Below are 222885 nucleotides of genomic sequence, written 5' to 3' on the forward strand. Positions count from 1 at the left end.
CGCAGCGTATTCAACAGGTGATCGTGTTCATGATGGTGGCGGTGACATTGGGCGTGTCGATGCGGCGGCTCAATCGGTTGCTGATGTCGAATGCGGGGTTGGAGCGCGAAAGGGCAAACCTGTCGCGGTATTTCTCACCGAACGTGGTGGATGAGCTGAGCCAGAATGATGAGCCGCTGAAGCAGGTGCGCAAAGAGCAAATTGCCGTCCTGTTCATCGATATCGTCGGATTCACCAGATATGCCGCCGGGCGCGACCCTTACGAAGTGATCGAGGTTCTGCGCGGCTTTCACGCCCGGATGGAGGCCGAAGTGTTCCGCCATCACGGAACGCTGGACAAATACCTTGGTGACGGGTTGATGGCCACGTTTGGGACGCCGGTGCCGACACCGCAGGATGCGAGTAATGCAGTGGCTTGCGCGCGCGGGATGATCGATGTGATTGATCGTTGGAACGTGGAACGCCGCCGTACGGGCGAGCCTGAGATACGTGTGGGGATCGGGGTCCATTTCGGCGCGGTCGTTCTGGGGGATATCGGCGCCAACCGTTTGGAATTTGCGGTGATAGGGGATGCGGTGAATGTGGCCGCGAAGCTTGAGGCGCGGACCCGCGAATTTCAGGCAAAAGTCATCATGAGCGACGCAGTTCGGAGCCGTTTGGAGGAAGAAGGCCGCAACGTATCCGAACTGATGGCGGGGTTTGCGAAACACGAAAACCGTGCGGTCCGGGGGGTGGAGGCCCCGATGGATGTATGGGTGATGACCGGGTGAGGGCTCCCGCCGATCAACCATGCATCGAAGATGCAAGGCGGATCGTTGGGCCGGGCAGCACGCTGACGCGTGCTGCGGTCAGGCACGTGGCAGCGGGTTTTGCAATTTGTTATAGGGCGTCCAGTCCGTAACTTCGGGATAATATTGGCGCCGCCAAGCGCGGACGCGCGGGTTCATGATGCGACGCCACAGCGGTGGGATCATCGCGGCGACCGTCATCACCGGATAGCCGTAGGGCAATTGCGGGGCGGCGTCCTCGGGGTGGTGTTGCAACAGTGGAAAGCGGCGGTTGGGTTTATAGTGGTGGTCCGAGTGGCGCTGCAAATTGATAAGCAGCCAGTTCGACGCTTTTTGTGACGCATTCCATGAGTGGCGTGGTTGGACATGCTCATACTTGCCTGCGCCCAGATGTTTGCGTGTCAGGCCATAATGTTCGACGTAATTAACCAATTCTAGCTGCCAGATGGCGACGCCCGCTTGGATCAGGAACAGTGCGAGCCCCGAGAGACCTCCCATCACGAAGGCCAATACCAGCATTGCACCTTGTAATGCCCAGTAGCGCCAGAACGGGTTGGAGAGGTCACTCCACGGGCGGTCTTTACGGGCCAGTTTTTCGCGTTCAGCCCGCAAGGCCGAGAACAGGCATTGTTTCAGCACCCGCGGATAAAACCGATGAAACCCCTCGTTATAGCGTGCAGTCACCGGGTCGCGGGGCGTGCCGACATAGCGGTGATGCACCAGCAGATGTTCAGAGCGGAAATGTGAATACAGCACCATCGCCAGAAGGATATCGCCCAACCAGCGTTCGACTCGGCCTTTTTGGTGCATCAACTCGTGGCTGTAGTTGATGCCGATCGTGCCCGAGATTACTCCCATGCCGAAGAACAGCCCAACCTTAGCCAAGGTTGACAGGTGGTCGGTATGCGTGGCGTACCAGATCAGCCCGTAAAGGGTCAGGAATTGCACCGGAACCCAGGCTTTTGTCAGCAGGATGTACCAGTGCAACACCGAGTCGGGGGTATCGGGGCTGGCATTGGTCAGATCCAGTCCGGTGAGCCGGTCGAGCAACGCAAAGGCCCACCATGTGGAAAGTGGCACCAGCAAGACCCACCAACCGCCGGCCATTGCGGTGAACCAGATCAGCGGGATCAGCAGGAATGAGATCCAGAACGGCAGGGCCGATTGCCAATGGGGTAAGGTTTCTGTTGCGGTCATTGGGTGGCTCCGGATGACTACGCGCACATTAGCCACAGTCCGGCAGGACAGACAATGGGTTACCGGTTGCGCCAGAGGTCATATGCTTTGCGCATCACGGTCGGCAGGTCGCTGGGGCGGAAAGTGTGTTTTTCCAAAACGATCAGATCATCGAGGGTCGTTTCCGTCGGCAACGTAGCTGTCCAGACACATAGGATCAGGTGAAAATGGGTGAAGGTGTGGCGCACCTCACCTGCTAAAGCTTGCCAGTCAGCGGAAAAGGGAGGGGAGTCTGCTGGCGCATCTGACCAAACTGACCCCGGCCAGCCCAGCATGCCGCCCAGCAACCCTTTGTCGGGGCGCCGCTCCAGCAGCAGGGCTCCATCCGTACGCTGAGCGATATAGACATGGCCATACCGCGTGGGTTTCGGCTTTTTCGGTGTCTTTCGCGGCAGGTCGGGCTGGGTTCCGGCCGCACGAGCCTGACAAGGGTTGCGCAGGGGGCAGATGCCACAGGCCGGAGATTTCGGGGTACAGATCGTGGCCCCCAGATCCATCACGGCCTGTACATAATCTCCGGGTCGCAGGTCGGGCGTTAGCGCAGCGGCTTTTTCTTTCAACAGGGGTTTCGAGCCTGGCAGAGGGTCGTGAATGTCATACAGACGCGCCATGACCCGCTCGACATTGCCATCCAGAACAGTCTCGGGCTGGTCAAAAGCGATGGCCGAGATAGCGGCGGCCGTATAGGGGCCGATGCCGGGCAGTTTCAGCAGGGCGTCATAGGTATCAGGAAAAACGCCGCCATGTTCATTGGCCACCGCGCGCGCGCATTTCAGCAGGTTGCGGGCACGGGCGTAATAGCCCAGCCCGGCCCATTCGCCCATGACTTGATCATCCGGTGCGGCCGCCAGTGTCTGAACCGTAGGCCAGCGCGCGGTGAATCGCGTAAAATAATCTCGGACAGCGGCCACAGTGGTCTGTTGCAACATCACTTCGGACAACCAGACCCGGTAGGGGTCGGGTATCATGCCCGCCGCCCGGTCGGCTGGTCTAACACGCCACGGCATCGTGCGAGCGTGGCGGTCGTACCAGGCCAGTAACGCACCGCTCAGGTCATATTGAATAGTGTCACGCAAGTTTTATCTATCTCTCTGTCGGGTTTCGCTGGCGTCCGATATCATGCCCTTTACAATAGCGGCGCAGGAGTTGGAAACCAGATGCAGCGCAGACGTTCTTCGACCCGCGGGTTCAAACGCACCGCGACATTGCTGAACGGCCAGATCAGGCGCGCCGGGGAAAGCCGGGGCTTTGCCGTTTCGCGTCTGCTGACCCATTGGGCCGAGATCGTGGGCCAGGATATGGCCGCCATCGCGCGACCGGTGAATGTGGGCTATGGCAAGGGCGGGATCGGCGCGACGCTGACGGTGCTGACCACTGGCCCGCAGGCTCCGATGCTTGAAATGCAAAAGGAACAGCTGCGCGGCAAGGTGAATGCTGTTTATGGCTATAACGCCATCAGCCGGGTGCGTATCACCCAGACCGCGCCGACAGGATTTGCCGAGGGGCAGGCTAGCTTCGATCACAAACCGAAAGCGGCGAAACCCAAAATCGATCCCGAAATCGTGGCCGAGGCGGACCGGACCGCGCGCGACGTCAATGACGGTGATCTGCGCGCGGCCCTTGAACGTCTGGGCCGCAACGTATTATCCAAGCAAAAACGCTAAGAAAGGGCTGAGAAATGAGCCGTATTGCAACCGGAATCTGCGCGGCCGTCGCTATTGCCGCTGGCGGCTATTGGCTGTCGAATTCCTCTACTTCATATCCGATGATTGGCAGTGCCGAGGCGCAAGAGGCCGATATTGACACCTCGACCATCGTCGAGATGGTGCAGGGGGCCGAAGATGCGCCGGTCGAGATCATCGAATATGCATCCTATACCTGCCCGCATTGCGCCAACTTCCATACGGGGGCGTATAAGCAGCTGAAGAAGGATTTCATCGACACCGGCAAGGTAAAGTTCATCTATCGCGAGGTCTATTTCGACAAATATGGCCTGTGGGCTTCGATGGTCGCGCGTTGTGACGGCCCCGATAAGTTCTTTGGCATTTCCGACCTGATCTATGAAGGTCAGTCCGAATGGACCCGCGCAGGTGGTCCAGCTGAAATCGTGGACGAGTTGCGCAAGATCGGGCGTCTGGCTGGTATTGACAATGACCAGCTTGAATCCTGCCTGCAGGACGGCACCCGCGCGCAGACACTGGTGGCCTGGTATCAGGAAAACGCCGAACGTGACGGTGTTCAATCCACGCCTTCGTTCGTTGTAAATGGCAAGAAGGTCGACAACCAATCTTATGCCGATTTCAAGAAGCTGATCGAAGAAGAACTGGGCAGCTGATTGCCTGTTGCGACCGGTTCTGCATGGACCGGTCGCACTTTACGGCGACGGGGCGATTTGCAGCAGCATCTGCCGCACCTTGTCGGCCTCATTCACTTTCAAACGCACGGGCAGTGTGATGACCTTGCTGCGAAACGCCGGTGGCAGGCGCACGGCGTCTTTTTCCGTTGTCACCATTTGCGCGCCCAGCAGGCGGGCCTCGTTCTCTAACCGGGTCATAAGGGCAGGGGTCAGCGGTTGGTGATCGTCCAGTGCCTCGGCCCGCAAGAGTGTCGCGCCCTGTTGGCGCAAGGTGGCAAAGAACTTTTCAGGATGGCCTATCCCTGCAAAGGCCAGAACCGGCGTATCTGCCCAATCCATACCGGTTTGCAGGGGCTCAACCGCGCCGGTGGCGTGGGGCACGGTCAGCTTCGCCCCCCAGCGATCGGCAAATTGGGTTTGCGCGTCGGTATCACCCAGCGACAGTACCAGATCGGCGCGCTGCAATCCGGTATCGACAGGTTCCCGCAATGGTCCGGCAGGTAGGCATAACCCATTTCCGAACCCACGCGCCGCATCGACCACGATGACCGAGAAATCCTTGGCGACCGAGGGGTTCTGAAACCCGTCGTCCAGCAGGATCACACTGGCCCCGGCTTCGGCCGCCGCGCGCGCGCCGGCGGCACGGTCCTTGGCCACCCAGACCTCGGCAAAGGCGGCCAGCAACAGGGGTTCATCCCCGACTTGCGCGGCGGTGTGTTTGGATGGGTCAACCTGCACGGGCCCTTCTAACGAACCTCCATGGCCACGCGTCACCACATGCGTTTCGTGCCAGGCGTCGCGTAATTGCTCGATCATCCAGATCACGGTTGGGGTCTTGCCGGTGCCACCCGCGTTCAAGTTGCCGATGCAGATGACCGGAACGCCGGGTTTAACCCCCGGTTTGGACGCAACCCGCCGGGCGGTTGCGGCGGCGTAGATTCGGCCAAGCGGTGCCAGTAGTCTGGCACGCACATCCAGCCGGTTGGGGGCGGTGTTCCAGAAATCAGGTGCTCGCATCAATCCGCACTCCGCTGATCCAGGCAATCCTGCACCATATCGATCAGTTGATCCGCTTGTGGTGCGCCTTCGGATACGATCTGCCACCCGGCCAACGCCATATCTGCAGCTCGGTCAGGCGATAGCAGCTCGACCACGGCGTCGCCCAGTTCGGTTGCGGATCTGACCATGCGGGCAGCCCCGGCCCGATCCAGTTGATCGTACATCTGGTGATGACGATGCACAAACGGGCCGTGGATGACGGACGACCCAAGGGCAACGGCAACAAGTGGATCGCGCCCACCCGCGTCGCGCTCTAGCGAACTGCCCATGAATGTGACTGGCGAGACCCGGTGCCACAGGCCCAGATCTTCGAAGTGGGCGGACAGGATAACTTGCGTGTTGTCTTCGATCTGACCGCTGGTGTCCCAATTGGTACAACGCAGATCCATAGTCTCAAGGCGGTTTTGCAGTGGTTCTGCCTCGGCGGTGTCTGCCACATGCAGCACCAGTGTCAGCCGGGGCAACATCCGCAATGCCTGGCGATGGGCACTGAGGATCGAGATGAACTCTTTGTCCCGCACACATGCTGCCAACCAGACCGGACGCCCCGCCAGTGCGTGATTGGTTTCGATCAGTTCATCCTCGGGCCAGGGCTGCGGGTTCGGGCTGACATACAATGGTGGAGAGTCGGTGACTTTGCCCGACGTGATGCCAAGGCGACGGATTGTCCGGGTGGTTTCCGAATTCGTGGTCAGGATGGTTTTGAAACAGTCTAAAGTAAAACGGGTGATGTCCGGCAGCCACCGGGCGCCGCGCGCGATCTTTATATCGACCCGCGCTTCGATCAGGATCAGGGGAATACCGCGCTCTTCGGCGCGCGTGATAATATTGGGCATCAGCCCGCCCCCGACCCACAAGCCGATTTCGGGGTGCCAATGGTCCAGAAACGCGCGTGCTGCCCCCGCTTGTTCCGAGGGCAGGTTCACCAGCGGGTAGTCTCCTTGCTCCCAAAGGCTCAGGTCGGCTTCGGCGGGCACTGTCAGCAGCACATGCAAAGTGGGTCGAACCTGCTGCAGCCTATGGCAGAAATCTACGACCGCGCGCTGGCGATCCTGCGCGTTGATATGGACCCATAGCAACTCGCCCTCAGGACGCTGGATTTCGGGTTGGCTGCTCGGGTTGGACACGCCCCAGGACAGAACCCGATAGGCTGCCAGGCTGAGGGATCGCGGTCGGCTCATGGGCGGATTCCGGTGCTGCCCGGGTCAAGCTGTGCGTGCAGGGTGTCATGAATGGGCGTGCCGGCCGCGATCACGCCGTTCAGGCGCGGATGGGCGTTGTTGAACCGCAAGGGTTGCGCCAACCGGTCGGAACAGCGGCCGCCAGCCTCGCGGATAAGCAGGTCGCCCGCGGCGATATCCCATTCCCAACTGGGCCGCAGCGTCAGCATCCCGTCGAAACGCCCTTGTCCGACCAGCGCCATTCGATAGGCCAGTGACGGGCGATAGACCCGTTCAAAGTCAGGCACCTGACCCTGCCGCCAATGGTGTGGCTTCATATTGGGTTTGGCCGCCAATATTTGCGCCGTGTCCAGCGTCGTGACGCCCGAGACGTGGATCGCCGCCCCATTCAGAAACGCGCCTTGTCCTTTGGCCGCAGTATACAGCAGATCGCGCAGGGGCAGGTAAATTACAGCCGCAATCACTTCGCCCTGTTCTGCAATGGCCAGTGAGTGTGCCCAGGTGCGCGATCCTTCGGCAAAGCTGCGGGTGCCGTCGATCGGATCGATGATGAACACCCGGTCCTTCGTCAGCCGGTCAGTGGAATCCTCGGTTTCTTCGCTCAGCCAGCCATAGCATGGCCGGGCGGCGGGCAGGCGCTGTTCCAGCATGGCGTTGACGGCCAGATCGGCCTCGGTCACCGGTCCGGCGCCGTCGGGTTTATCCCAGCGCTGCGCCGTTGTGCCCGAGTATCGGGTGGCGATCTTTCCGGCCTCTAATGCGGCGTCGATCAAAAGTTGCAGGTCAGCTGCCGGCAAGTGTCATTCCTTCGATCAGCACCGACGGAACCACCCGCGACAGATACGGGCGCGCGTCGTTTGCCGGGATGATCCGTTTCAACATATCGCGCAGGTTGCCCGCGATGGTGCATTCGTTGACCGGATGCGTGATCTCTCCGTTCTCGACCCAGAACCCTGATGCACCGCGTGAATAGTCACCCGTGTTTGGGTTGATGGTCGAGCCGATCATAGATGTCACCAGCAGCCCGGTGCCCATGTCACGCAGCAGGTCCTGGCGGCTGTGTGTGCCTTGGGTCAGGCTCAGGTTCCAGTTGCTGGGCGAAGGTGGCCCCGACACGCCGCGCGTGGCGTTACCGGTAGAGGTCATGTCCAGCTTGCGCGCGCTGGACAGATCAAGCGTCCAGCCGGTCAGCACGCCGTTTTCGACAATGGCGCGCCGCTGCGTTGGCAGTCCTTCGGCGTCGAAGGGGCGCGAGCCCGCGATGCGTGGGCGGTGCGGGTCTTCGATCAGCGACAGGTGGTCAGGTAACACCTGTTCGCCCAGACAGTCCTTAAGCCAAGACGCGCCCCGCGCGATAGCCGCACCATTGCTGGCCCCCAGCAGGTGACCGATCAGCGAGGATGAGATGCGTTCGTCAAACAGCACCGGAAATGTGCCGGTGGCGGGTTTCTGAGCCCCGACCAGCGCCACAGCACGTTCACCTGCGGTGCGGCCAATTTCCTCGGGGCTGCGCAGGTCGCTTTGAAAGGTGCGGCTGTCGCCGTCATAGTCGCGCTCCATCCCGGTACCTTCGCCCGAGATCGCCACGCATGAGGTCGAGCGGCTGCTGCGGGCATAGCCACCGGAAAAACCGTTGGTTGCTGCCAGATGTACACGGTGCGTGCCATAAGCCGCCGCTGCATCGGATACTTGCGATACGCCGTGAACCGCCAGTGCCGTAGCTTCGGCTGCCAGCGCGTCATGCAGCAGGTCTTCGGCCGCTGGTTCCGGGGTGGGGTCGAACAATTCCAATGCGGGCAGATCCCAATCCGTGGCCAATTGCGCCGCATCGGCCAGCCCGGTGAACGGATCTTCGGGGGCTTCGCGGGCCATGGCCACAGCGCGCTCGGCCATCGCGGTCAAGGTTTCCGGGCGGCTGTCGGAGCTGGATACGATCGCCTGCCGTTGCCCCAGGAACACCCGCAGACCAAGGTCAGTACCCTCGGACCTTTCGGCATGTTCCAGCGCCCCGCTCCGCACTTCGACTGAAACCGAGGAGCCATCGATCACAATAGCATCCGCTGCGTCAGCCCCGGCATTGCGGGCCGCGTCCATTAAGGATTGGCTGATGTCTTCAGGTGTAAGGGTCATGCGGCCTCCGGTTGTATTGCATTGGACCTAGCCTTGGACCGCCCGTCCCGCAAGACCTCTGGGCAGATAGATCACAGGTCAGACCCCTTAGTTTGGCCTAATTTCAGATGGGGCAGCCGAAGGGTTTACATTTCCGTATAAACTTTCATTAGTTGGGACGCATTACAGATTTCCGGGTGACGATCACAACAGATTGAAACTTTCACCCGGGCAAGTGAAGGCAAATAGGAGAGCTTGGCTTGGCTCAGTTTTTCGTAGTTGATTTTGACGAGCCGCATGTCGTTGCCGCGGGCAAAGGGTCGAGCAATATCATCAGCCATTTCACAAGGGTTCTTACCAAGCTGCAAGTCCCTGCTGAAGTTTTGCCTTTCCGGGAACTGATTGAGCGCGGCCCGACAACAGATCCGAAAAGCTATGTTTTGCTGCATTACAATGAGCTTTTCGTCGTTCAGCATCAAAAAGTAGACTGGCTGCGCGCACGTGAAACAGAGCTTGCTGCTCTGGGTCACAAGGTACTGCATTCCGTTGAACATGGGCGCGTCATTGGCCACAAAGTCCGCCAGAACAAGGTTTTGACGGTCGCGGGCGTTCCCATGCCTAGGTTGATTGAGGTGGGTGACAGTTTCGGAACTGTTTTTTCGAACGAAGTGTCAAACGCGCATGTTCCGGTCCAACTCGTGAGTGACGAAAGGGAATTGGATTCCACGCGGTACAACACCGATTACATCAATTGCAAATACGAATACAAAGGTAAGCCCTGGCATGTATCCATTCGTGCCATGGCGGTAGGCGAACAGGTCCTGTTTTCGTGGATAAGAGCCGGAAAAGGACTCAATGTCCGAACTCGGGGGACGCCGGTCGATGCTGAAATGCTAACACATTTTCACGACCTACTGATCAAACCCAATATTGACCAAATCCGCGACATCGCGAAAAACGTCAAGAATGCTGTGGGCGTCGGGCTTTACGCGCATGACATTCTTCCATGCGCAGAAACCGGGAAATTTTTTCTGTGTGAGACCAACTTCAAATTTTATGAGGGGATGTACCGGTTCCACATGCAGAGCATTGCTAAGGATCTGCCGACACCCGCGTATTTTAATGGTCGAACCGCCGGACGGCGTATCGCACGAGCTCTAGTCCACGAGTTGGATTTGCAGACCTGAGTCAGTTAGCGGGCGAAGCTCTGGTAATATTGAGCTTCGCCCCCCAACATCACTTGATGCGCTGACCGTTGGCCAGTATCTGGCCATCTTCCGTGAACTCGATTTTCGAGTTCAGCGTATCCGGTTCGTCGCCGGGTACGGCCATCAGGCCCATCATCATCCGCGCACCCATCGCGTCGCTTTCGCCGATCACGCCCATGGTGATCAGCGTGTCGATCAATGCGTTGGCGCCCGCCAGCTGAAGGTTCGCCACGCCGGCCGGGGTCGGCAGCCCGTCGAATTCCTCGGTGCTGGAATTGTCGAAAGTAAAGTCCGCGTCACCCGTCAATTTAGCTCCGACCATTGAGACCAGCAATTCGTTGATCTTCAGCGAGTTCAGCTCACCCGGTGCTTCGCCAGATGTTTCCAGAGCCTCGATGGCGGCCGGATCGAAGAAGTTCGTCAGGATTCTTGCGGTTCCGGTGGCGTCCAGCGCGATGGTTGCCGGGTCGCGCGGCAGGGCTCCTGCCGGGTCGAAGATGCTCCACAACACGTCCGACATGGTGAAATCGGTTACGTTGACCGACAGTCCAAAGGGCTGCTCTTCTTCCGATTGTTGCACCGGGAATTCGAACCCTAACCCTGTCTTGGCCATTGCCATCTCGATTGGGAAGGGCAGCTCGGCGGTAGTCACGGCGAGGTTTGCGCTGTTTTGTTCGACATCATAAGCCAGACGCTGATCATCCAAGCTGGCGCCGAACCGGCCACCTTCGGATTGGGTGGCCATCGAAAATGCCTGACCTTCGCTCGTCCCTTCAATCGCGGTCTGACCCGAAGCGTAAGTGAACAGACCCGAGAATGAGACCCCGCCGTTGAAGAAGGATTGCGGATCGGTGCCGTCGAAATCTTCGGGGATCACGCTGGTGCCTTCGAAGGTCAATTGGTTCATCGACCCGTTGATCTTGCCATCATCTGACCCTTCGGGATCGGTGAATCCCAGATCATAGGTCAGCCCGGCTGCGGTCATTTTCTGGTCCACTGTGCGGGTTTCGCCGATCTTCATCCGCGAATCTCCGGACAAGTCGGTCAGTTTGAAATCCATGGCCAGCATGTCGTTGGGCAGGGTCTCATCCTCGACCTGTACGCCACCCAGTTTCAGACCAAGTGTGGGCGCGGAATAGTCATAAGTCATATCGTCCGGTTGGCCCGAAACGACCATCTCAAGCCCGGTATGGTAGTACTCGATATCAACGGAAAACGCCTCGCCCTCTTCCTCACCGGACAGGGTCATGGGAAAGCTTTCGGGAAAACCGATGCTGACTGTGCCGTCACCATTTTCAGTCAGGGTCATCTGCGGGACGGTCATCTTGAACGATCCGTCCGTGTCCGGCGAAGACAAGGCAACATTCATATCGGTGATCGTGGTCACCCCGCCCGAGTTGGATTGTTCCGCCGAAACCGTATAGCCCATCTGGGACAGGTAGGCCTGCCAATCATCCCAAACCTGCTGGGCGGTGACATCGGCGAATGCGCCCTGAGTGACAACGGCATAGGCCAGAACTGCGCCGCTGCTGCGGCGGAGGAAAGCGGACATTTGAGAACCCTTCTTGATCAAATTTGGCGGCATCGTCGTGCCTGAGGCCGCAGGCGTCAAGGGGCAAGGGCTGGACCCTTTCCCCGTTGGCACGGTAAAGATTCACACAATCTAAAAACAACGGAGGTACAGGGTCCATATGCAGGGTAAAACCGTACTGATAACAGGGGCCAGTCGTGGCATCGGGGCCGAGGCGGGGCGCGTATTTGCCGCAGCGGGGGCAAATGTCGCGCTAGTGGCCCGTAACCTCGACCAGATTGATGCGCTGGCTGCTGCATTGGGTGACAATGCTATCGCGCTGCAATGCGATGTCAGCGATTTTGCGCAGGTCGAACAGGCCGTCGCGGATTGTATCGACCGTTTTGGCGGGTTGGACGTTTTGATCGGCAACGCGGGTGTAATTGATCCGATCTTTCACTTGTCCAATGCCGATGTCGCCGCGTGGAGCCAGGCAATCGACATCAACCTCAAAGGTGTCTTCTACGGAATGCGCGCCGCGTTGCCGGTTATGCGCGCGGCGGGTGGGGGCACGGTGATCACGGTTTCTTCGGGCGCGGCGACAAACCCGATCGAGGCGTGGAGCCACTACTGCGCCTCGAAAGCCGGGGCTAAAATGCTGACCGAATGCCTGCATCTTGAAAATTCAATGCACGGCATTCGTGCTATGGGCCTGTCGCCGGGCACCGTGGCCACGGATATGCAGCGGGTGATCAAGGCGAGCGGCATCAATGCCGTTAGCCAGCTGGATTGGGATGATCACATTCCCGCCGATTGGCCTGCACGGGCATTGCTGTGGATGTGTTCGACGGATGCAGATGAGTTTCTGGGCTCAGAAATCTCGCTGCGACGCGAAGATATCCGGCAAAGGGTAGGGCTGACGTGATCAAACTAACCAAGAAGGACGGGTTGTGGACGGTCACACTCAACAACCCGCAAAAGGCCAATGCACTGACCGAGGCGATGCTGAGTGAACTGGTTGAGATCGCCGAAGCTGCTAATGAGGCGCGGGCCCTGATCCTGACAGGTGAGGGTAAGGTGTTCAGCGCCGGGGCCGATCTGGATGAGGTCCGTGCGGGACTGGCGACCTCGGATCTTTGGGAGAGGTTGTCAGGCGCCATCGCGGCCTTGCCGTGTCTGACGGTGGCTGCTTTGAACGGGACGCTGGCGGGCGGTGCCAACGGGATGGTGCTGGCCTGTGACCTCCGAATCGCAGTGCCGCAAGCCAAGTTCTTTTATCCGGTGATGAAGCTAGGATTTTTGCCGCAACCCTCGGACCCGGTGCGTATGGCTGCCCTGATCGGGTCATCGCGCACCAAGATGATTCTGATGGCCGGGCAAAAGATCACGGCAGAGGAAGCGTACGGTTTCGGTCTGGTCGACCGGGTTGTCGACCCTGATCAACTGATGCCAACGGCGCATGAACTGGTGGCAGACAGCCTGGCCGCCGATCCCCGAATTGCCGCTGGAATCGCAAGGATGTGCCAATGAAATTGTCCGCCGTGCTTCTGCGTGTTGCCGACCCCAAGCAACTGACTGATTTTTATACGGATGTTCTGGGTATGACGGCGCGTGCGCAGGGGGCGAATTATCGCATTGGCTATGGTGGCCAGGACGCGGACCTGCTGCTGATGCCGGGTGGGGGCGGATATGCCCACGATGGTGGACAGCGGTATTGGAAGATCGGTATTACCGTGCCCGATGTTGACCTGGCCGTTTCTTATCTGCGTGAAAAAGGCGTCGAGGTCTCGGAGCCGAAACAGTTCCGCGACATCGGCTATATGTGCCACCTGAAAGACCCCGAAGGGTTTGTGATCGAGCTGCTGCAACACGACTTTCAGGGCAACCGTCCTGACAACGCAGCCGACCCTGCCGCACCATTCGCCAAAGCCTGCATCGGCCAGATCACCTTGCGGACAGGGGACATAGCCGCCGAGGATGCGTTCTGTCGGGCGCAAGGCATGCAACTGCTTTCAGTGCAGGATGTGGCCCAATACGGGTTCGACCTGCATTTCTATGCCTTCACCGATGATGTGCCGCCTAATCTGGACCTTTGGTCCGTTGAGAACCGCGAATGGCTTTGGAAACGTCCCTATACCACGCTGGAATTCCAGCACATCGCCGGGGCGCAGTTTGCGCCGGCTCCGGATTACAGGGGGTTAGAGGTTCAGGGGCTGTCGACGTCCCTGAGGGATGCTTTTGGTGATCCGGTGCGGCCTGGCTGATCAGCGCCCACGTCGCTTGCCTGGAACTTTCGACCGAAATCCGGGTGGTCGTTTGCGCACCCAGATCAGGAATTTTTCTAGTCGCGGATGGGCACGCAAGGCCTCGACCGTGTTGAAAGTGCGGGCCAATTCACCCTCGGTCAGGGTGGCGTGGATTTCTTTGTGGCAAATCACGTGCAGCAAAACCGTGGGTCCGCCCTTGCCCCCTTTGAGTTTTGGGATCAGATGGTGCAGGCTGCCGCCCCCATCCGGAATAGGGCGGTCACAAAGCGGGCAGATTGGATCGCTGTCTGACATGGCAGGTACAAATTTGCGCTGGATGGCGTGAAAGGCAAGGGGACAGACATGGCGCAGGCAGTGGTGATCGGGGCCGGACCCGCAGGCCTGATGGCGGCAGGGGAATTGACAGCTGCTGGCCATGACGTGCTGGTAGCCGAGGCCAAGCCATCAGTCGCACGCAAGTTTCTGATGGCGGGCAAGTCGGGTCTGAACCTGACCAAGGAAGAACCGTTCGAAACCTTCCTGCAGTCCTACGGAGAGGCGGCTGGTTGGCTGCGCCCGATGATTGCCGAATTCGACGCCGCTGGGGTGCAAGACTGGGCGCAGGGCTTGGGGCAAGAGCTGTTTACCGGCTCGACCGGGCGGGTTTTCCCGACAGTGATGAAAGCCTCGCCGCTGTTGCGCGCATGGCTGAGGCGGCTTGAGGGCGCGGGCGTTCGGATACAAACCCGCTGGCGTTGGTTGGGATGGGACGGCGATGCGCTGATTTTCGATACGTCTGAAGGTACACAGAGCCTGAAGCCGGATGTGACCATTCTGGCGCTGGGCGGGGCCAGCTGGGCGCGGTTGGGGTCAGACGGTCAATGGGCGGATACCTTGCGACAGAAAGGCGTCGCGCTGACACCCTTCGCCCCGGCGAATTCCGCCTTGTCCGTTGACTGGAGTCCCCACATGACCCCGCATTTCGGCGCGGCGCTGAAATCGGTGCGTTGGATGGCCGGAGAGCTGGACAGCCGCGGAGAAGCCACGATATCGGCAACGGGGCTTGAGGGCGGCGGGTTGTATTCTTTGACCCCGGCTTTGCGCGCCGGTGCGGACCTGTTAGTCGATCTTGTGCCCGATCTGGACGCAGTGGCGCTACAGTCTCGGTTGGATGCAAAGAAATCCAAGACCACACTGTCACAATGGCTGAAGAAGTCATTGAAGCTGCCGCGGCAAAAGATTGCGTTGTTCCATGAGATGTCGAAACGTTGTGGATTGCCGCAATCCTCTGAGGCCACTGCACTCAAACAACTTCCTGTTTCCGGGGCTGCCCTGCGCCCGATGGATGAAGCCATTTCAACGTCTGGTGGGGTCAGATGTACAGCGCTGGACGAGGGGCTAATGCTGACTGCAATGCCCGGCGTGTTCTGCGCCGGAGAGATGCTGGATTGGGAAGCTCCGACCGGGGGCTATCTGCTGACCGCTTGCATGGCGACTGGGCGATGGGCCGGGCGTTCGGCTGTGGATTGGTTGCGCACCGGTTAGCGGGATCGGGCCAGCATAGCCAGACGGATCATTGCGCGTTCCACCAGTGCCATGGCAGGCGCAGTCTGCCCAGCTGAGCGCAGTGACAGGTCAGTATCAGTCAGAACTGTCAGAGCCGTTTGCAACTTCGGTGCCCCCCAGCCCTGGGCCTGGCGTAAAATCCGGTCGCGGCGTTTGCCATAGACCGGTGGCCGCAGCTTACCGATGCCCTGTGCCGCCCCGCCGGGGTCCGAGGCACAGGCATACAATGTGCGAAAGTGCCGGGTTGCGCCGATACACAGGCTGACCGCATTGGTGCCCTGTGATTGCAGCCGTCGGATCAGCGGACCGATCTCTCCGGCGCGGCCTTCAGCGACCACGTTTAAAACATCATCCAACGCTGCCTCGGTCGAGCGGGGCGCGCAAGCTTCGATATCTTCGATGGCCAGTTCGGAACTGTCTCCACGTTTATAGAGCGACAGTTTTTCAATGGTTTGCGTGAAGTCTCCGGGGCTGATGCCGGTGGCCAGTTCAGCAACGGCAGACATCGAATCGCGAGGGATGTTCTGCAACCCGGCCTGAGTCAGAATGCGTTCGATCTCGGTCCGCGAGGGTGGGTCGTCATAGATGCCGACGGCATAGGCAGCGGGATGCGCCTCGAACGCCTTGCGGACTTTCGAGCTTGGTTTCAGCTGCCCGGCGGTGACGATGATCTGGGCATCACCGGGGGCCCAATCCTCGAACGCGGCGGTAATCGCCGGGGCGGCGGTGTCGGTGGTGTCTTCGACGAATACGGCGCGGGGGCCTGGGAAAAACCCCACGGCCTTGACCGCATCCAACAAAAGTGCGGGATCGCCGCGCAAATCCGTGCCCGGAATGCGGGTCAGGCGCATTTCCTCTTCGGCATTGGCGCCCAGAAGTGCCGACAGAACCTGCTGGCGTTTCAGTGCCACGCGCATCGTATCCGAACCATAAATCAAAAGCCCGGCCTTGTCGGTGTCGGGCCGGGCGAAATACCCTTCAGCCTCGCGCGGGCTGAGCTTCATGAACCAAGGCCTGGCGCAGCATAGAGTTCGTTTACGATCTGATCCGATAGGATCGCCATCAGGCGTTTGCGGGCGTCGCGTTCGTCCGCCAGCGTGGACACTGTCGATCCGGCGGCAGAATAGCTGACGAAATTCTCGACCGTGCTCGAGGCAATGACCTGACCGGTCTCGTTTGATTTGAGCGTGTAGCTCGACCTGCCTTCGATGGTATAGCGGTTGGTTTCGTTCGTCGAAGTGATCGCTGACCGCTGGAAAGCAATCGAGACGTTTACATTCAGATTGTATTCGCTGCCCGAGGTCGCGCTGCGCCCCAGCCGCTGTTCCAGATTTTGGACCAGCAAATAGGTGTCGACCGAGTTTGGCGCTGAAACGGCGACCTTGCCGTTCAGGGCCGCACCCGAACCACCGGGCGCGTAGACCGGTTCAAAGCCGCAGGCAGCCAACACCAGCGGTATCATCAACAGGATTCTGCGGTTAAACAACGACATTTACGATCCGGCCCGGGACAACAATAACCTTCTTAGGCGCATTGCCATCCAGCGCCTTTTGCACAGCTTCGGTGCTGAGCGCGATTTTTTCAACCTCGTCCTTGGCCAAATCCTTGGCCACGCTGATTTCCGCGCGGCGCTTGCCGTTGATCTGAATCGGCAGGGTCACCATGTCGTCGACCAGCATCGCCTGATCCGCAACGGGCCATGGGGCTACCGCCACCAAGCCTTCGCCGCCTTGATGTGCCCAGATGTCTTCTGCAAGGTGCGGCGTCATCGGCGACATCAGCTGCGCCAGCGTTTTTATTGCCTGCTTTTGCGCCGCAGCGCCAGCTTTGGATTTTGCCAGCGTATTGGTGAAGGCGTAGAGTTTCGCGATCGCTGCATTGAAGCCAAAGCTCTCAACGCCAAGGGTAACGTCGTGGATGGTCTTGTGCATCTCGCGCAAAAGCTCTTGATCGCCTTCCCCTTCGGCTGCTGGGTTCATGGCCCCGATCTTGTCGCAGAGGTTCCATACCCGGTTAAGGTGCTTATAGGCGGCCTCGGCCCCGGACGCGGTCCATTCCACATCGCGCTCGGGCGGCGAATCGGACAGCACGAACCAGCGCGCGGTGTCGGCACCGAACGCCGAGATAATGCTGACCGGGTCGACCACGTTCTTCTTGGATTTCGACATCTTGGCCGAAGGGATGATCTCGACCTCGGTGCCGTCTGCCAGTTTGCCGTCGGTCACATCCTCGGGCAGGTGATAGACCGGGCGGCCGTTTTCGTCGCGGGTCTGGTAAATCTCGTGGGTCACCATGCCTTGGGTGAACAGCGCATCGAAAGGTTCGATGGCCTTTTTGGGCAGATGGCCCGTGATGTTCATCGCCCGCGCGAAGAAGCGGGAATAGAGCAGGTGGAGAATCGCGTGCTCGATGCCGCCGATATACTGGTCCACATTCATCCAGTATTCGGCCTCGGCCAGATCAGTGGGCGTTTCGGCGCGCGGGGCGGTGAAGCGGGCGAAATACCACGACGAATCGACAAACGTATCCATCGTGTCGGTTTCGCGCTTGGCCGGGGCGCCGCAGTTCGGGCAGGAACAGTCGCGCCAGGTCGGATGACGGTCCAGCGGGTTGCCTGGTTTGTCAAAGGTGACATCATCGGGCAGGCGGACCGGCAGGTTCTCTTTCTTCTCGGGCACCACACCGCAGCTGTCGCAATGGACAACGGGAATCGGGCAACCCCAATAGCGCTGGCGGGAAAGGCCCCAGTCTCGCAGGCGGTATTTGGTGACGCCTTCGCCCCAGCCTGCCTTTTCGGCAAAATCCACGGTGGCGTTGATGGCCTCATCACCCGTGGCTTCGGTGAGACCCGCGAAATGGTTCACCCAACGGACTTTTTCGGTCTTGGGCGGCACGAAGGCGATCTTGTCGACCGGAGTGGCGTCATCCAGCGCAAAGAACGTATCGACCACGGGCAGGCCGTATTTGCGGCAGAAATCCAAGTCGCGCTGGTCATGCGCGGGGCAGGCAAAGATCGCGCCCGTGCCATAGTCCATCAGGATGAAGTTGGCGATCCAAACTGGCAGTTCCCAGCTTGGGTCCAGCGGGTGCTTGACGCGGATCCCGGTATCGTAACCCAGCTTTTCAGCCGTTTCGATGGCTTCTTCGGTGGTGCCACCTTTGCGACATTCAGCCACGAATTCAGCAACTTCGGGGTTCTCGGCTTCCAATTGCTTGGCAATCGGGTGATCCGGCGAGATGCCCACAAACGACGCGCCCAGCAGCGTGTCGGGGCGCGTCGTATAGACGGTGATCGGTTCGCCTCCGTCCGTGCGCTCGAACCCGAATTGCAGGCCGCGTGACTTGCCGATCCAGTTTTCCTGCATCAAGCGGACCTTTGCGGGCCAGTTTTCCAGCGTGTCCAGTGCGTCGAGCAGTTCCTCGGAATAGTCCGAAATCTTGAAGAACCATTGGGTCAACTCGCGGCGTTCAACCAACGCGCCCGAGCGCCAGCCGCGCCCTTGTTCCACCTGTTCGTTGGCCAGAACGGTCATGTCGACCGGGTCCCAATTCACAACGGCGTTCTTGCGGTAAACAAGCCCAGCATCGAGCATATCCAGAAACAACGCCTGTTGCTGGCCGTAATATTCTGGGTCACAGGTTGCAAACTCACGCGACCAATCGATCGACAGGCCCAATGGCTTCATTTGCCCCCGCATGTCGGCGATGTTCCCGTAGGTCCAGTCTTTGGGGTGGCCACCGATGGCCATGGCGGCATTTTCCGCGGGCATTCCGAAGGCGTCCCAACCCATCGGGTGCAATACGTTGTGGCCGGTCGCCAGTTTGTGTCGCGCGATCACGTCGCCCATCGTATAGTTGCGCACATGTCCCATATGGATTCGGCCCGACGGGTAAGGGAACATCTCAAGCACATAGTATTTCGGCTTGTCCGCCTTGTGGTTGGCGGTGAAGATTCCGGCCTTGTCCCAGGCCTCTTGCCATTTTGCTTCGATTTCGTTGGCCGAGTAGCGAGACATCGTACGGTCCTTCGTGAATGAAAACGCCGGGTAGGAACCCGGCGTGGTATTAGTGTGATTTTCGACGAGTTGCTAGAACTTGTTGTCCGCAATGCGCAACTGACGGGCGCGGGACAGGATTGCATCTTCGACTGCGCGGGTCGTGGCCGCACTGACCGGAGCGCCCCCACTGGTCTGCAGCGAGACCGACAGAGACCGCGCCGCCAGGGCCGGGTCGCTGATGTGAACCGTCGCGCGATATTGCCGCCCCCCACCCGGAGGTGTGCCGTACCCGGTCACGATTACCCCGGTAAAGGGATCAACTTCCTGAACCGGCAGGAAATTCAATACATCCAGCGACGCCGTCCAAAGATAGCGATTCACATTTGTGATCTGTTCAGCATTGGCCGTGTTGAACACATCCCAGATGGTCTCGCGATTCGGATCGTTGAGCTGGCGCTCATCGGTTTTACCCGCATCGAGATTCGTAGTGTACTCGGTTGGTGCGGCCCGATTCTGTCCGCAGGCGGACGCGGCAGCAGTCATTATGATCAAACCGAAAATCGTCTGCAGGCGCATTATCGACTGGTCCTGTTCACTTTGGTCAACGTTGTCAATTGTTACTCCTAGACAAGGACCCGTTCAGCAACAACCCTATTATTGTCACATATCAGTGGTCGTAGGGCTTACCGATGCCCAAAAACAGACTGTGGCATCCTTGCACCAATTTTCCCTCAATGCAGCCGAGTCATTTATGCCAAGCTTGCGTGTTGGGGGCAAAAAGAGCGAAACGGTTCCCGTGCTGAGACATGTGCTGAGGCATGTGTCGAGTAGAAAAACTTTTGAAACCGAGGGAAACAAGATGAAAAAAGTTCTCTTCGCATCGACAGCTCTGATTGCAACCGCAGGTGTTGCAGCGGCTGATTCCGGTGTAAACTTGAGCGGTTATGGCCGTTTCGGTATTGGCTACGTTGAAGATCGCGCCAATGCGACCGGCGTAACTGCTGCCACTCTGACCACCGTGAACGGCGGAACTACAGCAGGTGTCATCCCGACCTTTGCTGATTCCGACGACGCGATCCTGGTATCGCGCTTCCGTCTGAACATCGACGGTTTCACTGAAACCGACGGTGGCGTTCGCTTTGAAGGCCGTGTTCGTCTGCAAGCCGACGAAAACTCGTCGACCGGCGAAGCCAACTCCGCTGGCCTGAACGGCGCGCGCTTCTCGGTTATCTACGGTGGTCTGCGTGTTGACGCCGGCAACGTTGCCGGTTCGTTCGACAACCTGGCAAACTACTACGGTAACGAAGTTGGTCTGGAACTGTTCGCAGGTCAGTATTCGGGTGTTGACTACAGCTTCCTGTCGTACACCTCGACTGGTTCGGGTGCGAACGCAGTGTTCTTCCAGTACGCAGTTGGCGACTTCGCTTTCGGCGCATCGTATGACCAGCGCACCATCTTCCTGAACGACGGCCTGGGCGGCACCATCGACGCCGACCGTTGGGACGTGAGCGCGACCTACACCTTCAACAACATCACCGCAGCTATTGCTTATGGTCAAACTGACGCTGGTGTTTCGGGTGTTTCGGATCCAGAACTGCTGGTTTTCACCCTGGGTGCTGAATTCGGTGACTTCTCGGGTACCCTGTTCGTGGCTGACGAAGACAATACCGCTCCTGCTCTGATCGGTACTCGCTTCTATGAAACCGACGGCACCGCTTGGGGTGTGTCGGGTGCCTACAACCTGGGCGCAGCAACCACCCTGCTGTTCACCTACGGTGACGGTAGCGCGGACGCTGACCTTCAGCAGATTGCTATCGGCGCAAGCTATGACCTGGGCGGCGGCGCGTCGCTGGTCGGTGGTATCGGCCGCAACGATTGTTCGGTTTGCGAAGACTCCATCCAGGCTGACTTTGGTGCAATCTTCAACTTCTAAGTTGGGTTGAACCGCAAAGTTTAAGGGCAGGTCTTCGGACCTGCCCTTTTCTTTTTTGCCGACATGGTGTTTTCCTGCGCTGAAAGCAGATTGAGGAAGCTTATGTCGCTGCAAGATATCACTGCCCGTATTTCCAAAGCCGAAACTGCCGCCGGGCGACCTGCCGGTTCTGTCAAACTGATCGCCGTATCAAAAGTGCAGCCGAACGAACGTGTGCAGGCTGTTCTGGAGCAGGGCCATCGGTGTTTTGGTGAAAATCGGGTTCAAGAGGCCGTAGGTAAATGGCCGGGTTTCATGGAGCAGTTCGCCGACATTGATCTGCATCTGATCGGCCCGCTGCAAACCAACAAGGCCCGTCAAGCGATTGAGCTGGTCAACTCTATCCACTCGGTCGACCGGCCCAAGCTGGCCAAAACGCTGGCGCGGCTGGCACAAGAGGTCGGCACCTGCCCGGATCTGTTCATTCAGGTCAATACCGGGGAAGAGGATCAAAAGGCCGGTATCCTGCCTGCCGAGGCGGATGCGTTTATTGCAGAATGCCGTGGGCTGGACCTGCCGATCCAGGGATTGATGTGTATCCCACCTGTCGATGAGGAACCTTCACTGCATTTCGCACTGCTGGCGAAAATAGCTGAACGCAACGGCCTGACTGGTCTATCGATGGGTATGAGCGGTGATTTCGAACAAGCCATTGCGCTGGGGGCAACCCATGTGCGCGTGGGCTCGGCCATTTTTGGTGAACGGGTCAGGCCGCAGGAATAATTACACGCGTGCCAGGCGAAATCTGGCGCGCGATCCAATGCAGGTGGTCCCGGCGGAAGGCTACGCAACCCTCGGTCGGGAATCCCGGGCGGCGCCATTGGTGAACAAAGATCGCCGATCCGTGGCCCGGTATCGCATTGGGCCAGTTCCAATCGGTGATCAACACCAGATCATACAGCGGATCTGCGCGGCGCAGCTTTTCATGGCTAAAGTCATAGGGCGCGCTGACCAGATTATTGTACTGGTCGTCCCGCCCGTCATCCGACCAAAGATCGCGCGGACCGATGGGAATCGCCCAAGGGGCCGGTTTGGCCATGCGATCTGGCCGGTACAGCATCCCCACGATGTGATGTACGCCCGTGGGCGTGGCGCCATCCCCTTCGCGTTTTGCGTGGCTCAACCCACCTTTGCCGATTGTGCAGGGGAAGACACGCCCGGCAAATCGTACTCCGCGCGGTGTCAGGACCAGATCATTCGGCGTCACAGCAGATGCCCGGACTTGGCCGCCTTGGTCGCAAGATATCCGCGGTTATGGGCGGTTTCGCCAACCTTCAGCGGCACGCGCTCGGTCACGGCGATACCGGTCTTCTCCATCATCGCGATCTTTGCCGGGTTGTTGGTAAGCAATCGGACCGAGTTGAACCCCAAAGATTTCAGAATGTCCGAACCCAGCCGGAAATCCCGCTCATCATCCTCGAACCCTAACCGATGATTGGCTTCGACTGTGTCGAACCCCTGATCCTGCAGGAAATAGGCGCGCATCTTGTTGGCAAGGCCAATCCCGCGCCCTTCCTGGTTCAGATACAGCAGCACCCCGGCCCCTTCCGAACCCATCTGAGCCAGCGCACCACGCAATTGCGGACCGCAGTCGCATTTCAGACTGCCCATAAGGTCTCCGGTAAAACAGGCCGAATGCAAACGGGCCAAAACCGGTTTATCCCGATCAGGGCGGCCGATCTCGACTGCGTAATGTTCCTCGCCACCGTCTTCGGGGCGAAAAACGTGCAATCGACCGGCCTCGGATACTTCCATCGGCAGGCGGGCGGCAACCACAGCATGAAGCTCACTGCGATCGGCCAGATGTGGCGCAGCGCGGGTGTGGTCAATGCATGTCAGGCCATGTGCCGCTGCAAAGCCACGCCCATCCTCAATGGGCATCACAACGGCTGCGGGCAGCAATCGCGCCGACTTGGTGAGGGCGATTGCGATGCGGTGCAGGTTGGCGTTGCCCTGACGTTCGGTCATCAGGGGGCCCTTCATCGGAGCGTTCAGGTCGTCTGACGGATCGGCCACCGCCTGCACCCAGGTCATATCGGCATCGGCAGGGATAACCACACGCGCCAGATCGCCATCATAAGACCGGGCCTTCAGCGTCTCCGCCCGCCGCACAGTGACAGCAACCACCGGGTCGCCACCAAGCCCGCGCAGATCCGCGAGCCGTTGCGCGCTCAGGGTCTCAGCCGCGATGGCCAGCACGCTGAACCCGCTGTCGTCGGTCAATGCGACGGGAACCCCCATGCGCAGATCGGCGCGGGCCCGCGCCAGCAATTCTGAAATATCCGGGATCAGACTCATTTATGTTACCCTGTAACGTTCAAGCCTTCCTGTAGCCTGATACGGCAGAAATGTGAAACATTTCCTCTACCTTGGACACGAGGGCGTGAGACAATTGCAGCAAACCTTGTTGATTGCATCTTCCGCGCGCAAGTGGTGGAAAAGGCTTAGGAGGACCGCACATGGCTCAGCTCAAGAAAATTCTGCTGGTGGATGATGACGAAGACCTGCGCGAGGCGCTTAGCGAGCAACTCGTGATGACTGAGGATTTCGACGTGTTCGAAGCCCATGACGGTCAGTCCGCGATGGAGCGGGCGCGTGAAGCGATTTACGATCTGGTCATTCTGGACGTTGGTCTGCCGGATACCGATGGGCGCGAGCTGTGCCGCCTGATGCGCAAGCAAGGTGTAAAAAGCCCGATTCTGATGCTGACCGGCCATGACAGCGACGCAGATACCATCCTGGGCCTGGATGCAGGTGCCAACGACTATGTCTCGAAACCGTTCAAGTTTCCCGTGCTGCTGGCCCGTATCCGTGCCCAGCTGCGCCAGCATGAGCAATCCGAGGATGCGGTGTTTGTTCTGGGGCCGTACACGTTCAAGCCTGCGATGAAGATGCTGATCACCGAAGAAGATCGCAAAATCCGGCTGACCGAAAAAGAAACCAATATTCTCAAGTTCCTGTACCGCTCGACCGATGGTGTGGTCGCGCGCGACGTACTGCTCCATGAGGTCTGGGGTTATAACGCCGGTGTCACCACCCACACGTTAGAGACGCATATCTACCGTCTGCGCCAGAAAATCGAGCCCGATCCGTCAAATGCGCGCCTTTTGGTCACAGAATCGGGTGGATATCGCTTGGTCTCTTAACTCGTTGTGGATTGACGTGGATCAAAGTGATACTCTGGATACGTAATTAGATTACTCCCAACCCGCGCATGTCCGGGTTATGACATGCACCTCCCTGTTGGACTGCCGGGCCTGATGGCCCGGCCTTTTTTTGAAACAAGCTGGGTCGAAGATACAAATCCGATGGCCAGATTTGCTCACTCAAGCACAGTTTAGCTGGTGCCGTCGTTTTCCAGAACGGTACCGTAGGTTATGCCGCTGCGTAGGCTGCGAAAATCAGCATAAATCTTGCCATCTTCAAATGTGGCATCGATCAACCCGTTGACCTGGCGGTCTTCTCCGACCCGGGTTTCAACCATGGCGATTGAACCAGTGCCATCGCGGCTGATTGTCCCGGTAACCTGCCCTTCGTTCCACCGGTCCGAGCCGATCCGGCTCCATTTGCTGGTTCCCCAGAACGCATTGTCCTGCTGTTGTTTGATCTCAAGAACCCACTCAGATTGATTAAAACGCGGGGCTCCGTCGCTGTGTTCGTTGGGCAGGGCCGCAACGGTGTGGGTGCCGCTCCAGACGCCGCGCAGATCAGGTGTGTTTTCCGCAACTGCATGGGTTGCAAAGGCAAGGGTGCTGGCCAGCGCGGCAGCGCCAAGTGTCTTGAATCTGGTCATGGTTTCCTCCGTTTTCTAGTCACAAATGTTGGGAACCGCTGATCTGATTTCCATGCTGGCGACGAAACATAAACAGGATTTAACCTGCGCTTTATGTTGCGAACGGTGTGGTGGATTGAGCCCGTTTGCCCTCAAAACCAAAAACTGGCTCAGGACAATTTTTTCTCGTGGCACCGGCGGATACGCCACGCTAACTTGCGCCAATTGCGACAGAGGAATCCCCCATGCCCTTTACCCTTGCCACCTGGAACATCAACTCGGTCCGCCTGCGCGAGCCTATCGTGCTGAAATTGCTGCAGGAGGAAGCGCCGGATGTTCTGTGTCTGCAGGAGTGCAAGTCGCCGGTCGAAAAGATCCCGACCGAAGGGTTTGCGGAACTGGGCTATACCCACATGGTTGCACGTGGACAAAAGGGCTATAACGGCGTCGCGATCTTGTCTCGGCTACCGATGGAAGAGGTCGGCGACAAGGATTTCGCGGGTCTCGGTCACGCGCGACACATTGCCGGACGGTTGGAAAACGGGGTCACAATCCACAATTTCTATGTCCCCGCAGGTGGCGACGTGCCGGACCGCGAAAAGAATGAGAAGTTCGGGCAAAAGCTCGATTACCTCAGCGACATGCGCGATTGGTTCCATGCGGAAAAGCCGGAAAAATCCATTCTGGTGGGGGATCTGAACATCGCCCCGCGCGAGGATGACGTCTGGTCGCACAAACAACTGCTCAAGGTTGTTTCGCACACACCGATCGAGGTCGAAGCGCTGGCTGAAACCCAGGATGCGGGCGCTTGGGTTGATATCACCCGCCAGGATATTCCCGAGGGGCAATTGTACAGTTGGTGGTCCTATCGCGCGCGCGATTGGGACGCCGCTGACAAGGGGCGGCGGCTGGATCACGTCTGGGCCACGCCCGATATCTCGAACGCGGGCCACTCCAGCCGAGTCCTGCGCGACGCGCGCGGATGGGAAAAACCAAGCGACCACGCACCCGTTTTTGCCAGTTTTGACCTGTAATTACGCAACTCTGCCCTTGGTTTCCGCTGCCAGCGGTTGCATATAGGGCGCAAGTTCGAACCGGAGAGTGAAAACCATGGATCTTCTGAACGCCGCAGCCAGCCCCGAGGCCACCGATCTGATCAAGGACGGGTCCGAGGCGACCTTTATGGTCGACGTGGTCGAGGCCTCTCAGGAAACGCCTGTCATCGTTGATTTCTGGGCGCCGTGGTGCGGGCCATGCAAGACGCTGGGGCCCGCCCTGGAAGAAGCTGTAACCGCTGCCAAGGGTGCGGTGAAGATGGTCAAGATCAACGTGGATGAGGCGCAGATGATCGCGTCGCAAATGCGCATTCAGTCGATCCCGACCGTTTATGCCTTTTTCAAAGGTCAGCCCATCGACGGGTTTCAAGGCGCTCAGCCGGGTTCGGAAATCAAGGCTTTTGTTGATCGTGTGATCGAAGCCGCGGGCGGCGAAAGCCCCGGTGGGCAGCTGGATGACGCAGTCGAAGCTGCCGAAGATATGCTGGCCGATGGCGCCGCTGTTGATGCGGCCCAAACCTTTGCTGCGATTTTGGGCGAAGATCCGAACCATGCCGGGGCTTACGGCGGGCTGGTTCGCGCACACATCGCGTCAGGCGATTTGGAACAGGCCGAAGCCATTCTGAACGGCGCACCTGCCGAGATTTCTACCTCGGCCGAGGTGGAGGCGGCGCATGCGCAGCTGGAACTGGCCAAGCAGGCCGCTGATGCCGGTCCGGTGGCCGAACTGACCGCTGCGGTCGAGGCTGATCCCGACAACCTTCAGGCCCGGTTCGATCTGGCGCAGGCACTGCACGCCAATGGCAATGTGGAGGAGGCCGTGGCGCAGTTGCTGGACCTGTTCCGCCGTGATCGCGAATGGAATGACGGTGCCGCCAAGGCGCAGCTGTTCACCGTCTTCGACGCGCTAAAACCCAATGATCCGATCGTTCTGAACGGGCGGCGCAAGCTCAGCTCGATGATATTTGCCTAATTCGGGATCAGAGCTACACTCGGATACATGATGCATCCCGCTGATCTGCCGGAAACGGTATCCGTTTTTCCATTGCCGGGGGCGCTGTTGTTGCCCCGCTCGCGCCTGCCGCTGCATATTTTCGAGCCGCGCTATCTGCAGATGCTGGACGACGCACTGAAAACGCAGGAGCGGCTGATCGGCATGGTGCAGCCGAACCCATGTCACAGCAACGAAGATAAGCTGCACCAGATCGGCTGTGCTGGGCGTGTGACGCAGTTTTCGGAAACCGAAGATGGCCGTTACCTGATTACCCTGACCGGGATTTCACGGTTCCGCGTCCAATCCGAGTTGGACGCCTTTACGCCTTACCGGCGCTGTGCCGTGTCGTGGGGTGGGTTTGATCGGGATTTGGGCCGGGCCGAGATGGACGATAGTTTCGACCGCAGCGCATTTTTGGGCTTGTTGGAACGGTTTTTCGCCTCGCGCCAGCTTTCGACCGATTGGGATACGTTGAAAGACGCAGATGATGAGTTGCTGGTGAATTCACTGTCGATGCTGCTGGATTTCGATCCCGAGGAAAAACAAGCGCTGCTTGAGGCCCCCTGTCTGCGCACCCGGCGCGAGACACTAACGACACTGATAGAATTCGCCATGCGCGGCGGCACGAATGAGGAAAAACTGCAATGACCGAACCCCAACACCCTTTCGACCGGCATATGCTTGAGGCTCTGATTTGTCCGCAGACACACACGACTTTGCACTACGATGCCGACAAGCAGGAACTGGTGTCCAAGGCGGCCAATCTGGCCTTTCCGATCCGAAATGGGATCCCGGTGATGTTGGTCGATGAGGCGCGAGAACTAGACTAAATCGCGCGACCCTGCAGCAGTTTTGGCAGGTCTCCGGTCAGCCCGGCGGCCTCACGCACGAAGCCACGGCGCAGGCCGGGCAGCGATCCCACAATTCCCATTCCAATGTCGCGTCCGATCCGCAGCAGTGGGTTGTCGTTGGAAAACAGCTTGTTGAACACGTCTGTCGCCATAGCCAGCGCCGCCGTGTCGAACCGCCGCCATTCCTGATAGCGTTCCAGCACCAGGACAGATCCGATATCCTCGCCGCGCCGTCCGGCCAGTGTTAGCACCTCGGCAAGAGCCCCGACATCGCGCAGACCCGCGTTCAGGCCTTGCCCCGCGATGGGGTGCATGCCGTGGGCGGCGTCTCCGACCAGGGCCATTCGGTCGCCAATGAAGGAATTGGCGATGGTCAGGTTCAGCGGATAGGTGAACCGGTCGCCCTGCAGGCGGATATCGCCCAGAAAATCTCCGAACCGGGGGCGCAGGACCTGCAGGTACTCGTCTTCGGGCAGGGTGTTGATGTGCTGGGCCGTCTCGGTCCGTTCGCTCCAGACGATCGAACTGCGATTGCCGGTCAGGGGCAGAATGGCTAGCGGGCCGGGTGGCATGAAGAACTGGTGGGCAACGCCGTGGTGGGGCAGGTCATGTTCGATGGCGCAGACCAGTGCGGTCTGGCCGTAATCCCAGCCAGTACGCTTGATGCCCGCCCGCGTGGCGGTCCCGCTGCGGCGACCGTCGCAACCGACCAGCATTGAACCGGTCAGTGTGGTGCCGTCGTCCAAGGTCAGCGTCACGCCGGTCGCATCGCAATCCTGCGCGACAACGGTTCTGCCGCTGATTTCTGTGATGCCTTTTTCCTCGGCCATGGCGCTCATAAAGGCGCGGCGCAGGTGGCGGTCTTCGACCATGTAGCCCATCGGACCTTCTTCGATCTCGGCATGGTCGAAATGCATGAAGAACGGGGATGGCCCAACGCCTGCATGCCCATCGGTCACCTTGATTTCCAACATCGGCTGGGCGTGTTCGGCCACGCGATCCCAGACCCCGATCGCATCCAACAACCTTTGCGAGGCTAGCGCCAGCGCATAGGCACGCCCATCAAAGGCTGCGTTCTTGCGCACTTTTTCCGCCAGCGCGTCAATCACGGTGACCGAATGGCCGGTCTGCGCCAGTGCCAAAGCCAATGCCGGGCCGTTCAGGCCGCCGCCCACGATCAGGATATCCGAGGTTTGTTCCATGCCCCGCAATATGCGCGCCCATTCGGGATTGTCCATGTGCGGTCCTGTCGCTACCGTCCGTCAAAGCGCAATTTTTTCAAGGGGGCGGTGATGCAGGATTGGCTGACCATGACGGCGTGTGATCTGGGTCGGGGCATCGGTATGGGGCGGATTGACCCGGCGGAATTGACCGAAACATACCTGTCGGCCATCGACGAACATCCCCACAGCGACCGAATCTATGCCCGTGTCACCCATGATCGCGCCAGGTCTGAGGCGGCAGCGGCGCAAGCCCGCGCCAAGCTGGGGCGGCGCCTGTCGCTTTTGGATGGGGTGCCGATCAGTTGGAAAGACCTGTTCGACACTGCCGGTATCGGAACCGAGTCCGGGTCGGCCCTGCTGAATGGTCGGGTGCCGGAAACTGACGCGGTCGTGGTGCGCAACGCCACCGCATTGGGGGCGGTCTGTCTGGGCAAAACCCATATGAGCGAGCTGGCCTTTTCCGGCCTCGGCCTGAACCCAATTACTGGCACGCCGCCCTGCGTCGATGATGTAGAGGCGGTGCCGGGTGGATCCTCGTCTGGTGCCGGGGCATCGGTGGCCTGGGGATTGGCGGCTGGCGGGATCGGCTCGGACACCGGCGGATCGGTCCGCATCCCCGCGGCCTGGAACAACTTGGTGGGGCTGAAAACTACCGCCGGACGGATCAGCCTGGAAGGTGTAGTGCCTTTGTGCCTGCGATTCGACACCGCCGGTCCGCTGACCCGGTCGGTTGAGGATGCCGCGCATATGCTGGCGCTGTTGGAAGGAGGCACACCGGCGGACCTGCGGGGGGCCAGCCTGAAAGGTCGGCGCTTTGCTGATCTGCAGAACGTCGCCAAGGACGACCTGCGCGATGCGCCCCGCAAAGCTTTTGACGACGCTGTTGACCGGTTGCGCGATGCTGGCGCGGAAATCGTGCCATTGGAAGTGCCCGAACTGGATGAGGCGATGGGGCTTTCGGGCATTCTCTACACCACCGAAGCCTATGGTTTGTGGCGCGACGTGATCGAGGCCAACCCAGACGCCATGTATCCCGAAATTCTGGCTCGGTTCCGTGCAGGCAAAGATACCTCTGGCCCCGATTACGTCGCCGCATGGTCCAAACTGAAAGCCTGCCGGGCCGCTTGGGATGCGGCAACCTCTGGCTTTGACGCCGTTCTGGCCCCGACAGCCCCGATTCTGCCACCGAATCTGGAGCGGTTGATGACGGATCACGACTATTACGTTACCGAAAACCTGCTGGCGCTGCGCAATACGCGGATTGGCAACCTGATGGGGCTTGCAGCCCTGACCCTGCCCACCGGCACCCCCGGTTGTGGGCTGATGATGTTAGGTTATCCGGGCTCGGAAGAAGTGCTTTTGCGACTTGGATCAGCAGCCGAAGCAGCATTGGCCTGAATGCCACAATCCCCTGATTCGGCACCTCTTTGTCTGGACGAAGCGGGGTGCGGCCTGTAATCTGCTAAAAAAACGGGGCGAAAATGATCCCGATATTGAGGCAGCAGTTATGAATTTCCCCGAGCGGTTTTCGAACCTACCGGAATACGCATTTCCGCGTTTACGCACCCTGTTGGACCACCATCAGCCGGGCAGAGACGTGATTCACATGACCATCGGCGCGCCGATGCATGACTTCCCGGCTTGGGTGACGGATGTGATCTTGGAGAACGCTGCGGGGTTTCAGGGCTATCCACCAAACGAAGGCTCGCCCGAGCTGCGTGGCGCGATCAGCGACTGGATCAAGCGCCGCTATGGCGTGGCGATGGACCCCGAAACCAACGTGATGGCGCTGAACGGCACGCGTGAAGGGTTGTATAACGCCGCCATGGCGCTGTGCCCGGAACAGAAGAACGGCCAAAGACCGGTCATCCTGTGCCCGAACCCGTTTTATCAGGTTTATATGGTCGCCTCGATCTCGGTTGCGGCCGAGCCGGTCTTTGTGCCCGCAACCGCCGCGACCGGTCATCTGCCCGATTACGCTGGATTGCCCGAGGACGTGCTGAACCGCACCGCTGTGGCCTATATCTGCTCACCCGCCAACCCGCAGGGGGCCGTTGCCTCGCGCGATTATTGGGCCGAGCTGATCCAATTGGCCGAGAAATACGATTTCCGCATTTTCGCGGATGAGTGTTATTCCGAGATTTATCGCAATGATGCCCCCGCCGGAGCTCTGACCATAGCGCAGGAACTGGGGGCCGATCCCGAACGGGTCACCCTGTTCAACTCGCTGTCAAAACGGTCCAATCTGGCAGGGCTGCGGTCCGGCCTGATTGCGGGCGGGCCTGAGACGATCAAACGGGTCAAGCAGTTGCGCAGTTACGCGGGCGCGCCCTTACCAGCCCCCTTGCAGGCCGCAGCGGCACGGGTTTGGGCGGATGAGGCGCATGTCGCTGAGAACCGCGCGCTGTATCAGGAAAAATACGCGATTGCCGATGAGGTATTTGCCAATGTTCAGGGTTATATGCCGCCAGAGGCGGGGTTTTTCCTGTGGCTACCGGTCGAAAACGGCGAAGAAACCGCATTGAAGCTTTGGCAGCAGACCGGGGTACGGGTGCTGCCGGGCGCATATCTTTCTCAAGGCGATCCGGGGCAAAACCCGGGCGAACAATTTATCCGGGTCGCCATGGTGGCCCCAAAAACAGAGATGAAGCGCGGGCTGATCATGCTCCGCGACTGCATCTATTCGTGAGGTACGAGGGCAAAATGGCATCTTATAACGCGCGCAACCGCGATCCATTGCTGGACAGCACGACTCAGGCCGCGATTGAGCGGCGCAGCAAAGAGCTGATCGGGATCGCCCTGATCCTGCTGGGCCTGGCCGCCGCTGCGATGATCTGGTCCTACACGCCGGATGATCCGAATTGGATGGTTTCAACGGACGCGCCGGTGCAAAACTGGATGGGGCGGATTGGTGCCTCAATCGCCGCACCGTTGTTCATGATCGTAGGTTGGGGCAGCTGGAGTATCGCGCTGGTGCTGATCGGCTGGGGCGTGCGCTTTGCTGGGCATTTCGGCGAGGAGCGCGCGGTTGGCCGCCTGATCTTTGCGCCGATCTGGATTGCCATAGTCTCGGTCTATGCCGCGACTCTGGTGCCGGGGGAGGCGTGGCGTGCGACCCACAGCTTTGGTTTGGGTGGTCTGTTCGGCGATACCGTAATGGGCGCGCTTCTGACGCTGCTGCCGATTTCCTCGCATTTCATGGTCAAGCTGATGTCACTGGCGATGGCTGCCGGGATGCTGGCGCTGGGTGTCTTTGTGCTGGGCTTTACCAAGGCGGATGTGCGCAAAGGCTTCCGCGCCTTCTTGCTGGGCTTGGTTATGGCCTATGACATGCTGATGAACATGCTCGGCCGCGGTGCCACCGCCACCGCGCAGGCCGCCCGCGATCGCCGTGCACAGTGGGAAGAACGCAAAGCCATCCGGGCGGAAGCCGCCGAAGCCGTTTTTGACGATGATCTGGCCTATGCCGATCCGGTGTTCGAAGAGCCGGACTATGAAGAACCCGAGCCCGCAAAGCCGGGCTTGTTGGCGCGGATGCCCAGCCTGATCCGCCGTCCCGATCCGATGATTGAGCCCGAGCTGGTCGATCCTGAACCCGTTGCTGGGTTTGACGAAATGCCGGGTGAGGATCGTATCCGATCCAAGATCTCTGCCGCTGTGCGCAACCGCAAGGTCGCGATCGGCGAAATGACCCCCGAGCCTGATCCGAACCTGCCGTTGACCAAAGGGCGGGGCCGGGGGCCCGATCCGCTGATCCTGAACCCCAGAGGTGGCGACGAGCTGCCGCCCGAACCGCCGATGACCTCGGCTGGACTGCCGCCGGAACCGATGTTGACAGCAGAACCCGCGCCAGAGTGGCAGCAAGAACCGCTGCATCAGGACTTTGCGCCCGAGCCGGATTTCGAAGACGAAGCCGTGTTTGAGGACGCGCCCGAACCCGCGCCACAGCAGCGACCTGCGATGAATATCCCGGTGGCCGAGCCGCGCAAACCGGTGGTGGCGCAGCCTGTGCGCCGGACCCCGCCGCCCTCGCGACGCGCGCAGGCCGAGGCGCAGCCGACCCTGTCATTTGAGGAGCGGCATTCCGATTTCGAATTGCCGCCGCTAAGCCTGTTGTCCAACCCCGCCAGCATTCAGCGCCATCACCTTAGCGACGAGGCGTTGGAAGAAAACGCGCGGATGCTTGAAAACGTGCTGGATGACTATGGCGTCAAGGGTGAGATCACCAGCGTCCGCCCCGGTCCGGTTGTCACCATGTACGAACTGGAACCGGCGCCGGGCCTGAAAGCCAGCCGTGTGATAGGTCTGGCCGACGACATTGCCCGTTCGATGTCGGCGTTGTCGGCCCGGGTTTCGACTCTGCCGGGCCGCTCGGTGATCGGGATCGAACTGCCGAATGAAAACCGTGAGATGGTGGTTCTGCGCGAAATTCTGGCCAGCCGAGATTTTGGTGACGGTAACCATGCGCTGCCTCTGGCGTTGGGCAAGGATATCGGTGGCGAGTCCGTTGTGGCGAACCTGGCCAAGATGCCTCACTTGCTGATTGCGGGGACCACCGGGTCTGGTAAGTCGGTAGCGATCAACACGATGATCCTGTCGCTGTTGTACAAGTTGTCACCGGACGAATGCCGCCTGATCATGATCGATCCGAAGATGTTGGAACTGTCAGTTTATGACGGCATCCCGCATCTGCTGTCGCCCGTTGTAACCGACCCCAAAAAGGCGGTTGTGGCCCTGAAGTGGGTCGTGGGCGAGATGGAGGACCGCTATCGCAAGATGTCCAAGATGGGCGTGCGTAATATCGCGGGCTACAACGGCCGTGTGAAGGACGCGTTGGCCAAGGGCGAGTTGTTCAGCCGCACGGTCCAGACCGGGTTCGATGACGAAACCGGCGAACCGATGTTCGAGACCGAAGAATTCGCCCCCGAGTCGATGCCCTATATCGTTGTCATCGTCGACGAGATGGCCGACCTGATGATGGTAGCGGGCAAAGAGATCGAAGCTTGCATTCAGCGTCTGGCGCAAATGGCGCGGGCCTCGGGCATTCACTTGATCATGGCTACGCAGCGTCCCTCGGTCGATGTGATCACCGGTACGATCAAGGCGAACTTCCCGACCCGGATTTCGTTCCAGGTGACCTCGAAAGTCGACAGCCGCACCATTCTGGGCGAAATGGGTGCTGAACAACTGCTGGGGCAGGGCGATATGCTGTATATGGCCGGTGGGGCCAAGATCACCCGCTGCCACGGGCCATTTGTCTCGGACGAAGAGGTTGAAGAAATCGTCAATCACCTGAAACAGTTCGGCCCGCCGGATTACATGAGCGGCGTTGTCGATGGACCGGCAGATGAGAAGGCTGACAATATCGATGCCGTTCTGGGTCTGAACACGGGCGGCAATACGAACGGCGAAGATGCCCTCTATGATCAGGCCGTGGCGATTGTGATCAAGGATCGCAAATGCTCGACCTCATACATCCAGCGGAAACTTGCCATTGGCTACAACAAGGCCGCGCGGTTGGTTGAGCAGATGGAGGACGAAGGCGTTGTTTCTTCTGCAAATCACGTCGGTAAGCGGGAAATCCTCGTCCCCGAGCAGTAGGATATTTAATAACAAGGGCAAAGCGCTTATCTGGGTTTTATGAAACAGATTGCTTTTGCCCTTGCTCTGACCCTGGCCGCACCTGCCGCCTGGGCGGCCGACAAACTGCCATTGTCGCAGATATCCAATTATCTGAACGGACTGAATACCGTTGAGACGACATTCACTCAGGTCAATGATGACGGCTCGTTGAGTACCGGCAAGCTGTGGATGCAGCGGCCGGGCAAGATGCGGTTCGAATATGATCCGCCCAACAGTGCCGTTGTTCTGGCCAATACGGGCACGGTGCAAATCTTTGACCCCAAGTCGAACCAGCCGCCCGAGCAATACCCGCTGAATCGGACACCGCTGTCACTGGTGCTGGCGCGTAACGTGAACTTGGGGCAGGCAAATATGGTTGTGGCTCATGACTTCGACGGCACCGCCACAGTTGTCACCGCCCAAGACCCGAAAAACCCCGAAAGTGGACGGATCGAGCTGATGTTCACCGACAACCCGGTTGAGCTGCGCAAATGGGTGATCCATGACAATGCGGGCACGAAAACAACCGTGCTGTTGGGTCAACTGGATACAGACAGCAACCTGAGCCGAGATCTGTTTACCAAAGCGAAAAGAAGCGGGTCAGGCAATCGCTGACCCGCGTTCTGGTCAATAGCGGCAACCGGACAGTTGCGCTTGGTAAAGTTTGGCGCGCGCATCCACATCATTGGCGACATTCAGCAACCAGGTCTTGCTATAGTGGCTGCCCCGGGCATAGCCGGTGTGGCCTTCGTGATAGGCTAGATACTGGTTGCGGGTGTCGCTGGGGTGAATGCCGTTCCGCTGATAACTTTTGTTCATATACCAGCCGATAAAGTCAGACGCATCGCGGATACGGTCACGCTTGGCCCGGCGCTTGCCGGTCTCGCGCTGGTATTCATCCCAGGTGCCATCCAACGCTTGGCTGAAGCCATATGCGCTGCTCTGCCGGCCCATCGGAATCACACCCAGAACGTAATTATGCGGCGTGCGTGCGTCATGCTTATAGCGGCTTTCCTGATAGATCGTCGCCATTTGAACATGAACCGGGACGCCCCATTTGCGCTCGGTGCTCTTAAAGGCCTTCATATAATCGGGCCGTTCGCGCGCAATGCTGCACGCGTCATTCAATTTGCTGGGTGGTTGCTTGGACCCACCACCACAGGATGCCAAAAGCAGCACCCCGAAGAGTACGATAAGAATTCTGCTCATGTGCCTCGTGCCTTTTTTCTTTATTCTAGCGCAGATTGAGCGTTTAGGGAATCACAATCGTTACAGAATAATCGCGAGAATTATAGGTAATGCGCCCACGGACAACGCTGTTGAGACCATGACCATCCCGGCAACCGCGTCGGAATCGGCATCGAACCGCTCGGCCAGCAAGTAAGAGGTTACTGCCACCGGAGTACACATCTGCAGCACCAGAACGCCAAAGGCCACGGCTTCGAGTTTGAAGATCAGCGCAACAGACCAGCCCAGGGCGAAACAGACAGCCAGTTTAAGAAATGACAGCCAGACCGCCTGACTCAGCCGGTGCGTTGTCAGCCGCGCGACCGCCACGCCCAGCGTTATCAGCATCAGGGGCACTGCCATCTGGCCCAACAACTCCAATGTGTTAGTCAGAAACAGGGGCGTCTGCCATCCGCGCCACAAAAACAGCGCCCCCAATAGGGTGGCCCAGACCATCGGTTCGCGCACGACTTTGCCGAACGCGCCTTTTCCGGCCACAAGGTAGATGCCGTACGTAAACGAAAACAACGCTGTTACTGACAGGAAAATGACCGCATAGCCCAACCCGGCCTGGCCAAAGGCGAAAATGCACAAAGGAAGACCCAAATTTCCGGTATTTCCGAATATCAGCGGCGAAAGATAGGTGCGCTGTTCAAGTTTCAGCCCCCGGACGATCAGCCAGAAGACCGCTGCCATCACCAGATTAGCAACGATTGTCGCAACGGTAAAACGGGAAAGATCGCCGCCCGGAATGTCGGTTTGCATCAGCGCCACAAAGATCAGGCTGGGCACAGCAAGGGTCATGGCAAAGCGGGTGACGAACTGCAGGCGATACTCGAATCCCAGCTTGACCCAGGCAAAACCGATCGCCGCCAGAATAAAGACCGGGGCCACGATTTCGAATACTGTCAGCAAAAGGTTCACAGACTGTTTCCCTTATTTACGGATCAATGATTGGCATTTCGGCCCGGAAAGAGGTAGTAAGTTCAATGGGGGCATAAACTATGCTGAAGACACACGCCAAGTACGGCCTGGGACAGGTCGTCCGTCATAAAAAACATCCCTTCCGAGGGGTGATTTTTGACGTGGACCCCGAATTTGCGAACACGGAAGAATGGTATCAGGCCATCCCCGAAGACAGCCGCCCGATCAAGGACCAACCGTTTTACCACTTGTTGGCGGAAAACGACCAATCCTTCTATGTGGCTTATGTTTCTGAACAAAATCTGGTCGCCGACCAATCGGGTGAGCCGGTTGAACACCCCGATATTCCCGATATGTTCGGTCCGTTCGAAAACGGCGCCTATCCGCTCCACTTCCATCTGAACTAAGGGTGCTTGGCCGGGTGTCGGCCCGTCAGTACCCAAGGGCGCACCCGTCTTTTCGCGGGTCGCTTGCGCCTTGAAGAACGCCATCCTCACAGATTCGAATGGCTTGTGTGCCGCCCAACGGCGTTTCTGGAATCTCTACAGTGTGCCCTAAATCACGTAATTGTTGGACGGTGCTGGGCGAAATTCCGCGTTCCAGCTTTAATACGCCATTGTCGGCAAAGGCGCGCGGTGCCTCAATGCTGGCCTGAAGGCCCAACCCGTGGTCCGTCAAATTTGACACAAACCGGGCGTGGCCGGTGGGTTGATAGGCGCCACCCATCACGCCGAACGGCATCAGCACACGACCTTTTTGCGTCAACAGCCCCGGAATGATTGTGTGCATGGGGCGTTTGCCGCCGCCCAGTTCATTCGGATGACCCGATTGCAGGGTAAAGCCTGCGCCTCGGTTTTGTAGCAGAATGCCGTATTTTTCGGATGCGATCCCCGAACCGAAGCTGTGAAAGATGGAATAGATCAGCGAAACCGCCATTCTGTCCCGATCCACAACGGTGATATAGACGGTGTCCTTGTGAATAGCCTCGGTCAGCGGGGCGGTGGCGGGCATGGCGTGTTTCGGGTCGATTAGCGCGGCCAGCCTGTCGGCCACATCCTGATCCGTGAACCGATCCGCATGTGTTGTATGATCGGGATCGGCGATAAAGCGGTTGCGCGCGTCATAGGCGAGTTTCGAGGCTTCTGCCTCGATATGCAGACGCTGCGCCCCGAACGGGTCCATGCTGGCAAGGTCGAAGTTCTTGAGGATATTCAGCAAAAGAATGGCCGTGGCGCCCTGGCCATTTGGTGGATGTTCAACCAACTCCAACCCATTGTAGTCACCGCTGACGGGCTGTGTTTCAGTGCATGCGGTGGCCAGAAAATCCTCAATCGTGTGAACGCCGCCCAGTTGGGTGAGTGCAGCGACCATGTCCTCGGCAATGTCACCAGAGTAAAACGCATCCCGCCCGGTACGAGCAATCTGGCGCAAGACTTCGGCTTGCCCGCGAGAGCGAAACACCTGCCCAGTCTTAGGAGCACTGTCATTGATCAGGTATTGCGTCCGCGCGGCCCCCTGTAGAGTGGCTGCCCCCGCTTCCCAATCAAACGCCACCCTTGGGGCAACCGGCACCCCAGCTTCGGCATAGTGAATGGCGGGTTGCAAAATGGCCTCAAGCCCCAGTTTGCCTTCGGTTTGCGCCAGATGACAGAACGCATCGACGGCGCCGGGAACGGTTACAGCGTCTGCTGTGTTCAAAGGCACTTTTGTCAGCCCCTGCGACCGCAGTTTTTCTGCGCTAGCTGCTGCAGGCGCGCGGCCCGAACCATTCAGGGCGCGTATCTGATCCTCACCCGCCCGGTTGTACAGCACGAAACAATCGCCGCCCAGCCCGGTCATCTGAGGTTCACAAATACCCAACAGCACCGCCCCGGCGATGGCGGCATCCATTGCGTTGCCACCCTGGGTAAGAATGTCCACAGCGACCTTTGCGGACAAGGGATGCGACGTGGCGCACATCCCTTCGGTCGCCAGAACTTCGGATCGACCCGGTGAGTGAAAATCCCGCATGACATTATTCCCCGATTGAACGCGCCGAAGGTATCGCGCAGTCCGGGGTTGTCCAGTCAAATCAAAGGGAAGTTCCTCGGCGCCGTTCACTGGGTGGGGGCTGTGACACGTGGCGCCGAGGGAAGCTATCTGAGCTACAGGTACTGTTTTGCCCTTTGTTTGCGGCGTCACAATGGTTCGATCTGGGCCTTATTGTGACGTTTTCTTGCCGTCAGGCGGGCTCTGGAAAGTCAAAGCGCAGCGACAACCGGTTACAACCATTGCTTCGTTCATAGCGGATATCGCTGGTCAGTTCTTGGATTAGAAACCAACCGAACCCACCTTCGGGCAGGTCTTCGACCGTCGATCCCAGTGATGCCGGGATGCCGTCAGGTACCCGAAATCCGGGTAACGGGTTGCCGGTGTCCGAGATCAGAATCTCAAGCCAGTTCTGATGCAGGCGGCACCGAACCTTCACCTTGGCCGGAGTTATGTCGGCATAGGCGTGTTCGACCACATTATTGATTGCTTCGGCCAGCGCGATTTTTACATCACCCGCCTTGTGCGCCGGAAGCCCATGCGCCGCCAACCCCCGGCTGAGTTGCACGATCCCGGCACTGGCCTCAGTCTCAGTTGCTGCGAAGCTCAGATCTAAACACTTGCCGTTGTACATGGGCATCGCGCCTATTCAGATAGTCAATTAGGTCAATCCGCGGAGGTCGACAGGGCATCATCAAGGGTTGGATATAGTTTGAACACCGTGTCCATACGGGTCAGGCGGAATACCTTTTCAACAAAAGGGTGCAGCCCAGCCAGGTCCAGCCTGCGCTCATTTCCAAGCTGTTTCATCGAGGCGACTATGGCACCCAAGCCACTTGAATCTATGAACTCGACACTGGTCAGGTCCAGCACTACGCGCGTGGCCCCGCCTTCGGCCTGATTGCGCATATCTTCCTTGAACTGGATGGCCATGGCCGCATCAATCCGGTCGGAATGCACTTTGATAATTTGGGTTGCGTCGGTCGTTGTGCTGGTCAAGGCCATGCGCGACGGTCCTCTAATATGAAACTCGCTAGTAGAAATACGCTAGACGACAATTCTTACCATTCGGTATCCATCAAAGCTGAAAGAGGAGGATCATCGCGATGAAACAGGTTGTTATCGCGGGGGCGGCGCGGACGCCCATCGGCGGGTTTCAGGGTATGTTCGACGGTATTGCCGCTGCTGAATTGGGCGGGAGCGCCATTCGTGCTGCGCTGCACGGCGCAGGCGCTGATACGGTCGACGAAGTGCTGATGGGCTGTGTTCTGCCCGCCGGCCAGGGCCAGGCCCCGGCACGACAGGCCGGATTTGCGGCGGGATTGGGTGAAGAGGTGCCCGCAACAACCCTGAACAAGATGTGCGGGTCGGGAATGAAGGCTGCCATGATCGCCTTTGACCAGATTGCTCTGGGTCACGCTGATACGATGATCGCCGGTGGCATGGAGAGTATGACCAACGCCCCTTACCTGTTGCCGAAAATGCGCGGCGGTGCGCGCATTGGGCATGGTCAGGTGGTTGACCATATGTTTCTGGACGGCCTCGAGGACGCCTATGACAAAGGCCGCCTGATGGGCACTTTCGCCGAGGATTGCGCCGAAGCCTATCAATTCACGCGAGAATCGCAGGACGAATACGCGCTGCAGTCGCTTTCCAACGCCCTGTCTGCACAGGAAAGTGGTGCCTTCGAGGGTGAGATCACACCTGTTACCTCCAAGACCCGCAAGGGTGAGGTCACTTTTGCCCAAGATGAACAGCCGCAATCCGCCCGGCCAGATAAAATCCCGACGCTGAAACCTGCCTTTCGTAAGGATGGGACGGTCACGGCAGCCAATTCGTCATCGATTTCTGACGGGGCAGCCGCGTTGCTACTGGCTTCGGCTGAGGCGGCCGAAGCGCAGGGCCTGACTGTGCGTGCCCGGATCATTGGTCATGCCAGCCACGCGCAGGCCCCGGGTTTGTTCACGACCGCGCCGGTTCCGGCCGCACAGAAACTACTGTCGAATATCGGCTGGTCCAAAGATGGCGTCGACCTGTGGGAGGTGAACGAGGCCTTTGCCGTTGTACCCATGGCCTTTATGCACGAAATGGGCCTGTCGCGCGACAAGGTGAACGTAAATGGCGGGGCCTGCGCTTTGGGGCATCCAATCGGCGCCTCGGGCGCTCGGATCGTGGTCACTCTGCTCAACGCGCTGGAAAAGCGGAACCTCAAACGCGGCGTGGCTGCCATCTGCATCGGTGGCGGCGAAGGCACGGCCATCGCCATCGAACGCGTTTGACGCTTGGGTTTATTCCACATACTGCGGGATAAACCTTTTCCAAAGAGCTCAATCATGACCGCCGATTACGACACGCTTGCTAAAACCATCGCCGCCCTGACCGAAGGTGAAACGGATCAGGTTGCCCTAATGGCGACAATTACCTGCGAGGTGCATCACGCCGATGACCGGTTCGACTGGACTGGCTTTTACCGCGTGACCCAGCCCGGTTTGTTAAAGATCGGTCCCTATCAGGGTGGGCACGGCTGTTTGGTCATCCCGTTCGACCGGGGCGTCTGTGGTGCTGCCGCACGGACTGGCGAAGTGCAGCTTGTGCCGGATGTCGAAGCCTTTCCGGGTCACATCGCCTGTGCGACGTCCACCCGGTCAGAATTGGTGCTGCCAGTGCGGGACGCATCGGGAAAGGTGATAGCGGTGTTCGACATCGACAGCAATCAGCCGGACGCATTTACCGATCAGGACGCCACAGTGCTTGGCGCCATTCTGACCGACGTCTTTGCAAGATGAGTTCAGCCGGGACATGTCCCGGCTGATTGATGTTCAAAAAGGGTCGCGATTTATCAGCTTGCCAGGATCTTAGCCTTTTGCGCGGCGAATTCCTCTTCCGTCAGGTGGCCGCTCTCCTTGAGCTTGGCTAGCCGTTCCAATTCATCCGCGGCGGATACGCTCGCGACCGAGCGGATGTAATCCTTCTGCGCCTCTTCTATCTGATTCATGGTCTCGACATTGTGCTGGTGCATCTTATCCCCGCGCACGATGAGATAGCACAGCACGCCCAACCAGGGGATCAGGATCACAAAGGCGATCCACAACGCTTTGCCTCCGCCGCTCAGGTCCTTTGAGCGGAAGACATCGGCAACAACCGAAATCATCACCCAGAACCAGGCAACCATCAGGAACAACCAGAAGATTGACCAGACTATATCGAAGAAACCGATCCCATTTTCCATATTCATCCAACCCTTTGCATAAAAAATAGAAATCTCTGCGCACAGAGACACCTATTTGTAACAGACAGTTGGCGATATGGTTAGATATTGTTTTAGGTGAATATAATATTTTTAGAGTAGTTTTTCCGAGGCTTCGGTCACCACCAAGAATATTAGAACCATTTGAATGCCAGTTATCGCGAACAGCCAGACTGAGAACCCGCGTTTGCGGGTTTTGTGCCTGAAAATCCATCGCCCGACCACTGCGCCGGGGCTGCCACCAAGCGCGGCCAGCCATAATAGGCGGCGTTCCGGCACCCGGTTTTTGCGCCGTCGTGCGCGGGCCTTGTCCCAGCCAAAGGCCAATAGTGTCAGGGTGTTGATCCCCCATAAATAGATCACTGCAATCCACATGCGAAAGGCATACCAAGCAAACTGATCAAGTGAAATGAAAAAACTCTTGGAAATTTCATGATTCTCAGCCATCGTGAAAAAGGAGAGGAAATTTTCACAAGAATCGGAACGCCCCTGGTGAATACCCAAGCCCCCCACAGCGCGACACTTGGTGCGGATATCCGCGCCCTGCGCAAGGCGCGCGGGTTGACCTTGACCGAGATTGCAGCGCGGTTGAACCGGTCGGTCGGATGGCTCAGCCAGGTTGAGCGCGACATGTCTGATCCCTCGATCTCGGACCTGCGCCAGATTGCTGAGTGTCTGGGTGTGCCGATGTCGATGCTGTTTGCGCATTCCTCGGTGCCGGTGGCCGAACAGGGTTACGTGGTGCGCGCCGGATCGCGCCGTCCGATGGGCTCGGGTGAGGAAGGGTTGATCGAAGAATTGCTTTCGCCCGATCTGACTGATGATTTCGAGATGGTACATTCCACATTCGAGCCCCGCTCCAGCATGCAGAAACCAGCCAATCGGCCGACGCAAGAGGTTGGTTACATGATCTCTGGCCGATTGGATCTGACCATAGGCTCCAACCAGTTCACGGTGGGGCCGGGTGACAGTTTCCGCATCAGGCATGAATCCTATCAATGGGCCAACCCCTATGATGAGCCCGCCGTGGCCATCTGGGTCATCGCCCCGCCGGTGTACTGATGAGTTTCGAGGCCTGGACCATATTCGCGCTGTTTTGGGTAGTGTTCGTAACTACGCCGGGGCCGAATGCGGTCAATTGTATTTCGAATGGGATGAGCCTGCCGTTTCCAAAGGCGATGCTTAGCGTTCTGGCAATCCTGACGCAGGCCAGCGCGTTTCTGATTCTGTCGGCGCTGGGTGTGACCGCGCTGATCGCGGCCTCTCCAACCGGGTTCTTCATCGCAAAGCTGGTGGGCGCGGGTTTCCTGATCTGGGTGGGTATTCGTGGCTGGATGAATGCTACGAAACCTGCGCCAGCTTCGGAACGGCCTGCACGTCATGTCTATCTGCACGCGCTGGCCGTGGCGACGATCAACCCCAAAAGCGTGGCGGGATATCTGGCGGCCTTTTCGCAATTTGTGCAGCCCGAGGTGCCGATCTGGCAGCAGATGGGGGTGATCATGCCCACCGCGCTGGTCATCACCACGCTCAGCTATACCGGGTTCACCTTGCTAGGTGCGCTGATGGGCAAGGCGGCACTGGGGGCGGTGTTCAACATCTGGGTGCGCCGGGTCATGGCGACCTGTTTCATCATCTATGGCGTGTTGCTGGGGGCCAGCTCCACGCCCGCAACAAGGGGGTAATGACATGCAAGCCGGTTCCTGCCTGTGCGGCGCGGTCGCGTTCACGATTGACGGAGAGTTGTCGCCGCCCTCGGCCTGCCATTGCGGTCAGTGCCGCAAGCAATCAGGGCATTATTGGTCTTCGACCTCGACCCATCAGGACAACCTCAGCTTCGCTGCCAGCGATACGCTGAACTGGTTCCATGCCTCGGACATTGCTCGGCGTGGCTTTTGCAACGCCTGCGGTTCGTTCCTGTTTTGGCAGCACAATGACGAAGACACGATTTCGATTTCCATGGGCGCACTGGATGAGCCCACAGGACTGCACCTCGCCCGGCATATCTTTGTCGCTGACAAGGGCGATTACTATGACATCACAGACGATCTGCCCCAACGGGCACAGTAACAAGGATCAAGACCAATGAGCGATTTTCCGACAAAAGCCCGCGTGGTTGTTATCGGTGGCGGTGTGGTGGGAGCCTCCTCGCTGTACCATCTGGCCAAGAAAGGCTGGACCGACTGCGTTCTGCTGGAAAAGAACGAGCTGACCGCAGGCTCGACCTGGCACGCGGCGGGTAACGTGCCGACCTTCTCGACCTCGTGGGCGATCATGAACATGCAGCGGTACTCGACCGAGCTGTATGCGCGGCTGGGTGAAGAAGTCGACTATCCGATGAACTATCATCAGTCCGGCTCGATCCGTTTGGCGCACAGCAAAGAGCGGATGCAGGAGTTTGAGCGTGCCATGTCGATGGGCCTGTACCAGGGCATCCCGATGGAGATGTGGACCCCAGAAGAGGCCAAGGAACGCTATCCCTTCCTTGAAACGCATGATCTTGAGGGCGTGCTGTATGATCCGACCGATGGTGACATTGACCCGGCGCAGTTGACACAGGCGTTGGCCAAGGGTGCCCGCGACATGGGACAAAAGATCATCCGGTTCTGCCCGGCAACCGGCGTGACCCAGCATGATGACGGCACTTGGACCGTACACACTGACAAGGGCGATATCGCCTGTGACTATGTGGTCAACGCTGCTGGGTATTACGCGCAGCGCGTGGGTGAGTGGTTCAAGCCTTACGGTGGCCGCACTGTGCCCGCGATGGTCATGAGTCACCAGTACCTGCTGACCGACGAAATCCCCGAGGTTGAAGAATGGTCCAAGGAAAACGGCGGCAAGAAGCTGCCGCTGCTGCGCGACGTAGATATCTCGTACTACCTGCGGCAAGAGAAGCACGGCTTCAACCTTGGCCCGTATGAGCCCAACTGCAAGGGCCACTGGATGAGCGAAGACGACCCGATGCCCGAGGATTTCTCGTTCCAGCTTTGGAATGACGATCTGGATCGGATTGAGGACATCGTCACCGACGCGATGGAGCGGGTGCCGCTGATGGCAACCTCGGGCGTTGGTCGCGTGATCAACGGCCCGATTCCTTACGCGCCGGACGGTCTGCCACTGATTGGCCCAATGCCGGGCGTCAAAAACGCGTTCGAGGCGCACACCTTTACCTTCGGCATCGCGCAAGGCGGTGGTGCAGGCAAAGTGCTGGCCGAATGGATTGTCGATGGTCACACCGAATGGGATATGTGGGCCGTCGATCCGCGCCGCTATACCGATTACACCGATCAGGATTACTGCAACCAGAAAGGGCTTGAGGTCTATGGCAACGAATACGCCATGCACTATCCCCAACACGAATGGCCGGCCGCACGCGACAAGAAACTGTCGCCGGTCCACGCCAAGGTGAAGGAACTGGGCGGCGTCATGGGAGTATATAACGGTTGGGAACGGGCCAACTGGTTCGCACAACCCGGCGATGACACCTCGCTTGAAGCCACCCATACCTGGGGCCGCTCGGGCCCGTGGGAGCAGCGCGTCAAAGAAGAATGCGAGGCTGTACGCGACCATTGCGGTGTGTTGGATCTGCCGGGCTTTTCGCGCTTTATGGTCAAAGGCGAGGGCGCGGCCGAGGCGTTGCGCGGGCTGGTCGCGGGTGGTCTGCCCAAGGTCGGCCGCATCAATCTGGTTTATATCTCGGACGATCGGGGCCGGATCCTGACTGAGATGTCCTGCCTGCGTTTGGGCGAGGATGAGTTCGTCATGATAACGGCCGCGACGGCGCAATGGCATGACCGCGATATTCTGGTGAATGCGATGCCTGCTGGTGTTTCGGTCGAGGATGTCACCACCACACGCGATACACTGATCGTCACCGGCCCGAAATCGCGGGATATCCTGTCGGGTTTGACGGATGCCGATCTGACCACAGGTTGGCTGACCCACCAAGCGGCCACCGTCGCCGGGCAACCCGCCTATTTGATCCGAGTGTCCTTTGCCGGCGAGTTGGGCTGGGAAGTGCATGCCCTGAACGAGCATATGCCTGCCATCTATGACACGATCATTGATGCCGGGGCCAAGCCGTTCGGTATGTATGCCTTGAACTCGCTGCGTATCGAAAAGGGATATCGCGCCTGGAAAGGCGACCTGTCGACCGACTATTCGCTGCTGGAAGGTGGACTGGGGCGGTTCGTCAAGCTGGACAAGCCGCAGGATTTCCCCGGCAAGGCCGCGATCCAGAACGAAAAACAGCAGGGCGTGAAGAAATCCTTTGTCACCCTGACTGTGGACGCAGGCGATTGCGACGCACCCTACATGTCTTGCATCTGGCAGAATGGTGAGATCGTTGGCGAAACCACCTCGGGCGCATGGGGCTACCGTGTTGGCAAATCCATTGCGCTGGGCATGGTCAAGGCCGAGCTTGCCAACCCCGGCACCGAACTTGAGGTCGAAATTTACGGCCGGAAATGCCGCGCCGTGGTAGAAGAGGATCAACCGCTGTGGGATCCTCAGAACGAGCGGCTGCGCGCCTAACCCCTTTCGGAGGAGCCATGAGCAAGCGATATTCCAAATTGGGGCCCGGTGAGGGTCCCAACTATGACTGGGAAAACGACCATACGTTCGTAAAGGTTTCGGCCCGGGATACGAATGGCGCCTATACGCTCATGGAAGACAATCTGAAGGCCAGCTTCGCGCTTGGCCTTCATCGCCACGATACCCATGCCGAGACCTTCTATTTCTTGGAAGGTGCAGTGGATTTCTATGTCGACGGTGACTGGCATCGATGCGGTCCGGGTACCACGATGCATGTCCCGCCAGGGGTTCCGCATGCTTGTCGCGTGGCCGATGGGGCACCAGCGCGGATGCTGATGATTTTTCAGCCTTCGGGGTTTGACGGTTTCCTTGCAGAACTTTCGATTATGACCAACGCCGATTTCGCTGATGAGGCTAAGATGGCTGCACTAAACGCCCGCTATGACATCATCCCGATGGGTCCCGTTCCGTCGCATCCAGACGATCAGGCATAAAGGCAGTATCTGATGACGACACCCACAGTCATGTCCGGCGTTTATCTGACCCAACACGGCGGACCCGAGGCGTTGGAATGGCGCGACGACCTTCCGGTACCGCAACCGGGTCCGGGGCAGGCGCTGGTTCGGGTGTTGGCCGCCGGGGTAAACAACACGGATATCAATACGCGGGTCGGCTGGTATTCCTCGGATGTGACAGGCGCGACGGATTCTGTTGATCAGGACGTCGATGCCGGAGGTTGGGGCGGTGCGCTGCAGTTTCCGCGCATTCAGGGTGGTGATTTATGTGGTGTCGTTGAACAAGTGGGTTCAGGGGTGGCGTTCCAACCGGGCCAGCGCGTGACCTGCCCGATCAACCTGCCCCGCCCCAGACCCGGTCACCCGACCGGTTTCGTTGCGCTGGGCTCGGAGTTGGACGGCGCATTTGCGCAATACTGTCTGGTTGAGGCGGATGATCTGTATGACGTCAGCGCCTCGCCCCTGTCTGACGTGGAAATCGCCGCCATCCCCTGCGCCTTTGGCACGGCCGAGAACCTGCTGGCCCGCGCAGGTGTGACCTCGGGGCAAAAGGTGCTGATCACCGGCGCGTCAGGTGGCGTCGGTCTGGCGGCCGTACAGTTGGCGGTGTTGCGGGGGGCAACCGTCTGGGGCGTGACCAGCCTGTCCAAGGCCGAAGTGGTCAAATTGCAGGGCGCCGCGGATACGTTCGACCGTGATGCGGCACTGCCAGCCGATATGTTCGACGTGGTGATCGACGTTGTGGGCGGCCCGGCATGGCCCGGCCTGATCCTGGCGTTGAAACCGGGTGGCCACTACGCGGTTTCAGGTGCCATCGCCGGCCCGATCGTAAAGGCCGACCTGCGAGATATCTATTTGCGCGACATCACCATTCACGGCTGTACGCATCAGGCGTTCGAGGTGTTCGGACGGCTGGTTGAGATGATCAATGGCGGACGCATCATGCCCTTGATCGCAAAGACTTATTCGCTAAAGGACATCGCAACCGCGCAGGCTGATTTTCAATCCAAGGCGTTTGCGGGCAAACTTGTGCTGATTCCCTGAATAGGATGAGATATGGCGGATATCACTCTTCTGGATGGCTCAATCGGACAGGAACTGGTCAAGCGCAGCGGGGACCGGGCCACGCCACTGTGGTCGACGCGGGTGATGATCGACTATCCCGAACTGGTGGGTGACGTACATGGCGACTACTTTCGTCGTGGTGCGACTGTCGCCACCACAAACACCTATGCCGTCCACCGCTCGCGTCTGGTGCGGGTGGGGATGGAGGATCAGGTGCCGACCCTGATCGACACCGCCCTAACGCAGGCCGAGCGGGCCCGTGCGGGAACTGAGGGACGTATTGCCGGGTCTCTAGGGCCGCTTTTGGCTTCGTACCGGCCCGACCTGAACCCTGACCCGACAGATGCGGCGAATAAGTTTCGGGAGCTAGTGTCGCTGATGGCCACGCGCGTCGATCTTTTCCTGATTGAAACGGTGTGTTCGGTGCAGGAAGCCCAAGGTGCTTTGCGCGGCACCGAAGGCTGCGGCAAACCTGTCTGGTTGGGGCTGTCGGTGATGGATGAGGACGGAACCCGCCTACGCTCGGGCGAGCCGTTGAGGGATATCGAACCGGTCGTGGCACGCTTTGCGCCCGACGCCATCTTGATCAACTGTTCGCGTCCCGAGGCGATTCCCGCGGCGCTGCCGATCATTGCGCAGATGGGCCGCCCGTTCGGGGCCTATGCCAACGGGTTCACCGGAATATCAGAAGGATTTCTGAAAGACGCACCCACAGTCGATGCATTGGAACAACGTCAGGATCTTGGACCTGATGCCTATGCCGATCACGCCATGGCCTGGGTGGCGCAGGGGGCGACGATTGTGGGTGGCTGTTGCGAAGTTGGCCCGGATCACATCGAAACGCTGGCCGGCCGGCTGCGCGCAGCCGGCCACCGGATTGTCTGAGGAAAAGGCGATGCGGACACGTTCGGACAACTTACCGCAGACACAGCAGCACTTCGATATCCTGGTGGCACCCGGCTATGTGTTGTTGGAACTGGCCTCGCTGGTTGAAGTTCTGCGACTGGCCAACCGCGTGTGCCCAACGCCTCCGTTCTCCTATGCCTACCGGTCACTAAAAGGGGGCCCGATATCCAGCAGCAGTGAAGCGATGGTTCAGACCGATCCCGTTCCGGCGCAGCCCAAGGCGGATTACCTGTTCGTGATCGGCAATTCTGACCCGGATCACCCTGACCTTTCACTGGGGCGTGTCGTGTCGAGTTATACGTTCCGCGGGGCCAAGGTGTTCCTTCTGGCCGAGGCCGCCAGCCGTTATATCAACGAACACGGCACGGGTGACATGGCGACCCATTGGGAGAACGCCTCGTTCCTGCGTGAGCGCGGCGCCCGGTTCGAGGCCAAGCTGTCCATTGCCACCGAACAGGGCGCGGTGGTGACCTGTGCCGGGATGGAGGCGACAACAGATGTGGCGCTGGCGGTGATCGGTCGCCATATCTCGGGACCTGCCAAGATGACGGTTGCCGATATCATGCTGCATGAAAACATCCGTGATTTTTCATCAATGCAGCCGTTTTCCGGGGCGAAACTGACCGCGACGGGCGACGCCAGACTGGATCAGTGCATCAAGCTGATGCAGGCCAACATTGAAGACCCGATGCCAATCCATCAGATCGTCGAGTCGCTGCACCTGTCGAACCGGTCGCTAGAGCGGAAGTTCAAAACCTTTTTCGGTACCACGCCCAATGGATTCTATCGTGAAATGCGACTGGCCAAGGCCAATAACCTGCTGCTGAACACCACAATGAGCGTTCGTGAAATCGGGCTTGCCTGCGGCTTTCCCAACGGTTTTTCCTCGGTCTACAAAAGCTTCTTCGGGGTTACGCCCTTTGTTGTAAGGCGGGAAAAACGGGCCGCGATACAACGGTGAAAATCGCCAATACAGTGACGGTTTTGGCGCATTTATCGTCGATCTTCCGTGGCATTTTGGCGCAAACCTGACACATCGGAGATTCTCAGGATGGTTGATCTTCCCAGCAAGGCCAAAGTGGTCATCATCGGCGGCGGCGTCATCGGATGCTCGGTCGCATATCATTTGACCAAGAAAGGCTGGAATGACGTTGTGCTGCTGGAGCGCAAGCAACTGACCAGCGGCACCACATGGCATGCCGCCGGTCTGATCGCGCAGCTGCGCGCCACGGCGAACATGACCAAGTTGGCGAAATACAGTCAGGAGCTTTACGGCTCGCTTGAGGAAGAGACCGGTGTGGCCACCGGTTTCAAACGCTGCGGGTCGATCACCGTGGCGTTGACCGAAGAGCGCAAGGAAGAAATCTATCGCCAGGCCGCCATGGCTCGCGCTTTTGGGGTGGAAGTCGAAGAGATTTCCAACGAACGCGTTCAGGAACTGTATCCGCATATCAACCTCGAAGGTGTGACGGGCGCGGTTTACCTGCCGCTGGACGGGCAGGGCGATCCGGCGAACATTGCGCTGGCTTTGGCCAAGGGCGCACGCCAACGCGGTGCGGTTGTCAAAGAGCGGGTGAAGGTTGCCGATATCGTCAAGCAGGGCCGCAAGGTGACCGGTGTCGATTGGGTTGCGGATGACGGCAGTGCCTCGGGTCATATCGAATGTGACATGGTGGTGAACTGTGCGGGAATGTGGGGGCATGAGGTCGGTCGCATGGCGGGCGTCAATGTCCCGCTGCACGCGTGCGAACACTTCTATATCGTCACCGAGAGTATTGACGGGTTGACCCAGTTGCCGGTGCTGCGGGTGCCGGATGAATGCGCCTATTACAAGGAAGACGCAGGAAAAATCCTGCTAGGGGCCTTTGAGCCCAACGCCAAGCCTTGGGCGATGAACGGCATCCCTGACACGTTCGAGTTTGACCAGCTGCCTGAAGATTTTGATCACTTCGAACCGATCCTCGAAGCTGCCTGTGAACGGATGCCGATGTTGGCCGAGGCCGGTATCCATACCTTCTTTAACGGACCGGAGTCTTTCACGCCCGATGATGCATACCATCTGGGCCTCGCGCCCGAGATGGACAATGTCTGGGTTGCCGCGGGGTTCAACTCGATCGGTATCCAGTCCGCCGGTGGCGCGGGTATGGCGCTGGCTGAATGGATGGATACGGGCGAGAAGCCGTTTGATCTGGGCGATGTGGACATCAGCCGGATGCAACCTTTCCAGGGCAATAAGCAGTATCTGTTTGAACGCTCTAAGGAAACGCTGGGCCTGCTTTATGCCGACCACTATCCCTATCGCCAGAAAGCCTCCGCGCGGGGTGTGCGGCGGACCCCGTTCCACCATCATCTGCTGGAACAGGGCGCCGTGATGGGCGAATTGGCTGGTTGGGAGCGCGCCAACTGGTTTGCCAATGAAGGGCAAGAGCGAGAATACCACTACAGCTGGAAGCGCCAAAACTGGTTCGAGAACTCGGCCACCGAACACCACGCCGTGCGTGAGAATGTGGGCATGTACGATATGTCCTCGTTCGGTAAAATCCGCGTCGAAGGACCGGATGCTGAGAAGTTCATGAACTATGTCGGCGGTGGCGACTATTCAGTGCCGAATGGCAAGATCGTCTATACTCAGTTTCTGAACCGCACCGGCGGGATTGAGGCGGACGTGACCGTCACCCGCCTGACGGAAACTTCCTATCTTGTGGTCACTCCGGCGGCGACCCGTCTGGCGGACCAGACCTGGATGATGCGTCACGCAGGCAACTTCAACGTGGTCATCACCGATGTCACCGCGGGCGAGGGCGTTCTGGCCGTTATGGGCCCGAATGCGCGCGCGCTGCTTGAAAAGGTCTCGCCAAGCGACTTCTCGAACGCAATCAACCCGTTTGGCACCGCGCAAGAGATTGAGATCGGGATGGGTCTGGCCCGCGCGCATCGCGTGACCTATGTGGGTGAGCTTGGTTGGGAAATCTATGTTTCATCCGACATGGCAGGGCACGTGTTTGAAACCATGCATGAGGCCGGGCAGGACATGGGTCTGAAACTGTGTGGCATGCATATGATGGACAGCTGCCGGATCGAGAAGGGCTTCCGCCATTTCGGCCATGACATCACCTGTGAGGATCACGTGGTCGATGCGGGCCTGGGCTTTGCCGTGAAGGTCGACAAGGGCAGCGACTTTATCGGCCGCGAGGCGGTGATTGCGCGCAAGGAAAACGGGCCCAAAAATCGCCTGGTGCAGTTCAAACTGACCGACGCCGAACCGCTGCTGTTCCACAACGAACCGATTATCCGGGATGGCGAATATGTGGGTTATCTGAGTTCGGGGAACTATGGCCACACGTTGGGTGGTGCCATCGGTCTGGGCTATGTCCCGTGTGAGGGTGAGAAGGCAGCAGATGTGCTGGCCTCGACTTATGAGATCGACGTGTGCGGCGTGAAGGTCCAGGCAGAGGCTTCGCTGAAGCCGATGTATGACCCGAAATCCGAGCGCGTTAAGGTGTAATCAAATTGTCGGGGCGCTGTGGCGCCCCGCTCGATTTTGGTGCCTGCCTGTATTGGCACGACGTATCAGATTTCCTGATGACCCTCTTCACAGTTTTCGCGGTTTCCAAGCTAGTCTGATTTGCCGTAGAGAAATACGGTATCAGTCGGAGACCCGCCGTGGCAGACGCCCCCCTACCATCGAACAATGCAGACACACCCAAAGGGCTTGCGCTGGCTGTGACGGCCTATGTCCTGTGGGGATTTTTGCCCCTGTATATGAAGGCACTGTCGCACGTTGGCCCGGTTGAGATTGTTGCGCATCGCGTCATCTGGTCGGTGCCTGTGGCCGGGTTGTTGCTTGTGGCGCTGGGGCGTACGCGGGATCTGAAGGCGGCGCTGGTAAACCCAAAGATGTTAGGGATGGCTTGCCTGACGGCAGCGCTGATCTCGGTGAATTGGGCAATCTATGTCTGGTCGATTGCCAATGACCGGGCTTTGGATGCAGCGCTGGGATATTACATCAACCCGTTGTTCAGCATTGCGCTGGGCGCGGTTCTGCTGCGCGAGCCGTTGACGAAAACGCAGCTGATGGCAGTGGCGATTGCGGCCCTTGGAGTGCTGGCTTTGATCATCGAGGCTGGTAGCCTGCCGTGGCCAGCACTGGGGTTGATGGTAACGTGGGGATTTTATGCCTTTTTCAAGCGGTCACTGCCCATTGGCCCCAACCAAGGCTTTTTGCTTGAGGTCCTGATCCTGCTGATCCCGGCGTTGATGTACGTCACGTGGTTGGGTGTGAAAGGTACTGGCAATTTTGGGGTGGGTGCATCGGACACCTTGCTGCTGGCTGCGGCAGGGGTGGTGACGGCGGTGCCCCTGCTGGTTTATGCCAATGGGGCCAAGCTGGTACGGTTGTCGACCATGGGTATTCTGCAATACATCGCTCCGACCATGATTTTCATCACCGCCATTACCGTGTTTGGTGAACAGATTGACCGAGGACGCCTGATTGCATTTCCTCTGATCTGGACGGCTCTGGTGGTGTATTCGATTCCGATGATCCGGCAGATGCGGGCTCAGGCTTGACGTAGAAGACGGGCCGCCTCTTCGGCCCAGATCGCATAGGTTTTTGGACTTGGGTGATATCCGTCCAGCGCGACCAGTGCCGGATCGTCGGCCAGATCCATCGCCAGATACCGCGCCTGCGCGAAGCTGGCCGCAACATGCCGTAGGCCCTGATCCAACCGTCTTGCCTGATGGCCTAAGACCCAGGCCAGCGGCTGCGGCAGGGCCGGGAACCGGTTCATCTGCGGTACCGCTGTGACGGCCAATCGTTTTACGCCCAGAGGGCCGGTCAAATGCTTCAACAATTGGGTCTGGCGGTCCACGAAGCGCTTGTACGTCACGCCGCGCGTCACGTCATTTACACCGAGCGCTGTCACTGCCATGTCGAACTGGCCGCTCAGGCCGCGCAATCGGTCAATCGTATCCAGAGTTGTGTGTCCAGTGGTGGCCTCAAGCCGCCATTCGACCGTGTAGTGACTGGCCAGTCGGGACACGAGATGCCCGGACAGCGCTTGCGCCTGTGTCCCCGCACCGACCCCGGCGGCCGAGCTGTCGCCCGTGATAAGCAACCGCAACCGGGGTCCACGCCCTTCGCGCCCTTCGCGCGGGCCAATTGGTTCCGGCAGCAATTGGGCGTTGCGGCGCACCGACAGGCCCTGCATCGCCAGAACCGGCAGTAAGGGCACGCGCAACAGCTGATCCGGGGCAAAAGGCATGGTCAGTTGAGCGCGTCCTTGAATTCTAGGAACCGCGCATCGGTCATAATCCGCGCCATCATCGCCTCGCGCAGGGCACCGATGGTTTTGTGGGGGCGCATGACGACCTCGAATTCCTGGATCAGCCCATCATCGTTCAGGGTGATCAGATCGACACCCACCGCATCCAGGTCACCGACCTTACACTGAAACTCCAACGCCCAGTCCTTGCCCGCACCCATCACACGGCGATAGCGGAAGTCCGAGAACACTTGCCCCACGTGTCCCAGTACCGCCGCCACCGGTGCGCGCCCTGTCCAGGTGCTGTAATAGGTGGGCGGTGAAAACCGCACATCCTCGGCCAACAACTCGTGGATCAGGCTTTCATCGCCCTTGGCCACCACTTCTTGCATGTGTTTGATCGTGGGGTGCATGGTCTCTCCTTCCGTATTGGAGCGAGAGTTGCTGAACCGTTCCGTTCAGGCAAGCGCGACGTTGCGGGAGGTCGCGCGCTGCGATAGGCAGGCGCGCATGAGCGAGACCTATGATCCCCCGATGACCCCCTTGGACGTGTTGCACGAGGATGCGCAGCTAATTGTGGTGAACAAGCCATCGGGCTTATTGTCCGTGCCGGGGCGGGGCGAGCATCTGGCCGATTGCTTGCTGACGCGGGTTCAGGCGACGTTTCCGCAAGCACTGTTGGTGCATCGGCTGGATCGGGACACTTCCGGCGTCATGGTCTTTGCTCAGACACCCCACGCCCAGCGGCATCTGAGCATGCAGTTCGAAAATCGTCAGACCCGCAAGACCTATGTGGCGCGCGTCTGGGGGCGGGTCGAGGACAAGACTGGAACCGTCGATCTGCCGCTGATCGTGGACTGGCCCAACCGCCCGCTTCAGATGGTGTGTCATGAGACCGGCAAAGCGGCCGTCACCGACTGGCGCGTGGTCAAGCATGAAGGCGAAACAACCCGCATGCGGCTGTTTCCAAAGACCGGCCGGTCGCACCAACTTCGGGTACATATGCAGGCGCTGGGTCACCCGATCCTGGGTGACCCGTTCTATGCCGAAGGTGCGGCGCGGCAATTCCCGCGCCTGATGCTGCATTCCGAAGAGCTACGCCTGAAAAGCCCCGAAGGCGGGGTTGCAATGAAGTTTCGCGCCAAGGCGGGTTTCTGATCCTAAGCCGTGCTGGTCCAGAACAGTTTCAGATTGCCCAGTGAAAACCGCTTCGCTCGTTTCTTAGGGGCGCAAGGTCGGCGAGCGGCCATGATTTCGCGTTCGATTTCAAAGGCACGCAGGGTGTGATCCTGCGCCCAGCGGTCCAATTTCAGGGTCATCATCACGTGATTGTCGCGGCTTGGCATGGGAATTCTCCTTTCAACTGATCCCAAGTCTGGCCCATCACTCCTGACACCACCCTGTCAGGGGGGTGTGCTAGTGTGTCAGCAGATCAATCGGAGACCCCCATGCGCCGTTCGACACGCCTGTTTGAAATCATCCAGATTTTGCGTTCAGCCGAAACGCCGGTGACGGCCGAGATGTTGGCAGAAAAGCTGGAGGTGTCCGCGCGCACCGTCTATCGCGACATTGCGGCCCTTCAGGCGCAACGCACCCCGATCGAGGGAGAGGCTGGTGTCGGCTATCTGATGCGACGCGGCTATGACCTGCCACCGCTGAATTTCGATGCCGAAGAGGTCGAGGCCTTGTGGGTCGGCCTGTCGATGCTGGCACGGACTGGGGATAGCACGCTGCAGCAGGCCGCCGACCGTGTGTGCCGCAAGATCGAGGCGTTGCGCGTGCCGACAGACTGGTTGCAGGTTGCCCCATGGGGCGCGCCGATGGACGATCCTGAAAAGGGTTGCGTACCGGTTGTGAACTATCGCGAGGCCATACGGAACGAGCGCAAAATCCGCATCACCTATGTCAACGCCAACGAAGATCGGACCGAACGGATCGTCCGGCCCGTTGCGCTGATCTATCATATCGAATGCACCATGCTGGCCGCGTGGTGCGAGTTGCGGAACGGGTTCCGCCATTTCCGTACCGACCGTATCTGGGCCTGCGAGTTGATTGACGATCACTTTTGCGGGCAGGGTGAGCCGTTGCGCGCGATCTGGCAGGAACAGAATCACTGGGATGTCCCCACAGGTACGTCGTAATTGGCAGGTATTTGCCGATTTCACTTGATTGTTGCTTGAGCCCACCTGCGGGCAACGCGATATACTGCGCCAAACAATACGCGCCCGAAGAACGGGCGCCGGAGCAGAAGGTGATATCATGACGATTTCCAAATTTGTTTTGTCTGCCGGGCTATCCTCGGCTCTGGTCTTGGCGGCCTGTACGGACCCTGGCACGCTGAACCTGCCATCCGACCCCAATCAGAACACCAGACAGGGTGCGATTCTGGGCGGTCTGGTCGGGGCCGGAGTTGGCGCCATTGCAAACGACTCGGATCCGCTGTTGGGCGCGCTGGCAGGTGGTGCCATCGGTGCTGCAGGTGGTGGTCTGGTCGGCAACCAACTGGACAAGCAGGCGGCGGAACTGCGTCAGCAGCTGGCCAATCAGGGCATCACCGTCACCAATGCCGGAGATCGCCTGATCGTCACCGTGCCGAATGATATCAGCTTTGACACTGACAGCGCGACCGTGCGCCCGGCGCTGCGCGCCGATCTGGTGCGGGTAGGGCAGAACCTGACGCGGTATCCGAACTCGAACATTCAGGTCATCGGCCATACCGACAGCGATGGCGAGGCGTCCTATAATCAGGCCCTGTCCGAACGCCGTGCACGGTCCGTGGCAGATATTCTGCAGGCCAATGGGGTGAGCAGCGCCCGTCTCACGACTATCGGGCTGGGGGAAAACCGCCCCGCTGCGTCGAACCTGACGCCCGAAGGCAAGGCCCGCAACCGCCGGGTTGATATGGAGATTGTCCCCAGCGGCCAAACCTGACGAAACGGGGCACCTGCGGGTGCCCCTTTTTCGCACATTGACTGCGCGTCACATGGGCTTTGGTGCGCGCGTGCTTTGGGCTAGCTATTGGGAAACCCAAACCGGAGTTCCCCAATGTCCGCACCAATCCTTCTGAGCCTGTCCGGTTCGCTGCGTCAAAGCGCCACCAACCGCAAACTTCTGCGCGAGGCGGCGCGGCTGTTCGACCCCGGCACCCATATCGAAGCCGACCTGAACCTGCCGCTCTATGATGGCGATCTAGAGGATGGTGAAGGCATTCCCACGCCTGTTCAAACTCTGGCCGATCAGATCGCGCAGGCGCATGCGGTGATCATTTCCACACCCGAATACAACAAAGGCCCGTCAGGCGTGCTGAAAAACGCGCTGGACTGGGTCAGCCGAACCGAGGGCCGCCCCTGGGCTGACAAGCCGGTCGCCGTGATGTCTGCGGCGGCGGGTCGTGCCGGGGGTGAGCGCGCGCAGATGGTGTTGCGTGGCTATATGGTGCCGTTCCAGCCGCGCATCCTGCAAGGGCCGGAGATTCATCTGGCCAACAGTTCAAACGAGTTTGATGAGAATGGAAAACTGACCAGCGACCGCTATGAAAGCAGCTTGCGGACCCTGATGGAGAAGCTGCGGGCCGAGGCGGGGTTCTAACGCTTGTTCACACAGGTCGGGCTGCCTAATCTACGGCCATGGCAGAGGAAATTCAGACCGATTTGATCGACCCGACCCGCGCCGCAGCATTTCAGGTGGCGCTGGGGCAGGAGGGGACGGTGACCGACGGAACGCCGCTGCCACCGTTTTTTCATCAGCTCTATTTCTGGTCGCCTCGCCCGCCGTCCGAATTGGGTCGTGATGGTCACCCCAAGGTTGGCGGGCTGATCCCCGACATGGGGTTGCCGCGCCGGATGTGGGCTGGGGGACGCTTGGAATTCAATGCGCCCTTAATCGCAGGCCGTAGCGCAAAGCGTCGGTCGACCTGCGATAGTTCAGCTTCGAAAAACGGGCGCAGCGGGCCGCTGGGATTTGTGACTTTACGGCATGAAATCTGGCAGGGGGATACCCATTGTCTGACCGAATGGCAGGATCTGGTGTACCGTCAGGACCCTTCGCCAGATCAGGTCAAGCCCGCCCCACCCACGGCGCGCACCGATGAAACCGACCGGAACGAGGTCACGTTCGATTCCACCTTGCTGTTTCGCTATTCGGCGCTGACCTTCAATGGCCACCGTATCCATTACGATCTGAATTATGCCCGCGATGTCGAAGGTTATGCCGGACTGGTCGTGCATGGCCCGCTGCTGGCGCAGCTGCTGATGTTGTTTGCCGAAGAATTGATGGGGCCTTTGGCGCGGTTCTCATTCCGCGCAACCGCGCCGTTGATCCATTTTGAAACCGCGACCTTGTGCCGGGAAGGGCAAACCCTGTGGGTGAGCGGCCCCGATGGGCGGCAATGTATGATCGCCGAAGTTGTTGCCCGGTCAGAGTGAGGCTTCGGGCCGGAAATCGTCGGGGATGTTATCGCGTCCGTCCAGAACCAGATCGGCCATGGCCTCGGCCACTTTGGGTGCCATGCCAAAGCCGATCTTGAAGCCTCCATTGGCGATGAACTGCCCCTGATGTAGCGGGTGTTCCCCCAGCATCGGTGCACGACTTTTGCTGCGGGGGCGCACTCCGGCCCAGCGGTCGATGACCTCTGCCCCATGCAATACAGGCACCGCGCGGGTGGCGCGGTCCAGCACATCATCCAGCGCGGCATCCGTACTGGCCGGGTCATCATATTCGCGTTCCGAGGTCGAGCCGATCGCCAGTGTGCCATCCGCATGGGGGACGATATGGATCGCATCCGCAAACAGCTGTGGCACTTCCCCAGCATCGAACCGCAACAGCGCAGCCTGTCCCTTGACGCCATTGCCGACAATCTTGCCGAAGGCTTGGCTAAGTTCCAGTAATCCGGCCAGACCAGTGGCATGGACAACCTGCCCCTTGTTCGGCGCGTCTGTCACCACCTCGACACCCATCACCGCAAGCGCAGAAACCAGCGCAGCGCAGGCGCGGCGGGGGTGCATCCGGGCACTTAGCGTATCGTGGATCACGAAACCGGTTGGGCTGGGTGGGCACCATGACCCAAGCGTGTCAGTCGCAACAACACGCCATTCGGCGTGACCCTGCCACAGCTTGTCCGCCGTAACCGCGCGGGCATGGGCAAGCTCCAATGTGCGGGCGTCAGTGACGGGCTGCAACCGGCCCAGACGCGCATACCCGGCGGAAACCCCGCCGGTGGCTTCGACCTGTTTCCAGAAGGGTTCGGCCAGGATCAGGCTGTCGAATTGAAAAGCCTTCTTGGCGTTCCAGTTTTCGGGCACATGCGGGGCCAACGCGCCGACCAGACCACCGCTGGAGCCTGATCCGGGACCGAACGGATCGACAACCTGCACCTTGGCGCCGCGCCGGGCGCAGGTCCAGGCAATGGACAGGCCAAAGATGCCCGCGCCACGCACCGTTACATCGACCATTGCCATTCCCCTTATCCTTGTTCAGTGTCGCGCCGCTTAGCTACAGGATTCCCCGATGGCAGACCAGCGCGCCGAACTGACATGGACCGAGGATCAGATCCCGGTCTCGGACCGTTTCGACGATCCTTATTATTCGTTGCAGAACGGGTTGGAGGAAACGCGGCATGTCTTTCTGGCGGGTAATGATCTGCCCGCGCGATTTGCGCCGGGGTTTCGTATCGCCGAGCTGGGTTTTGGCACGGGTCTAAACATGCTGACTGTGTGGTCGGAATGGGAGAAATCTGGCCAAACCACGCCCCTGACCTTCACCAGTTTCGAAGCCTTTCCGATGACGCCCGAGGACATGTCCCGCGCAATGGCATCGTTCCCCGAATTGACACCGTGGAGCGACCGTTTTCTGGCGCAGTGGCAGAGTGGCGGGTGCGATCTGGGGACCCTGCGCCTTGAAGTGATCGAGGGCGACGCTCGTCAGACATTGCCTGACTGGGCTGGTCGGGCAGATGCATGGTTTCTGGACGGGTTTTCCCCGGCAAAGAACCCTGAATTGTGGGGGGCTGATCTGATGCAGCAGGTGGCGGATCATACGGCAGCCGAGGGCACGGCAGCCACCTACACTGCCGCCGGATTTGTGCGGCGCGGGCTGGAAGAGGCGGGCTTTACCGTCGCCCGAACCCCCGGCTATGGCCGCAAGCGCCATATGACCCGGGCGCGCAAGCCATGACGCAGCAGAATAACGTGCGGGCCGGAATTGGCCTGATGATCGCGGCCACCATCGTGTTTGCCTTGCAGGACGGTATCTCGCGCCATCTGGCCGGGACCTACAACACCTACATGGTTGTGATGATCCGCTACTGGTTCTTCGCCGCGTTTGTCATTGCGCTGGCAGCGCGCGCGCCGGGCGGGTTACGGGCCGCAGCGCAGACGAGCCAGTTTGGGCTACAGGTGTTTCGTGGCGTCTTGCTGGCGGCAGAAATTTGCGTGGCAGTGTTTGCGTTCACCGTTCTTGGCCTGATCGACACAATGGCTGTTTTTATCTGCTATCCATTGCTGGTCGCAGCCTTAAGCGGACCGGTGCTTGGTGAGAAAGTAGGTTGGAGACGCTGGTCCGCTATTGGTGTCGGTTGCATCGGAGTGCTGATTATCCTGCAACCCGGGGTCGGGGTGTTCAACCCGTGGGCCATCGTTCCGCTCATATCCGCGCTGATGTTTGCACTCTATGGTCTACTGACCCGGTTCGCTGCCCGTAAGGACAACGCGGCCACCAGCTTTTTCTGGACCGGAATTGCGGGTGCTGTTGCGATGACTTCGGTGGGAATGTGGTTCTGGGAGCCGATGGCCCGCCCGGACTGGGTCTGGATGGCGGTGTTGTGTGTCAGCGGCGTGTTAGGCCACTGGTTGCTGATCAAATGCTATGAGATGGCCGAGGCCAGCGCGGTGCAGCCCTTTGCCTATTTCCACCTGGTCTGGGGTACGATTTTGGGCATCACGGTCTTTGGCGAGGCGCTGCGGCCAGAGGTCGTTCTGGGCGCAGCTTTGGTCGTGGCGGCGGGTCTGTTCACCCTATGGCGCGAACGCCGCCAAGGTTGAGCCAACCAATTCCTGCGAGAAGGGAATCGGCAGAGCGGGCTGACCCAGGCGCGCACGATAGACTGGCAGGCTTTCGGCCACACGCATCACGTAGTTGCGCGTCTCGCTGAACGGGATCGTCTCGATCCAATCGACCACGTCAATCTCACCGGCGCGGGGATCGCCATATCGATCCATCCACGATATCGGACGGCGCGGCCCGGCATTATAGCCTGCGGCCATCATCACCACATTGCCGTTGAAATCCTCTGCCAGCCCGGACAGGTAATTGGCGCCCAGCTTGGCGTTGTATTGCCAGTCCGAGGTCAGCTTGATTGTCTTGTGACCGCTGAGAATTCCCAGCTCCTTAGCTACCAGTTGCGCCGTGGCCGGCATCACCTGCATCAGCCCGCGCGCGCCCGCGCCGCTGATCACCACCGGGTCGAACTCGCTTTCGCGGCGGGCGATGGCCAAGGTCATCTCTTTCGCCATGGGCAAGCCCATATCGGCCACCGGATGCACCGGGTAATAGGCGGCGGGCAGAACAACACCTGTTTTCGCCGCCCGTTTGGCGATCATCACCGCCAGATGCGGCTCCTTGAGTTCGATCACCAGATCGCCCAATTGCGTCGCCTGCACCTGATCCAGTTCTTCTACCAGATGGGTTAGGAAGCGTTCGGACAGGTTGTCTTCGCCCGCACGCAACAGCAGCAGCCCGGCTTCCAACACGCTGGAGTCGGCAAACTCGGCCTGTTTCCAATGCGGCGCGCGGCGAGGGTTGGCCAATTCGCTGTCAAACGGTCGTCCAATGCGTTCAGCCGCCAACAGGCCATAGAACGACGTCTGGTAATCCGCGCCCATCGCATAAGCTTCATAGGCTTTGTCGGCATCGCCTTGCGCGCTATAGGCCCGACCTAGCCAGTATCCGCCGCGCCCTTTTGAGATCGGAGACTGCACCGCGCCTGAAAAGTTCTGGAAATGCCGCACGGCCGTGGCCGGATCGTTCAGCTTGCGCAGGGCCAAGAACCCCGCCAGCCATTCCAGATCGGCATAGGCATAACCCATTTCCGGCGTCATGTGATGGTTAGCGGCGATCTGATAGGCGCGATTCACGTCGCCATTGCGCATCTCAAGCCGGGCCAGACGGCGGCGGCCCTCGGCCCATTTGTCAGGTTCACCCAGCGCCTCAGGCCCGGTCGAGCGTGCCAACATCAGTTCAATTGCGCTGTCGTCCAACTCTTTCCGGTCGCGCCAGACAAAACGGTCAAAGGCCAATCCAGGCGCGTCGGCCAGGGATTTTGGAACGGCTGCAACCTTGCCATCGACGCCGGGCAGGCGTTTTTGCAGGGCAATCCGCGCTTCGGCCAGCTTGCGCTGATCGGCACTGACCAAGGGCAGCATCTGCCCCGCGCTGACCAAGTGGTTGTCCCACAGCATCCGGTCCAGCCGCGCCGCGTGGTGGGGTTTCAGCAGTTTGCTGAAATTCTCAAGGTAATTCTTCTGCAGACCCTTACCCATCGGCATGGTGCGCCATGCAGCTACAATGTCAGCCTCGGCATCACCTTCGCGCCCCTTGGCCATCAAGGCGACAGCATAGTTCAGCGCCCCTTCGGCGGTTTGCGGCAGTACGTCGGCGTAGAATTTCAAGATCCGATCGGGATCAGCCCCGGTAAAGACCGGCTCGCTTTTGCGCCGCAGCCAGGCCAGACCCGGCCAATCCGGTCGGCGTTCCAGAAACACCAGCACATCGCCAGAGCTGCCATAGCCTTCGCGCAGCCAGTGCCAGACAATGATATCGCGGCTGACCGACCCCCGATTGCCCGAAACCCGCAGGGCGGCATTCCAGTCGCCCTTACGCATTTCGTTCATCCCGGCCCGCAGATCACCGACCGAGTCGGCCTGCGCTTGCCCCATTGACCCAAGAATCATTGCTATCAAAAGCGCTAGAACGCGTGTCATGCCTTGCATTTCCCAACCAACCAAGGATAGAGCCATTCAGGATAAACCTTGTGCCGACGGTATCAACTCACATCGCCATGATTGTGACGATCCTTGGGCACAAAAAACACAAACTGCACACTAAGGAGCGTGTCATGTTCAAAGGCTCAATGCCAGCCCTCGTCACACCGTTTTCAAACGGCGAGTTGGACCTGAAGACGCTCAAACACTTGGTGGAATGGCAGATTCAGGAAGGCTCGACCGGGCTGGTTCCTGTGGGCACCACCGGTGAAAGCCCGACCCTTAGTCATGAAGAGCATGAAACCGTTGTGGAAGAGGTGGTCAAAGCGGCCGCCGGTCGTGTTCCGGTTATCGCCGGGGCGGGGTCGAATAACACGGTTGAGGCAATCCGCTTTGTGCGATTCGCAGAACGGATCGGTGCCGATGCAGCACTGGTGGTGACGCCGTATTACAACAAGCCGACCCAAAAGGGTCTGGTGGCACATTTCCGTGCGCTGCATGATTGCGCCGATATTCCGATCATCATCTACAACATCCCCGGTCGGTCGGTCGTCGACATGACCCCGGCAACCATGGGTGAACTGGCTGAACTGCCGCGCATCGTGGGCGTCAAGGACGCCACTGGTGATCTGGCGCGCGTCAGCCAGCAGCGTGCGGCCTGTGGGCCCGCGTTCTGCCAGCTGTCCGGCGAAGACGCGACCGCGCTGGGCTTTAACGCGCATGGCGGTGTTGGTTGCATCTCGGTGACCGCGAATGTCGCACCGAAACTTTGCGCCGAGTTCCAGCAGGCGACGTTGGCAGGCGATTTTGCCAAGGCGCTGGAATATCAGGATCGCCTGATGCCCCTGCACGAGGCGATTTTCCTCGAGCCGGGTCTGGTCGGGGCAAAATACGCGCTTAGCAAACTGGGTCTGTGCAGTGACGAGGTCCGCTCGCCTCTGACACCGCTGGAAAACAGCACCAAGGCCGCCATTGATGCCGCAATGGCCCATGCCGGTCTGATTTGAGCCAGGCCTGGCCGGATGTTTTCACCGGTTGGCAATCCCTTGGAAAAGACGGATTGGCCTGTCAGGCTAAAAAAGAAGGGGGCTGAGAGCCCCCTTTTATTATCGTTTTCCGTAGTACAGTCCAACGACGTGTTCGGCCTGTGCAAAGAATAGCCATCGGGAAATTGCAACGCCGGTCAGATGGGATAGGACGGCGAGCAATGCCAGTATGTGATGGAATGGCAGCATCAACAGGATCAGCGGTACGAAAATGGCCAACGTGAACGAGATGATCCGCAGCTTTTCTGCGTGTTTGCGCCCGACCACGTGGACGAATTCGCGCAGCAGATAGTTGGTGCCGGTATGGGGTGGTTCAAACGCCCGAACCGAACCGCGGCCGCCCAGGCCTGTAGCGGTGCCCAGATCAGTGCCGGATTGGACAAAGGCCTTGTCCCCTTGCCGCCAGTACATCAGTTGCACCGCGCCGGCGATCAACAACAACGGCATCGCCCAAGCAAGTTGCCCGGACAGAAGCGCCCCGCCCGCAAGGCTGAAGCTGAGGAACATGGCGGGTGTCAGCTTCATGTTCCAGCGCGGGATGGTCTTGAGCTGGGTATAGATCATCGATGTCGTGAACACTGTTGCCAGTGAGAACAAGGAACCGAGAATGCCCAGAGCGCCCCAGCGCTGCCCAAAAAACACCGCGCCGATGGCGTAAAGCCCCATCAGGACCAGGGCGATGACTGCGCACCAGCCTTCACGGCTGAGCCAGCTTGACCGCCATTGCGTAAAAGCCTTCATCGCGCGTTCCGGGTGGCCTAGGTGGAAGGTCGAGGCCAGCAAGCCGCCGACGGAAAGACCAAAGCCGATGGCAAAAAGCGCAAAGGCGACCCAGCCGGTGACGACGGGCAAGCCGAGGCCGAGGAAAAACAGCAGGCCAAAACCCAGGCCCGAGAGGGTGGTGAAGACGATGACGGAAGGTGCGGGATGCATCAGAGCTTCTCCAGAGTTTTGTCGAGCCAGCCAAGGAATCCTTTGGGTTCTTCGGCGACCGGGGCCAGCAGCGGGGCCAGAATGTCGATCTGATCCTCGATCTGATCCTTGGGCCTGGGTGGCAGATATTTGTTGACGGGTTTGGTGCCCATTTCCGGCATCAGGTCCATGCCCTCACGCTCAGCCACCAGTTTGCTGACGTCGCTGTCAGGATCGCCAAGATCACCGAAATGCCGGGCCCCGGCGGGGCAAGTGCGCACGCAAGAGGGGACACGATCCACCTCGGGCAGGTTCTCGTTGTAGATGCGATCAACGCACAGGGTGCATTTCTTCATCACACCTTCCGCCTGATCCAGCTCGCGCGCGCCATATGGGCAGGACCACGCGCATAGGCCACAGCCGATGCAGTCGCTTTCATTGACCAGAACGATGCCATCCTCGACCCGCTTATAGCTGGCCCCGGTGGGGCACACGGTGACGCAGGGCGCGTCTTCGCAATGCAGGCAGGATTTGGGGAAATGGATCAGCTGTGCGTGACCCTCATCCGGTGTCACCTCGTAGGAATGCACACGGTTCAGGAAGGTGCCCGACGGATTGGCGCCATAGGCATCCTGATCCGACAGCGGCGCGCCATAGTTTTCGGTGTTCCAGCCTTTGCAGGAAATCACGCAGGCATGGCAGCCAACGCAGGTGTCCAGGTCGATAACCAGACCCATCTTACGTTCGGTGGATTGGGGGAGTTGGGTCATTTGCCTACCTTCCACGCCAGATCTTTCGGGCCGGTTCCCACCGGCGATTTTATAGGATCGAATTCCGGTTGGCTTTCGGCGTCACCCGGGGCTTCGGCTTTTTCGATTTTGACCTTCAGGTCGAACCAGGCGGCCTGACCGGTAATGGGGTCGGAGTTGGCCCACCGCATGCCATCGCCTTTCGGCGGCATCAGCTCGTGAATCAGATGGTTCAGCAGGAAGCCTTTGGTGGCCTCGGGCGCGTCCTCTTGCAGGGCCCAGGCGCCTTTGCGCTTGCCGATGGCGTTCCAGGTCCAGACGGTGTTTTCATTCAGCGCTGCCATTTCCATGACCGGCACCGTGATTGCCCCATGCGGCGAGCTGACCTTGGCCCAGTCACCATCCTGCAACCCGTGCTCGCGCATCAGTTTGGTCGGGACATAAAGAGGGTTGCGCCCGTGCAACTGGCGCAGCCAGGCGTTCTGGGTGCCCCAGCTATGGTACATTGCCATCGGGCGTTGGGTCAGGGCGTTGACGGTGAAACCTTCGTTGCCTTGTTGATCGGTCTCGTACCAGATCGGCAGCGGGTCCATCGTGTCCTTGATGCGCTGGCGCAGATGCTCGGGTGGTTGCCTCTCACCATGGCCTTCGGCCGCCAGTTGGAATTTACGCATCGGTTCCGAGTAAAGCTGGAACAGGTAAGGTTGCGGGCTGTCATAGATACCCATGCCCACGGCCCAGTCCTGATAGGCTGCGTTCCAAGGTTTGTAGTAATCCGCACCTTCGGGAATATGCGCGACATAGAAGCCGCCGTTGTCGATATAGCGGTTCAGCTGTTCCGGGTTGACCTCACCACGCCCTTCCTTGTCACCATCGGGGCCACGGAATCCGGCCAGCGGGCCAATGCCCGGGCGGCGTTCGTGGTTTACGATATAGTCAGCGTAATCTTTCCATTTCGGGCTGCCATCTTCGTTGGTGAAGCCGGGCAGGTTCATGCGGTTGGCCAGTTCGATCAGCACCGACTGGAACCCCCGCACATCGCGGTCGGGTTCGATCACCGGCCAGCGGATCGCATCGGCGGCGGCATCAGCCTCGCAGATCGGGCGGTCCAGCAGCGAAATACAGTCGTGCCGTTCCAGATAAGTAGTGTCGGGCAAGACCAGATCGGCATAGGCCACCATTTCCGAGGAATAGGCATCGGAATAGATGATGTTCGGAATGACGTAATTTCCGTCATCATCCTTGGCGGTCAGCATTTCCATCACGCCTTTGGTGTTCATGGACGAGTTCCACGACATGTTTGCCATGTACATAAACAGCGTGTCGATCTTGTAGGGATCACCCGCAGCGGCGTTCGAGATCACCATATGCATCAGCCCGTGGGCCGACATCGGGTTTTCCCAGGTGAACGCCTTGTCGATGCGAATGGGGCTGCCGTCATCGTCCAGCAGCAGATCGTCGGGACCGCGTGGAAAGCCCAGATGCGGCCCATTCAGCGGTCGGCCCGGACGGCGGTCGCCATGCGGTGTCGGGTGCGCCTCGACCGGTTTAGGATAAGGCGGTTTGAAGCGGAAACCTCCGGGCACTTCGACAGTGCCCAGCAGGATTTGCAGCACGTGCAGCGCGCGGCAGGTCTGGAACCCATTGGCATGGGCCGAAACTCCGCGCATCGAGTGGAAGCTGACCGGACGACCGATCATCTTGGAGTGCTTCTCACCCCGGAAATCGGTCCATTCGTGGTCCAGCTCGATCGCTTCGTCAAAGGCAACGCGGGCGATTTCGGCCGCGATGGCGCGGATGCGTTGCGCCGGGATGCCACAGCGTTCGGCCACGGCCTCGGGCGCGTTGTCGTCGCTGAGGTATTTGTCCGCCATCAGGTGGAAGACCGGGCGGTGGGTGACGCCATCTTTTTCGTAGGTCGCCGACAGGTCAGGTCGCACACCCGGTTTGTCAAAGGCGGTCAGCTCGCCTGTGGTGCGGTCGATCACCAGCGGTTTTCCATCGGCGTCGCGCAGGAACAGGCCTTTCTCGGGGCCTTCGGCGGCATTCACCAGAACCGGCGCGTTGGTGTAGCGGCTGAGGTAATCAAGGTCGATCTTGCCCGCCTTCATCAGCACGTGGATCAGCGACAGGATGAACAGCCCGTCGGTGCCCGGCGTGATCCCGACCCAGTCATCGGCGACAGCGTTATAACCCGAGCGGATCGGGTTCACCCCGATCACCCGCGCGCCGCGCTTTTTGATCTTGCCGATGCCCATCTTGATCGGGTTGCTGTCATGGTCCTCGGCCACGCCGAACAGCATGAACAGCTTGGTGTGATCCCAGTCGGGCTGACCGAATTCCCAGAACGCGCCACCCATGGTGTAGATGCCACCCGCCGCCATGTTGACGGAACAGAACCCGCCATGGGCCGCATAGTTGGGGGTGCCGAAATTCTGCGCCCAGAAGCTGGTGAAGCTTTGGCTTTGGTCGCGACCGGTAAAGAAGGCCAGTTTCTGCGGCGCAGTTTCGTGCAGCTCGTTCAGCCAGCCAACGGCAGTGCTGATCGCTTCGTCCCATTCGATCTCGCGAAACTCACCCGAGCCGCGCGGGCCAACCCGGCGCAGCGGCTTGCGCAACCGCGACGGCGCGTTGACCTGCATGATCCCGGCCGAGCCCTTGGCGCACAAAACGCCCTTGTTCACTGGATGGTCGCGGTTGCCTTCGATATAGGCGACCTTGCCGTCTTTCATATGAACGTTGATGCCGCAGCGGCAGGCACACATGTAACAGGTGGTGCGCCGAACCTCGTCCGAGACTTTAGGGCTGGTGTCTATCTTCGGTTGCTGGATGGTCATCTGGCGTCCTTCTGTCGGGGCGGATCAGGTCAGGAAAGTTATTCCGGCTAGGATAATTCCTGCAATGAAAAGAGTTTCTACGACGATCAGGGCGATGGCAGCGCCGCCGACCGAAAGGATTTGTTTCAGGTTGGTTTTCATGCCCACCGCCGCGATGGCGATCAGCAGCAGCCACCGCGATGCCTGGCTTAGCAGTTCAGTGATGAAAGGCGGGATCAGGCCGAATGAGCTGGCGGCAGCCAGAACAAGAAATCCAAGGACAAAGCCCGGCAGGATCGGGGGCCGTTTGCCGGTTTCATCCATTTCAGCAACGCCTCGGATGATAAGCGACGCGACCAGAACCACCGGGGCCAGCATCGCCACACGGATCAGTTTCACCAGCGTTGCAGTATCGCCGGTCTGTTCCGAGATTGAAAAGCCTGCGCCGACCACTTGCGCCACGTCGTGGATCGTACCGCCCAGAAACACGCCCCCTGCGACATCGCTCATACTCAGAATGCGCACTAAGATCGGATAGGCGATCATCGCAATGGTCGATAGAACGGTGACGCCCAGAACGGTAAAAATCAGGCGCTCTTCGGATCGTTCATCCTTGGGTAGAATGGCGCTGATGGCCATCGCGGCAGAGGCCCCGCAAATCGCGACAGAACCGGCGGTCAGAAAGGCAAAGCGCCATTTGTGGCCAAAGAATCGGGCAACCAGAAGGCCAAAGCCAATTGTTGCTAGAACCCCGCCCACGACCAGAGCGATCAGGTCCCAGCCCAGCCCCATCATCAGCGTCATTGAAACCCGAACACCCAACAGCGCCACGCCCAGGCGTAGCAGCGATTTTGCGGCAAAGCCGATACCAGGGACGGTTTTACCCTCTTCCCCCAAAAAGCTAAGCGCAATGCCCAAAAGTAGAGCCATCAGCATGGCTGGCGTCGCGTAATGCTCAGACAGGAATTTGGCAGATACGGCAACGATGATCGCCACCAGAATGCCCGGGAAAAGGGTGCGGGCCTTTTGGGTGGCGTTTACACCGACAAGATTTGAAATCTGGGTCATGGCCAGCATTTATTCGACGGTCCTTCCTGACGCAGCGGCGTCATCGGCGAGTATGCCGCCGAAGTTATGCTGGTTCCGGATCAGCATGTCTCGGGCTCGGCATCGTCGTGCTGGGCCTGAACAGCGGTCACTGCAATCATGTGCAGAACATCATTTGCCGAACAGCCGCGTGACAGGTCATTTGCTGGTTTCGCCAGTCCTTGCAGAACCGGCCCGACGGCCTCGGCCCCGCCAATACGCTGTGCGATCTTGTAGCCAAGGTTCCCGGCATCGAGATTCGGGAAGACAAACACGTTGGCTTGCCCTTTCAACGGCGAATCCTTGGCCTTTTTGCTGGCAACTTCGGGCACGTAGGCGGCATCGAACTGCAGCTCTCCGTCGATCAGCAGATGCGGGCTTGCGGCTTTGGCGATCCGGGTGGCTTCGACCACCTTGGAAACTTTGGGATGGTTGGCGCTGCCGCCTGTGGAAAAGGACAGCATGGCAACACGGGGTTCTTGGCCGGTCAGTGCGTGGTACGACGCCGCCGATGCCTGCGCGATTTCGGCCAGTTCCCGTTCGTCGGGATCAACAACCAGACCGCAATCGGCAAAGATGTGAACACCCTGAACCGCGTGGTGGTCGCGGTCATAGATCATCAAAAAGAAGCTGGACACCATATGGGCGTCGGGGGCTTTGCCAATGATCTGCAAAGCGGCGCGCACAGTGTCCGAGGTGGTTTCTACCGCCCCTCCGACGGTGCCATCAGCCAGTCCCAGGTGGACCAGCATAGCGGCATAGTTCAGGCGGCTTCTGATCAGTTTCTGCGCGTTCTCGGGCGTCATGCCCTTGTGCTTGCGCAGCTCATAATAGGTCGTGGCGAACCGATCCGTATGGGGGGATGTCGCGGGGTCATGGATGGTAATCCCGTCCACATCGGATCCGCCTTTTTCCGCCAGCAAGGCGGTGATCTTGGCGTGATCGCCCACAAGGATGATATCGGCGGCATTTTCGGCACGCGCTTTCAGCGCACCTTCCACCACACGTGGATCATCGCCCTCAGCAAGGGCGATGATCTTTTTGGAACTGGTCGCAGCCCCAAGTATTTGGCGCAGGGGCTTCACGTAATTATGCTCCGGCCTGGGGCTTCATGTCCGCAGCGTCGATACCAGCGACCTCGACGGGCTTCTTCATCGCATCGCGGCGGAACGGGTCACCCAATTCCTGGTTGATCATCGCTTCGATCAGCGTGGTGATGCCGTTTTTCTGATCGATGATCGCCTGGTTCAGCGCCGCAGTCAGCTCGTCCTGTGTGCGCGCCTGAACGCCCTTCAGTCCACAAGCTTGCGCGATGCCCGCATACGATACTTGCTGGTCCAGCTCTGTGCCCACGAAGTTGTCGTCAAACCACAGGGTCGAGTTACGCTTTTCCGCGCCCCACTGATAGTTGCGGAAAACGATCTGGGTTACAGCAGGCCATTCTTCGCGACCAATCGCCGTCAGCTCGTTCACTGCGATGCCGAATGCGCCGTCACCTGAGAAACCGACAACCGGAACATCGGGGCAGCCAATCTTGGCACCGATAACCGCTGGCAGGCCATAGCCGCAGGGGCCGAAAAGGCCAGGAGCCAGATATTTGCGACCCTCTTCAAACGACGGATACGCATTGCCGATGGCGCAGTTGTTGCCGATGTCGGACGAGATGATTGCCTCTGTCGGCAGCGCCGCCTGAATTGCGCGCCACGCCATGCGCGGGCTCATCCAGTCGGGCTTGGCGGCACGGGCGCGCTCGTTCCAGGTGGTGCCCGGATCGTCGTTCTCGTGGGTCAGCGAGCTCAGCTCTTGCGCCCAAGCAGATTTGGTGGTGGCGATGGTGTTTTTGCGATCTTCTCGACCTGCGTCACCAGCATGATCACCCAGACGGGCCAGTAGACCTTCGGCAACTTTCTTGGCATCGCCAACGATGCCAACCGTGACATCTTTGGTCAGGCCGATACGGTCAGGGTTCAAGTCAACCTGAATGATCTTGGCGTCGGTCGGCCAGTAGTTGATGCCGTAGCCGGGCAGGGTCGAGAACGGGTTCAGACGGGTGCCCAGAGCCAGTACGACGTCTGCTTTGGCGATCAGCTCCATACCAGCTTTCGAGCCGTTATAGCCCAAAGGACCGGCAAACAGCGGGTGCGAGCCGGGGAAGGCGTCGTTGTGCTGGTAGCCAACGCAGACCGGTGCGGTCAAACGTTCGGCCAGCTCGGCAGATGCGGGGATCGCGCCGGACAGAACAACGCCAGCGCCGTTCAGGATGACGGGGAACTTGGCTTCCGACAGAATGTCAGCCGCTTCCTGCAGTGCCTCGTCACCGCCTGCGGTGCGAGCGAATTCAACGATCTTCGGCAGCTCGATGTCGATAACCTGGGTCCACATATCGCGCGGGATGTTCATCTGAGCCGGTGCCGAGGCACGCTTGGCCTGCAGGATTACCCGGTTCAGAACTTCGGCGACACGCGACGGGTCACGCAGTTCTTCCTGATAAGCCACGCAGTCCGAGAACATGCGCATCTGCTCCATCTCCTGAAAACCGCCCTGACCGATGGTTTTGTTCGCGGCCTGTGGTGTGATCAGAAGTACTGGCGTGTGGTTCCAGTATGCGGTTTTAACAGCCGTTACAAAGTTGGTGATCCCAGGACCGTTTTGCGCGATCATCATCGACATCTTGCCGGTCGCGCGGGTGTAGCCGTCGGCCATCATGCCGCCGGACCCTTCGTGCGCACAGTCCCAGAACGAAATTCCGGCCTTCGGGAAAATATCCGAGATCGGCATCATGGCCGAGCCGATGATACCGAACGCATGTTCGATCCCGTGCATCTGCAACGTCTTAACGAATGCTTCTTCAGTCGTCATTTTCATGTGTGTGATCTCCGCGCATGTGTGGAATGGCCGGGCCCGGTGCCCCGCCTTTGCATACGGTTTTGACCTATGGGGGAAGGCTGCGTTAGGGCCAGATGGATTTGCGGAATATGTCCAGTATGGCGCTAACAGCCGCGGATGGCCTCTGCGATCAATTTCACACCCGGTTCGATACGGTCCTGCCGGATCGAGGAATAGCCGATACGGTAGAAATTCTTCGGCTGATCCGGCCCCGAAAAGAACGGCGCGCCGGGTTCGATATGAACGCTCTGGCCCTGCAGCGTGTGGGCCAGTTGCGTTGTGTCGACGTGTTCAGGGGCAGACATCCACAGGGATGATCCGCCCATGATGCCACGCCCGGCCACTGTCAGCCCGTGTTTGTCGATCGCTTGGTCCAAGGCTTCGCGCCTGCGCGCCAAAGCCTTGGACATGCGTCGGATCTGCGCGTCGTAATGGCCCAATGACAGGAAATAGGCGGCGGTGCGCTGGATGTGCCCCGGCGGGTGGCGCAACACCAACGAACGCAGCGCCCGCGCCTCGCGGATGAAAGGTTCCGAGCCGACCATGTATCCCAGGCGCAATCCCGGAAACAGCGATTTTGAAAAGCTGCCAACATAGATCACGCGGCCATCGCGGTCCATCGACTTCAACGCCGGAGAGGGCGCGCCCAGAAAGGCCATTTCGAATTCATAATCGTCTTCGACCACCATCGCGTCCAGGTCATGCGCGCGTTCCAGCAATTTGTGCCTACGCTCAACGGGCATAGTTGCAGTGGTTGGGCTTTGGTGACTGGGCGTCGTAAAGATAACGTCGGCGGTGTCAGGCAATGTCTCAGGGGGCAGACCGTCGCGGTCGACGGGTATCGGAGTCACGTCGCAATCCCAATGCTCTAGCAGGCTGCGCAGAGAGTAATAGCATGGGTCTTCGATCACCGCGGTGCGATTGTGGGTAAGCAAGATACGCGAGGCCAGCCACAGCGCGTTCTGTGCGCCCATGGTGATCAGAATCTCTTCGGGGCGGGCGGCGATGCCGCGGCGGGGCAGGGTGTGACGGGCGATGAATTCGACCAGCAGCGGATCATCCTGATCCACGTAATCGGTGGTGAGGGATTCGAAATCCTTGTGCCCAAGGGCGCGTACGGCACACAGGCGCCAGTTGGCGTGGTCAAAAAGATTGCGATCCGCCTGCCCGTAAATGAATGGATAGCGATAGCTGCGCCAGTCCCGTGGTTTCGACAGCATGTCCCCGCCCGAGAATCGGCGGGCCAGCGCAGCATCCCAATCCACGGTTTCGGCACCACGCTGAAGGGGGGTGTATTTCGGCGGCACCGGTGCGTTTTGCGAGACGAAATAGCCCGAACGTCCCTTTGCCGTCAGATAATCATTGGCCAGCAGTTCGGTATAGGCCAGCGTCACCGTAATTCGGCTGACACCCAGATGGGCGGCCAGTTTGCGTGATGAGGGCAGCTTTTCCCCGACATGAAACCTGCCGGACAGTATGCCTTCGGCAATCATCTGCTGGATCTGCGCCTGCAGCGTACCTTGCCCGTTCAGCTCAAGAAAGAATGTGTCGACCGATATTGCCATGAGGTCTTATAGGGTGGACCTAAAAGATGAGCAATCTGGACTTATGACTTTTCCAAAAATTCCCGCGTTGCCGTGCTTGACGGTGGGTTTCAATTAACCTAAATAACTAGAAATCTAGTTTAATGGAGAATCGAATATGTGGGAAACTGCTGCAGCAGGATTTTCGGCCATGGGGTCCGAGGCCCGGTTGAAGGTTCTGAGAACTTTGGTCCGCGCCGGGCAGGCGGGCCTGACGGTTGGTGAAATTCAAGGGCGGACGGGAATAGCACCGTCAACTTTGGCGCATCACCTTCGTTTTTTGGCCGCGGGCGGTGTCGTGGAGCAAGAGAAAGTCGGGCGCAGCACGATCAACCGTGCCTGCTATGACGAGTTGAGAAATCTGGCGCAGTTCATCCTTGCCGAATGCTGCGCGGACGAAGTGGGAAAGGCCGCGAACGATGGCTGAACTGACGCAAAATCCCAAAGTGCCCGTGAAGGCGCTTGATCTGATCAAAACCCCTTGGGCATTGATCGTTGCAATCCTGGCCGCCGTGGCTGTTCTGGACCCTGGTAACTGGGTTGAAGTCGTGACATTTGCTGGTAAGGCGCTGATCCATACCGGCCAGTATATCCTGTTTGCCGTTTTGTTGCTGTCCTACCTCAAGGCGACCGGGGCCGAAGTGATGGTCGCGCGCGCCTTTGAAGGGCGCGAGACGCGGATGATCTTCCTTGCTGCGGTGTTTGGTGGATTGGCGCCGTTCTGTTCCTGTGAGGTCATCCCGTTCATTGCCGGATTGCTGGCGCTGGGTGCGCCCCTGTCTGCGGTGATGGCGTTTTGGCTCAGCTCTCCGTTGATTGACCCGCCAACCCTGTTGATCACCGCCGGTGCGTTGGGATGGCCCTTTGCGATAGGCAAGGCGGTTGCTGCGGTGGCGCTGGGTCTGTTCGGCGGTTTCGTTGTGCGCGGCCTGATGCGCTCGGGCGCCTTTGCCCAACCGCTGCGCGACTACAAACCGGCCGGTTGCAGCGCTTGTGGTGGCCCAAAACAGGATGACAAACCGGTCTGGAGATTCTGGCAGGAAGCTGAGCGTCGTCAGAGGTTCCGGTCGGAATTCGTTCACAACGGGCTGTTCCTGCTGAAATGGCTGGCCCTGGCTTATGTGTTAGAGGCGCTGTTGGTCAGCTATGTTCCGGCCGATCTGATCGCCCGCGTGGTGGGGGGCGAAGGTGTCGTACCCATCGTGATCGCGGCGTTGGTTGGGATGCCTGCCTATCTGAATTCCTACGTCGCGCCGCCACTGCTGGCGGGGCTGACGGAGCAGGGGATGAGTGCGGGGGCCGCGATGTCGTTCATGATCGCGGGTGCGGTCAGCTCGATCCCTGCGATGGCAGCGGTGTGGTCACTGGTCAAACCACGGGTCTTTGCCACCTATCTGGGGCTTGGGATTACCGGGGCGATCATTGCTGGTATTCTGTTTCAGATGATCTAAAGGAAAAACCGCCCGGAGATACCTCCGGGCGGTTTTGCTTATTGGTTGGCCTCGCACAGGCTCGGCAATTTGAACCTGTACCGTGCCTCTCCGCTGTTTACGTAGACACGTTTTTCAACACAGGCTGTGGTGCCTACTGTTCGTGCGACATGCTCTTTGGGTTCGTTGATGGAGGTGGCCGACCCATCCGGCAATTGAATCGAGGCTATGACACCGTTCTTCAAGTCACCGTTCACGGGGGTTGCCGACAGAACCGAAACGGTCAGGTACGAGTCATGTTCGTGCGCGCCGTTGTCATTGAAAACCAGCAATGCGGTAGCAATCGAGATGGTGCCGACGATTGCAACCGCCAACAAACCCCATGTCTTCAAAAAAGCATAGATCGATACGGCGCGGTGCGGGCCAAAGATTTTGGACAAGATGGTCAGCATGGAACCCCTGCGGGAAAAAAGCCCCAGCCTGTTCGGACCGGGGCCATCTGTGCCTTAGGGGCGCAGATCGTCTTCGTCTTCGTCCTCGGTCCCGCCTTTGGGCAGGTTGAAGAAGCTGTCGGCGTCGATGACCGGCTCTTCTTCTTTCTCTTCCACAGGCTCGTCAGACAGCGAGAAGGTTTCCAGACCTTCGATGGCGGTCGGGATCTTGGGTGCTGCGTCCATTTCCAGCGACTGTTCGGTCGAAACCAGCTTGCGGCGTTCGTCATCGCTCATGACGCCACCTTCGGCTGCCTTCTTGGCCGCGGCTTTCTGAACGATGGCGTCCAGCTCGGATTGCTTGCACAAGCCCAGCGCAACCGGGTCGATCGGTTGCATGTTCGAAATGTTCCAGTGGGTGCGCTCGCGGATCGATTGTATGGTCGGCTTGGTGGTGCCGACCAGCTTGGCGATCTGACCGTCGCTAAGCTCGGGGTGGAACTTTACCAGCCACAGGATCGAGTTCGGACGGTCCTGCCGTTTGGACAGCGGGGTATAGCGCGGACCACGACGTTTTTCTTCACCGCTGGCAGCGGGGTTGAACTTGAGCTTCAGCTTATGCAGCGGGTTACCCTGCGCCGAGTCGATCTCATCCTGGGTCAGCTGGTTGTTTGCGATGGGATCGAACCCTTTCACGCCCACGGCCACGTCGCCATCAGCGATGCCTTGCACTTCCAGCTCGTGCATGCCCACGAAATCCGCGATCTGCTTGAAGCTGATCGTGGTGTTGTCCACCAGCCATACGGCTGTTGCCTTGGCCATAAGCGGTTTTGCCATCAGCCCGTCTCCTATAAATACATCTGTCCCGTCGCCGGAATTCGGCGGCCCCGTGGTTTTGGGGCAGGTTTCCGTTGTCGGGGAACTTGGGGCCTATATAGTCGCGGCAAGGCAAGAAGGGAAGAGGCGAATGCGCTGGGTGATTTTGTGGGTCTTGAGCGCGGTCGCCGCACTGGCAGACGGAGAGAAGGCTGGCGAGTTCGACTACTACGTTCTGTCGTTAAGCTGGTCGCCCAACTGGTGCGCCCGCGAAGGCGATGCGCGCGGGTCGGACCAATGCGATGCGCGCCGTGATCACGGTTGGATATTGCATGGGTTGTGGCCGCAATATCACCAGGGTTGGCCGGCGTTCTGTCGCACGGCTGAGGCACCGCCAACGCGCCGCATGACACGCGAAATGACGGATATTCAGGGCTCTTCGGGTTTGGCGTGGCACCAGTGGAAAAAGCACGGAACCTGTTCGGGGCTGTCCGCGCCCGACTATTTCGCGCTGTCTCGGCAGGCTTATGACGGAGTTGTGCGTCCGCAGGTGTTCCGCCAATTGGAGACATCGGTCAAGTTACCCGCCTCGGTGGTCGAAGAGGCGTTTTTGAAGGCCAATCCCGGTTTAGAGCGGGACATGATCACAATCACCTGCAAGCAGGGCTATATTGAAGAGGTCCGTCTGTGCCTGTCGCGCGACCTTAATCCAGTGCCTTGTGGCCGCGACGTTATCCGCGATTGCACAGCCAAGGACGCGCTGTTCGATCCGATTCGTTAGAGCTTCCGGTTCTGGCAGTCGCGGGCATAGTCCAGCGCTTTGGCGGTGCCCTTGAGATCAATCGCCATCACCACCTCACCGGCCGGGTTATAGACGGTCATGGTTTTGTTCTGCGCGATGGCGTTGACGAAACTGCGGTCGGTAAAGAACACTGTCGCGCCCGGCACGTCACGCTGATTGAAGCCGATGGCAGTGGCATCAAAGCTTTTACCATCGAGTTCGAAGCGGATTGGGTAACTCTTACCCTGCTCAATATCGCCCCAGGCCTTGTTGTAGACGGCGAAATACCCGCGATTGTCCAACGCGTCATAGCCGATACGCACCACCGAGAGATCCTGATAGATCGTCTGGATCAGGCACCCATTTCCAAGCGCGGGGTCCATCATGATGTTCCAGCCTTCGACAAAGCCTTTGTCGATGAGTTCCTGCGACCAAGCTGCAGTTGCGGTGAAGGCGGCGATTGTGAGGGCGAGAAGGCGGGTCATCAAACAACTCTCAAACTAATAGGGTTCTATTGACGTTATTAATTTTTTATTGAATTACAAAGGTATAACTTCTTTGTAAGAAATTACAGTGACTTGGAGCCGATGAAGCTGTTGCTCACCGCGCTATTCAGCGTTTTCGCATACTCTATGACTTCTCTATTCCTGTTCGGAGGTGTTTTTCAGCCAATAGCATTTATTACGATTTGGAACGGTCGATTGGGTGCCCCATTTTGGTTGGCTTTTGTGTTTCTCGGCGGTTTTTTTGGTTTTTTTGTTGGTGCGTTCTTAAGTAAGCTTGGTTTCAAGTCCCAAGTGACCCTGCCGGTGTTTATTGTCATGGCTATGAGCCTTTCAGGCGTGTTTGTCGGGTCGTATACAAGCTTTCTACGTGCCCGAGAAATCAATGCCTTCGGTGCGGACGTAGAGTTTAGGAATTCGTTCTTTCAAACGCTTCGAAATGCGCCAAGAGAGTTTCAGTTCTATTTACATGCAGCAGCCCTAAAAGACTGCGTTCCATATGCTTGGAGTTATCGGAGCATGTCATTTTATCAACTGCCGAACAACGTCGCGGTCAATGTTCTGCCGTATGAATGGTTGGTGCAATGCAATATCACCAGAAATTAGCTTGAGCACTTGTCAAACGGAACACCTGACAAGATCAAAGCTCTTTCCGCGCCCTCAACGCAGCCGTGATCGTCCCGTCATCCAGATAATCCAGCTCTCCGCCAATCGGCACGCCTTGCGCCAGCGAGGTCAGGCGGACCTGTCCCTCCAACTGATCGGCAATATAATGCGCGGTGGTCTGGCCGTCGACGGTGGCGTTCAGGGCGAGGATGATCTCGGTGATCCCTTCGGCTGTCACGCGGTCCTTGAGGCGAGGAATGCGAAGTTCGTCCGGGCCGACACCGTCCAGTGCCGACAACGTGCCGCCCAGAACGTGATAACGGCCCTTGAATACGCCTGCGCGTTCCATTGCCCACAGGTCGGCCACGTCTTCGACCACGCATAGCTCTCCGGTCGCGCGGTCCTCGCTGTCGCAGATGTCACAGATATCGGTGGTGCCGACGTTGCCGCAGTTCAGGCATTCGCGGGCGGTGATGGCAACTTGCTGCATGGCGTCCGACAGGGGTGTCAGCAGCAGGGCGCGCTTGCGGATCAAGTGCAAAACCGCGCGGCGGGCCGAGCGGGGGCCTAGGCCCGGCAGCTTGGCCATCAGATCGATCAGGTTGTCGATATCGCTGTTCGAACTCACCGAGGGCGCTCCTGCAAATGGGCCGGGCAGGGGCGCCCGGCCGATGATCCGTCAGGAGGGTGTATCAGAACGGCAGCTTGATGTCTGCGGGCAGGCCCATGCTTTCGGTCAGCTTCGCCATTTCGGCCTGTGCGCGTTCAGTCGCTTTGGTTTGTGCGTCCTTGATGGCGGCCAGGATCAAGTCCTCGACCACTTCCTTGTCGTCGCCGTTAAAGATCGATGGGTCGATGTCCAGACCTTTCAGCTCACCTTTTGCGGTGGCGGTGGCCTTCACCAGTCCTGCACCGGATTCGCCAACGACCATCATGTTGTTCAGCTCTTCCTGCATGTCGGTCATCTTGGCCTGCAAGTCCTGCGCGGATTTCATCATCTTGGCCATGTCGCCCAGACCGCCGAGTCCTTTGAGCATCGGTATTCTCCTGTGTATCGCTTTGTCGCCTAAATACGGGCGGTACCCGTGTGGCACAAGGGGGTGGGGTTGCTCCCGCCCGTCGTCAAGGTCTTTGAAAGACCTTTCCTCCCGTTGGGCCCGGCAGCGCGGACAAAGCCCGCGCTGCCGGGCCCAAGGCCGCTCATGGCGATCGGCGTCAGCCGATGGCCCGTGGCGGGCGCGGGAGAATTTCGGGTGTGTGTGTTGAAGTGGCTCAGTCTTCCTCGAACGGGTCCCATTCGTCTTCGACCTCGGGCAGGGCTTCGGTTTCGACCTTGGCTGCGCGTTGCTCTGGCGTTTCGATGCTTTTGATCCGCGCCTTCGGGAATTGGGCCAGAACCGCCTGCACCAGCGGGTGTTCGCGGGCTTCTGCCTTCAATGCTTCCTCAGCCGCGTTTTCCTTTTCATAGATCGTCTCGCCACCGCCTTCGTTGACGACAGTGACTGCCCAGCGGTTGCCGGTCCATCGCTGCAGGGCGGTCCCCAGACGTTGCGCCAACTGGGCCGAGGCACGCTGGGTCGGTTGGAATTCGATACGCCCGGGTTGATAGGCTGCAAGCCGCAAAGACCGCTTGACCTCATCCAGAAGCACGCCGTCCCGGTTTGCGCGGATCAGTTCGACCACATGATCGAAGGTCGGATAACGTGCCAGGGCGGCCTGCACATCCTGCGCCAACGCCGCGCTGGGAGCGCCGCTGCCGCCACCATGGGCGGGAGCTGAATAAGAAGATGACACCGGCACTTGCGTCTGAACCGCGGCATGCGATGGCGCCGGAATCCCGCCACCGGGTCCGCCATTTGGCGGTGGGGGCGTGTCTTGCAGACGTTTGATCAACTCTTCCGGGCTGGGCAGGTCAGCCACATGGGTCAGTCGGATCACTGCCATTTCAGCTGCCATCATGGCATTTGGGGCCGCCGAGACCTCTTCGAGCGCTTTAAGCAACATCTGCCACATCCGGGTCAGGACGCGCATCGGCAGGGCCTCGGCCATTTGTTGACCACGCGCGCGCTCGTCCGGCGAAACGGTGGGATCATTGGCTGCGTCTGGCGTGATTTTAACCACAGAGACCCAATGGGTGATCTCGGCCAGATCGCGTAGCACGGCCAGCGGATCGGCTCCTTCGGCATATTGCCCGCCCAACTCGGTCAGTGCGCCTGCAGCGTCCCCGCGCAGGATCATGTCCATCAGGTCCAGTACCCGACCGCGATCAGCCAGGCCCAGCATCGCGCGGACCTGATCGGCGCTGGTTTCACCCGCACCGTGCGAGATCGCCTGATCCAGCAGCGAGGTCGCGTCCCGGGCCGAACCCTCGGCTGCACGGGTGATCAGCGCCAGCGCGTCATCCGCGATCTGAGCGTTTTCAGCCGCCGCGATCTTGCCGAGCAGGCTGATCATGTCCTCGGGTTCGATCCGGCGCAGGTCGAACCGTTGGCAGCGCGACAGAACCGTCACTGGCACTTTACGAATCTCGGTGGTGGCAAAGATGAACTTCACATGCTCGGGTGGTTCTTCAAGCGTCTTGAGCAGCGCGTTGAACGCGCTGGTCGACAGCATGTGGACCTCGTCGATGATATAGATTTTGTAGCGCGCGCTGGCGGCGCGATAGCGGACACTGTCGATGATCTCGCGGATATCGTTCACACCAGTACGGCTGGCGGCGTCCATCTCCATCACGTCAACGTGGCGGCCTTCCATAATGGCCACGCAATGTTCGCATTGGCCGCAGGGCTCAGTCGTTGGCTTGCCTTCACCATCGGGGCCGATGCAGTTCATGCCCTTGGCGATGATCCGTGCCGTGGTGGTTTTGCCGGTGCCGCGAATGCCGGTCATGATGAAAGCCTGCGCGATCCGGTCGGCCTCGAACGCATTTTTCAGCGTGCGCACCATTGCGTCTTGACCGACGAGATCGGCAAAGGTTTCCGGGCGGTATTTGCGGGCAAGAACTTGATAGGCGGGGCTGGGCGTGTCGTTCATATCTGCTCTGTCGGATTCGGGTTCCGATGCAGCGTAGAGACCCCTGCCGCCCGCGTCCACAGCAGGCTTGGGTGAATTTCGGTTTGCAGCACAATTTGCACGCCTTAGAAGCGAGTATCAGGGAGGGTCCGTAGTGAGCCAGTTCGCACTTCATTCAGTTCAGATTGGAAACGGCACCGTTGCCTTGTCGCCCCTTCCGGGGCGCGGTGGCGGGTATACGCGGGACTTGGGAACGATCCGCGACTGGCAGCCGGATCTTGTGATCTCGATGACCACCGAGGTCGAAATACTGCAAGAGGGCGCAAGTGGGCTTGGCGAAGACCTGCACGCACTCAATATCGAATGGGTGCATCTGCCGGTTGCGGATTTCGGTACGCCGCCTCCTGAGGTTGACGCGGCGTGGGGCAGTGTCAGCCCTGCGGCGACTGATATTCTGTCCCGCGGGGGGCGGGTGCTGGTGCATTGCCGGGGCGGCTGTGGCCGGTCCGGGATGATCGTGCTGCGCCTTATGGTCGAGCATGGCGAAGACCCCGAGACAGCGTTGACCCGTTTGCGTGCGGTGCGGTCCTGCGCCGTCGAGACCGACGGCCAGATGAAATGGGCAGCCCTTGGGCGGACGCGCGACTAGATCAGAGCGCCACCTGTCGTTCTGCCTGTGCCACCGGGTTGGGCGGGATCGCTGTGACCTCAAGCATGGCGCAGGGTGGGGTGGTTAGCATGCCTGCGGGGCGCATGGTCACATCCGGGCCGAACATCATATCTGCGAAAACATCCAGCGACTCGAGGGGCGCATCCTCGCTTGATCCACAAAAGACCCGGATCAGGTCTTTTTGAGCGCGAAACCGTGCGCTGCATCCTTGCGTGCAATAGGCCAGCTCAGTGCTGCCGTCGAACTCAAAATCAGGCGTCGTCGCCGGAACGGCAGCATCCATCGCCTGCACGATCGCGCGCGCCATCTGTGCCAGCGCCGGGCAGGTTTTTCCTGTGCGTTGGCAAACGGTTGCGGTAAATTGGTGTGTCTTTGTCTTCCAGATCATATTGCGCCCTCCGCGCGTGGAACGGGGGCATGGATCAGGTGTGGCAGCGTGCTGACGACCTGCCCGGACACCCCGTCCGAGTTTCGGTTTCTTGTTCGATGGCAGGTCTCCTGACTTGCGGGTCGTTGCGTTGCCGACCTTCCCAGCCTTGCGGCCAGTGGTGTTTCGGCATTGCTCACCGCTTACAGTTGCGGGGGCAGTCGCGGCCTTGGTTCGTTCCGGTTTTCCGGGCAGAACCGCACCGTGTTCCCTTTTCATCCCGCCCCGGGGACCGGGGACGAGAACCATCACCCAATCGCTAGCGGGTAGGAGTGACCTGAGTCAAGCCGCCTTTTGGTAGGGCAAAGTGGACGCGTGGTCATGCGGAAACAGGATTGACTTAGGGTGGCAAAAGATGCCGTTTGGGGTGGTGAACTAATCGGTTCAGATTGAGGGCGCCATGCTGGATACCGCACAAGCTGTTTTAACCGAGGATTTTCAGTTTCCTTCTGGTTCGACCCAACTGTCGGCTCGGCTGTACCTGCCGGTGGCCGAACCTGGGATCGCAGTGGTGATCCACAGCGCCACCGGAGTGCCGCGCGACTATTATCAGCATTTCGCACGCTGGTTGGCTGCGGAACATGGCATTGCCTGTCTGACCTATGATTACAGCGATTTCGGTCATTCGCAGAGCAAGCCATTGAAGTCAGCTCAGGCCACGATGGCGGATTGGGCGCTGATCGACATGCCTGCGGCTCGGGCCGAGATGCGCAGGCGATACCCCGACGCGCAGCACTGGAGCATCGGCCATTCCGTCGGCGGTATGCTGGGGCCGATTCAACCCGATATTGATCAGATCGACCGTATGATCTGCGTCTGCGCCGGGCCGGTGACTGTGTCGGACCATCCCTGGCCTTATCGGGCGTTGGCTTTGCTGTTTTGGTACGGACACGCGCCCCTGGCCGTAAAAGCGCTGGGTTACCTGCCGGGCAAGGCACTAGGATTCGGATCGAACCTGCCTGCTAGCGTCTATTGGCAGTGGCGCCGCTGGTGTACTGCGCCGCGCAACTACCTGCCCGAAATTGGCGTGTCCTTGCCCGAGGCCCGCTGGGCACAGTCAGACACACCAGTGGATCTGTTCAGCTTTGAGGATGACGATCTGGTGCCAAAGAACGCGGTCTGGCGGCTGGCTGATCTGTACGGGCCCAACGCACGCCGCCATTTGTTGTCTCCGGCCGAGTTCGGACTGTCCGAGGTTGGCCATATCGGTGCCTTTGCCCGGCGCAATTCGGCTGTCTGGCCACGGTTGATTGCCTAGGCCTGTTCGCAACAATTCAATGTCGGGAGTTTAAGTGAGAGGTTGGACATCGACCCAAGCGGGGCTCGTTGTGGCTGCTTCCTTCCGGACCTGACCAGGTTGGCGAGGCGCTCGCCCGCGCCAACCTCTCGGGGTCTGATATAGGCAACGGGCGCAGGAAACACAACCCGTCAGAGCGCCAAACGGATCAGCAAAAAGCCCTCATCGTCTTCTCCGACGACGTGAGGGTCATATTCTTCAAGCTCGGCAATGTGGGTTTGTGCCTTCGGACCGGTTCTTAATAGCGCAGTCGCGCCCTGCATCGGGGCAAAGCCAAAAGGATAGGACGCATATTGCAAGGGATCTTGCGGCAGTGCGCCGGACAGATAGTCCTGCAAGACGCGCTGAACAGGCAGGTTCGGCAGCGCGATGGGCTCGGCCTGATCCACAAAGGGAAAGTGACCCCCGCCATTGGCACGGTAATTGTTCAGTGCGACGACGAACCGTTGATCGGCGGCCATCGGTTGGCCGTCAAAGCGAATGTTGCGAATGCGCCGGTTGACGGGGTCGATCAAGTGACCGCCAGCGTCGAACCGAGCCGGTTGAGAGAGATCAAATTGATAAGTAAGCCCCTGTATAATATCAAAATTATGCCCCGCCCTGTTGATGTCGACCAATGTGGTCTGATGTCCCGGCGTAATCTGGTTGAACACGCCTGCAGACATCTCAAGCCAGTCGCTGATCTGCTCTCCGGTGACAACTACCGCCTGCAGCTCATTGGGAAACGCATACATGTCGTTGACATGGCGCAGGCATATCTGGCCGGGCGGGACGTCGGTGAAAAACCGGGGGCCGGCACGCCCCCCGAACTTTGAAGGCGCGGTCGCGGACAGAACAGGAAAATCCGCAAATGACGTGTCCTGCAGATAGGGCCGCAGGGCTGCTGCCTGGGCCGCGGCGGTCAGAACCAAACCTCTGTCCGGGGCGCAAAAACTGAAATAGCTGTGCAAATGCTTATCGGTCTGGCCAACGGGTTGCGCCGTGCGCCGCCGAGTTTCCGAATGGCCCCGGGCGAAAAGGCGCGCCAAAACAGGGTCTTCCTGGATAGGCTTGGGTGAGCCGTCGGGTTTGGTTGGGCATATCGACTGCAGACTGACGCGATGATCCTGAACGGTCCAATGGCCATTTCCCGCCCTGTCCAATGTCAGGTCGATCACCCCCAGAAATGACCCGGACGCACCGGGCATGACCACCGGCTTTCCGTGAACCAGACCCCGATTTGCATCGACGTGCTCAATCCCGTCATGTGCGTTTCCGGGCAGTGTCAGATGTGAATGCCCGGCAATCAGCGCATCAATTCCTTCGATACCGGCCAGCGGGATGACGGCATTTTCCAAACCCGTTTCCGGTTCGGCCGACCCTATCCCTGTATGCGCCAATGCAAGGATCAAATCGCAACCCTGCGCTTTCAGATTCGTCACTTTTTGTGCGGCGCAGGTCAGGATATCTTCGATGACGACCTTGCCTTGCAGCAAGTGTGCTTCCCATTTGGCTGTCTGCGGTGGCAGGACTGAGAACGCACCAATTTTCAGCGTAACATGTTGATCATAAAATTTTATTTCTCGATTCAAAATCGCATGATCTTGCCAGCAGGAGGGGGCGTCTTGTCGGTGTGCATTGCTGCAAATCACCGGGCACGCAGCATCTGCAATTACACGGTCCAGCGTTTCCAGCCCAAAGCCGAAATCATGATTTCCGAGGCCGATTGCGTCATAACCCAGCTCGGAAAATGCTTGCATCAGGATGTGCGGTGCATTTTCGGATTGAACCGCCCATTCCCCCAGTGGCGTGCCTTGCAGTGAATCTCCGTTGTCGCACAGAACCACCAGAGCACCCTGCGCTTCGGCCTCGGACTTGGCTGCGCGGATCAGGCTGGCGGTGCGGGTAAATCCGATTGAGGGGTCGGGGGTGTCCGAATAATAATCGAAGCCGCATAGATTCATATGCAGATCGGATGTTGCCAGAACCCGTATCTTCAGTGGTGCGCGGGACGGGAGAAGGGGATGTGTCAAATTTCTACTTCTGGCGGTTATATGTTAATCATTTTCTCCAAAAAGTATAATAAATGCAACTTGCATAGCGTGCTTTCAGTCAATTGACGACTTCAAGTTTTCGGGTGGTGCGAATTGGCATTGCAACATTGGCATTGCAACAAAAGGGCAGCCGTGGCAGCCCTGTGCCGACGACCCAAGGGAAATCCTATGAAACACGCGGAACTGGTGACATTTGGCAGCTCGGGCCTTGATCGCGCGGCGCATATTCGAGGGAATGCAGACCATTTGGCGCAGGTGCGCGCGCATCCGCAAGCGACCTGCCTGTTGCTGTGGCGTGGTAAGCCGCTGGTTCAGGGGGAAGCACTGGACCACCTGGGGTTGATTCCCATGACCCACGGACTGGTACAAAGCGGCCCGGGCGGCAGTATTGAAGAACCTGTATTTCTGGGACTTTCAGACGGTGATCCGGTTTTTGCGCTGGATATCTCGGGCTGGTCCCCCGAGGGGCTGGACATGTCGCAGGTCGGTGCCTTTATCGACCCGTCGGAACAGCAGCACCCGGACCTGCCAACAGGCCATGTCTTTGCTGAGTTGCGCCGGATCATGACCCGGCTGTCTGCCCGCGATGCGGAATTGGCTGCGGCCGCCAAGGCCGTTATTGGCTGGCACGAAACGCATCGGTTCTGTGCCCGTTGTGGCGCACCCAGCGAAGTATCCCAAGCTGGATGGCAGCGCAGTTGCGCCGAATGCGGTGGGCAGCATTTTCCGCGCACCGATCCGGTGGTCATTATGCTGATCACCCATGGGGATTCGGTTTTGATGGGGCGGTCACCGGGCTGGCCCGAGGGGATGTATTCCCTGCTGGCTGGATTTGTCGAGCCCGGAGAAACGCTTGAGGCAGCGGTTCGACGTGAGGTGATGGAAGAGGCAGGTGTGTCGGTTGGCCCGGTCAGCTATCTATCCAGCCAACCCTGGCCATTCCCGGCCTCGCTGATGTTTGGTTGCGCGGGTGAGGCGTTGTCGCGCGAGATCACCATTGATCCGGTGGAAATCGAAGATGCAATGTGGGTCAGCAAGCCCGAGATGATGCAGGCCTTTGCCGGGGAGCACCCGGTCCTGTTGCCAGCTCGCAAGGGGGCCATTGCGCATTTCCTGCTGCAAAACTGGCTTGCAGATACGCTGGACTGACAAAATACTAGGCCAATAGACAAGAGACCCACGAACCATCATGCAGTTTACAGCACGCGAAGATATCGAAGCCCCGATCAATGCGGTGTTCGAAATGGTCGCTGACTTTGAGCGGTTCGAACGCATGGCCATGCGCCGGGGGATCGAAGTAAGGCGCATGTCGGGTCATATGGGTGTTGTGCCCGGTACGCAGTGGGAAACCGAGTTCAACCTGCGTGGCAAGCCCCGCCATGTTGCGATTGAGATGGCTGAATGCGACCCGCCTGCCTTGATGCGGTTTCAGGCAGCAAGCAAGGGCATGAACGGGACAACAACTGTCGAGTTTCTGGCCTTGTCGCAGCGCCGCACCCGCTTGAGTGTCGAGATGGCGCTGGCGGCGAAAACTCTGCCGGCCCGGTTGTTGCTGCAGTCACTGAGACTAGGCCAGTCGCGGTTCCGACGACAATTCCAACTGCGGCTCAGCGAGTTCGCGCGCGAGATGGAAGAACGCCATCTGCACGGTTCCTGACAGGAGGCAAATGGACAATCTGATCATCCGACAGGCCGGTTTGGACGACGTCCAAGGCATTTCAGACGTGTTGCATGAAATCACTGCTGCCGGAAAACGCACAAGACCGAGTGACCCGGGCTTTGTACTGACGAACTATGTCGGGCACCCGGATCAGTTGACATGTGTCTTGGCACTCAGCGAAACCCGACTTTTGGGGTTCCAGTCCATGAAACGGGCGGTCGCAGCCAATCCTTACGGAGTACAAGTCGGCTGGGGAATCATTGGTACCCACATTCGACCCTCGGCCGCGCGTTGCGGGGTGGGGCGGGCCTTGTTTCAGGCGACATTGAAGGTTGCCAAAGAGCAGGGCATTCCCGCCATCGACGCCACCATTGCGGCGAGTAACGCCGAAGGTTTGGCCTATTACGCCGCAATGGGGTTTATCGATTACAGATCACACGAAGGGGCTGTGTGCAAAGCCCACACAGTTAGATGAAACCAGGCGGTTACCCGCGCGAATGCGCTGCGGGATAGACGCCCAGCACTTCGACATTGGTGGTGAAATGCTCCAGCTCTTCCATAGCCAGCTGCACGTTGCGGTCTTCGGGGTGCCCGACGATATCGGCATAAAACTGGGTCGCGGTGAATGACCCGTCGACCATATAGCTTTCCAGCTTTGTCATGTTGATACCGTTGGTGGCAAAGCCGCCCATCGCTTTGTACAGCGCAGCCGGAATGTTGCGCACCTGAAACACGAAGCTGGTGATCATGCCATGCGGGCCGCGTCGGGACATGTCCGCCTGCCGCGACATAACCAGGAACCGCGTGGTGTTGTTGTCCTGATCTTCGATGTGACGGGCCAGCACGTTCAGCCCATAGATTTCGCCCGCCAGCTCACTGGCCAGTGCCGCAGAATGCAAATCACCTTGCTCCGAGACCTCACGCGCGGCGCGCGCGTTGTCGGGGCTGACGCGGCCGCGAATGTCGTGTTCTTTCAGAAAGCCTGCGCATTGCGGCAGTAGAACCAAATGCGAATGCGCCTCGGTGATATCTTCAAGCGTTGCCCCGGGGACGGCTAGCAGATTGATATGCACGCGTACGAAGGCCTCATCAATGATGTGCAGCCCACTATGGGGCAGCAGGCGGTGAATATCCGCCACCCGGCCATAGGTGGTGTTTTCGACCGGCAGCATCGCCAGATCAGCCTCGCCTGACCGAACCGATTCGATCACATCTTCGAAAGTACGGCAGGGCAGGGCCTCCATATCGGGGCGTGCATTGCGGCAGGCCTCGTGGCTATAGGCGCCTGGTTCTCCCTGAAATGCGATACGATTGCTCATTTGGTCGATTCCGTGCAACAAGTTCTAGAATTGGGCGTTTAGTCGCGGTGTCTATACCTTGCCTCTTGCAAGGGGAAGCCTTAGACACCCCGCAGACAGCTGAAATGGACTCGCGATCAATGTTCGACACGATGACAGTTACCAAGGCCGCCGCAGGCCTGTTTGGCACCTTCCTGGTGCTTCTTCTGGCCAAATGGGGTGCCGAAGTTCTTTACCATGCGGATGGGCATGGCGAGACAGCCTCTTACATTATCGAAACCGAAAGCGCTGGTGAAAGCGCCGACGGTGAAGAGGTGGTCTTCGAAGATATGCTGGCCGCCGCCGATCCGGAAAAAGGCGCCCGTGTCTTCCGAAAATGCACCGCCTGCCACAAGCTGGAGGACGGCGCAAACGGTACCGGCCCCTACTTGTACGGTGTCGTAGATCGCCCGGTTGCATCAGCCAACGGCTTCACCGGCTATTCAGCCTCGATGCAGGCCCATGGAGGCAATTGGACTCCCGAAGCGCTGGATGCGTTCCTCGAGCGCCCAAGTGCTTACATCTCGGGTACTTCGATGAGCTTTGCAGGCCTCAAAAAACCGCAAGAGCGCGCCGATCTGATCGCGTATCTGCAGACCATCGGCAATTGATCGTTTGATCAAAGCATGATTTTCTAAGCCGCTGCCTCGCGCAGCGGCTTTTTTTTGCCTAAGAAAAACTTCACAAAGTGTTCACGCATTCTAAACTTGAACCTGACAGTGCTGGTCATTTAGCTGGCGCGAACAAGATAAAAGACACAACGACCCAGAGGATGAGCAAAATGATATCCAATCGACTTACTGCACAGGCGCGCTCGGTGGATATTAAGGGTTGGTCGCACGCTTTGATGTTCGGGTTGATTGTGGTCATGCTGACCTCGGCGCAGCTTTTTGCGGAAGAAAAGATAATCAAAAGCCACGGATTTTCGGAATTCGGCGATCTGAAATACCCCGAAGGTTTCGCTCATTTCGACTATGTGAACCCCGAGGCCCCGCGCGGGGGAGAGCTATCTTATGCCGCACAAGGTACGTTCTCTAGCTTGAACCCGTTTACGCGGAAAGGGCGCGCGGGTGCGCGGTCTGCTGACCAATACGAAACCCTGCTGGTTCCATCCTATGATGAGCCCGCGGCCTATTACGGGTTGCTGGCCGAAAGCCTGGAATACCCCGAAAGTCAGGATTGGGTTATTTTCAACATGCGGCCCGAGGCCCGGTTTTCCGACGGCAGCCCCGTGACAGCCGAGGATGTTGTGTTTTCCCACAATCTGCTGCTGGATCAGGGGCTGAAATCTTATGCAGATGCGGTGCGCAAACGTATCCCACGCGCCGAGGCGCTGGATGAACATAGGGTCAAATTCTATTTCGCACCGGATATCTCGCGCCGGGCACTGATCTCGCAGGTGGGCGGAACGCCGGTGTTTTCCAAAGCCTGGTTCGAAGCAGACCCGGAAAACCGGCGTCTGGATGAACCGCGTTTGGTTCAGGGGGTTGGATCGGCCCCCTATGTTCTGGACAGCTATGACATCAACCGGCGCATCATTTACAAGCGCAACCCCGATTATTGGGGCGATCACGTCAACGTAAACGTGGGTCGCAACAACTATGACACCATCCGGATCGAGTACTTCAGTGACTCGATTGCCGCGATGGAGGGATTCAAGGCAGGCACGTTCACGTTGCGGCAGGAAAACAACTCGAAAAGCTGGGCGACCGCCTATGATTTTCCGGCCATTGCGAACGGCTCAGTCATTCGGGACGAGTTGGCGAATGGAAACGTGCCATCTGCGTCGGGCTTCATCATGAATCTTGATCGCCCACAGTTGCAGGATCCGCGTGTTCGCGAAGCCATCCAGCTTGGTTATAATTTCGAATGGACCAACGAAAGCCTGCAGTACGGGTTGTTCCAACAGCGCAGTTCGTTCTGGGAAGGCACGCACCTTGAGGCGACTGGCCTGCCCGAAGGGCGTGAATTGGAGGTGCTGCAAAGCCTCGGCGATGCGTTGGACCCGGACGTTCTGACCGAGGAACCGGTCAGCGCCCATGAATCGCGCCCGGCGCGTCAGAACGACCGTCGCAACCTGCGCGCGGCGATGAAGCTGTTGGACGAGGCCGGTTGGCTGGTTGGTGATGACGGCATTCGCCGGAACGACAAGGGCGAAGTGTTGTCGATCGAGTTTTTGTCGGACCAGCCGACGCTGGATCGCATTGTTCAGCCCTTTGTCGACAACCTGCGGGCAATGGGTATCGACGCGCTGTATAACCGGGTGGACAATGCCCAGTTCACGCTGCGCCGCCGGGATCGGGATTTTGACATGATCGTCGGCGGGTATCCGAAATCACTGCAGCCTTCGACTGGCCTGTATCAGCAATTCGGGACCGAGGCGGCCTCGTATTCCGTATTCAATCCGTCGGGTGCGCATGGTCCCGATATTGAACCATTGATCGACAACATCGTTGCCGCCACCGAAAGCGAGGAGCTTTTCGCCAATGTCCGCGCGTTGGACCGTGTTCTGCGGGCCAAGCGGATCATGGTTCCAACATGGTATCTGGGCAAATATTGGGTCGCGTATTGGGACATGTACGAATACCCGGAAAACCTGCCACCCTATGCGTTGGGCGTGGAAGACCTGTGGTGGATCAACGCCGAGAAAGAAGCCGAGTTGAAATCCTCGGGCGCGTTGAGGTAATCCGCCCCCATGGGAGCATATATTCTAAGACGCCTGTTGCTGGTCATCCCCACATTGCTTGGGATCATGATCGTCAATTTCACGCTGGTTCAGTTTGTCCCAGGTGGTCCGATTGAACAGATGATCGCCCAGATGCAAGGGGGCGGTGACGTGTTCGAAGGCATCGCAGGCGGCGGCAGCGATATCGAGCAGCAAACCAGCAGCGTGAATGACCGCTATATCGGCGCGCGCGGATTGCCGCCCGAATTTATCGAAGAGTTGGAAAAGGAATTTGGATTCGACAAACCTCCGGTCGAACGGTTCCTTGACATGTTGGGCAACTACATGACGCTGGACTTCGGCGAGAGTTATTTTCGCTCGATCAGCGTGATTGATCTAGTGCTGGAAAAAATGCCCGTTTCGATCTCGCTGGGCCTGTGGTCCACATTGATTGCCTATCTGGTGTCGATCCCACTGGGTATTCGCAAGGCGGTCAAGGATGGTTCAAAGTTCGATACCTGGACCAGTGGCACCATCATTGTGGCTTATGCTATTCCTGGGTTCCTGTTTGCGATCCTGCTGCTGGTGCTGTTTGCCGGTGGGTCCTACTGGCAAATCTTCCCGCTGCGGGGGCTGACCTCGGACAATTGGGACAGCCTTAGCCTGATCGGCAAGATCGCGGATTATTTCTGGCACATCACACTACCGGTCATTGCCCTGACGATTTCCGCCTTTGCGACGCTGACGCTGCTTACCAAAAACTCGTTTCTGGATGAGATCAAAAAGCAATATGTCATGACCGCTCGCGCAAAAGGTTTGAGCGAGGGCAGGGTGCTGTATGGCCACGTGTTCCGCAATGCCATGCTGATCGTGATCGCAGGCTTCCCGGCGGTATTCATTGGCGTCTTCTTCGGAAGTTCGATCATCATCGAGACGATCTTCTCACTCGATGGTCTGGGCCGTCTGGGGTTCGAGGCGGCAGTCGCACGCGACTACCCGGTGATCTTTGGCACGCTGTTCATCTTTGGCCTGATGGGTCTTGTCGTCGGTATCGTCAGCGATCTGATGTATGTGCTGGTCGACCCGCGCATCGATTTCGAAAAGCGGGAGGGGTAAATGGCGCTTTCCCCCCTCAATCAGCGCCGGTGGCGTAATTTCCGGCGCAATGGCCGGGCTTTTTGGTCGCTGATCATCTTCTCGGTACTGTTCGGTATCTCGCTGTTTGCCGAGTTCATCGCGAACGACAAGCCGATCCTGGTGAAATATCGGGGTGAGCTTTATACGCCGATCTTCAATTTTTACCCGGAAACTGAATTCGGCGGGGATTTCCAAACCGAAGCAATCTATCGCGATCCCGAGGTGCAGTGTCTGATCGACAGCGGCGGGCTTGAGGAGTGTTTCGACGATCCAGAAGGGATCATTGACGAAATCAAAGACGGGACCTTTCAGGCCGAGGGGTTTGAACGCGGTTGGGCGATCTGGCCGCTGATTCCATACTCCTTCAACACCAGTGTGGATCGTCCAGGGGCCGCACCGCTGCCGCCCAATGGGCAGAACCTGTTGGGAACCGATGACACCAAGCGCGATGTGTTGGCTCGGGTCATCTATGGCTTCCGCTTGTCGATCCTGTTCACATTGATGGTCACAGGGGCCGCCAGCCTGATTGGCATTTTCGCCGGTGCAATTCAGGGCTTTTTCGGCGGCTGGTTGGATTTGGTCTTTCAGCGCATCATCGAGATCTGGTCGGCCACCCCATCGCTGTACGTGATCATCATCATGTTCGCCATTCTGGGTCGAAGTTTCTGGCTGCTGGTGGCGTTGATGATCCTGTTCAGTTGGACCGGATTGGTCGGCGTCGTTAGGGCTGAGTTCCTGCGGGCGCGCAATCTGGAATACGTTCGTGCGGCGCGGGCGTTGGGCGTCGGAAACATGACCATCATGTTCCGTCATATGCTGCCCAATGCGATGGTTGCGACGCTGACATTCATGCCCTTCATCGTCACTGGCACCATTGGCGGATTGGCCTCGCTGGACTTCTTGGGCTTTGGCTTGCCGTCTTCGGCGCCGTCGCTGGGGGAATTGACCTTGCAGGCGAAACAAAACCTGCAGGCACCTTGGCTGGCCTTCACTGCGTTCTTCACCTTTGCCATCATGCTATCGCTGCTGGTCTTCATCTTTGAAGGCGTTCGCGATGCGTTTGATCCCAGAAAGACCTTCTCATGAGCCTTTTGGATGTGAACAACCTCAAGGTCTCGTTCAAGCAGGACGGGCAGGTGAGCGCGGCGGTCAAAGGTGTTTCGTTCACCGTGGACCGGGGGGAAACCGTCGCACTTGTGGGGGAATCCGGATCAGGCAAGTCGGTTACGGCATTGTCCACCGTGTCGTTGCTGGGGGACAGTGCGATCGTCGAAGGTTCGGTCACCTATGACGGTGATGAGATGATCGGCGCCTCGCAAGACAAGCTGATGGACGTGCGCGGCAATGATATCAGCTTTATTTTTCAAGAGCCGATGACCTCGTTGAACCCGCTGCACACAATCCAAAAGCAGATGGCAGAATCGCTGGCCCTGCACCAGGGTCTGAGCGGAGATGCGGCACGCACACGTATTGTCGAACTGCTGACCAAGGTGGGGATTCGTGATCCGCAGGATCGGTTGGACAGCTATCCACACCAGTTGTCCGGCGGGCAGCGGCAGCGGGTCATGATCGCAATGGCGCTGGCCAACAAGCCCGACATTCTGATCGCGGATGAACCGACAACTGCCCTGGACGTGACCATTCAGGCTCAGATTCTGGAGTTGTTGGCCGAGCTGCAAAAGTCAGAGAATATGGGGATGCTGTTCATCACCCATGATCTGGGAATTGTGCGGCGCATCGCCGACCGGGTTTGCGTGATGAAGGATGGTGAGATCGTCGAGACCGGCGCCACTGCCGAGATCTTCAACAACCCGCAGCACCCCTATACGCAGAAACTGCTGGGGGCCGAGCCCTCGGGTCATCCCGACCCCGTCGCCCCCGAGGCCGAAGAGGTCGCCCGTACCGATCACCTGAAGGTCTGGTTCCCGATCCAGCGCGGGTTTTTGAAACGGACCGTGGGCCATGTGAAGGCAGTGAACGACGCCACGCTTAGCGTGCGCGCGGGCGAGACGGTAGGCATTGTCGGTGAAAGCGGGTCTGGTAAGACGACGCTGGCGCTGGCGATCATGCGCCTGATTGCGTCCGAAGGCGCCATCACTTTCCGCGAACAGGACGTGCGCCGCTGGTCCACGCGAGAGTTGCGGCGGTTGCGCAAAGACATGCAGATCGTGTTCCAGGACCCGTTTGGCAGCCTTAGCCCGCGGATGACCTGCATGCAGATCATTGCCGAGGGCTTGGCGATCCATAAGGTCGACCCCCACCGTGCCCCGCGCGAATTGGTGGCCGAGGTGATGACCGAAGTGGGGTTGGACCCGGCGGCAATGGACCGATACCCGCATGAATTCTCGGGCGGACAGCGTCAGCGTATCGCGATAGCGCGCGCCATGGTGTTGCGGCCCAAGCTACTGGTACTGGACGAACCGACCAGCGCGCTGGACATGACGGTGCAGGTGCAGATCGTTGATCTTTTGCGCAATCTTCAGCGGAAATACGGGCTGGCCTATCTGTTCATCAGCCACGACCTGAAGGTGGTCCGGGCGATGTCTCACAAGGTGATTGTCATGCGGAACGGAGATGTCATCGAAATGGGTGCGGCTGAAGATTTGTTCGAAAATGCTCAGACAGATTATACCCGTGAACTGATTGCGGCAGCGGGGTAGGGTGAGTTCCTACCCGCGCGGCAAAGGGTTATAGACCCAGATCTTTCTTCAATTTGTTGAACTTTCTCTGGTGCGGGTTGCCTCTGACTTGCGATCGGATACTGTGGCGATACCAGTTTGACTTCTCAGGGATAAACCTCTCCCAGATTGTTCCGTCCGGGGCTGTCACAAACTCCCAACATTCTTCGAAACGTTTGTATTGCCTCGCCCCGTTTTCGAACCAGTACCAGTCAGTCTCGTTACACAGTTTACCTCTGTTTGTGACGTACCATCGCCCAATGCCAACGGCGCCTTCTTTTTGCCCTATCCCCTGTAAGGTGCCGTTAGGAGCCCAATAGAACGACCCTCCAAGTCTCCAATTTGTTGTCTTGCCGGAATAGAGCTGAGCTATCGTTTGTGGGTCAGTGCGTTTTGCGCCTTTGGGTTTCCCCTTGGCAAGGCTTTCCCCGGCAGCCAGAAAAATGGCCGCGACTACAAATGTCGTCAGGACGGTTGTTGAATACGCCATAACTGCGGCTCCTCTTTAAATAACAAACCTGAAATGCGGGGCGGCCCTCCTGTGTATTCTCTGACCGGGGTGCCGGTCAGAGGTTTTTTGAGAATTTCACTGTGCGTTGGCGGCCTCGCGCGCTGCACTTTTCGGAAGTGGTCCGCGCAGCTCTTCATAGTGATCAAAGTTCAGCTTGACCCAACCGGTGCCACGTGTGGCACTGGCGAGGGTTCGGTGCAACTCGTCCTCGGCCACGGCGGGCAATTGGGCGTTGAAGATCTCCCAGCCTGAGGCGTTGGGATTACCTTCAAAGCCCAGAACCTGGCCTTGCAGCGAACTTATGGTCGGAACCAGATCGCCTACAAAATCCGACGGCAGGTGGATTTCGGCACTCAGGATCGGCTGCAGGACCACTGGTTTGGCCTGTGGCAGGGCTTCACGCACAGCATTCTTGCCTGCGGTACGGAAGGCATAGTCCGAGCTGTCCACGTTGTGGTGCTTGCCATCGCTAAGCGTGACTTTCACATCCACCACTGGAAAGCCCTCGGGCCCCTGCACCAACGCATCCTTGGCGCCGTGCTCGACCGATGGAATATAGTTCTTGGGCACCGCGCCCCCCTTTACGATTTCCTCGAACTGGAACCCCGAACCCCGCGGCATTGGCGCAACCGAGATTACTACGTCTGCGAACTGTCCAGCCCCACCAGATTGTTTGCGGTGGCGGTGACGGTGTTCGACGGGTGCGCGAATGGTTTCGCGATAAGCGGTCTCGACCGCGTCGGCAGTAATCTCGATCCCGAAATCCTCATCTAGTTTGGCGGTGACACGACGCATGTGTTGCGGACCTTGTGAACCCAGAATTGCATGACCGCTAAGTTCGTCCTGTTCCAAATGCAGGCCGGGGTCGATCTCGACCAGACGGGTCAGTGCGTTAGACAGGCGCACGTCGTCTCGCTCATGGGTGGGCGACACGATCTGACGATGCGCTGCCGGGTGCGAGCCGGCCCATTCGGGCAGAGGTGTCGCCGAAGAACTGTCATAGAGATTGCCGGGATTTAGGTGATCGGATTTCACGGCGAGCCCAATTTGCCCAGCTGGTAGCTCGGCAATCTGCGTCTTGGCGTCCAGCGTAGTCAGGTTGCCGACGGTTTCGCCGCCCAGATTCTCATGCGCTTTCACACCTGCGCCCAGCCCGCGCAGAACGACGATCTTGCCGATATGTTTTTTTACATCCGCGAAGCCAGCGATCGCGCGGGCGTTTTCTGCCGCTTCGTCGCGCCCGGCGGCTATGTCAAACTCCGGGGCCTCGTGCCGCAGGGCTTTCATCAAACGAGTCAGCCCGTTTCCATGGCTGGCCGCGCCCAAACAGGCGGGTATCAACTGGTGGTTCTGCAGCACTTGTGCGGCCAGATCGTAAACCTCGGCGCTGGGCGGTTGCTTGTCTTCGATCAATTGCTCAAGCAAGTTGTCGTCGAAATCTGACAAGGTTTCCAACAATTCCGTGCGGGCCTCCTGTTCGCGGTCCTCGACCGATTGCGGCAATTCAATTAGGGCTGAGGGCTGGCCTTCCTGATATTTCCAAGCCCGCTCCGAGATCAGATCAACCGCACCGACGATCGTGTCGCCCTCGCGGATCGGCACCTGGCGCAGGGCGATGTGGTGGGTGCAATAGGTCTGCAACGCCGCAATGATGTCGCGAATCCGGCCATTGGGGTTGTCCATACGGTTGATGAACAGGAAGCAGGGAATGCCAGCCTCTTCGACCAGTCGCAGATATGGGGCGCACAGAACGGCGGCCAGCGGGTCGGGCGGCACGACCACCACGGCGGCGTCCGAGATTGCCATGGCAGGGCCGACATAGGCCAGATTATCGCCGCCGCCATCGACATCAATGGCGCACCAGGGTTCGTCTAAATAAGAAAAACCGTGCAAATGCACGGTTCCGGATACGTCGAATGTGGTGGACCGGCCGTCGAGGCGGCTGATGGCCTCGACCAGAGTGGTTTTGCCCGATTGGCTGGGGCCGAGGACGGTGAAAACGCGCATGGGTGCTGTCCCTCTTTCAAATTGCAGATCGGCTGCACGAAAGGGATAGCCTTACGCAAATGCGTTGGCGCGAACTGTCTGGTATTGGGCCTGCCTCGGTGCGGGCGGGTTCCGCCCGCCCTGCAAGTGTGGAAAAAACCGACCCGCCGCGTCAAGCCCTGACCTGCCTTGATGTCAGATTGCCGAACTGTGGCCGGCCAAGCTCAGGTCATAGGCGTCAAAGCTGCGGGCAATCATGCGGGTCAGCGGCCGGGCCTCGGGCGGGATGAACAAGCCATCTTCGGTGATCCGCAGCAGGCCGTCAAAGGCTGTATTGGCAGCCTGATACATAGCTTGCAACTCTGGCCCGGTGATGTCGTGATTGCCCAGAACCTCGGCTGTATTGATCTGGAAATCGCACATCAGCGCTTCGATCAGCCGGGCGCGCAGAACGTCCTGCCCTTTGAACAAGTGCCCGCGTGAGGTCGAGAACCGCCCTTCGCGAATCGCCTTGGTATGGGCAGATGTTGCGGGCGCATTCTGGGCATAGCCTTGCGGAAAGCGCGAGATAGAGCTGGCACCAACCCCGATCAGAACCTCGGCCTGATCGTCGGTATAGCCCTGGAAGTTCCGCTTTAACCGCCCGGCCTTGAGCGCATGGGTCAGGCCGTCATCCTGCGTGGCGAAATGGTCAATGCCGATCTCGGCATAGTCATCCCACATGAACAGGCGGCGGGCGGTGTCGAACAGATCAAGACGTTCTTCGGGGGTCGGCAGGGCATCTGAGGGGATCAGTTGCTGCCGCTTGGCCATCCATGGCACATGGGCATAACCGTATAGCGCGACACGATCCGGGCTGAGCGACAGAAGTTTCTGCACGCTTTCCGTCATCCGCAATTTGGTCTGGTGCGGCAGGCCATACAGGATATCCGCATTCAGGCTGCTGATCCCACGGGCGCGGATCATGTCCACGGCTTTGCGTGTGACGTCATAGCTTTGGATACGCCCGATGGTCTTCTGAATTTCGTCGTCGAAATCCTGCACCCCGATCGAGGCGCGGTTCATCCCGGCCTCGGCCAATGCGTCCAGACGGGCCTCATCAATCTCGTTCGGGTCGATCTCGACCGAGAACTCGGCATTCGGGCCCAGCGGTACGACATCCAGAATCCGCGCGGCCAGATCCCGCATCAGATCCGGGTTCAACAGGGTTGGCGTGCCGCCACCCCAATGCAGGCGCGACAGGGTAATGCCCTCGGGCAGGCGTTCAGCCAGCAGGTCAAGCTCGGCTTTCAGAACGTCCACATAGGCAATCACCGGGTTGTCGGTTTGGGTGCCTTGCGTGCGGCAGGCGCAGAACCAGCACAGCCTGCGGCAGAACGGGACATGGATGTACAACGACACCTCGCTGCCCGGCTTCAGGCCGGAAATCCAGTCGGAATAAAGGCTTGACCCCACGTCATTGCTGAAGTGGGGGGCGGTGGGATAGCTTGTATAACGCGGGACTTTCGCGTCAAATAGTCCAAGCTTGGCCAATTGTGGTTTCACTATCATAGCGATAGCTTTAAGGGACGGAACGTCTAGATGCTTTGACCGAGATCAAGTGGAAACGTGCATGACACCGATACTCAAATTCGACCATACAAACTGCGGAGATTGCCCCATCCGGCATCGTGCAGTATGCGCCCACTGTGATGCGAACGAGCTGGTAGAGCTTGAAGGCATTAAATACTATCGCAGTTTTGAGGCGGGCCAGACGATCATCTGGTCGGGGGATCAGATGAATTTTGTGGGCTCTGTCGTGTCAGGCATCGCCTCGCTGACCCAGACAATGGAAGACGGTCGCACCCAGATGGTCGGCCTTTTGCTGCCCAGTGATTTCGTCGGGCGGCCAGGCCGCGATTCTGCGCCATATGATGTGCTGGCAACAACCGATCTGGTCATGTGTTGTTTTCGCAAGAAGCCGTTCGAAGACTTGATGAGCAATACCCCGCATATTGCACACCGGCTGTTGCAAATGACGCTGGACGAGCTGGACGCCGCGCGCGAGTGGATGTTGGTGCTGGGGCGCAAGACTGCGCGAGAAAAGATTGCCAGCCTGCTGTCGATTATCGCCCGGCGCGATGCGTCGATCAATCAAAAGGGAAACACGGGGCCGATCGTGTTTGACCTTCCGCTAACCCGCGAGGCGATGGCGGACTACCTTGGGCTGACGCTGGAAACAGTCAGTCGGCAGATCTCGGCCCTGAAAAAGGATCAGGTCATCACGTTGGAAGGCAAACGCCACGTGACGATTCCGGATATGGGCCGCCTGATGGAAGAGGCAGGCGACGACTCGGATGGAGGTTTTCTGGTCTGACACGCTTGCAGCGTGACTGGATCGGCTGGCCATGTTTAACTGGGGTCATTTGAAGCAGACCTCAGGAGTAAGTCATGGGATTCAGTAGCATTCTGGCGATGCTGTTCATCGGCGCGATCGCCGGGTGGCTGTCGGGCAAGATCATGGAAGGCCGCGGCTTTGGCCTGATTGGCAATATCATCGTCGGCATTGTAGGCGCGTTTTTGGCCGGTTTGATCTTTCCCGCGCTGGGCTTTGCTGTTGGAGGCGGTGTCCTTTCAACTATTTTCTTCGCCACCATCGGTGCGATCATCCTTCTGTTTCTGATCGGATTGGTGAAAAGGTAAAAACCGCCCCAAGGGGCGGTTTTCTGTAACAGCCTATACTAGTGAGCCAGGAACACCGGTACCGTGGCTTGTTCCAACATGTTCCGTGTCGCGCCGCCCAAAATGGCCTCGCGGAACCGCGAGTGTCCGTAGGCTCCCATCACGATCATGTCTGCCTCGGTATCTGCGGCGTGGCGGTTCAGGATATCGGATACCCGCGTCATGGTCTTGCTCAGCACGTCGATTTCGCATTTCACGCCATGGCGGGCCAGCATCTGCGACAGCATCCCACCAGGGTCCGAGCGGTCGGGGCCGTGGCGCGGCGGATCAATCACGACGATGCGCACCAGATCGGCTTGCGTCAGAAACGGCAGGGCGCGGCGGATGGCCCGCATGGCCTCGACGCTCTCGTTCCAGCCGATCAGGATGTTGCCCGGTCGTGCGAACGGGGTTGCATCGTCAGGAACGACTAGAACAGGCGCGTGACCTTCGAACATGGCAGCTTCGACAATGGGTTCGGCCTCGGCGTCGCGGTCAGGTCCGTAAGGTTGCGGGAGAATGACAAGATCGGAAAACCGCGCGCGGTGCGCCACGTGGCGCCCGATATCCGAGATCTGGGCAACACCGCTTTCGGCGGACCAGCGGATTCCAGTCTTGCCCAGATAGTCTTTGGCATAGGCCAGCACCTCTTCGGCTTCGGCATTCGCGCGGCTCAGTGTTTCCTGGAGTATCAGGGCGTTTGCGCCGGCGTAGTAATATCCCGTCTGGCTGCGGTCGACGCCCAGACACAAAGCCTCGGCATGCGCGTCTTGCGAAGCAGTCAGAGCGGCCATCTGGGCCAGAGGCGCGTCACTGTGGTTCGTGTCTGTCATCACCGTGAGAAGAGATTTGTATGCCATTTTGACCTCTTGTCTTTCAGGCTCATGTACCTGCGGCCCTATGGCCCAGTTGTCAGTTTACGATTGTCACAGAAATCAGTGTATTGTCTTGACACAGATCAAAGTAATTCTGGCCGCCGTTCGACAAAACGGCAACCAGTCAAAAGGGTCCTGCGATATACAAGAATCACGTGGGGCATGGCAAAGGGACGCAATATGTCAAATTACATCAAGCTGATCGTGCTTGGTCTGGTTGTGGTGTTCACTGCGATCGGGTCCAACTATGCACGCGATTTGGCGTATCAGGTGCATTCGATTCTGGTGATGCTGATCGCCGGTGGTTTGTTCATCTGGACGCTTAGAAACACCGACGAGCCAGATATTCTTGTAGACCGTTCGGGTGAATACATGGATGGCGTGATCCGCTATGGCGTGATCGCAACTGCCTTTTGGGGCGTGGTCGGGTTCCTTGCAGGGACTTTCATCGCGTTTCAGCTGGCTTTTCCAGCGCTGAACTTCGAATGGGCGCAGGGTTATCTGAACTTTGGTCGTTTGCGTCCGCTGCACACATCGGCGGTGATCTTTGCCTTTGGCGGTAACGCCTTGATTGCAACCTCGTTCTATGTGGTACAGCGCACCAGCGCCGCGCGTCTGTGGGGCGGCAATCTGGCGTGGTTCGTGTTCTGGGGCTATCAGCTGTTCATTGTACTGGCAGCGACCGGCTACGTTCTGGGTGGCACTCAGTCCAAAGAATATGCCGAGCCTGAATGGTATGTAGACCTTTGGCTGACCATTGTGTGGGTTGCCTATCTGGCCGTTTTCCTTGGAACGATCGTCAGGCGGAAGGAACCCCACATCTATGTGGCGAACTGGTTCTATCTGGCGTTCATCGTGACTGTCGCCATGCTGCATCTGGTCAACAACATGACCATCCCGGTCAGCATCTGGGGCTCGAAATCGGTTATCGTCTGGTCTGGTGTGCAGGATGCCATGATCCAGTGGTGGTACGGCCACAACGCTGTGGGTTTCTTCCTGACCGCGGGTTTCCTGGGAATGATGTATTACTTCATCCCGAAACAGGCCGAGCGTCCGGTATTCAGCTATAAGCTGTCGATCATCCACTTCTGGGCTCTGATCTTCCTGTATATCTGGGCCGGTCCGCACCACCTGCATTATACCGCGTTGCCTGACTGGGCTTCGACGCTGGGCATGGTGTTCTCAATCGTGCTGTGGATGCCGTCATGGGGTGGAATGATCAACGGTCTGATGACCCTGTCGGGTGCATGGGACAAGCTGCGCACTGACCCGGTTATTCGGATGATGGTCATCTCGGTCGGCTTCTACGGCATGTCCACCTTTGAAGGCCCGATGATGTCGATCCGTGCGGTGAACTCGCTGTCGCACTACACCGACTGGACCATCGGTCACGTGCATTCGGGCGCGCTGGGCTGGAACGGCATGATCACTTTTGGTGCGCTGTACTTCTTGGTGCCTGTCCTGTGGAAGCGTGAGCGTCTGTATTCGCTGCAGATGGTCAGCTGGCACTTCTGGCTCGCTACCATCGGCATCGTGCTTTACGCCGCGTCGATGTGGGTCACCGGCATCATGGAAGGTCTGATGTGGCGTGAAGTGGATGCCAACGGCTTCCTGGTGAACTCGTTCGCCGACACCGTGGCTGCCAAGTTCCCGATGTATGTGGTGCGTGCTTTGGGTGGCGTGATGTTCGTCGCTGGCTCGCTGATCATGTGCTACAACCTGTGGATGACTGTGCGGAAAGCGCCGGCCAAAGAGGCCAGCCTGTCCGTCGCGGTCCCGGCTGAATAAGGAGGGCCGGAGCAATGGCAATTCTCGACAAACATAAGATCCTCGAGACCAACGCGACCCTCCTGCTGATCTTCAGCTTTCTGGTCGTGACCATCGGTGGCATCGTACAAATCACCCCGCTGTTCTATCTTGAGAACACCATCGAGAAGGTAGAGGGCATGCGCCCATACACCCCCCTCGAATTGGCCGGGCGTGACATCTACATCCGCGAAGGGTGCTATGTCTGCCACAGTCAAATGATCCGCCCGATGCGGGACGAAGTTGAGCGCTATGGTCACTACTCGCTGGCGGCTGAATCGATGTATGATCACCCATTCCAGTGGGGCTCCAAGCGTACCGGGCCAGATATTGCTCGTGTCGGTGGCCGTTATTCGGACCAGTGGCAGGTGGACCACCTGCGTGATCCGCAATCGGTGGTGCCTGAATCGGTGATGCCGAAATATGGCTTCCTCGAGCATCGGAAGATCGACGGTAAGTATATCGGTGATGTCATGGCTGCCAACTCTGTGGTCGGCACGCCGTACACAGACGAGATGCTCGAGCAGGCACAGGCGGATTTCCGGGCGCAGGCGGATCCGGACAGCGACTATGACGGATTGCTGGAACGCTATGGCGACAAGGTCAATGTCCGCAATTTCGATGGTCAATCTGAGTTGACCGAGATGGATGCGCTCGTTGCTTACCTTCAGATGCTGGGCACGTTGGTTGATTTCTCGACCTTCACCCCGGACGCTAGCCGATAACAGGAGGGTGTGATGGAAGAATATACTCTCTTACGGCAGTTCGCGGATAGCTGGATGTTACTTGTGCTGTTTGCCTTCTTTGTCGGCATCGTGATCTGGGTTTTCCGCCCCGGTGCCAGCAAAGAATACAAGGATACCGCCAACATCCCATTCCGGCATCAAGATAAACCCGCCGAAGTCAAGGAGGCGAGGAAATGAGCAAAACACCTGAAAAACAGCCGGGTGATCCGAATACCACCGGCCACAGCTGGGACGGAATTGAGGAATTTGACAATCCGATGCCGCGCTGGTGGCTGTGGGTCTTGTACGCAACCATTGTTTGGGGCGTGATCTATACGATCATGTATCCGGCTTGGCCGTTGGTTCGGTCTGCAACGGCTGGTGTCATGGGATGGTCTTCCCGAGCACTTGTGCAGGAAGAGATGATCTCGTTCGAGGAGGCCAATGCGCCGTGGAACACCAAGCTGATTGAAACGCCGCTGGAGGATATCTCGAAAGATGCCGAGTTGCAGCAATACGCGGTGAACGCAGGCGGTGCGGTGTTCCGTACCTGGTGTGCGCAGTGTCACGGCTCGGGGGCGCAGGGTGCGCCGGGTTTCCCGAACTTGCTGGACGATGCCTGGCTGTGGGGAGGGTCGCTTGAGGATATCGAGATGACCGTTGCCTATGGTATTCGCAACGAAGAAAGCGACGATGCGCGCTATTCCGAGATGCCGGCCTTTGGCGAGATTCTGGAACAGGACGAAATCACTCAGGTGGTGCAGTATGTCATGTCGCTGACCAACGCTCAGACTGATGATGCGGCGGCGCAGGCGGGCAAAGTTGTTTTCGAGGACAACTGCGCAGCATGTCATGGCGAAGACGGCACCGGTGATATCACTCAGGGCGCACCGAACCTGACCGATGCAATCTGGCTTTATGGCGGCAGCGAAGAGGCTTTGACCGAAACGGTCACCAACAGCCGCTTTGGCGTGATGCCATCCTGGGAAAACCGTCTGACCGACGCGCAGATTCGCGCGGTCACAGCTTATGTCCACCAATTGGGTGGCGGTCAGTAACGGCAAAAGAATACCTTCGGACGGTTCGCCGCCCGAAGGTTAGGCACCGGCTGTTCCATCTGTTCGCGCGTTTCCTGAACAGCCGGTGCTACAAGTTCAGATTAGTTCTCTGTTTTGATCGGGTCCAGAGGGCCCGTCATTTCGCACGGGAACGTGTGACGCGCGTGGTTCTCTTCCACCAATTGTCCTCGGGGCGGTGTTCGCGGTTTTGCGGTGTCGTTAGCCCATCCGTGTGGGTGGCGACCATGAATGTACGTGCAAGAATCGATAGCATCTGATCTCTCCTTAAGTTGGGTCTGATTGCACTCAGGATTGATGTTTTGCGAGGAATATGCGACTCAATTGCCATTGGGTAATGTAATCTAGACTTACATATGAACTGGATGACAATGCCACCCCTTGCATCGCTGAAGGCTTTTCATGCCTTTGCGGAAGCAGGAAATGTGGTGCAGGCCGGGGTCCTGTTAAATGTCAGCCACGCTGCCATCAGCCAGCAATTGCGCGCGTTGGAAAAACACCTTGGGGTGACCCTGCTGGACCGCAGCGGTAAGTCCATGACGTTGACGGTCGAGGGTGAAAAGCTGGCCCGCGCCTTACATCTGGGTTTTGGCGCGATCGGGGCAGCCATAGCGGATCTGACGCATATCGCCGAAGACCGCCCGGTTCATGTATCCTTGACGGCATCTTTTGCCGCGTCCTGGCTGATGCCCCGCTTGCCGGCGTTTCAGGCCGAGTATCCTGATATACCCCTGGCACTGGACCCTTCGCCTGATCTTGCCAGTCTGCGTCCGGGTGGTGTGGATGTGGCGATCCGATACGGGGATGGATACTGGCAGGGGGTGAATGCAGAGCCTCTGTTGCAAAGTCCGATCGTGATAGTTGCTGCGCCGTCGCTACTGGGAGGCCGGGAAACCATTACGCCGGATGAGCTTAGCCAACTGCCTTGGTTGGAAGAGCTTGGAACTACAGAGGCAACATCGTGGCTGGCCCGCCGCGGGGTTGAACACGGCCCGCGGGCTGGGCGAATCTTGTTGCCCGGCAATCTGGTTCTTGAGGGGCTGCGCGCTGGTCAGGGTGTGACATTCACGGCGCGACATTTTGTTGAAGCTGATATTCAGGCGGGTCGCATCATCGAGTTGTTTTGCGAACCTGACGCGCGTGGATACCACATTGTGACAGGGGATGCGCCACTGCGCCCGGCTGTCAAAATTTTTGTTAGCTGGCTCAGGCGGCAAGCTGGTATGGTGTGACAAAAGGTGTCTGCGTGATGCGCTTTTGACCCATGTCAAAGTGACTGCTTTTGTGATCTGGAAAAAGACGCCTAAAAGACAGCCACATCTGGAGCCTGCTTGTGAGCGATTCCGACCCTGCCCCCAGCCTTTACGCTGCAAGGGAGCCGATCTTTCCCCGGCGCGTGTCCGGGCCATTTCGAAACCTGAAATGGATCATCCTCGCGGTTACGCTTGGCATCTATTATGTAACGCCCTGGATCAGATGGGACCGCGGCCCCAGCCTGCCGGATCAGGCGGTGCTGCTGGATCTGGCGAACCGGCGTTTTTACTTCTTCTGGATCGAAATCTGGCCGCATGAATTTTATTTCGTGGCAGGCCTGTTGATCATGGCCGGTCTGGGCCTGTTTCTGTTTACTTCTGCGCTGGGGCGCGTGTGGTGTGGCTATGCTTGCCCGCAGACGGTGTGGACGGACCTGTTCATTCTGGTTGAGCGCTGGATCGAAGGCGATCGCAACGCCCGATTGCGACTGCACCGGCAGGAAAAGCTGGATTTCCGCAAGGCGCGCCTGCGTATCACGAAATGGACAGCGTGGTTTCTGATCGGTCTGGCAACCGGCGGGGCCTGGGTGTTCTATTTTGCCGATGCCCCTACGCTGATGCGGGATCTGGTCACTGGAAACGCTCATCCGGTTGCCTATACAACGGTCCTGATCTTAACAGGTACGACGTTCTTTTTCGGCGGCTTCGCCCGCGAGCAGATTTGCATTTATGCTTGCCCGTGGCCGCGTATTCAGGCCGCTATGATGGACGAGGACACTCTGGTCGTCGGGTACCGCGAATGGCGGGGCGAACCGCGCGGCAAGGGTAAGCGTACTGCCGATTCCGAGCTGGGCGACTGCATCGACTGCATGGCTTGCGTGAATGTTTGCCCGGTTGGGATCGACATTCGCGACGGGCAGCAGATGGAATGCATAACCTGCGCGCTGTGCATCGACGCTTGCGATGACATGATGGCCAAGATCGGCAAGCCGCGTGGCCTGATCGACTATATGGCGCTGAGCGACGAAGCTCATGAACGGGCAGGCGAGCAACCCATCAACGTCTGGAAACACATCCTGCGTCCGCGGACGATCCTGTATACGGCTTTGTGGACCCTGGTTGGCCTTGCGCTGTTGTTTGCACTGTTTATCCGGTCCGATATTGATCTGACCGTGGCGCCCGTGCGCAACCCGACCTTTGTCACTTTGTCCGACGGAACAATCCGCAATACCTATGACGTGCGCCTGCGCAACAAGCATGGTGAGGACCGGGCGTTCCAATTGTCCCTCGCGGGTGATCCGGCCTTGCAGATCCAGATCGAGGGAATCGAAGGTGAGATTGTCAATGTCACGGCAGATACGGCACAATTGACCCGCGTGTACATCGTTTCTGCGGGCGACACCGGGCCGGCGGCTGCGGATGCAACTTCGGTGCGCATCTGGGTCGAGGATCTGGAAAGCGGTGAACGCGCCTATAAAGACACCACTTTCAACGGACGAGGGAACTAGTATGGCCGAGCGTCAATTTACCGGTAAGCACGCTCTGGCCATTTTCGTCGCCGCGTTCGGTGTGATTATCGCCGTAAACCTCGTACTGGCCTATAGCGCGGTCAAAACCTTTCCGGGGCTTGAGGTCAAAAACTCTTATGTCGCCAGTCAGGAGTTCAACGACCGTCTGAAGGAACATCAGGCGCTGGGTTGGACCATTCGTGCCGAAATGACTGGCGGCTTGTTGATCCTGCATATCACTGACAAAACCGGAGCTCCGGTCGAAGTGGCCGAGTTGCAGGCGGTTGTGGGTCGCGCCACCCATGTCGAAGATGATTTCTCGCCCGAATTTATCTTTGACGGTCAGGCCTATGCAACGCCGGTATCGTTGGGCAAAGGCAACTGGAACATACGGCTGGTTGCCAAGGATAGCGCGGGTGCAGAGTTTGCCCAGCGTGTGCCGTTGTACGTAAAAGGGTGATGGGATGACGACGCAGTTCACATCCGGCACTGCGGCCTGCCCCGGTTGTATCGCCAGCCCGGCGGAACCGGTGCGGCCCATCCCGCAGGATGCTCAGATTGCGTTGTCGTTGCCGGGCATTCATTGCTCGGCTTGTATTGCCACGGTCGAACGGGAACTGAACGCCTATCCGGGGGTCGAGGACGCGCGGGTGAACCTGACACTCAAGCGGGCGATGGTCAAAGCGTCGCCTGATCTGCGTGCAGCCGATCTTATTCCTGTATTGGAACGGGCGGGCTATGAGGCGTACGAGCTGGACCCAGGTTCGTTGTCAGCGACGCAGGCCAATAAGGCCGGTCGCGATCTGTTGATGCGGCTGGCGGTGGCCGGTTTCGCTTCGATGAACGTGATGCTGCTGTCGGTGTCGGTCTGGTCGGGCGCATCGGATGCCACGCGCGATATGTTCCACTGGATTTCCGCGGCCATTGCGTTGCCAGCCATAGCCTTTTCGGCGCAGCCCTTTTTTGCCAACGCCTGGAGCGCCCTGCGGGTCAAACGCCTGAACATGGATGTTCCGATTGTTTTAGCCATCCTGCTGGCGTTGATCACATCGCTTTGGGAAACCGCGCTCAGCGGCAAGCACGCTTATTTCGATGCCGCGCTGACGCTGACCTTCTTCCTGTTGGCAGGCCGGTATCTGGATTACCGCACCCGCGATGCTGCCCGATCCGCGGCCGAAGAACTGACCGCACTAGAAGTACCGCGCGCCATCCGCCTGGTCGAGGGTGCCGAGGAAGAAGTGGCTGTAGCCACCCTTGCAGTTGGCGATCTGATCCTTGTCCGGCCCGGTGGGCGTATGCCGGTGGACGGCGAAATTGTGTCGGGGCAGTCAGAGCTTGATCGGTCTCTGTTGACCGGGGAAACCCTGCCTGTTTTTGCGCAAGCGGGCATGGCAGTCAGCGCTGGTGAGGTTAATCTGACTGGCCCCCTGACCATTCGGGCGACAGCGGTGGGTGAGGATACGTCGCTGCACCGTATGGCCGATCTGGTCGCCATCGCTGAATCGGGCCGGTCGCGCTATACCTCATTGGCGGACAAGGCAGCCAAGCTTTATGCGCCAGGTGTACACATCCTAGCGGCGCTCAGCTTTCTGGGTTGGTACATCTATTCCGGTGATATCCGAACAGCGCTGAACATTGCGGCTGCGGTGCTGATCATCACCTGCCCCTGTGCGCTGGGGCTGGCGGTGCCTGCGGTGACAACAGCAGCCTCGGGGCGATTGTTCCGCAAGGGGATGCTGATCAAACATTCCACGGCTCTGGAACGTCTGGCCGAGGTGGATACGGTGGTGTTCGACAAAACCGGTACGCTGACCTCGGGTACACCCGAACTGATCAACCTGGGCGATCATGCCCGCGCTGATCTTGAAGTGGCCTTGGCGCTGTCCGAGGCATCCTCGCACCCGCTATCCGTTGCATTGACCACCGCGGCACGCGATGCGGGGGTCAAACCGGCCCGTCTGAAAGATATCACCGAAGTTCCGGGTTACGGCACCGAAGGCACCTATCGAGATCAGCGCGTGCGTCTGGGCCGGGCAGCGTGGACCGGTGCGCAAGAGGGTGATCAGACCGCAGCATGGTTGTCCGTCGCAGGGCAGGCGCCTGTGTGCTTCCAGTATTCGGACAGTCTGCGCCCCGGCGCGGCCGAGGCGGTTCAAGCCTTCCGCGACGCAGGCAAAGAGGTCATCCTGATTTCGGGTGACACAGAAGGCGCGGTTCAGGCGCTGGCTGAAAAGTTGGGGATCGAACACTGGGTCGCGCAGGCTTTGCCGCAAGAAAAAGCCGCGCGTGTGCAGGAGCTGAGCGATCAGGGCCGACATGTTCTAATGGTCGGCGACGGTCTGAACGATACCGCCGCGCTGGCAGCGGCGCATGTGTCGATCTCGCCCGCATCGGCGCTGGACGCGGCGCGGGTGGCCTCGGATATCGTGCTGTTGGGTAATGATCTGGCCCCAATTGCCGATGCCTGTGATACGGCCGTGAAGGCGACCAAACGGATTCGCGAGAACTTTCGTATTGCCACCGTTTACAATATCATCGCGGTGCCGCTGGCGGTGGCCGGTCTGGCCACGCCCTTGATTGCGGCGCTGGCGATGTCGACCTCGTCCATCACCGTGTCCCTGAACGCCCTGCGTCTGAGGTAGCTGCTATGGAAGTTTTGGCCTATCTGATTCCGATTTCCCTGTTTTTGGGCGGGGTTGGACTTGTGGCCTTTGTGTATACCGTCCGCTCGAACCAATATGACGACCCCGAGGGTGACTCTCGGCGCATCCTGAGTGATGAATGGGACGACAAGCCCAAGCCCTGACACATGGCAATCAAGCGCTCTTGAAATTGCCGCAATGCCCGGTTATGTCCGGCTCATCCGCTAGCAGAGAGAACCAAGCCAAATGGCAACTATGAATCCGATCCAGTTCATTCAGCAAGTCCGCGCCGAAGTTGCAAAGGTCGTTTGGCCGACCCGGCGTGAGGTGCTGCTGACCACGGTCATGGTGTTCATCATGGCGGCGCTGACTGCCGTGTTCTTTGCGTTGGTTGATCTGGGCATTCGCGGCGGATTGCAACTGATCCTGGGTGCATTCAGTTAAACCGGTTTGGGCGGGCTGAAACGCCACTGCCCCCTTGCACAGCGCGCAATGTCAGAGTAGTTGACGCGGTACTATTCGGAATGGGCGTGCGGCGATTCGGGCTGCGCGCCGCTTTTTATTCCGGGTGACGTGACAGAATTTCAATGACGGTGCTTGCGGCATTGCCAGCGCACCGAAGGCAAACAAGGACGACAGGTTCATGGCGAAACGGTGGTACTCGGTCAGCGTTCTTTCGAATTTCGAAAAGAAGATCGCAGAGCAGATCCGCACGTCGGTGGCCGAGCAGGGCCTTGAGGACGATATCGACGAAGTTCTGGTGCCCACCGAAGAGGTGATCGAAGTGCGCCGGGGCAAGAAGGTCACGACCGAACGCCGCTTTATGCCCGGTTATGTGCTGGTGCATATGGAAATGTCCGATCAGGGCTATCACCTTGTGAACTCGATAAACCGCGTCACCGGCTTTCTGGGCCCGCAAGGCCGCCCGATGCCGATGCGTGATGCAGAGGTGAACCAGATTCTCAACCGCGTTCAGGAAGGTGAAGAAGCGCCCAAGCTGATGATCACCTTCGAAGTGGGCGAGAAGGTCAAGGTCAACGACGGCCCGTTCGAGGATTTCGACGGCATGGTCGAGGGTGTCGACGACGAAGCTCAGAAGCTGAAGGTTTCGGTCTCGATCTTCGGTCGGGAAACCCCGGTCGAGCTGGACTTCACGCAGGTTACAAAGCAGAGTTGATAGCTACTTCAGCAAGATTTTAGCGCCGCGATGCCACGAGCACCGCGGCGTTTTGTTTTGGCGAACCAGTTGTCAGTTCAGAAGTCCAAGGTGGTTTTCTCAACGACAAGGATCACCTTGCAGTTACGGCGGGCCGGGGATCAGTTCTTGCCGTTGAAGGACCGTCAGAATATCGAGAATGGTCGAAGGGCTGACATCCACCGATCCTTCAAGGAAGACACCAAGCCCACCTTCTCCGATCTCTTTGGGTCCGCCATTGTCATAAACCGGGTCAAGTGACGCGAGTTCTGCCGGTAACTTCGGACACAAAGGAGTATCGTTCAATACAAGATCTACAGCGGCCAGCATCAGTTCCTTTACAGAGTCCAGCGTATCATCATCCAGAAGTTGCTCTCGCTGTTCTTTGGGGGCCGTCAGTGTAAGATCAATGAGTTTGAAATAGGCGCAATTGTCACGCAGTTCGACTGTCGCTTCGGTGGACATGTTTGCCAGGATAGCCTTTTTTTGCTCACCCCGTTGAAAATTGCGCTCACTGGTTCGGCTGCATTCAAAGATCGTGATGGTTACCTCCCCATCCAGATCAATCGCATCGCCTTGGGCCCCAAAACTCAAGTCATCCAGCCGGACTTGCAGGCCGCAATTGTCGACTATCGCGTTGTCAGCCAGTCGCTCAGGCACAGTCTTCTGTATTTCACGCAGATCAAGAAGCGCGCCCACCCCGATCCGTGTCGGCGCAACAGCGGCGAGGTTCAGATCAAGCGTATAGGGCAGCTCTGTATCACGAACTGGCAATGTCGCGTCGACGACAAAGTCCACTTGTTGCGCGCTTGGTGCCCGGGCGTCCAGAACGGCTGCCATTAAGACCGGGAAAATCAACCAGTGTCTCATTCAGCAAACTCCAATACGCCAAGTTCCTTCAGCCCACCCAGGACTTTGACGATTGTCCCGGCGCTGACATCGGCAGATCCGACAACAGCCGCGCCCATCCCGCCCGGAGCGATTTCGCGGGTGCCTCCTGATTCGTAGATCGGTTCGAGAACAGAGAATTCGTCGGGCAGTGGCGGGCAAACCGGATGAGCTGCCAGAAACTCACCACCCTTTTCCAGAACTGCGTCGTTGATGCGGTTGGTCAAACCAAAGAGGTTGGAAACAGCGCCGATGAATCCGCGCGGGCTGAGGTCGGCGCTTTCGATGCTGAATGTTAGGCATTGGCCTTTCACCTCAGCCTTGGCGACAGCGACCGCGTCCACGGTTGCTCCAAAATAACGAAAGCCCGGTTCTTCACGCCGGTTGCACCTTGTAAACTGCGCGCGGGCGGAACCTTCGACCTTTACGGTGTCACCTATGGCGGTAACGTCTCGGATCTCAAGGTAAATCTGACGTTTACAGGTTTCTTCCAAAGGGCCAGTCAGGATTTGAGGGGCCTTTTCCTGTAGCCCACGCAGATCCATGAAGGCCTTCAACCGCAATCGGGTTGGGCTGGATTCTTCTAGACCGCCGTAAACGGTAAAGGGAACCGGAATGTCGCGCAGGGGTACTTCTTTTGTCAGCTTGATTTGAAAGCGACCGGCATAGGTGGCTGGATCGATCCCTGTCGTTACGGACGAATAGGATTTTGTGACCGCGTTGGTTTCGGCATCCAGAGCTTTTTGGTCTTCGGCCTTGCTGCCACAACCCGGCAGCATAGCGACCAGTACACAGATCAGCAGTCCTTTGTTAAGTCGAGATGACCCCATCCCTGACCACCTCATTTGTGTCCAAGTTGCACCAAGATACCCGCCTTCGTTTCTTAAGCAACTCAAGTATTAGGATTAATTGATTTGTTCCGCAAATCTCGACCTTCGCTGAGGCGTTATTGTGCCTCAATTAGGTAATTGGGAACATAGGGGCAATCGTTTGTCTTCTCTGGACCTCCGTCAATGATGACCCTTTCGTGGGTTTCGACGAGGTGGTGCCAGTGATGCTCTTATTTTCCGAAGGCTAGCCAACTGCTGCATTCAGGCCCGAGCTCCGCCAAGGCTCTAGCCTCATAGCGGGCTTTGTCCTCTTCAGGGAGAATCTCACGCCAACGACCGTTCACGCCGCGGTGGATGAATGTCTCTGCGCCGCCATCCCAAAAAATACCGCCTCCAGGGACGGATTTACTTGCATGTGCTTTCATGTAGTCAAAGGAACAGTGCGTGAGGATCGCATCCCAACGACTTTCGTCAATCTCGATGTCCAGGAAACTTGCGATGCGGCGAATTTCCCCCGGCATGTCGCGTTTGAGCGCTTCGAAATGGATAAGTTGCACGTTGGGCTGATCGCGAATCTCCCACCAGGTTCGAATATTTTCCCAGAAAGGCCACATCGGGTAACCATCATTCTCCAGCCATTCCCTGAAGTATTGAACGGTATCTCGTGTTGGTCGTTCGATCGGTGGGCCTACCCGGCCGGGCGTATCATTCAGAGTTTCATACCAAGTGTCATTCGCGTTCGAATGATGGTTGTGAAAGCTCCATACTACGTCACGCCCATCGCGCCCAATGTATATGTATTTGGCTTGTTCTGAGAAAACGAGCGCATCCACCGGTAAATGCGTTTTCAAGAAGCGTCGGTGCGTTTGCGATGCGACTGCTGGTAACTTGACCTCTTTGGGCGGGACCCGAAGGTCAAGCCACGGCGACATCTCGGCGACGTCGAGGTCTTCGGCGCCGTTGAATATCAGCTGAGCGACGATTTGCTGAACCCAAGTCGTTCCAGACTTTGCATAGGTAGCGATGATGATATCGTCATTACGAAATTCGAAATCGTTCCACATGGAGGAGTCAAAGTGGTGGTTGTGAAACTCCCGTGTTTTCTTCGGCGACCCAAACCCGTTCATTTTCCGATCCCTCCTGCGCCTTGAAAGTGCCAGTCTGCCACAGAACGCCAGTCCGAGGAAGAATTTGTGGCGCTAATCGGTCTTGCAGTTGAGGAGACAGGCAGAGATGAGTACGCGTGTTTCGGGCCCAAAGCGGTGATGCCAAACTGTAACGCCAACCTCTTGCCAACCCCACCATTCCCCTATACATGCCGCCTCTATCGTCTTTGGGCGAGATTCTCTCGTGGGAGGTTGCTGGGATCGCGATCCCGGATCGGACCACGCAACATAAACCGGGTAGGACGCGTCCTATCTACGTTGAAAGGAAAACCAAATGGCCAAGAAGCTTGCTGGTACAATGAAACTGCAGGTTCCTGCAGGTCAGGCGAACCCGTCGCCGCCAGTTGGTCCGGCGCTGGGTCAGCGCGGCATCAACATCATGGAATTCTGCAAGGCGTTCAACGCTAAGACCGCAGACATGGAGCAAGGCGCACCTTGCCCGACCGTGATCACCTATTATCAAGACAAGTCCTTCACCATGGACATCAAGACGCCGCCCGCGTCTTATTACCTGAAAAAAGCAGCTGGTCTGAAGCCGGTTGGCAAGCGTAACCGCCCTCGTGGCGCGGAAAACCCTGGTCGTGAGACCGTGGCAACCGTGACTTCGAAGCAGGTTCGTGAAATCGCCGAAGCCAAAATGAAAGATCTGAACGCCAACGACGTCGAAGGCGCAATGCAGATCATCCTGGGCTCGGCCCGCTCTATGGGCATCGAGGTGAAGTAAGATGGCAAAACTCGGTAAACGTACCCGCGCTGCGCGCGAAGCTGTCGCTGGCAAGGAAAACCTGTCGGTCGAAGAAGCTGTTTCCCTGGTCAAAGGCAACGCCACTTCGAAGTTCGACGAGACCATCGAAATCGCTCTGAACCTGGGCGTTGACACCCGTCACGCGGACCAAATGGTTCGTGGCGTTGTCGGCCTGCCGAACGGCACCGGCAAAGCGATGCGCGTTGCTGTGTTCGCACGTGGCCCCAAGGCTGACGAAGCGAAAGAAGCAGGCGCGGACATCATCGGCGCAGAGGACCTGATGGAAACCATTCAGGGCGGCACCATCGAATTCGATCGCTGCATTGCCACCCCGGACATGATGCCGATCGTTGGCCGTCTGGGTAAAGTTCTGGGCCCCCGCAACCTGATGCCGAACCCCAAGGTCGGCACTGTTACCATGGACGTGAAAGCGGCCGTTGAAGCAGCCAAGGGTGGTGAAGTTCAGTTCAAGGCGGAAAAAGGCGGCGTTGTACACGCCGGCGTTGGCAAAGCGTCGTTCGACGAAGCCAAGCTGGTCGAAAACGTCCGTGCCTTCATCTCGGCCGTGGCCAAGGCCAAGCCGTCGGGCGCCAAAGGCACCTACATGAAGAAAATCGCGCTGAGCTCGACCATGGGCCCCGGCGTGACTCTGGATGTGGCGGCTGCGGCCGGCGAATAAGCCCCAGCCAAGCGCTTAGAAAAAAGAACCCGGGTTGCATATGCGACCCGGGTTTTTCATTTTTGCGGTCCGCGTGATCACAGGTATGTGCGTAATACGCGGGCTTCATGCGCCCCAATTGTCTTGACCGCCGTGTGCTGGAACGCATTTCCGATCTCTTCAACCGTTGGGAAAAGCGCGAGGATTTCCGCCCTTTGCGGGGATGAAAGGGAATATTTGGCAGTATCGCCGTAATAGTAGCTTTCCGTCAGCGCGCCGTTTGATCGCACAATGTGGTGCCGGTCGAACATGAAATGCGTATAGGTGATGCGGTCCGTCTCACGGATCGAAACGCCGGGAAGGCCGCATAGGTGCTTGGCGGCCACGAACACTTCGGACGAGCCAAACAGCATGTCGGTTGCGGGTGACTGTATCAGGACCCTGTGCTGTTGCGAGACCACAAGCTCATGCGTGTTTCCGATGGCGCCAGCTTCGATCACGACCGGAGCGAACGCGCCGTGGCCATGAACCTCGGTCGTTCCGATCCACAGGATCGGTTGCAGCCCGCCATCCCGGGTCCAGACGCGCTGACCCTTTTTCAGGTTCTGCACTTCGACGTCACCATCTTCGGTTTCGATCAGTGTTCCCAGGCCAAAGCAGGTAATGAAATCCGTATAGGGCGACGACCCCGCGTTTGAGCCGCTGATTTTGACATAAGAGGTTCCCGGCACCAGGGGGGCCGACGTGCTATAGCCCCAAACGTCCTGCGTGACCCCGTTCTGGGAAAACACGTAGATGTCAATCTCGGGTCCGATTGGGTTTCCGTTAATGTCCAGAGCCCGCACGGTGATCACGGACTCAGATTCAACCTGTGTGCCATTTGTGACGATGCCACCTCCATCGGTGATGACATGGCCGGATTCCTGGTCATCGTCGAAAACATCTGGGCTGCCGCTGGTGTCGTCCAGCGTGACAGTAGTGCCAAATCCACCCGAATAGGCAAAAATGGTGCCGTCCGGTGTGTCTGAGTTGTTGATAATAGATCCGCCAACGACAATGTCATTGGCATCGCCTCCGGCCGGAACGAATGTGGCGATGAGACTGGCACTGTCCTGAGCGAAAAAACTGCGGAGAACCATCTGCGCGATTATTCCTCTTTTGTACTTGTTTTGTTGGGCCAAAGGCGACGAAGGCCACGCGAAATTATGCTGAAAGATAAGAAATTGGTTGGGTGGATGCGTCAACCGGGTTCTTCAAAATACCGCACAAATAGTTGTCAACTGGGACGGTTACCGCAACAGTCTCATTATCCTTGAAACACAACTTTCAAGCGATTGCCCAACCGCTGTCGTTTGTCTTCCTCAAACGGGCTACAGTCGTGGTTGGGTTGCCACAACGCCAGCCAGTCCTTCAACAACCGCCCCCGGATGCAGTAATCCAGAATTTCCATGTTGATGGGATGTCGATAACGGCGAAAGAACATATCCTTGTTTTTTCTGAGAATACCGCTGCGATCCACATCGGGTCCGGCCCCGTCGCGAAAAATATCTGCCTTTAGAAAGTCGACGATATCGTACACGGCCAGCTTTTCGCGGGATTCAGTAAAATCCAGGCCAATCGTTTTTCCCTGCCCGACAATCAGGTTCTGCCCGTGAAAATCTCCATGCGAAAAGACCCGGATATCCTGAATGCCCTTCAGGCGAGCAGCTTCGGCCAGCATGACGTTTACCATTTTCCGACTTGTGCCCGCGATATCATAGGGCACTGTAGTTGACAGGTCGCGAATGCTGTCCGTCATCCATTTTGGCCGAAATGCATAGCTCGCCGGGGGGTGGCGGTCATGAAGATCATTCAACCATGATCCAGCACGGCGAAAAATCTGGGCAACCTGATTTTCGTTCTTGCTGTTATAGATCAGGTCGACCGCGGTTGGCCGGTTGATGAATTCGGTGACAAAGAAGGTTTCAGATGGCGACAGGTAAATCGGGCGGATAACCTGCGATGACGGGTTGTTTTCAAAATGCTGGTGAAGATCGGATAGCAGGCTGAATTCATCCCGCAGCCTTCCGGTGGTGGGAGAGTTGCTGTCGATTTTCAGTGCAAAGCTTTCAATTCCGGTTGTGATTTTCAAGACCAGACGCGAATCCGGAAACGCGTGCGAGCGATAGACGCATTCGACTTTCTTCACAGGCCCGACAGGATTGCGCCGTGAAAACTCGGCCACATACTCTGAAGCGATTGTCTGTTCAGTATCGGAAAGATCCAGCATTCAAATGCGTCGTTCTATGTGGCTTTTCACTGTGCGGATCGAATGGACCTCAGGGCTGGTGTCATGTCAATGCTGTGATGGCTGGCTTTGGGTTTTGTGCGACGGATCTGGGCGGTGAAGCAAACCGGTTGGAACGGTCAATTTACCCCTTGGAAACCCCTGCCATCTGGCCTAAATAGAGCTGCGGAATAAAGCGTGCGATTCGTCGTGCGCTTTATTTTGTTTCGTCCAAGACGGTGGGTGGGTCCATTCGGCCCCTTAATTCCCTGCCTGAGACGGGTAAGACCAAAGAATTCTGAGGGTCACGATCCTCGGGCGAGTTTTGGCCAATCCCGTAACAACGGACCTGAACGCCGGGGTTAACCCTTCGGCAAATATGAGCCGGGGTGAGGTATCACCCCTAACTTGGAGAGAACTGTGGATAGAGCCCAGAAAGAGAAAGTGGTCGAGGAACTCGGCCAAATCTTCGAAAGCTCTGGCGTCGTAGTGGTTTCGCACTACGCCGGTCTGACAGTTGCCGAGATGCAGGACCTTCGCGCACGTGCTCGTGACGCGGGTGGTGCCGTGCGTGTTGCCAAGAACAGGCTCGCCAAAATCGCCCTTGAGGGTAAGCCGTGTGCAAGCATGGCCGACCTGCTGACAGGGATGACCGTTCTGACCTATTCCGAGGACCCCGTGGCAGCAGCCAAGGTGGCCGAGGACTTCGCCAAGGATAACAAGAATTTTGAGATTCTTGGTGGTGCAATGGGTGAGAACGCTCTGGACCGCAAAGGCGTCGAAACAGTTTCGAAAATGCCGTCTCGCGAGGAGCTCATTGCTTCGATCGTGGGCTGCATTGGCGCACCTGCTTCGAACATCGCCGGCGCGATTGGCGCACCTGCAAGCAACATCGCAAGCATCCTTTCCACCATCGAAGAGAAGGCGGAAGCTGCGTAAGCGGTTGGCACTGAATGATCTGCGTAGGGTGAATACCCTGACGTTGGAACACACACTGTAAACGGAAAGAGCTGATAAAATGGCTGATCTGAAAGCACTCGCAGAAAGCATCGTGGGTCTGACCCTGCTGGAAGCACAAGAACTGAAAACCATCCTCAAAGACGAATACGGCATCGAGCCCGCAGCTGGCGGCGCCGTAATGGTCGCAGCTGGTGGCGACGCCGGTGGCGCAGCTGAGGAAGAGAAAACCGAATTCGACGTCGTTCTGAAGAACGCCGGCGCTTCGAAAATCAACGTGATCAAAGAAGTTCGCGGCATCACCGGTCTGGGCCTGAAAGAAGCCAAAGAGCTGGTCGAAGCTGGCGGCAAGATCAAAGAAGCTGTGTCGAAAGACGAAGCCGAAGAGATCAAAGGCAAGCTGGAAGCAGCTGGCGCCGAGGTCGAACTGGCCTAAGCCCGTTGTCTGGCGCATCGCTGATGCGCCGCAATATTTGGCTGGGCCCGGAGAAATCCGGGTCCAGCCGAACCTGTCTTAGAAAGGGCCTCATGAACGGGGGCGTTTTCTAAGACGCGGTTTTCGGATCGGGAGGCTGCCTTCGGGACGGTGGCCACGAATTGATCCGGACGTGTCGTCTCGAATGTGCAAGGCGCCGGGGCCCGACGGTGTCTTTGCCCGCTGAGAACATCGAAAGGTGACATCTGACATGGCTCAAACGTTCCTTGGCCAGAAACGTCTTCGGAAATATTACGGCAAAATCCGCGAAGTGCTGGAGATGCCGAACCTCATTGAGGTCCAGAAATCTTCTTATGATCTTTTCCTGCGCTCCGGCGATGCAGAGCAGCCCACTGACGGCGAAGGCATCAAAGGTGTGTTCCAGTCGGTTTTCCCGATCAAGGATTTCAACGAAACCTCCGTTCTGGAGTTCGTGAAATACGATCTGGAAAAACCCAAATACGACGTCGAAGAGTGCATGCAGCGCGACATGACCTACAGCGCGCCGCTGAAGGTCACTCTGCGTCTGATCGTGTTTGATGTCGACGAAGATACCGGCGCCAAGTCGGTAAAAGACATCAAGGAACAGGACGTGTTCATGGGCGATATGCCCCTGATGACGCCGAACGGGACCTTCATCGTGAATGGTACCGAGCGTGTGATCGTGTCCCAGATGCACCGCTCGCCCGGTGTGTTCTTTGACCACGACAAGGGCAAAACCCATTCCTCGGGCAAGCTGCTGTTTGCCTGCCGCATCATCCCGTATCGCGGCAGCTGGCTGGACTTTGAGTTCGACGCCAAGGACATCGTTTTCGCCCGTATCGACCGCCGCCGCAAACTGCCTGTGACAACCCTGCTGTATGCGCTGGGTCTGGATCAAGAAGCGATCATGGACGCGTATTACAACACCGTGTCCTACAAGCTGGACAAGAAAAAGGGCTGGATCGCGCCGTTCTTCCCCGAGCGAGTGCGCGGCACCCGCCCGACCTATGATCTGGTCGACGCCAAATCCGGTGAAGTGATTGCTGAAGCAGGTAAGAAAGTCACTCCTCGCGCGGTCAAGAAGCTGATCGAAGAAGGCGTCGTCACCAACCTGTTGGTTCCTTTTGATCACATCGTCGGCAAGTTCGTCGCCAAGGACATCATCAACGAAGAAAACGGCGCGATCTATGTCGAAGCCGGTGATGAGCTGACCCTGGAATACGACAAGGACGGCGAGCTGATCGGCGGCACAGTTAAAGAGCTGATCGACGCAGGTATCACCGACATTCCGGTTCTGGACATCGACAACGTCAATGTTGGCCCCTACATGCGCAATACCATGGCGCAGGACAAGAACATGGGCCGCGAAAGCGCGCTGATGGACATCTACCGTGTTATGCGCCCGGGCGAGCCGCCCACCGTCGAAGCGGCCTCGGCCCTGTTCGACACGCTGTTCTTCGACAGCGAGCGTTATGACCTGTCCGCCGTTGGCCGCGTGAAGATGAACATGCGTCTGGCTCTGGACGCGCCGGACACCCTGCGCACCCTGCGCCGCGAAGACATTGTGGCCTGCATCAAGGCGCTGGTGGAGCTGCGCGACGGCAAAGGCGACATCGACGACATCGACCACCTCGGCAACCGCCGTGTCCGTTCGGTCGGCGAGTTGATGGAAAACCAGTACCGCGTCGGCTTGCTGCGCATGGAGCGCGCAATCAAAGAGCGTATGTCGTCAGTCGAGATCGACACCGTCATGCCGCAGGACCTGATCAACGCGAAACCGGCTGCTGCTGCTGTCCGCGAATTCTTCGGCTCGTCGCAGCTGTCGCAGTTCATGGACCAGACCAACCCGCTGTCGGAAGTCACCCACAAACGCCGTCTCTCGGCGCTTGGCCCTGGTGGTCTGACACGTGAGCGCGCGGGCTTTGAGGTACGTGACGTTCACCCGACCCACTATGGTCGGATGTGCCCGATTGAAACGCCGGAAGGTCCGAACATCGGTCTGATCAACTCGCTGGCCACCTTTGCCCGCGTGAACAAGTATGGCTTCATCGAAACACCCTACCGCGTTGTCAAAGACGCCGAGGTGACCGATGAGGTTCACTACATGTCCGCGACCGAGGAAATGCGTCACACCGTGGCGCAGGCGAACGCGACGCTGGATCAAAACGGCAAGTTCATCAACGATCTGGTCTCGACCCGTCAGGCCGGTGACTACACCCTCGCTCCGCGCGAGAATGTGGACCTGATCGACGTGTCGCCGAAACAGTTGGTTTCGGTTGCCGCATCGCTGATCCCGTTCCTTGAAAATGACGACGCCAACCGCGCTCTGATGGGCTCGAACATGCAACGTCAAGCGGTTCCGCTGCTGCGGGCCGAGGCGCCGTTGGTCGGTACCGGGATCGAGGAAAAGGTTGCGATCGACTCGGGCGCTGCGATCCAGGCGAAACGCGCCGGTATCATCGACCAGGTCGATGCCCAGCGTATCGTTATCCGTGCCACCGAAGATCTGGAGCTGGGCGACGCTGGCGTTGACATCTATCGTCTGCGCAAATTCCAGCGATCGAACCAGAACACCTGCATCAACCAGCGTCCGCTGGTGAAAGTGGGCGACACCGTCATGAAAGGCGAGGTTGTTGCCGATGGTCCGTCCACCGATATCGGTGAACTGGCGCTTGGTAAAAACGTGGTCGTCGCGTTCATGCCGTGGAACGGCTACAACTACGAAGACTCGATCCTGATCAGTGAACGTATCGCGCGCGATGACGTCTTTACCTCGGTCCATATCGAGGAATTTGAAGTCGCCGCCCGTGACACCAAGCTGGGCCCGGAAGAGATCACCCGCGACATCCCGAACGTCGGTGAAGAAGCGCTGCGTAACCTCGACGAGGCGGGCATCGTTTACATCGGTGCGGATGTTGAGCCGGGCGATATTCTGGTTGGCAAGATCACTCCGAAGGGCGAAAGCCCGATGACCCCGGAAGAAAAGCTGCTGCGCGCCATCTTTGGTGAAAAGGCATCTGACGTGCGCGACACCTCGCTGCGCGTGAAGCCGGGCGATTACGGTACAGTGGTCGAAGTTCGCGTCTTCAACCGTCACGGCGTCGAGAAAGACGAGCGTGCGCTGCAGATCGAGCGTGAAGAAGTCGAGCGTCTGGCCCGTGACCGGGACGACGAGCTGGCGATCCTGGACCGCAACATCTATGCGCGTCTGCAAGGCCTGATCCTGGGTAAAACTGCTGTCAAAGGCCCGAAAGGCGTCAAGGCAGGCTCGGCAATCACCGAGGATCTGCTGGAAACCCTGACCCGTGGTCAGTGGTGGCAACTGGCGCTGGAAGACGAGAAGGACGCACAGATCGTCGAAGCGCTGAACGAGCAGTACGAAGTGCTCAAGCGTGCTCTGGACGCCCGTTTCGAAGACAAGGTCGAGAAGGTCCGCCGTGGCGACGACCTGCCGCCGGGTGTGATGAAGATGGTCAAAGTCTTTATTGCCGTGAAGCGTAAGCTGCAGCCGGGCGACAAGATGGCCGGTCGTCACGGGAACAAAGGTGTGATCTCCAAGGTTGTCCCGATGGAAGACATGCCGTTCCTGGCCGATGGTACTCCGGTTGACTTCTGTCTGAACCCGCTGGGCGTGCCGTCGCGTATGAACGTTGGTCAGATCCTTGAAACCCACATGGGTTGGGCCGCGCGCGGTCTGGGTCTGAACATCGACGAAGCTCTGGGTGAATACCGCCGTTCCGGCGACCTGACCCCGGTGCGCGAAGCGATGAAGCTGGCCTATGGCGAGAATGTCTATGAAGAAGGCATTGCCAACATGGACGAGGGTCACCTGATCGAGGCGGCGGGCAACGTGACCCGCGGTGTTCCGATCGCGACCCCGGTCTTTGATGGTGCCAAAGAGGCTGACGTCAACGATGCGCTGGTGCGTGCGGGCTTCTCGGAAAGCGGTCAGTCGATCCTGTTCGACGGTCGCACCGGTGAGCAATTCGCACGTCCGGTGACCGTGGGCATCAAATACCTGCTGAAACTGCACCACCTGGTGGACGACAAGATCCACGCGCGTTCGACCGGGCCGTACAGCCTGGTTACCCAGCAGCCGCTGGGTGGTAAGGCGCAGTTCGGTGGCCAGCGCTTTGGTGAGATGGAGGTCTGGGCTCTGGAAGCTTACGGTGCCGCCTACACCCTGCAGGAGATGCTCACCGTGAAATCGGATGACGTCGCCGGCCGGACCAAGGTCTATGAGTCGATCGTCAAGGGCGAGGATAACTTTGAAGCGGGCGTACCGGAATCGTTCAACGTTCTGGTTAAAGAAGTCCGTGGCCTCGGCCTGAATATGGAACTCCTGGATGCGGAGGTTGAGGAGTAAGGGCCTCGGCTCTTCCTCCCGTCCCCCCTTCCGCGAAATTTGAGGTATCAAAATGAACCAGGAAATCACCAATAACCCGTTCAACCCGCTGACGCCGCCGAAGGTTTTCGACGAGATCAAGGTCTCGCTGGCCAGCCCTGAACGGATCCTGTCTTGGTCCTATGGTGAGATCAAGAAACCCGAAACCATCAACTACCGGACGTTCAAGCCCGAGCGTGACGGTCTGTTCTGCGCACGTATCTTTGGCCCGATCAAAGATTACGAATGTCTGTGCGGCAAATATAAGCGGATGAAGTATCGCGGCGTTGTCTGCGAGAAATGCGGTGTGGAAGTCACCCTGCAGAAAGTCCGCCGCGAGCGTATGGGCCACATCGAACTGGCCGCGCCTGTTGCACATATCTGGTTCCTGAAATCGCTGCCGTCCCGCATCGGTCTGATGCTGGACATGACGCTGCGCGATCTGGAACGCGTTCTGTACTTTGAAAACTACGTCGTCATCGAGCCCGGTCTGACCGACCTGACCTACGGCCAGATGCTGACCGAAGAAGAGTACATGGATGCGCAGGATGCCTATGGCATGGACGCGTTCACCGCGAATATCGGTGCCGAAGCCATCCGTGAGATGCTGGCCCAGATCGATCTGGAAGCCGAAGCCGAGCAGCTGCGCGCTGATTTGGCCGAAGCAACCGGCGAGCTGAAGCCCAAGAAGATCATCAAGCGTCTGAAGGTTGTTGAATCCTTCCTCGAGTCGGGCAACCGGCCCGAGTGGATGGTGATGACCGTGATCCCGGTCATTCCGCCGGAACTGCGTCCGCTGGTTCCGCTGGATGGTGGCCGTTTTGCGACTTCGGATCTGAACGATCTGTATCGCCGCGTCATCAACCGGAACAACCGTCTGAAGCGTCTGATCGAACTGCGCGCGCCTGACATCATTGTCCGCAACGAAAAGCGGATGCTGCAGGAATCCGTTGACGCTCTGTTCGACAACGGCCGTCGTGGCCGCGTGATCACCGGCGCCAACAAGCGTCCGCTGAAATCGCTGTCGGACATGCTGAAAGGTAAGCAGGGTCGCTTCCGTCAGAACCTTCTGGGTAAGCGCGTCGACTTCTCGGGCCGTTCCGTCATCGTGACCGGTCCCGAGCTGAAGTTGCACCAGTGTGGTCTGCCCAAGAAGATGGCGCTGGAGCTGTTCAAGCCGTTCATCTACTCGCGCCTTGAAGCCAAGGGTCTGTCTTCGACCGTGAAACAGGCGAAGAAACTGGTCGAGAAAGAGCGTCCCGAAGTCTGGGATATCCTCGACGAGGTGATCCGCGAACACCCTGTCATGCTGAACCGTGCGCCGACGCTGCACCGTCTTGGCATTCAGGCGTTCGAGCCGGTCCTGATCGAAGGTAAAGCCATCCAGCTGCACCCGCTGGTCTGTTCGGCCTTTAACGCCGACTTCGATGGTGACCAGATGGCGGTTCACGTCCCGCTGAGCCTTGAGGCCCAGCTGGAAGCCCGTGTTCTGATGATGTCGACGAACAACGTTCTGTCGCCTGCAAACGGTGCGCCGATCATCGTTCCGTCGCAGGATATGATCCTGGGTCTGTACTATGTGACCCTGGAACGCGAAGGCATGCCGGGCGAAGGCAAAGTCTTTGGTTCGATCGAAGAAGTCCAGCACGCGCTGGACGCGGGTGAGGTGCATCTGCACTCGAAAATCACCGCGCGGATCACGCAGATCGACGACGAAGGCAACGAAGTTCAGAAGCGTTATGAAACCACTCCGGGCCGTCTGCGTCTGGGTGCGTTGCTGCCGATGAACAACAAAGCGCCGTTCGAGCTGGTCAACCGCTTGCTGCGGAAGAAAGAAGTGCAGCAGGTCATCGACACCGTCTATCGCTACTGCGGTCAGAAAGAGTCGGTTATCTTCTGTGACCAGATCATGTCGATGGGCTTCAAAGAAGCGTTCAAGGCGGGCATCTCGTTCGGCAAGGACGACATGGTTATTCCGGATGACAAATGGGGCATCGTTGATGACACCCGCGGTCAGGTGAAGGACTTTGAACAGCAGTACATGGATGGCCTGATCACTCAGGGCGAAAAGTACAACAAGGTTGTCGATGCCTGGTCGAAGTGTAACGACCGCGTGACCGAAGCGATGATGAGCACGATCTCATCCTCGGATCGGGCAGAGGACGGTTCCGAGCAGGAACCGAACTCAGTCTATATGATGGCCCACTCCGGTGCGCGTGGTTCGGTCACTCAGATGAAACAGCTGGGCGGTATGCGCGGCCTGATGGCCAAACCGAACGGTGACATCATCGAGACGCCGATCATCTCGAACTTCAAGGAAGGCCTGACCGTTCTTGAATACTTCAACTCGACCCACGGCGCCCGTAAGGGTCTGTCGGATACCGCTCTGAAGACGGCGAACTCAGGTTATCTGACCCGTCGTCTGGTAGACGTGGCGCAGGATTGCATCGTTCGTGAGATCGACTGTGGCACTGAGCGCGCGATCACCGCCGAAGCTGCGGTGAACGACGGTGAGGTTGTTGCCTCGCTGGCCGAACGTGTGCTGGGCCGAGTCTCTGCCGATGACGTTCTGCGTCCGGGTACGGATGAGGTGATCGTGGCCGCTGGTCAGTTGATCGACGAACGTATGGCCGACACCATTGACGAAGCCGGTGTTGCGTCCATGCGCATCCGCTCGCCTCTGACCTGTGAGTCTGAGGAAGGCGTCTGTGCGACCTGCTACGGTCGTGACCTTGCGCGCGGTACCATGGTGAACACGGGTGAGGCTGTCGGCATCATCGCCGCCCAGTCCATCGGTGAGCCCGGTACACAGCTGACGATGCGGACCTTCCACATTGGTGGTGTTGCGCAAGGTGGTCAGCAGTCGTTCCAAGAAGCCAGCCAGGACGGTGTCGTTTCCTTCGAGAACCCGCAGATCCTGGTCAATGCCGCAGGCGAAAGTCTGGTCATGGGCCGGAACATGAAGCTGGTGATCAAGGACGAACACGGCGAAGAGCGTGCCAGCCACAAGCTGGGCTACGGTTCCAAGCTGTTCGTCAAGGATGGCACCAAAGTGGCCCGTGGCGACAAGTTGTTCGAGTGGGATCCCTACACCCTGCCGATCATCGCCGAGAAAGCCGGTACTGCGAAATACGTTGACCTCGTTTCGGGCATCGCTGTCCGCGATGAGACCGACGACGCAACCGGCATGACTCAGAAGATCGTGATCGACTGGCGTGCAGCCCCCAAAGGCAGCGATCTGAAGCCCGAGATCATTCTGGTCGGTGAAGATGGCGAGCCGGTCCGCAACGATGCGGGCAACCCGGTTCACTATCCGATGTCGGTGGATGCGATCCTGTCGGTCGAAGATGGCCAGCAGATCGAAGCCGGTGACGTTGTCGCGCGTATCCCGCGCGAAGGTGCCAAGACCAAGGACATCACCGGTGGTCTGCCGCGTGTGGCCGAACTGTTCGAAGCCCGACGTCCGAAAGATCACGCGATCATCGCAGAAGCCGATGGTTACGTGCGCTTTGGCCGCGACTACAAGAACAAGCGCCGCATCAGCATCGAACCGGCGGATGAGTCGATGGAAACGATCGAATATATGGTTCCCAAGGGCAAACATATCCCGGTCGCGGAAGGTGACTTTATCCAGAAAGGCGAATACCTGATGGATGGTAACCCGGCCCCTCATGACATCCTGTCCATCATGGGTGTCGAAGCGCTGGCGGATTACATGATCGACGAGGTGCAGGACGTCTATCGTCTGCAGGGCGTGAAGATCAACGACAAGCACATCGAGGTCATCGTGCGCCAGATGCTGCAGAAGTGGGAGATCCTGGATTCAGGCGACACCACCTTGCTGAAAGGCGAACATGTCGACAAGCAGGAGTTTGACGCAGCCAACGAGAAGACCCTCTCGCGCGGTGGCCGTCCGGCTCAGGGCGAACCGATCCTCTTGGGGATCACCAAAGCCTCGCTGCAGACGCGTTCTTTCATCTCGGCGGCGTCGTTCCAGGAAACCACCCGCGTGCTGACCGAAGCGTCAGTACAGGGCAAAAAGGACAAGCTGGTTGGCCTGAAAGAGAACGTCATCGTCGGTCGCCTGATCCCTGCCGGTACAGGTGGTGCAACCCAGGCTGTGCGTCAGGTTGCCCAGTCGCGCGACAACGTCGTGATCGAAGCCCGCCGGGAAGAGGCCGAAGCGGCCGCTGCCTTGGCTGCCCCGATTGTCGAAGACGACATGGTTGGAGACGAGCTGGACGTTCTGGTGGAAACCCCGGAAAGCCGCGAGTAAGCGACTACGATAATCCAAAGATCAGGCCCCGCGATTTCGCGGGGCCTTTTTCTTTGGGTGGCCGCCTGTGCCCTTTGCCTGGATTGAAGCGCTGACAATGGCAAGGGATGGGTCGCAGACTGTGCGGCTCGGTTCGGCGCAAATAAATATGAGCAGTTTTATTCTAGAAAAACCCTTTTCATGGTATGGTTTTTTACGTCTCGCGCACAAATCCACCGGAGATTTGAATTATGAGAGCTGTATTGAAATTGTCTCGTGCATTATCGGTTTTGGGGATTGGCCTGCTGGCGGCATGTAGTGATTACGCCTATGTCGGGATGCCGCAGGGGCAGCCGTCTCGGGAAGTAAAAATTCCCGATGGTACCACACGGCTTATTCCAGTTTCCGCTTCGATAGTGGGTCTTGCCTATGACCAGCCGCGGCGGCGGATTTTCCTGCGCAATCTCCCCGGTACACAGTTGCAGGAACTTGATCGAAATGGCCGCGTTCTACGCACCTTTTCGGCGCAGCGCGTACCGGCCGGTTGCGGAGGGGTTACTCCTGACGACTTCCCGATCAAGGAATGCGGGCTCGCTATTCGGGGTGCAGACGGTCATCTTTTCCTGGATCATCCAAACGGTCTGATGATTTCAGAATTGACGCGCGACGGGCAGTTCGTGCGCCATATCAGGCTTGCGCAGCCACAAGGACCGATAGGCGGGCTGGCCTTCGACAAAAATACCGGCACCCTCTACGTGTTGTTTATTCGTAATCGTCTGATTGCCGAGATTGATCTGAACGGCACCACCAAAAGGGTCATTCGCCCAACCAACCCCTCGGTTGGCGCGGCATTGCAGATTGAGCGCTTTGGCCTCGGGATCAACGCTGAACGCCGTGAGCTCTATGTTGCACTTCAAAACGGCAACCGGCTTGGGGTTTTAAACATGTCCGGAGGGCTGATCGCGACGCATAACCTAAGTGCCGGGGTGACCGTCGAAGGTATCGGCGGCGGGCGCGTCTTTGGATTTTGAGGGCGATTAGATTGTGTCCGGCAAGTTGAGACGTAATTTTCCTGTTCGCCTACTAAGTTGCGTTGACAATAAGTCGATCGATTGAGCCAATGCAGCAATCGACTTTCGACCGGATTCTTTAACCATGACTCCAAACGTGAAAGGCGCGCTGCTGATGATGGGCAGCATGGCCGCCTTTACCATCAATGATGCTCTGATCAAGGCGGCAGGTGCCGAGGTGCCGTTGTTTCAGATGGTAGCAATGCGCGGATTTTTGGCGACGGTTTTGGTGTTTCTGCTGGCGCGTCATCTGGGGGCATTGCATCTGAATTTCCCGCGTCACGACAAATGGCTGGTGGTGATCCGGTGTCTGGCCGAGCTGTCGGCCACGTTCTTTTTTCTGACCGCGTTGCTGCATATGCCGCTGGCCAACGTGACCGCAGTGCTGCAGGCCCTGCCGCTGACGGTCACGCTGGGCGCAGTGCTGTTTTTCCGCGAACAGATCGGGTGGCGACGAGTTCTGGCGATTGTGTTGGGCTTTGCCGGGATGCTGTTGATTGTGCGGCCCGGCCCCGATGGGTTCAGCATATACGCGATCTATGCCTTGATTGCGGTGGCCTCGGTCACGGCGCGGGATTTGATTACGCGGCGGATGTCGGTGCATGTGCCCTCGCTGGCGGTTACCTTGGCGACGTCCCTGACGATTACCGTGTCAGCGGGGATTGCCACGGTGGCAACAGGTTGGGAACCGGTGCCGGTCGGTGCTGGTTTAATGGTGGCATCGGCAGCGGTGTTCGTACTTGGGGGCTATTTGTTCAGCGTCATGGTCATGCGCGTAGGCGAGGTCGGGTTCGTCGCGCCCTTCCGATACTCCAGCCTGATCTGGGCTCTGGGGCTGGGGTGGCTCATTTTCGGGGAATGGCCGGACACGATTACCATGTTCGGGGCAACGCTGGTCGTTGGGGCAGGGCTGTTCACATTATTCCGCGAACGTCAGACGCAGCCCGCCGAGTGAACTTGACGCACAAGGTTCTGATCTATCGCAAAGCGGGCGATGAATTCACCTTCTTGTTCGGGTGTCAGAGGCAACAGCTCAGTCTTAGTGTCACGCGCATTGCGTGAATCGTTAAACTGGTTGAGCGTGCGCACCCACATCGGCGCGTCAGGGTAACTGATGACCGGCATGAAATTCCCGATCCGGTGATGGGCGAAATTCATAATTGTCTGCTCGCAATTTCCACGCACATGCATCGCAAAGCCTATCCCCAACAGAGGGCGCATAACTTGGGCGGCCTGAATGCCATCTGCCCCGAATTCGGCCAGAAAGCCCTTGTTATAGTCGATGGCGACCGTTCGGCTGTTCTCCATCAGACCTTTGCTCTCGTCGACGGCAAGACGCAGACGTTCGACAAAATCCACTGACACGGCATCATCGTCGTCATGGCGGAATTGAACGCAAGGGTCGCTGGGGTCGTTGCGGGCGGCATTCAGAATCTCTTTCATCACCTTGCGATGTCGACCCGGAGCGCGGGCGATGATCTGAACCTGTGGCATGCCGGCGGTTAGATCGCGCAATCGATCCAGAGAGGGTTTGGGAAGGCAATCACCGATCACGATGAGAAACTGAAAATCCTCGTTGGTCTGTTCTCGAAGGCAGGGCAGTGTAGTGGTTTCGAACAGGCGAAAGCGTTCTTCTAGGCGGGCGGGGTTGTAAAGGTACCGCCGACGTTCTTCGATCGTTTCATGTTCGACTTGAAAGCCACCATAGGCAGGATAGGAAAAGCGGCACAGGCCGATGATTTGCATATTTGATCCGTGGGGCAGCGTGTTGCACAGACTATGCCTTCCCGAAAAGGGTGTCGCAACGGCTGCGGTGCTGGAAATCCCGGAAGGGGCCTGATATTCCCGCATAAACAGACCGGTGAGACACCCATACGGGTGCACTGTTGACACTTGCTCCGACTCCCCCTATTACGCGCGCTATCTCGGTACCGGGGGCCGCCCCATAACCGATTTCAGTAATGGACTGGTCAAGGCCTGAACAATTTTGCAGTTCGCGCCCTCTGATAACCAACCGCGACGTTCACCTCGGAATGGGAACGCTCGCGGGTTTTGCGCTTGTGGACGCATAAGTGCAGCAAGTTTAACCGCACGCAACGCGCGTGCATGTCATGTGTGTTGCAAAACGGGGAAGAAACCGGAATGCCAACTATTCAACAGCTGATCCGCAAACCGCGACAGCCCAAAGTAAAACGCTCGAAGTCCATGCATCTGGAGCAGTGCCCGCAGAAACGCGGCGTCTGCACCCGCGTGTACACCACCACACCTAAAAAGCCGAACTCGGCTATGCGTAAGGTTGCCAAGGTGCGCCTGACCAACGGGTTCGAGGTCATCTCGTACATCCCCGGTGAAAGCCACAACCTGCAGGAACACTCGGTTGTTCTGATCCGTGGCGGCCGTGTAAAAGACCTTCCCGGTGTGCGTTACCACATCCTGCGCGGTGTTCTGGATACTCAGGGCGTCAAAGACCGTAAGCAGCGTCGTTCGAAATACGGCGCGAAGCGTCCCAAGTAAGAAGGAGAGGCTGATATGTCACGTCGTCACGCCGCCGAAAAACGCGAAGTCCTGCCTGACGCCAAGTTTGGCGACAAGGTACTGACCAAATTCATGAACAACCTGATGATCGACGGCAAGAAGTCGGTCGCAGAGCGCATCGTCTACAACGCGTTTGATCGCGTTGAAGGCAAGATCAAGCGCGCACCGGTCGAAGTGTTCCACGAAGCGCTCGACAACATCAAACCGTCGGTCGAGGTTCGCTCGCGCCGCGTTGGTGGTGCAACCTACCAGGTTCCGGTCGAAGTACGCCCCGAGCGCCGCGAAGCCCTGGCCATCCGTTGGCTGATCTCGGCTGCACGCGCCCGCAACGAAAACACCATGGAAGAACGCCTTGCCGGTGAACTGCTGGACGCTGTACAGTCCCGCGGTACTGCCGTGAAAAAGCGTGAAGACACCCACAAGATGGCCGAGGCGAACAAAGCCTTCAGCCATTATCGTTGGTAATCCAAGAGGCTTAGACCAATGGCACGCGAATATCCGCTCGAACTGTACCGTAACTTCGGTATCATGGCGCACATCGACGCAGGTAAAACCACCTGCTCGGAGCGTATCCTGTATTACACTGGTAAATCCCACAACATCGGTGAGGTGCACGATGGTGCAGCCACCATGGACTGGATGGAGCAGGAGCAGGAACGCGGCATCACCATCACTTCGGCTGCGACCACCACTTTCTGGGAACGCACCGAGGACGGTCAGACCGCAGAAACGCCTAAGCACCGCCTGAACATCATCGACACTCCCGGCCACGTTGACTTCACCATCGAAGTTGAACGTTCGCTGGCAGTTCTCGACGGTGCCGTCTGCGTTCTGGACGCAAACGCCGGGGTTGAACCCCAGACCGAAACCGTGTGGCGTCAGGCTGACCGCTACAAGGTTCCGCGCATGGTTTTCGTCAACAAGATGGACAAGATCGGCGCTGACTTCTTCAACTGCGTCAACATGATCGAAGACCGCACCGGCGCACGTGCTGTTCCGGTTGGTATTCCGATCGGCGCCGAGTCCGAGCTGGAAGGCCTGATCGACCTGGTCACCATGGAAGAGTGGCTGTGGCAGGGCGAAGATCTGGGCGCAAGCTGGATCAAAGCTCCGATCCGCGACAGCCTGAAAGACATGGCTGACGAATGGCGCGGCAAGATGATCGAAGCGGCCGTCGAAATGGACGACGACGCGATGATGGAATACCTGGAAGGCAATGAGCCCGACGTTCCGACCCTGCGCGCCCTGCTGCGCAAAGGTACTTTGGAAATCGCGTTCGTTCCGGTTCTGGGTGGTTCGGCGTTCAAGAACAAAGGCGTTCAGCCGCTGCTCAACGCTGTGATCGACTATCTGCCCAGCCCGCTGGACGTTGTCGATTACATGGGCTTCAAGCCCGGCGACGAGGAAGAAGTTCGTGACATCGCCCGTCGTGCAGACGACGACATGGCCTTTTCGGGCCTGGCGTTCAAAATCATGAACGACCCCTTCGTTGGCTCGCTGACCTTCACTCGGATCTACTCGGGCACCATGAACAAGGGTGACTCGATCCTGAACTCGACCAAAGGTAAGAAAGAGCGCATCGGTCGTATGATGATGATGCACTCGAACAACCGGGAAGAGATCGAAGAAGCGTTTGCAGGCGACATCATCGCGCTGGCGGGTCTGAAAGACACCACCACCGGTGACACACTGTGTGACGCGAAGGATCCGGTGGTTCTGGAAACCATGACCTTCCCCGATCCGGTGATCGAGATCGCGGTTGAGCCCAAAACCAAGGGCGACCAAGAGAAGATGTCCCAGGGTCTGGCCCGTCTGGCCGCCGAAGACCCGTCCTTCCGTGTGGAAACCGACCTGGAATCGGGTCAGACCATCATGAAGGGCATGGGCGAACTTCACCTGGACATCCTGGTGGACCGTTTGAAGCGCGAATTCAAGGTCGAGGCGAACATCGGTGCACCGCAGGTGGCCTACCGTGAGACCATCTCGATGCCGGTCGAACACACCTACACCCACAAGAAACAGTCTGGTGGTTCGGGTCAGTTCGCGGAAGTCAAGCTGGAGATCCAGCCGACCGAGCCAGGCGAAGGTTATTCCTTCGAAAGCCGCATCGTTGGTGGTGCCGTTCCGAAGGAATACATCCCCGGTGTTGAAAAAGGCATCAACTCGGTCATGGATAGCGGCCCGCTGGCTGGCTTCCCCGTGATCGACTTCAAGGTTGCTCTGCTGGACGGTAAGTTCCACGACGTTGACTCGAGCGTACTGGCTTTCGAAATCGCATCGCGGATGTGTATGCGTGAAGGCATGCGCAAAGCTGGCGCGAAGCTGCTGGAACCGATCATGAAAGTCGAAGTGATCACCCCGGAAGAATACACCGGCGGTATCATCGGCGACCTGACTTCGCGTCGGGGCCAGGTGTCTGGACAAGAGCCGCGCGGCAACGCGATCGCCATCGATGCGTTTGTTCCGCTGGCCAACATGTTCGGCTACATCAACACTCTGCGTTCGATGTCGTCGGGTCGTGCCCAGTTCACCATGCAGTTCGACCACTACGATCCGGTTCCGCAGAACATCTCGGACGAGATTCAGGCGAAATACGCATAAGCGAAGATTTGAGGGAGCGCGGCTAACGCGCTCCCTTCATTACCGAAAAAGGAGGCCATCATGGCAAAGGAAAAGTTTGAGCGTAATAAGCCGCACGTCAACATCGGCACGATTGGCCACGTTGACCACGGCAAGACCACGCTGACCGCAGCAATCACCAAGTATTTCGGTGACTTCAAAGCGTATGACCAGATTGACGGCGCGCCTGAAGAAAAAGCACGTGGCATCACCATCTCGACCGCCCACGTGGAATACGAGACCGACAACCGCCACTATGCGCACGTCGACTGCCCCGGCCACGCCGACTACGTCAAGAACATGATCACCGGTGCCGCTCAGATGGACGGCGCGATCCTGGTTGTGAACGCAGCTGACGGCCCGATGCCGCAGACGCGTGAGCACATCCTGCTGGGCCGCCAGGTTGGCATCCCGAAGATGGTCGTGTTCATGAACAAAGTTGACCAGGTTGACGACGAAGAGCTGCTGGAACTGGTTGAGATGGAAGTTCGCGAACTGCTGTCCAGCTACGAATACCCTGGCGACGATATTCCGATCATCGCAGGTTCGGCTCTGGCCGCGATGGAAGGCAACAACCCGGAAATCGGCGAAGAGAAGATCAAGGAACTGATGGCGGCTGTTGATGACTACATCGACACCCCTGAGCGTGAAGTTGACAAGCCGTTCCTGATGCCGGTCGAAGACGTGTTCTCGATCTCGGGCCGCGGTACCGTTGTGACCGGTCGTGTTGAGCGTGGTGTGATCAATGTTGGCGACGAGATCGAAATCGTCGGCATCCGCGACACTCAGAAAACCACCTGCACCGGCGTTGAAATGTTCCGCAAGCTGCTGGACCGCGGTGAAGCAGGCGACAACATCGGCGCCCTGCTGCGCGGTATCGACCGTGACGGCGTTGAGCGTGGCCAGGTTCTGTGTAAGCCGGGTTCGGTTACACCGCACACCAAGTTCGAAGCCGAAGCCTATATCCTGACCAAGGAAGAAGGCGGTCGTCACACTCCGTTCTTCGCGAACTACCGTCCGCAGTTCTACTTCCGTACGACTGACGTGACCGGCACCGTGACCCTGGCCGAAGGCACCGAGATGGTCATGCCCGGCGACAACGTCGGCTTCACCGTCGAGCTGATCGCCCCGATCGCGATGGAAGACGGCCTGCGTTTCGCCATCCGCGAAGGCGGCCGCACCGTCGGCGCCGGCGTTGTGTCGAAAATCATCGAGTAAGGCGCTAAAGCCAATACTCAAAGAAAGGGCGTCCCTTGGGGCGCCCTTTTTGCTTGGATACCGGTTCCAAGGCACGCAAAATTGTGCTGCTTGTGTAAGATAGCTGCACAAGCAATATTTGAACCTATATGGAAAACTATCTTTTTCTATCTTTCATTCTTCTCGGGACGGGCATTGCTATTGTCCCGGTCGCCGTATGGCTTGGTCTTGGGTCGGTTCTGGGTTTCCTGATTGCCGGAATGCTGCTTGGCCCTGTCTTGTCGGTGCTGAGTGTTGATGTCGGCAGTCTTGAGCGGTTTGCCGAATTTGGCGTTGTCATGATGCTGTTTCTGATTGGTCTGGAACTGGCGCCAAAGAAACTTTGGGATTTGCGTAAAAGGCTTTTGGGGTTGGGCGGTTTGCAACTGGTTTGTACCTCTCTTGCCGTAATGGGGTTGGCGATGGTGCTTGGGCAGCCGTGGCAGTCGGCCTTGGCCATCGGGTTGATTTTTTCACTGTCGTCCACGGCTATCGTGTTGCAAACACTGCATGAAAAAGGTCTGCTGATGGGAACCGGAGGGCAATCCAGCTTTTCGGTTCTGTTGATGCAGGACATTGTGGTGATCCCAATTCTGGCGCTTCTGCCGTTGCTGGTGGTGCCGGAGCTTGCCGCGATGGGGGGCGGGGCCGTCAGTCACGGGCCCACGACAAACACCGGACTTTCACTGAATCTTGTGCAAGGCATGCCGGGATGGCTCAGGGCCCTTGTCACGCTTGGCTCGATCATTCTGGTGATTGTTGGCGGTGCTTATCTGACTGGGCCAGTGTTCCGATATGTTGAGTCTGCTAATCTGCCTGAACTGTTCACGGCCATGGCTCTGACCCTTGTGGTCGGTGTAGCCGTGTTGATGATGGCCGTTGGTCTGACACCGGCTCTGGGGGCGTTCATTGCCGGGGTGGTGTTGGCCAACAGCGAATATCGCAATGCGCTGGAAAAAGAGATCACTCCGTTCAAGGGGCTGTTTCTGGGGTTGTTTTTTGTCAGCGTAGGAGCCTCGGTGAACTTCAGGTTGATGGTCGATAATGTAGGCCTGGTCGTCTCGCTGACCTTTGGGGTGATGGCTATAAAGGCGGTGATCCTCTTTGCTCTGGGCCGATTGTTCGGCGTGTCCGGTGCAAATAATTGGCTGTTTGCGCTGGGGATGGCACAGGCCGGAGAGTTCGGGTTTGTGTTGCTGTCCTTCTCGGTCGCAACCCATGTGCTGAGTGCCGATCTGGCGAACACCTTGATCATTGTCGTTGCCTTGTCGATGGTGCTGACGCCGTTGTTTTTTTTGTTTTACGACAAGGTCATTGTGCCACGATATGCGCTAAAAGAACCAGCGGAGAGCTAGAGTTTAGTTGCAGCGACGAAGCGACGGAATATTGAAGCTGTTGAAGTACTGCTAGTGAGTGTGGATGGTGTGGTCGCACAAACTAAGGGGCGAGCCTAGATCATGTTATTGAAAATACTAACATTCCTCGGATTTGTGCTGACAAGCGTAACCGCATTGCAAGCGGAAGAAGACATTCTTGTGCATTTGAACACCCGCACCTTCTACGCAGGTGAGGACTTTTGGGGGCGAGACTCAGACGCAAAGTTTCTTCCAATCAATAGGCTTGATTGGCTGGACGAGTTGCTGAAGGAAATGCCTATTCTGGACAGAACTGTGATCCATATTAAGCAACTAAATCAGGATTCGGATTTTCTTATGTCGCCGACTGGTCCCGGTGGATGGTATACTAATCCAGAGCCCGTGCCAGAGCACTTGAGGCTACCGGGATATACAGTGAATACGGGCGAGGGCAGCGGATTCGGGCTTTTGCATCTCACGCCAAATTCTTCGCCAATACTGTATTCATTGCGATGCACTGCGGAGCGAGGTTCGGAAACTTATGAGTATTGCGGGCTGTCAGTACGCTATCCACTTGATCCTCGGGTCATTGTGCTGACCCGTATCTACAATCCCCCGTCGACGGACCAATTGGACGCGTTCTTCAAAGAAGTCGCCGAGCTTACGGTCAGTATCGCGCTATGTTTGGATGTTACAGATAAGAATGAAAAAAACGCACAACAATCAGTGCGTGAATACTTGACCGAGGAGGCTGAAATTCGCTGTGCAGACGGGTTAACGTCTTAAGCTTAAACCGGGTTTCAGGCGCTGGATTGCGGTGTTGAACTCAAGAGTGCGAAACATACAGCCCTCTAGCCAACTTCCCCCTTGCCAAACCCCACCAACCCCTGTAGATCGCGCGAGTTCTCAATAAGAACATCAAGGCGGGGTGATTCCCGCCTTTTGGGTTCGATGAGGGTTGGCGATGCGCGCTTGTCCTCCTCTCAACCTCAACGCCTGATAAAAGGCTGTTATTATGCAAAGCCAAAATATCCGTATTCGGCTGAAGGCATTTGACTATCGCGTTCTGGATGCCAGCACGCAAGAGATCGTCAACACTGCCAAGCGGACCGGCGCGAACGTGCGCGGCCCGATCCCGCTGCCGAACAAGATCGAGAAGTTCACGGTTCTCCGTGGCCCTCACGTTGACAAGAAATCCCGCGACCAGTTCGAGATCCGCACGCACAAGCGTCTGCTCGACATCGTTGATCCGACCCCCCAGACCGTTGACGCGCTGATGAAGCTCGACCTCGCTGCTGGTGTGGACGTCGAGATCAAGCTGCAGTCGTAAGATCGGAGGGTATAGATTATGCGCTCTGGTATTATCGCAAAAAAAGTTGGCATGACCCGCCTGTTCATGGAAGACGGCAAGCAGATCCCTGTGACCGTTCTTCACCTGGACAACCTGCAGGTTGTTGCACAGCGTACCGCTGACAAAGACGGCTACACCGCCGTTCAGCTGGGTGCCGGTGCTGCCAAGGCAAAACGCACCTCGAAGGCCATGCGCGGTCACTACGCCGCTGCCAAGGTCGAGCCCAAGCGTAAGCTGGCCGAGTTCCGCGTCTCCGAAGATGGCCTGATCGAAGTGGGCGCCGAGATTTCGGCAGAACACTTCCTGGAAGGTCAGAAAGTTGACGTTTCGGGTACCTCGATCGGTAAAGGCTTTGCCGGTGCAATGAAGCGCCACAACTTCGGTGGTCTGCGCGCCTCGCACGGTGTTTCGATCAGCCACCGTTCGCACGGTTCGACCGGTCAGTGTCAGGACCCGGGCAAGGTGTTCAAAGGCAAGAAGATGGCCGGTCACATGGGTGCTGCCCGTGTTACCACCCAGAACCTGGAAGTCGTCAAAACCGACGCCGACCGTGGTCTGGTCTTCATCAAAGGCGCCGTTCCCGGACCGAAATCGGGCTGGGTCACCGTCAAGGACGCCGTCAAGAAGAAAGCACCGGAAGGCCTGCCTTTCCCGGCTGCTGTGAAATCGGCTGCAACCGAAGCACCTGCGGAAGAAGCACCCGCGGAAGGTGGTGAAGCATGAAACTTGATGTAATCAATCTGGACGGCGGCAAAGCCGGCAACATCGAGCTGGATGCAGACCTGTTCGGCCTGGAGCCGCGCGCGGACATCCTGCACCGTGTGGTCCGTTGGCAGCGCAACAACGCGCAGGCCGGCACCCACAAGGTGAAGACCCGCTCGGAAACCAGCTACTCGACCAAGAAGATCTATCGCCAGAAGGGCACCGGTGGCGCTCGTCACGGTGACCGCAACGCGCCGATCTTCCGCAAGGGTGGTATCTACAAGGGCCCGACCCCTCGTTCGCACGGCCACGACCTGCCGAAGAAGTTCCGCAAGCTTGGCCTGCGCCACGCTCTGTCGGCCAAAGCCAAGGCAGGTGAACTGGTTGTGATCGAGAACGCCGAAGCCGAAGGCAAGACCGCCGCTCTGGCCAAACAGGTTGCAAACCTGGGCTGGAAACGCGCTCTGGTCATCGACGGCGCGACCGTGAACGAAGGTTTCCTGAAGGCGTCGCGCAACATCGAAGGTCTGGATATCCTGCCGTCGATGGGTGCAAACGTTTATGACATCCTCAAGCGTGACACCCTGGTGCTCACCAAAGCGGCTGTCGAAGCACTGGAGGCTCGTCTGAAATGAGCGCGAAGGCAGAACACTACGACGTGATCCGCAAGCCGATCATCACCGAAAAGTCGACCATGGCGTCCGAGAACGGCGCGATTGTCTTTGAAGTGGCGATCGACAGCAACAAACCGCAGATCAAAGAAGCGGTTGAATCGCTGTTTGGTGTCAAGGTGAAGGCGGTGAACACCACCATCACCAAAGGCAAGGTCAAGCGGTTCCGTGGCCAGTTGGGCAAGCGGAAAGACGTCAAAAAAGCATATGTAACCCTGGAAGAGGGTAACACCATCGACGTGTCGACCGGTCTCTGATCCGGTTACACCAAACGGTGAGAACATGATCAGGCTTCGCCCCCGAATGGTGGGCGGAGCCTTTTTACGTTTGGGTCAGGAAGCTGCCATGTCCAGGGCAGGAACGAGTGTCTCACGGCAAGCCGTTAGCGTTTTGTTACCGGCGTTCTTTCGCCGCTAACCCGTGACAGGGGAGCGGACAGCGTTATCTTCAGTAGTGAACGGGGCAAAAGGTTGAAGATCATTCTGTTGATTGGGCGGTGACTATGGGGTGGTACGCCCAAGCGTTTTGACTGATGGCCGAATACTTCGGAAATTATAGGTACGGTCAAATGAACAAACGTGGAGGAAACAAATCAATCTCTGTAAATTCGGACCGTTTTGCGCGCAGGCAGGGGTCCGTTACCCAGCGCTTGCTGGGGCTTTTTATGGGGTCAGTGGACCCTGCCGATGACGCGGTTTCAGGGTCCCAAACCGAAGCCAAACGCAATCAGTTACTGGGGCAGATGCGGGCTTTCAGCGCCGAGCCATACTTTCAGATCGCTGATGAAAATCTCGGGCTTTTGTCCGTATTCGATGATCTGAAATATGACAGGGCGGATGTCGACATGGTTTCTCCGGCGATGCGGAGACATGTTTTCGGCAAGCTTGGGCCGCTGGGGTTTCGTCAGATCTCGGGCACGGTACTAGAACATCCGCAGGCTGATATGCGCGTGTACATCCCCAAGTTCCACGCCCTTGGGGCGTCGCCCTTCGATATCATCCGCTATACCGACAAACGGCCGCAGGATTTTTGCCTGCTAACGCCGACCCAGGTGGCCTGTCAGTTCATCGACCATTACGAGTTGGATGACGCAGTGCAGAGGGTCGAAGCGCTGATTGTGAAGCATCCGATCAACCTGCTCAAGCTGGCGGATTATCTTGAGGGGAAACCCAGGCACCGCGCTTTTCGCGAGGTGTTGGGCCATATCAAACTAAAGCAGCGCATTGCGGTTGAATCTGAACCGCTGTGTCGCAGGCGGTCATTGGGGTGATCGTCGATCTGGGTCTTTGATGTTTCGTTCAATCCGCCTGACGTCCTGCGGACGCAAGGAACGCCTGCCAACCCTCGGCACCGCCAAGTGCGCGCATCTTTTCATGCAGCAGGGGTCCGTAGATTTTCCACATACGTTTACGCAGCTCTTTGCCCTTGCCTGTAATCTGCAGCATTTTACCGCGCCTGTCTCCGGCATAAGATACGAATTCGATTAGCCCCTCAGAAACCATCCGTCTGCTGAGATGAGACAGGTTCGACTGCTCAAAAATGGTGTCTTGAGCAAGTTCAAAAGGGCGCAGCTTTCCTCCGTGCCGCTCAAGCGACCATAGCAAGTCATACCATTTCAGAGGCGGCAGGCCCGCATCTTTCAAGGCTGCACTGATTTCTGATTGGATAAGCCGGGTTGTCCGGTTCATGGCCACCCAGATGTCTGTTTCCAATGGGGTTGGCAGATCGTTCTTCACAACTTTGTGTTAGCTCCAAATCTTATTGCTGTTGGCTGCAAATTCAACTAGATGAAAATTCATCTAAAAACCAGCCCCATTGCAGATGAAAGGAACATCACGATGACTTTCAAATCTATGATCGCAGCCGTTGCCGTAACTGTCGCCGTCACCCCGGCCTTTGCGCAGACCTACAAAACCGACCAGGGGCATACCGAGGTGCGCTTTGGCTGGAGCCATGCAGGCGTGTCCAACCAGCATGCCGAGTTCACCAAGGCCGAAGGCGTGCTGGACCTGAACGCGGATGATGTCGAGGCATCGACCCTGAACGTGACAATTGACACAAACAGCCTGTCGTCGGGCTTTGGCCCGCTGGACGACCACCTGAAGTCGGCGGATTTCTTTGAGGTCGAAACCTACCCCGAGATCACCTTTGTCAGCACCGGGATCACGCGGACCGGAGACACCACGGCGGATGTGACCGGTGACCTGACCATCCACGGCGTGACCAAACCCGTGACCTTGAAGGCGACTCTGACCCATCAGGGCGAGCACCCGCTGGGCAGCGCCATCGAATATTACGCGGGCGATTGGGTGGCCTTCACGGCAGAGGGCGAGATTGACCACATGGAGTTCGGTGTAGGGCCCTTCTCGACCGGGCCGATCAGCATCATAATTGCGACCGAGATGAAGGCGGACGGCTAATATTACGGTCGACCGAGCCGACGGGCTGGCGTCAAAAAACACATATGTACGTGGAACGGATGACGCCATCGGCGATTTCACTTGCCAAGATCTGACCCGACATCGGACAATCGAACAAGGCCCCCGTGACTTCGGAGGCCTTTTTTGAGCGGCAGCACCATAAATTGAACGCCAAACATCGCGATTGGTCCAGAATCAGGTTGCTATGTCGGTGTGGTCGTCTATCCGGTGTGCTGAAAGAAAAAGATATGGCAGGCACATGACGGAAACCAATCTATCGACCTCGGCAAAGCCGGATGTGACCGCCGCGCGTGACTGGGTGAAGACGCTTGCCAAATATCGCGAACCGAACCAGTTGCGCAGTTGGTTCGAGCTTGGCGTCAGCATCATCCCATTCATCGCATTGTGGGCAGTGTCGTGGATGTTCCTGTCCGTCAGCTATTGGCTTGCTTTTGCAGTCTCAGTCCTCAACGCGGCATTCCTGTTGCGCCTGTTTGCCATTCAGCACGATTGCGGGCACGGGGCTTTCTTCACGAACCGAACGGTCAGTGACTGGGTCGGGCGGGTGATCGGAGTGCTGACCCTGACGCCCTATGATGTTTGGCGTCGTACGCATTCCACGCACCACAACTCTTCGGGCAATCTGGACAAGCGGGGGATGGGTGACATCCACACGCTGACGGTGGCCGAATACCGTGCGATGACGTCGATGAACCGTTTTTGGTATCGGGTGTATCGGCACCCGATTACCCTGTTTGGCTTTGGTCCCGGGTATCTGTTCCTGTTTCAGAACCGGCTGCCGCTTGGCCTGACGGGTATTCCGAAATTCTGGGTCAGTGCAATGGTTACAAATCTTGCCATTATGATCGTGCTGGGAGGCATCTACTATTTTGGTGGCGTGATGCCGATGTTGCTGATTTTCCTGCCCTCGACCCTGATTGCCGCTGCGGCCGGTGTCTGGTTGTTCTACGTCCAACACCAATTCGAAGAGACGCAATGGGATCCCGATAAGGATTGGCAACTGCACGAGGCTGCCCTGCACGGAAGCTCTCATTACATCCTGCCGTCGGTATTGCAGTGGTTCAGCGCCAATATCGGCATCCACCATGTGCACCACCTCTACAGCCGCATTCCGTTCTATCGCCTGACCGAAGTGCTGCGCGATCATGATGAGCTTGCCAACAGCAACCAGATGACCATCCGAGAGAGCCTCGCCAACGCGCGCCTGCACCTGTGGGATGAGAAGAGCCGGCGCCTGTTGTCCTTCGCCGAGGCCCGCGCGCTCTATGGGTGAGGGGTAGGTTCCGCCGCCAGTTGGGTTTGCGGAAAGCAGCCGTTGCTCCGGGCGCGTGATGCGGATAGCGTCAACTTCATGAAACATGTCCCCAAAGAAACGACAGATGAGGCCCTTATTCAGGAATTTCTGGATAAAGGAGGCAAAGTCAGCATTGGCAAAACCAAACCTGCGCCCGCTGAGCTGGGTTTGAGCAAAAATGTCTGGAACGCCAAACTGACCAAAGAAGAGAAGGCCGCGCGCGACAAGAAGTGATCGTGCGAGGCCGGTTGGCTAAGCAGAAAGACCTCCAGCAAGCTCATGTAACCCTGAAGGGGGGTAACACCATCGACGGGTCCAACGGTCTCTGATCGGACCCGTCTTTGGAGTGAGATAAAGGCCCCCGCGAAAGCGGGAGTTTTTGTGAACATGGTGAAACTACGTGTAGTGTTTCTTCGGAGACTTAAACTCTTGAATTTCATCTACTGATCCAAAGAATGTACCGTCTGACATTAGGCTGCCGTTTTGTGGCATTCTAAAGTCATCAAGTTCGCTCTCCACCCGCTCGAAGCCCAATAGTGCGTCTTCCGAGCCATTTATCGTATCGCGAATGAGAGAAAAAATACTCAAATCGATTCCGACGTAGATATCTTCCATCTCCGAAATTTCAGGGTGAAACCGGGTAACAACAAACGCTCTATCCCTGATTGTAACAAGGTCAAGGTCAAGTGACCGACTTTCTGTGATGTCTGCACCGATGAGTTGTTGGGCTGTATCAATCATTCCCATTGCGGCTAGCCAAGCACTATAGTTTCTGCGGAGAACCCAGCTAGGCGGCAATTTCATACCTATTGCGGATTCATCTCCTGGTGGGTCTACGAAAAATAGAGCGCTTTGCGTATTGCTTGATGCTTCGCGGAAACATGAATACGTGGCGTATCCCTTAGTGGCAGGTGGAGAAACTGCGCTAAGCCAAGGAGCAACTTGTTTTTCAAGGGCGGGTTTAAGAACTTGTTTTACCTTGGAAGGATTGTTTTCTTGCAGCGAAAAAGAAGCCTTCGCTTCAAGAATAATGCGTTCATGAGAGGAGTTTTCGAAAAGAAAATCTGCCACCGTACCAATTTTATTAGCCCGCTTGTGCGCAATAACGTCCGGGTCGGTAGCTAGATGACTCACGAAATCGTATCCGATGCTCTGGGCGAATAAAACTGAGATTCCTTGCCCTAGCCGGGCGCTCATGCTGGTTTGGGAAACATCGTTAAGCAGCCTGGATCCACCATCTACCAACCTCAAGTTTCCTCCCATATTTGGGTAAAGAACATGGTGGCATTGGAGGAGAAACCCAAGGCTTGGCAGAAATCTACTTTTTGTTATTAGGAAGTCAGTTTTTACAACTGCTTGGGCAAGCTGCCAGCCTGAAAACTCGAGTGCAGGTCTAGCATTTGCAAAGTGAGCCCACTGAGGTCGATCTGGGAGCCTCTTCATCAAAATGTCGCTCCTTAACCACTCGTATACTTCGAGCTCCTTTCTCCCAAATTGGCTGATTAGTGATTTTAACATCAATGTGTTACCCATTTTCAAGTATGGAATGACTTCACCTTATTGGCGTAGTGGAGTTGAAATGAGTGAGCAACTCTTTCAGAGCGTTTTTAGGTGCGCGAAGATAATCTGCCGCACCCTATAGACACCCACACCCAACCCTGTTAAACGCTCCCAATCTTGCGGCCTCGGATTCGTTCCGGGGCCTCTGATATTTGAAACCGGGGACCTTCGGGGCCCTATACCTTTGGCACCTACGGGGGCCTATCACATAGCGGGGGAATTCCCTGCACTTGCTAAACGGAAGACAGAAAGCATGGCACTCAAGTCGTACAAGCCGACGACGCCGGGCCAGCGCGGGCTGGTGCTGATCGACCGTTCGGAGCTTTGGAAAGGACGTCCGGTCAAGTCTCTCACAGAGGGTTTGACCAAATCGGGCGGCCGGAACAACACCGGACGGATCACTTCACGCCGCCGCGGCGGTGGCGCAAAGCGTCTCTACCGGATCGTTGACTTCAAACGGAATAAATTTGATGTCGCGGCAACCGTCGAACGGATCGAATATGACCCGAACCGGACCGCATTCATCGCACTGGTAAAATACGAAGACGGCGAGCAGGCATATATCCTGGCTCCGCAGCGTCTGGCTGTTGGTGATAAAGTCGTGGCATCCGCCAAGGCTGACATCAAGCCGGGCAACGCAATGCCGTTCTCGGGCATGCCCATTGGTACCATCGTCCACAACATCGAGATGAAGCCTGGCAAAGGCGGTCAGATCGCACGTGCGGCCGGTACTTACGCTCAGTTCGTTGGCCGCGATGGCGGCTACGCTCAGATCCGTCTGAGCTCGGGCGAGCTGCGCATGGTCCGTCAGGAATGCATGGCCACCGTCGGTGCCGTGTCCAACCCCGACAACAGCAACCAGAACCTCGGTAAAGCCGGTCGTATGCGCCACAAGGGCGTTCGTCCGTCGGTTCGTGGTGTTGCAATGAACCCGATCGATCACCCGCACGGTGGTGGTGAAGGTCGTACCTCGGGTGGCCGTACGCCGGTTACTCCGTGGGGTAAGGACACCAAGGGTAAGCGTACCCGCAACAAGAACAAAGCGTCCCAGAAGCTGATCATCCGCTCGCGGCACGCCAAGAAGAAGGGACGTTAATCTATGTCTCGCTCTGTTTGGAAGGGTCCTTTCGTCGATGCTTACGTGCTGAAAAAAGCCGAAGCAGCACGCGAGTCGGGCCGTAACGAAGTCATCAAAATCTGGTCGCGTCGTTCCACCATTCTGCCCCAGTTCGTGGGTCTGACCTTTGGTGTGTACAACGGCCAGAAGCATATCCCGGTAAACGTCTCGGAAGACATGATCGGTCAGAAGTTCGGTGAATACTCGCCGACTCGTACCTATTACGGTCACGCCGCAGACAAAAAAGCGAAGCGGAAGTAAGTCATGGGCAAGGAAAAGAACCCCCGCCGCGTGGCTGAAAACGAAGCAATGGCGAAAACGCGCATGCTTCGCACCAGCCCGCAGAAACTGAACCTGGTTGCGCAAATGATCCGCGGCAAGAAAGTTGAGAAGGCTCTGACCGACCTGACTTTCTCGAACAAGCGTGTCGCGCAGGACGTCAAGAAGTGCCTGCAGTCCGCAATCGCGAATGCCGAAAACAACCACAATCTGGACGTTGACGAGCTGATCGTCGCCGAAGCTTGGGTTGGCAAGAACCTGGTCATGAAGCGCGGTCGTCCGCGTGCCCGTGGCCGTTTTGGCAAGATCATGAAGCCGTTCTCGGAGATCACCATCAAGGTGCGTCAAGTTGAGGAGCAAGCCTAATGGGTCATAAAGTAAATCCGATCGGCATGCGCCTGCAGGTCAACCGCACCTGGGACAGCCGCTGGTACGCCGACACCAAGGACTACGGTGATCTTCTGCTGGAAGACCTCAAGATCCGTGAGTTCATCAACAAAGAGTGCAAGCAGGCCGGTGTTGCCCGTGTGATCATCGAACGCCCACACAAGAAGTGCCGCGTTACGATCCACACTGCACGTCCCGGTGTCATCATCGGCAAGAAAGGTGCAGACATCGAAGTTCTGCGCAAAAAGCTTGCTCGTATGACCGACAGCGAACTGCACCTGAACATCGTCGAAGTGCGCAAGCCCGAGCTTGACGCGCAGCTGGTTGCCGAGTCCATCGCTCAGCAGCTGGAGCGCCGCGTCTCGTTCCGCCGCGCGATGAAGCGTTCGGTTCAGAACGCCATGCGCATGGGCGCCCTGGGTATCCGGGTGAACGTCGCGGGTCGTCTGGGCGGCGCCGAAATCGCACGGACCGAGTGGTACCGCGAAGGCCGCGTGCCTCTGCACACCCTGCGTGCCGACATCGATTACGCACATGCCGAAGCGATGACCCCCTACGGGATCATCGGGATCAAGGTCTGGATCTTCAAAGGTGAGATCATGGAGCACGATCCGCAGGCACGTGACCGTAAAGCACAGGAACTCCAGGACGGCCCTGCACCTCGTGGTGCTGGTGGCGGTCGTCGCTAAGGAGGGAAAGATATGCTTCAACCAAAGCGTACTAAATTCCGCAAGATGCACAAAGGCCGGATCAAGGGTCTCGCCAAGGGCGGCTCTGATCTGAACTTTGGCACCTACGGCCTGAAAGCTCTTGAGCCTGAGCGTGTAACTGCACGCCAGATCGAAGCTGCACGTCGTGCCATGACGCGTCATATGAAGCGTCAGGGTCGTGTCTGGATCCGCATCTTCCCCGACACTCCGGTCACTGCAAAGCCGATCGAAGTTCGTATGGGTAAAGGTAAAGGTTCGGTCGACCGCTGGGCATGCAAAGTCAAGCCTGGCCGCGTGATGTTCGAGATCGACGGCGTCAATGACGACATCGCCCGCGAGGCCCTGCGCCTGGCCGCGATGAAGCTGCCGATCAAGACTCGCGTCGTGGTTCGCGAAGACTGGTAAGCGATTGGGGGGCTACCCCGTTCGGTAAAAGATTGACCCCCGTCGGGATACCGGCGGGGGTTTTGCGTTCTCGGTGTCAGACGCAGGTTGTGGGACTTAAACCATCAATGGCCACATGCCGGTTTACAGACTCGTGACTGGCAATCGGCAGACAGGCGTGGCTAAAGTCGGACGAACCCTCTCTGCCATCGAGTAGGATACTGATGCTAAGTTTTATCCTCCGCCATTTCGTTCTGTTGTTTCTGATGGCCGTTGGTACCGTGGTCGCCCCCGCAAAAACCTGGGCCGCGTCGCCCGAGGTGAACTTAGGGTATTTCAACAAGCTTGCGATGAACGGATATGACGTCATGACTTATTGGCAACGCGGTGATCCGCAAAAGGGCGATCCTGAGATTACGGCTCAGCACAATGGCGCCACCTGGGTGTTTCTGAGTGAAGAAAACCGTCAGGCTTTTCTGTCTGAACCGGCGAAGTATGCTCCTCAATATGGCGGATATTGCGCCTATGCGGCCAGCCAGAATGCGGTGGCCGATGTCGACCCGTTCGCATGGCGCATCTGGGACGAAAAACTGTATCTGAATTACAGCCCGCAGGTGCGGCGCATCTGGGCCAGCGATATTGATGCCAATATTGAAAAAGCAAACGAGTTCTGGCCCGATTTGCTGAAGAAATAGGGCGTTTCTGGATCCGCATCTTCCAAGATACTCCGGTCACTGCAAAGCCGGTCAATGTACGTCTGGGTAGAGTTTCAGTTGATCGCTGGGCATGCGGGCTCAAGTCGGATCACTATAAAGCTGCCGATCAAGACCTGTGTTTAGGTTCCCTAAGACTGGTAAGCGACTGGGGACCACTCGTTCGTGACAAGATTGACCCCTGTCAGGACGCCGGCAGGGGGTATTGTGTTAGTCTTTTGCGATCCATCCCACTGATGAGTGAAAAAAGTCGACCTTTGCCCATAGCCCCCATAATCTGCCCAGAGTGAATGGGAGGGTTGTATGTTTCAGCTACGCAAGAAGGTTTTTGTCAAAGAGGTCATAACCACCGACCAGTTTGGGCAACCATGCGCTCCGGTCTGCCGAGTTGCAGCTTTGGCTGTCATACAAAACCCGCTGGCCGGTAAATTCTCGGAAGACTTGTCCGAGCTTTTTGAAATTGGAGGAATGCTTGGGGCAGACCTAGCGTCCGAGGCTGTTTCTCAACTCGACCGAGCGCCGATTTCCTACGGTAAAGCAGCGATTGTGGGTGCGAATGGCGATCTCGAACAAGGTGGCGCATTGATCCATCCGAAACTCGGCGCTCCAATGCGCGCATCAGCAGGTGGAGGTGAAGCCGTCATCCCGTCGAATGCCAAACTTGGGGCACCGGGATGTGCGATTGATCTGCCCCTCGGACACAAGGACAATCCGTGGTCCTTTGACCATTTCGATACCATGACGCTGAGCATTCCCGACGCGCCGAAACCGGATGAGATTGTCATGTGTCTGGCCTACGCGGATGGCGGGCGTCCGATCCCGCGCTGCGGCTCGGGGCCAATCAAAAACTAAGGGTTGGCTGGGGCTGGCCTTGGATCAGAGCTTGGGCTATGCCCAGCCTATGGCCCAGATTGAATCACTCTTCGTTACCCGTCTTTATCGCGCAGCTTTGTCCGAGTTTGGTCCCAAGATCGACCCAGAAGAGCTGGAAAACTCTTGCCTTGTCATTGCCGAGGATGATGAGGCCGGGCAGGAATGGTGTGAGGAGAACGGCTATCCTGGTTACACCAGCTATGCCTCGCTGACCGATCTGCCGTGGCGGTTCCCGATTTTCGCCGATCTGGTTGCAGCTTTGGATCAACACGTCGCGGCCTTTGCCAAGGATTTGGAGTTTGATCTGGGCGAAGGTGAGTTGAAGCTCGAGGACCTGTGGATCAACATCCTCCCCGAGGGCGGGATGCACTCCAGCCACCTGCACCCGCACAGTGTGATTTCGGGCACCACTTATGTGGCGATGCCCGAAGGGGCCAGCGCGTTGAAGCTGGAAGACCCCCGCTCGGGCCGCATGATGGCAGCACCTACGCGTTTAAAAGATGGACGGCGGGACTTGCAGCCGTTCATCTATATGAAACCGCAGGTGGGCGACGTTCTGCTGTGGGAAAGCTGGCTGCGCCACGAGGTGCCGATGAACATGGCCGAGGAAGAGCGGATTAGTGTTAGCTTTAACTACAAGTGGGAATGAGTCCCGGTTCCCCGTACGGTAATTGGACCAGCAGAGCAATTGCGCGGCGAACAGGCGGTGTTCCTGCCAATCACATTTCACCTCGCGTTGTCGAAAAACCTTGCAATGTGAGCGGCCATGAACCATGTGGGGCACGCTTACGTTTTTCTTTTTCGACCACTGTCTCCTGAATTTTGGCGTTCAGTCTCTCGATCCAGACCGACCACGCCGCGCTGTCGCAATCCCGCGGACAGCAATTTAATAGGAGAATACGGATATGGCCAATGGCACCGTAAAATGGTTCAACGCAACTAAAGGTTTTGGCTTCATCGCACCGGAGACCGGTGGCAAAGACGTGTTTGTGCACATCTCGGCTGTTGAGCGCTCGGGTCTGACTGGCCTGGCCGACGACCAGAAAGTAACATTCGACATCGAGCCCGGCCGTGACGGTCGTGAGGCAGCTGTGAACATCGCTCTGGCGTAAGTCACTCAGACTTAGACAGTTGAAGACGCGGTCTCGTGCAAACGAGGCCGCGTTTTGCGTTTCCAACCAAAATACAAAAAATTCTGGATAGTGTTACGAAACTTCTCCGGATGAATTCGTCAAACTCAATGTGAGAAAACCTGAAGCCAACTCATATACAATCCTGTATGTTCCATGGATCACAGAGGTATCCAGTATGAAAGAAACTGAACGGGTGGTTCGCCAATTCCATGAAAGTTGGGGGATGCGGGATCCTGATCGCGGGGCCGAGGTGATTGCCGAAGATTGTCAGTTCGAAGATGTTGCTCGTGAGGAAAAGCAACTTGGCAAGCTGGCCTATAAAGAGGATTACGAGCGTTGGCGAAAGGCATTCCCGGATGGAGAATGCATCGTGGATAATGTGATCGTCAGCGAGTGCGGTGAATGGGCGATCGTAGAGTTCCACAATACCGGAACCCACACTGGTGTTCTGCATTCAAGCCTCGGTGATTTCGAACCAACCGGAAAGCGATACGAAGTGCGCTATTGCTCAGTAATGCGGGTAATAGGTGGCATGGTTGTTGAAGGACGAGACTATTATGACAGCGCCACTATCGTACGACATCTAGGCTTGGTGAAGTAAGCAGCGACTAGCCTGTTAGTGTAGGCAGAGGATTCCTAAACTTTCCCTTGCTACCTACCCGCTAACCCCCTATAGAGCGGCATCTTGCGTTCCCCCGGCTGAGTCGGGGGATTCGTATGTCTATCATTCATCCACCAGGTCAAAGGTGACCCTGATACGGGGCCTTCTGGTGTTTTGAGCAAAGGAAAAAGGCGATGAACGCCCAAGAACTGCGTGACAAGACCCCGGACCAGCTCCGCGAGGAACTGGCCAACCTGAAGAAAGAAAGCTTTAACCTGCGCTTTCAACAGGCAACCGGTCAGCTGGAAAACACTGCCGGCATCAAAGCGGCCCGCCGCAATGCTGCCCGCGTCAAAACCATTCTGAACGAAAAGGCCGCTGCCGCGGCATCGGAGGAGTAATCCTATGCCCAAGCGTATCCTGTCCGGCACCGTAACCAGCGACGCCAACGAACAGACCGTAACCGTTTCCGTCGAGCGCCGCTTTACGCATCCGGTTCTGAAGAAAACCATCCGTAAGTCCAAGAAATACCGGGCTCACGATGAAAAGAACGCCTTCAAGGTCGGCGACTCTGTACGCATCATCGAATGCGCGCCGAAATCGAAGACGAAACGTTGGGAAGTTCTGGAGGCGTAAGCTTCCGGGATTTTTCCATTTGTCGAAACCCTGGGGGATCTAACGAGACCAGCCCCCACAGGTCGGGAGAAACCACATGATCCAGATGCAGACCAATCTGGATGTCGCTGACAACTCCGGCGCACGCCGAGTTCAGTGCATCAAGGTCCTGGGTGGTTCCAAGCGTAAATACGCCTCCGTCGGCGACATCATTGTCGTCTCGGTGAAGGAAGCCATCCCACGCGGCCGCGTAAAGAAAGGTGACGTCCGTAAGGCCGTCGTCGTGCGCACCGCCAAAGAAGTCCGTCGCGAAGACGGCACCGCGATCCGTTTCGATCGCAACGCCGCCGTCATCCTGAACAACAACAACGAGCCCGTAGGTACCCGTATCTTTGGCCCCGTTGTTCGCGAACTGCGTGGCAAGAACTTCATGAAAATCATCTCGCTGGCTCCGGAGGTGCTGTAATCATGGCTGCTAAACTCCGCAAAGGCGACAAGGTCGTCGTGCTGGCCGGCAAGGACAAGGGCAAAGAGGGAACGATTACCTCGGTTGACCCGAAAGCCGGTAAAGCTGTTGTCGACGGCATCAACATCGCCATCCGCCACACCCGCCAGACCCAGAACAGCCAAGGCGGCCGTTTGCCCCAGGCAAACCCGATCGAGCTGTCGAACCTGGCACTGCTGGACGCAAACGGCAAAGCCACCCGCGTTGGCTTCCGCATGGAAGGTGACAAGAAGGTTCGCTTCGCCAAGACCACAGGGGACGTGATCGATGCTTGATAACGCAACCTATACTCCGCGTCTGAAGGCTCAGTACGCTGAAACCATCCGCCCCGCTCTGAAAGAAGAGTTCGGTTACAAGAACGACATGCAGCTGCCCAAGCTGGAAAAAATCGTTCTGAACATCGGCTGTGGTGCAGAAGCTGTCAAAGATTCCAAGAAAGCCAAAGCGGCTGTCGAGGATCTGACTGCGATTGCCGGTCAGCAGGCCGTTGCAACCAAGGCGAAAAAGTCGATCGCGGGTTTCCGCGTCCGTGAAGACATGCCGCTGGGTGCGAAAGTGACCCTGCGCGGTGACCGGATGTACGAATTCCTGGATCGTCTGATCACCATCGCGATGCCGCGCGTTCGTGACTTCCGCGGTGTTAAGCCGTCTTTCGATGGTCAGGGCAACTTTGCCATGGGCATGAAAGAGCACATCGTGTTCCCCGAAATCGACTTCGACAAAGTCGACGAAGTCTGGGGCATGGACATCGTAATTGCCACCACAGCGAAAACCGACGCTGAAGCAAAGGCACTGTTGAAAGCATTCAACATGCCCTTCAACGCATAAGCGCCGGGAGGATTAAGACATGGCTAAAAAAGCAATGATCGAACGCGAAAAGAAGCGCGAACGCCTGGTGGCCAAATATGCCGCAAAGCGTGCCGAGCTGAAAGAAATCGCGAATGACGAGAGCAAGCCGATGGAAGAGCGTTTCAAAGCGCGTCTGAAACTGGCGAAACTGCCGCGCAACAGCTCGGCTACTCGTTTGCACAACCGCTGTCAGCTGACCGGTCGTCCTCATGCTTACTACCGTAAGCTGAAGGTCAGCCGTATTGCGCTGCGCGAGCTGGGTTCTGCTGGTCAGATCCCCGGCATGGTGAAATCGAGCTGGTAAGGGAGACATAGATATGAATGATCCTATCGGCGATATGCTCACCCGTATCCGCAACGCGCAAATGCGCGGCAAGTCCACCGTTTCCACCCCGGCTTCTAAGCTGCGCGGTTGGGTTCTGGACGTGCTGGCGGACGAAGGTTATATCCGTGGCTACGAAGCGACGACCGGTGAAAACGGTCATCCGGCCATCGAAATCAGCCTGAAATACTACGAAGGCACCCCTGTTATTCGCGAGCTGAAGCGGGTCTCGAAGCCCGGTCGCCGCGTATACATGGGCGTCAATGACATCCCACAGGTCCGTCAGGGTCTGGGCGTGTCGATTGTCAGCACTCCGAAAGGTGTGATGTCGGACGCAAACGCTCGCTCCAACAATGTTGGCGGCGAAGTGCTCTGCACCGTCTTCTAAGGAGGTCTGTCAATGTCTCGTATTGGTAAAAAACCGGTCGAGCTGCCCAGCGGCGTTACCGCCACTGTGTCCGGCCAGACCATCGAAGTGAAAGGTCCGAAAGGCACCCGCAGCTTCACCGCAACCGATGACGTAACACTGTCGGTCGAAGACAATGTTGTGCAAATCAACCCCCGTGGCATGTCCAAGCGTGCCCGCCAGCAGTGGGGCATGAGCCGCACCATGGTTGCCAACCTGGTAACCGGTGTGACCCAGGGCTTCAAAAAAGAGCTGGAGATCCAGGGTGTTGGTTACCGGGCGCAGATGCAGGGCAACACCCTGAAGCTGAACCTGGGCTACAGCCACGACGTTGATTTCACCGCTCCGGAAGGTGTCACCATCACCGCACCGAAGCAGACCGAGATCGTTGTGGAAGGTATCGACCAGCAGCAGGTGGGCGAAGTCGCGGCCAAAATCCGCGAATGGCGCCGTCCCGAGCCGTACAAAGGCAAGGGCATCCGCTATAAGGGCGAGTTCATCTTCCGCAAAGAAGGCAAGAAGAAGTAAGGACGCAAACTATGGCAAACAGCAAAAGAACCCTGTTTCTGAAGCGCCGCCTGCGCGTTCGGAACAAACTTCGCAAGGTCAACGCGGGTCGTCCGCGTCTGTCCGTACACCGTTCGAACAAGAACATCTCTGTTCAGCTGATCGACGACGTGCGCGGCGTGACCCTGGCCTCGGCCTCGACCCTGGAAAAAGATCTGGGTGTCGTTGGCAAGAACAACGTCGAAGCGGCCACCAAAGTGGGCGCGGCCATCGCCGAGCGTGCCAAGAAGGCAGGCGTCGAAGAGGCCTATTTCGATCGTGGCGGCTTCCTGTTCCACGGCAAAGTGAAGGCTCTGGCCGACGCTGCGCGTGAAGGCGGCCTGAAGATCTAAGACTTGCGGGCAGCTTTGCGGCTGCCCCGATGATCCGGGGGCCTCGGCAACAGTCGGGGCTCACTTGGATTGAACAAACGGCGCCGATTGCGCCATGTGAGAGAAGGGATGCCAAAATGGCAGAACGTGAAAACCGCCGGGGCCGTGGTCGTGACCGCGACGAAGCACCGGAATTCGCCGATCGTCTGGTTGCGATCAACCGTGTGTCGAAAACCGTAAAAGGTGGTAAGCGCTTTGGCTTCGCCGCTCTGGTGGTTGTCGGCGATCAGAAAGGCCGCGTCGGCTTTGGCAAAGGTAAAGCGAAAGAAGTACCTGAAGCCATCCGTAAGGCGACCGAGCAAGCCAAGCGTCAGATGATCCGCGTGCAACTGCGCGAAGGTCGGACCCTGCACCACGACATCGAAGGCCGTCACGGCGCCGGTAAAGTGGTAATGCGCACCGCACCTGAAGGTACTGGTATCATCGCCGGTGGTCCGATGCGTGCCGTGTTCGAAATGCTGGGCGTCAAGGACGTTGTGTCCAAGTCGCTGGGCTCGCAGAACCCGTACAACATGATCCGCGCCACCATCAACGGCCTGCAGAAAGAGCAGAGCCCGCGTTCGGTTGCACAGCGTCGTGGCAAAAAAGTTGCTGACATCCTGCCCAAGCGGGACGAAGCACCGGCAGCTGCTGAAGCAGAAGCATAAGGAGAGCGACCCATGGCAAAAACCATCGTCGTAAAGCAGATCGGTTCCCCGATCCGCCGCCCCGCTGAACAGCGCGCGACCCTGATCGGTCTGGGCCTGAACAAGATGCACAAAACCCGTGAGCTGGAGGATACTCCTTCGGTCCGCGGCATGGTCAACAAGATCCCGCATCTGGTTGAGATCATCGAAGAACGCGGCTAAGCGCGACATCTTCGAAAAAGTTAGAAACGCCTCCGATATTTCGGGGGCGTTTTATCATTTAAGGGTTATGACGGTCTCTTAGTTTAATCGATATGGTGTCAGTTCAATCTGAACGCATTTTTTCTATTATACGGCGCATATAGTCCATGAAGCGTGCCTGTTCAGTTTCACTCAACACCTGTAGGGCTTCGGCATTTACGCTTTGAGCAGACTCATAGGCGCTGTTTCGAATTGCTGTGGCCTTCTCAGTTAACCAAATCAGTTGGGCTCTGGCGTCAGCGGGGTTCTTTGTTCTTTTGATCAAGCCGTCGCGTTCCATTCGGTTGAGCGTGTTCGCCAGGGTCGCTTGTTCGACATCTATTTTGCCCAGCAATTCTTTTTGCGTCACGCCGTCTTTGAGCCAAAGCTGCAGTAAAATTGGAAATTGCCCAACAACGATCCCCAAGGGCGCAATGCGCTGCTGCAATTCCTTCGCAAACAACCGCGCCATGTGATTGACCAGGTATCCGGCCGAGTTTTCTTTTTCAAAGTTCATGTTCAAGATTTACACTTGCATAGCAAGCTATGCAATATTATATAGCTTGCTATGGAAAAGAATTGAGAGGAATCGAAATGGCTCGTATTGAAGAGTTGGACAATATCGTCACGCTGGCAGATCAGATGCAGACCGAAGAAGGTCCGGTAGTGCTGATCAACCTGTTCACAGTGGACGCCAAAGACAAAGAGGCGCTGCTGAAGGCCTGGGCGCATGATGCAGATTTCATGAAATCTCAGCCAGGATATATTTCTACCCAGCTCCATCAGGGCATCGCTGGCAGTTCGACCTTTGTGAACTACGCGATCTGGCAGGACGTCCAAAGTTTCCGCGACGCATTTACCAATCCTGAATTTCAGCGACGGATCGCGGACTATCCAGATAGTGCTGTGGCGCGGCCACATCTTGTTCGAAAGCTCGCAGTTGAAAACCACTGCGTCGCCTGATGTGATAACCGGAGTAGCAACATGTTAAGAACCATCCACCCCATCGCCGGAGTATTAGGTTTTCTTACAATCCTCGTTTTCTGGACATCCACCTTGTACAGCGAGTTATTTGCAACCCATGCGACCGTCGCCGCAGTAAAATCCATGATCGTTAGCGGACTGTTTATTCTGGTGCCAGCAATGGTGATTGTCGGTGCATCCGGCATGTCTCTTGGGCGTCGCCGCAAAGATGTCCAGGCGCTCGCCAAGAAGAAACGGATGCCGATCATAGCGATGAACGGACTTCTCATCCTTGTTCCCGCCGCCATCTACCTTAGCGCAAAAGCAAACGCAGGATCATTCGACACCAGCTTTTATTTTGTGCAAGTCGTTGAACTGATCGCTGGCGCCACCAATCTGACGTTGATGGGGCTTAGTATTCGGGATGGCCGGGCGATGACCGCCCGCAGAAGAAGTGCGCGAAAGCAGAGAAGCCAGTAAAGGTCCCAATTAAGCACAGCGCCCCGCATAGCTATTCAATGCACGCATAGCGGCTAGACCGAAATCTTCGTTGTTAGCGATACCGAACACTCCTATCTGAACCCTGTCCAAACAAGGAACACACAAGGAAACATCGGGGAATACGCCCCGATCAGGAAAGGAATTCAGATATGGCTTATACAGCGACAACCACTCACGGCATCACCGTTTTTGCTCGCATCGCTGACTTTGCAGCAAAGGTAAAAGAGGCTTACTCCCTGCGCGCAGAATTCAATCGCACCTATTCGGAACTACAAAGCCTGACCGACCGCGAACTGAACGATATCGGTGTGCGCCGCTGCGATATCAAAGACATCGCGCATGATCACGTTTACTGCTCGTAACACAGCAAACTGATCCACGAATTCAGGGGCGCCGTTTGGCGCCTCTTTTTTGTTTGAGAGTCTATTGCGTCACAGCGCTGAAGTTTTTTGACCGGGCGCATTGCGAGGACGCCGCATATAAGGCACACGCCAGAAAAGCGACTTTTGTGCTCGGTTCAATTTGGCGGAAAGACTTAGTATGGCGCGTGAATATCAGATTGGAATGCTGTGGGTCGAAGGCCCCCTGAGTTTCCTGGAACAGCTCTGCATCAAGTCTTACCTGGACGCAGGACAAAGTGTGCGCCTCTATACTTATGACAACGTTACAAACATCCCCGAAGGGGTCGAGCACCGCGATGCGCGTGAGGTACTGCCCGATTCTGAGTTTGTGACTCATGGCCGAACCGGAAGCCCGGCACCTCATTCGGACAAGTTCCGGTATCGACTGCTGGCGCAAGAAGCTGATTTGATCTGGGCAGATACCGATGCTTACTGTCTGAAGCCTTTCTCGACACCCAACGGCCATTACTATGGGCGGCTCGAAGGTGAGGTGGCCACAGGCGTGCTCGCTCTACCTAAGGATAGTGATACACTGGGCAAATTGATTGAGCTAACCAATGATCCTTATTTCATTCCGCCGTGGTTGCCTCCGAGGCACCGAAAGCCGCTGGAAGAATCGCTGCAGAACGGAGCGCCGGTAAACGTCCCTGAGGTGTTCTGGGGGGTGTGGGGGCCACGGGCGTTTACCTGGGCACTGAAGCAGACGGGTGAGATCAAATATGCGCTGCCCGAGCACGTTTTCTATCCGCTGAACTTCACGCGCCGCCGTGCCCTGGCCCGGCCGAATGCTAGAATCGACCACTACATGAAAGAGGATACGGTTTCGATCCATCTATACGGTCGACGGATGCGAGCGATCATGCGGACCAAATATGGCGGCAGACCCGATCCGAACAGTCTGGTGGGCAAACTGGTCGAGAAGCACGGTATCGACCCACTTGCAGCCCCCATCCGGCCGCATAAAGGGTCCGCTGAAAAGGCGGGTGGAGCCGAGGACTAGCGCGGTACGCTTCCGCGGGCTTGCCAAGAGAGGTCAACGGGCCTATACGCCTGCGGTGGCCTTGCGCCATACGAATCAAAACCAAGAAATGCCGTGGTTGGCCCATCACGCTTCGGGGGTCACATCCGGCTAAGGAGAAGCGATATGAAACTGCACGAATTGCGCGACAATCCTGGCGCCACACCGAAACGCACCCGCGTTGGCCGTGGTCCCGGTTCCGGCAAAGGTAAAATGGGTGGCCGTGGTATCAAAGGCCAGAAATCCCGTTCGGGTGTGGCCATCAATGGCTATGAAGGCGGCCAGATGCCGTTGTACCAGCGCCTGCCCAAGCGTGGCTTCAACAAGCCGAACCGCAAGGAATTCGCCGTTATCAACCTGGGTTTGATCCAGAAATTCGTCGACGCCGGCAAGCTGGACGCCAAAACTGCGATTACCGAAGACGCTCTGGTTGCGTCGGGTCTGGTGCGTCGCAAGCTGGACGGGATCCGCGTTCTGGCCAAAGGCGAAATCAGCGCCAAGCTGAACCTGGAAGTCACCGGTGCTTCGAAAGCTGCCGTTGAGGCAGTCGAAAAAGCGGGCGGTTCACTGACGGTCACAAAAGCTGCTGCGGCAGAGTAAGCGCTTGTGAGCGGGCAAAGACCCGCTTACATAGTCTTCAGAGTTTTCCCAGACGCCGCCCGAGCCGGAAAACGGTTTCGGGCGGTGTTTTCATAAGAGAGACCGATTTATGGTATCAGCAGCAGAACAAATGGCAGCCAACACAAGCTGGTCTGCCCTTGGCAAAGCCACCGATCTGCGCAACCGCATCCTGTTTACGCTGGGTTTGTTGATCGTTTATCGCCTGGGCACCTTTATTCCGGTGCCGGGGATCGACGGGCAGGCCCTGCGCGAATTCATGGAGCAGGCGGGGCAGGGCATCGGCGGCATGGTTTCGATGTTTACTGGCGGGGCGCTGGGGCGGATGGGTATCTTTGCCCTCGGCATCATGCCCTACATTTCAGCCTCGATCATTGTGCAGCTGCTGACATCTATGGTTCCCGCGCTCGAACAGCTCAAGAAAGAGGGCGAGCAGGGACGCAAGAAAATCAACCAGTATACCCGTTTCGGAACCGTGGCTCTGGCCACCGTTCAGGCCTATGGTCTGGCCGTATCGCTGGAATCGGGTGATCTGGCGACCGATCCGGGCATGTTCTTCCGTATGTCGACCATGATTACGCTGGTTGGCGGCACAATGTTCCTGATGTGGCTGGGTGAGCAGATTACCGCACGTGGCATCGGTAACGGTATCTCTCTGATCATCTTCGTCGGCATCATTGCCGAGGTTCCGGCCGCATTGGCGCAGTTCTTTGCCAGCGGACGCAGCGGTGCGATCAGCCCTGCAGTGATCGTGGGTGTGATCGTGATGGTTATCGCCGTGATCACCTTTGTGGTGTTCATGGAGCGGGCGTTGCGCAAGATCCACATCCAATATCCGCGCCGTCAAGCCGGTATGAAGATCTATGAAGGTGGTTCCAGCCACCTGCCGGTCAAAGTGAACCCGGCGGGCGTTATCCCGGCGATCTTTGCAAGCTCGCTGCTTCTGTTGCCGGTGACGATCTCGACCTTCTCGTCGGGTGCGACCAACGGGCCGGTGATGTCGTGGCTACTGGCCAACTTTGGCCCCGGACAGCCGTTGTACCTGCTGTTTTTCGCCTCGATGATCGTGTTCTTTGCCTATTTCTATACGTTCAACGTGTCGTTCAAACCGGACGATGTGGCGGACAACCTGAAAAAGCAGAACGGTTTTGTGCCGGGTATCCGTCCGGGCAAGAAAACCGCCGAGTATCTGGAATACGTGGTCAACCGCGTGCTGGTTCTGGGTTCGGCCTATCTGGCGGCGGTCTGTCTGCTACCTGAAATCCTTCGGGGCCAGTTTGCCATCCCGTTCTATTTCGGAGGCACCTCGGTTCTGATTATCGTCTCTGTGACCATGGACACGATCCAACAGGTTCAGAGCCACCTGCTTGCGCACCAATACGAAGGGCTGATTGAAAAGTCCCAACTGCGCGGCAAAGGTAAGAAACGCGGCAGGAAGGGACCCTCTCGTCGATGAACATCATTCTTCTTGGGCCCCCGGGGGCCGGTAAAGGGACGCAGGCGCGCCACTTGGTTGAAACACGCGGCATGGTTCAGTTAAGCACTGGCGACATGCTGCGCGAGGCCAAGACCTCGGGCACCGAGATGGGGCAGAAGGTTGCGGCGATCATGGATGCGGGCAAGCTGGTCACTGATGAGATCGTGATCGGCCTGATCGAAGAGAAGCTGACCACCGAAACAGGCGCCGGTTTCATTTTTGACGGCTTCCCCCGTACGCTGGCGCAGGCCGATGCGCTGGCGGCGTTGCTGACCAAGCTGGGTCAGTCGTTGCACACAGTGATCGAGATGCGCGTCGATGATGATGCGCTGGTGGGTCGTATCACGGCGCGTTCGACCTGTGGCGGGTGTGGTGAGGTTTATAACGACATCACCAAACCGATTCCGGCAGACGGCAAGTGCACCAATTGCGGTAAGGAAAATGACTTCCAGCGTCGTGCAGATGACAACGAAGACAGCCTGCGTACGCGCCTGATGGAATATTACAAGAAGACCTCGCCGCTGATCGGCTATTACTACGCCAAGGGCGATCTGCGCCCCGTGAACGGACTGGCGGATATCAAGGAAGTCACCGCGTCGATTGAGGCGATCCTTGGCTGATTTCAATATGGGCTTGACGGCGTTGCCAAAAGCCCATATCGACCCCCATCCCTAAAGGGAATCAAGACCGCATGCGGGATTCGTCCCAATTGCCCCGACCACCTCGAATAATGCTGAACCCTCTGGCCTCACTGCCACGGTAAAGCGTTGTGAAAAAAGGTTCTGGAGTTACGGAACCGCAACGAAAAGGAAAGTGACACGTGGCACGTATTGCCGGCGTAAACATCCCGACTGCAAAGCGGGTACCTATCGCCCTCACATATATCACCGGTATCGGAAACACCTCGGCCAAAGCGATCTGCGAAGCCGTAGGTATCGACGCAACCCGTCGCGTTAACGAACTGTCCGACGCCGAAGTTCTGGCCATCCGCGAGCACATCGACGCCAACTTCACCGTCGAAGGTGACCTGCGTCGTGAAGTTCAGATGAACGTCAAACGCTTGATGGACCTGGGCTGCTATCGCGGTCTGCGTCACCGCCGCAACCTGCCGGTTCGCGGTCAGCGTACCCACACCAATGCTCGTACCCGCAAAGGCCCCGCAAAGGCCATCGCTGGTAAGAAGAAATAAGGGAGGGTCTGACTGATGGCACGTGATAAGACTCGCGTTAAGCGCAAAGAGCGTAAGAACATCGCATCGGGCGTCGCCCATGTGAATTCGACCTTCAACAACACCAAGATCCTGATCTCGGACGTACAGGGCAACGCCATCTCGTGGTCGTCTGCCGGTACTATGGGCTTCAAGGGATCGCGGAAATCGACACCCTACGCCGCTCAGATGGCTGCAGAAGACGCAGGCAAGAAGGCGCAGGAACATGGCGTCAAGACGCTGGAAGTCGAAGTTCAGGGCCCCGGTTCGGGTCGTGAATCGGCTCTGCGCGCGCTGGCTGCTGTGGGCTTCAACATCACGTCGATCCGTGACGTGACTCCGATCGCTCACAACGGCTGCCGTCCGCCGAAGCGTCGTCGCGTCTAAGCGATTTTGAATTGAGCTGGGGCTGTGTTTTTTGCACGGCCCCAGCACGTCATTTTGAACCTCGGGCGTCTGCACCTTGTTGGTCATGGGGCGCGGACAGGAATGGAGGGATTACATGATCCATAAGAATTGGGCTGAATTGATCAAGCCGACCCAGCTGGAAGGCAAGCCGGGCAACGATCCTGCACGTCAGGCAACTCTGGTTGCCGAACCGCTGGAGCGTGGCTTTGGTCTGACTTTGGGCAACGCGCTGCGCCGCGTTCTGATGAGCTCGCTGCAAGGCGCGGCCATCACCAGCGTCCAGATCGACAACGTCCTGCACGAGTTCTCCTCGGTCGCAGGCGTTCGTGAAGACGTCACCGACATCATCCTGAACCTCAAGCAGGTTGCCCTGCGCATGGAAGTCGAAGGCCCCAAGCGTCTGTCGATCAATGCCAAAGGCCCCGCCGTTGTCACCGCTGGTGACATCAGCGAAAGCGCTGGTATCGAGGTTCTGAACCGCGATCACGTCATCTGCCACCTGGACGATGGTGCTGACCTGTTCATGGAACTGACCGTCAACACCGGCAAGGGCTATGTCTCGGCTGAAAAGAACAAGCCGGAAGACGCGCCTATCGGCCTGATCCCGATCGATGCGATTTATTCGCCGGTCAAAAAGGTTGCCTATGACGTTCAGCCGACCCGTGAAGGTCAGGTTCTGGACTATGACAAGCTGACCCTGAAGATCGAAACAGATGGCTCGATCACACCGGAAGACGCGCTGGCCTTTGCCGCTCGTATCCTGCAGGACCAGCTGTCGATCTTCGTCAACTTCGACGAGCCGGAATCGGCTGGCCGCCAGGACGAGGACGATGGTCTGGAGTTCAACCCGCTGCTGCTGAAGAAAGTGGACGAGCTGGAACTGTCTGTCCGTTCGGCAAACTGCCTGAAGAACGACAACATCGTTTACATCGGCGACCTGATCCAGAAGACCGAAGCCGAGATGCTGCGCACCCCGAACTTCGGCCGCAAGTCGCTGAACGAGATCAAAGAAGTGCTGTCCGGCATGGGTCTGCACCTCGGCATGGATGTCGAGGACTGGCCGCCCGACAACATCGAAGATCTGGCGAAGAAATTCGAAGACGCGTTCTAAGCGCGTCTTCTCCAATGCCCGGCCCGAAAATGGGTTGCCGGGGACAACAAGGGCACTTCCGCCCCAAGGAGAGCCGGTGACACGCATCGCCGGCCAGACAAAGCAAAACGCGAAAGAAGGAACTAGAAAATGCGTCACGCACGTGGTTACCGCCGCCTGAACCGTACACATGAGCACCGTAAGGCGCTGTTTGCGAACATGGCTGGCTCGCTCATCGAGCATGAGCAAATCAAAACGACTCTGCCGAAGGCAAAAGAACTGCGCCCGATCGTTGAAAAACTGATCACCCTGGGCAAGCGCGGAGACCTGCACGCCCGCCGCCAGGCCGCATCGCAGCTGAAAGAAGACCAATACGTCGCAAAGCTGTTCGAAGTTCTGGGCCCCCGCTATGCCGAACGTCAGGGCGGTTACGTCCGCATTCTGAAAGCTGGCTTCCGCTATGGCGACATGGCCCCGATGGCGATCATTGAATTCGTGGATCGCGACGTCGACGCCAAAGGCGCGGCCGACAAGGCCCGCGTTGCCGCCGAAGAGGCTGCAGACGAAGAATAAGAAAGCCCGGCTTTCTGAATTCTGACCCCCGTGTCTCCGGACGCGGGGGTTTTTTGCTTCCGCGGACCAAGCGGCCAACTGGTCCTCCTGTTGCCAGAATCGCAATCTTGGGTGATCCTTTAAGAAATTAAAGGATCGCAATATGTTTAGGTATCTGATTTTTGTGCTCGGTATTGGCGCATCAACCGCGCTTTATGCTCAGGAAACATCCAATGATCCCGCGGCCGAAGAAACGTCAACTGATCAATCCGATCTGTTGACAGATGCCGAGCTGCAAACATTGGTTGCACCGGTCGCTCTTTATCCAGACACGTTGCTTATCCAGATATTTGTCGCCGCTACCCAGCCGTTGGAAATTGTGAAGGCCGAGCGTTTTTTGCTGGACAACGCCGACCGTGACCCCGCTGAGTTGGAGCCGGAAATCGATGCCATGGGCTGGGATCCTTCGGTCAGTGTTCTTGCAACGGCGTTTCCCGAAGTTGTCGGGCAGATGGCCACCCATATTGACTGGACCGAAACCATGGGCACCGCGATGCTGGCCCAGTCCGACGATGTGATGGACGCTGTTCAGGTGATGCGGGACCAGGCGATCGACAGTGGCGCATTAGTTTCAGGCCCTGAACAAACAGTTGAAGTGGCCGAAGACGAAACGGTAGTCATCACGCCCACAAACACCGAGACGGTATATGTGCCGCAATACAACCCCGAAACAGTTTATACCGGTCCATCGACAGGGGATGTGGTTGGTGCGGCGTTACTGACCTTTGGCACGGTCGCACTAATTGACGAAATTTTTGACGACGATGATGATTGGTACGACTATTGGGGCTGTCGGAATTGTGGCGGATGGAATGGTCAACCCATCATCAGAAACCCCGATATCGACATTGATGTCGACCGCAACGTCAATATCGACAGGGACATTGATCTTGGGGACCGGACGGATATCGGATGGCAACCCGATCCTGACCGCAAAAAACAGGCACAGGATAAAATCTCGAACCACAAAAGGCCCGAAAGTGGCCGTGGCGATCTGCCAGTGAACCGTCCCGAAGGACGCACAGATGAGTTGCGCGCGAAACTGAGCCGCGAATCTGGTGCTGCCGATATCAGTCGGGATGGCGCCTCGCGCGAGCGGGCAGCAGCGGTTGCCGCCGGAGCGGGCGCAGGAGCCGTCGCTGGCGGTGCGCTTGCCAACCGGGGCGGTGGAAAAAAAGACCTGCCACAGGTGAACCGAGGCAATGTCGACCGAGATAAGGCCGCAGCCAAGCAGCAAGCCGTCGAGCGTACCAAGCAAAGACCGGAGACTGCGAAAAAGCCTGTCCAACAAAGACCCCAAGCTGCCAAGAAGCCTCAGGCCAAGAAAGCGGCTCAGCGCAAGCCACAGGCCTCCAAGGGGCAGGCGATGAAGAAAAAGGCGTCAGGGAAAAGAACCCACAGCGCGTCCAATCGCGGCCATGCCGCCAAAGGCAAGCGGAGACGGTAAGATGCGTAATTCGGTGTTTTCCATTTTTTTTCTTGCCGCAACTGCGGGTGCGGCACTTTCAGATGGGGCTCGGTTCGACACGCCGCAAACTGCCCTTGATGCCTTTGTTGATGCCCTGAGGGCGGATGACCAAGGCAAGTTGCTGGAGATTTTTGGGCCCGAGGCGGAAGACCTGATCGGGACAGGTGATCCTGTCGAGGATCAGGAAAGGCGGCAGGAAGTACTTGCCATGTACGCCGAGGGTTACCGATTTCAGCCTGACGAGGACGGCGTCGTTCTTTTGTTGGGCGAAGACAGCTGGCCATTCCCGATCCCCATTTCACGAGGCGAAGACGGCTGGCAATTCGACCTCGAAGCCGGCATCGAGGAACTCTCTGCCCGCGAGATTGGCTTGAACGAACTGGACGTGATCGAACTGCTTGAGGCTTACGTCGATCTTCAGGCTGCGTTCAGGCTGGTCGATCACAATGGTGATGGCGTTATGGAATTTGCCCAGACGATTATTGCGGATCCAGGCGTCAGAAACGGGTTGTTCTGGCCCGAAGAAGACAGCTTTGTCGGTGCAGCACTGGCCCGCGCTGCCGCTTCGGGTTGGAGTGATGGCGAGGTTGATTACGAGGCCGAGCCCTTCCTGGGGTATTACTATACTATCCTGCAAGAGCAGGGTCCAAATGCACCGGGTGGCGCTTATTCCTATTATGTCGGTGATAGGTTTGTCGCCGGGCACGCCCTGTTGGCAGTTCCTGCCGAATATGGTGAAACCGGTATCCATTCATTCCTTGTGGGCGAAAACGGAATTGTTTTCGAAGCGGATTTTGGCCCCGAAACACTGGAAATAACTGCGGATTTTACGTCCTACGATCCCGGTCAGGATTGGTCGCCGGTTGAATGATTCCTGCGCCACCTGTTTGCAGGCGGACAGTACAGGTCTATCGTCTAACTAACGTCATTTACGGCGATTTACGGCAATGTAAAACCATCTTTCCCGCGTTATCCTGAAAAATATGTGTGGAGTACAGATGATGACGGAAATATCCGAGATCCCCAGTGAATTCACAGGACCTTCCGCTTGGACCGGACAACAGATGAGCGCTCGCGAGCATGAATGGATTGTCGACCTGTCGTCCGAGGACATCGCCGATCTTGAACAAGCCGCCCGTCACTATCTGAGCTTGGGGCGCGACATCGGGGAAATTTCAAAAGCGGATTTTCCGTTACAACGGTTTGACGGCCATCTGCAACATCTGCGCGACAAATTGATCAATGGGATCGGATTCGAGGTAATCCGGGGCCTTCCGGTGCAATCGTACACGCAAGAGATGGCAGCGGCTATTTTCTGCGGGGCGGGGGCACATCTGGGGTCTGCCCGCTCACAGAACGCTCAGGGTCACATTCTAGGGCATGTCCGTGACATTGGCGCGGATGCCAATGACCCGAACACGCGGATTTACCAGACCCACGAGCGGCAGACGTTTCACACGGACAGCGCCGATATCGTCGGGCTGCTATGTTTGCGTGACGCCAAAGAGGGCGGGGATTCACTGTTGGTCAGTGCCGAAACCATCTATAATCGAATGCGTGCCGAGTGCCCCGACCTGCTGCAGCGTTTGTTCGACCCCATCGCGACCGATCGCCGTGGCGAAGTGCCGGAAGGCATGCAACCATTCATGACGATCCCTCCATTTTGCTGGCACGACGGCAAGCTCACCGTGTTCTACCAGCGCCAGTATATCGATAGCGCGCAAAGGTTTCCTGATGCCATGCGCCTGACACCGGACCACGTCGCGGCTTTGGACAGGTTTGATGCGTTAGCAAATGATCCAGAAATGTACCTGACCATGCGGCTGCAGCCCGGAGACATGCAGTTCGTCTATAATCATTCCCAGCTGCACGACCGGACAGGGTTCACCGACTGGCCGAACCCGGACGAGCGGCGTCATCTGTTCCGTCTTTGGTTATCCCCCGAGGGAGACCGCGAATTGCCTGAGGTGTTCAAGCAGCGCTACGGAACCATTGATGTTGGCAATCGCGGCGGGATCATTACCAAGGGTACGCGGTTGAACGCTCCTCTTAACTGACTGTCACCGGAAGCTTGCATTACGTTTCGCGCGGGCGCATATCCAACGCAACTCTGCAAGTTGAGGTCTATATGTTCCGCGCGACACTTATCGCTCTTTCCTTCGCATGCGCCTCGGTTGCCATTGCGGACACCCGCGTGCCGCAATCACAAGCCGAGATATCGTTGGGTTTCGCCCCGGTGGTCAAAGAGGCCTCACCGGCGGTCGTCAACATCTATGCTAAGATCGAGCGACAGGGGCGGGCCAACCCGTTTTTCTCGGACCCGTTCTTTCGGGATTTCTTTGGCGGCGGCTCGGCCGAGCCGCGCCCGCGAGTGCAGAACTCGCTGGGGTCCGGTGTAATCCTTTCGCAGGATGGTTACGTCGTTTCGAACTACCATGTGGTTGGTACTGCCACGGAAATTCGCGTGGTGACGACGGATCGGCGCGAGTATTCGGCCCAGGTGGTACTGGGTGACAAGGAGAGCGATATCGCCATTTTGCGCCTGCAAGAGGCTGACGATCTGCCGTTCCTGGAACTGCGCGATTCCGATCAAGTCGCGGTGGGGGAACTGGCGCTGGCTATCGGCAACCCGTTCGGGGTGGGACAGACCGTGTCGTCGGGCATCATCTCAGGGCTGGCTCGGACCGGGGCTGCGACCGGCAACGCGCGCGGTTATTTCATCCAGACGGATGCGGCGATCAATCCGGGAAATTCGGGCGGTGCGCTGATTGACGTGAACGGGGACCTGATCGGAATCAACACGGCCATTCTAACCCGCTCGGGCGGATCAAACGGCATTGGATTTGCGATCCCGGCCAATCTGGTGGCCGAGTTCCTGCGGCAAGCGCAGGAGGGTAATGACCATTTCATCAGCCCTTGGGCGGGAATGGCAGGTCAGCACATGAGCGCTGATATCGCCGAGTCGCTGGGTCTGGTGATCCCGCTAGGCGTGGTAATCTCTGACCTGCACCCCCTTAGCCCGCTTGCCGATGCAGGGCTGCGCGTCGGTGACGTGGTGACCCACGTAGACGGGGATGAAGTGAACTCTCCGGCCGAGATGAAGTTCCGCATGTCGGTGGCGGGTGTCGGCGGCACATCGGTTTTGACCCGGTTGCGCGGCGAGGAAAGCTCGGATCTGGAAGTAGCCCTTGTCCGGGCACCTGAGACCCCGTCAGCCGACGAGACCACGCTGGATGACCGGACGGTCATGCCTGGGTTGACGGTATCACGCGTTAATCCGGCGGTCATCACGCGGCTGGGGCTGGTGCTGTCGCAAACCGGCGTTGTTGTGGTGGACGCAGACCGATACGGAGGTCGGTCTGGGCTGCGTGTGGGTGATGTGGTTAATGGCATCAACGGCGCGCAGATCGACCACCCGCAAGACATAGTCGATGCGCTGACCGATCCGGGGCGCAGGTTGAATTTTGACATCCTGCGCGGTGGCCGTTCGGTTTCCCTGCGGTTCCGGTTGTAACGCGTGAGCGATCTGTTCGACACCGGGGCCGCCGCGCCCGCTCCGCCTGCGCATCGGCCGCTGGCGGATCGGTTGCGGCCGCAAGCGCTGGCTGAAGTAATCGGGCAGGCTCAGGTCTTGGGCCCGGAGGCACCGCTGGGGGTCATGCTGGCTTCGGGCAGCTTGTCCAGTCTGGTGTTCTGGGGGCCGCCGGGGGTGGGAAAAACAACCATCGCGCGGCTGCTGGCGCAGGAAACCGATCTGCATTTCGTTCAGATCAGCGCAATTTTCACTGGCGTGCCGGACCTCAAGAAAGTGTTCGAAGCCGCCAAGATCCGCCGCCAGAACGGGCAGGGCACGCTGCTGTTCGTGGATGAGATCCACCGCTTCAACAAAGCCCAGCAGGACGGGTTCCTGCCCCATATGGAGGATGGGACGATTCTGCTGGTCGGGGCCACGACCGAAAACCCGTCTTTTGAGCTGAACGCCGCTGTGCTCAGCCGGGCGCAAGTGCTGGTGCTGGAACGGCTCAGCCTGACTGATCTGGAACGGTTGACCCAAAGGGCGGAAAAAGAGCTGGACCGCGCATTGCCGCTGACCGGGCCTGCCCGTGAGGCGTTGCAGGAAATGGCCGATGGTGACGGGCGAGCGCTGTTGAATCTGATCGAACAGATCGCGGCGTGGAAGGTTGACGCGCCGCTGGACCCGGATGCGCTGTCGACCCGGTTGATGCGGCGTGCAGCAAAATACGACAAATCGGGCGATGAGCATTACAACCTGATCTCAGCCTTGCACAAATCGGTCCGCGGGTCAGATCCGGACGCTGCCCTTTATTGGTTCGCGCGGATGCTGACGGGGGGCGAAGACCCGCGATACTTGGCGCGGCGGATCACCCGGATGGCGGTTGAGGATATCGGTCTGGCCGACCCGCAGGCACAGGCGATCTGCGTGCAGTCATGGCAGACCTATGAACGGCTGGGCAGCCCCGAGGGGGAACTGGCCTTGGCACAGGCGCTGGTCTACCTGGCCCTGGCCCCCAAATCGAACGGCGCTTACGTCGGTTACAAGGCGGCGATGCGGCTGGCCAAGCAATCGGGCAGCGAACCACCTCCCAAGCATATCCTGAATGCGCCGACCTCGTTGATGAAGGACCAAGGATATGGCGCGGGCTATGCCTATGACCACGATGCCGAGGATGGGTTTTCGGGTCAGAACTATTTCCCTGACGGTATGGACCGGCCTGAACTGTATCAACCGGTCGAACGTGGGTTCGAACGCGAGTTGAAAAAGCGGCTGGATTATTTTGCCAAGCTGCGGGCCCAGCGCAACGGGTAAGGTCGGCTTGACTCTTGCGGTGCAGCAGGCCACAGACGCGCATGTTTTCTAGGACACGTACAGACAGGCTTAGCGCGCGAACACGTCGCGCGACGCAGGGGATATCGGCATGAGCGGCGTACAGATGATCACCGTGGCAGAAGGTGATGGCGACCAGCGGTTGGACCGGTGGCTGCGCCGCCTGTTTCCCCATGTCAGCCAGGGGCGCATCGAAAAGATGTGCCGCAAGGGCGAGCTGCGGGTTGAAGGCGGGCGGGTGAAAGCCTCGACCCGGCTTGAGGCCGGTCAGGTCGTTCGTGTACCGCCTTTGCCCGATGCCGATCACAAACCTGCCGAGGTCAAACATCGTATTTCGGACGCCGACGCCAAGATGATCCAGTCCTGCGTCATCTATCGCGATGATGACGTTCTGGCGCTGAACAAACCCCAAGGCCTGCCGGTGCAGGGCGGCAGTGGCCAGACGCGCCACGTTGACAGCCTGTCCGAGGCGCTGCGGTTTGGATATGACGAGAGCCCCCGCCTTGTGCATCGGCTGGACAAAGACACCTCGGGCGTATTGCTGATGGCGCGCACGCGCGAGGCGGCCAAAGGGCTGACTACCGCCTTCCGTCACCGCGATACGCGCAAGATTTATTGGGCGCTGGTCGCCGGGGTGCCGACGCCCTATCTGGGTGAGATCAAGACCGGGCTGGTCAAAGCCGCAGGCCACGGCAAGCACGGTGAGGGTGAAAAGATGATCCCCGTGCATCTGAACGAAATCAATGACACGCCGGGCGCGAAAAGGGCGCACACGCTCTATGCCACGCTTTACCGGGTGGCTGGGCGCGCTGCATGGGTGGCGATGGAGCCGATCACGGGCCGCACGCATCAGCTGCGCGCGCATATGGCCGCAATTGGGCATCCCATCATCGGCGATGGCAAATACGGCGGCTCAGGTCAGGAAAACCTTGGTGACGGGTGGGGCGCGCAACTGGGCGGTATCATCAGCAAGAAATTGCATCTGCACGCACGGCAGGCCTCGTTCCAGCATCCCACCACGCGCAAGACCATCACCATTACGGCGCCATTGCCGGATCACATGAAACACAGCTGGGACACCTTTGGCTGGACCGAGGATCTGGCCGCCGATGATCCCTTCGAGGAACTGCAATGAGCGCACCGCTGCGTTTGGTGCTGTTCGATGTGGATGGCACCCTTGTCGATAGCCAGGGCAGCATCGTCGCGGCGATGACCGCCAGTTTTCGGGCGCTGTCCCTGCCGGTGCCTGACCGCAACGCAATTCTGTCCATTGTTGGTCTGTCCCTGCCCAACGCGATGGCACAACTGGCGCCAGAACATTCGGACAGCGATCAGCAGTGCCTGGTCGAGGGGTATAAACAAGCCTATCACGCGCACCGTCTTGAAAAGGGCGCTGCAAGCTCTCCTCTCTATCCTGGCGCGCGGGATGCCATTGAGACGCTGCACGCAGTGCCTGAAGTATTGTTGGGCGTGGCCACCGGTAAATCCCAGCGCGGGCTGGACGCACTGATCGAGGTGCATGGGCTGGAGCGGTATTTCGTGACCCGGCAGGTTGCGGATCACCACCCGTCGAAACCGCACCCTTCGATGATCGACACCGCGCGCAGTGAAACCGGGGTGGACGCGGCCAACACGGTCATGATTGGCGACACAAGATTCGACATGGACATGGCCCGCGCCGCCGGGGTGAAGGGCATCGGTGTCAGTTGGGGCTATCACGACCGGTCCGCTCTGGACGGTGCGACCTGTGTAATTGAAACCTTTGACCAGCTGCCGCAAGCCCTGGACGATATCTGGACCTGACAACATGAGCGATTGGAAACCCAAGCGATTTTGGACCGAAAGTGCCGTGGTCGATGCCGAAGGGGGATTCACTGTCGAATTGGACGGACGCCGGGTGAAAACTCCGGCTAAGGCAACCTTGATCCTGCCCACACATGCTATGGCCGAACAGGTTGCCGCTGAATGGGACGCGCAAGAAAAAGAGATCGACCCGCGAGTCATGCCATTCACACGGTCGGCCAACGCCGCCATCGACAAGGTCCACCATCAACACGCCGAGGTTGCGGACATGTTGGCCGATTATGGGGATTCGGATTTGCTGTGCTACCGCGCGGCACACCCGCAAGAGTTGCAAAAACGTCAGGCCGAGCAATGGGATCCGGCCCTGGACTGGGCGGCCGAGGTGCTATCTGCGCGGCTGTTGCCCGTGGCTGGTGTGCTGCATCAGCCGCAATCGGAAACGGCTTTGAACACCCTAAAGCTGCGTGTTCATCAGCTTAACGATTTTCAACTGGCCGCATTCCATGATCTTGTCAGCTTGTCAGGCTCGCTTGTCCTTGGTTTTGCGACTGCTCTGAACTGGCGCAATGTTGAAGAAATCTGGCAAATGTCCAGGCTGGATGAAATTTGGCAGATTGAGCAATGGGGCCACGACGATGAGGCATTTGACGTAGCGGAAACCAAAAAGGCGGCCTTTTTGCACGCAAAAAGATTTTTTGACCTCTCGATTTGATCCCTTACAGCCTGATTTTCCAACGTCGGACGAGTCATCTTTGAATTGACTCATCGTTTTCCCTGATCCGGGCCTTGACGTTTGTTTATGAATACGCCCAAACTCGTGCCCACTAAAGGGGAGACACCTTTGGGGAAACCTTTCTGGTGCCAAAGGTGCCGGACAGAGCCGTCTCTGGATAGGGACGGGAAATCAGGAAGAGGTAAAAATGAAAAAATCCGTAATCTTGGGCGTGGCAACCATCGCCGGCCTGGCTGCTGGTGCGGCTGCGGCGGGGACTGCTGATGATGTCAAGGCGCGCGGCAAACTGAACTGTGGCGTGGCGACCGGTGTTCCCGGCTTTGCCAGCCCGGACGCCAATGGCGAATGGCAGGGCTTTGACGTGGCCGTGTGCCGCGCCGTTGCAGCCGCCGTTCTGGACGATCCGACCGCTGTAGAATTCATTCCGACCACCGGTAAGACACGCTTTACCGCGCTGGCTTCGGGCGAGATCGACATGCTGGCCCGTAACACCACTTGGACCTTCAGCCGCGACGTCGACCTGAAGTTCGAATTCGTCGGTATCAACTACTACGATGGTCAGGGTTTCATGGTTCCCAAGGCTCTGGGCGTCAGCTCGGCCAAGGAACTGGACGGCGCGACGGTCTGCATCCAGACCGGCACCACGACAGAGCTCAACCTGGCGGATTTCTTCCGCATAAACAACATGAGCTATGAGCCGGTTCCGATCGAAACCAACGCCGAAGCGCAGCAGCAGTATCTGGCTGGTGCCTGTGACGTCTACACCACCGACGCATCCGGCCTGGCGGCAACTCGTGCCACCTTTGAAAATGCTGGTGATCACGTGATCCTGCCCGAAATCATCTCGAAAGAGCCGCTGGGCCCGCTGGTTCGTCATGGCGATCACGAATGGGGCGATGTGGTCCGCTGGACCCTCAACGCACTGATCGCGGCGGAAGAGCTGGGTGTAACCTCGGCCAACATCGACGAGATGTCCAGTGGTGCCACCGACAACCCAGAGGTAAACCGCCTGTTGGGTACCGAAGGTACGCTGGGTGAGATGCTGGGTCTGGACGCGAACTGGGCACAGCGCGCGATCAAAGTTGGCGGCAACTATGGTGAAGTGTTTGCCAAGAACATCGGTGAGGAAACCCCGATCGGTCTGGCACGCGGCCTGAACGCACAGTGGACCGATGGCGGCCTGCTGTACGCACCGCCGTTCCGCTAAAAGCCACGGAAAAGGGCGCAGGGCAACCTGCGCCCTTTTTCCTTCCATAAGAAACACGCCCGGAAAGTTAGGAGCAGAGAAAAACTCTGCCGGCTAAACCGGGATTGACGGGGAAATACATAGGTCATGACGACACTCACTGACCCGCCGAAGGAGCACTTCCGGCTGTCCATGCTCCTTTATGATACGCGGTACCGATCTGCGACCATTCAGGTCATAGCGATGATCGGTTTCATGCTTCTGGCAGCCTGGATTATTAACAACACTATTCAGAACCTCGAAACGCTTGGCAGAACGGTCGGGTTCGACTTTTTTGCCGAACCGGCCAGCTATGACATCAACCAACGCCTGCTGGAATACGACTCGCGCGATACCCATCTACGTGCGGCGTTTATAGGCCTGCTAAACACGCTGGTCGTTGCAGTTCTGGGCTGTATCACGGCAACGATCATCGGCGTTATGGTCGGTGTTTTGCGTCTGTCGAATAACTGGCTGATCGCGCGGATCATGACGGTTTATGTCGAAATGTTCCGCAACGTGCCAGTGCTGCTTTGGATCGTGTTCGCCATGGCCATTCTGATCGAAAGCCTGCCGGCACCGCGCGCCTTCCGGGGTGAAAACCCAGAAGCCACTATGGATCTGTTCGGCACAGTCGCTGTGACCAATCGCGGGGTCTATATCCCCGAATTCCTGTTTTCGCGCGGGTTGGGAGATATTCACCTGTTCGGCACGTCGAGCCTGCGGTTCGATGTTTCGCTGGACCTCATCGCCTTCCTGATCGTGCTTGGCGGCAGCATCTTCGCAATGCGCAAAGTGTCGGCCTGGGCCAATGCGACGCAGGAAAAGACGGGTGACCGTCCGACCATCTGGCACATCCAGCTGGGTTTACTGTTTGTCCCATCGATCATTCTGCTGACGGTGCTGGGCTTTCATCTAGGCTACCCTGAGTTGAAAGGCTTTAACTTCACCGGTGGCACCCATATGCGGAACTCGTTGATCGCGTTGTGGCTTGCCCTGTCGCTGTACACTGCGGCTTTCATCGCCGAGATCGTTCGCGCCGGTATTCTGGCCATCTCGAAGGGTCAGACCGAGGCCGCATCCGCACTGGGTCTGCGCCCTGGCCGGACCATGCGTCTGGTGATCCTGCCGCAGGCGTTGCGGGTGATTATCCCGCCGATGATCTCGAACTATCTGAACCTGACCAAGAACTCGTCGCTGGCGATCGCGGTCGGATATATGGACATCACGGGTACTTTGGGTGGCATCACCATGAACCAGACCGGCCGCGAGCTGGAATGCGTTCTGCTGCTGATGCTGGTCTATCTGTCCATCTCGCTGAGCATTTCGGCGGTGATGAACTGGTACAACAACCGTGTCAAACTGGTGGAGCGGTAATATGAGTGATGTTTCATTTGTCCGCACGGAAATGTTGCCGGAGCAGGCACCACCCGCATCCGAGGTCGGTGTGCTGGGATGGATCAGGCATAACCTGTTCTCAAGCTGGCTCAACGCCATCCTGACCATCATCTCACTGTTCTTCATCTACTATGTGCTGTCCAACATCCTGTCATGGACGTTCGAATCCGTATGGAATGCCAATTCTCTGTCGGAATGTCGCGAGATCATGATGGCGACATGGGGTGATACTCATGGCCATGCCTGCTGGGGTGTTATCAAGGACCGGTGGCTGCAATTGCTGTACGGGTTCTATCCGCCTTATCCGGCGCATCCGGACGCGACGTGGTCTAACCCACCTGAATCGGGCGGCTGGCCGGCCTATTTCCGGCCGAACCTGACCTTCATCCTGTTGCTGGTTGCTATTGCGCCGGTGTTGTTCACCAAAGTGCCGCGTAAGCTGTTGTTCGTAACGGCGGCCTATCCGTTCCTGCTGCCTTGGCTGATGTGGGGTGGAAGCATTTGGGGGCCGCTGATGGTCGCTGCTGGGTTCGCCATTGGGTACTTTGTATACAAGCTGGCGCTACCCGCCGCAGGTTCCTTGATGGCGCTGATTCTGGCGATTGGATTGCCGATACTCTGGTGGTTGTTTGCCTCTGGACCGGTTGCTGTTGCGATCGATTCAGTGATTCCCGTTGGTATCGCGCCGGTCGAAAGCCGCGACTTTGGTGGCTTTATGCTGGCAATCTTGTTGGGTGTTGTGGCCATTGGTGTCTCGCTGCCAATTGGCATCGTTCTGGCGCTGGGTCGGCAGTCCGATCTGATGATCGTCAAATACCTGTGCGTAGGCTTTATCGAGTTCATTCGCGGCGTGCCGCTGATCACCTTGCTGTTCGTGGCCTCGCTGCTGTTGAACCTGTTCCTGCCGCCGGGAACCAATTTTGACATCATCCTGCGAGTGATGATCATGATGACCCTATTCTCGGCCGCCTATATGGCCGAGGTGATCCGGGGTGGTCTGGCAGCCTTGCCGCGTGGTCAGTACGAAGGGGCCGACAGTCTGGGCCTTAACTACTGGCAGGCCCAACGGCTGATCATCATGCCGCAAGCGCTGAAAATCTCGATCCCGGGCATCGTGAGCACCTTTATCGGCATTTTCAAGGATACCACGCTGGTCTCGATCATCGGTCTTTTCGACGTGATTGGCCTGACCAACGGCATCCGCGCCGATACCGCCTGGAACGGCGTCTACTGGGAGCTGTTCGCCTTTATCGGCGTTCTGTTCTTCGTCGTCTGCTTCTCCATGTCCCGTTATTCCATGTATCTGGAGCGCAAGCTTCAGACTGGCCACCGCTAAGGAGTTCAACACATGTCTGAACTTGCAATTGAACGCGAAATCGACCGCTCCAAGATGCAGGTGAGCGACGAGGTCGCCATCGAAATCACCAACATGAACAAGTGGTACGGGGCCTTCCACGTGCTGCGAGACATCAATCTGACCGTCAATCAAGGCGAGCGGATCGTGATCGCGGGGCCATCGGGGTCGGGCAAGTCCACTCTGATCCGCTGCCTGAACGCGCTGGAGGAACACCAGCAGGGCAAGATCGTTGTGGACGGGACCGAGCTGTCGAATGACCTCAAGAACATCGACAAGATCCGGTCCGAGGTTGGCATGGTGTTTCAGCACTTCAACCTGTTCCCGCACCTGACCATTCTGGAAAACTGCACGCTGGCCCCGATCTGGGTGCGCAAGACGCCCAAGAAAGAGGCCGAAGAGCGTGCGATGCATTTCCTGGAAAAGGTGAAAATCCCTGAACAGGCCGACAAATACCCCGGTCAGCTTTCGGGCGGTCAGCAGCAGCGTGTGGCGATTGCCCGCTCGCTCTGCATGATGCCGCGGATCATGTTGTTCGATGAACCGACATCGGCGCTGGACCCTGAGATGATCAAAGAGGTGCTCGACACCATGATCGAGCTGGCCGAGGAAGGCATGACCATGCTGTGCGTGACGCACGAGATGGGCTTTGCCCGTCAGGTCGCCAACCGTGTGATCTTTATGGATGCCGGTCAGATTGTGGAACAGAACGAACCGGAAGAGTTCTTCAACAACCCACAAAGCGAACGGACCAAGCTGTTCCTCAGCCAGATTCTGGGCCACTGATCCCAGAGAAACGGACGAAAAGGCGGGGTTTTGCCCCGCCTTTTTTCATTCCAGCAGCTCCCGTGGAATGACAAACCCCTGCACGGTGCCGCTGTGCCATCGGACATGCGCCCAGTCGTCAATTTCAAACAGGATCACAGTGGTGGCGCAGGTCGGGTAGTCGTGGAACCGGGCGTGGTCCGGTGCCTCCCGGACAATGCGGCTGGCAAAGACTCCGATTCCGGGGTTGTGGCCCAGCATCAGCACTGTGGGTTCTGTCGCCCCTGACAATTCGGTCAGAATGTCTTCGGACTCCGCGTGATAAAGCGCGCGGTGAAACGTGATCTTGTCCGCCTGCAGCCCCATACGATCCCAGGTTTCACGGGTGCGGGTCGATGTTGAACTTAGCACCTCATCTGGCAGCCAGCCGTTTGCGCGCAGCCAACCGGCTATCGCCGGGGCGGATTTGCGTCCGCGTTTGTTCAAAGGGCGATCATGATCCGAAAGATTCAAGTCATTCCAACTGGATTTCGCGTGGCGAGTCAGGATCAGGGTGCGGCTCATGACGGGTGAAAGGCCTTCATGTGATGGGCAGATTGCTCAGCTTCGCGCCCTGCACCCTCGCTGAGGGGGCAGGACAGCCGCGCCAGACACCCACCTGTCATGCAGGTCTGCCCTGCCGCGGTGGACAGATGAGCGTGACAGGCCCCGACATCGTAGAAATTCTGACTGTTCAGCGCGCCGACGGGGCAGGTTTGGGTACAGGGGGCCGGGCAGTTGATGCAGGGAGAGGTGCCGGGAACCTCGGGGATAATGAACTCTTCGGTAAAATGCAGCGCCCCACGGTATGAGATCATCATGCCGACCGTATCATGCACCAGTGCGCCCACCGGACTGCTGAAGGTACGCCCGGATTTCAGGGCCCAGTCGATGAAGGGTGCGTAGGGCGGGCCGCCGAAGGGAAAATGTGCCTCGGCCCCCAGATCGCGGGCCAACTGCCCAACCACGCGCGTTGACCACCGATCAACCGGGTGGTCACCTGGCCATTCGGGCGCGGACTTCAGCGTGGGCCAGAATGATTTTCCCGCGCCCAACAGGATCAGCGTGCCGCCATCCAATTGTTTGGCGTCGACCCGGTGTGGGTGCAGGGCGCCCATCACGATCAGACCCGCTTGCAGCACCGCATGTTCCACGCGGTCGTAGAAGGTTGTCGAGGAGGTCGGGGGACGTCCGGTCATGTCTCCTCCGTTGGGTAATTAGTCGGGCCGGATAAGCGAGCCTGCGCCGTGTTCGGTGAACAGCTCCAACAACACCGCATTGGGCGCACGCCCATCCAGAATGACCACGGCCCGTACGCCGCTGTGCAAGGCATCCAGAGCCGTTTCGGTCTTGGGGATCATCCCGCCCGCAATGGTGCCGTCCATGGTCATTTCGCGGATCTGACCGGCTTTCAGCTCGGTCACAACCTCGCCGCCCGCGTTCTTAACGCCCGAAACATCCGTCAGCAGCAGCAGCCGGTCCGCCTTGAGCGCCGAAGCAATGGCCCCGGCAGCAGTGTCGCCATTGATGTTGAAGGTCTCGCCGTTCTTACCTGCGCCCAGAGGCGCGATCACGGGGATCACATCATGCGCGAACAGGTTATGCAAAATCGCCGGATCCATCTGCGACGGAGAGCCGACAAACCCAAGTGACGGATCGGCCTGATCGCAGATCATCAGGTTGGCATCCTTACCCGACAGGCCCACCGCCTTGCCGCCCTGACCATTGATTGCCTGCACGATGCGTTTGTTTACCAGGCCGGACAGCACCATCTCGACCACTTCGACGGTGGCTTTGTCAGTCACACGTTTGCCGTTCACGAACTCCGACTGGATGTTCAGCTGATCCAGCATCGCGTTGATCATCGGCCCGCCGCCATGCACGACCACAGGGTTGACCCCGACCTGACGCATCAGAACGACGTCGCGGGCAAAGCTTTCCATCGCTTCGTCGCTGCCCATGGCGTGGCCGCCCAGCTTGATGACGACGATTGCACCGTCATAGCGTTGCAGATACGGCAATGCGCTGTTCAAAGTGGCGGCGGTGGCGATCCAGTCCCGGTTCATGTCTCGTGTCTTCATATCTTGGTCCTCTTCCTCACGTGTTAGGCGTTTTGGCGGCATAAGCCAAGATCGCTGTTGTGAGTGCAGTTGCCACTGTTAGTGTGCCTGCATGCCCTGAAACAGGAGACACATCCAATGGAGCAAAAAACTCTTATTCTGACGGGTGCTAGCCGGGGCATTGGGTTCGCAACGGTTCGTCGGTTCCATGCCGAAGGTTGGCGGGTTATCACGTGCTCGCGCTCTCCTGTGCCGGATGATTGTCCGTGGGAAGGAAAAGAAAATCATTTGCAGCTGGATCTGAGCGATCCTGCCGAAACGATCAATTCAGTTGGTGTCCTGCAAGAAATGGTCGGAGGCAAGCTACACGCCCTCGTCAACAACGCGGGGGTGTCGCCGAAGGGCCCAGAAGGAGAGCGATTGAATACGCTGGACACCGACCTCATGACTTGGGGGCAGGTGTTCCACGTCAATTTCTTTGCTTCCGTTGTTCTGGCGCGCGGCTTGAAAGAGGAATTGGCCGCAGCCCGTGGATCAGTCGTTAACGTGACATCCATTGCAGGGGCGCGCGTACATCCGTTTGCAGGCGCGGCCTACGCTACATCCAAGGCGGCGCTGGCAGCCCTGACGCGGGAAATGGCACATGACTTCGGCCCAATGGGCGTGCGGGTGAACGCAATCGCACCTGGTGAGGTTGAAACCGGAATCCTCAGCCCCGGTACCAATAAAATAGTGGAAAAGCTGCCACTTGGACGGTTAGGGCAGCCTGAAGAAGTCGCAGCGGCGATCTATTTCCTGTGTTCTCAGGAAAGCTCATACATCTCGGGGGCGGAAATCGAGGTGAATGGGGCACAGCACGTATAGGACATTGGCGGACGCTGCCAAACCCAGACAGCGGAAACATCGGGATCGATCGGGCCGCACCGATGCGATGCGGCCCGGATTTGTCAGCTCAGGGCTTTTTTCATCACCGGGATATTGCTGATCAGCAGCAAGTCAAAGACCAGCACCGCCAGCAATGTCAGACCCACCAGCGGGAAGGCCATCGCGGTGAACAGACCGATCACAACAGCCCCTTTCCACAGCGGCATTTCCGCAGGCATTGGCGGCGCGGCCAGTCGCCCCGCACTCTGTGGCCGCCGTTTCAGCCACATCACCACGCCCGAGACGCAAGCAAAGATGACCGACAGGCAAAACACGACGTTCAGGATAAAGTTCCACGTTCCCATCAGCCCCATGTGAAACGGAATGCCAACAGCCATGGACTTCCCCATCAGCGAATAATCCTGATACCGCACATCGGCCAAAATCTTGCCGGTATACTGATCCACATGAACGGTGCGGTCGTTTGCCGGATCGGTCGAGTCGCTGCTCATGCTGTCGCGGTTCAGGGTCCAGACGCCCTCCTCGCCGTTGGGATACGCGACGCGGAAGCGTCCTGACATGTCCAGCGCCACTCCCAACGCCACCAAGGCATCGATATCCACCGGCGCGCCTTGCGGTACGCCATCAATCCCGGCCTCAGAACCCGAGGCGGGCATCGGCGTTTGCTCTAGCGCCCAGGGAACGTCGTTTTGGTGCCCGTGGTTCATGCTGGCGTGGATATCGTCCGAGAGGGGCACGTTGTCCCATTTCTCGGCGGGGAAGCTGCTCCAGGGTTGTACGATCATTCCACCCCAGACACCGGCCCAGGAGAGGCCCGAGATTAGGAAGACAACCAGCAGCCCGGACATCCAGAACCCGATCACGGCATGTAGGGATTTCCACAAAGCACGGCCTCGCGTGCGCAGGTTGGGGACAAATGCAGCCATGACGTTGCCGCGTGGCCACCACATGTAAAGACCGGTGAAGACCATCAGCAGGCTCAGACCGGCAGTGATTTCAATGATGCGATCTCCGGTTGTCCCGATCAGCAGGGTCGAGTGAATATTGTCCGCCAGATCGTACCAGCCCGCGCGACGATCCCAGATTTGCAGGACCTCTCCGGCATAGGGGTCGACGGCAACAAGGCGTTGGCCTGCCTCGGTTTTGATACGAAACACGGTGGCCAGATCGGCGGCTTTCGGGCCAATCCATTCGACGACTGTGCCGGGGAGTTCGGTTAGCGCGACCTCGGCTTGTTGCGATATTGGCAGGGCGGTTCCCTGAACTTCGACCGAAATTTTTTCGCCATCGCGACCGTCATATTGGGTGATGAGCATCATCATCAACCCGGTGACGGCCAGAATGATCAGGAAGGGGATAACGAAAATCCCCGCATAGAAATGCCACCGCCAGGCGGCGAAGTAGAACTTTTGCGCAGCAGTGTTTTGCGCCGGGGTGTCCCCCAGGGTTTGGCTATCAAATGCCATAGTGTTCTCCGGATTCGAAAATTGCCCCGCGCAGCGTATGCGCGGGCTCTCAGAAGTTGAGGTGAATCAGGAGAAGACGGGAGGCGCCCGCGCGTCATAACGGGCATAGTACCCGGCGCTGCGATGGGTAAAGTCGTGGTGGACCCAGCGCGGCTGGATCGTTGCCTCGAAAGGCATGGTGTCCCCGACGGTGGTCAGGGCGACATCAGCGGTCAGCCCCGCGAAGGGGCACATCGCGCGCTCGTCGGTGTCGTCGTGTATGGGATCGTCCGGATTCAGATCGACCCATTGCTCGACCGTGCCTTCGCCGGTGCAGAGAACCAGCAACACCTTGCCGTCATTGCCCATTGTGGGCATCCAGCCCTGCGGAATCACACCGGTCAGCAACAGCGCCAGTGTGGTCAACAGGCCAAATAGACGAAGCGGCAGAGTCATTCCAGATGCGCGATGATCGAGCGCAAGGTCGGAATGCCATCGCCTTTTTCGGACGAGGTCAGCACGATTTCAGGAAAGGCCGCAGGATGTTTCGACAATGCGCCGCGCACTTGTTCCAGCACCTTTTCGCGTTCTTTGGCTTTGACTTTGTCTGCCTTGGTCAGAACGCATTGAAAAGTCACAGCGCTGGTGTCCAGCAGCTTCATGATCTCAGCATCCACCGGCTTTACCCCATGGCGCGCGTCGATCAGGACAAAGGCCCGGCGCAAGGTCTGACGTCCGCTCAGGTACTGTTTCAGCAACCGCTGCCACTTTTCCACCACTTTCACCGGCGCATTGGCGTAGCCATAACCGGGCAGGTCGACCAGATATAGTTCGGGGCCTTGAGTGAAGAAGTTGATCTCTTGCGTGCGGCCCGGAGTGTTCGACGCGCGCGCCAGTCCCTTGGTGCCCGTCAGCGCGTTGATCAGGCTGGATTTGCCCACATTGGAACGGCCGGCAAAGCAAACCTCAAGCCGATCCGGCGCAGGTAGGCCATCCATGGCGACCACGCCCTTGACGAATTCAGACTCGCCCGCAAACAATTTGCGTCCGCGCTCCAACGCGAATTCATCGGGGTTTTCGGCTAAAGGAAAGGGGAGGGGGCTCATAACAATTCTACCTTATCGCCAACCGAGATTGCGCCGCCTTCAAGAACTTCGGCATAGACGCCGAAATCCTGGTGACCCCAGGTTTCAAGTGCGCCCAATGTATCGGTATCGCGTACACCTGTGTCAGGGTTGGCTGTGGTTGCCAAACAGCGGGTGATGCGCTCGCGTACGCGAAGCACGGCCTCGCCGATCTGAACCTCACGACCCAGCCAGTCGAATTCTTCCCACAAGGGCAGGCCGTCGAACCAGATGTTGCCTCGCCAGCGGCGCACCGACAAATCTTGACCCAGCTTTTGTCCGACCGCACGATGCGATGCCAGGTTGCATAGGCTGATTGAAGGGAAATCACTGTCGGTCATCCCGCGCCCTGGAACCCGAATGATCCGTGCCGAGGCCGCGCGGTTTGCGGGCATTAGGGGCCGGACCCAATCCAGAAACGCCTGTTGCTCACTGTCTGGGGCAAAGGTCAGGTCCGGACGATCCGGGTGGGACAACGTCAGTGTGTCGCCGTTTGATTGCGTTGAAATCGCCATCAACTGTGGTGCTTTTGCGCCGCGACTGAAGTTGGCGCAAGGGACCCATTTTGAACCATCCGCTTTGGATGCCTCATGCGCAACCGCCCAAACGCGATCCCCGGGCATGGTCTGCCCGGGGGTCACATTTACGGTTTCGACGGCTTCGCGACCATGGCTTTTGATCGGATGCCGCCAAAGCTGGGTCACTTCAGCTGTCATTTATCATCCGTTTTCGGCGTACGCTTGAAGCTGGACTTAATGTTGCCGAACACGTCCGGCTTAAAGCCTTGGCTGCGCATGATCAGGTACTGCTGGGTGAACGTGATCGTGTTGTTCGCGATCCAGTAGACAACCAGACCACTCGCAAAACTGCCCAGCATGAACATGAAGACCCACGGCATCCAGGCAAAGATCATCGCCTGCGTCGGATCGGTTGGCGCCGGGTTCAGCTTTTGCTGCAGCCACATCGAGATACCCAGCAACAGCGGCAGGATACCAATAAAGATCAGCGCCATGATCGTGTCGGGCTGCGGACCGGCAAACGGCAGCAGTCCAAACAGGTTCATGATCGAGGTCGGGTCCGGCGCGCTGAGATCCCGGAATGGGCCAAACCACGGCGCTTGACGCAGTTCAATGGTGACGAAGATCACTTTGTACAGCGAGAAGAAGATCGGGATTTGCATCAGGATCGGCAGACAGCCTGCGGCGGGGTTCACCTTTTCCTTCTTGTACAGCTCCATCATGCCTTGCTGCATCTTCTGACGATCATCGCCTGCTGCCTCTTTCAGGGCTTCCATCTGCGGCTGAAGCTCTTTCATCTTTGCCATCGAGACGTAGGACTTATACGCCAACGGGAACAGGATCGCCTTGATGATCAGGGTCAGGCCGATGATCGACCACCCCATATTGCCGATCAACGCGTTGATATTGTGCAGCAGCCAGAAGATCGGTTTGGTCAGGAAAAAGAACCAGCCCCAGTCGATGCTGTCGATGAATTTCTGTACGCCTTCCGACTGATATTCGCGGATGGTTTCCCATTCCTTAGCACCTGCGAACAGCTGTGTGGTGACCTCTTCGGTAGCGCCGGGGGCGACCGTCAGGGTCGGCAGCACTGTTTCGGTTTGGTATATCTTGCGGCGTTCGTCGTACTTTGCCGCGGCCTTGAACGGTGTTCCCGGTTCCGGGATCAGTGTGGTCATCCAATAGTGATCGGTAAATCCGATCCAACCATCTTCTTTGACCTGATAGACCTCGGCTTGCGCGCGCTCGTTCGGGTCGATATCAAAATCGCGGACATCGCCATAGTCAATCTCGGCCAGCGTGCCGTCGGCCATGCCGATCACGCCTTCATGCAGGATGAAAAAGTTCTTCAGACCGGGCAGATCGCCATCCTCGCCAATGCCGTGGCGGGCCAGGATGCCATAGGGGGCCATGCCAACCTCGGCCTGGGTATTGTTTTCGACCGACTGGGTGACCGTAAACATATAGTTTTCGTCCACCGAGATCATGCGGCGGAAGGTCAGACCTTTGTCGTTTTCCCATTTCAGTGTGACCGGAGCGTCGACGTCCAGCGTTTCGCCGCTTTCGACCGTCCACAACGTGTTCGGGCCGGGCACATCCGCGCCTGCCACACCGGTTCCCGGCGCCCAGCCATAGAGGGCATAATAGGCCGAGTCCGAGCCAACCGGAGACAGCAATTCGACAATCGGTGCCCCTTCTTCGATCGAGACCTTGTAGTCCTTCAGGAACAGCTCATCGATCCGTCCGCCCGACAGCGACAGACTGCCCTTCAGCCGGGGGGTGTCGATTTCAACCCGTGGGGCTTGCTCCTCGGGCAGGGTTTCTTCTGCGACCGCCGTCGCCTCACCCACAGTACCTGCGGCGCTGGGCGTCTGAACCTCATTACCCTCGGCGGCGGCAATCTCAACCTCGTCTGGTGTGAGTGTCTGCTCCGGCGGGGGAAACAGCACGAACCAAACAAGGATCACGATAAAGCTGAGCACGGTTGCAAGGATGAGATTCTTGTTCTGATCGTCCATCGGGGACAGCCACCTTAAGCAGTGAAACACACCCGGTGGGTTCAACAGAGTGCAAGCCCAAAGGTCAAGCGGATTCGCCCGTCATTTCCTTTTGGATCGCGTTTCTGTGGCGTAAATCAGCGATTACGGTCCTGTCTTGCGCCCGATCTTCGGCATTCCGTTGACCTTGTTCTGATGTGCCGCGATCCAATCCAGCGTCTTTTCAAAGGGCATTGGCTTGCCAATTCCGAACCCTTGAACATGATCGCACCCCAATTGCGCCATCAAGGCATGCTCGCCCTGGGTCTCAACCCCTTCGGCTAGCGTTTCGACGTTTAGCCGCTCGGCTAGCGTCAGTATTGCGCTGACCAGTTGTTGCTGGCTGGCGTCGCGATCTGCCTTGGCGACGAAAGAGCGGTCAATTTTGATCCGCGAAACATCAAAGCGCTTGATCGAAGCAATAGATGCGTGGCCGGTGCCAAAATCGTCCAGATCGATGCAGCACCCCAACTTGGCCATGCTGGTCACGTTGCGGGTAATCACATCGTCGGGGCGGCGCGAGAACACGGTTTCCAGAACTTCCACCGCCAACCTGTCCGGTGTCAAATCATTCTGGTCCAACTCCCATTTCAGGCGGTCGATCAACGCTGGATCGCGCAGTTCATCAGATGAGAAATTCACGCCGATCCGGGGAACCACGACCGCGGCGCGATCCCAATCGCGCATCGCGGCGAAAGCATGGTGCCGCATCGCCTGACCGAATTTCTCCATCAACTCGGCCTGCTCAGCGAACGGCAAGAATACCTGTGGACTTAGTACACCCTTTTGCGGGTGTTCCCAGCGGGCCAGAGCCTCGAAACCCGTAACGCGACCTGTGTCGGTTGAGATTTGTGGCTGGAACCAAGGGCGTATCTCACCATTGTCGAGCGCGTCCTCAAACTCTTTGCGAAGATTGGCGCGAATGCGCGAGCGACGCTGTGTTTCGCTGGAAAAGGCACGAATGGTCGACGGCCCGTTCCGCTGCGCCTCACCCAAAGCGGCCTTGGCGGCGTCGACCCAATCCTCGTATTGATCCTTTGGGACGCTGCTTAAAAGACTGAATCCGATGGAACAGGAAACATAGACACCAGCACCGTTGAGCGTAAAAGGTTCTTCAACGACAGCCTGAATGCGCCCCGCCATCTGAATGCAGGCCTCCAGATCCAATTGGTGGGATGGATGCAGGCCGATTGCAATTTTGTTAGGTTCCAGGCGGGTCGCGATATCCTGTGTTCGGATAACAGAAAGAATGCGGCTGCCAAATTGATTAGTCAGATGATTTGCCGCCGAATTGCCGTGAAGATCGAGAAAGTCGGAATAATCATCCAGGGCGATTAGAAGGCAAGCCGAATCCGCACCATCGGTTACTGCCTTTTTGAACATGCCTTCCAGCTCGTTGTAAAAGCTGTCTATTGCCATCATGCCACCAGGCGGGTTGCGCCGCTGAAGCTGCCTGTTGGCGCGGGCGTCAAAGGTGGCCGCGCCTGCGAATATCAAGGGTAAAACGAGGGCGGCAACCACCAACGCCCGTTCCCCGCCGATCCAGAACGCTGCCAAACTGATGGCGGGCACAAAGGCCAGCGCGGCAGGGCCACTCAGAACAGAAGCAAGAGCATCAAGAACGCGTTCGAATTTGATATGTTTCCACATCGGTTTTCTGGGCCTCTACGTTTGGCAAAGCACGTATTGGGCAACCGTAGAAAACCAATCTGAGTCAGACGTTAACGCAGCTGAGGAATCTCGTCCGAATTTTCGTCTTTTTTGCCAGTGTTTAGCGCAAGGTTGGCGAAATCGAACAGTTTTGAATCCAACAGATGCGACGGTCGCGCATTGGTCAGTGCCCGAAACATCACTTGGCGTCGACCGGGACTGTTTCTTTCCCACTGATCCAGAATCTGTTTCACCTGCTGACGCTGCAAGCCGTCCTGGCTGCCGCATAAATCGCAGGGGATGATCGGATAGTTCATCGAGGTGGCGAATTTCTCGCAATCGGTCTCGGCCACGTGTGCCAGTGGGCGGAACACGAACAGATCGCCTTCTTCGTTCACCAGTTTCGGTGGCATCGTGGCCAGACGCCCGCCGTGGAAGAGGTTCATGAAGAACGTTTCCAGAATGTCGTCCCGATGATGGCCCAGAACCACGGCTGAGCAACCTTCTTCGCGGGCGATCCGGTACAGGTTGCCTCGGCGCAGGCGTGAGCACAGGGCGCAAAATGTGCGGCCCTGAGGAACCTTGTCCACAACGATGGAATAGGTGTCTTGGTATTCAATGCGGTGAGGCACGCCCATGCGTTCCAGAAACTCGGGCAGGACCGTGGCGGGAAAACCAGGCTGACCCTGATCCAGATTACAGGCCAACAGATCGACCGGCAGCAACCCGCGCCACTTTAGTTCATAGAGAACCGCAAGCAGGGTATAGCTGTCCTTGCCGCCCGACAGGCAGACCAGCCAACGGGGCGGTTTGCCGTCCTTGTCATGTGCGGACGGGTCCACCATTCCGTAATGCTCAATGGCTTCACGGGTCTGGCGTACGATGCGTTTGCGCAGCTTCTTGAACTCGGTGGTCGAGGGTGCGCCAGCAAAGAGCGGGTGGATATCGTCAGCTTCGTCAGACATGCGCCGTGGTTACAGTCGATATGGCAAGCGGGCAAGCGCGATAAGCCGGATTGTAGATTTTGGGGCATTGTTGACCTGTGATAAAAGGGCGGCATTTATCGAGGAGATTATTATGGACTATGCCTTTGTTGCCCGCGGCAAAAGCGGAAACGGCTTTTCTAACGAGCCTGCAGCCAGCCATTTTCTGGAAATTCCGGAAAGCGCGGATGATATGATGCTGTCGCACAAGATCACAAAGCGAGAATGGCGCGACAAGGTCATATTGGCCGCTCAGGGCGGTACGACGAACCCTTATACCGAGGGTGACATCGTGTTCTACGTGCATGGGTTCAATAACTCTCAGGCGGAAGTTCTTGTGCGGCACCGCAAAATCAAAGCAGGGCTAAAAGAACACGGCTTCAAAGGCGTTGTTGTGAGCTTTGACTGGCCCAGTGCGGATTCGGCCTTGAATTACTTGGAGGACCGGATGGATGCCAAGCAATCGGCCTTCCGGCTGGTGAGGGACGGCGTCGCGATGTTTTCTGAGATGCAACGACCAGAGTGTCGGATCGACTTGCACGTACTGGCACATTCGATGGGCAGCTATGTGGTGCGCGAGGCATTTGATGATGCCGATGACCGAGCCCGAATTGCCAGCAAAAGCTGGTCAGTCAGCCAGGTTATGTTGGTGGCTGGAGATCTGTCTGTCAAATCGCTTGATCCGGAGAGCTCCAAGTCTTCATCGCTTTATCGTCACTGCGTACGACTGACGAATTACTACAATACAATGGATGACGTACTGTCGATATCTGCGGTCAAACGGATCGGGGTTGCACCAAGGGTTGGGCGGAATGGTATGAACAGGCCGCTGCATAGCAAGGCCGCCAATGTGTATTGCGCGGCGCGCTTTAAACAAGGCGGTTTTGACGGCGGTATCAATTCCGGACACACGTTTTATTTTGATGACCCGGTATTTCTTGAAGACGTGTTCCACACCATTTCTGGCAAGTTGGACCGCGAGGAAATCCCGACCCGTACACACACGACGCAGGGCAACCTTGCTTTAAGGCCGAGTTAAGACCGCTATTCTTTGATACACGTCTGCTCTAGTCTTTTGGTTTTTGCTCTGGAACCGGGTCATACCCGTCACCACCCCAAGGATGGCAGCGCCCGATCCGCCGGGCGGTCAGCCACGCGCCTTTGATGGCGCCGTGCTTTTCCAATGCTTCCAGCGCATAGGCCGAGCAAGTGGGTTGATAGCGGCAATTGAAACCAACCCAGGGGCTGAACACCAGCCGATAAGCCCGAATGGGTAGTGCAAAGATATGAGACAGCAGAGTCATTTCCGCGCGCTGTGAATTTTGCGCAGGGCATAGCGCAGATCATCCAGCAGAGCCTCGAACGGGCGCGCGGCAGTGACCTCGGCGCGGCCGATCAGCACGTAGTCCCAACCATTCTGACCCTGTGCGGGCAGCACCGCGCGGGCAGCTTCGCGCAGGCGCCGCTTGGCGCGGTTACGCGCCACCGCATTCCCAACCTTCTTGGAACAAGTGAATCCGACGCGAATCCCCGTAGCTTCATCCGCAGCACGTTTGCGCGCCTGCACCATCATGGACGAGGTGCCCTGCCTGCGCGCACGGGCGGCTTTCAGGAAATCGGATCGTTTCTTGAGAACAGTCAATGTTTCAGGCACGCAAACGGACGCCGCCGGGGGCTTGACCCTCGGCTGGTTCTTACCATCCTCAGGGGCCTCCGGCGGCGTCATGTTCATAACCTGATCGGTGAGCGGTTTATGCGCTCAGCGATTTGCGGCCGCGTGCGCGACGTGCGTTCAGGATCTTGCGGCCGGCCTTGGTGGCCATGCGCGCGCGGAAACCGTGGCGGCGTTTGCGAACCAGGTTCGAAGGCTGATAGGTGCGTTTCATCGCTCCGTCTCCAATCTATGCGGTGGGGTGCGGCGCGGATTCGCCTGGCCCTAGTGTTCGAAGCCCGTCCTCTACTGGGTAGCGGTGGGTAAGTCAAACCCCTAGGTGGGGGTTTTGACGCCTTTTGCAACAATTCTGGTAAGGCGTCACGCAAAAGGTTTCAAAATAGCGGTTTTATGGCCTCAAATCCTCACATTACCCGTCATTTGCATCAACGCCGCGTGAGGTCCCTGTTGCATGGGTCCCGCGCGGCGCATGTTGGGGACAGAATGAAACGCACCAAACCGGACAGCTTGATGAGCGAAACCACCCAGACCCCGCGCAGAGGGCTTGCGCGACACGTACCTTTGCTGGTGATTCTCGCCGTGGCTGCGGTGGGGTTCTTTACGTTGGGCGATTATCTGACGTTCGAGACGTTGCGTGACAACCGCGAAGCCCTTTTGGCGTGGCGGGATGCGAATTATTGGTCCATGGCGGGTGCTTTTGTGGCGATCTACATCGTCATCGTCGCCTTTTCGCTGCCCGGCGCGGCTGTGGCGTCCATGACCGGAGGATTTCTGTTCGGCCTTTTTGCCGGAACCGTTTTTAACGTCTTTGCAGCTACCATCGGTGCATCGGCGATCTTTCTGGCCGCGCGTTGGGGGCTGGGTGAATCCCTGACCGCACGGCTGGAGGCTTCGGAAGGCACCGTGAAAAAGCTCAAGGACGGCCTGCGCGAGAACGAAATCTCGGTGCTGTTCCTGCTGCGTCTTGTGCCGGTTGTGCCGTTTTTTGTCGCCAATCTGGTGCCGGCACTGGTGGGGGTGAAATTCCGCAACTTCTTGATCACCACAGCGCTGGGCATCATTCCGGGCGGCATCGTGTACACTTGGATCGGTGTTGGTTTGGGTGGCGTTTTCGACCGCGGTGAGACGCCGGATGTCTCGTTGCTGTGGGAACCCTTCGTTATCGGCCCCATCCTGGGCTTGTGCGTGCTGGCCGCGTTGCCGATAGTTATCAAAGCCCTGCGCGGCAAAAAGGACACCTGAACTCATGCAAGAACTGAAGACGGATATCCTGGTGATCGGGGCCGGGTCGGGTGGCTTGTCCGTTGCTGCCGGGGCTAGTCAGATGGGAGCCGACGTCATCCTGCTGGAAGGTCACAAGATGGGTGGTGACTGCCTGAATTTTGGCTGTGTACCTTCCAAGGCGCTGATCGCCAGCGGCAAGACAGCTTATGGGCAGGCCCATGCCGCAGCCATGGGTGTGGCAGACGTGATGCCGCAAGTGGATTATGCGGCTGCCAAGGATCACGTCCGTGACGTGATATCCCAGATCGAACCGATGGACAGCCAGGAACGCTTTGAAGGCTTCGGAGTCAAAGTGATACGCGAATTCGGCAGCTTTGTTTCCCCCACGCAGGTGCAGGCGGGCGATCACTTGATCACTGCGCGACGGGTGGTGATTGCCACCGGCTCGTCGCCTTTGGTGCCGCCGATCCCGGGTTTGGATCAGGTGCCATATTACACCAACGAAACCATATTCGAGCTGCGTGAAAAACCCGAGCATCTGCTGATCATTGGTGGTGGCCCTATCGGGCTTGAGATGGCACAGGCCCATATCCGTCTTGGTTGCGAGGTGACCGTGATCGAAGGCATGCAGGCGCTGGGCAAGGATGACCCTGACGCGGCGGCTGTTGTGTTGGACACTTTGCGCGCCGAAGGTATAGCCCTACATGAACAGGCGATGGTTGCCCAAATCAGGGACAATAACGGGCTGGTCGATGTCGTGACCGAGAATGGCGATATCTACACCGGCTCGCATCTGCTGATCGCCGCCGGGCGCAAGGCCAATACCGACCGCCTTAATCTGGAAGCCGCCGGGATCGAACCAACCCGTACCGGGATTAAGGTGGACGCCTCGCTGCGCACCACGAACCGCAAGGTCTATGCCATCGGCGACGTGGCGGGCGGGCTGCAATTCACCCATGTGGCCGGGTATCATGCCGGGATCATCATCCGCTCGGCCTTGTTTGGCCTGCCATCCAGGGCAAAAACGACACATATCCCCTGGGCCACCTATACGGACCCGGAGCTGGCGCAGGTCGGCCTGACCGAGGCGCAAGCCCGCGACCAGCATGGCGACAGGGTCGAGACCGCGCGCTTTGACTATCACCATAACGACCGCGCCATAACCGAACGCAAGACGAAAGGCTTCATTAAGGTCATGGTCGTAAAAGGCCGTCCCGTGGGCGCCACAATCGTGGGTCATCAGGCGGGCGAATTGATCAACTTGTGGTCGCTGGCGCTGGCCAATAATCTGAAGATGGGGCAGATCGCTGCAATGATTTCGCCCTATCCGACGATCGGAGAGCTTAACAAACGCGTGGCAGGTGCCTATTTCACGCCAAGGCTGTTTGAGAATCAGATGGTTAAACGAGTGGCCGGGTTCGTCCAACGCTGGATACCCTGACCGGAAAAGGAGCGTATAGTGAACTCGCTGTCGGGCCGATTTCTGATCCTGACGACGGTCTTCGTCATGCTGGCCGAGGTGTTGATCTTTGTCCCTTCGATTGCGCGGTTTCGCGAAGATTTCCTGCTGAACCGTCTAGAGCGTGCGCAGATTGCCTCGCTGGCCTTGCTGGCCGATGATATGCTGGCCGAAGACCTTGAGGCCGAATTGTTGGTCAACGCGGGCGTGTATAATGTGGTGCTGCGGCGCGATGAAATTCGACAGCTGATGCTGTCCTCGCCTATTCCCGAACAGATCGCCAATACCTATGATCTGCGCGATGCCGGTCCGTGGATTTTAATCCGGGACGCCATGTCGCGCCTGTTCACACCTGAAAACGAAGTCATTCGCGTGATTGGTGAGCCGGTTAAAGATGCAGGTCTTCTGATCGAGGTCACGACAGACAGCAAGCCGCTGCGGATGGCGATGACCGATTATGGCCTGCGTATTCTGGGCCTGTCCTTTGTCATTTCAATTATCACCGCGTTTTTCCTGTTCCTTGCCGTGCGCGTTGTTCTGGTGAAGCCGATCAAGGGCGTCGTGGGGTACATGCAGCGCTATGCAAGCGCCCCCGAAGATGCCCGCGGGATCATCTCGCCCAATTCCAAAGTGACCGAGTTGCGCGAAGCTGAAGAGGCGCTGCAGCAGTTACAGACCGAACTGACGCAAGCTTTGAAACAGCGCGAACGACTGGCGCAGCTGGGTGGTGCTGTGGCCAAGGTCAGTCATGACCTGCGCAACATCCTGACGTCGGCGCAGCTGTTCACTGATCGGATCGAGGCCAGCGATGATCCGCTGGTGCGGCGCATGGCGCCGAAGCTGGTCAACTCGATCACGCGGGCTGTATCCCTGTGTGAAAACACGCTGGCGTTTGGTCGGGCGGAAGAGCCGGCACCGTCCTTGACAATGGTGCCCTTGCGCGACGTGGCCGAGGATGTTGTGGCAAGTGAAAAGCTCGCCATTGCTGATGCCTGTGTCGAGATTGTGAACGAGGTTCCGAAAGACCTCGTGGCGCGCGCAGATCCCGAACAGATTTTCCGCGTGATGATGAACCTGGTGCGCAACGCGCGTCAGGCGCTGGTGGCGTCCGGAAAACCGGGCCGAATAACGATTGCCGGCTGCGTACACGACAATGACTGGTGCGTAGAGATCAGGGATAACGGCCCTGGTTTGCCGCCGCGAGCGCGCGAAAACCTGTTCACTCCGTTTCAAGGCGGGGTGCGCAAAGGAGGCTCGGGCCTTGGGCTTGCCATCTCGCAAGAATTGGTGCGTGGACATGGTGGCGACTTGGTTCTGACCCAGACCGGACCGGAGGGAACCACCTTTGAAATCAGGCTGCCGCAGGGCGACGTGACTTTTTAAAAGTTTTTTGAAGAATCGGCTTGCACGTCCTCTGACGTGGGTCTACATACCGCCTCACCAACGCGGACCGATAGCTCAGCTGGATAGAGTACTTGACTACGAATCAAGGGGTCGGGGGTTCGAATCCTCCTCGGTCCGCCACTTCCCCCCTATGTGGCGACAAATAGTTTTGCCTTTTGCGACAGAACTTTTCCTTTGCGCCGCATAGCTTTGCCTTCTGCCAAATGGTTATGTTGAGCATGTTTCCCCATAAAAACTGGTTTTGAGCGAAGCCCTTCAGGGCGCTCGTCTCCAAAACCTGCTCCCGGCGAGGGTTGGGGGTAGCAAGTGCAAAACAATTCGACAGGGTGGTGCGGCCCACAGGCGTTCGCCGAGGACACGGCCCTGTCTAATTGTATTGCGGGCGCGGGGGGACGACGTCCCCTAGCTCTGCTGTTCTGCAGGTCGGGCGGGAAGTTGCCATTCGCTGCAGAAGATAAAACAAGCGGTCGACTTATCGAAAGCGGACATTGAGGTGGTCGTCTCGCGACAAGGTTTTGAAACCTGAGCCTCAAGCACTTTATCTGTGTCCTTGCAGGTAGGAACGTTCGTGCAATCACCCTGATCGAACGGTATTCTCATCGAGTTCTATCCTAAGTCCCGGCGATATCCATTCGCACCGCCAACGAAATACGGTCTGGAAGATCATCAATGCCACTTCGCACCATGAGCCTGCGAACATTGTTGTGATAGATGCCTCCCGCGGGAGCCAAGTATTGAAAGTGGCCTGCCAAGCCCGCACTTGCATGGTCACCAAACTGGCGCTCCGCATCGCCGGTGGCGCGATCAAACTCATGGATGAGCATGTCCTCTGGAAGCGGCGCATCTGTCGCTGACAGGTAGTCATTTAGCCTCTCGATCCATTTACGATGCTCTTGCAACGTGCCATCGCGCAGCATTGCATCGGCACCCAATAGTTCCTCGCAAATTGGCAGCGGAGTTACAGAGACGTGCCCCATCAACTTGGGTGCGCGTGATCGTTGGATGCCCGCATCACGGTGACTTGAAAGCTGAAGCTCTCTCCACCGATGATGGCTATCGGTCACAATAAATGCTCCCGTTGCCTGAGCTATCATCAGCATCATCTCGAAGTTCGGTGCCATCTGAAAAGGCGTGAGTTGCCCCCCGCCTTCGCCGCCTTTGAAAACATCGTCCCTCAGCAGCACGAGCGGGTTTTCTTCGCGCATTTGTTCCAGATGTCTCAGATAATACTGCACATATTCTTCCGGCGCGTTCGGGTCGGCCCGCCGCGCTATGCTTTCCTGCGAAGCTTTAGGGAGCATGCACAGCGTCTGCCGAAAATCCTGCTCATGGAGGGTCTTCATCATCTCCGCGTCGCGCTCGAAAGTTCGCATACCTTCCGAGCGTTGCTGCGCAAGCTCCATGACTTCGCGCTGCAGAATGGGATCGACCGATGACGGGTCAGGAAATAGATTGACGCGCCCGCTCTCGATCAGTGGAAAGAGCTGAAAAAAGAAGAGCAAATTCTTCAGAGTTTGAAGAAGATAAGAATGCGGGTTCTCGACAGGCGAGAATTCAGGGTTGACCTGATTTGGATTGATGAATGGATTCTGCACCATAACATCGCCGAAATACAGGCAGGCATTCGAGACTATGAACGGCGTCGTGCGTGGATCGAGAATGCCCGCGTAGAGTGCCCGCGTGTTCCCATCCGGTTTCGGCAATAGCTCGAAGAGATCAGTATCCAACGGCCATGTGTAGCCGTAGAGTTCATGAATTCTCTTTACTTTGTCCTCGTCAAGCTCGCGGCGGACATCGTCCCAGTCCTTGCCTGCGTCCAGTCCCAGGATCGCGTTGATCGCTCGGAAAAATCCAAGATTACGCTCGCGAATACTCAGAACCTTCCAACTTGTCCGCTTGGATTTCGGCTTATCCTTGCAGCATTTCTTGTACTTCTTGCTCGATCCGCACCCGCACGGATCGTTCACTCCCAGATCGGACTCCTTGACGTCCTTTTTCAGAAAATCTGCGGATTTGGTCTTGCGGCCATACGCATCCTGATAGTCAACGCTTCCGTCCTTGTAGCGAACGTATGTTTCCCCTCCGAAGCTCCAAAGCTCGTCCTTGGGCGGCAGTAGCACCCGACGGATATCCTGCCACGCTCCTTCCACCGCCTTTTCCGGCCAGAGCCAATCCCGATTGCCTGACGCGATAAACCTTTTCGCGCGGGACTTCAGGACATGGTTGATCGCTATGACTTCCGCATCGCCAAGTTCGCGTGTTTTGATGAATTTGTCCGTGCGGACTAAGGACTGGCGTACCTGACGCGCATGGGTGCGCTTTTCCAGCGGATCGGCCAAATCCGGTTCTTGCGCGTATTCTAGGTTTGTCAGGATCAAACACTGATCTTGATCCAGTGGGAAGATTGTCTGGCTGGCTTTCAGCGTAATCGACGGATCATTAGGATATGCGCAACGCGAGTGATCCGTTGGACAGGCATAGTTGTAGATCGTGACCGGATGATCGGTCAGGATGAATTTGACTCCTGCCTGTCGCGCGGAGACGATTTCGCGCACACCCTCGCTCCAAAGTGTGCAGTTGATCGCACGGACGCCCTGCATCTCAATCATTAGGGCATTCTGATCTAAGGACGGATACCTTGAGTTTATCCACTCTAGGCCCTTGGGAGTGCGGAACTTTTGAGCATCAAGGTATATGAATAGGTTCTGGAAGTTTTCGTGCCATGCCGAGATGTCGTCTCCAAGAAACGCTCGAACAGCATTTGATCCCCTGGTATCGATATCACCAAAGAGCTTCCGCTCAATCTCATCATTCACCTGTGCGCCAAAAAACGTGCTGTAGAGATCGGTTTGGTAAAAGCACTGGGAAGGGTAGCTTTCGAAGAGGTTGCGATGATGCTTGATGCGCCCGTCGGGGAGATGGATTTCATCGGGCGACATGTTCAAATAGTGCAGCTTTGCCTTACCGCTCGAAACAAAGCCTTTTTGGTGCCAGATCGGCACGTAGTGATTGTCTCTTGTGATATCCTTTCCACTCATAGAAAAATCAATTCTCCCGCCGACGGCGCAATCTGCATGGGACAAGCTGAATATCTACTGAATGGAAAGCAAGGAATTCGTAGCATGATAGTCACGGTTGCCTTTGACGTGAAGAACCATGTCGAAGTCATGGAAGGTTGGCCACTCAAGCAGGAGAATATGACCTTTTCCTTGGAGCGGGAAGGTAACGTTCTTAAGAGAGTGTGCCTCTCTTTTTCTGGTGTGAGTATCGAGCACGCGCCAATTTTTGTGCAGCCTGCTGAAACAAGTGGGAGAACGGAGCTGAAATTTGCCGATGGCGGCTTTGCGAACCTAGCTAGAAAGAGGATCATGAACTGGCAAGCCGTTGTCAGTGGCATTCAAATCATCAATTTGGACTACGATAGCCCCGAGATACGGTACCATGCGGAGAGTATCGAAGAGGAACCTCGCATTGGCTTGAAGTCTTTCAAATCTAGTTTTGACCACGCACTAAACTCCTCCTGCGATTTCGATCAGATCGGTAGAGCGTTCTGCGCTAATCTGATCCCAGACGACCGAATTGAATCGACATCTCACTATCGTGAAGGTCGGCTCGCCTTTGAAGCCGGGAGGTATGTGGATGCCTACAACAATATGTTCTTGTTTTTGGAGACACGATACTGCGATGGAAAAACTAAGACAGCGCAGCAGGTTGGATTGCTGTCGAATGAACAAGTTTTGCGCTCCAGCATCGAGGAAGCTACAAAAGAGCTTACCGTGACAAACCAAACCGAAAGAAATGAGAAGTTTGATCTGTTCGAAGCTGATGCAAGTCCTCAAGATAAGATAAAATCTCTCGTCCTGCTACGAGGAAAACTTAGGCACCACTCTCTCAAGAGCCCTCATCGCTGGGACCCGAACCAACAAGACGAGTACAAGGGCGAAGCACGGTTCTTGATGGCCGTTGTACACGACATCGTCATTAAGGAATCACTTGCAGATATTTACGCACCAGAACCACTTGAGGAATTCAGGGAGCAATCGGTTAGTAGCGGGAATGAAATCAAAATAAGGCTCACAACTCATAGAGTGAAAAAAGATCGGGCGCTGGTGTTGGACATGAGCTACCCAACTACGGTTGTTTCTAGCCTGCTGTGTTTGAACACTGTCCGACATGCGATTCAGGCCTGTGACAGGAACGGGCAACTTTCTGACACAGCTGGGTTTGAAGCCGTCCACGTAAAACGCGATCTAGAGATTTTTTCGATAGATTTTGATGTTTGGGCGTACACGGCAACAAGAGAAATAGAAACACTAAAGCCGATCGAATTCATCCGCTGCAGTTTTGAGCAATTTCGCACTGATCTGATTACTAGAAACGAATTTTCTATTCCTTATCATGGAAGCAAGCTCTCCATTTTGGATGTCTGGAAGTTGTTAAGTCGCAGCTTTGATCATATCGAGCAAAGAGACCCTACTGCGCGAATAGTGAATTTGAAGCTTTTCGTAAACGATGGCACTAAGTCGCTTGTAGCTTATCGCGTAGGAGCGCTGGTGAGATATTAACGGCCGCACGAGAATGCGGCTTATCTACGCGCTCTACTTCTTGCGACATTTTTTCCGTAAAGGCGAACGGCAGCAATGGGTCGTCGATAGGCGAGAACGGAATTCCTGACAGGCAAGGGCGTTCCAATCCTAGAATTCCACCTACGACTAGCCTAACAGTTCGTCATGCTATTCAAAGACTTTGACCAAACCGACTGGACGAAAAGACTATCAAGTGCTCTTTCCAAGCTCGAACGAGCACAGAGGCCGTTTTTGGATTGGTACTTCAGTGCAACTGGTTACACACGGATTGTTCGGAACGGTCGCGATGAGACGCCGTATCCCAGTGAAGCCATCCAGAAGCTATACGATGATGCCTTATTCGAGGCTCGGTACAAAAACACTGAGAACTTCAAGACGCTGAAGGCAGCAATAGACCCGGTTCGTGGGGTCCTTAGATATCATCCCACACTTTCGCGCACTTTGGGCAATAACCTCGGTAGAGACGAGTTTCAGGTTGGGATCTTGAACCACACCTCTATGACGACTCTGAGCCAGTTGATAGTTGGTCTAATGGCAGCGCAAGATGAACGCTCAAATGATCCCTTTCTCAGACCTGCAAGCGATTTGAACACTATTCTGAAACTTGCAATCCAGAATAGCGACGGTGAAAGCTATCCCTGTTTGGGTAAAGCGATAGACGTCGCTTTGTATCATGGCGTTTATTTAGAAAACACAGTTGAACTTGGGGAAGGATACTCACTTGTCCCTTTCGAACAGTTGCAGGAACATATTGAACCCGAATGGCTGACGGAAGTTGCCGCGAAGCAAGTCAATTGGCGACGACTGGAGGCCGTATTTGGGATTGCTCGCCAGTTCTCTTGGAAACCCAGATTTGGAGACTTGCACAATCCCCCTCGCTTTCAAACACGAAACCTTCCTCCTCTCTTTCATCGTTGGGCGACGGAGTTTGCCAATCTACTTTCAATTACCCTGAGCCAACGTGTCTCGTGGTTAGCCACATTCGAAGGATGTATTCCGCGTCGTGCAAGTGGTTTACTCGGTTCGAACCACGATTCAGCTCAAACGCATAGTGGCCGTTCAATAAGCCACCTTTTCTCTGCGTTTGATGAGATTGAGGCCGTCGATATTGGGCAGATCCTGTCAGTCAAAGACCTATTCGCACGGAGGAGGGAAACCGAGTATCCAGAAATGGCGGCCATAATCCAAAGGCTTGCTGAATCCCATCGGCGCGACGGACGGTTCTCCACTGAGGACAAAATACTGGACTTGGCGATTGTGTTTGAGCGCTTGTTCAAACCTCGCGGACGCTCGCTAAGTCGAGATCTTGAGAAAGCAGCAGCCGACCTCTTGGCAACAAATGATGTGGAGAAGGCATCCATTAGAGAGAAGATGAGGCACTTCTACAAGGTCCGATCGGCTATCGTTCATGGCCCAAGTGATAACAAACGCAGACGCCTAATTAGTCAGGCCGGAAAGGCGTGGGAGGACGGGGAACCGATAGCCCGCGCTGCACTTTTGAAACACATCCATTGAGCAAATTCCACGAATGGGCGGCTAACAGCTTCGTCGGCACCATAGCAGCACAAGTAGCTAACGTCAGCTTTGCTCGAGCTGCACTGCAGCTAAGGTTAATCTGGCCTGAGCCCGCAATGGGCCGGTCATCATCGTCAACGTCGCAATGTTGATACCCAGCTAAATCCTCAGCTGCGTCTGAGCTCGGCCAAGAAATCCATCTCCAACAACCAAAAAGTACCTACTGGCTAGCTTCACCAAGAGCTTCTCTGACGAGAGCATCCGTTTGGCAGTGCTCCAATGCACTCGGAGTGTGCGTGCAACGGAATTGACCGTTTTGTATTCCATCGCGGCTTTGGCAAGCTGGTATTGAGAAAACAGACGGCGTGGTCTTCCTAGTCTCACCGGCCACCCCCTTCGCTTGATCAATTTTGTCAGCGTTGATCGCTTCATTCCATTGTCGACCGCAATTTCCTTGTAGGATTTGCCGGATTGGCGCTTTCCATAGAGATCGCGAAGGTAGTCAACACCTGCGAGTCGAAGCGCTTTTCTGGCGAGTAGGGGCGTGATGCCGAGAAGCAGTGCCATCGATCGCAAGGTGTCCGACTGCTCATAGATTTTCTTGATTTCAGACGGCAGATAACAGCGCCATTCGCCTTTAGAGACAGCGATTGCGACCATCCTCCGCTCATCTTCAATCATGACTGAAACATCGCTGGGCAATCAATGGCTCCCAAGTTGCCTGGCAAAGCTACCGCACGAGTCAGCGACATCAAACTTGGCGGATTTTGTCAATTTCTTACATCAAAACTATAACATCACGAAATCAAGGGTGCATAATGTAAGCATCAGTAAATAAATGGAAAAAGTTGATTTTTGACCAGAATTGAGGGAAGAATGAACAACCTCAAAAGATGTTAGGACTTAGCTTATGCATCAGCCCACTCCCACCGACCTTAGAAAGCATGAGCGGATCAAGTTTGAGCTGCGTTTGGCGGGGACGTCTTTAGCGGAGATCAGCCGCGAGCTTGGGATTTCGCAGGCTTCGGTTTCTACGGTGTCGATGGGTAAGCGCCGCTCGCTCAGAATCCAAGAAGCCATAGCACTCCGTCTCGGCCGGGAACCAGCACAGCTCTGGCCTAAGCGCTATCGGAAGAAGGAGGGCCGCAAATGATCTAGCAAACTCATGATCTGGAAAAGGTTAGGCCCCGAGAGCTGGAACTCATCGAGGCCTGTAATTTAGATAGTCGAAGTCTATCCGACACACCCCTTCTTCCTCCGATACCCGTGCAAAGTCAACTGTTTCGTCACTCATTTGAGCGGCGACAACCATTCGCTTTGCCTAAATTCACGAAGAACAGAGGGTGGAGTCTTGTCGCCATCAATCGGTTGTCAGGCTCCGAAGATCAAACATGAAAGATGATACTTTCAACGGAGGCAGTGATCTGCAGCCTCTCCCAAGCCGCGCGACCCGGAAAATATCGAAGCGATCAAAACACAGTTCTCGCGGCGGCATTGTCGCCCAACTGCCGACCTGGGAGAGGCCCAGGATCGTCTATTTCGAAAGCAAGTTGGAACAGCGTGTACTTTTCTTGTTGCTTGCTCGCCCTGATCTGGTGGATTTGCGCGAACAACCTCCGATGATCAGGTATCGAGATGAGCAGGGCCAGCTAAAGCATCACTTCTTCGATTTCCTGATCGAGCTTCGGTCCGGTCGCCGTGTCGCTATTGCCGTCAAACCAGCAAAAATTGCTCGGCGATCGCGGTTTGTCAGGAACCTAAGGTGCATTCGCCAGGAAATGCGGAAGGACTATGCCCATGACATCGTTCTGATCACCGACCAGGATTTTACGAAAGCCGAAGCGCTCAATGCCGAGCGCTATCACGAATTCCGCAGAAACAGGGATTTGGAAGCGGACAAGGCACTGTCGCATGTCCTTGCATCGACGAGCTTTCCAACCACGGTCGGGAAACTGGCACAACGTGTCGGCCGCAACGGCAAGGGCTATAGAGCCGTTGTCATCGCAATCTTTGAAGGGCTGCTCATTGCCGACAAAGCGACACTGATCGACGCGGATACCCCTGTTTTTCGGGGGGATGCGCAATGACCTTGCCATTGCGCTTGTCGAGCTTTGACCGGCTCACTGTCGATTGGCGGACATACCGTTTCAGTACCCAAACGGATGAAGGGTATTCGTTTGAAAGCACGTCTTCTTCGAAGGCCACCGTCTTCTACGGCTTCGAGGAAATGCGGGATTTACTCAAGCGTCCAGATGTGTTGTTGGAACGTGGCTATTTCCTGGTTGAGCGCGCGACGCTGCGTGAGACGGCAAAGGTCGACGCTGTTGGGGTGTTGTCTGGCACGGAGAAATCCGAGGTCGTTTGGCGCAACGCGTATGTCGGAATCTATTATCAGTTTGAGAAGCGGGGCGAAGTTAAGCGAACGGAGCTGTCGGTCAAGCTGTGCCTTCCACGCATTGAGGCCTTGGTCAACAAACAGGCGGGCGCCGTACAAGGCGGCTGGGTCAAGAAGCGCGCCGGAACGAAGAAAGAATACCGCGACCCGCCTTGCGCGCGTACGCTTCTGGAGTGGGTGAGGCGTTTTGAGGCCGCGGCTGCTTCTCCTGTCGGCCTCATTCCGCGCACGCATCGGTCAGGCAATCGAAAAGCCCGGTTCAGCCTGGAAGAATTGCGTCTTCTGGGCCTGTGCATCGAGGGATACCTGACCCGTGACCAGCTCTCAAAACGCCAAGTCGCCGAGAACTGCAAAACCCTGTTCGATGAAGAGAATAAGAAGCGTGCCAAGGACGGAATACCGCTGCTCAGGGTGCCATCAAAACGCAAGGTTGAGCGTGAAATCTCAAAGCTTGATCCCTATGCGACCCATGCGCAGCGGCATGGGGTGGAAGCGGCGAACCGTAAATTCATGCTCTACGAAGTGGGTATCGACGCCAGCTATCCAATGGAACGAATTGAGATTGATGAATGGTGTGTTGATCTCATTACCATCCTGGCAAAGCGCGGAGCACTCGATGGGCTGACGCGTGAACAGCTTGCGGCACTGCCGCGGGGCAGGCGGTGGCTCTATCTCGCCATCGATTGTGCAACCCGATGTGTTGTTGGCATGCGGTTGGCGGTCACACCAAACGCGGAAGATGCAATGGCGTTGCTCTCGGACGTCACACGCGACAAGACCGATCTCGCGATTGCGGCCGGATGCAAATCGGACTGGGCGCATTACGGTGGCTTGAAAACGGTGGCAACCGATCTGGGAGCTGCCTTCGTCGATGACAATTTCCGGACAGCTATATTCGATGTCCATGGCTCGCCTGAAACACCCAGAGGTGGGCTGCCTCAGCTTCGAGCGCGGGTAGAACGGATATTCGGCACGTTCGGAACCAACTTGCTGCCAGGGTTGGCCGGGCGGACATTTTCCAACCCGAAGGCGAGGGGCGACTACCCGTCTGAGGACATGGCCTCCATTACAGATGATGCGCTGATCCAAATGCTCATCCTGTATGTCGTCGATGTTTATCACAACCGACCCCATCGGGGCCTTCAAGGTGAAACACCCAACAATTGCTGGAAGCGGCTCGCCGAAGAAAAAGGTGTTGTGCCCGACGTTCCAGAACGTGTGCGGCGGCGTGCTTTTGGGAGATTGCTCCGCAGAGGCGTTACCGGTCGAGGCGTGCGTGTGTTCGGCATCGACTATACCTGTGCCGCTCTGCGCCAGTTCCATCTCCACAGCCACGAGGAAGAGGTGGACCTTCGGATTGACCTCGAAGATCTGGGATGGATCGTGGTGCGGGTCGGTGAAGAATGGTTCCCGGCACAGGCGCTGCAGAAGTGCTTTGAGGGCAAAACTTTTGACGTCTGGGAAGCGGCGGCGCTGCAACTGCGCCACCAGCGTCGCGCAGAAGCCCTGATCCATGAAGAGACAGTCGCGCGTGCCCTGCGCAAGATCGAGGAGATCAACGCTGCCGAGCAGAGAAAGTTTGGCGCAGTGCTGCGGACAGTTACACCTGCTGGCCTAAGGCGCGGCAAGGAGGATCTCTTTCTTGGCTTGTCAATCCAGCCGGACGATCCGGAAGGATTTGATCTGCCCCCTGAGGACGACCTGTTTGGTCATCAAGTGCCGCATGCGCAGACGGTCGCGGGAAGGGAGGAAGCCGTTCCTGAAGGTGACGAGGGGCTCGACCAGGGAGACGACCCTGAGCCTTCTGCCTGGAGGTTTGATTTTGACTGACGCGTCGGAGGTACATCTAAGGCTCGCAAAACTGCGAGCCGCATTCATCAAGAACGACGCATTTGACCATCTTTGGATGGAATTTGACGATCACCTAAATCGCAGGCGTGCAGAGCTGTCTCTTGGCCTCGTCGAAGAAGTTCGAGCCATCGCAGTTGTCGGCGCATCGGGAAGCGGAAAGTCCACGCTGGTTAAGCATGTCATCGAACATCATCCGAAGACCACAAAACCTCGAGCCGGTGAAAACAAAGCCGAGATTGTTCGTATCCTGGTGCCTTCACCGGCGACCCTGAAAGACGTTGGATCATCCATTCTACAGAAGCTCGGGTTTGACACGATGCGCAGTAAATCGTCTGGAGCCATATGGGACCAGGTCCGCTGCCTGTTTCAAAACCGTGAGACGCTGTTCTTGCATATGGACGAAGCACAGCACTTGTTTTCAACTCAGAACCGTAACGTGCGGCAGAGCGTAGTGAATACTCTCAAGACGCTGCTGAACAGTGATGACTGGCCGGTCGGGTTGATCTTGTCGGGCACCCCGGAAACGATGGTAATGGTGAACTCGGACGCACAACTGCAGCGCAGGGTGGACATCGTTAACTTGCCTGCGATTTCCTGGAGTTCGCATGCCAAAGAGGCTGAGGCTGTCTTTCGAGCCTATGCGGCGCAAGCTGAGCTGGAACTCAGCCCAAATCTTGATCTGGATGCGTTTCTTCCTCGACTGATCCACGCCGGGGCCAATGAGTTTGGCCTGACCATTGAGATGATCCTCAGGGGCATCGAACTTGCTCTCCTGAGCGGGTCCAAAACGATCCGTGTTGCCCACTTCATCGAGGCCTTTCGCAGGAAATCAGGATGCGTGCTTGGACTAAACCCCTTTGCTGCAGCGGACTATCTGGCCATTGACGCGCGTGCGGTTATGGGCGGCATGCCGCAAGGCGAGGAGGGGCAAAAACGATGACAGATTGCTATCCTCTTTCCTTTCCCATCAAACACTATGAAACCGCGACATCTTACGCCTCTCGTCTGACCCGATACTGTGGTTTGTATTCGCCGAACGACTTGTGCCTTGATCTCGGCTTTCGATGGCAGGACTTTGTCCGAGGTGATGACATCCTGTTCGACAAACTCGCTGAAATTGGTGGTGCGTCAGCCAATGACATGAAACGCTGGGCCATCCGAACCACCGGGCGGCACCAGTTTGAAGTGTCGGGTCAGCGAGCAACAAAGGCATCCCTGGTGCGTACGCGGCTGCGGGTGTGCCCGAGATGCCTTGTCGAAGACAGACAAGCAAGTGGGCGTCTTGGGGTTTGTCGCAGGCACTTCTGGCATTTCTTATCGGTTCGCACTTGCGCCACTCACACGATGCCCTTGCTGACGATCCCTCCGGAAAAATACACCATTCACAACTACGACTTTATTGGTCAGGTGGAGCGCCACTGGCCTCTTATCAACGAGGCCTCGGAAGATGGCGCATACCGGGCTTCGAGCGATTTGGAATATTACATTGTTGATCGGCTGGAGGGGGTAGCGCGCAACGGCTTTCTGGACCAGATGCCGATGTTCATTGCAACGCGCCTGTGTGAGGTGCTTGGCTTTGTGATGCTGTTCGGCCCGGCATCAAAGCTTGCGGATGCAACAGATGAGGACCTGCACCGGGCAGGGCAGGCCGGATTTGATGCATTGCGCGCCGGAAAGGAAAGTCTGCTGGAGGTGTTGCACTCGCTGCGCTCGGAGATCTCGACATCAACGATGCGTCAGAGGTCTGATCTTGGCGCCTTCTATGAGTGGCTTCGTCTTTCATCTTTTCCGGAGGAAATGGAGCCGATCCGCAGCATCGTGCGGGACTACATCTTCGAGCACTATCCGGTTCCGGACGGCTACGAAATTCTCGGACGCCCTTGTGCGCAACGGACCGTTTACACCGTCGAGGCGGCATGCAAAGCGCTTGGTATTGAGCGCAAGCGTATCAGTAGATATCTCGTCGGCGACGGTGCGGCTGAACGCAACGAGACAGCCGAAGGCATTTCTCTGAAGCGTGCAATTGACCGCAAAGACGTAGCCAAGATTTCGGAGGAAATGCGCGGGCGAGTGACTTCTTCAGAAGCTCTGGAAATGCTCAAAATCAAGCACCGAGCTCTTCAGGACCTTTGCGAGTTGGGATTGGTTGAGCAAGAGATCGACAATCTGGACCAGCGTCCAAAGTATGATCGAGCAAAACTGCAGGCTGTGTTGAATTCGGCGGCGGATAAAGTGACTGGTGTGCCAGTTGGCGGAGCAAACCTGCTGCTTGTTGCGGATGTCGCGCGGCGGTTGAGATGTAAATCTGCAGAAATCCTGACGCTTATCTTGGCCGGTAAGCTCAAGACCGTGTCCGGTGATGTTAGCCGAACGGGCCTTGCAGGTATCAAGGTCGACATCGATCAGGTTCGATATGCGCTGCCGAACTGGGAATTGCCCGGCATCACACGTACGGATGCATCGACAACGTTGCGCGTAACCTATCAAACGATCAACTATCTGATAGACCAAGGGCTTCTGCGAGCAGCGCGTATGCGCAATCCCAAATCACGGCAATACATAACCGGCATATGTGACGGCAGCATTGACGCGTTTCTCGGCCGATACGACACATTGGGACTGATGGCACGTCGATATAAGAGGCCAGCGGGTCCCTTTGGCTGCCATCTGGAAGCCAAGGGCGTTTGCCCAATTGAGACACCTCAAGGCATCAGTTGGTACTACCAGCGACGGGGGCTGGAAGCGCGGCTGCGCAAGATCGGCATCACGTGCCCGGCAGAGAGGCCAGCCAACGAAGATGAGCGTGCAAAATCAACCAGTGAAAAATGTTGAAGACAAGGATAACAGGATGATCACAGAGCTAACGGACATGGAACTTGCTGACGATCCGGAGGCACAGTTGAAACTGATCACCGAGGCCTACCGGCGTGATGGCGACCCATATGATATCGATCAGGTGCTTTCTCAAGTGTGTTGGGTGCGACGTATGAAACGACGGGGAATGTATGAGTGGATCAATGCGGTTTCGGAAGATGATGAACCCGAGTGATTCAACCCAAAGGTGGTTCATATAGCACCCGCCAGCCAATTTTATGCCTCGTTGAGTTTTCCGGCTTTAGCCATGTTTTGCTTCTTTCACCTGCGTCCAAGGATGGTTGGCACGAATGAAGCACCTTGATATTCTCGAATGAAACGCGATTTGAGGGATCTCATGCCGGACTGACCTTTCCGTTTTGTGCACCTGCCACCTGGCATCATGCCGGGCACGGAATAGGTGCGCATGAAAGGAAAAGCCATGGATGAGTTTGATCTAGAAAACGCACGCGAGCAACAAATCACGATCGAGATGTTGGGAGATTTGGGGGTGCGTCTACTTGCCGAGGCGCAGAGGTGCCCGGTCCCCTTGTTTCAGGATGGCCGAGCAGTTGCAATGGTCATTGAGATCGAACAATTCGATCGAGACTGGAGACATCGTGATGATCCCGAGCCTCTGAGCGAAGAAGAAGCGAGAAAACTCGAGGAAGAGCTTATTGCCCTCGTCGAGCAGGAGATGACTGGACAGGGCGGTTCATAGCAAGCGGGTCAGCGGTTGCTTTTTGACCTCCAGAAACCGCTGAGGATGCGACATGTTAACGATGGAGGTGGCGGGGCTAGTGGCTCTGCCATTTCCATTTGCAGAAATTCAGCGAAAGTGGATCAAACTCACAAGTTGCGGGACATAGCCGCCGTTCGAACCAAGGCTAATTTTCGGTCTGATACTTCGCCAAAAGTGGGAGCATCACGATGTTTTCTATATGCGAAGTAGGCGCCAGCTCGGTGTCAAGCTCGATTGCTCGCAAAAAGTGCGAGTATCCAGCCCCGAAAACACTCCATCTTGCGCGACAAGGACTGTGCGCCAACCCCGTGCTGCTGCACCGAGGATATCGGTGTGAAGAGTGTCACCGCACATCGCGATGCGTTCGGGCGGAATTCCTGGAAGCGTGGCTTCGACCATTTCAAATACTTCCGGAAATGGCTTGCCAAAGAACTTGATGTCTTGAAGGCCCTCATCTGCCAGCAAATGCCCGTAGTGACCGGGCTCCAGTGAGAATCCGAAGTCTCGTGGCGCTGCCAGATCAGCATTTGCGATCACCACTGGGCGCGGGTTCGCCAACAAGCTGTCGCAAAGCATGGATTGTTGAGATTGTTGCCAGATTTCGGTCGAGAGAAACAAGAAACCGTCAGCGCGGTCAAAGTCTGTCTGGTCTGCCTCAAGCCTGATCGTCTCGGATAAGATGTCCGTCAGATCGTCAGACGGAGAGGCGATGCAGCCCCATAGACCGTCGTTCAGGTTTGCCAAGGCTGCGTCGCGGCTGGTTACAATCTCATCTGCGTCAACTTGCATTCCGAGTTTTTGAAACTTGGCAGTCGCGCCCTGGTGATTATAGCTGGCAGCATTGGAAAGAATGCGAATCTGGTGTCCGCCCTCCCTGAGCTCTTTCAAACGAGCTGCCGCGCCGGGAATCGGAGTTTCGCCAACATTTAGAACGCCAAAAGCATCAAAAACAAAGGCGTCTACTTCGTTGCCAATATCCAGAAGTGACTCAATATCCAGAGTGGCCGCGTTGAATGTTGCTTTTGGGAGTCTGGGACGTATGGACTGATAACGCGAAAATATCGAGTTGGCGTCAAGCATGTGTCCAAATGTCCTTTTTTGATGGGCGCCCCCGACAGGTTTGACGCAATACGGAATGTAACATCAACAAAACAAAATGGAAGAAAAAACAACATTTTTAGCAAGTCGCCATTAGCGAGTTCTGAAGCTTTACGCGTAAAGCTTTGAAAAACATAATTTTTCGACACTTGCGATCAAGTCACCCTTCAACGTTCTATGTGGCTTTGATTGAAAAATGTTGTTTTGTTGTTTTTTGGTGATATGGTTCTGGCAACTTGAAGGGGGATAAATGGCGTCAAAGAAGATCAGACGGAGGGATTTAATCCAGCAGGTCGTGCAAGAGCGTGGCGGTGTCAGTGTGGGGGCCCTAGCGGAAATGCTGGGGGTCTCGACGCAAACCATCCGCCGTGATCTGGACATTTTGTGCGACGGTGAAAACCTGCGACGCGCGCACGGGCGGATCGAGCTGGCTGAAAGCCGTTTGAATACCCCGTTTGATCAGAGAGCCGGAACGAACTTACGTGGCAAACGGTCGGTTTCCGAACTTGTTGCGAGCATGATCCCCAATGGGGCGAACGTGTTCCTTTCAATTGGGTCGACTCCGCTCGAAGTGGCTAAGGCACTGTCCGGCCACCAGGAGTTAACGGTCATCACGAACAACCTGAGTGCCGCGATGGCGCTGAGTAATGAAATCTCAAACCGTATCCTTTTGCCAGGAGGCGAGCTGCGCCTGCCCGATCGTGATTTTATCGGCGAAGAAGCAACCGATTTCTTTGACAGGTTTCGTGCCGAGTTCGCAATATTTGGCGTTGCCGGTGTGGCGCATGATGGTGGGTTGTTAGAATTTCATCCAGCTGAGGTTCGGGTGAGAATGAAAATGCAGCAGCACGCAGCCAAATCGATCCTCGTAATAGACAGCAGTAAATTTGGTCGCATTGCGCCAGCATTGGGCGGCAACATCTCGGATGTCGACGTTGTCGTGTGCGACCGTCCTCCGAGCCCTGAATTTTCCGATCTCGCAGACAGTTTGGGCGAAGCCATTACTTACTCACAAGGAGAGCGCTGAATATGGCAGAACCGTTTGTTCACGTCGACAATATTGCTAAGCGCTGGAATGGGCAGCTTGGCGTCGAGAATATTAATCTTTCGATCCCGCGTGGTTCGTTCGTAGCGCTGCTTGGCCCGTCGGGCTGCGGCAAGTCAACGACGCTGAGATTGCTGTCGGGACTAGAATTGCCGGATGAGGGGCGGATCGTCATTGACGGGCGTGACATCACTACTTCTGCCCCTGCAGAACGCAATCTGTCGATGGTGTTCCAGTCTTATGCATTGTTCCCGCATCTGAGTGTCGCGGAAAACGTTGTTTTTGGCCTCAAGGTGCGAAAAGTCGTCGCGGCGGAACGGCGCGAGAAACTGACCCGGGCGCTCGAGATCACTGGCTTGCTGGGCTATGAGCAGCGTAAGCCGGGGGAATTGTCGGGTGGTCAGCGCCAGCGTGTGGCGCTTGCACGTGCGATCGTGGCAAACCAGCCGCTGTGCCTGATGGATGAGCCGCTTTCGAACCTTGATGCCAAGCTGCGCGCCTCTGTGCGCAAGGACATCAAAAAACTTCAGGTCGATTTGGGCATCACCGTAGTTTACGTCACGCATGACCAAACCGAAGCGATGAGCATGGCCGACATGGTCGTGCTGATGAAAGACGGCCATATCCAGCAGACAGGGTCCCCGGAAGAGCTTTACTACAAGCCTGCTAACACTTTTGTCGCCGAGTTTGTCGGTGCCCCGCCAATGGCGCTGATCAAGTCAGAAGGCGTGCCGGGATTTGAGCGCGCAACGACAATTGGCCTTCGCGCCGAAGCGGTGAAGGTGGTGGAATCAGGCAAGGGCAGGCTGACTTGTAAAGTATCGGAATGCGAATTCCTGGGTTCCGAAACATTCATTGGCCTGTCACATCCTGCTGCCAATGGTCTGACCGTATCCATGCCCGGACTGAAACATATTCCGGCAGGAGAAGATCTGGAGATCAGCTTTGCCGATGAAGACCTGCATTTCTTTGACGACATGGGCAAACGACTGGCCGGGTAGGTCGAGCAACTGAACTTTGGAAAGAGAAGAATAACTGTCATCACTGGGAGGAAAAAATGAACGTTATTAAGAAGATAAGTTTGGCTGCCGTCTCGGCCACCGCGCTGACATCGGCGGCGGCGGCTGAGACGGAACTAACAATGTATTATCCTATCGCGGTTGGCGGCGCGCTGACCGAGGTAGTGGATGGCATCGTTGCCGATTTTGAAGCCGCCAACCCTGACATCAAGGTCAACGCGATCTATTCAGGCAACTATGACGACACGCGCGTTCGTGCCTTGTCCGCACTTGCATCGGGTGAACCGGCTCAGCTGGCGGTGATGTTCTCAATCGATGCCTATGATCTGATCGAGCAGGATCTGATCGTGGCCTACGAAGATATCGACGGGGTTAACCCGGACTGGCTAGAGAGCTTTTATCCTGCATTGATGGCCAATGGCCGGATCGAGGGTAAAACTTGGGGCATTCCATTCCAGCGTTCAACTATCGTTGCCTATTACAACAAGGACCAGTTTCGTGCGGCAGGTCTTGACCCTGAGGCACCGCCCAAGACCTGGGACGAGCTGATTAGCATGGGCAAGGCACTGACCAATGACGACACCTATGGCCTGATGATCCCATCGACAGGCTATCCCTATTGGATGTTCCAGGCGTTGGCGATCCAGAACGGCAAGGAGGTGATGTCCGATGACGGCCTGACCACCTATTTCGATGACGAAACCGTTGTCGATACGTTGGAATTCTGGCAGTCGCTGTCGCAGGAGCATGGCATCATGCCCACTGGCACCGTTGAATGGGGTACCCTGCGGCAGGCGTTCCTTGAAGGTCAGACCTCGATGATGTGGCATTCGACCGGCAACCTTACGGCTGTGAAGAACAACGCCAGTTTTGACTTTGGCGTCGCCGAGCTTCCGGCCAATGTGCGGTTGGGTTCGCCTACCGGCGGCGGCAATTTCTATGTTTTCAAGGAGACATCGGACGAAGAGCGCGCGGCGGCCATGAAGCTGATCGAATTCATGACCTCGCCCGAGCAAGCGGCAGCGTGGTCCATCGCGACCGGCTATATGGGCGTGTCTCCGGCAGCGTATGAAACCGAGGCGCTTAAATCCTATACAGAAGAGTTCCCACCCGCTCTCGTTGCCCGAAACCAACTGGAAAATGCTGTTGCCGAATTCTCGACCTTTGAAACCGCACGCGTGCGCGAAGGTCTGAACAACGCAATTCAGGCGGCTTTGACCGGCACAAAATCGGCTGAAGACGCGCTGGGGGAAGCCCAGACGGCGGCTGTGCGCCTGCTGCGTGATTACCAGTAACCTCAACTCCCTGGCGTCGGGCAGAGATGCCCGACGCGCCCAACCTTGAGGGTCGCTATATGGCAGAGCATGTGAACATCGAGCGTCGTCGACAGGCCATCTACGGTTGGATCCTGTTGTCACCAGCGGCAATTCTGCTGACGACGTTTGCATTTTATCCTTCGCTTGCGACCTTGTGGTCGAGTTTGTTCAGCCGAGAAACCAGAAGACGCCCCAGCGAATTTGTCGGCGGTGAGAACTATGCTGACCTGTTTGCCGACCCGACCTTTTGGAAAGTTGTTGTGAACAACTTGATCTATGCGGGCGCGACCATCCCTATTTCAATTGCAATTGCGCTTTCGATGGCGCTTTGGGCGAACTCAAAGATCCCGGCTCGCGGGTTTGTACGCACCGCCTATTTCACGCCCACGGTCCTGCCAATGATCGCAGCGGCAAACCTTTGGCTGTTTTTTTATACTCCCGGATTGGGTGTGCTTGACCAGATCGGCGGTCTGTTTGGCCTTCCCTCAATCAACTGGCTGGGACAGCCTGAAACTGCGCTGTGGGCTGTAATCATCGTGACGATCTGGAAAGAGGCTGGGTTTTTCATGATCTTCTATCTGGCGGCCTTGCAGACGATCCCTGAGGACCTCAAGGAAGCTGCCGACATTGAAGGCGCCAGCCGCTGGACCTATACGCGCCGGATCGTGCTGCCGTTGTTGATGCCGACGACGCTATTTATCATGGTCAATGCGTTGATCAACTCTGTGAAATTGATCGATCATTTGTTCATCCTGACCAAGGGCGGGCCCAACGACGCCTCCAAGCTTATCCTTTATTACATCTGGGAAATGGCCTTTGCCTTCTTTGATGCGCCCCACGCAGCGGCAATGACCATCCTGGTGCTAGTCGTGCTTGGCGTGGTTGCCGGCGTCAAGTTCACCATACTCGACAAGCGGACCCACTACCAATGAGCGGATTTTCCAGGCATATCGAATCCTTTGGCGCACTATTGTTGGCCGTGATCTGGATTTCCCCGCTGGTCTTTGCCTTTTGGGCGGCGTTCCACAGCACCTCTGACGCGGTCAACTTTAACATCACGTCGCCATGGACGCTCGACAATTTCCGCACAGCTTGGGAGGGGGCGCCGTGGCTACGCTATTTCATCAACACCTTCCTTTTAGTGACGGTGATCCTTATTGGTCAGTTCTTTGTCACGACGCTGGCAGGATTTGCCTTTGCCCAGGTCCAGTTTCCGGGTCGGGATTTCGTGTTCATCCTCGTGCTGATGCAACTTTTCATCCTGCCTGAAGTGTTGATCGTGGAAAACTATGCAATGGTGTCACGCCTCGGGTTGTTTGACACGATTCTTGGCGTCGGAATGCCCTATATGGCCTCTGCCTTTGGCATTTTCCTAATGCGGCAGGCGTTTAAGGGTGTTCCTATAGAACTGCATGAGGCAGCGCGCGTCGAAGGCTGCGGCTGGTTCGGAATTCTTTGGCGAGTCTATGTGCCCTTGGCGCGCCCGACATATCTTGCTTATGCGTTGGTGTCGGTATCGACCCACTGGAACAACTTCCTCTGGCCGCTCATCGTGACCAACTCGCCCGACACACGACCGCTGACGGTTGGCCTGTCGATCTTTGGCGCACCGGAAAATGGTGTGGATATAAGCGTCATTTCGGCGGCCACGATGATGTCGGTTGCGCCCTTGTTGATCGCGTTCCTCGTGTTCCAGCGTCAATTCGTTCAGGCCTTCCTGCGCGCGGGGATCAAATAGTCATGGCGACATTTCTGCATCTAAGTGACTTGCACGCGGTAGGGCATGGCGATCTGTGTTCAGGCGTGCTTGATACCCGCGCGATCCTGATCGGGGCCATCGACCGATTGATCGATAAAGGCGAAGCTCTTGGCCCGCTCGACGCGGTTTTAGTCACTGGTGACGTCAGCGAAGATGGTAGCCCGGACAGCTACGATTTCGCACGCACTCAACTGGAGCGGTTTGCCCTGCCGATTTACGTTGTTCCTGGAAATCATGATGCGCGCAAGCCAATGCAAGAGGCCTTTTCAGGCCTTGGCATCATGCCGCCGGACGGGCTTGTCGACTGGGCGGATACAGTGGGCGATACGCGTGTTATCGGGCTTGATACGCTGGTCGAAGGACAGGGCGGTGGCAGGCTGCGCCGGGAAAGTCTTGATCTTTTGGAGCGGGAACTCTCTGGGTTTGACGGGCCGGTTGTCGTTATGTTGCACCATCCGCCGTTTAGCATCGGGATTGATTTCATGGATGTTATCGGATTGGAGAACCGTTCCGATCTGGCAGAAGTTCTTTCAATGCACTCAGAGGATATCACGGTGCTGGCTGGGCATGTCCACGGCGTTCACATTGGTCGCGTTGGCGGTCACGTTGCCATGACAGCGCCGGGCCTTTGCAGCGGTTTTGCACTGGACCGGCGCGCGGTGGCTCCTGCTGGTTTTTTTTCTGGTCCTACGGGCTGTGCAGTTCTCGAAACCGGAAAGAGCGGTATATGGAGCGTTGTTTCGCTAGACGCTGCCGAGGGACCGTATTCATTCTGAAGTGGCCGGATTGGCCCGGAAACCAAAGACCCGGTGATGATGGATAGCTCACCCATAATTATTGTTTTGAATTTGGCTGCTGCTGCGGCACTTCTGATCTGGGCTGTTCGCCTCGTGCGCACCGGTTTTGAGAGAGCCTTTGGAAGCCAGTTGCGGCTTTGGTTGCGTCGGTCGACGGGAAACCGGTTGGCCGCGACGGGAACCGGAACGCTGACCGCGATCCTGCTGCAAAGTTCCACCGCCGTCGCAATGCTGCTTGCCGGATTCATGGCCGCGGGTTCGGTTGGCAGCACCGCCGGGTTGGCCATTATTCTGGGGGCGGACCTTGGCTCTGCCATCGTAGCGCAGATCATGAATTCCCGGATTGCTTTGCTGACGCCCTTGCTACTTTTGATCGGGGTGCTGATTTTCCTGCGCAGTTCCCGGCGCGGCGTGCGCCAGGTTGGTCGGATCCTGATTGGATTGGCCCTGATTTTTTTGTCGCTTGACCTTATTCGCGATGCCAGCGCGCCGCTGGCAAACAGCGAGGCCGCTTCGGGGGCCTTGATTTACCTGTCTGCTGATCCACTGACGGCCTTTTTGCTGGCGGCGGTTTTTGCCTGGCTGGTGCATTCCAGCGTTGCGGCGATATTGTTGTTTGCAACCCTTGCGGCTCAGGGCGTTGTGCCGCTGTCGGCGGCGTTTGCCATGGTCCTTGGGGCCAATCTGGGCGGTGCCTTTATTGCGTTTGTTCTGACCTTGCAGGCCGATGTCTCCGTGCGGCGGGTCGTGTCTAGCAATTTGTTCCTGCGTGGCGGTGGGGCGGGGCTGGTGCTGTTTTTGCTCTACCGGCTTGACGGTGTTGACCTTATTCCCGGGGCCAGCCCCGTTCAGCAGGTTTTGAACCTGCATCTCCTGTTCAACCTTGCGCTTCTTGTTGTCTGTATTCCGTTTCTTGGCCCGATAATGCGTTTGGTGGAGAGTGTTTTCGCTGATGACAATAAAAACAGCACCAAGGCCAACGGACGTACGGCCCTGGATCCTTCGGTTCAGAACCAGCCGGCGCGCGCCTTTGCCTGTGCGCATCGTGAGTTGGTCGAAATGGGCAATAGGATCGAGATCATGGTGCGGGACTCAATGTCACTCTTTGACAATTACGATGATGCCATTGCTCAACAACTGAAGAGGGAAAAAGTCGAAATTGACCGAATGTCGCTTGACCTGCGGGTTTATTTGTCAGGAGTCAAAAGCGACAATCCAAAAGAGGACACCGGTACGCGGGCATTTGATCTGTCCGGCGTGGCAGTGAACCTTGAGGCCGGGGCGGATACGATTGCACGGAAAATGGTCGAGTTGGCCAAGCGCAAGAGTGCGGAAAACGTGAACTTTTCGGAAGAGGGTTGGCAGGAACTGACCGATTTCTATGACCGTGTGTTGCGCAACGTTCAGCACGGAATCGCGGTACTGATGACCGAGGATGCCGGGGCAGCACGGGAGCTGGTGCAGCAAAAGGAAATGATCCGCGAGATCGAGAGAAAGCTGGAGCGCGCGCATCTTACCCGGCTGCGTGCTGGGGCGTCCGAAACCATCGAAACCAGTGCGATTCACCTTGATCTGTTGCGCGCCCTGAAAATGTTAAACACGGCATTCGCGATGATCGCCTATCCGCTTTTGAAAGAAAGTGGACAGTTGTTGGAAAGCCGATTGGCAAATGAATAGACGGTTTCATAGAGTGATGAAGATACAGTCCTAGTTCAAGACAATCCACTTTCCCGAGCCGGGAAGCGCTGGCAATCAGACGAAAAAATGGAATTTGATCAAACTTAAAACAGTTCATCCAATGGGTCAGCTTATTAAGTTGATTGGAAATAATATTGTGTCAGCCAATCACGGTCGCTCAAATTCAAATTGACCGGGGGCGTAACAGAAAAATTTATGAGTGTGTTGAGAGGAAATAGCTAAATATTTGTTTCCCATTGTTTTGTTGCCAAGGCTACGTGGTTGCCACGAAAATTGGGTGAATGATTGGTCAAATGTCTCGCCATCGGTTGTGGTATTCACAATCGCTCTATCGTATGTTCGCAAACTGCTCGGCGTCAAAAAAACTATACCTGCTGTGGGCTGGACAACAGCCATTGTTTGCGATTTTGCCGATGGCGAATTTGTTTGCGTCTTGCTTGTTCATGCGGTGTGTAGCGAAAGTCGATCCATATCAGACCCGCCCTTAGCGCAGATCGCGGCGAAGGTGCCAGAAGAGCTCGGAATTACCGATGCTGCGTGATGCACGAATGTCCGCATGCACGCCGCACCTGCTTCCGTCTACCGCACGTTCTTCAACAGCGCTTCCGCCGCCAACCTTCCAAATGCGTTCGCCGCTTTTGGGCTTGCGCCCGAAACGAGACGGCGGTCGATGTTGCATGTGGCGTCGGCCTTGGAATTGATGATTTCCACACCCAGAGCGTTCAGCTTTTCGCCGAACTTCCACGGCATATGGCCCGGCATGTAGCCGATCATCGGCGTTTGTTTGTCGACCGCATCAGGAAAGGCCGCGATCTTGTAACCGTTGTAGATGAACGATGGGCCATCGCCCGCAGCAAGCAGGGCGGCCGGTCCGTGGCAGATCGCCAGCGTGAACAGGTCCCGTTTGTGTGCCCACCGGAGAAGTTTTCCCAGGTCTTCGTTCTCTGGCAGGCCCAACATGGCCCCGTGACCACCCGGCAGATAGACCCCGACGTAAGGTGCATCATCAGTCATCGAATTCGCCACGAAATCAGCGAGGCTGCCAGGGTTGTCAAAGGCATCGGCATAGTCGCGGTACAGCTTCATGACGGCTTCGTCCTCGCGCGGCATGGCCCAGTCTTCGATAACGGCAGGGGCGCCCGTGGGTGTGACAATGTCGATCTGGAAACCAGCGGCCAGCAGGTGCAACATCGGCAGGCCCATTTCGACCGGGTGGTTCCCGGTCGAAAATTTCTTGCCATTGGCCATGGTCATGTTGCGCTCTTCGGTGCAGATCATCAGCACGCGCTTGTCACCGCCCCTGTAAGGGTTGGCATAGGCCCCGCCATCATAATCCGTCTTGGATGCCGTCGCGAGTTTCAAGGCAAGGGGTGACGGCTGAAAGGCTCCGTCCTCTGTGGGCGTGGGGGCTGCTTTAAACAGATTTCTTAGAAAGCTCATGTGATTCCGTCCGCGCTCATTTGATTTCTGTCACGATTGCATCGCGCGACTTGCGGACCTTTGGCATCGGCAGCAGCCAATCGCTGGCCTCTTCGCGATAACCCAATGGCATCAAAACGACGGAACGAAGACCACGTTCCCTAAGACCAAGAATATCGTCAACAGTATCGGGGTCAAACCCTTCCATCGGCGTGCTGTCGACCTCTTGTTCTGCGGCTGCAATGAGGGCAATGCCCAATGCGATATAAGCCTGACGCGCTGCATGGGCATAGTTCACCTCGGCCTCGCGCGGCAAATAGTTGGCTTTCAGATTGTCGTAGTAGCCATGGATCAGAGGCAGGTCGCCTCGGGCCGCCACATTCAATTGCTTGACTGTATCAATACGGTCTTCAGTGTAATTGTCCCAAGCGGCAAACACCAAGAGGTGCGACCCATCTGTGATCTGTGCCTGACCTGACGCCGCTTCGGCGATCTTTGCCCGAATATCGGAGTTTGTGACCACAATCAGCTCAAAGGGTTGCGTGCCGCTTGACGTCGGCGCCATGCGAACAGCTTCGACGATGGCATCGACCTTGTCTTGTGGAACGGGTTTGCCAGCTTCCATTTTCTTGGTGGCGTAGCGCCAGGTCAGGTGGTCGTTCAGTGTTTTTGCGGTCACGGTTGTTGATCCCATTGTCAGAGCCCGAGATGATCAGTATATTTTTGTTACTGACTAACTAATGAGAACTGATATTTGCCGCAAGAAGGCACATTTTTGACCCTTAGTTACAAATTGGGAACTGCCATGCTGGACGACAAACAATGCCCCGATTGCAAGCGTATCAACGAGGTCCTGTCACGAGTGGGCGACCGTTGGAGCGTTCTGGTGGTCATCTCGCTGGCTCAATACGGGACCATGCGCTTCAACGAGATAAAGCGAAACCTAGGCATTTCGCAGCGTATGCTGAGCTTGACGCTGAAGGAGTTGGAACGGGATGGGCTTGTGAACCGGACCCAATATCCAACGATCCCGCCCAAGGTCGAATATAATCTGACTCAGATGGGGCAGTCGTTTCGCGAGCCAGTCAGCGCCTTAGGCTATTGGGCATTGGAACACTTGAGCGAGATTGATGCCGCACGGGAAGCGTATGACAAGTCTGACTGAAGCCAGACAATTTCCCGAGAACCACTGTTTTTTGATAGGAGACATTGATGCTCCCGCAGCGAATTGCCCCTTTGTCCGCTACTTTATCTTCGCCCTCTAAGTAGCTCACCGCGCCCCGAACGAATGGCAGGTTTTTCCGCTGCCTAGCAGCGCCGAGAACCACGCAGGCGCAGCGATTTTCGCGCTGCGTGTGCGCACAGCACAAAATCACTATGACTGCCTTGGGCTCTTCGCTGACTTTCTCTGCAAACAGGATCAATGACTGCAATCCGGCGATTGAAGTAGTGGTTCGTTAGGTCCGCTTGGGGGGCTGAGCACTCAACCAGAGATCGCTTCACATAAAACCGCTTTAAGGATGTTCGCGGTTTGTTATGGTGGTGAAAACAACCCTTGGTTGCGGAAGCTTGGCGTTCTCATCCTTGTTTAAACGGCTGCCTGATGAAGCGGGTTCGGATGTTGAATCATAAACTTACGGAATTCGTCTGGTAAGCACAGTAATTAAACTTGCCTTTCAGGTCCCGTGCCGCTGATTCAGGTGATGGAGATAGGCGGCAACAACAGCGAACTACATAGCCTCCAGCGTATGTGAAAGACCGTTTCGGATGTGATCTACCAACAGCTTCTTAGCGGTGCCCGCGTCTCTGGCCAATGCGGCATCGAACATGCCCTTATGCTCCTTGACTGCCTCTTCGCCGCGATAGGTCAGCACGAGCATCTGATACCGCAAATACTTGTCGTAGATGATCGAGTGCAGAGACAGAAGGTTCTTGGAGTTGCAGGCCGCGATCATCGCTTGGTGAAACTCCCAATCATATCGTTTCCAGGTTTCTTTCTCGGACTCGTCGCCCTTGAGAAGCTGCTGTTCCATCAGGTGCAGTTTGTGGTGCGCGGCAACGAGGTTGCCTTCCCAGTCCGTGTCGCCATTCGCAATGGACAACTCCAACGCGTGGCATTCCAACAGGACACGCAGTTCTGATATCTCGGTCAGGTCTTCGCGAGAGACCGGCGTAACCAGGAAGCCTCTTTGTTCGGGAGCTTCGACAAAACCGTCGCTGGCAAGCCTGTTCAGGGTTTCACGAAGTGTCGAAAGGCTTGCCGAATACCGGTCTTTTAAGGCGTCCAGTTTCAGTTTGGAGCCAGGCTGCAATTCTCCAAAGATAATATCTCGCTTTATGCGCTGATAGGTGCTTGCACCTATCGTAGACGGCTGTTTCGCCATGCGTTTCACCCGATATTTTTAGATTCCTCCTTCAAATACCACTTTACAGAGTTATCAGCAATCCAATGTGATGTATGGTAGAAATAAAAATATCATACATTATTGTGGAATCGCAAAAACCCCAATACGGTCGAGTTCAAGTTGGGCAAAGCAGCTCAGTCATAAACATTGGTTTCGGAGTTTCCGAACCCTCTGGAAGGAAGCAAAGTGTCAATGAACTTTCGCATTGCCATTGTCGGCATTGGCCTTGTTGGACGCCGCCACGCAGACGCGATCCGCGCGTTGCGTCATGTCGATCTTGTTGCGGTTGTTGATCCCAGTGACGAAGGGCGCACCTACGCTGCGGAGCATGGCGTTGCGTGTTACGAGACCCTCGAGGATATGTTTGCAGCTCAGACGCCGGACGGAGCTGTGCTCGCGACGCCCACGACGCTTCATGTTGAACAAGGGCTCACATGTGTTCGGCATGGTTGTCCCGTACTCGTCGAAAAACCGATCGCCGTGGAAGCCTCCGCTGCACTGGAGCTTGTCCAAGAAGCGGAGAAGGCCAATGTGCCACTGATGGTCGGACATCATCGTCGGCACAATCCTCTGATCAAGTCAGCGAAGGAAGCCATTGTCGACGGGAAGATTGGAGATGTGCGCGCTGTCCATGCGAATTGCTGGTTTTACAAGCCCGATGAATATTTTGACGCCGCACCCTGGCGTAAGAAACCCGGTGCGGGGCCCATCTCGGTCAATCTTGTCCATGATGTCGATCTTCTGCGGTACCTGGCCGGAGAGGTCGTGACCGTACAGGCGCAGTCGGCTACCTCGCAACGCGGCTATGACAACGAAGATGTCGCCGGAGCGCTATTGACGTTTGAAAGCGGAGCGATTGGGACCATTAGCGTATCCGACAGCATTGTTGCTCCGTGGAGCTGGGAGATGACGTCTCAGGAATATCCAATCTATCCGTCGACCACTGAGAGTAGCTACATGATCGGTGGCTCTCATGGGTCGTTGTCTGTCCCCGATCTAAGACTATGGACCTACCAGGGTGAGGAAAGGGATTGGTGGATTCCAATTTCGTCAACCGCGCTGAAGAAGGGTTCCTCTGACCCACTGGTCAATCAACTCGGGCACTTTGTTGACGTTGCTCGGCACGAAGCAGATCCGATTGTGTCCGGCTGGGAAGGCTTCAGAACACTTCAAGTCATTGAAGCCATTCAGAATTCCTGCAGGACTGGCGAGACTGTCAGGATAAGAAACCTTCAGGAAATGCAACAACAGAAATTGCAGGTAATGAAAAATATCTGATATTTTGCAAAAAATCTTGCAAAAAGTCCAAAATAGGTCAAAACTCAGAATCGGAAAAATGCATCATGATGTCTCAGGGAGGAGCAAAGTGATTACCAAACTTACCCGCCGGGCTGCTGTGTCAGCCCTGGTTGCAACCGGTGTTCTGTTTAGCGCAACAAGTGGTGCGCTGGCGGAAGACAAAGTGCAACTTCGCCTCGCAACATCAGGATCGGAGACCGACCAGCGTTCGGTTGCCATGGCCGAGGTTTTCGCGCCCATGGTCGCCGATTTCGCAAGTTATGAGCCCAGCTATAACGGCACGATCTTCGCGC

The 222885-nt window shown here is 57.5% G+C and carries 235 protein-coding genes, 1 tRNA gene, 1 other RNA gene and 1 riboswitch (2 of these 238 only partly in view); of the genes, 159 read left to right on the forward strand and 78 right to left on the reverse strand.

The features are described 5' to 3' along the window. A protein-coding gene (locus tag ACR0M2_RS10620) for an adenylate/guanylate cyclase domain-containing protein (protein ID WP_480705015.1) crosses the window boundary here: on the forward strand, positions 1-770 show its 3' portion. The gene continues 619 nt to the left of window position 1, outside the view; only the last 770 of its 1389 coding nucleotides appear in the window; its start codon lies beyond the left edge, outside the window; it ends in the stop codon at positions 768-770. Between the two features lie 78 nt (positions 771-848). Here ACR0M2_RS10620 and ACR0M2_RS10625 read toward each other — a convergent pair whose 3' ends face one another. Further along, the gene (locus ACR0M2_RS10625; RefSeq protein WP_480638139.1) at positions 849-1985 is read right to left on the reverse strand and encodes an alkane 1-monooxygenase; all 1137 of its coding nucleotides are present in this window, start codon (positions 1983-1985) and stop codon (positions 849-851) included. A 59-nt stretch (positions 1986-2044) separates the two neighbouring features. Next, the gene (mutY, locus tag ACR0M2_RS10630) at positions 2045-3100 is read right to left on the reverse strand and encodes an A/G-specific adenine glycosylase (RefSeq protein WP_480638138.1); all 1056 of its coding nucleotides are present in this window, start codon (positions 3098-3100) and stop codon (positions 2045-2047) included. Between the two features lie 81 nt (positions 3101-3181). Between mutY and ACR0M2_RS10635 the strand changes: the two genes are divergently transcribed. Then, positions 3182-3688 (forward strand): DUF721 domain-containing protein, encoded by a 507-nt coding sequence (locus ACR0M2_RS10635; RefSeq protein WP_170351071.1) that lies wholly within the window; start codon positions 3182-3184, stop codon positions 3686-3688. A gap of 14 nt (positions 3689-3702) precedes the next feature. Then, on the forward strand, positions 3703-4359 hold the full coding sequence (locus ACR0M2_RS10640) for a DsbA family protein (RefSeq protein ID WP_170351070.1): 657 nt from the start codon (positions 3703-3705) through the stop codon (positions 4357-4359). A gap of 39 nt (positions 4360-4398) precedes the next feature. Here the strand turns inward: ACR0M2_RS10640 and lpxK are convergent, their stop codons facing one another. From lpxK to ACR0M2_RS10660, 4 genes are read right to left on the reverse strand one after another with little or no spacing between them, the layout of a single operon-like run. After that, positions 4399-5397, reverse strand: a complete 999-nt coding sequence (gene lpxK / locus ACR0M2_RS10645; protein ID WP_480705017.1) for a tetraacyldisaccharide 4'-kinase — start codon at positions 5395-5397, stop codon at positions 4399-4401. Next, positions 5397-6620 (reverse strand): 3-deoxy-D-manno-octulosonic acid transferase, encoded by a 1224-nt coding sequence (locus ACR0M2_RS10650; RefSeq protein ID WP_480705019.1) that lies wholly within the window; start codon positions 6618-6620, stop codon positions 5397-5399. The genes lpxK and ACR0M2_RS10650 overlap by 1 nt, the downstream gene beginning before the upstream one ends. Further along, positions 6617-7417 (reverse strand): inositol monophosphatase family protein, encoded by an 801-nt coding sequence (locus tag ACR0M2_RS10655; RefSeq protein WP_170413906.1) that lies wholly within the window; start codon positions 7415-7417, stop codon positions 6617-6619. The genes ACR0M2_RS10650 and ACR0M2_RS10655 overlap by 4 nt, the downstream gene beginning before the upstream one ends. Continuing rightward, positions 7404-8750, reverse strand: coding sequence for a TldD/PmbA family protein (locus ACR0M2_RS10660; protein WP_480705021.1), 1347 nt, complete (start codon positions 8748-8750; stop codon positions 7404-7406). Before ACR0M2_RS10660 ends, ACR0M2_RS10655 begins: the two co-directional genes overlap by 14 nt. A gap of 239 nt (positions 8751-8989) precedes the next feature. Between ACR0M2_RS10660 and ACR0M2_RS10665 the strand changes: the two genes are divergently transcribed. Next, positions 8990-9916 carry a hypothetical protein gene (locus ACR0M2_RS10665; RefSeq protein ID WP_480705022.1) on the forward strand — a complete coding sequence of 309 codons (927 nt, stop codon included), beginning with the start codon at positions 8990-8992 and terminating at the stop codon, positions 9914-9916. A gap of 49 nt (positions 9917-9965) precedes the next feature. Here ACR0M2_RS10665 and ACR0M2_RS10670 read toward each other — a convergent pair whose 3' ends face one another. Beyond that, complete coding sequence (locus ACR0M2_RS10670) at positions 9966-11489, reverse strand: DUF2125 domain-containing protein (RefSeq protein ID WP_480705024.1); 1524 nt, start codon at positions 11487-11489, stop codon at positions 9966-9968. Between the two features lie 139 nt (positions 11490-11628). Between ACR0M2_RS10670 and ACR0M2_RS10675 the strand changes: the two genes are divergently transcribed. From ACR0M2_RS10675 to ACR0M2_RS10685, 3 genes are read left to right on the forward strand one after another with little or no spacing between them, the layout of a single operon-like run. After that, positions 11629-12372, forward strand: a complete 744-nt coding sequence (locus tag ACR0M2_RS10675) for an SDR family oxidoreductase (protein WP_170351063.1) — start codon at positions 11629-11631, stop codon at positions 12370-12372. After that, entirely contained in the window at positions 12369-12977 is a 609-nt protein-coding gene (locus ACR0M2_RS10680) for an enoyl-CoA hydratase/isomerase family protein (protein ID WP_226689243.1), read from the forward strand. The genes ACR0M2_RS10675 and ACR0M2_RS10680 overlap by 4 nt, the downstream gene beginning before the upstream one ends. Continuing rightward, positions 12974-13711, forward strand: coding sequence for a VOC family protein (locus ACR0M2_RS10685; protein WP_480705026.1), 738 nt, complete (start codon positions 12974-12976; stop codon positions 13709-13711). Before ACR0M2_RS10680 ends, ACR0M2_RS10685 begins: the two co-directional genes overlap by 4 nt. On the opposite strand, the gene ACR0M2_RS10690 is transcribed toward ACR0M2_RS10685, so the two are convergent. Continuing rightward, positions 13712-14008 carry an HNH endonuclease gene (locus ACR0M2_RS10690; protein ID WP_425081799.1) on the reverse strand — a complete coding sequence of 99 codons (297 nt, stop codon included), beginning with the start codon at positions 14006-14008 and terminating at the stop codon, positions 13712-13714. It abuts the gene before it with no gap. A 48-nt stretch (positions 14009-14056) separates the two neighbouring features. On the opposite strand from ACR0M2_RS10690, the gene ACR0M2_RS10695 reads away from it, so the two are divergent. Next, positions 14057-15238 (forward strand): TIGR03862 family flavoprotein, encoded by a 1182-nt coding sequence (locus tag ACR0M2_RS10695; protein ID WP_480705027.1) that lies wholly within the window; start codon positions 14057-14059, stop codon positions 15236-15238. Here ACR0M2_RS10695 and holA read toward each other — a convergent pair. From holA to ACR0M2_RS10715, 4 genes are all read right to left on the reverse strand, one after another. After that, entirely contained in the window at positions 15235-16263 is a 1029-nt protein-coding gene (holA, locus tag ACR0M2_RS10700) for a DNA polymerase III subunit delta (RefSeq protein WP_480705029.1), read from the reverse strand. The two genes, ACR0M2_RS10695 and holA, sit on opposite strands and share 4 nt — an antisense overlap. Further along, a complete protein-coding gene (lptE, locus tag ACR0M2_RS10705) occupies positions 16260-16751 on the reverse strand; it encodes an LPS assembly lipoprotein LptE (protein ID WP_480705030.1) in 492 nt (163 codons plus the stop codon). Before lptE ends, holA begins: the two co-directional genes overlap by 4 nt. Then, positions 16738-19275: a leucine--tRNA ligase gene (gene leuS / locus ACR0M2_RS10710; RefSeq protein WP_480705032.1), complete on the reverse strand. Its 2538-nt coding sequence runs from the start codon at positions 19273-19275 to the stop codon at positions 16738-16740. The genes lptE and leuS overlap by 14 nt, the downstream gene beginning before the upstream one ends. A 72-nt stretch (positions 19276-19347) precedes the next feature. Then, complete coding sequence (locus ACR0M2_RS10715) at positions 19348-19833, reverse strand: DUF3576 domain-containing protein (protein ID WP_480705034.1); 486 nt, start codon at positions 19831-19833, stop codon at positions 19348-19350. A 283-nt stretch (positions 19834-20116) separates the two neighbouring features. On the opposite strand from ACR0M2_RS10715, the gene ACR0M2_RS10720 reads away from it, so the two are divergent. Beyond that, the gene (locus ACR0M2_RS10720; RefSeq protein ID WP_170351137.1) at positions 20117-21190 is read left to right on the forward strand and encodes a porin; all 1074 of its coding nucleotides are present in this window, start codon (positions 20117-20119) and stop codon (positions 21188-21190) included. A 102-nt stretch (positions 21191-21292) separates the two neighbouring features. Next, complete coding sequence (locus ACR0M2_RS10725; RefSeq protein ID WP_170553148.1) at positions 21293-21952, forward strand: YggS family pyridoxal phosphate-dependent enzyme; 660 nt, start codon at positions 21293-21295, stop codon at positions 21950-21952. Here ACR0M2_RS10725 and ACR0M2_RS10730 read toward each other — a convergent pair. Then, positions 21936-22436, reverse strand: a complete 501-nt coding sequence (locus ACR0M2_RS10730) for a L,D-transpeptidase family protein (RefSeq protein WP_480705036.1) — start codon at positions 22434-22436, stop codon at positions 21936-21938. The two genes, ACR0M2_RS10725 and ACR0M2_RS10730, sit on opposite strands and share 17 nt — an antisense overlap. Further along, complete coding sequence (gene ribA / locus ACR0M2_RS10735; RefSeq protein ID WP_480705038.1) at positions 22433-23527, reverse strand: GTP cyclohydrolase II; 1095 nt, start codon at positions 23525-23527, stop codon at positions 22433-22435. The genes ACR0M2_RS10730 and ribA overlap by 4 nt, the downstream gene beginning before the upstream one ends. Positions 23528-23688: 161 nt before the next feature. Between ribA and ACR0M2_RS10740 the strand changes: the two genes are divergently transcribed. Then, a complete protein-coding gene (locus ACR0M2_RS10740) occupies positions 23689-24375 on the forward strand; it encodes a response regulator transcription factor (protein ID WP_058283107.1) in 687 nt (228 codons plus the stop codon). 191 nt (positions 24376-24566) lie between these two features. On the opposite strand, the gene ACR0M2_RS10745 is transcribed toward ACR0M2_RS10740, so the two are convergent. Further along, entirely contained in the window at positions 24567-25022 is a 456-nt protein-coding gene (locus ACR0M2_RS10745) for a hypothetical protein (protein WP_170362350.1), read from the reverse strand. 224 nt (positions 25023-25246) lie between these two features. Here ACR0M2_RS10745 and ACR0M2_RS10750 point away from each other — a divergent pair, with 224 nt between their 5' ends. The 4 genes from ACR0M2_RS10750 to ACR0M2_RS10765 all read left to right on the forward strand — a co-directional run bounded on the left by ACR0M2_RS10750 (position 25247) and on the right by ACR0M2_RS10765 (position 27880). Beyond that, on the forward strand, positions 25247-26035 hold the full coding sequence (locus tag ACR0M2_RS10750; RefSeq protein WP_480705040.1) for an exodeoxyribonuclease III: 789 nt from the start codon (positions 25247-25249) through the stop codon (positions 26033-26035). 76 nt (positions 26036-26111) lie between these two features. Continuing rightward, on the forward strand, positions 26112-27029 hold the full coding sequence (gene trxA / locus ACR0M2_RS10755; RefSeq protein WP_480705042.1) for a thioredoxin: 918 nt from the start codon (positions 26112-26114) through the stop codon (positions 27027-27029). Positions 27030-27056: 27 nt separating this feature from the next. Then, positions 27057-27698 (forward strand): LON peptidase substrate-binding domain-containing protein, encoded by a 642-nt coding sequence (locus tag ACR0M2_RS10760; RefSeq protein ID WP_170362347.1) that lies wholly within the window; start codon positions 27057-27059, stop codon positions 27696-27698. Beyond that, positions 27695-27880 (forward strand): Trm112 family protein, encoded by a 186-nt coding sequence (locus ACR0M2_RS10765; RefSeq protein ID WP_170351047.1) that lies wholly within the window; start codon positions 27695-27697, stop codon positions 27878-27880. Before ACR0M2_RS10760 ends, ACR0M2_RS10765 begins: the two co-directional genes overlap by 4 nt. Here ACR0M2_RS10765 and ACR0M2_RS10770 read toward each other — a convergent pair. Continuing rightward, positions 27877-29139: an FAD-dependent monooxygenase gene (locus tag ACR0M2_RS10770; protein ID WP_254429603.1), complete on the reverse strand. Its 1263-nt coding sequence runs from the start codon at positions 29137-29139 to the stop codon at positions 27877-27879. The two genes, ACR0M2_RS10765 and ACR0M2_RS10770, sit on opposite strands and share 4 nt — an antisense overlap. A gap of 54 nt (positions 29140-29193) precedes the next feature. Here ACR0M2_RS10770 and ACR0M2_RS10775 point away from each other — a divergent pair, with 54 nt between their 5' ends. The 4 genes from ACR0M2_RS10775 (at position 29194) to ACR0M2_RS10790 (ending at position 35361) form a co-directional block, all read left to right on the forward strand. Continuing rightward, on the forward strand, positions 29194-30522 hold the full coding sequence (locus ACR0M2_RS10775; RefSeq protein WP_480705044.1) for an amidase: 1329 nt from the start codon (positions 29194-29196) through the stop codon (positions 30520-30522). A 109-nt stretch (positions 30523-30631) separates the two neighbouring features. Next, on the forward strand, positions 30632-31813 hold the full coding sequence (locus ACR0M2_RS10780; RefSeq protein WP_480705046.1) for an aminotransferase class I/II-fold pyridoxal phosphate-dependent enzyme: 1182 nt from the start codon (positions 30632-30634) through the stop codon (positions 31811-31813). A 14-nt stretch (positions 31814-31827) separates the two neighbouring features. Then, positions 31828-34725: a DNA translocase FtsK gene (locus ACR0M2_RS10785; protein ID WP_480705048.1), complete on the forward strand. Its 2898-nt coding sequence runs from the start codon at positions 31828-31830 to the stop codon at positions 34723-34725. 39 nt (positions 34726-34764) lie between these two features. Continuing rightward, positions 34765-35361, forward strand: coding sequence for a LolA family protein (locus ACR0M2_RS10790; protein WP_480705050.1), 597 nt, complete (start codon positions 34765-34767; stop codon positions 35359-35361). Between the two features lie 12 nt (positions 35362-35373). Here ACR0M2_RS10790 and ACR0M2_RS10795 read toward each other — a convergent pair whose 3' ends face one another. Further along, complete coding sequence (locus ACR0M2_RS10795) at positions 35374-35955, reverse strand: transglycosylase SLT domain-containing protein (protein WP_170351042.1); 582 nt, start codon at positions 35953-35955, stop codon at positions 35374-35376. A gap of 60 nt (positions 35956-36015) precedes the next feature. Then, entirely contained in the window at positions 36016-36897 is an 882-nt protein-coding gene (locus tag ACR0M2_RS10800) for an AEC family transporter (protein ID WP_170553129.1), read from the reverse strand. An 80-nt stretch (positions 36898-36977) separates the two neighbouring features. Between ACR0M2_RS10800 and hspQ the strand changes: the two genes are divergently transcribed. After that, positions 36978-37304 carry a heat shock protein HspQ gene (gene hspQ / locus ACR0M2_RS10805; protein ID WP_170398253.1) on the forward strand — a complete coding sequence of 109 codons (327 nt, stop codon included), beginning with the start codon at positions 36978-36980 and terminating at the stop codon, positions 37302-37304. Positions 37305-37329: 25 nt separating this feature from the next. Here hspQ and ACR0M2_RS10810 read toward each other — a convergent pair whose 3' ends face one another. From ACR0M2_RS10810 to ACR0M2_RS10820, 3 genes are all read right to left on the reverse strand, one after another. After that, on the reverse strand, positions 37330-38907 hold the full coding sequence (locus ACR0M2_RS10810) for a gamma-glutamyltransferase family protein (protein ID WP_480705052.1): 1578 nt from the start codon (positions 38905-38907) through the stop codon (positions 37330-37332). A 211-nt stretch (positions 38908-39118) separates the two neighbouring features. Beyond that, positions 39119-39559 (reverse strand): ATP-binding protein, encoded by a 441-nt coding sequence (locus ACR0M2_RS10815; RefSeq protein ID WP_480705054.1) that lies wholly within the window; start codon positions 39557-39559, stop codon positions 39119-39121. Between the two features lie 32 nt (positions 39560-39591). Then, positions 39592-39930 carry an STAS domain-containing protein gene (locus ACR0M2_RS10820; protein ID WP_170362337.1) on the reverse strand — a complete coding sequence of 113 codons (339 nt, stop codon included), beginning with the start codon at positions 39928-39930 and terminating at the stop codon, positions 39592-39594. A 101-nt stretch (positions 39931-40031) separates the two neighbouring features. On the opposite strand from ACR0M2_RS10820, the gene ACR0M2_RS10825 reads away from it, so the two are divergent. Then, complete coding sequence (locus tag ACR0M2_RS10825; protein ID WP_480705056.1) at positions 40032-41204, forward strand: acetyl-CoA C-acyltransferase; 1173 nt, start codon at positions 40032-40034, stop codon at positions 41202-41204. Between the two features lie 54 nt (positions 41205-41258). Then, the gene (locus ACR0M2_RS10830) at positions 41259-41711 is read left to right on the forward strand and encodes a GAF domain-containing protein (protein ID WP_170553120.1); all 453 of its coding nucleotides are present in this window, start codon (positions 41259-41261) and stop codon (positions 41709-41711) included. 53 nt (positions 41712-41764) lie between these two features. Here ACR0M2_RS10830 and ACR0M2_RS10835 read toward each other — a convergent pair whose 3' ends face one another. Both ACR0M2_RS10835 and ACR0M2_RS10840 read right to left on the reverse strand, forming a co-directional pair. Further along, positions 41765-42160 carry an SHOCT domain-containing protein gene (locus ACR0M2_RS10835; protein ID WP_170378302.1) on the reverse strand — a complete coding sequence of 132 codons (396 nt, stop codon included), beginning with the start codon at positions 42158-42160 and terminating at the stop codon, positions 41765-41767. Between the two features lie 105 nt (positions 42161-42265). Then, the gene (locus ACR0M2_RS10840; RefSeq protein WP_480705058.1) at positions 42266-42676 is read right to left on the reverse strand and encodes a DUF1294 domain-containing protein; all 411 of its coding nucleotides are present in this window, start codon (positions 42674-42676) and stop codon (positions 42266-42268) included. Here ACR0M2_RS10840 and ACR0M2_RS10845 point away from each other — a divergent pair. The 10 genes from ACR0M2_RS10845 (at position 42665) to rarD (ending at position 53763) form a co-directional block, all read left to right on the forward strand. Beyond that, a complete protein-coding gene (locus ACR0M2_RS10845) occupies positions 42665-43234 on the forward strand; it encodes a helix-turn-helix domain-containing protein (protein WP_170351033.1) in 570 nt (189 codons plus the stop codon). The genes ACR0M2_RS10840 and ACR0M2_RS10845 overlap by 12 nt on opposite strands. Then, a complete protein-coding gene (locus ACR0M2_RS10850; protein WP_170351032.1) occupies positions 43234-43857 on the forward strand; it encodes a LysE family translocator in 624 nt (207 codons plus the stop codon). Before ACR0M2_RS10845 ends, ACR0M2_RS10850 begins: the two co-directional genes overlap by 1 nt. 4 nt (positions 43858-43861) lie before the next feature. Continuing rightward, positions 43862-44242 carry a GFA family protein gene (locus ACR0M2_RS10855; RefSeq protein WP_425081818.1) on the forward strand — a complete coding sequence of 127 codons (381 nt, stop codon included), beginning with the start codon at positions 43862-43864 and terminating at the stop codon, positions 44240-44242. Between the two features lie 15 nt (positions 44243-44257). Beyond that, a complete protein-coding gene (locus tag ACR0M2_RS10860) occupies positions 44258-46708 on the forward strand; it encodes a GcvT family protein (protein ID WP_480705060.1) in 2451 nt (816 codons plus the stop codon). Between the two features lie 17 nt (positions 46709-46725). Then, positions 46726-47202 carry a cupin domain-containing protein gene (locus tag ACR0M2_RS10865; protein ID WP_480705062.1) on the forward strand — a complete coding sequence of 159 codons (477 nt, stop codon included), beginning with the start codon at positions 46726-46728 and terminating at the stop codon, positions 47200-47202. Positions 47203-47214: 12 nt separating this feature from the next. Beyond that, positions 47215-48267 carry an alcohol dehydrogenase catalytic domain-containing protein gene (locus ACR0M2_RS10870; RefSeq protein WP_480705064.1) on the forward strand — a complete coding sequence of 351 codons (1053 nt, stop codon included), beginning with the start codon at positions 47215-47217 and terminating at the stop codon, positions 48265-48267. Between the two features lie 12 nt (positions 48268-48279). Next, positions 48280-49173, forward strand: a complete 894-nt coding sequence (locus tag ACR0M2_RS10875) for a homocysteine S-methyltransferase family protein (RefSeq protein WP_480705066.1) — start codon at positions 48280-48282, stop codon at positions 49171-49173. A gap of 10 nt (positions 49174-49183) precedes the next feature. Beyond that, complete coding sequence (locus ACR0M2_RS10880; protein ID WP_170351026.1) at positions 49184-50155, forward strand: GlxA family transcriptional regulator; 972 nt, start codon at positions 49184-49186, stop codon at positions 50153-50155. Positions 50156-50245: 90 nt separating this feature from the next. Beyond that, the gene (locus ACR0M2_RS10885) at positions 50246-52699 is read left to right on the forward strand and encodes a GcvT family protein (protein ID WP_480705068.1); all 2454 of its coding nucleotides are present in this window, start codon (positions 50246-50248) and stop codon (positions 52697-52699) included. 158 nt (positions 52700-52857) lie between these two features. Further along, positions 52858-53763 carry an EamA family transporter RarD gene (gene rarD, locus ACR0M2_RS10890; RefSeq protein ID WP_480705070.1) on the forward strand — a complete coding sequence of 302 codons (906 nt, stop codon included), beginning with the start codon at positions 52858-52860 and terminating at the stop codon, positions 53761-53763. Here the strand turns inward: rarD and ACR0M2_RS10895 are convergent. Together ACR0M2_RS10895 and ACR0M2_RS10900 are read right to left on the reverse strand one after the other, a co-directional pair. Continuing rightward, the gene (locus ACR0M2_RS10895; protein WP_480705072.1) at positions 53754-54458 is read right to left on the reverse strand and encodes an SGNH/GDSL hydrolase family protein; all 705 of its coding nucleotides are present in this window, start codon (positions 54456-54458) and stop codon (positions 53754-53756) included. The genes rarD and ACR0M2_RS10895 overlap by 10 nt on opposite strands. A 2-nt stretch (positions 54459-54460) precedes the next feature. Then, the gene (locus ACR0M2_RS10900) at positions 54461-54871 is read right to left on the reverse strand and encodes a nuclear transport factor 2 family protein (protein WP_170362324.1); all 411 of its coding nucleotides are present in this window, start codon (positions 54869-54871) and stop codon (positions 54461-54463) included. 97 nt (positions 54872-54968) lie between these two features. On the opposite strand from ACR0M2_RS10900, the gene ACR0M2_RS10905 reads away from it, so the two are divergent. Further along, positions 54969-55616: an RluA family pseudouridine synthase gene (locus tag ACR0M2_RS10905; protein ID WP_480705074.1), complete on the forward strand. Its 648-nt coding sequence runs from the start codon at positions 54969-54971 to the stop codon at positions 55614-55616. Positions 55617-55618: 2 nt separating this feature from the next. Here the strand turns inward: ACR0M2_RS10905 and ACR0M2_RS10910 are convergent, their stop codons facing one another. Beyond that, positions 55619-55804 carry a hypothetical protein gene (locus ACR0M2_RS10910; RefSeq protein WP_058283078.1) on the reverse strand — a complete coding sequence of 62 codons (186 nt, stop codon included), beginning with the start codon at positions 55802-55804 and terminating at the stop codon, positions 55619-55621. Between the two features lie 102 nt (positions 55805-55906). Here ACR0M2_RS10910 and ACR0M2_RS10915 point away from each other — a divergent pair, with 102 nt between their 5' ends. From ACR0M2_RS10915 to ACR0M2_RS10930, 4 genes are all read left to right on the forward strand, one after another. Beyond that, positions 55907-56599: a helix-turn-helix transcriptional regulator gene (locus ACR0M2_RS10915; RefSeq protein WP_170351019.1), complete on the forward strand. Its 693-nt coding sequence runs from the start codon at positions 55907-55909 to the stop codon at positions 56597-56599. A 118-nt stretch (positions 56600-56717) separates the two neighbouring features. Beyond that, positions 56718-57389: a YiaD family glycine zipper/OmpA-like lipoprotein gene (locus ACR0M2_RS10920; protein ID WP_480705076.1), complete on the forward strand. Its 672-nt coding sequence runs from the start codon at positions 56718-56720 to the stop codon at positions 57387-57389. A gap of 114 nt (positions 57390-57503) precedes the next feature. Beyond that, on the forward strand, positions 57504-58046 hold the full coding sequence (locus ACR0M2_RS10925; protein ID WP_480705078.1) for an NADPH-dependent FMN reductase: 543 nt from the start codon (positions 57504-57506) through the stop codon (positions 58044-58046). Positions 58047-58084: 38 nt separating this feature from the next. Beyond that, positions 58085-58882: an HTD2 family dehydratase gene (locus ACR0M2_RS10930; protein WP_480705080.1), complete on the forward strand. Its 798-nt coding sequence runs from the start codon at positions 58085-58087 to the stop codon at positions 58880-58882. Here the strand turns inward: ACR0M2_RS10930 and ACR0M2_RS10935 are convergent. Then, positions 58874-59914 (reverse strand): NAD(P)/FAD-dependent oxidoreductase, encoded by a 1041-nt coding sequence (locus tag ACR0M2_RS10935; RefSeq protein WP_170553077.1) that lies wholly within the window; start codon positions 59912-59914, stop codon positions 58874-58876. The genes ACR0M2_RS10930 and ACR0M2_RS10935 overlap by 9 nt on opposite strands. Before the next feature lie 49 nt (positions 59915-59963). Here ACR0M2_RS10935 and mnmC2 point away from each other — a divergent pair, with 49 nt between their 5' ends. Both mnmC2 and ACR0M2_RS10945 read left to right on the forward strand, forming a co-directional pair. Beyond that, the gene (gene mnmC2, locus ACR0M2_RS10940) at positions 59964-60629 is read left to right on the forward strand and encodes a tRNA (5-methylaminomethyl-2-thiouridine)(34)-methyltransferase MnmC2 (RefSeq protein ID WP_170351014.1); all 666 of its coding nucleotides are present in this window, start codon (positions 59964-59966) and stop codon (positions 60627-60629) included. Further along, complete coding sequence (locus ACR0M2_RS10945; protein WP_480705082.1) at positions 60626-61495, forward strand: DMT family transporter; 870 nt, start codon at positions 60626-60628, stop codon at positions 61493-61495. Before mnmC2 ends, ACR0M2_RS10945 begins: the two co-directional genes overlap by 4 nt. Here ACR0M2_RS10945 and ACR0M2_RS10950 read toward each other — a convergent pair. Next, entirely contained in the window at positions 61469-63433 is a 1965-nt protein-coding gene (locus ACR0M2_RS10950; RefSeq protein ID WP_480705084.1) for a lytic transglycosylase domain-containing protein, read from the reverse strand. The two genes, ACR0M2_RS10945 and ACR0M2_RS10950, sit on opposite strands and share 27 nt — an antisense overlap. 134 nt (positions 63434-63567) lie before the next feature. Between ACR0M2_RS10950 and dapA the strand changes: the two genes are divergently transcribed. Then, positions 63568-64440, forward strand: a complete 873-nt coding sequence (dapA, locus tag ACR0M2_RS10955; RefSeq protein WP_170351012.1) for a 4-hydroxy-tetrahydrodipicolinate synthase — start codon at positions 63568-63570, stop codon at positions 64438-64440. Between the two features lie 99 nt (positions 64441-64539). Here the strand turns inward: dapA and ACR0M2_RS10960 are convergent, their stop codons facing one another. The 7 genes from ACR0M2_RS10960 to pdxR all read right to left on the reverse strand — a co-directional run bounded on the left by ACR0M2_RS10960 (position 64540) and on the right by pdxR (position 74493). Beyond that, positions 64540-65412 (reverse strand): dimethyl sulfoxide reductase anchor subunit family protein, encoded by an 873-nt coding sequence (locus ACR0M2_RS10960; protein ID WP_480705086.1) that lies wholly within the window; start codon positions 65410-65412, stop codon positions 64540-64542. Beyond that, on the reverse strand, positions 65412-66161 hold the full coding sequence (locus tag ACR0M2_RS10965; RefSeq protein ID WP_170362313.1) for a 4Fe-4S dicluster domain-containing protein: 750 nt from the start codon (positions 66159-66161) through the stop codon (positions 65412-65414). The genes ACR0M2_RS10960 and ACR0M2_RS10965 overlap by 1 nt, the downstream gene beginning before the upstream one ends. Next, the gene (locus ACR0M2_RS10970; protein WP_480705088.1) at positions 66158-68977 is read right to left on the reverse strand and encodes a molybdopterin oxidoreductase family protein; all 2820 of its coding nucleotides are present in this window, start codon (positions 68975-68977) and stop codon (positions 66158-66160) included. The genes ACR0M2_RS10965 and ACR0M2_RS10970 overlap by 4 nt, the downstream gene beginning before the upstream one ends. 24 nt (positions 68978-69001) lie before the next feature. Then, complete coding sequence (locus ACR0M2_RS10975; RefSeq protein ID WP_480705310.1) at positions 69002-70024, reverse strand: YeiH family protein; 1023 nt, start codon at positions 70022-70024, stop codon at positions 69002-69004. A gap of 80 nt (positions 70025-70104) precedes the next feature. Then, a complete protein-coding gene (gene pta, locus ACR0M2_RS10980) occupies positions 70105-71127 on the reverse strand; it encodes a phosphate acetyltransferase (protein WP_480705090.1) in 1023 nt (340 codons plus the stop codon). A gap of 4 nt (positions 71128-71131) precedes the next feature. Continuing rightward, positions 71132-72907 (reverse strand): sulfoacetaldehyde acetyltransferase, encoded by a 1776-nt coding sequence (xsc, locus tag ACR0M2_RS10985; protein ID WP_170398326.1) that lies wholly within the window; start codon positions 72905-72907, stop codon positions 71132-71134. Between the two features lie 125 nt (positions 72908-73032). Beyond that, positions 73033-74493, reverse strand: coding sequence for a MocR-like pyridoxine biosynthesis transcription factor PdxR (gene pdxR / locus ACR0M2_RS10990; protein ID WP_170398329.1), 1461 nt, complete (start codon positions 74491-74493; stop codon positions 73033-73035). Between the two features lie 136 nt (positions 74494-74629). On the opposite strand from pdxR, the gene ACR0M2_RS10995 reads away from it, so the two are divergent. After that, complete coding sequence (locus ACR0M2_RS10995) at positions 74630-74938, forward strand: ArsR/SmtB family transcription factor (RefSeq protein WP_170413807.1); 309 nt, start codon at positions 74630-74632, stop codon at positions 74936-74938. After that, positions 74931-75962 (forward strand): permease, encoded by a 1032-nt coding sequence (locus tag ACR0M2_RS11000; RefSeq protein ID WP_480705092.1) that lies wholly within the window; start codon positions 74931-74933, stop codon positions 75960-75962. The genes ACR0M2_RS10995 and ACR0M2_RS11000 overlap by 8 nt, the downstream gene beginning before the upstream one ends. A gap of 38 nt (positions 75963-76000) precedes the next feature. On the opposite strand, the gene ACR0M2_RS11005 is transcribed toward ACR0M2_RS11000, so the two are convergent. Beyond that, on the reverse strand, positions 76001-76393 hold the full coding sequence (locus ACR0M2_RS11005; RefSeq protein WP_170362307.1) for a hypothetical protein: 393 nt from the start codon (positions 76391-76393) through the stop codon (positions 76001-76003). Between the two features lie 54 nt (positions 76394-76447). Further along, the gene (locus ACR0M2_RS11010; protein WP_480705094.1) at positions 76448-77209 is read right to left on the reverse strand and encodes a DUF1013 domain-containing protein; all 762 of its coding nucleotides are present in this window, start codon (positions 77207-77209) and stop codon (positions 76448-76450) included. A gap of 130 nt (positions 77210-77339) precedes the next feature. Here ACR0M2_RS11010 and ACR0M2_RS11015 point away from each other — a divergent pair, with 130 nt between their 5' ends. After that, positions 77340-77969, forward strand: coding sequence for a ribonuclease T2 family protein (locus ACR0M2_RS11015; RefSeq protein WP_480705096.1), 630 nt, complete (start codon positions 77340-77342; stop codon positions 77967-77969). On the opposite strand, the gene ACR0M2_RS11020 is transcribed toward ACR0M2_RS11015, so the two are convergent. Then, on the reverse strand, positions 77966-78454 hold the full coding sequence (locus ACR0M2_RS11020; RefSeq protein ID WP_170351000.1) for a hypothetical protein: 489 nt from the start codon (positions 78452-78454) through the stop codon (positions 77966-77968). The genes ACR0M2_RS11015 and ACR0M2_RS11020 overlap by 4 nt on opposite strands. A gap of 102 nt (positions 78455-78556) precedes the next feature. Between ACR0M2_RS11020 and ACR0M2_RS11025 the strand changes: the two genes are divergently transcribed. Further along, a complete protein-coding gene (locus ACR0M2_RS11025) occupies positions 78557-79078 on the forward strand; it encodes a hypothetical protein (RefSeq protein WP_170362305.1) in 522 nt (173 codons plus the stop codon). A gap of 34 nt (positions 79079-79112) precedes the next feature. Here ACR0M2_RS11025 and recR read toward each other — a convergent pair whose 3' ends face one another. The 3 genes from recR to ACR0M2_RS11040 form a co-directional block, all read right to left on the reverse strand. Continuing rightward, complete coding sequence (gene recR, locus ACR0M2_RS11030; protein ID WP_170350998.1) at positions 79113-79706, reverse strand: recombination mediator RecR; 594 nt, start codon at positions 79704-79706, stop codon at positions 79113-79115. A gap of 64 nt (positions 79707-79770) precedes the next feature. Beyond that, positions 79771-80115: a YbaB/EbfC family nucleoid-associated protein gene (locus ACR0M2_RS11035; protein WP_170350997.1), complete on the reverse strand. Its 345-nt coding sequence runs from the start codon at positions 80113-80115 to the stop codon at positions 79771-79773. Positions 80116-80350: 235 nt separating this feature from the next. Beyond that, positions 80351-82111, reverse strand: a complete 1761-nt coding sequence (locus ACR0M2_RS11040) for a DNA polymerase III subunit gamma/tau (protein ID WP_480690642.1) — start codon at positions 82109-82111, stop codon at positions 80351-80353. Positions 82112-82244: 133 nt separating this feature from the next. Between ACR0M2_RS11040 and ACR0M2_RS11045 the strand changes: the two genes are divergently transcribed. Beyond that, a complete protein-coding gene (locus ACR0M2_RS11045; protein WP_480705097.1) occupies positions 82245-82739 on the forward strand; it encodes a protein-tyrosine phosphatase family protein in 495 nt (164 codons plus the stop codon). A gap of 1 nt (position 82740) precedes the next feature. On the opposite strand, the gene ACR0M2_RS11050 is transcribed toward ACR0M2_RS11045, so the two are convergent. After that, positions 82741-83148, reverse strand: a complete 408-nt coding sequence (locus ACR0M2_RS11050) for a hypothetical protein (RefSeq protein ID WP_480705099.1) — start codon at positions 83146-83148, stop codon at positions 82741-82743. Between the two features lie 83 nt (positions 83149-83231). Next, positions 83232-83452, reverse strand: a riboswitch (cobalamin riboswitch). A gap of 135 nt (positions 83453-83587) precedes the next feature. Here ACR0M2_RS11050 and ACR0M2_RS11055 point away from each other — a divergent pair. Continuing rightward, entirely contained in the window at positions 83588-84445 is an 858-nt protein-coding gene (locus ACR0M2_RS11055) for an alpha/beta hydrolase family protein (RefSeq protein WP_480705101.1), read from the forward strand. Positions 84446-84477: 32 nt separating this feature from the next. Here ACR0M2_RS11055 and ffs read toward each other — a convergent pair. Continuing rightward, an RNA gene (ffs, locus tag ACR0M2_RS11060) (signal recognition particle sRNA small type) lies at positions 84478-84576 on the reverse strand. A 39-nt stretch (positions 84577-84615) separates the two neighbouring features. Next, entirely contained in the window at positions 84616-86496 is a 1881-nt protein-coding gene (locus ACR0M2_RS11065; RefSeq protein ID WP_480705103.1) for a bifunctional 2',3'-cyclic-nucleotide 2'-phosphodiesterase/3'-nucleotidase, read from the reverse strand. A 189-nt stretch (positions 86497-86685) separates the two neighbouring features. Between ACR0M2_RS11065 and nudC the strand changes: the two genes are divergently transcribed. The 3 genes from nudC to ACR0M2_RS11080 are packed head-to-tail and all read left to right on the forward strand — an operon-like array spanning position 86686 to position 88652. Continuing rightward, positions 86686-87666, forward strand: coding sequence for an NAD(+) diphosphatase (nudC, locus tag ACR0M2_RS11070; protein WP_480705105.1), 981 nt, complete (start codon positions 86686-86688; stop codon positions 87664-87666). A 40-nt stretch (positions 87667-87706) separates the two neighbouring features. Then, positions 87707-88174 carry an SRPBCC family protein gene (locus ACR0M2_RS11075; protein ID WP_170350991.1) on the forward strand — a complete coding sequence of 156 codons (468 nt, stop codon included), beginning with the start codon at positions 87707-87709 and terminating at the stop codon, positions 88172-88174. Positions 88175-88184: 10 nt separating this feature from the next. Beyond that, positions 88185-88652, forward strand: coding sequence for an N-acetyltransferase family protein (locus ACR0M2_RS11080; RefSeq protein WP_480705107.1), 468 nt, complete (start codon positions 88185-88187; stop codon positions 88650-88652). Between the two features lie 10 nt (positions 88653-88662). Here the strand turns inward: ACR0M2_RS11080 and ACR0M2_RS11085 are convergent, their stop codons facing one another. After that, a complete protein-coding gene (locus ACR0M2_RS11085) occupies positions 88663-89496 on the reverse strand; it encodes a prephenate dehydratase (protein WP_170350990.1) in 834 nt (277 codons plus the stop codon). A 119-nt stretch (positions 89497-89615) separates the two neighbouring features. Here ACR0M2_RS11085 and ACR0M2_RS11090 point away from each other — a divergent pair, with 119 nt between their 5' ends. The 5 genes from ACR0M2_RS11090 to ACR0M2_RS11110 all read left to right on the forward strand — a co-directional run bounded on the left by ACR0M2_RS11090 (position 89616) and on the right by ACR0M2_RS11110 (position 95976). After that, positions 89616-90125, forward strand: a complete 510-nt coding sequence (locus tag ACR0M2_RS11090) for a c-type cytochrome (protein ID WP_170351131.1) — start codon at positions 89616-89618, stop codon at positions 90123-90125. A 236-nt stretch (positions 90126-90361) separates the two neighbouring features. After that, positions 90362-92200, forward strand: coding sequence for an extracellular solute-binding protein (locus ACR0M2_RS11095; protein WP_480705312.1), 1839 nt, complete (start codon positions 90362-90364; stop codon positions 92198-92200). 9 nt (positions 92201-92209) lie between these two features. Next, positions 92210-93295, forward strand: a complete 1086-nt coding sequence (locus tag ACR0M2_RS11100; RefSeq protein ID WP_170350988.1) for a microcin C ABC transporter permease YejB — start codon at positions 92210-92212, stop codon at positions 93293-93295. After that, complete coding sequence (locus ACR0M2_RS11105) at positions 93296-94402, forward strand: ABC transporter permease (RefSeq protein ID WP_170362297.1); 1107 nt, start codon at positions 93296-93298, stop codon at positions 94400-94402. After that, the gene (locus tag ACR0M2_RS11110) at positions 94399-95976 is read left to right on the forward strand and encodes an ABC transporter ATP-binding protein (RefSeq protein WP_170378372.1); all 1578 of its coding nucleotides are present in this window, start codon (positions 94399-94401) and stop codon (positions 95974-95976) included. The genes ACR0M2_RS11105 and ACR0M2_RS11110 overlap by 4 nt, the downstream gene beginning before the upstream one ends. Before the next feature lie 28 nt (positions 95977-96004). Here the strand turns inward: ACR0M2_RS11110 and ACR0M2_RS11115 are convergent, their stop codons facing one another. From ACR0M2_RS11115 to hemN, 3 genes are all read right to left on the reverse strand, one after another. Beyond that, entirely contained in the window at positions 96005-96484 is a 480-nt protein-coding gene (locus tag ACR0M2_RS11115) for a DUF995 domain-containing protein (RefSeq protein ID WP_170350985.1), read from the reverse strand. Positions 96485-96580: 96 nt separating this feature from the next. Next, positions 96581-98512, reverse strand: coding sequence for an elongation factor G (locus tag ACR0M2_RS11120; protein ID WP_170378373.1), 1932 nt, complete (start codon positions 98510-98512; stop codon positions 96581-96583). 174 nt (positions 98513-98686) lie between these two features. Next, a complete protein-coding gene (hemN, locus tag ACR0M2_RS11125) occupies positions 98687-100042 on the reverse strand; it encodes an oxygen-independent coproporphyrinogen III oxidase (RefSeq protein WP_170350983.1) in 1356 nt (451 codons plus the stop codon). Between the two features lie 61 nt (positions 100043-100103). Here hemN and fnrL point away from each other — a divergent pair, with 61 nt between their 5' ends. Together fnrL and ACR0M2_RS11135 are read left to right on the forward strand one after the other, a co-directional pair. Beyond that, positions 100104-100847 carry a transcriptional regulator FnrL gene (fnrL, locus tag ACR0M2_RS11130; RefSeq protein WP_170350982.1) on the forward strand — a complete coding sequence of 248 codons (744 nt, stop codon included), beginning with the start codon at positions 100104-100106 and terminating at the stop codon, positions 100845-100847. Positions 100848-100921: 74 nt separating this feature from the next. Further along, positions 100922-101173, forward strand: coding sequence for a GlsB/YeaQ/YmgE family stress response membrane protein (locus ACR0M2_RS11135; RefSeq protein ID WP_170378377.1), 252 nt, complete (start codon positions 100922-100924; stop codon positions 101171-101173). Positions 101174-101211: 38 nt separating this feature from the next. Here ACR0M2_RS11135 and ACR0M2_RS11140 read toward each other — a convergent pair whose 3' ends face one another. Then, entirely contained in the window at positions 101212-102051 is an 840-nt protein-coding gene (locus tag ACR0M2_RS11140; protein ID WP_170350980.1) for a universal stress protein, read from the reverse strand. Between the two features lie 195 nt (positions 102052-102246). On the opposite strand from ACR0M2_RS11140, the gene ccoN reads away from it, so the two are divergent. From ccoN to ccoP, 4 genes are read left to right on the forward strand one after another with little or no spacing between them, the layout of a single operon-like run. Beyond that, positions 102247-103854 carry a cytochrome-c oxidase, cbb3-type subunit I gene (gene ccoN, locus ACR0M2_RS11145; protein ID WP_170398376.1) on the forward strand — a complete coding sequence of 536 codons (1608 nt, stop codon included), beginning with the start codon at positions 102247-102249 and terminating at the stop codon, positions 103852-103854. 14 nt (positions 103855-103868) lie between these two features. Continuing rightward, positions 103869-104597 (forward strand): cytochrome-c oxidase, cbb3-type subunit II, encoded by a 729-nt coding sequence (gene ccoO, locus ACR0M2_RS11150; RefSeq protein ID WP_170350978.1) that lies wholly within the window; start codon positions 103869-103871, stop codon positions 104595-104597. Between the two features lie 12 nt (positions 104598-104609). Continuing rightward, positions 104610-104795, forward strand: a complete 186-nt coding sequence (locus tag ACR0M2_RS11155) for a cbb3-type cytochrome c oxidase subunit 3 (protein ID WP_170350977.1) — start codon at positions 104610-104612, stop codon at positions 104793-104795. Then, positions 104792-105655, forward strand: a complete 864-nt coding sequence (gene ccoP, locus ACR0M2_RS11160; RefSeq protein WP_170350976.1) for a cytochrome-c oxidase, cbb3-type subunit III — start codon at positions 104792-104794, stop codon at positions 105653-105655. Before ACR0M2_RS11155 ends, ccoP begins: the two co-directional genes overlap by 4 nt. Before the next feature lie 136 nt (positions 105656-105791). On the opposite strand, the gene ACR0M2_RS11165 is transcribed toward ccoP, so the two are convergent. After that, positions 105792-105929, reverse strand: coding sequence for a hypothetical protein (locus ACR0M2_RS11165; RefSeq protein ID WP_170398381.1), 138 nt, complete (start codon positions 105927-105929; stop codon positions 105792-105794). A 100-nt stretch (positions 105930-106029) separates the two neighbouring features. On the opposite strand from ACR0M2_RS11165, the gene ACR0M2_RS11170 reads away from it, so the two are divergent. From ACR0M2_RS11170 to nusG, 7 genes are all read left to right on the forward strand, one after another. Continuing rightward, positions 106030-106905, forward strand: coding sequence for a LysR family transcriptional regulator (locus tag ACR0M2_RS11170; RefSeq protein WP_480705110.1), 876 nt, complete (start codon positions 106030-106032; stop codon positions 106903-106905). A gap of 101 nt (positions 106906-107006) precedes the next feature. Then, on the forward strand, positions 107007-108434 hold the full coding sequence (gene ccoG / locus ACR0M2_RS11175) for a cytochrome c oxidase accessory protein CcoG (protein ID WP_425081849.1): 1428 nt from the start codon (positions 107007-107009) through the stop codon (positions 108432-108434). A gap of 1 nt (position 108435) precedes the next feature. Beyond that, on the forward strand, positions 108436-108894 hold the full coding sequence (locus ACR0M2_RS11180) for a FixH family protein (RefSeq protein ID WP_170413769.1): 459 nt from the start codon (positions 108436-108438) through the stop codon (positions 108892-108894). A gap of 4 nt (positions 108895-108898) precedes the next feature. Continuing rightward, positions 108899-111076 carry a cation-translocating P-type ATPase gene (locus ACR0M2_RS11185; protein ID WP_480705112.1) on the forward strand — a complete coding sequence of 726 codons (2178 nt, stop codon included), beginning with the start codon at positions 108899-108901 and terminating at the stop codon, positions 111074-111076. 5 nt (positions 111077-111081) lie between these two features. After that, positions 111082-111240, forward strand: a complete 159-nt coding sequence (gene ccoS, locus ACR0M2_RS11190; protein ID WP_170350970.1) for a cbb3-type cytochrome oxidase assembly protein CcoS — start codon at positions 111082-111084, stop codon at positions 111238-111240. An 82-nt stretch (positions 111241-111322) separates the two neighbouring features. Continuing rightward, a complete protein-coding gene (secE, locus tag ACR0M2_RS11195; protein WP_170350969.1) occupies positions 111323-111520 on the forward strand; it encodes a preprotein translocase subunit SecE in 198 nt (65 codons plus the stop codon). Between the two features lie 199 nt (positions 111521-111719). After that, entirely contained in the window at positions 111720-112253 is a 534-nt protein-coding gene (gene nusG / locus ACR0M2_RS11200; RefSeq protein ID WP_010440977.1) for a transcription termination/antitermination protein NusG, read from the forward strand. A gap of 123 nt (positions 112254-112376) precedes the next feature. Here nusG and ACR0M2_RS11205 read toward each other — a convergent pair whose 3' ends face one another. From ACR0M2_RS11205 to ACR0M2_RS11215, 3 genes are all read right to left on the reverse strand, one after another. Then, entirely contained in the window at positions 112377-113141 is a 765-nt protein-coding gene (locus ACR0M2_RS11205) for a hypothetical protein (RefSeq protein WP_480705113.1), read from the reverse strand. Continuing rightward, positions 113138-113989 (reverse strand): hypothetical protein, encoded by an 852-nt coding sequence (locus tag ACR0M2_RS11210; RefSeq protein ID WP_480705114.1) that lies wholly within the window; start codon positions 113987-113989, stop codon positions 113138-113140. The genes ACR0M2_RS11205 and ACR0M2_RS11210 overlap by 4 nt, the downstream gene beginning before the upstream one ends. Positions 113990-114219: 230 nt before the next feature. Further along, positions 114220-115116 (reverse strand): sulfotransferase domain-containing protein, encoded by an 897-nt coding sequence (locus ACR0M2_RS11215; protein WP_480705116.1) that lies wholly within the window; start codon positions 115114-115116, stop codon positions 114220-114222. A gap of 313 nt (positions 115117-115429) precedes the next feature. Between ACR0M2_RS11215 and rplK the strand changes: the two genes are divergently transcribed. Continuing rightward, positions 115430-115879, forward strand: coding sequence for a 50S ribosomal protein L11 (gene rplK / locus ACR0M2_RS11220; RefSeq protein ID WP_037314971.1), 450 nt, complete (start codon positions 115430-115432; stop codon positions 115877-115879). A 1-nt stretch (position 115880) separates the two neighbouring features. Then, positions 115881-116579: a 50S ribosomal protein L1 gene (gene rplA / locus ACR0M2_RS11225; protein WP_170350965.1), complete on the forward strand. Its 699-nt coding sequence runs from the start codon at positions 115881-115883 to the stop codon at positions 116577-116579. Positions 116580-116656: 77 nt separating this feature from the next. Here the strand turns inward: rplA and ACR0M2_RS11230 are convergent, their stop codons facing one another. Both ACR0M2_RS11230 and ACR0M2_RS11235 read right to left on the reverse strand, forming a co-directional pair. Then, complete coding sequence (locus ACR0M2_RS11230; RefSeq protein ID WP_480705118.1) at positions 116657-117697, reverse strand: Hint domain-containing protein; 1041 nt, start codon at positions 117695-117697, stop codon at positions 116657-116659. 167 nt (positions 117698-117864) lie between these two features. Then, a complete protein-coding gene (locus ACR0M2_RS11235) occupies positions 117865-118827 on the reverse strand; it encodes a phosphotransferase (RefSeq protein ID WP_480705120.1) in 963 nt (320 codons plus the stop codon). Positions 118828-119244: 417 nt separating this feature from the next. Between ACR0M2_RS11235 and rplJ the strand changes: the two genes are divergently transcribed. The 6 genes from rplJ (at position 119245) to ACR0M2_RS11265 (ending at position 130902) form a co-directional block, all read left to right on the forward strand. Continuing rightward, positions 119245-119763 carry a 50S ribosomal protein L10 gene (gene rplJ / locus ACR0M2_RS11240; protein WP_058283024.1) on the forward strand — a complete coding sequence of 173 codons (519 nt, stop codon included), beginning with the start codon at positions 119245-119247 and terminating at the stop codon, positions 119761-119763. Between the two features lie 79 nt (positions 119764-119842). Continuing rightward, positions 119843-120217 (forward strand): 50S ribosomal protein L7/L12, encoded by a 375-nt coding sequence (gene rplL / locus ACR0M2_RS11245; RefSeq protein ID WP_170350962.1) that lies wholly within the window; start codon positions 119843-119845, stop codon positions 120215-120217. 250 nt (positions 120218-120467) lie between these two features. Continuing rightward, entirely contained in the window at positions 120468-124604 is a 4137-nt protein-coding gene (gene rpoB / locus ACR0M2_RS11250) for a DNA-directed RNA polymerase subunit beta (RefSeq protein WP_170350961.1), read from the forward strand. Between the two features lie 52 nt (positions 124605-124656). Then, entirely contained in the window at positions 124657-128898 is a 4242-nt protein-coding gene (gene rpoC / locus ACR0M2_RS11255; protein WP_170350960.1) for a DNA-directed RNA polymerase subunit beta', read from the forward strand. A gap of 230 nt (positions 128899-129128) precedes the next feature. Continuing rightward, positions 129129-129908, forward strand: a complete 780-nt coding sequence (locus ACR0M2_RS11260; RefSeq protein WP_170350959.1) for a hypothetical protein — start codon at positions 129129-129131, stop codon at positions 129906-129908. Positions 129909-130032: 124 nt separating this feature from the next. Then, on the forward strand, positions 130033-130902 hold the full coding sequence (locus ACR0M2_RS11265) for a DMT family transporter (RefSeq protein ID WP_170362284.1): 870 nt from the start codon (positions 130033-130035) through the stop codon (positions 130900-130902). Here ACR0M2_RS11265 and ACR0M2_RS11270 read toward each other — a convergent pair. Beyond that, positions 130881-131693: a putative rhamnosyl transferase gene (locus ACR0M2_RS11270; protein ID WP_480705122.1), complete on the reverse strand. Its 813-nt coding sequence runs from the start codon at positions 131691-131693 to the stop codon at positions 130881-130883. The two genes, ACR0M2_RS11265 and ACR0M2_RS11270, sit on opposite strands and share 22 nt — an antisense overlap. A 396-nt stretch (positions 131694-132089) precedes the next feature. Between ACR0M2_RS11270 and rpsL the strand changes: the two genes are divergently transcribed. The 11 genes from rpsL to ACR0M2_RS11325 all read left to right on the forward strand — a co-directional run bounded on the left by rpsL (position 132090) and on the right by ACR0M2_RS11325 (position 141686). Further along, positions 132090-132461 (forward strand): 30S ribosomal protein S12, encoded by a 372-nt coding sequence (rpsL, locus tag ACR0M2_RS11275; RefSeq protein ID WP_005621086.1) that lies wholly within the window; start codon positions 132090-132092, stop codon positions 132459-132461. A gap of 15 nt (positions 132462-132476) precedes the next feature. Further along, positions 132477-132947, forward strand: coding sequence for a 30S ribosomal protein S7 (gene rpsG / locus ACR0M2_RS11280; RefSeq protein WP_058283017.1), 471 nt, complete (start codon positions 132477-132479; stop codon positions 132945-132947). Positions 132948-132965: 18 nt separating this feature from the next. Continuing rightward, positions 132966-135083 (forward strand): elongation factor G, encoded by a 2118-nt coding sequence (fusA, locus tag ACR0M2_RS11285; protein ID WP_170350956.1) that lies wholly within the window; start codon positions 132966-132968, stop codon positions 135081-135083. 60 nt (positions 135084-135143) lie between these two features. Continuing rightward, the gene (gene tuf / locus ACR0M2_RS11290; protein ID WP_170407828.1) at positions 135144-136319 is read left to right on the forward strand and encodes an elongation factor Tu; all 1176 of its coding nucleotides are present in this window, start codon (positions 135144-135146) and stop codon (positions 136317-136319) included. A 128-nt stretch (positions 136320-136447) separates the two neighbouring features. After that, positions 136448-137692 carry a cation:proton antiporter domain-containing protein gene (locus tag ACR0M2_RS11295; RefSeq protein ID WP_480705124.1) on the forward strand — a complete coding sequence of 415 codons (1245 nt, stop codon included), beginning with the start codon at positions 136448-136450 and terminating at the stop codon, positions 137690-137692. Between the two features lie 102 nt (positions 137693-137794). Then, the gene (locus ACR0M2_RS11300; RefSeq protein WP_480705126.1) at positions 137795-138478 is read left to right on the forward strand and encodes a hypothetical protein; all 684 of its coding nucleotides are present in this window, start codon (positions 137795-137797) and stop codon (positions 138476-138478) included. Positions 138479-138707: 229 nt separating this feature from the next. Further along, positions 138708-139022: a 30S ribosomal protein S10 gene (rpsJ, locus tag ACR0M2_RS11305; RefSeq protein ID WP_008756422.1), complete on the forward strand. Its 315-nt coding sequence runs from the start codon at positions 138708-138710 to the stop codon at positions 139020-139022. Positions 139023-139040: 18 nt separating this feature from the next. Continuing rightward, positions 139041-139766, forward strand: coding sequence for a 50S ribosomal protein L3 (gene rplC, locus ACR0M2_RS11310; RefSeq protein ID WP_170351686.1), 726 nt, complete (start codon positions 139041-139043; stop codon positions 139764-139766). Then, positions 139763-140380, forward strand: a complete 618-nt coding sequence (gene rplD, locus ACR0M2_RS11315; RefSeq protein WP_170362268.1) for a 50S ribosomal protein L4 — start codon at positions 139763-139765, stop codon at positions 140378-140380. The genes rplC and rplD overlap by 4 nt, the downstream gene beginning before the upstream one ends. Beyond that, positions 140377-140673 carry a 50S ribosomal protein L23 gene (locus tag ACR0M2_RS11320; RefSeq protein WP_058272362.1) on the forward strand — a complete coding sequence of 99 codons (297 nt, stop codon included), beginning with the start codon at positions 140377-140379 and terminating at the stop codon, positions 140671-140673. The genes rplD and ACR0M2_RS11320 overlap by 4 nt, the downstream gene beginning before the upstream one ends. 407 nt (positions 140674-141080) lie before the next feature. Further along, entirely contained in the window at positions 141081-141686 is a 606-nt protein-coding gene (locus tag ACR0M2_RS11325; protein ID WP_480705128.1) for a hypothetical protein, read from the forward strand. A 28-nt stretch (positions 141687-141714) separates the two neighbouring features. Here the strand turns inward: ACR0M2_RS11325 and ACR0M2_RS11330 are convergent, their stop codons facing one another. Beyond that, positions 141715-142152 (reverse strand): MarR family winged helix-turn-helix transcriptional regulator, encoded by a 438-nt coding sequence (locus ACR0M2_RS11330; RefSeq protein WP_480705130.1) that lies wholly within the window; start codon positions 142150-142152, stop codon positions 141715-141717. Positions 142153-142254: 102 nt separating this feature from the next. Between ACR0M2_RS11330 and ACR0M2_RS11335 the strand changes: the two genes are divergently transcribed. The 3 genes from ACR0M2_RS11335 to ACR0M2_RS11345 all read left to right on the forward strand — a co-directional run bounded on the left by ACR0M2_RS11335 (position 142255) and on the right by ACR0M2_RS11345 (position 144385). Then, positions 142255-142836: a YceI family protein gene (locus tag ACR0M2_RS11335; protein WP_425081861.1), complete on the forward strand. Its 582-nt coding sequence runs from the start codon at positions 142255-142257 to the stop codon at positions 142834-142836. A 259-nt stretch (positions 142837-143095) separates the two neighbouring features. Beyond that, complete coding sequence (locus ACR0M2_RS11340) at positions 143096-144130, forward strand: fatty acid desaturase (protein WP_425081862.1); 1035 nt, start codon at positions 143096-143098, stop codon at positions 144128-144130. A gap of 78 nt (positions 144131-144208) precedes the next feature. Next, positions 144209-144385 (forward strand): hypothetical protein, encoded by a 177-nt coding sequence (locus ACR0M2_RS11345; RefSeq protein WP_176797675.1) that lies wholly within the window; start codon positions 144209-144211, stop codon positions 144383-144385. A gap of 162 nt (positions 144386-144547) precedes the next feature. On the opposite strand, the gene ACR0M2_RS11350 is transcribed toward ACR0M2_RS11345, so the two are convergent. Beyond that, on the reverse strand, positions 144548-145285 hold the full coding sequence (locus ACR0M2_RS11350) for a hypothetical protein (protein WP_226689197.1): 738 nt from the start codon (positions 145283-145285) through the stop codon (positions 144548-144550). Between the two features lie 679 nt (positions 145286-145964). On the opposite strand from ACR0M2_RS11350, the gene rplB reads away from it, so the two are divergent. The 21 genes from rplB (at position 145965) to rpmD (ending at position 156391) form a co-directional block, all read left to right on the forward strand. Beyond that, positions 145965-146807 (forward strand): 50S ribosomal protein L2, encoded by an 843-nt coding sequence (gene rplB, locus ACR0M2_RS11355; RefSeq protein WP_008757664.1) that lies wholly within the window; start codon positions 145965-145967, stop codon positions 146805-146807. 3 nt (positions 146808-146810) lie between these two features. Further along, positions 146811-147089 carry a 30S ribosomal protein S19 gene (gene rpsS / locus ACR0M2_RS11360; RefSeq protein ID WP_005980699.1) on the forward strand — a complete coding sequence of 93 codons (279 nt, stop codon included), beginning with the start codon at positions 146811-146813 and terminating at the stop codon, positions 147087-147089. A gap of 3 nt (positions 147090-147092) precedes the next feature. Further along, positions 147093-147473 (forward strand): 50S ribosomal protein L22, encoded by a 381-nt coding sequence (gene rplV, locus ACR0M2_RS11365; protein ID WP_039538267.1) that lies wholly within the window; start codon positions 147093-147095, stop codon positions 147471-147473. Further along, positions 147473-148183: a 30S ribosomal protein S3 gene (rpsC, locus tag ACR0M2_RS11370; RefSeq protein ID WP_008758042.1), complete on the forward strand. Its 711-nt coding sequence runs from the start codon at positions 147473-147475 to the stop codon at positions 148181-148183. The genes rplV and rpsC overlap by 1 nt, the downstream gene beginning before the upstream one ends. A 12-nt stretch (positions 148184-148195) precedes the next feature. After that, positions 148196-148609: a 50S ribosomal protein L16 gene (gene rplP / locus ACR0M2_RS11375; RefSeq protein ID WP_058283513.1), complete on the forward strand. Its 414-nt coding sequence runs from the start codon at positions 148196-148198 to the stop codon at positions 148607-148609. A gap of 203 nt (positions 148610-148812) precedes the next feature. Continuing rightward, positions 148813-149283 (forward strand): YHS domain-containing (seleno)protein, encoded by a 471-nt coding sequence (locus tag ACR0M2_RS11380; protein WP_480705132.1) that lies wholly within the window; start codon positions 148813-148815, stop codon positions 149281-149283. A 321-nt stretch (positions 149284-149604) separates the two neighbouring features. Next, entirely contained in the window at positions 149605-150153 is a 549-nt protein-coding gene (locus ACR0M2_RS11385; protein ID WP_170378411.1) for an amino acid synthesis family protein, read from the forward strand. A gap of 49 nt (positions 150154-150202) precedes the next feature. Further along, complete coding sequence (locus ACR0M2_RS11390) at positions 150203-150823, forward strand: 2OG-Fe(II) oxygenase family protein (RefSeq protein ID WP_170414722.1); 621 nt, start codon at positions 150203-150205, stop codon at positions 150821-150823. Positions 150824-151079: 256 nt separating this feature from the next. Beyond that, entirely contained in the window at positions 151080-151286 is a 207-nt protein-coding gene (locus tag ACR0M2_RS11395) for a cold-shock protein (protein WP_170351679.1), read from the forward strand. Positions 151287-151482: 196 nt separating this feature from the next. Continuing rightward, on the forward strand, positions 151483-151908 hold the full coding sequence (locus ACR0M2_RS11400; RefSeq protein WP_058283509.1) for an ester cyclase: 426 nt from the start codon (positions 151483-151485) through the stop codon (positions 151906-151908). Between the two features lie 194 nt (positions 151909-152102). Next, positions 152103-152309, forward strand: a complete 207-nt coding sequence (gene rpmC, locus ACR0M2_RS11405; protein ID WP_010437082.1) for a 50S ribosomal protein L29 — start codon at positions 152103-152105, stop codon at positions 152307-152309. Between the two features lie 4 nt (positions 152310-152313). Then, the gene (gene rpsQ / locus ACR0M2_RS11410) at positions 152314-152544 is read left to right on the forward strand and encodes a 30S ribosomal protein S17 (RefSeq protein ID WP_170351678.1); all 231 of its coding nucleotides are present in this window, start codon (positions 152314-152316) and stop codon (positions 152542-152544) included. A 76-nt stretch (positions 152545-152620) separates the two neighbouring features. Continuing rightward, positions 152621-152989: a 50S ribosomal protein L14 gene (gene rplN / locus ACR0M2_RS11415; protein ID WP_008757934.1), complete on the forward strand. Its 369-nt coding sequence runs from the start codon at positions 152621-152623 to the stop codon at positions 152987-152989. A gap of 2 nt (positions 152990-152991) precedes the next feature. Then, positions 152992-153303 carry a 50S ribosomal protein L24 gene (gene rplX / locus ACR0M2_RS11420; protein WP_008755589.1) on the forward strand — a complete coding sequence of 104 codons (312 nt, stop codon included), beginning with the start codon at positions 152992-152994 and terminating at the stop codon, positions 153301-153303. After that, positions 153296-153856 (forward strand): 50S ribosomal protein L5, encoded by a 561-nt coding sequence (gene rplE, locus ACR0M2_RS11425; protein WP_170351677.1) that lies wholly within the window; start codon positions 153296-153298, stop codon positions 153854-153856. Before rplX ends, rplE begins: the two co-directional genes overlap by 8 nt. A gap of 19 nt (positions 153857-153875) precedes the next feature. Next, entirely contained in the window at positions 153876-154181 is a 306-nt protein-coding gene (gene rpsN / locus ACR0M2_RS11430) for a 30S ribosomal protein S14 (RefSeq protein WP_010437098.1), read from the forward strand. Positions 154182-154194: 13 nt separating this feature from the next. After that, positions 154195-154587: a 30S ribosomal protein S8 gene (gene rpsH / locus ACR0M2_RS11435; protein WP_010437099.1), complete on the forward strand. Its 393-nt coding sequence runs from the start codon at positions 154195-154197 to the stop codon at positions 154585-154587. 12 nt (positions 154588-154599) lie between these two features. Then, on the forward strand, positions 154600-155133 hold the full coding sequence (gene rplF / locus ACR0M2_RS11440; protein WP_170351676.1) for a 50S ribosomal protein L6: 534 nt from the start codon (positions 154600-154602) through the stop codon (positions 155131-155133). Positions 155134-155144: 11 nt separating this feature from the next. Further along, positions 155145-155504, forward strand: a complete 360-nt coding sequence (gene rplR / locus ACR0M2_RS11445; RefSeq protein ID WP_058283506.1) for a 50S ribosomal protein L18 — start codon at positions 155145-155147, stop codon at positions 155502-155504. 116 nt (positions 155505-155620) lie between these two features. Next, positions 155621-156190 carry a 30S ribosomal protein S5 gene (gene rpsE, locus ACR0M2_RS11450; RefSeq protein ID WP_058283505.1) on the forward strand — a complete coding sequence of 190 codons (570 nt, stop codon included), beginning with the start codon at positions 155621-155623 and terminating at the stop codon, positions 156188-156190. Positions 156191-156202: 12 nt separating this feature from the next. After that, on the forward strand, positions 156203-156391 hold the full coding sequence (gene rpmD, locus ACR0M2_RS11455; RefSeq protein WP_008757946.1) for a 50S ribosomal protein L30: 189 nt from the start codon (positions 156203-156205) through the stop codon (positions 156389-156391). A gap of 103 nt (positions 156392-156494) precedes the next feature. Here rpmD and ACR0M2_RS11460 read toward each other — a convergent pair whose 3' ends face one another. Then, positions 156495-156926, reverse strand: a complete 432-nt coding sequence (locus ACR0M2_RS11460) for a MarR family winged helix-turn-helix transcriptional regulator (RefSeq protein ID WP_170414653.1) — start codon at positions 156924-156926, stop codon at positions 156495-156497. Between the two features lie 77 nt (positions 156927-157003). Here ACR0M2_RS11460 and ACR0M2_RS11465 point away from each other — a divergent pair, with 77 nt between their 5' ends. From ACR0M2_RS11465 to ACR0M2_RS11575, 23 genes are all read left to right on the forward strand, one after another. Beyond that, positions 157004-157372, forward strand: coding sequence for an antibiotic biosynthesis monooxygenase family protein (locus ACR0M2_RS11465; protein ID WP_170351674.1), 369 nt, complete (start codon positions 157004-157006; stop codon positions 157370-157372). Positions 157373-157393: 21 nt separating this feature from the next. Continuing rightward, complete coding sequence (locus tag ACR0M2_RS11470) at positions 157394-157852, forward strand: hypothetical protein (RefSeq protein ID WP_480705134.1); 459 nt, start codon at positions 157394-157396, stop codon at positions 157850-157852. Between the two features lie 170 nt (positions 157853-158022). Then, positions 158023-158235: a DUF1127 domain-containing protein gene (locus ACR0M2_RS11475; RefSeq protein ID WP_480705136.1), complete on the forward strand. Its 213-nt coding sequence runs from the start codon at positions 158023-158025 to the stop codon at positions 158233-158235. A 178-nt stretch (positions 158236-158413) separates the two neighbouring features. Beyond that, positions 158414-159274 (forward strand): hypothetical protein, encoded by an 861-nt coding sequence (locus ACR0M2_RS11480; RefSeq protein WP_480705138.1) that lies wholly within the window; start codon positions 158414-158416, stop codon positions 159272-159274. A 144-nt stretch (positions 159275-159418) separates the two neighbouring features. Further along, entirely contained in the window at positions 159419-159892 is a 474-nt protein-coding gene (gene rplO, locus ACR0M2_RS11485; protein ID WP_480705140.1) for a 50S ribosomal protein L15, read from the forward strand. Between the two features lie 109 nt (positions 159893-160001). Then, positions 160002-161366 carry a preprotein translocase subunit SecY gene (gene secY / locus ACR0M2_RS11490; RefSeq protein ID WP_058283501.1) on the forward strand — a complete coding sequence of 455 codons (1365 nt, stop codon included), beginning with the start codon at positions 160002-160004 and terminating at the stop codon, positions 161364-161366. Continuing rightward, positions 161363-162007: an adenylate kinase gene (locus ACR0M2_RS11495; protein WP_170351670.1), complete on the forward strand. Its 645-nt coding sequence runs from the start codon at positions 161363-161365 to the stop codon at positions 162005-162007. The genes secY and ACR0M2_RS11495 overlap by 4 nt, the downstream gene beginning before the upstream one ends. A 200-nt stretch (positions 162008-162207) precedes the next feature. Continuing rightward, entirely contained in the window at positions 162208-162576 is a 369-nt protein-coding gene (rpsM, locus tag ACR0M2_RS11500; RefSeq protein ID WP_058272383.1) for a 30S ribosomal protein S13, read from the forward strand. A 15-nt stretch (positions 162577-162591) separates the two neighbouring features. Continuing rightward, positions 162592-162981: a 30S ribosomal protein S11 gene (gene rpsK, locus ACR0M2_RS11505; RefSeq protein WP_008757289.1), complete on the forward strand. Its 390-nt coding sequence runs from the start codon at positions 162592-162594 to the stop codon at positions 162979-162981. A 115-nt stretch (positions 162982-163096) separates the two neighbouring features. Continuing rightward, complete coding sequence (locus tag ACR0M2_RS11510; protein ID WP_058276312.1) at positions 163097-164113, forward strand: DNA-directed RNA polymerase subunit alpha; 1017 nt, start codon at positions 163097-163099, stop codon at positions 164111-164113. A 129-nt stretch (positions 164114-164242) separates the two neighbouring features. Beyond that, the gene (gene rplQ, locus ACR0M2_RS11515; protein WP_170351669.1) at positions 164243-164665 is read left to right on the forward strand and encodes a 50S ribosomal protein L17; all 423 of its coding nucleotides are present in this window, start codon (positions 164243-164245) and stop codon (positions 164663-164665) included. Between the two features lie 142 nt (positions 164666-164807). Then, complete coding sequence (locus tag ACR0M2_RS11520) at positions 164808-166151, forward strand: DUF3300 domain-containing protein (protein WP_480705142.1); 1344 nt, start codon at positions 164808-164810, stop codon at positions 166149-166151. A 1-nt stretch (position 166152) separates the two neighbouring features. Further along, positions 166153-167043 carry a DUF2950 family protein gene (locus tag ACR0M2_RS11525; protein WP_480705144.1) on the forward strand — a complete coding sequence of 297 codons (891 nt, stop codon included), beginning with the start codon at positions 166153-166155 and terminating at the stop codon, positions 167041-167043. Between the two features lie 193 nt (positions 167044-167236). Beyond that, the gene (locus tag ACR0M2_RS11530) at positions 167237-168229 is read left to right on the forward strand and encodes a TauD/TfdA family dioxygenase (RefSeq protein ID WP_480705146.1); all 993 of its coding nucleotides are present in this window, start codon (positions 167237-167239) and stop codon (positions 168227-168229) included. 71 nt (positions 168230-168300) lie between these two features. After that, entirely contained in the window at positions 168301-169686 is a 1386-nt protein-coding gene (locus ACR0M2_RS11535; RefSeq protein WP_480705148.1) for a trypsin-like peptidase domain-containing protein, read from the forward strand. 3 nt (positions 169687-169689) lie between these two features. Further along, a complete protein-coding gene (locus ACR0M2_RS11540; protein ID WP_170553330.1) occupies positions 169690-171000 on the forward strand; it encodes a replication-associated recombination protein A in 1311 nt (436 codons plus the stop codon). Between the two features lie 109 nt (positions 171001-171109). Further along, positions 171110-172153 carry an RluA family pseudouridine synthase gene (locus tag ACR0M2_RS11545; protein WP_170351664.1) on the forward strand — a complete coding sequence of 348 codons (1044 nt, stop codon included), beginning with the start codon at positions 171110-171112 and terminating at the stop codon, positions 172151-172153. Then, positions 172150-172821, forward strand: a complete 672-nt coding sequence (locus ACR0M2_RS11550; RefSeq protein ID WP_480705150.1) for an HAD-IA family hydrolase — start codon at positions 172150-172152, stop codon at positions 172819-172821. The genes ACR0M2_RS11545 and ACR0M2_RS11550 overlap by 4 nt, the downstream gene beginning before the upstream one ends. 4 nt (positions 172822-172825) lie before the next feature. Beyond that, on the forward strand, positions 172826-173533 hold the full coding sequence (locus ACR0M2_RS11555; RefSeq protein ID WP_480705152.1) for an ATP12 family chaperone protein: 708 nt from the start codon (positions 172826-172828) through the stop codon (positions 173531-173533). A 208-nt stretch (positions 173534-173741) separates the two neighbouring features. Continuing rightward, the gene (locus ACR0M2_RS11560; protein ID WP_170351661.1) at positions 173742-174761 is read left to right on the forward strand and encodes an amino acid ABC transporter substrate-binding protein; all 1020 of its coding nucleotides are present in this window, start codon (positions 173742-173744) and stop codon (positions 174759-174761) included. A gap of 126 nt (positions 174762-174887) precedes the next feature. Next, positions 174888-176156, forward strand: a complete 1269-nt coding sequence (locus ACR0M2_RS11565; protein ID WP_170351660.1) for an amino acid ABC transporter permease — start codon at positions 174888-174890, stop codon at positions 176154-176156. A 1-nt stretch (position 176157) separates the two neighbouring features. Next, complete coding sequence (locus ACR0M2_RS11570) at positions 176158-177513, forward strand: amino acid ABC transporter permease (RefSeq protein ID WP_480637976.1); 1356 nt, start codon at positions 176158-176160, stop codon at positions 177511-177513. A gap of 12 nt (positions 177514-177525) precedes the next feature. Further along, positions 177526-178317 carry an amino acid ABC transporter ATP-binding protein gene (locus ACR0M2_RS11575; RefSeq protein ID WP_302477207.1) on the forward strand — a complete coding sequence of 264 codons (792 nt, stop codon included), beginning with the start codon at positions 177526-177528 and terminating at the stop codon, positions 178315-178317. A gap of 45 nt (positions 178318-178362) precedes the next feature. Here ACR0M2_RS11575 and ACR0M2_RS11580 read toward each other — a convergent pair whose 3' ends face one another. Genes ACR0M2_RS11580 through argB form a run of 3 tightly spaced genes read right to left on the reverse strand, consistent with a single transcriptional unit; the run spans position 178363 to position 180416 of the window. Then, positions 178363-178860, reverse strand: a complete 498-nt coding sequence (locus tag ACR0M2_RS11580; RefSeq protein WP_170351658.1) for a SixA phosphatase family protein — start codon at positions 178858-178860, stop codon at positions 178363-178365. Then, positions 178857-179534: a ferredoxin gene (locus ACR0M2_RS11585; protein WP_170351657.1), complete on the reverse strand. Its 678-nt coding sequence runs from the start codon at positions 179532-179534 to the stop codon at positions 178857-178859. The genes ACR0M2_RS11580 and ACR0M2_RS11585 overlap by 4 nt, the downstream gene beginning before the upstream one ends. An 18-nt stretch (positions 179535-179552) precedes the next feature. Next, the gene (gene argB / locus ACR0M2_RS11590) at positions 179553-180416 is read right to left on the reverse strand and encodes an acetylglutamate kinase (protein ID WP_170362244.1); all 864 of its coding nucleotides are present in this window, start codon (positions 180414-180416) and stop codon (positions 179553-179555) included. 117 nt (positions 180417-180533) lie between these two features. Between argB and ACR0M2_RS11595 the strand changes: the two genes are divergently transcribed. Further along, positions 180534-181259 (forward strand): SDR family NAD(P)-dependent oxidoreductase, encoded by a 726-nt coding sequence (locus ACR0M2_RS11595; RefSeq protein ID WP_170397659.1) that lies wholly within the window; start codon positions 180534-180536, stop codon positions 181257-181259. A gap of 83 nt (positions 181260-181342) precedes the next feature. Here ACR0M2_RS11595 and ACR0M2_RS11600 read toward each other — a convergent pair whose 3' ends face one another. The 7 genes from ACR0M2_RS11600 to ttcA all read right to left on the reverse strand — a co-directional run bounded on the left by ACR0M2_RS11600 (position 181343) and on the right by ttcA (position 189018). Further along, on the reverse strand, positions 181343-182746 hold the full coding sequence (locus ACR0M2_RS11600) for a PepSY-associated TM helix domain-containing protein (protein WP_480705154.1): 1404 nt from the start codon (positions 182744-182746) through the stop codon (positions 181343-181345). 66 nt (positions 182747-182812) lie between these two features. Next, positions 182813-183181 (reverse strand): DUF2946 domain-containing protein, encoded by a 369-nt coding sequence (locus ACR0M2_RS11605; protein WP_170351653.1) that lies wholly within the window; start codon positions 183179-183181, stop codon positions 182813-182815. Beyond that, positions 183178-183831 (reverse strand): ribosome biogenesis GTP-binding protein YihA/YsxC, encoded by a 654-nt coding sequence (gene yihA / locus ACR0M2_RS11610; protein ID WP_170351652.1) that lies wholly within the window; start codon positions 183829-183831, stop codon positions 183178-183180. Before yihA ends, ACR0M2_RS11605 begins: the two co-directional genes overlap by 4 nt. Beyond that, on the reverse strand, positions 183828-184565 hold the full coding sequence (locus ACR0M2_RS11615) for an MOSC domain-containing protein (protein ID WP_480705156.1): 738 nt from the start codon (positions 184563-184565) through the stop codon (positions 183828-183830). Before ACR0M2_RS11615 ends, yihA begins: the two co-directional genes overlap by 4 nt. Beyond that, entirely contained in the window at positions 184562-186385 is a 1824-nt protein-coding gene (gene yidC / locus ACR0M2_RS11620; protein WP_480705157.1) for a membrane protein insertase YidC, read from the reverse strand. The genes ACR0M2_RS11615 and yidC overlap by 4 nt, the downstream gene beginning before the upstream one ends. A gap of 123 nt (positions 186386-186508) precedes the next feature. Further along, entirely contained in the window at positions 186509-188053 is a 1545-nt protein-coding gene (locus tag ACR0M2_RS11625) for a putative bifunctional diguanylate cyclase/phosphodiesterase (RefSeq protein WP_480705158.1), read from the reverse strand. A gap of 71 nt (positions 188054-188124) precedes the next feature. Further along, the gene (gene ttcA / locus ACR0M2_RS11630) at positions 188125-189018 is read right to left on the reverse strand and encodes a tRNA 2-thiocytidine(32) synthetase TtcA (RefSeq protein WP_480705160.1); all 894 of its coding nucleotides are present in this window, start codon (positions 189016-189018) and stop codon (positions 188125-188127) included. Positions 189019-189130: 112 nt separating this feature from the next. Between ttcA and ACR0M2_RS11635 the strand changes: the two genes are divergently transcribed. Continuing rightward, positions 189131-190075: an alpha/beta hydrolase gene (locus tag ACR0M2_RS11635; RefSeq protein ID WP_170351647.1), complete on the forward strand. Its 945-nt coding sequence runs from the start codon at positions 189131-189133 to the stop codon at positions 190073-190075. Positions 190076-190103: 28 nt separating this feature from the next. Here ACR0M2_RS11635 and yidD read toward each other — a convergent pair whose 3' ends face one another. The 3 genes from yidD to rpmH are packed head-to-tail and all read right to left on the reverse strand — an operon-like array spanning position 190104 to position 190922. Beyond that, a complete protein-coding gene (yidD, locus tag ACR0M2_RS11640) occupies positions 190104-190340 on the reverse strand; it encodes a membrane protein insertion efficiency factor YidD (protein ID WP_480705162.1) in 237 nt (78 codons plus the stop codon). Beyond that, positions 190337-190762, reverse strand: coding sequence for a ribonuclease P protein component (rnpA, locus tag ACR0M2_RS11645; protein WP_170397643.1), 426 nt, complete (start codon positions 190760-190762; stop codon positions 190337-190339). Before rnpA ends, yidD begins: the two co-directional genes overlap by 4 nt. Positions 190763-190787: 25 nt before the next feature. After that, the gene (rpmH, locus tag ACR0M2_RS11650; protein ID WP_005980833.1) at positions 190788-190922 is read right to left on the reverse strand and encodes a 50S ribosomal protein L34; all 135 of its coding nucleotides are present in this window, start codon (positions 190920-190922) and stop codon (positions 190788-190790) included. Positions 190923-191218: 296 nt separating this feature from the next. Here rpmH and ACR0M2_RS11655 point away from each other — a divergent pair, with 296 nt between their 5' ends. The 4 genes from ACR0M2_RS11655 (at position 191219) to ACR0M2_RS11670 (ending at position 194915) form a co-directional block, all read left to right on the forward strand. After that, the gene (locus ACR0M2_RS11655) at positions 191219-191950 is read left to right on the forward strand and encodes a TVP38/TMEM64 family protein (RefSeq protein ID WP_170378610.1); all 732 of its coding nucleotides are present in this window, start codon (positions 191219-191221) and stop codon (positions 191948-191950) included. A 4-nt stretch (positions 191951-191954) separates the two neighbouring features. Next, complete coding sequence (locus ACR0M2_RS11660; protein WP_480705164.1) at positions 191955-193373, forward strand: dihydrolipoyl dehydrogenase family protein; 1419 nt, start codon at positions 191955-191957, stop codon at positions 193371-193373. 15 nt (positions 193374-193388) lie between these two features. After that, positions 193389-194774, forward strand: coding sequence for a sensor histidine kinase (locus ACR0M2_RS11665; protein ID WP_480705314.1), 1386 nt, complete (start codon positions 193389-193391; stop codon positions 194772-194774). 64 nt (positions 194775-194838) lie between these two features. After that, positions 194839-194915: transfer RNA gene (locus ACR0M2_RS11670), tRNA-Arg, on the forward strand. A 491-nt stretch (positions 194916-195406) separates the two neighbouring features. Here ACR0M2_RS11670 and ACR0M2_RS11675 read toward each other — a convergent pair. Then, on the reverse strand, positions 195407-197833 hold the full coding sequence (locus ACR0M2_RS11675; RefSeq protein ID WP_480705166.1) for a hypothetical protein: 2427 nt from the start codon (positions 197831-197833) through the stop codon (positions 195407-195409). Between the two features lie 36 nt (positions 197834-197869). Between ACR0M2_RS11675 and ACR0M2_RS11680 the strand changes: the two genes are divergently transcribed. Both ACR0M2_RS11680 and ACR0M2_RS11685 read left to right on the forward strand, forming a co-directional pair. Beyond that, on the forward strand, positions 197870-199360 hold the full coding sequence (locus ACR0M2_RS11680; protein WP_480705168.1) for a hypothetical protein: 1491 nt from the start codon (positions 197870-197872) through the stop codon (positions 199358-199360). A gap of 165 nt (positions 199361-199525) precedes the next feature. Next, entirely contained in the window at positions 199526-200896 is a 1371-nt protein-coding gene (locus ACR0M2_RS11685; RefSeq protein WP_480705170.1) for a hypothetical protein, read from the forward strand. Between the two features lie 159 nt (positions 200897-201055). Here the strand turns inward: ACR0M2_RS11685 and ACR0M2_RS11690 are convergent, their stop codons facing one another. After that, positions 201056-201598, reverse strand: coding sequence for a hypothetical protein (locus ACR0M2_RS11690; protein WP_480705172.1), 543 nt, complete (start codon positions 201596-201598; stop codon positions 201056-201058). Between the two features lie 208 nt (positions 201599-201806). Between ACR0M2_RS11690 and ACR0M2_RS11695 the strand changes: the two genes are divergently transcribed. The 7 genes from ACR0M2_RS11695 to ACR0M2_RS11725 all read left to right on the forward strand — a co-directional run bounded on the left by ACR0M2_RS11695 (position 201807) and on the right by ACR0M2_RS11725 (position 208716). Continuing rightward, the gene (locus ACR0M2_RS11695; RefSeq protein ID WP_480705173.1) at positions 201807-202049 is read left to right on the forward strand and encodes a helix-turn-helix domain-containing protein; all 243 of its coding nucleotides are present in this window, start codon (positions 201807-201809) and stop codon (positions 202047-202049) included. 238 nt (positions 202050-202287) lie between these two features. Beyond that, positions 202288-202983 (forward strand): TnsA endonuclease N-terminal domain-containing protein, encoded by a 696-nt coding sequence (locus tag ACR0M2_RS11700; RefSeq protein ID WP_480705174.1) that lies wholly within the window; start codon positions 202288-202290, stop codon positions 202981-202983. Further along, the gene (locus ACR0M2_RS11705; RefSeq protein ID WP_480705176.1) at positions 202980-205121 is read left to right on the forward strand and encodes a Mu transposase C-terminal domain-containing protein; all 2142 of its coding nucleotides are present in this window, start codon (positions 202980-202982) and stop codon (positions 205119-205121) included. The genes ACR0M2_RS11700 and ACR0M2_RS11705 overlap by 4 nt, the downstream gene beginning before the upstream one ends. Positions 205122-205197: 76 nt before the next feature. Continuing rightward, on the forward strand, positions 205198-206082 hold the full coding sequence (locus ACR0M2_RS11710) for a TniB family NTP-binding protein (protein ID WP_480705178.1): 885 nt from the start codon (positions 205198-205200) through the stop codon (positions 206080-206082). Then, positions 206079-207974: a TniQ family protein gene (locus tag ACR0M2_RS11715; protein WP_480705180.1), complete on the forward strand. Its 1896-nt coding sequence runs from the start codon at positions 206079-206081 to the stop codon at positions 207972-207974. Before ACR0M2_RS11710 ends, ACR0M2_RS11715 begins: the two co-directional genes overlap by 4 nt. 16 nt (positions 207975-207990) lie before the next feature. Beyond that, positions 207991-208191, forward strand: a complete 201-nt coding sequence (locus ACR0M2_RS11720; protein ID WP_480705182.1) for a hypothetical protein — start codon at positions 207991-207993, stop codon at positions 208189-208191. Positions 208192-208437: 246 nt separating this feature from the next. After that, positions 208438-208716, forward strand: a complete 279-nt coding sequence (locus tag ACR0M2_RS11725) for a hypothetical protein (RefSeq protein WP_480705184.1) — start codon at positions 208438-208440, stop codon at positions 208714-208716. Between the two features lie 216 nt (positions 208717-208932). Here ACR0M2_RS11725 and ACR0M2_RS11730 read toward each other — a convergent pair whose 3' ends face one another. Then, entirely contained in the window at positions 208933-209817 is an 885-nt protein-coding gene (locus tag ACR0M2_RS11730; RefSeq protein WP_170398787.1) for an HAD-IIA family hydrolase, read from the reverse strand. Between the two features lie 268 nt (positions 209818-210085). Between ACR0M2_RS11730 and ACR0M2_RS11735 the strand changes: the two genes are divergently transcribed. From ACR0M2_RS11735 to ACR0M2_RS11770, 8 genes are all read left to right on the forward strand, one after another. After that, positions 210086-210862, forward strand: a complete 777-nt coding sequence (locus tag ACR0M2_RS11735; protein WP_480705186.1) for a DeoR/GlpR family DNA-binding transcription regulator — start codon at positions 210086-210088, stop codon at positions 210860-210862. Positions 210863-210864: 2 nt separating this feature from the next. Continuing rightward, the gene (locus ACR0M2_RS11740) at positions 210865-211881 is read left to right on the forward strand and encodes an ABC transporter ATP-binding protein (protein WP_170398781.1); all 1017 of its coding nucleotides are present in this window, start codon (positions 210865-210867) and stop codon (positions 211879-211881) included. A gap of 56 nt (positions 211882-211937) precedes the next feature. Continuing rightward, entirely contained in the window at positions 211938-213194 is a 1257-nt protein-coding gene (locus tag ACR0M2_RS11745) for an ABC transporter substrate-binding protein (RefSeq protein WP_170478323.1), read from the forward strand. Between the two features lie 59 nt (positions 213195-213253). Further along, positions 213254-214147 carry a carbohydrate ABC transporter permease gene (locus ACR0M2_RS11750; RefSeq protein ID WP_117872581.1) on the forward strand — a complete coding sequence of 298 codons (894 nt, stop codon included), beginning with the start codon at positions 213254-213256 and terminating at the stop codon, positions 214145-214147. Further along, the gene (locus tag ACR0M2_RS11755) at positions 214144-214953 is read left to right on the forward strand and encodes a carbohydrate ABC transporter permease (protein WP_170478326.1); all 810 of its coding nucleotides are present in this window, start codon (positions 214144-214146) and stop codon (positions 214951-214953) included. Before ACR0M2_RS11750 ends, ACR0M2_RS11755 begins: the two co-directional genes overlap by 4 nt. A 2-nt stretch (positions 214954-214955) precedes the next feature. Beyond that, positions 214956-215750, forward strand: a complete 795-nt coding sequence (locus ACR0M2_RS11760; RefSeq protein ID WP_480705188.1) for a metallophosphoesterase — start codon at positions 214956-214958, stop codon at positions 215748-215750. Positions 215751-215786: 36 nt separating this feature from the next. Beyond that, complete coding sequence (locus ACR0M2_RS11765) at positions 215787-217448, forward strand: Na/Pi cotransporter family protein (protein ID WP_480705190.1); 1662 nt, start codon at positions 215787-215789, stop codon at positions 217446-217448. Between the two features lie 298 nt (positions 217449-217746). Then, positions 217747-218010: a hypothetical protein gene (locus ACR0M2_RS11770; RefSeq protein ID WP_480705192.1), complete on the forward strand. Its 264-nt coding sequence runs from the start codon at positions 217747-217749 to the stop codon at positions 218008-218010. Between the two features lie 38 nt (positions 218011-218048). On the opposite strand, the gene hchA is transcribed toward ACR0M2_RS11770, so the two are convergent. Then, positions 218049-218909 carry a glyoxalase III HchA gene (hchA, locus tag ACR0M2_RS11775; protein WP_480534670.1) on the reverse strand — a complete coding sequence of 287 codons (861 nt, stop codon included), beginning with the start codon at positions 218907-218909 and terminating at the stop codon, positions 218049-218051. Positions 218910-218925: 16 nt separating this feature from the next. Next, positions 218926-219582: a nitroreductase family protein gene (locus ACR0M2_RS11780; protein ID WP_480705194.1), complete on the reverse strand. Its 657-nt coding sequence runs from the start codon at positions 219580-219582 to the stop codon at positions 218926-218928. A 111-nt stretch (positions 219583-219693) separates the two neighbouring features. Here ACR0M2_RS11780 and ACR0M2_RS11785 point away from each other — a divergent pair, with 111 nt between their 5' ends. Further along, the gene (locus ACR0M2_RS11785; protein ID WP_170547363.1) at positions 219694-220053 is read left to right on the forward strand and encodes a winged helix-turn-helix transcriptional regulator; all 360 of its coding nucleotides are present in this window, start codon (positions 219694-219696) and stop codon (positions 220051-220053) included. A gap of 565 nt (positions 220054-220618) precedes the next feature. Here the strand turns inward: ACR0M2_RS11785 and ACR0M2_RS11790 are convergent. Then, positions 220619-221272 carry a GntR family transcriptional regulator gene (locus ACR0M2_RS11790; protein ID WP_170378491.1) on the reverse strand — a complete coding sequence of 218 codons (654 nt, stop codon included), beginning with the start codon at positions 221270-221272 and terminating at the stop codon, positions 220619-220621. A gap of 213 nt (positions 221273-221485) precedes the next feature. Here ACR0M2_RS11790 and ACR0M2_RS11795 point away from each other — a divergent pair, with 213 nt between their 5' ends. Both ACR0M2_RS11795 and dctP read left to right on the forward strand, forming a co-directional pair. After that, a complete protein-coding gene (locus ACR0M2_RS11795; protein ID WP_480705196.1) occupies positions 221486-222571 on the forward strand; it encodes a Gfo/Idh/MocA family protein in 1086 nt (361 codons plus the stop codon). An 88-nt stretch (positions 222572-222659) separates the two neighbouring features. Beyond that, positions 222660-222885 carry the start of a TRAP transporter substrate-binding protein DctP gene (gene dctP, locus ACR0M2_RS11800; protein WP_480705197.1) on the forward strand. The gene runs 785 nt beyond the window's last position, so 226 of the gene's 1011 nt are visible here — the first part of the coding sequence; it begins with the start codon at positions 222660-222662; its stop codon lies beyond the right edge, outside the window.

Source organism: Ruegeria sp. BE10 (assembly GCF_056538905.1).

Excerpts from the sequence above, each read along its gene's own strand:
- ACR0M2_RS11295 (WP_480705124.1), top strand. The coding sequence starts at position 136,448 with ATGGAAAACTATCTTTTTCTATCTTTCATTCTTCTCGGGACGGGCATT.
- ACR0M2_RS10870 (WP_480705064.1), top strand. The coding sequence starts at position 47,215 with ATGACGACACCCACAGTCATGTCCGGCGTTTATCTGACCCAACACGGC.
- nusG (WP_010440977.1), top strand. The coding sequence starts at position 111,720 with ATGGCGAAACGGTGGTACTCGGTCAGCGTTCTTTCGAATTTCGAAAAG.
- ACR0M2_RS11635 (WP_170351647.1), top strand. The coding sequence starts at position 189,131 with ATGGACTATGCCTTTGTTGCCCGCGGCAAAAGCGGAAACGGCTTTTCT.
- ACR0M2_RS10885 (WP_480705068.1), top strand. The coding sequence starts at position 50,246 with ATGGTTGATCTTCCCAGCAAGGCCAAAGTGGTCATCATCGGCGGCGGC.
- ACR0M2_RS10635 (WP_170351071.1), top strand. The coding sequence starts at position 3,182 with ATGCAGCGCAGACGTTCTTCGACCCGCGGGTTCAAACGCACCGCGACA.
- ACR0M2_RS11050 (WP_480705099.1), bottom strand. The coding sequence starts at position 83,148 with ATGATCTGGAAGACAAAGACACACCAATTTACCGCAACCGTTTGCCAA.
- ACR0M2_RS10815 (WP_480705054.1), bottom strand. The coding sequence starts at position 39,559 with ATGTACAACGGCAAGTGTTTAGATCTGAGCTTCGCAGCAACTGAGACT.
- ACR0M2_RS11320 (WP_058272362.1), top strand. The coding sequence starts at position 140,377 with ATGAGCGCGAAGGCAGAACACTACGACGTGATCCGCAAGCCGATCATC.
- rplB (WP_008757664.1), top strand. The coding sequence starts at position 145,965 with ATGGCACTCAAGTCGTACAAGCCGACGACGCCGGGCCAGCGCGGGCTG.
- rpmC (WP_010437082.1), top strand. The coding sequence starts at position 152,103 with ATGAACGCCCAAGAACTGCGTGACAAGACCCCGGACCAGCTCCGCGAG.
- ACR0M2_RS11460 (WP_170414653.1), bottom strand. The coding sequence starts at position 156,926 with ATGAACTTTGAAAAAGAAAACTCGGCCGGATACCTGGTCAATCACATG.
- rplL (WP_170350962.1), top strand. The coding sequence starts at position 119,843 with ATGGCTGATCTGAAAGCACTCGCAGAAAGCATCGTGGGTCTGACCCTG.
- rplR (WP_058283506.1), top strand. The coding sequence starts at position 155,145 with ATGGCAAACAGCAAAAGAACCCTGTTTCTGAAGCGCCGCCTGCGCGTT.
- ACR0M2_RS11040 (WP_480690642.1), bottom strand. The coding sequence starts at position 82,111 with ATGAACGACACGCCCAGCCCCGCCTATCAAGTTCTTGCCCGCAAATAC.
- ACR0M2_RS11000 (WP_480705092.1), top strand. The coding sequence starts at position 74,931 with ATGGCTGAACTGACGCAAAATCCCAAAGTGCCCGTGAAGGCGCTTGAT.
- pdxR (WP_170398329.1), bottom strand. The coding sequence starts at position 74,493 with ATGGCAATATCGGTCGACACATTCTTTCTTGAGCTGAACGGGCAAGGT.
- ACR0M2_RS11790 (WP_170378491.1), bottom strand. The coding sequence starts at position 221,272 with ATGGCGAAACAGCCGTCTACGATAGGTGCAAGCACCTATCAGCGCATA.
- ACR0M2_RS11080 (WP_480705107.1), top strand. The coding sequence starts at position 88,185 with ATGGACAATCTGATCATCCGACAGGCCGGTTTGGACGACGTCCAAGGC.
- ACR0M2_RS11605 (WP_170351653.1), bottom strand. The coding sequence starts at position 183,181 with ATGACTCTGCCGCTTCGTCTATTTGGCCTGTTGACCACACTGGCGCTG.
- ACR0M2_RS11550 (WP_480705150.1), top strand. The coding sequence starts at position 172,150 with ATGAGCGCACCGCTGCGTTTGGTGCTGTTCGATGTGGATGGCACCCTT.
- ACR0M2_RS10740 (WP_058283107.1), top strand. The coding sequence starts at position 23,689 with ATGGCTCAGCTCAAGAAAATTCTGCTGGTGGATGATGACGAAGACCTG.
- ACR0M2_RS10960 (WP_480705086.1), bottom strand. The coding sequence starts at position 65,412 with ATGCATCCCGCACCTTCCGTCATCGTCTTCACCACCCTCTCGGGCCTG.
- ACR0M2_RS10895 (WP_480705072.1), bottom strand. The coding sequence starts at position 54,458 with ATGCCTTTTGCCCCGGATCAGCTGTTGCGCGTGCCCTTACTGCCGGTT.
- ACR0M2_RS11090 (WP_170351131.1), top strand. The coding sequence starts at position 89,616 with ATGTTCGACACGATGACAGTTACCAAGGCCGCCGCAGGCCTGTTTGGC.
- nudC (WP_480705105.1), top strand. The coding sequence starts at position 86,686 with ATGAAACACGCGGAACTGGTGACATTTGGCAGCTCGGGCCTTGATCGC.
- ACR0M2_RS11510 (WP_058276312.1), top strand. The coding sequence starts at position 163,097 with ATGATCCATAAGAATTGGGCTGAATTGATCAAGCCGACCCAGCTGGAA.
- ACR0M2_RS10975 (WP_480705310.1), bottom strand. The coding sequence starts at position 70,024 with ATGACCCAGATTTCAAATCTTGTCGGTGTAAACGCCACCCAAAAGGCC.
- ACR0M2_RS11075 (WP_170350991.1), top strand. The coding sequence starts at position 87,707 with ATGCAGTTTACAGCACGCGAAGATATCGAAGCCCCGATCAATGCGGTG.
- ACR0M2_RS11735 (WP_480705186.1), top strand. The coding sequence starts at position 210,086 with ATGGCGTCAAAGAAGATCAGACGGAGGGATTTAATCCAGCAGGTCGTG.
- ACR0M2_RS10795 (WP_170351042.1), bottom strand. The coding sequence starts at position 35,955 with ATGAGCAGAATTCTTATCGTACTCTTCGGGGTGCTGCTTTTGGCATCC.
- rpsC (WP_008758042.1), top strand. The coding sequence starts at position 147,473 with ATGGGTCATAAAGTAAATCCGATCGGCATGCGCCTGCAGGTCAACCGC.
- ACR0M2_RS11120 (WP_170378373.1), bottom strand. The coding sequence starts at position 98,512 with ATGCGCGTTTTCACCGTCCTCGGCCCCAGCCAATCGGGCAAAACCACT.
- rplD (WP_170362268.1), top strand. The coding sequence starts at position 139,763 with ATGAAACTTGATGTAATCAATCTGGACGGCGGCAAAGCCGGCAACATC.
- ACR0M2_RS10880 (WP_170351026.1), top strand. The coding sequence starts at position 49,184 with ATGCGGACACGTTCGGACAACTTACCGCAGACACAGCAGCACTTCGAT.
- ACR0M2_RS11380 (WP_480705132.1), top strand. The coding sequence starts at position 148,813 with ATGCTAAGTTTTATCCTCCGCCATTTCGTTCTGTTGTTTCTGATGGCC.
- ACR0M2_RS10860 (WP_480705060.1), top strand. The coding sequence starts at position 44,258 with ATGAGCGATTTTCCGACAAAAGCCCGCGTGGTTGTTATCGGTGGCGGT.
- ACR0M2_RS11140 (WP_170350980.1), bottom strand. The coding sequence starts at position 102,051 with ATGGCATACAAATCTCTTCTCACGGTGATGACAGACACGAACCACAGT.
- ACR0M2_RS11495 (WP_170351670.1), top strand. The coding sequence starts at position 161,363 with ATGAACATCATTCTTCTTGGGCCCCCGGGGGCCGGTAAAGGGACGCAG.
- ACR0M2_RS11470 (WP_480705134.1), top strand. The coding sequence starts at position 157,394 with ATGTTAAGAACCATCCACCCCATCGCCGGAGTATTAGGTTTTCTTACA.
- ACR0M2_RS11765 (WP_480705190.1), top strand. The coding sequence starts at position 215,787 with ATGATGGATAGCTCACCCATAATTATTGTTTTGAATTTGGCTGCTGCT.
- rpmH (WP_005980833.1), bottom strand. The coding sequence starts at position 190,922 with ATGAAACGCACCTATCAGCCTTCGAACCTGGTTCGCAAACGCCGCCAC.
- ACR0M2_RS11530 (WP_480705146.1), top strand. The coding sequence starts at position 167,237 with ATGAGCGCTCGCGAGCATGAATGGATTGTCGACCTGTCGTCCGAGGAC.
- rpmD (WP_008757946.1), top strand. The coding sequence starts at position 156,203 with ATGGCAAAAACCATCGTCGTAAAGCAGATCGGTTCCCCGATCCGCCGC.
- ACR0M2_RS11260 (WP_170350959.1), top strand. The coding sequence starts at position 129,129 with ATGAGAGCTGTATTGAAATTGTCTCGTGCATTATCGGTTTTGGGGATT.
- secY (WP_058283501.1), top strand. The coding sequence starts at position 160,002 with ATGGTATCAGCAGCAGAACAAATGGCAGCCAACACAAGCTGGTCTGCC.
- ACR0M2_RS11085 (WP_170350990.1), bottom strand. The coding sequence starts at position 89,496 with ATGAGCAATCGTATCGCATTTCAGGGAGAACCAGGCGCCTATAGCCAC.
- ACR0M2_RS11730 (WP_170398787.1), bottom strand. The coding sequence starts at position 209,817 with ATGCTTGACGCCAACTCGATATTTTCGCGTTATCAGTCCATACGTCCC.
- ACR0M2_RS10855 (WP_425081818.1), top strand. The coding sequence starts at position 43,862 with ATGCAAGCCGGTTCCTGCCTGTGCGGCGCGGTCGCGTTCACGATTGAC.
- secE (WP_170350969.1), top strand. The coding sequence starts at position 111,323 with ATGGCAACTATGAATCCGATCCAGTTCATTCAGCAAGTCCGCGCCGAA.
- ACR0M2_RS10820 (WP_170362337.1), bottom strand. The coding sequence starts at position 39,930 with ATGGCCTTGACCAGCACAACGACCGACGCAACCCAAATTATCAAAGTG.
- ACR0M2_RS10875 (WP_480705066.1), top strand. The coding sequence starts at position 48,280 with ATGGCGGATATCACTCTTCTGGATGGCTCAATCGGACAGGAACTGGTC.
- rpsJ (WP_008756422.1), top strand. The coding sequence starts at position 138,708 with ATGCAAAGCCAAAATATCCGTATTCGGCTGAAGGCATTTGACTATCGC.
- ACR0M2_RS11750 (WP_117872581.1), top strand. The coding sequence starts at position 213,254 with ATGGCAGAGCATGTGAACATCGAGCGTCGTCGACAGGCCATCTACGGT.
- ACR0M2_RS11795 (WP_480705196.1), top strand. The coding sequence starts at position 221,486 with ATGAACTTTCGCATTGCCATTGTCGGCATTGGCCTTGTTGGACGCCGC.
- ACR0M2_RS11340 (WP_425081862.1), top strand. The coding sequence starts at position 143,096 with ATGACGGAAACCAATCTATCGACCTCGGCAAAGCCGGATGTGACCGCC.
- ccoS (WP_170350970.1), top strand. The coding sequence starts at position 111,082 with ATGGAAGTTTTGGCCTATCTGATTCCGATTTCCCTGTTTTTGGGCGGG.
- ACR0M2_RS11185 (WP_480705112.1), top strand. The coding sequence starts at position 108,899 with ATGACGACGCAGTTCACATCCGGCACTGCGGCCTGCCCCGGTTGTATC.
- ACR0M2_RS11345 (WP_176797675.1), top strand. The coding sequence starts at position 144,209 with ATGAAACATGTCCCCAAAGAAACGACAGATGAGGCCCTTATTCAGGAA.
- ACR0M2_RS11685 (WP_480705170.1), top strand. The coding sequence starts at position 199,526 with ATGCTATTCAAAGACTTTGACCAAACCGACTGGACGAAAAGACTATCA.
- ACR0M2_RS10935 (WP_170553077.1), bottom strand. The coding sequence starts at position 59,914 with ATGGCAATGGTCGATGTAACGGTGCGTGGCGCGGGCATCTTTGGCCTG.
- ACR0M2_RS11055 (WP_480705101.1), top strand. The coding sequence starts at position 83,588 with ATGCTGGATACCGCACAAGCTGTTTTAACCGAGGATTTTCAGTTTCCT.
- yidC (WP_480705157.1), bottom strand. The coding sequence starts at position 186,385 with ATGGACGATCAGAACAAGAATCTCATCCTTGCAACCGTGCTCAGCTTT.
- ACR0M2_RS11020 (WP_170351000.1), bottom strand. The coding sequence starts at position 78,454 with ATGACCCGCCTTCTCGCCCTCACAATCGCCGCCTTCACCGCAACTGCA.
- ACR0M2_RS10790 (WP_480705050.1), top strand. The coding sequence starts at position 34,765 with ATGAAACAGATTGCTTTTGCCCTTGCTCTGACCCTGGCCGCACCTGCC.
- ACR0M2_RS11480 (WP_480705138.1), top strand. The coding sequence starts at position 158,414 with ATGGCGCGTGAATATCAGATTGGAATGCTGTGGGTCGAAGGCCCCCTG.
- ACR0M2_RS10900 (WP_170362324.1), bottom strand. The coding sequence starts at position 54,871 with ATGCACCCCACGATCAAACACATGCAAGAAGTGGTGGCCAAGGGCGAT.
- rplP (WP_058283513.1), top strand. The coding sequence starts at position 148,196 with ATGCTTCAACCAAAGCGTACTAAATTCCGCAAGATGCACAAAGGCCGG.
- ACR0M2_RS11700 (WP_480705174.1), top strand. The coding sequence starts at position 202,288 with ATGAAAGATGATACTTTCAACGGAGGCAGTGATCTGCAGCCTCTCCCA.
- ACR0M2_RS11235 (WP_480705120.1), bottom strand. The coding sequence starts at position 118,827 with ATGCTGGATCTTTCCGATACTGAACAGACAATCGCTTCAGAGTATGTG.
- ACR0M2_RS10750 (WP_480705040.1), top strand. The coding sequence starts at position 25,247 with ATGCCCTTTACCCTTGCCACCTGGAACATCAACTCGGTCCGCCTGCGC.
- rplA (WP_170350965.1), top strand. The coding sequence starts at position 115,881 with ATGGCAAAACTCGGTAAACGTACCCGCGCTGCGCGCGAAGCTGTCGCT.
- ACR0M2_RS11105 (WP_170362297.1), top strand. The coding sequence starts at position 93,296 with ATGGCGCTTTCCCCCCTCAATCAGCGCCGGTGGCGTAATTTCCGGCGC.
- ACR0M2_RS11660 (WP_480705164.1), top strand. The coding sequence starts at position 191,955 with ATGCAAGAACTGAAGACGGATATCCTGGTGATCGGGGCCGGGTCGGGT.
- ACR0M2_RS10930 (WP_480705080.1), top strand. The coding sequence starts at position 58,085 with ATGGCAGAGGAAATTCAGACCGATTTGATCGACCCGACCCGCGCCGCA.
- ACR0M2_RS11725 (WP_480705184.1), top strand. The coding sequence starts at position 208,438 with ATGGATGAGTTTGATCTAGAAAACGCACGCGAGCAACAAATCACGATC.
- ACR0M2_RS10910 (WP_058283078.1), bottom strand. The coding sequence starts at position 55,804 with ATGCCAAGCCGCGACAATCACGTGATGATGACCCTGAAATTGGACCGC.
- ribA (WP_480705038.1), bottom strand. The coding sequence starts at position 23,527 with ATGAGTCTGATCCCGGATATTTCAGAATTGCTGGCGCGGGCCCGCGCC.
- ACR0M2_RS11755 (WP_170478326.1), top strand. The coding sequence starts at position 214,144 with ATGAGCGGATTTTCCAGGCATATCGAATCCTTTGGCGCACTATTGTTG.
- ACR0M2_RS11335 (WP_425081861.1), top strand. The coding sequence starts at position 142,255 with ATGACTTTCAAATCTATGATCGCAGCCGTTGCCGTAACTGTCGCCGTC.
- ACR0M2_RS11135 (WP_170378377.1), top strand. The coding sequence starts at position 100,922 with ATGGGATTCAGTAGCATTCTGGCGATGCTGTTCATCGGCGCGATCGCC.
- ACR0M2_RS11025 (WP_170362305.1), top strand. The coding sequence starts at position 78,557 with ATGAAGCTGTTGCTCACCGCGCTATTCAGCGTTTTCGCATACTCTATG.
- yihA (WP_170351652.1), bottom strand. The coding sequence starts at position 183,831 with ATGAGCCCCCTCCCCTTTCCTTTAGCCGAAAACCCCGATGAATTCGCG.
- ACR0M2_RS11400 (WP_058283509.1), top strand. The coding sequence starts at position 151,483 with ATGAAAGAAACTGAACGGGTGGTTCGCCAATTCCATGAAAGTTGGGGG.
- rplC (WP_170351686.1), top strand. The coding sequence starts at position 139,041 with ATGCGCTCTGGTATTATCGCAAAAAAAGTTGGCATGACCCGCCTGTTC.
- ACR0M2_RS11745 (WP_170478323.1), top strand. The coding sequence starts at position 211,938 with ATGAACGTTATTAAGAAGATAAGTTTGGCTGCCGTCTCGGCCACCGCG.
- ACR0M2_RS10660 (WP_480705021.1), bottom strand. The coding sequence starts at position 8,750 with ATGACCCTTACACCTGAAGACATCAGCCAATCCTTAATGGACGCGGCC.
- ACR0M2_RS11560 (WP_170351661.1), top strand. The coding sequence starts at position 173,742 with ATGAAAAAATCCGTAATCTTGGGCGTGGCAACCATCGCCGGCCTGGCT.
- rplF (WP_170351676.1), top strand. The coding sequence starts at position 154,600 with ATGTCTCGTATTGGTAAAAAACCGGTCGAGCTGCCCAGCGGCGTTACC.
- ACR0M2_RS10715 (WP_480705034.1), bottom strand. The coding sequence starts at position 19,833 with ATGCGCCTGCAGACGATTTTCGGTTTGATCATAATGACTGCTGCCGCG.
- ACR0M2_RS11180 (WP_170413769.1), top strand. The coding sequence starts at position 108,436 with ATGGCCGAGCGTCAATTTACCGGTAAGCACGCTCTGGCCATTTTCGTC.
- ACR0M2_RS11695 (WP_480705173.1), top strand. The coding sequence starts at position 201,807 with ATGCATCAGCCCACTCCCACCGACCTTAGAAAGCATGAGCGGATCAAG.
- ACR0M2_RS11705 (WP_480705176.1), top strand. The coding sequence starts at position 202,980 with ATGACCTTGCCATTGCGCTTGTCGAGCTTTGACCGGCTCACTGTCGAT.
- rpsQ (WP_170351678.1), top strand. The coding sequence starts at position 152,314 with ATGCCCAAGCGTATCCTGTCCGGCACCGTAACCAGCGACGCCAACGAA.
- ACR0M2_RS10830 (WP_170553120.1), top strand. The coding sequence starts at position 41,259 with ATGACCGCCGATTACGACACGCTTGCTAAAACCATCGCCGCCCTGACC.
- ACR0M2_RS11155 (WP_170350977.1), top strand. The coding sequence starts at position 104,610 with ATGGAAGAATATACTCTCTTACGGCAGTTCGCGGATAGCTGGATGTTA.
- ACR0M2_RS11005 (WP_170362307.1), bottom strand. The coding sequence starts at position 76,393 with ATGCTGACCATCTTGTCCAAAATCTTTGGCCCGCACCGCGCCGTATCG.
- ACR0M2_RS11100 (WP_170350988.1), top strand. The coding sequence starts at position 92,210 with ATGGGAGCATATATTCTAAGACGCCTGTTGCTGGTCATCCCCACATTG.
- rplX (WP_008755589.1), top strand. The coding sequence starts at position 152,992 with ATGGCTGCTAAACTCCGCAAAGGCGACAAGGTCGTCGTGCTGGCCGGC.
- rplV (WP_039538267.1), top strand. The coding sequence starts at position 147,093 with ATGGGCAAGGAAAAGAACCCCCGCCGCGTGGCTGAAAACGAAGCAATG.
- ACR0M2_RS10925 (WP_480705078.1), top strand. The coding sequence starts at position 57,504 with ATGTCCGCACCAATCCTTCTGAGCCTGTCCGGTTCGCTGCGTCAAAGC.
- ACR0M2_RS10905 (WP_480705074.1), top strand. The coding sequence starts at position 54,969 with ATGAGCGAGACCTATGATCCCCCGATGACCCCCTTGGACGTGTTGCAC.
- fusA (WP_170350956.1), top strand. The coding sequence starts at position 132,966 with ATGGCACGCGAATATCCGCTCGAACTGTACCGTAACTTCGGTATCATG.
- ACR0M2_RS11715 (WP_480705180.1), top strand. The coding sequence starts at position 206,079 with ATGACAGATTGCTATCCTCTTTCCTTTCCCATCAAACACTATGAAACC.
- ACR0M2_RS11585 (WP_170351657.1), bottom strand. The coding sequence starts at position 179,534 with ATGACCGGACGTCCCCCGACCTCCTCGACAACCTTCTACGACCGCGTG.
- rplO (WP_480705140.1), top strand. The coding sequence starts at position 159,419 with ATGAAACTGCACGAATTGCGCGACAATCCTGGCGCCACACCGAAACGC.
- dapA (WP_170351012.1), top strand. The coding sequence starts at position 63,568 with ATGTTCAAAGGCTCAATGCCAGCCCTCGTCACACCGTTTTCAAACGGC.
- trxA (WP_480705042.1), top strand. The coding sequence starts at position 26,112 with ATGGATCTTCTGAACGCCGCAGCCAGCCCCGAGGCCACCGATCTGATC.
- ACR0M2_RS11545 (WP_170351664.1), top strand. The coding sequence starts at position 171,110 with ATGAGCGGCGTACAGATGATCACCGTGGCAGAAGGTGATGGCGACCAG.
- ACR0M2_RS11600 (WP_480705154.1), bottom strand. The coding sequence starts at position 182,746 with ATGGCATTTGATAGCCAAACCCTGGGGGACACCCCGGCGCAAAACACT.
- ACR0M2_RS11215 (WP_480705116.1), bottom strand. The coding sequence starts at position 115,116 with ATGAACGGGTTTGGGTCGCCGAAGAAAACACGGGAGTTTCACAACCAC.
- rplQ (WP_170351669.1), top strand. The coding sequence starts at position 164,243 with ATGCGTCACGCACGTGGTTACCGCCGCCTGAACCGTACACATGAGCAC.
- ACR0M2_RS11780 (WP_480705194.1), bottom strand. The coding sequence starts at position 219,582 with ATGGGATCAACAACCGTGACCGCAAAAACACTGAACGACCACCTGACC.
- ACR0M2_RS11675 (WP_480705166.1), bottom strand. The coding sequence starts at position 197,833 with ATGAGTGGAAAGGATATCACAAGAGACAATCACTACGTGCCGATCTGG.
- ACR0M2_RS10770 (WP_254429603.1), bottom strand. The coding sequence starts at position 29,139 with ATGGACAATCCCGAATGGGCGCGCATATTGCGGGGCATGGAACAAACC.
- ACR0M2_RS10650 (WP_480705019.1), bottom strand. The coding sequence starts at position 6,620 with ATGAGCCGACCGCGATCCCTCAGCCTGGCAGCCTATCGGGTTCTGTCC.
- holA (WP_480705029.1), bottom strand. The coding sequence starts at position 16,263 with ATGAAGCTCAGCCCGCGCGAGGCTGAAGGGTATTTCGCCCGGCCCGAC.
- ACR0M2_RS10765 (WP_170351047.1), top strand. The coding sequence starts at position 27,695 with ATGACCGAACCCCAACACCCTTTCGACCGGCATATGCTTGAGGCTCTG.
- rplN (WP_008757934.1), top strand. The coding sequence starts at position 152,621 with ATGATCCAGATGCAGACCAATCTGGATGTCGCTGACAACTCCGGCGCA.
- ACR0M2_RS10850 (WP_170351032.1), top strand. The coding sequence starts at position 43,234 with ATGAGTTTCGAGGCCTGGACCATATTCGCGCTGTTTTGGGTAGTGTTC.
- ACR0M2_RS11535 (WP_480705148.1), top strand. The coding sequence starts at position 168,301 with ATGTTCCGCGCGACACTTATCGCTCTTTCCTTCGCATGCGCCTCGGTT.
- ACR0M2_RS11325 (WP_480705128.1), top strand. The coding sequence starts at position 141,081 with ATGGGGTCAGTGGACCCTGCCGATGACGCGGTTTCAGGGTCCCAAACC.
- ACR0M2_RS11205 (WP_480705113.1), bottom strand. The coding sequence starts at position 113,141 with ATGAGACACTGGTTGATTTTCCCGGTCTTAATGGCAGCCGTTCTGGAC.
- ACR0M2_RS11575 (WP_302477207.1), top strand. The coding sequence starts at position 177,526 with ATGTCTGAACTTGCAATTGAACGCGAAATCGACCGCTCCAAGATGCAG.
- ACR0M2_RS10825 (WP_480705056.1), top strand. The coding sequence starts at position 40,032 with ATGAAACAGGTTGTTATCGCGGGGGCGGCGCGGACGCCCATCGGCGGG.
- ACR0M2_RS11565 (WP_170351660.1), top strand. The coding sequence starts at position 174,888 with ATGACGACACTCACTGACCCGCCGAAGGAGCACTTCCGGCTGTCCATG.
- rpsH (WP_010437099.1), top strand. The coding sequence starts at position 154,195 with ATGAATGATCCTATCGGCGATATGCTCACCCGTATCCGCAACGCGCAA.
- ACR0M2_RS10695 (WP_480705027.1), top strand. The coding sequence starts at position 14,057 with ATGGCGCAGGCAGTGGTGATCGGGGCCGGACCCGCAGGCCTGATGGCG.
- ACR0M2_RS11520 (WP_480705142.1), top strand. The coding sequence starts at position 164,808 with ATGTTTAGGTATCTGATTTTTGTGCTCGGTATTGGCGCATCAACCGCG.
- xsc (WP_170398326.1), bottom strand. The coding sequence starts at position 72,907 with ATGAAAATGACGACTGAAGAAGCATTCGTTAAGACGTTGCAGATGCAC.
- rnpA (WP_170397643.1), bottom strand. The coding sequence starts at position 190,762 with ATGACGCCGCCGGAGGCCCCTGAGGATGGTAAGAACCAGCCGAGGGTC.
- ACR0M2_RS11625 (WP_480705158.1), bottom strand. The coding sequence starts at position 188,053 with ATGTGGAAACATATCAAATTCGAACGCGTTCTTGATGCTCTTGCTTCT.
- hemN (WP_170350983.1), bottom strand. The coding sequence starts at position 100,042 with ATGATAGTGAAACCACAATTGGCCAAGCTTGGACTATTTGACGCGAAA.
- hspQ (WP_170398253.1), top strand. The coding sequence starts at position 36,978 with ATGCTGAAGACACACGCCAAGTACGGCCTGGGACAGGTCGTCCGTCAT.
- ACR0M2_RS11760 (WP_480705188.1), top strand. The coding sequence starts at position 214,956 with ATGGCGACATTTCTGCATCTAAGTGACTTGCACGCGGTAGGGCATGGC.
- ACR0M2_RS11035 (WP_170350997.1), bottom strand. The coding sequence starts at position 80,115 with ATGCTCAAAGGACTCGGCGGTCTGGGCGACATGGCCAAGATGATGAAA.
- mnmC2 (WP_170351014.1), top strand. The coding sequence starts at position 59,964 with ATGGCAGACCAGCGCGCCGAACTGACATGGACCGAGGATCAGATCCCG.
- ACR0M2_RS10690 (WP_425081799.1), bottom strand. The coding sequence starts at position 14,008 with ATGTCAGACAGCGATCCAATCTGCCCGCTTTGTGACCGCCCTATTCCG.
- ACR0M2_RS11680 (WP_480705168.1), top strand. The coding sequence starts at position 197,870 with ATGGGACAAGCTGAATATCTACTGAATGGAAAGCAAGGAATTCGTAGC.
- ACR0M2_RS10640 (WP_170351070.1), top strand. The coding sequence starts at position 3,703 with ATGAGCCGTATTGCAACCGGAATCTGCGCGGCCGTCGCTATTGCCGCT.
- ACR0M2_RS10865 (WP_480705062.1), top strand. The coding sequence starts at position 46,726 with ATGAGCAAGCGATATTCCAAATTGGGGCCCGGTGAGGGTCCCAACTAT.
- ACR0M2_RS11595 (WP_170397659.1), top strand. The coding sequence starts at position 180,534 with ATGGAGCAAAAAACTCTTATTCTGACGGGTGCTAGCCGGGGCATTGGG.
- rplK (WP_037314971.1), top strand. The coding sequence starts at position 115,430 with ATGGCCAAGAAGCTTGCTGGTACAATGAAACTGCAGGTTCCTGCAGGT.
- ACR0M2_RS10780 (WP_480705046.1), top strand. The coding sequence starts at position 30,632 with ATGAATTTCCCCGAGCGGTTTTCGAACCTACCGGAATACGCATTTCCG.
- ACR0M2_RS10760 (WP_170362347.1), top strand. The coding sequence starts at position 27,057 with ATGATGCATCCCGCTGATCTGCCGGAAACGGTATCCGTTTTTCCATTG.
- ACR0M2_RS11655 (WP_170378610.1), top strand. The coding sequence starts at position 191,219 with ATGAGCGAAACCACCCAGACCCCGCGCAGAGGGCTTGCGCGACACGTA.
- tuf (WP_170407828.1), top strand. The coding sequence starts at position 135,144 with ATGGCAAAGGAAAAGTTTGAGCGTAATAAGCCGCACGTCAACATCGGC.
- rpoB (WP_170350961.1), top strand. The coding sequence starts at position 120,468 with ATGGCTCAAACGTTCCTTGGCCAGAAACGTCTTCGGAAATATTACGGC.
- ACR0M2_RS11615 (WP_480705156.1), bottom strand. The coding sequence starts at position 184,565 with ATGACAGCTGAAGTGACCCAGCTTTGGCGGCATCCGATCAAAAGCCAT.
- ACR0M2_RS10965 (WP_170362313.1), bottom strand. The coding sequence starts at position 66,161 with ATGACCCAACTCCCCCAATCCACCGAACGTAAGATGGGTCTGGTTATC.
- ACR0M2_RS10685 (WP_480705026.1), top strand. The coding sequence starts at position 12,974 with ATGAAATTGTCCGCCGTGCTTCTGCGTGTTGCCGACCCCAAGCAACTG.
- ttcA (WP_480705160.1), bottom strand. The coding sequence starts at position 189,018 with ATGTCTGACGAAGCTGACGATATCCACCCGCTCTTTGCTGGCGCACCC.
- ccoO (WP_170350978.1), top strand. The coding sequence starts at position 103,869 with ATGGCAATTCTCGACAAACATAAGATCCTCGAGACCAACGCGACCCTC.
- rpsN (WP_010437098.1), top strand. The coding sequence starts at position 153,876 with ATGGCTAAAAAAGCAATGATCGAACGCGAAAAGAAGCGCGAACGCCTG.
- ACR0M2_RS10915 (WP_170351019.1), top strand. The coding sequence starts at position 55,907 with ATGCGCCGTTCGACACGCCTGTTTGAAATCATCCAGATTTTGCGTTCA.
- ACR0M2_RS10810 (WP_480705052.1), bottom strand. The coding sequence starts at position 38,907 with ATGCGGGATTTTCACTCACCGGGTCGATCCGAAGTTCTGGCGACCGAA.
- ACR0M2_RS11740 (WP_170398781.1), top strand. The coding sequence starts at position 210,865 with ATGGCAGAACCGTTTGTTCACGTCGACAATATTGCTAAGCGCTGGAAT.
- ACR0M2_RS11165 (WP_170398381.1), bottom strand. The coding sequence starts at position 105,929 with ATGCTATCGATTCTTGCACGTACATTCATGGTCGCCACCCACACGGAT.
- ACR0M2_RS11015 (WP_480705096.1), top strand. The coding sequence starts at position 77,340 with ATGCGCTGGGTGATTTTGTGGGTCTTGAGCGCGGTCGCCGCACTGGCA.
- hchA (WP_480534670.1), bottom strand. The coding sequence starts at position 218,909 with ATGAGCTTTCTAAGAAATCTGTTTAAAGCAGCCCCCACGCCCACAGAG.
- ACR0M2_RS11580 (WP_170351658.1), bottom strand. The coding sequence starts at position 178,860 with ATGAGCCGCACCCTGATCCTGACTCGCCACGCGAAATCCAGTTGGAAT.
- ACR0M2_RS11525 (WP_480705144.1), top strand. The coding sequence starts at position 166,153 with ATGCGTAATTCGGTGTTTTCCATTTTTTTTCTTGCCGCAACTGCGGGT.
- ACR0M2_RS10775 (WP_480705044.1), top strand. The coding sequence starts at position 29,194 with ATGCAGGATTGGCTGACCATGACGGCGTGTGATCTGGGTCGGGGCATC.
- ACR0M2_RS11230 (WP_480705118.1), bottom strand. The coding sequence starts at position 117,697 with ATGGTTCTCCGCAGTTTTTTCGCTCAGGACAGTGCCAGTCTCATCGCC.
- leuS (WP_480705032.1), bottom strand. The coding sequence starts at position 19,275 with ATGTCTCGCTACTCGGCCAACGAAATCGAAGCAAAATGGCAAGAGGCC.
- rpsG (WP_058283017.1), top strand. The coding sequence starts at position 132,477 with ATGTCACGTCGTCACGCCGCCGAAAAACGCGAAGTCCTGCCTGACGCC.
- ACR0M2_RS10835 (WP_170378302.1), bottom strand. The coding sequence starts at position 42,160 with ATGAATATGGAAAATGGGATCGGTTTCTTCGATATAGTCTGGTCAATC.
- ACR0M2_RS11390 (WP_170414722.1), top strand. The coding sequence starts at position 150,203 with ATGGCCCAGATTGAATCACTCTTCGTTACCCGTCTTTATCGCGCAGCT.
- ACR0M2_RS11300 (WP_480705126.1), top strand. The coding sequence starts at position 137,795 with ATGTTATTGAAAATACTAACATTCCTCGGATTTGTGCTGACAAGCGTA.
- rplE (WP_170351677.1), top strand. The coding sequence starts at position 153,296 with ATGCTTGATAACGCAACCTATACTCCGCGTCTGAAGGCTCAGTACGCT.
- ccoP (WP_170350976.1), top strand. The coding sequence starts at position 104,792 with ATGAGCAAAACACCTGAAAAACAGCCGGGTGATCCGAATACCACCGGC.
- ACR0M2_RS11210 (WP_480705114.1), bottom strand. The coding sequence starts at position 113,989 with ATGGGGTCATCTCGACTTAACAAAGGACTGCTGATCTGTGTACTGGTC.
- yidD (WP_480705162.1), bottom strand. The coding sequence starts at position 190,340 with ATGACTCTGCTGTCTCATATCTTTGCACTACCCATTCGGGCTTATCGG.
- fnrL (WP_170350982.1), top strand. The coding sequence starts at position 100,104 with ATGACACCGATACTCAAATTCGACCATACAAACTGCGGAGATTGCCCC.
- rpoC (WP_170350960.1), top strand. The coding sequence starts at position 124,657 with ATGAACCAGGAAATCACCAATAACCCGTTCAACCCGCTGACGCCGCCG.
- ACR0M2_RS11110 (WP_170378372.1), top strand. The coding sequence starts at position 94,399 with ATGAGCCTTTTGGATGTGAACAACCTCAAGGTCTCGTTCAAGCAGGAC.
- ACR0M2_RS11115 (WP_170350985.1), bottom strand. The coding sequence starts at position 96,484 with ATGGCGTATTCAACAACCGTCCTGACGACATTTGTAGTCGCGGCCATT.
- ACR0M2_RS11010 (WP_480705094.1), bottom strand. The coding sequence starts at position 77,209 with ATGGCAAAACCGCTTATGGCCAAGGCAACAGCCGTATGGCTGGTGGAC.
- ACR0M2_RS11475 (WP_480705136.1), top strand. The coding sequence starts at position 158,023 with ATGGCTTATACAGCGACAACCACTCACGGCATCACCGTTTTTGCTCGC.
- lptE (WP_480705030.1), bottom strand. The coding sequence starts at position 16,751 with ATGTCGTTGTTTAACCGCAGAATCCTGTTGATGATACCGCTGGTGTTG.
- ACR0M2_RS11095 (WP_480705312.1), top strand. The coding sequence starts at position 90,362 with ATGTTCGGGTTGATTGTGGTCATGCTGACCTCGGCGCAGCTTTTTGCG.
- ACR0M2_RS11710 (WP_480705178.1), top strand. The coding sequence starts at position 205,198 with ATGGAATTTGACGATCACCTAAATCGCAGGCGTGCAGAGCTGTCTCTT.
- ACR0M2_RS10945 (WP_480705082.1), top strand. The coding sequence starts at position 60,626 with ATGACGCAGCAGAATAACGTGCGGGCCGGAATTGGCCTGATGATCGCG.
- rpsK (WP_008757289.1), top strand. The coding sequence starts at position 162,592 with ATGGCACGTGATAAGACTCGCGTTAAGCGCAAAGAGCGTAAGAACATC.
- ACR0M2_RS10785 (WP_480705048.1), top strand. The coding sequence starts at position 31,828 with ATGGCATCTTATAACGCGCGCAACCGCGATCCATTGCTGGACAGCACG.
- ACR0M2_RS11555 (WP_480705152.1), top strand. The coding sequence starts at position 172,826 with ATGAGCGATTGGAAACCCAAGCGATTTTGGACCGAAAGTGCCGTGGTC.
- ACR0M2_RS10950 (WP_480705084.1), bottom strand. The coding sequence starts at position 63,433 with ATGACACGCGTTCTAGCGCTTTTGATAGCAATGATTCTTGGGTCAATG.
- ACR0M2_RS10745 (WP_170362350.1), bottom strand. The coding sequence starts at position 25,022 with ATGACCAGATTCAAGACACTTGGCGCTGCCGCGCTGGCCAGCACCCTT.
- rpsS (WP_005980699.1), top strand. The coding sequence starts at position 146,811 with ATGTCTCGCTCTGTTTGGAAGGGTCCTTTCGTCGATGCTTACGTGCTG.
- rpsE (WP_058283505.1), top strand. The coding sequence starts at position 155,621 with ATGGCAGAACGTGAAAACCGCCGGGGCCGTGGTCGTGACCGCGACGAA.
- ccoN (WP_170398376.1), top strand. The coding sequence starts at position 102,247 with ATGTCAAATTACATCAAGCTGATCGTGCTTGGTCTGGTTGTGGTGTTC.
- ACR0M2_RS10970 (WP_480705088.1), bottom strand. The coding sequence starts at position 68,977 with ATGACCATCCAGCAACCGAAGATAGACACCAGCCCTAAAGTCTCGGAC.
- ACR0M2_RS11395 (WP_170351679.1), top strand. The coding sequence starts at position 151,080 with ATGGCCAATGGCACCGTAAAATGGTTCAACGCAACTAAAGGTTTTGGC.
- ACR0M2_RS10995 (WP_170413807.1), top strand. The coding sequence starts at position 74,630 with ATGTGGGAAACTGCTGCAGCAGGATTTTCGGCCATGGGGTCCGAGGCC.
- ACR0M2_RS11170 (WP_480705110.1), top strand. The coding sequence starts at position 106,030 with ATGAACTGGATGACAATGCCACCCCTTGCATCGCTGAAGGCTTTTCAT.
- ACR0M2_RS11265 (WP_170362284.1), top strand. The coding sequence starts at position 130,033 with ATGACTCCAAACGTGAAAGGCGCGCTGCTGATGATGGGCAGCATGGCC.
- ACR0M2_RS11465 (WP_170351674.1), top strand. The coding sequence starts at position 157,004 with ATGGCTCGTATTGAAGAGTTGGACAATATCGTCACGCTGGCAGATCAG.
- ACR0M2_RS10675 (WP_170351063.1), top strand. The coding sequence starts at position 11,629 with ATGCAGGGTAAAACCGTACTGATAACAGGGGCCAGTCGTGGCATCGGG.
- ACR0M2_RS10920 (WP_480705076.1), top strand. The coding sequence starts at position 56,718 with ATGACGATTTCCAAATTTGTTTTGTCTGCCGGGCTATCCTCGGCTCTG.
- ACR0M2_RS10625 (WP_480638139.1), bottom strand. The coding sequence starts at position 1,985 with ATGACCGCAACAGAAACCTTACCCCATTGGCAATCGGCCCTGCCGTTC.
- rpsL (WP_005621086.1), top strand. The coding sequence starts at position 132,090 with ATGCCAACTATTCAACAGCTGATCCGCAAACCGCGACAGCCCAAAGTA.
- ACR0M2_RS10670 (WP_480705024.1), bottom strand. The coding sequence starts at position 11,489 with ATGTCCGCTTTCCTCCGCCGCAGCAGCGGCGCAGTTCTGGCCTATGCC.
- ACR0M2_RS11720 (WP_480705182.1), top strand. The coding sequence starts at position 207,991 with ATGATCACAGAGCTAACGGACATGGAACTTGCTGACGATCCGGAGGCA.
- ACR0M2_RS11785 (WP_170547363.1), top strand. The coding sequence starts at position 219,694 with ATGCTGGACGACAAACAATGCCCCGATTGCAAGCGTATCAACGAGGTC.
- argB (WP_170362244.1), bottom strand. The coding sequence starts at position 180,416 with ATGAAGACACGAGACATGAACCGGGACTGGATCGCCACCGCCGCCACT.
- ACR0M2_RS10725 (WP_170553148.1), top strand. The coding sequence starts at position 21,293 with ATGTCGCTGCAAGATATCACTGCCCGTATTTCCAAAGCCGAAACTGCC.
- ACR0M2_RS11385 (WP_170378411.1), top strand. The coding sequence starts at position 149,605 with ATGTTTCAGCTACGCAAGAAGGTTTTTGTCAAAGAGGTCATAACCACC.
- ACR0M2_RS11570 (WP_480637976.1), top strand. The coding sequence starts at position 176,158 with ATGAGTGATGTTTCATTTGTCCGCACGGAAATGTTGCCGGAGCAGGCA.
- ACR0M2_RS11270 (WP_480705122.1), bottom strand. The coding sequence starts at position 131,693 with ATGCAAATCATCGGCCTGTGCCGCTTTTCCTATCCTGCCTATGGTGGC.
- lpxK (WP_480705017.1), bottom strand. The coding sequence starts at position 5,397 with ATGCGAGCACCTGATTTCTGGAACACCGCCCCCAACCGGCTGGATGTG.
- ACR0M2_RS10720 (WP_170351137.1), top strand. The coding sequence starts at position 20,117 with ATGAAAAAAGTTCTCTTCGCATCGACAGCTCTGATTGCAACCGCAGGT.